The 229065-nt window shown below is 63.8% G+C and carries 211 protein-coding genes and 1 other RNA gene (1 of these 212 running past the window's edge); 89 read left to right on the forward strand and 123 right to left on the reverse strand.

Translation table 11 applies throughout. From position 1 onward, the window contains the following. The first annotated feature begins 72 nt into the window (after positions 1–72). From ALVIN_RS14345 to ALVIN_RS14360, 4 genes are all read left to right on the forward strand, one after another. Positions 73–684 (forward strand): SCO family protein, encoded by a 612-nt coding sequence (locus ALVIN_RS14345; RefSeq protein WP_012972047.1) that lies wholly within the window; start codon positions 73–75, stop codon positions 682–684. Positions 685–707: 23 nt separating this feature from the next. After that, positions 708–1160, forward strand: coding sequence for a copper chaperone PCu(A)C (locus tag ALVIN_RS14350; protein WP_012972048.1), 453 nt, complete (start codon positions 708–710; stop codon positions 1158–1160). Positions 1161–1368: 208 nt separating this feature from the next. Next, positions 1369–1998 carry a c-type cytochrome gene (locus tag ALVIN_RS14355; protein ID WP_012972049.1) on the forward strand — a complete coding sequence of 210 codons (630 nt, stop codon included), beginning with the start codon at positions 1369–1371 and terminating at the stop codon, positions 1996–1998. A gap of 111 nt (positions 1999–2109) precedes the next feature. Further along, a complete protein-coding gene (locus ALVIN_RS14360; RefSeq protein WP_012972050.1) occupies positions 2110–3420 on the forward strand; it encodes an MFS transporter in 1311 nt (436 codons plus the stop codon). Here ALVIN_RS14360 and ALVIN_RS14365 read toward each other — a convergent pair. The 8 genes from ALVIN_RS14365 to ALVIN_RS14405 form a co-directional block, all read right to left on the reverse strand. Then, on the reverse strand, positions 3404–5350 hold the full coding sequence (locus ALVIN_RS14365) for a putative bifunctional diguanylate cyclase/phosphodiesterase (RefSeq protein WP_012972051.1): 1947 nt from the start codon (positions 5348–5350) through the stop codon (positions 3404–3406). The two genes, ALVIN_RS14360 and ALVIN_RS14365, sit on opposite strands and share 17 nt — an antisense overlap. Continuing rightward, a complete protein-coding gene (locus tag ALVIN_RS14375; RefSeq protein WP_012972052.1) occupies positions 5343–8330 on the reverse strand; it encodes a chemotaxis protein CheB in 2988 nt (995 codons plus the stop codon). The genes ALVIN_RS14365 and ALVIN_RS14375 overlap by 8 nt, the downstream gene beginning before the upstream one ends. Positions 8331–8480: 150 nt before the next feature. Further along, positions 8481–9926 (reverse strand): glycosyltransferase family 2 protein, encoded by a 1446-nt coding sequence (locus ALVIN_RS14380; RefSeq protein ID WP_012972053.1) that lies wholly within the window; start codon positions 9924–9926, stop codon positions 8481–8483. A gap of 337 nt (positions 9927–10263) precedes the next feature. Further along, a complete protein-coding gene (locus tag ALVIN_RS14385) occupies positions 10264–10515 on the reverse strand; it encodes a YfhL family 4Fe-4S dicluster ferredoxin (protein WP_012972054.1) in 252 nt (83 codons plus the stop codon). A 56-nt stretch (positions 10516–10571) separates the two neighbouring features. Then, a complete protein-coding gene (coaD, locus tag ALVIN_RS14390) occupies positions 10572–11048 on the reverse strand; it encodes a pantetheine-phosphate adenylyltransferase (RefSeq protein WP_012972055.1) in 477 nt (158 codons plus the stop codon). 136 nt (positions 11049–11184) lie between these two features. Then, a complete protein-coding gene (gene rsmD / locus ALVIN_RS14395; protein WP_012972056.1) occupies positions 11185–11763 on the reverse strand; it encodes a 16S rRNA (guanine(966)-N(2))-methyltransferase RsmD in 579 nt (192 codons plus the stop codon). After that, positions 11750–13153 (reverse strand): M16 family metallopeptidase, encoded by a 1404-nt coding sequence (locus ALVIN_RS14400; protein WP_012972057.1) that lies wholly within the window; start codon positions 13151–13153, stop codon positions 11750–11752. Before ALVIN_RS14400 ends, rsmD begins: the two co-directional genes overlap by 14 nt. Next, on the reverse strand, positions 13143–14531 hold the full coding sequence (locus ALVIN_RS14405) for a M16 family metallopeptidase (protein WP_043796362.1): 1389 nt from the start codon (positions 14529–14531) through the stop codon (positions 13143–13145). The genes ALVIN_RS14400 and ALVIN_RS14405 overlap by 11 nt, the downstream gene beginning before the upstream one ends. A gap of 160 nt (positions 14532–14691) precedes the next feature. Between ALVIN_RS14405 and ftsY the strand changes: the two genes are divergently transcribed. From ftsY to ftsX, 3 genes are all read left to right on the forward strand, one after another. After that, positions 14692–15960 (forward strand): signal recognition particle-docking protein FtsY, encoded by a 1269-nt coding sequence (ftsY, locus tag ALVIN_RS14410; RefSeq protein ID WP_012972059.1) that lies wholly within the window; start codon positions 14692–14694, stop codon positions 15958–15960. Between the two features lie 72 nt (positions 15961–16032). Further along, positions 16033–16701 carry a cell division ATP-binding protein FtsE gene (gene ftsE, locus ALVIN_RS14415; RefSeq protein ID WP_012972060.1) on the forward strand — a complete coding sequence of 223 codons (669 nt, stop codon included), beginning with the start codon at positions 16033–16035 and terminating at the stop codon, positions 16699–16701. A 3-nt stretch (positions 16702–16704) separates the two neighbouring features. Next, positions 16705–17697 carry a permease-like cell division protein FtsX gene (gene ftsX / locus ALVIN_RS14420; RefSeq protein ID WP_012972061.1) on the forward strand — a complete coding sequence of 331 codons (993 nt, stop codon included), beginning with the start codon at positions 16705–16707 and terminating at the stop codon, positions 17695–17697. Positions 17698–17713: 16 nt separating this feature from the next. Here ftsX and ALVIN_RS14425 read toward each other — a convergent pair whose 3' ends face one another. The 7 genes from ALVIN_RS14425 to rph all read right to left on the reverse strand — a co-directional run bounded on the left by ALVIN_RS14425 (position 17714) and on the right by rph (position 22277). Beyond that, entirely contained in the window at positions 17714–18481 is a 768-nt protein-coding gene (locus tag ALVIN_RS14425; RefSeq protein ID WP_012972062.1) for an endonuclease/exonuclease/phosphatase family protein, read from the reverse strand. After that, positions 18469–18771: a DUF167 domain-containing protein gene (locus ALVIN_RS14430; protein ID WP_012972063.1), complete on the reverse strand. Its 303-nt coding sequence runs from the start codon at positions 18769–18771 to the stop codon at positions 18469–18471. The genes ALVIN_RS14425 and ALVIN_RS14430 overlap by 13 nt, the downstream gene beginning before the upstream one ends. Before the next feature lie 13 nt (positions 18772–18784). After that, positions 18785–19360 carry a YggT family protein gene (locus ALVIN_RS14435; protein ID WP_012972064.1) on the reverse strand — a complete coding sequence of 192 codons (576 nt, stop codon included), beginning with the start codon at positions 19358–19360 and terminating at the stop codon, positions 18785–18787. Beyond that, positions 19357–20187, reverse strand: coding sequence for a pyrroline-5-carboxylate reductase (proC, locus tag ALVIN_RS14440; RefSeq protein ID WP_012972065.1), 831 nt, complete (start codon positions 20185–20187; stop codon positions 19357–19359). The genes ALVIN_RS14435 and proC overlap by 4 nt, the downstream gene beginning before the upstream one ends. Positions 20188–20251: 64 nt before the next feature. Continuing rightward, complete coding sequence (locus tag ALVIN_RS14445; protein ID WP_012972066.1) at positions 20252–20950, reverse strand: YggS family pyridoxal phosphate-dependent enzyme; 699 nt, start codon at positions 20948–20950, stop codon at positions 20252–20254. After that, on the reverse strand, positions 20947–21555 hold the full coding sequence (locus ALVIN_RS14450; RefSeq protein ID WP_012972067.1) for an XTP/dITP diphosphatase: 609 nt from the start codon (positions 21553–21555) through the stop codon (positions 20947–20949). The genes ALVIN_RS14445 and ALVIN_RS14450 overlap by 4 nt, the downstream gene beginning before the upstream one ends. Beyond that, a complete protein-coding gene (rph, locus tag ALVIN_RS14455) occupies positions 21552–22277 on the reverse strand; it encodes a ribonuclease PH (RefSeq protein ID WP_012972068.1) in 726 nt (241 codons plus the stop codon). The genes ALVIN_RS14450 and rph overlap by 4 nt, the downstream gene beginning before the upstream one ends. A 419-nt stretch (positions 22278–22696) precedes the next feature. On the opposite strand from rph, the gene ALVIN_RS14460 reads away from it, so the two are divergent. Further along, positions 22697–23836 (forward strand): porin, encoded by a 1140-nt coding sequence (locus ALVIN_RS14460; protein WP_012972069.1) that lies wholly within the window; start codon positions 22697–22699, stop codon positions 23834–23836. Between the two features lie 83 nt (positions 23837–23919). On the opposite strand, the gene rpiA is transcribed toward ALVIN_RS14460, so the two are convergent. The 4 genes from rpiA to ALVIN_RS14475 form a co-directional block, all read right to left on the reverse strand. Further along, positions 23920–24576, reverse strand: a complete 657-nt coding sequence (rpiA, locus tag ALVIN_RS14465) for a ribose-5-phosphate isomerase RpiA (RefSeq protein ID WP_012972070.1) — start codon at positions 24574–24576, stop codon at positions 23920–23922. After that, a complete protein-coding gene (locus tag ALVIN_RS14470; protein ID WP_148217527.1) occupies positions 24573–25214 on the reverse strand; it encodes a 5-formyltetrahydrofolate cyclo-ligase in 642 nt (213 codons plus the stop codon). The genes rpiA and ALVIN_RS14470 overlap by 4 nt, the downstream gene beginning before the upstream one ends. Then, a non-coding RNA gene (ssrS, locus tag ALVIN_RS17255) (6S RNA) lies at positions 25204–25389 on the reverse strand. Before ssrS ends, ALVIN_RS14470 begins: the two co-directional genes overlap by 11 nt. A 14-nt stretch (positions 25390–25403) precedes the next feature. Next, entirely contained in the window at positions 25404–25781 is a 378-nt protein-coding gene (locus tag ALVIN_RS14475) for a cell division protein ZapA (RefSeq protein WP_012972072.1), read from the reverse strand. Positions 25782–26138: 357 nt separating this feature from the next. On the opposite strand from ALVIN_RS14475, the gene ALVIN_RS14485 reads away from it, so the two are divergent. The 9 genes from ALVIN_RS14485 to ALVIN_RS16705 all read left to right on the forward strand — a co-directional run bounded on the left by ALVIN_RS14485 (position 26139) and on the right by ALVIN_RS16705 (position 35796). Next, complete coding sequence (locus ALVIN_RS14485) at positions 26139–26699, forward strand: UPF0149 family protein (protein ID WP_223295310.1); 561 nt, start codon at positions 26139–26141, stop codon at positions 26697–26699. Further along, positions 26696–28003 (forward strand): Xaa-Pro aminopeptidase, encoded by a 1308-nt coding sequence (gene pepP, locus ALVIN_RS14490; protein WP_012972074.1) that lies wholly within the window; start codon positions 26696–26698, stop codon positions 28001–28003. Before ALVIN_RS14485 ends, pepP begins: the two co-directional genes overlap by 4 nt. A 2-nt stretch (positions 28004–28005) precedes the next feature. After that, positions 28006–29238 (forward strand): 2-octaprenyl-6-methoxyphenyl hydroxylase, encoded by a 1233-nt coding sequence (ubiH, locus tag ALVIN_RS14495; RefSeq protein ID WP_012972075.1) that lies wholly within the window; start codon positions 28006–28008, stop codon positions 29236–29238. Continuing rightward, positions 29231–30511 carry a UbiH/UbiF/VisC/COQ6 family ubiquinone biosynthesis hydroxylase gene (locus tag ALVIN_RS14500; protein WP_012972076.1) on the forward strand — a complete coding sequence of 427 codons (1281 nt, stop codon included), beginning with the start codon at positions 29231–29233 and terminating at the stop codon, positions 30509–30511. The genes ubiH and ALVIN_RS14500 overlap by 8 nt, the downstream gene beginning before the upstream one ends. Before the next feature lie 34 nt (positions 30512–30545). Further along, positions 30546–31799: a 6-phosphofructokinase gene (locus ALVIN_RS14505; protein WP_012972077.1), complete on the forward strand. Its 1254-nt coding sequence runs from the start codon at positions 30546–30548 to the stop codon at positions 31797–31799. Positions 31800–31894: 95 nt separating this feature from the next. Beyond that, positions 31895–32443 (forward strand): inorganic diphosphatase, encoded by a 549-nt coding sequence (ppa, locus tag ALVIN_RS14510; RefSeq protein WP_012972078.1) that lies wholly within the window; start codon positions 31895–31897, stop codon positions 32441–32443. A 99-nt stretch (positions 32444–32542) separates the two neighbouring features. After that, positions 32543–33028 (forward strand): cyclic pyranopterin monophosphate synthase MoaC, encoded by a 486-nt coding sequence (gene moaC, locus ALVIN_RS14515; protein ID WP_012972079.1) that lies wholly within the window; start codon positions 32543–32545, stop codon positions 33026–33028. Between the two features lie 62 nt (positions 33029–33090). Beyond that, positions 33091–33750 carry a ribosome biogenesis GTP-binding protein YihA/YsxC gene (yihA, locus tag ALVIN_RS14520; RefSeq protein WP_043795693.1) on the forward strand — a complete coding sequence of 220 codons (660 nt, stop codon included), beginning with the start codon at positions 33091–33093 and terminating at the stop codon, positions 33748–33750. Positions 33751–33801: 51 nt separating this feature from the next. Then, positions 33802–35796, forward strand: a complete 1995-nt coding sequence (locus ALVIN_RS16705; protein WP_050750341.1) for a PAS domain-containing sensor histidine kinase — start codon at positions 33802–33804, stop codon at positions 35794–35796. 121 nt (positions 35797–35917) lie between these two features. Here the strand turns inward: ALVIN_RS16705 and ALVIN_RS14530 are convergent, their stop codons facing one another. The 31 genes from ALVIN_RS14530 to ALVIN_RS14685 all read right to left on the reverse strand — a co-directional run bounded on the left by ALVIN_RS14530 (position 35918) and on the right by ALVIN_RS14685 (position 69446). Next, positions 35918–36454, reverse strand: coding sequence for a DUF2802 domain-containing protein (locus ALVIN_RS14530; protein WP_407637043.1), 537 nt, complete (start codon positions 36452–36454; stop codon positions 35918–35920). After that, entirely contained in the window at positions 36396–36827 is a 432-nt protein-coding gene (locus ALVIN_RS14535; protein WP_012972083.1) for a hypothetical protein, read from the reverse strand. The genes ALVIN_RS14530 and ALVIN_RS14535 overlap by 59 nt, the downstream gene beginning before the upstream one ends. A gap of 100 nt (positions 36828–36927) precedes the next feature. Beyond that, positions 36928–37410, reverse strand: a complete 483-nt coding sequence (locus tag ALVIN_RS14540; protein ID WP_012972084.1) for a chemotaxis protein CheW — start codon at positions 37408–37410, stop codon at positions 36928–36930. Positions 37411–37504: 94 nt separating this feature from the next. Next, positions 37505–38434 carry a flagellar motor protein MotD gene (gene motD / locus ALVIN_RS14545; RefSeq protein ID WP_012972085.1) on the reverse strand — a complete coding sequence of 310 codons (930 nt, stop codon included), beginning with the start codon at positions 38432–38434 and terminating at the stop codon, positions 37505–37507. Between the two features lie 9 nt (positions 38435–38443). Continuing rightward, positions 38444–39187: a flagellar motor protein gene (locus ALVIN_RS14550; protein ID WP_012972086.1), complete on the reverse strand. Its 744-nt coding sequence runs from the start codon at positions 39185–39187 to the stop codon at positions 38444–38446. Between the two features lies 1 nt (position 39188). Further along, entirely contained in the window at positions 39189–40274 is a 1086-nt protein-coding gene (locus ALVIN_RS14555) for a protein-glutamate methylesterase/protein-glutamine glutaminase (protein ID WP_012972087.1), read from the reverse strand. Next, positions 40271–42400 (reverse strand): chemotaxis protein CheA, encoded by a 2130-nt coding sequence (locus tag ALVIN_RS14560; protein ID WP_012972088.1) that lies wholly within the window; start codon positions 42398–42400, stop codon positions 40271–40273. Before ALVIN_RS14560 ends, ALVIN_RS14555 begins: the two co-directional genes overlap by 4 nt. 26 nt (positions 42401–42426) lie before the next feature. Then, complete coding sequence (locus ALVIN_RS14565) at positions 42427–43191, reverse strand: protein phosphatase CheZ (protein WP_012972089.1); 765 nt, start codon at positions 43189–43191, stop codon at positions 42427–42429. 3 nt (positions 43192–43194) lie between these two features. Beyond that, positions 43195–43575: a chemotaxis response regulator CheY gene (gene cheY, locus ALVIN_RS14570; RefSeq protein ID WP_012972090.1), complete on the reverse strand. Its 381-nt coding sequence runs from the start codon at positions 43573–43575 to the stop codon at positions 43195–43197. Positions 43576–43621: 46 nt separating this feature from the next. Next, positions 43622–44368: an RNA polymerase sigma factor FliA gene (locus tag ALVIN_RS14575; RefSeq protein ID WP_012972091.1), complete on the reverse strand. Its 747-nt coding sequence runs from the start codon at positions 44366–44368 to the stop codon at positions 43622–43624. After that, positions 44369–45196: a MinD/ParA family protein gene (locus ALVIN_RS14580; RefSeq protein ID WP_012972092.1), complete on the reverse strand. Its 828-nt coding sequence runs from the start codon at positions 45194–45196 to the stop codon at positions 44369–44371. It abuts the gene before it with no gap. Then, positions 45183–46481 (reverse strand): flagellar biosynthesis protein FlhF, encoded by a 1299-nt coding sequence (gene flhF / locus ALVIN_RS14585; protein WP_012972093.1) that lies wholly within the window; start codon positions 46479–46481, stop codon positions 45183–45185. The genes ALVIN_RS14580 and flhF overlap by 14 nt, the downstream gene beginning before the upstream one ends. 22 nt (positions 46482–46503) lie before the next feature. Next, a complete protein-coding gene (flhA, locus tag ALVIN_RS14590) occupies positions 46504–48612 on the reverse strand; it encodes a flagellar biosynthesis protein FlhA (protein ID WP_012972094.1) in 2109 nt (702 codons plus the stop codon). Next, on the reverse strand, positions 48609–49763 hold the full coding sequence (flhB, locus tag ALVIN_RS14595) for a flagellar biosynthesis protein FlhB (protein WP_012972095.1): 1155 nt from the start codon (positions 49761–49763) through the stop codon (positions 48609–48611). Before flhB ends, flhA begins: the two co-directional genes overlap by 4 nt. A 3-nt stretch (positions 49764–49766) precedes the next feature. Beyond that, positions 49767–50549, reverse strand: a complete 783-nt coding sequence (gene fliR, locus ALVIN_RS14600) for a flagellar biosynthetic protein FliR (RefSeq protein ID WP_012972096.1) — start codon at positions 50547–50549, stop codon at positions 49767–49769. A 30-nt stretch (positions 50550–50579) separates the two neighbouring features. Further along, a complete protein-coding gene (gene fliQ / locus ALVIN_RS14605) occupies positions 50580–50849 on the reverse strand; it encodes a flagellar biosynthesis protein FliQ (RefSeq protein ID WP_012972097.1) in 270 nt (89 codons plus the stop codon). Positions 50850–51010: 161 nt separating this feature from the next. Next, positions 51011–56392, reverse strand: a complete 5382-nt coding sequence (locus tag ALVIN_RS14610; protein ID WP_081442755.1) for a cadherin-like domain-containing protein — start codon at positions 56390–56392, stop codon at positions 51011–51013. Next, positions 56393–56824 (reverse strand): DUF4347 domain-containing protein, encoded by a 432-nt coding sequence (locus ALVIN_RS14620; RefSeq protein ID WP_012972099.1) that lies wholly within the window; start codon positions 56822–56824, stop codon positions 56393–56395. It abuts the gene before it with no gap. Between the two features lie 120 nt (positions 56825–56944). Continuing rightward, positions 56945–57694, reverse strand: a complete 750-nt coding sequence (gene fliP, locus ALVIN_RS14625) for a flagellar type III secretion system pore protein FliP (protein WP_012972100.1) — start codon at positions 57692–57694, stop codon at positions 56945–56947. Further along, the gene (gene fliO / locus ALVIN_RS14630) at positions 57691–58122 is read right to left on the reverse strand and encodes a flagellar biosynthetic protein FliO (protein WP_012972101.1); all 432 of its coding nucleotides are present in this window, start codon (positions 58120–58122) and stop codon (positions 57691–57693) included. The genes fliP and fliO overlap by 4 nt, the downstream gene beginning before the upstream one ends. Positions 58123–58124: 2 nt before the next feature. Next, entirely contained in the window at positions 58125–58571 is a 447-nt protein-coding gene (fliN, locus tag ALVIN_RS14635) for a flagellar motor switch protein FliN (protein ID WP_012972102.1), read from the reverse strand. 64 nt (positions 58572–58635) lie between these two features. Continuing rightward, positions 58636–59613 (reverse strand): flagellar motor switch protein FliM, encoded by a 978-nt coding sequence (gene fliM, locus ALVIN_RS14640; RefSeq protein WP_012972103.1) that lies wholly within the window; start codon positions 59611–59613, stop codon positions 58636–58638. Between the two features lie 11 nt (positions 59614–59624). Beyond that, a complete protein-coding gene (locus tag ALVIN_RS18080; RefSeq protein WP_050750342.1) occupies positions 59625–59957 on the reverse strand; it encodes a flagellar basal body-associated FliL family protein in 333 nt (110 codons plus the stop codon). Positions 59958–60343: 386 nt separating this feature from the next. After that, complete coding sequence (locus tag ALVIN_RS16710) at positions 60344–61936, reverse strand: flagellar hook-length control protein FliK (protein WP_012972104.1); 1593 nt, start codon at positions 61934–61936, stop codon at positions 60344–60346. A gap of 5 nt (positions 61937–61941) precedes the next feature. Further along, positions 61942–62397 (reverse strand): flagellar export protein FliJ, encoded by a 456-nt coding sequence (gene fliJ / locus ALVIN_RS14655; protein ID WP_012972105.1) that lies wholly within the window; start codon positions 62395–62397, stop codon positions 61942–61944. Positions 62398–62426: 29 nt separating this feature from the next. Continuing rightward, a complete protein-coding gene (locus ALVIN_RS14660) occupies positions 62427–63812 on the reverse strand; it encodes a FliI/YscN family ATPase (protein ID WP_012972106.1) in 1386 nt (461 codons plus the stop codon). Then, complete coding sequence (locus ALVIN_RS14665) at positions 63809–64795, reverse strand: FliH/SctL family protein (protein WP_012972107.1); 987 nt, start codon at positions 64793–64795, stop codon at positions 63809–63811. Before ALVIN_RS14665 ends, ALVIN_RS14660 begins: the two co-directional genes overlap by 4 nt. Then, entirely contained in the window at positions 64792–65796 is a 1005-nt protein-coding gene (gene fliG / locus ALVIN_RS14670; protein ID WP_012972108.1) for a flagellar motor switch protein FliG, read from the reverse strand. The genes ALVIN_RS14665 and fliG overlap by 4 nt, the downstream gene beginning before the upstream one ends. After that, a complete protein-coding gene (gene fliF / locus ALVIN_RS14675) occupies positions 65783–67402 on the reverse strand; it encodes a flagellar basal-body MS-ring/collar protein FliF (protein WP_223295311.1) in 1620 nt (539 codons plus the stop codon). The genes fliG and fliF overlap by 14 nt, the downstream gene beginning before the upstream one ends. A 140-nt stretch (positions 67403–67542) precedes the next feature. Then, the gene (fliE, locus tag ALVIN_RS14680) at positions 67543–67878 is read right to left on the reverse strand and encodes a flagellar hook-basal body complex protein FliE (protein ID WP_012972110.1); all 336 of its coding nucleotides are present in this window, start codon (positions 67876–67878) and stop codon (positions 67543–67545) included. Between the two features lie 200 nt (positions 67879–68078). Further along, positions 68079–69446: a sigma-54 interaction domain-containing protein gene (locus tag ALVIN_RS14685; RefSeq protein ID WP_012972111.1), complete on the reverse strand. Its 1368-nt coding sequence runs from the start codon at positions 69444–69446 to the stop codon at positions 68079–68081. 215 nt (positions 69447–69661) lie between these two features. Here ALVIN_RS14685 and ALVIN_RS14690 point away from each other — a divergent pair, with 215 nt between their 5' ends. Continuing rightward, positions 69662–69982: a late competence development ComFB family protein gene (locus ALVIN_RS14690; RefSeq protein ID WP_012972112.1), complete on the forward strand. Its 321-nt coding sequence runs from the start codon at positions 69662–69664 to the stop codon at positions 69980–69982. Here the strand turns inward: ALVIN_RS14690 and ALVIN_RS14695 are convergent. Next, positions 69979–71415, reverse strand: coding sequence for an HDOD domain-containing protein (locus tag ALVIN_RS14695; protein WP_407637044.1), 1437 nt, complete (start codon positions 71413–71415; stop codon positions 69979–69981). The two genes, ALVIN_RS14690 and ALVIN_RS14695, sit on opposite strands and share 4 nt — an antisense overlap. A 153-nt stretch (positions 71416–71568) precedes the next feature. Between ALVIN_RS14695 and motA the strand changes: the two genes are divergently transcribed. Together motA and motB are read left to right on the forward strand one after the other, a co-directional pair. Further along, positions 71569–72423: a flagellar motor stator protein MotA gene (gene motA / locus ALVIN_RS14700; protein WP_012972114.1), complete on the forward strand. Its 855-nt coding sequence runs from the start codon at positions 71569–71571 to the stop codon at positions 72421–72423. 18 nt (positions 72424–72441) lie between these two features. Then, the gene (motB, locus tag ALVIN_RS14705; protein WP_012972115.1) at positions 72442–73359 is read left to right on the forward strand and encodes a flagellar motor protein MotB; all 918 of its coding nucleotides are present in this window, start codon (positions 72442–72444) and stop codon (positions 73357–73359) included. A gap of 151 nt (positions 73360–73510) precedes the next feature. Here motB and ALVIN_RS14710 read toward each other — a convergent pair whose 3' ends face one another. Further along, on the reverse strand, positions 73511–73903 hold the full coding sequence (locus ALVIN_RS14710) for a VOC family protein (protein ID WP_012972116.1): 393 nt from the start codon (positions 73901–73903) through the stop codon (positions 73511–73513). Positions 73904–74276: 373 nt separating this feature from the next. On the opposite strand from ALVIN_RS14710, the gene ALVIN_RS14715 reads away from it, so the two are divergent. Genes ALVIN_RS14715 through ALVIN_RS14725 form a run of 4 tightly spaced genes read left to right on the forward strand, consistent with a single transcriptional unit; the run spans position 74277 to position 76809 of the window. After that, positions 74277–75389 (forward strand): hypothetical protein, encoded by a 1113-nt coding sequence (locus tag ALVIN_RS14715; RefSeq protein ID WP_012972117.1) that lies wholly within the window; start codon positions 74277–74279, stop codon positions 75387–75389. Then, a complete protein-coding gene (locus ALVIN_RS14720) occupies positions 75386–76117 on the forward strand; it encodes an OmpA/MotB family protein (RefSeq protein ID WP_012972118.1) in 732 nt (243 codons plus the stop codon). Before ALVIN_RS14715 ends, ALVIN_RS14720 begins: the two co-directional genes overlap by 4 nt. A 37-nt stretch (positions 76118–76154) precedes the next feature. Next, entirely contained in the window at positions 76155–76580 is a 426-nt protein-coding gene (locus ALVIN_RS17265) for a putative toxin-antitoxin system toxin component, PIN family (protein WP_012972119.1), read from the forward strand. A gap of 1 nt (position 76581) precedes the next feature. Beyond that, the gene (locus ALVIN_RS14725) at positions 76582–76809 is read left to right on the forward strand and encodes a toxin-antitoxin system HicB family antitoxin (protein WP_012972120.1); all 228 of its coding nucleotides are present in this window, start codon (positions 76582–76584) and stop codon (positions 76807–76809) included. A 3-nt stretch (positions 76810–76812) separates the two neighbouring features. Here the strand turns inward: ALVIN_RS14725 and ALVIN_RS17670 are convergent, their stop codons facing one another. The 7 genes from ALVIN_RS17670 to thrC all read right to left on the reverse strand — a co-directional run bounded on the left by ALVIN_RS17670 (position 76813) and on the right by thrC (position 91075). Further along, positions 76813–79350 carry a hypothetical protein gene (locus ALVIN_RS17670; RefSeq protein WP_012972121.1) on the reverse strand — a complete coding sequence of 846 codons (2538 nt, stop codon included), beginning with the start codon at positions 79348–79350 and terminating at the stop codon, positions 76813–76815. Continuing rightward, the gene (locus tag ALVIN_RS17270) at positions 79347–80993 is read right to left on the reverse strand and encodes a DUF2357 domain-containing protein (RefSeq protein WP_012972122.1); all 1647 of its coding nucleotides are present in this window, start codon (positions 80991–80993) and stop codon (positions 79347–79349) included. The genes ALVIN_RS17670 and ALVIN_RS17270 overlap by 4 nt, the downstream gene beginning before the upstream one ends. A gap of 9 nt (positions 80994–81002) precedes the next feature. Further along, positions 81003–83252, reverse strand: coding sequence for a hypothetical protein (locus tag ALVIN_RS16715; RefSeq protein ID WP_148217529.1), 2250 nt, complete (start codon positions 83250–83252; stop codon positions 81003–81005). Positions 83253–83273: 21 nt separating this feature from the next. Further along, on the reverse strand, positions 83274–84575 hold the full coding sequence (locus ALVIN_RS14750) for a coiled-coil domain-containing protein (protein WP_012972124.1): 1302 nt from the start codon (positions 84573–84575) through the stop codon (positions 83274–83276). Beyond that, positions 84535–87993 (reverse strand): AAA domain-containing protein, encoded by a 3459-nt coding sequence (locus ALVIN_RS17275; protein ID WP_190275504.1) that lies wholly within the window; start codon positions 87991–87993, stop codon positions 84535–84537. The genes ALVIN_RS14750 and ALVIN_RS17275 overlap by 41 nt, the downstream gene beginning before the upstream one ends. An 83-nt stretch (positions 87994–88076) precedes the next feature. After that, the gene (locus ALVIN_RS14770; protein ID WP_012972126.1) at positions 88077–89681 is read right to left on the reverse strand and encodes an alpha-isopropylmalate synthase regulatory domain-containing protein; all 1605 of its coding nucleotides are present in this window, start codon (positions 89679–89681) and stop codon (positions 88077–88079) included. Then, complete coding sequence (gene thrC, locus ALVIN_RS14775) at positions 89678–91075, reverse strand: threonine synthase (RefSeq protein ID WP_012972127.1); 1398 nt, start codon at positions 91073–91075, stop codon at positions 89678–89680. Before thrC ends, ALVIN_RS14770 begins: the two co-directional genes overlap by 4 nt. 276 nt (positions 91076–91351) lie before the next feature. Between thrC and ALVIN_RS14780 the strand changes: the two genes are divergently transcribed. From ALVIN_RS14780 to ALVIN_RS14795, 5 genes are all read left to right on the forward strand, one after another. Further along, on the forward strand, positions 91352–91609 hold the full coding sequence (locus ALVIN_RS14780) for a DUF4212 domain-containing protein (RefSeq protein ID WP_012972128.1): 258 nt from the start codon (positions 91352–91354) through the stop codon (positions 91607–91609). A 12-nt stretch (positions 91610–91621) separates the two neighbouring features. Then, positions 91622–93421, forward strand: a complete 1800-nt coding sequence (locus ALVIN_RS14785) for a sodium:solute symporter family protein (RefSeq protein ID WP_012972129.1) — start codon at positions 91622–91624, stop codon at positions 93419–93421. A gap of 422 nt (positions 93422–93843) precedes the next feature. Then, positions 93844–95223: a group II intron reverse transcriptase/maturase gene (gene ltrA, locus ALVIN_RS14790; RefSeq protein WP_223295227.1), complete on the forward strand. Its 1380-nt coding sequence runs from the start codon at positions 93844–93846 to the stop codon at positions 95221–95223. A 202-nt stretch (positions 95224–95425) separates the two neighbouring features. Beyond that, complete coding sequence (locus ALVIN_RS17840; RefSeq protein WP_012972131.1) at positions 95426–95572, forward strand: hypothetical protein; 147 nt, start codon at positions 95426–95428, stop codon at positions 95570–95572. A gap of 129 nt (positions 95573–95701) precedes the next feature. Further along, the gene (locus ALVIN_RS14795; RefSeq protein WP_012972132.1) at positions 95702–96730 is read left to right on the forward strand and encodes a GGDEF domain-containing protein; all 1029 of its coding nucleotides are present in this window, start codon (positions 95702–95704) and stop codon (positions 96728–96730) included. Positions 96731–96739: 9 nt separating this feature from the next. Here the strand turns inward: ALVIN_RS14795 and ALVIN_RS14800 are convergent, their stop codons facing one another. Further along, on the reverse strand, positions 96740–98788 hold the full coding sequence (locus ALVIN_RS14800; RefSeq protein ID WP_012972133.1) for an elongation factor G: 2049 nt from the start codon (positions 98786–98788) through the stop codon (positions 96740–96742). Between the two features lie 28 nt (positions 98789–98816). Here ALVIN_RS14800 and ALVIN_RS14805 point away from each other — a divergent pair, with 28 nt between their 5' ends. Then, positions 98817–99782 carry a L,D-transpeptidase family protein gene (locus tag ALVIN_RS14805; protein ID WP_012972134.1) on the forward strand — a complete coding sequence of 322 codons (966 nt, stop codon included), beginning with the start codon at positions 98817–98819 and terminating at the stop codon, positions 99780–99782. On the opposite strand, the gene ALVIN_RS14810 is transcribed toward ALVIN_RS14805, so the two are convergent. After that, positions 99761–99949, reverse strand: coding sequence for an alanine-zipper protein (locus ALVIN_RS14810; protein WP_012972135.1), 189 nt, complete (start codon positions 99947–99949; stop codon positions 99761–99763). The genes ALVIN_RS14805 and ALVIN_RS14810 overlap by 22 nt on opposite strands. 651 nt (positions 99950–100600) lie before the next feature. Between ALVIN_RS14810 and ALVIN_RS14815 the strand changes: the two genes are divergently transcribed. The 3 genes from ALVIN_RS14815 (at position 100601) to ALVIN_RS14825 (ending at position 102984) form a co-directional block, all read left to right on the forward strand. Continuing rightward, complete coding sequence (locus ALVIN_RS14815; RefSeq protein ID WP_012972136.1) at positions 100601–101182, forward strand: chorismate--pyruvate lyase family protein; 582 nt, start codon at positions 100601–100603, stop codon at positions 101180–101182. 180 nt (positions 101183–101362) lie between these two features. After that, positions 101363–102214 (forward strand): ABC transporter permease, encoded by an 852-nt coding sequence (locus tag ALVIN_RS14820; RefSeq protein WP_012972137.1) that lies wholly within the window; start codon positions 101363–101365, stop codon positions 102212–102214. Between the two features lie 11 nt (positions 102215–102225). After that, on the forward strand, positions 102226–102984 hold the full coding sequence (locus tag ALVIN_RS14825; RefSeq protein WP_012972138.1) for an ABC transporter ATP-binding protein: 759 nt from the start codon (positions 102226–102228) through the stop codon (positions 102982–102984). A 10-nt stretch (positions 102985–102994) separates the two neighbouring features. Here the strand turns inward: ALVIN_RS14825 and ALVIN_RS14830 are convergent, their stop codons facing one another. The 12 genes from ALVIN_RS14830 to ALVIN_RS14885 all read right to left on the reverse strand — a co-directional run bounded on the left by ALVIN_RS14830 (position 102995) and on the right by ALVIN_RS14885 (position 114822). Next, a complete protein-coding gene (locus tag ALVIN_RS14830) occupies positions 102995–104437 on the reverse strand; it encodes a putative nucleotidyltransferase substrate binding domain-containing protein (protein ID WP_012972139.1) in 1443 nt (480 codons plus the stop codon). Between the two features lie 172 nt (positions 104438–104609). Further along, positions 104610–106253, reverse strand: coding sequence for a ubiquinone biosynthesis regulatory protein kinase UbiB (gene ubiB / locus ALVIN_RS14835; protein WP_012972140.1), 1644 nt, complete (start codon positions 106251–106253; stop codon positions 104610–104612). Continuing rightward, positions 106250–106894 (reverse strand): ubiquinone biosynthesis accessory factor UbiJ, encoded by a 645-nt coding sequence (locus ALVIN_RS14840; protein WP_012972141.1) that lies wholly within the window; start codon positions 106892–106894, stop codon positions 106250–106252. The genes ubiB and ALVIN_RS14840 overlap by 4 nt, the downstream gene beginning before the upstream one ends. Continuing rightward, positions 106891–107640, reverse strand: a complete 750-nt coding sequence (gene ubiE / locus ALVIN_RS14845) for a bifunctional demethylmenaquinone methyltransferase/2-methoxy-6-polyprenyl-1,4-benzoquinol methylase UbiE (RefSeq protein ID WP_012972142.1) — start codon at positions 107638–107640, stop codon at positions 106891–106893. The genes ALVIN_RS14840 and ubiE overlap by 4 nt, the downstream gene beginning before the upstream one ends. Positions 107641–107755: 115 nt before the next feature. Beyond that, the gene (locus ALVIN_RS14850) at positions 107756–108118 is read right to left on the reverse strand and encodes a gamma-butyrobetaine hydroxylase-like domain-containing protein (RefSeq protein WP_012972143.1); all 363 of its coding nucleotides are present in this window, start codon (positions 108116–108118) and stop codon (positions 107756–107758) included. Between the two features lie 32 nt (positions 108119–108150). Next, positions 108151–109479, reverse strand: coding sequence for an ATP-dependent protease ATPase subunit HslU (hslU, locus tag ALVIN_RS14855; protein ID WP_012972144.1), 1329 nt, complete (start codon positions 109477–109479; stop codon positions 108151–108153). A 90-nt stretch (positions 109480–109569) separates the two neighbouring features. Continuing rightward, positions 109570–110118: an ATP-dependent protease subunit HslV gene (gene hslV / locus ALVIN_RS14860; RefSeq protein ID WP_012972145.1), complete on the reverse strand. Its 549-nt coding sequence runs from the start codon at positions 110116–110118 to the stop codon at positions 109570–109572. Positions 110119–110202: 84 nt separating this feature from the next. Continuing rightward, complete coding sequence (locus ALVIN_RS14865; protein WP_012972146.1) at positions 110203–110622, reverse strand: hypothetical protein; 420 nt, start codon at positions 110620–110622, stop codon at positions 110203–110205. An 82-nt stretch (positions 110623–110704) separates the two neighbouring features. Continuing rightward, positions 110705–113005, reverse strand: a complete 2301-nt coding sequence (locus tag ALVIN_RS14870) for a RelA/SpoT family protein (protein ID WP_012972147.1) — start codon at positions 113003–113005, stop codon at positions 110705–110707. Further along, the gene (gene rpoZ, locus ALVIN_RS14875) at positions 112992–113306 is read right to left on the reverse strand and encodes a DNA-directed RNA polymerase subunit omega (protein WP_012972148.1); all 315 of its coding nucleotides are present in this window, start codon (positions 113304–113306) and stop codon (positions 112992–112994) included. Before rpoZ ends, ALVIN_RS14870 begins: the two co-directional genes overlap by 14 nt. Positions 113307–113317: 11 nt before the next feature. Further along, positions 113318–113959 carry a guanylate kinase gene (gene gmk / locus ALVIN_RS14880; protein WP_012972149.1) on the reverse strand — a complete coding sequence of 214 codons (642 nt, stop codon included), beginning with the start codon at positions 113957–113959 and terminating at the stop codon, positions 113318–113320. After that, positions 113956–114822 carry a YicC/YloC family endoribonuclease gene (locus ALVIN_RS14885; RefSeq protein ID WP_012972150.1) on the reverse strand — a complete coding sequence of 289 codons (867 nt, stop codon included), beginning with the start codon at positions 114820–114822 and terminating at the stop codon, positions 113956–113958. The genes gmk and ALVIN_RS14885 overlap by 4 nt, the downstream gene beginning before the upstream one ends. Before the next feature lie 163 nt (positions 114823–114985). On the opposite strand from ALVIN_RS14885, the gene ALVIN_RS14890 reads away from it, so the two are divergent. From ALVIN_RS14890 to ALVIN_RS14900, 3 genes are all read left to right on the forward strand, one after another. After that, positions 114986–115900, forward strand: a complete 915-nt coding sequence (locus ALVIN_RS14890) for a serine/threonine protein kinase (RefSeq protein WP_012972151.1) — start codon at positions 114986–114988, stop codon at positions 115898–115900. 134 nt (positions 115901–116034) lie between these two features. Continuing rightward, entirely contained in the window at positions 116035–118827 is a 2793-nt protein-coding gene (ppc, locus tag ALVIN_RS14895; RefSeq protein ID WP_012972152.1) for a phosphoenolpyruvate carboxylase, read from the forward strand. A 46-nt stretch (positions 118828–118873) separates the two neighbouring features. Continuing rightward, the gene (locus ALVIN_RS14900; RefSeq protein WP_012972153.1) at positions 118874–119320 is read left to right on the forward strand and encodes a hypothetical protein; all 447 of its coding nucleotides are present in this window, start codon (positions 118874–118876) and stop codon (positions 119318–119320) included. A 56-nt stretch (positions 119321–119376) separates the two neighbouring features. On the opposite strand, the gene ALVIN_RS14905 is transcribed toward ALVIN_RS14900, so the two are convergent. Beyond that, positions 119377–120294: a LysR family transcriptional regulator gene (locus ALVIN_RS14905; protein WP_012972154.1), complete on the reverse strand. Its 918-nt coding sequence runs from the start codon at positions 120292–120294 to the stop codon at positions 119377–119379. Positions 120295–120410: 116 nt separating this feature from the next. Between ALVIN_RS14905 and ALVIN_RS14910 the strand changes: the two genes are divergently transcribed. Beyond that, positions 120411–121031, forward strand: coding sequence for an FMN-dependent NADH-azoreductase (locus ALVIN_RS14910; protein WP_012972155.1), 621 nt, complete (start codon positions 120411–120413; stop codon positions 121029–121031). Further along, a complete protein-coding gene (locus ALVIN_RS14915; RefSeq protein ID WP_012972156.1) occupies positions 121028–121960 on the forward strand; it encodes a pirin family protein in 933 nt (310 codons plus the stop codon). The genes ALVIN_RS14910 and ALVIN_RS14915 overlap by 4 nt, the downstream gene beginning before the upstream one ends. On the opposite strand, the gene radC is transcribed toward ALVIN_RS14915, so the two are convergent. Beyond that, positions 121903–122577: a RadC family protein gene (gene radC, locus ALVIN_RS14920; protein ID WP_012972157.1), complete on the reverse strand. Its 675-nt coding sequence runs from the start codon at positions 122575–122577 to the stop codon at positions 121903–121905. The genes ALVIN_RS14915 and radC overlap by 58 nt on opposite strands. A 106-nt stretch (positions 122578–122683) precedes the next feature. Here radC and coaBC point away from each other — a divergent pair, with 106 nt between their 5' ends. Both coaBC and dut read left to right on the forward strand, forming a co-directional pair. Continuing rightward, positions 122684–123895: a bifunctional phosphopantothenoylcysteine decarboxylase/phosphopantothenate--cysteine ligase CoaBC gene (gene coaBC, locus ALVIN_RS14925; RefSeq protein ID WP_012972158.1), complete on the forward strand. Its 1212-nt coding sequence runs from the start codon at positions 122684–122686 to the stop codon at positions 123893–123895. Continuing rightward, positions 123879–124337 carry a dUTP diphosphatase gene (gene dut / locus ALVIN_RS14930; protein WP_012972159.1) on the forward strand — a complete coding sequence of 153 codons (459 nt, stop codon included), beginning with the start codon at positions 123879–123881 and terminating at the stop codon, positions 124335–124337. The genes coaBC and dut overlap by 17 nt, the downstream gene beginning before the upstream one ends. A gap of 21 nt (positions 124338–124358) precedes the next feature. Here the strand turns inward: dut and ALVIN_RS14935 are convergent, their stop codons facing one another. Further along, positions 124359–126425, reverse strand: coding sequence for a methyl-accepting chemotaxis protein (locus tag ALVIN_RS14935; RefSeq protein WP_012972160.1), 2067 nt, complete (start codon positions 126423–126425; stop codon positions 124359–124361). Positions 126426–126655: 230 nt separating this feature from the next. Between ALVIN_RS14935 and argB the strand changes: the two genes are divergently transcribed. Beyond that, positions 126656–127552: an acetylglutamate kinase gene (gene argB, locus ALVIN_RS14940; RefSeq protein ID WP_012972161.1), complete on the forward strand. Its 897-nt coding sequence runs from the start codon at positions 126656–126658 to the stop codon at positions 127550–127552. 70 nt (positions 127553–127622) lie between these two features. On the opposite strand, the gene ALVIN_RS14945 is transcribed toward argB, so the two are convergent. The 6 genes from ALVIN_RS14945 to ALVIN_RS14970 all read right to left on the reverse strand — a co-directional run bounded on the left by ALVIN_RS14945 (position 127623) and on the right by ALVIN_RS14970 (position 134374). Then, entirely contained in the window at positions 127623–128021 is a 399-nt protein-coding gene (locus ALVIN_RS14945) for a hypothetical protein (protein WP_012972162.1), read from the reverse strand. Between the two features lie 80 nt (positions 128022–128101). After that, on the reverse strand, positions 128102–129529 hold the full coding sequence (gene ntrC, locus ALVIN_RS14950; protein ID WP_012972163.1) for a nitrogen regulation protein NR(I): 1428 nt from the start codon (positions 129527–129529) through the stop codon (positions 128102–128104). After that, positions 129522–130601 carry a nitrogen regulation protein NR(II) gene (glnL, locus tag ALVIN_RS14955; protein ID WP_012972164.1) on the reverse strand — a complete coding sequence of 360 codons (1080 nt, stop codon included), beginning with the start codon at positions 130599–130601 and terminating at the stop codon, positions 129522–129524. Before glnL ends, ntrC begins: the two co-directional genes overlap by 8 nt. Positions 130602–130766: 165 nt before the next feature. Continuing rightward, a complete protein-coding gene (locus tag ALVIN_RS14960) occupies positions 130767–131285 on the reverse strand; it encodes a DUF4124 domain-containing protein (RefSeq protein ID WP_012972165.1) in 519 nt (172 codons plus the stop codon). Positions 131286–131326: 41 nt separating this feature from the next. Further along, positions 131327–132730, reverse strand: coding sequence for a glutamate--ammonia ligase (gene glnA, locus ALVIN_RS14965; protein WP_012972166.1), 1404 nt, complete (start codon positions 132728–132730; stop codon positions 131327–131329). 477 nt (positions 132731–133207) lie between these two features. Continuing rightward, positions 133208–134374, reverse strand: coding sequence for a cation diffusion facilitator family transporter (locus tag ALVIN_RS14970; RefSeq protein ID WP_050750345.1), 1167 nt, complete (start codon positions 134372–134374; stop codon positions 133208–133210). A gap of 175 nt (positions 134375–134549) precedes the next feature. Between ALVIN_RS14970 and glyQ the strand changes: the two genes are divergently transcribed. Genes glyQ through ALVIN_RS14990 form a run of 4 tightly spaced genes read left to right on the forward strand, consistent with a single transcriptional unit; the run spans position 134550 to position 138919 of the window. After that, on the forward strand, positions 134550–135455 hold the full coding sequence (gene glyQ, locus ALVIN_RS14975; protein ID WP_012972168.1) for a glycine--tRNA ligase subunit alpha: 906 nt from the start codon (positions 134550–134552) through the stop codon (positions 135453–135455). A 21-nt stretch (positions 135456–135476) separates the two neighbouring features. Continuing rightward, on the forward strand, positions 135477–137552 hold the full coding sequence (gene glyS, locus ALVIN_RS14980) for a glycine--tRNA ligase subunit beta (protein ID WP_012972169.1): 2076 nt from the start codon (positions 135477–135479) through the stop codon (positions 137550–137552). 31 nt (positions 137553–137583) lie between these two features. Continuing rightward, the gene (gmhB, locus tag ALVIN_RS14985) at positions 137584–138150 is read left to right on the forward strand and encodes a D-glycero-beta-D-manno-heptose 1,7-bisphosphate 7-phosphatase (protein ID WP_012972170.1); all 567 of its coding nucleotides are present in this window, start codon (positions 137584–137586) and stop codon (positions 138148–138150) included. 4 nt (positions 138151–138154) lie between these two features. Continuing rightward, entirely contained in the window at positions 138155–138919 is a 765-nt protein-coding gene (locus tag ALVIN_RS14990; protein ID WP_012972171.1) for a lysophospholipid acyltransferase family protein, read from the forward strand. Here the strand turns inward: ALVIN_RS14990 and gspD are convergent. From gspD to ALVIN_RS15040, 10 genes are all read right to left on the reverse strand, one after another. Continuing rightward, complete coding sequence (gene gspD / locus ALVIN_RS14995; protein ID WP_012972172.1) at positions 138870–141071, reverse strand: type II secretion system secretin GspD; 2202 nt, start codon at positions 141069–141071, stop codon at positions 138870–138872. The genes ALVIN_RS14990 and gspD overlap by 50 nt on opposite strands. 44 nt (positions 141072–141115) lie before the next feature. Continuing rightward, on the reverse strand, positions 141116–141703 hold the full coding sequence (locus tag ALVIN_RS15000; protein ID WP_012972173.1) for a hypothetical protein: 588 nt from the start codon (positions 141701–141703) through the stop codon (positions 141116–141118). After that, on the reverse strand, positions 141700–142311 hold the full coding sequence (gene gspM, locus ALVIN_RS15005) for a type II secretion system protein GspM (protein ID WP_012972174.1): 612 nt from the start codon (positions 142309–142311) through the stop codon (positions 141700–141702). The genes ALVIN_RS15000 and gspM overlap by 4 nt, the downstream gene beginning before the upstream one ends. Further along, positions 142308–143405, reverse strand: a complete 1098-nt coding sequence (locus tag ALVIN_RS15010) for a PilN domain-containing protein (RefSeq protein WP_223295229.1) — start codon at positions 143403–143405, stop codon at positions 142308–142310. The genes gspM and ALVIN_RS15010 overlap by 4 nt, the downstream gene beginning before the upstream one ends. After that, a complete protein-coding gene (locus ALVIN_RS15015) occupies positions 143389–144321 on the reverse strand; it encodes a type II secretion system minor pseudopilin (protein WP_012972176.1) in 933 nt (310 codons plus the stop codon). Before ALVIN_RS15015 ends, ALVIN_RS15010 begins: the two co-directional genes overlap by 17 nt. Further along, positions 144318–145034, reverse strand: a complete 717-nt coding sequence (locus ALVIN_RS15020; RefSeq protein ID WP_012972177.1) for a prepilin-type N-terminal cleavage/methylation domain-containing protein — start codon at positions 145032–145034, stop codon at positions 144318–144320. Before ALVIN_RS15020 ends, ALVIN_RS15015 begins: the two co-directional genes overlap by 4 nt. Continuing rightward, positions 145031–145444 carry a type IV pilus modification PilV family protein gene (locus ALVIN_RS15025; RefSeq protein WP_012972178.1) on the reverse strand — a complete coding sequence of 138 codons (414 nt, stop codon included), beginning with the start codon at positions 145442–145444 and terminating at the stop codon, positions 145031–145033. The genes ALVIN_RS15020 and ALVIN_RS15025 overlap by 4 nt, the downstream gene beginning before the upstream one ends. Then, entirely contained in the window at positions 145444–145917 is a 474-nt protein-coding gene (locus ALVIN_RS15030) for a GspH/FimT family pseudopilin (protein ID WP_223295230.1), read from the reverse strand. Before ALVIN_RS15030 ends, ALVIN_RS15025 begins: the two co-directional genes overlap by 1 nt. Beyond that, on the reverse strand, positions 145908–146336 hold the full coding sequence (gene gspG / locus ALVIN_RS15035) for a type II secretion system major pseudopilin GspG (RefSeq protein ID WP_012972179.1): 429 nt from the start codon (positions 146334–146336) through the stop codon (positions 145908–145910). Before gspG ends, ALVIN_RS15030 begins: the two co-directional genes overlap by 10 nt. Before the next feature lie 78 nt (positions 146337–146414). Then, positions 146415–147623, reverse strand: coding sequence for a type II secretion system F family protein (locus tag ALVIN_RS15040; RefSeq protein ID WP_012972180.1), 1209 nt, complete (start codon positions 147621–147623; stop codon positions 146415–146417). Between the two features lie 475 nt (positions 147624–148098). Between ALVIN_RS15040 and ALVIN_RS17845 the strand changes: the two genes are divergently transcribed. The 6 genes from ALVIN_RS17845 to ALVIN_RS16725 are packed head-to-tail and all read left to right on the forward strand — an operon-like array spanning position 148099 to position 154105. After that, on the forward strand, positions 148099–148602 hold the full coding sequence (locus ALVIN_RS17845; RefSeq protein ID WP_012972181.1) for a GspH/FimT family pseudopilin: 504 nt from the start codon (positions 148099–148101) through the stop codon (positions 148600–148602). After that, the gene (gene pilV / locus ALVIN_RS16720; protein WP_012972182.1) at positions 148595–149137 is read left to right on the forward strand and encodes a type IV pilus modification protein PilV; all 543 of its coding nucleotides are present in this window, start codon (positions 148595–148597) and stop codon (positions 149135–149137) included. Before ALVIN_RS17845 ends, pilV begins: the two co-directional genes overlap by 8 nt. Before the next feature lie 29 nt (positions 149138–149166). Further along, positions 149167–149967 (forward strand): PilW family protein, encoded by an 801-nt coding sequence (locus ALVIN_RS15055; RefSeq protein WP_012972183.1) that lies wholly within the window; start codon positions 149167–149169, stop codon positions 149965–149967. Beyond that, a complete protein-coding gene (locus ALVIN_RS15060; protein WP_012972184.1) occupies positions 149964–150452 on the forward strand; it encodes a pilus assembly PilX family protein in 489 nt (162 codons plus the stop codon). Before ALVIN_RS15055 ends, ALVIN_RS15060 begins: the two co-directional genes overlap by 4 nt. A 49-nt stretch (positions 150453–150501) precedes the next feature. Next, positions 150502–153648 carry a pilus assembly protein gene (locus tag ALVIN_RS15065; protein ID WP_190275505.1) on the forward strand — a complete coding sequence of 1049 codons (3147 nt, stop codon included), beginning with the start codon at positions 150502–150504 and terminating at the stop codon, positions 153646–153648. A gap of 28 nt (positions 153649–153676) precedes the next feature. Next, a complete protein-coding gene (locus ALVIN_RS16725) occupies positions 153677–154105 on the forward strand; it encodes a type IV pilin protein (RefSeq protein WP_012972186.1) in 429 nt (142 codons plus the stop codon). A 42-nt stretch (positions 154106–154147) separates the two neighbouring features. On the opposite strand, the gene gspE is transcribed toward ALVIN_RS16725, so the two are convergent. From gspE to ALVIN_RS15095, 5 genes are all read right to left on the reverse strand, one after another. After that, complete coding sequence (gene gspE, locus ALVIN_RS15075) at positions 154148–155971, reverse strand: type II secretion system ATPase GspE (protein ID WP_012972187.1); 1824 nt, start codon at positions 155969–155971, stop codon at positions 154148–154150. Next, the gene (locus ALVIN_RS15080; RefSeq protein WP_012972188.1) at positions 155968–157014 is read right to left on the reverse strand and encodes an MraY family glycosyltransferase; all 1047 of its coding nucleotides are present in this window, start codon (positions 157012–157014) and stop codon (positions 155968–155970) included. The genes gspE and ALVIN_RS15080 overlap by 4 nt, the downstream gene beginning before the upstream one ends. A gap of 14 nt (positions 157015–157028) precedes the next feature. Continuing rightward, the gene (locus tag ALVIN_RS15085) at positions 157029–157580 is read right to left on the reverse strand and encodes a DJ-1 family glyoxalase III (RefSeq protein WP_012972189.1); all 552 of its coding nucleotides are present in this window, start codon (positions 157578–157580) and stop codon (positions 157029–157031) included. Positions 157581–157672: 92 nt separating this feature from the next. Continuing rightward, on the reverse strand, positions 157673–158992 hold the full coding sequence (locus ALVIN_RS15090; RefSeq protein WP_012972190.1) for a S41 family peptidase: 1320 nt from the start codon (positions 158990–158992) through the stop codon (positions 157673–157675). 80 nt (positions 158993–159072) lie between these two features. Beyond that, positions 159073–160308 (reverse strand): murein hydrolase activator EnvC family protein, encoded by a 1236-nt coding sequence (locus tag ALVIN_RS15095; protein ID WP_223295231.1) that lies wholly within the window; start codon positions 160306–160308, stop codon positions 159073–159075. 268 nt (positions 160309–160576) lie between these two features. Here ALVIN_RS15095 and ALVIN_RS15100 point away from each other — a divergent pair, with 268 nt between their 5' ends. The 4 genes from ALVIN_RS15100 to ALVIN_RS15115 all read left to right on the forward strand — a co-directional run bounded on the left by ALVIN_RS15100 (position 160577) and on the right by ALVIN_RS15115 (position 162904). Next, a complete protein-coding gene (locus ALVIN_RS15100; RefSeq protein WP_043796395.1) occupies positions 160577–160879 on the forward strand; it encodes an ArsR/SmtB family transcription factor in 303 nt (100 codons plus the stop codon). Positions 160880–160927: 48 nt separating this feature from the next. After that, positions 160928–161350: a rhodanese-like domain-containing protein gene (locus tag ALVIN_RS15105; RefSeq protein WP_012972193.1), complete on the forward strand. Its 423-nt coding sequence runs from the start codon at positions 160928–160930 to the stop codon at positions 161348–161350. 73 nt (positions 161351–161423) lie between these two features. Then, a complete protein-coding gene (secB, locus tag ALVIN_RS15110; RefSeq protein ID WP_012972194.1) occupies positions 161424–161897 on the forward strand; it encodes a protein-export chaperone SecB in 474 nt (157 codons plus the stop codon). Between the two features lie 2 nt (positions 161898–161899). Continuing rightward, positions 161900–162904 carry an NAD(P)H-dependent glycerol-3-phosphate dehydrogenase gene (locus tag ALVIN_RS15115; RefSeq protein ID WP_012972195.1) on the forward strand — a complete coding sequence of 335 codons (1005 nt, stop codon included), beginning with the start codon at positions 161900–161902 and terminating at the stop codon, positions 162902–162904. Here the strand turns inward: ALVIN_RS15115 and ALVIN_RS15120 are convergent. Continuing rightward, complete coding sequence (locus ALVIN_RS15120) at positions 162901–163377, reverse strand: tRNA (cytidine(34)-2'-O)-methyltransferase (protein WP_012972196.1); 477 nt, start codon at positions 163375–163377, stop codon at positions 162901–162903. The genes ALVIN_RS15115 and ALVIN_RS15120 overlap by 4 nt on opposite strands. A gap of 106 nt (positions 163378–163483) precedes the next feature. On the opposite strand from ALVIN_RS15120, the gene ALVIN_RS15125 reads away from it, so the two are divergent. Beyond that, on the forward strand, positions 163484–163708 hold the full coding sequence (locus ALVIN_RS15125) for a hypothetical protein (RefSeq protein ID WP_012972197.1): 225 nt from the start codon (positions 163484–163486) through the stop codon (positions 163706–163708). A gap of 72 nt (positions 163709–163780) precedes the next feature. On the opposite strand, the gene ALVIN_RS15130 is transcribed toward ALVIN_RS15125, so the two are convergent. Together ALVIN_RS15130 and pyrE are read right to left on the reverse strand one after the other, a co-directional pair. Then, positions 163781–164764, reverse strand: coding sequence for a DUF4124 domain-containing protein (locus ALVIN_RS15130; protein ID WP_012972198.1), 984 nt, complete (start codon positions 164762–164764; stop codon positions 163781–163783). A 3-nt stretch (positions 164765–164767) separates the two neighbouring features. Next, positions 164768–165409, reverse strand: coding sequence for an orotate phosphoribosyltransferase (gene pyrE, locus ALVIN_RS15135; RefSeq protein ID WP_012972199.1), 642 nt, complete (start codon positions 165407–165409; stop codon positions 164768–164770). A gap of 84 nt (positions 165410–165493) precedes the next feature. Between pyrE and ALVIN_RS15140 the strand changes: the two genes are divergently transcribed. After that, a complete protein-coding gene (locus ALVIN_RS15140) occupies positions 165494–166174 on the forward strand; it encodes a sulfite exporter TauE/SafE family protein (protein WP_012972200.1) in 681 nt (226 codons plus the stop codon). Between the two features lie 8 nt (positions 166175–166182). Here ALVIN_RS15140 and ALVIN_RS15145 read toward each other — a convergent pair whose 3' ends face one another. After that, positions 166183–166809: a D-sedoheptulose-7-phosphate isomerase gene (locus ALVIN_RS15145; RefSeq protein WP_012972201.1), complete on the reverse strand. Its 627-nt coding sequence runs from the start codon at positions 166807–166809 to the stop codon at positions 166183–166185. Positions 166810–166839: 30 nt separating this feature from the next. Between ALVIN_RS15145 and ALVIN_RS15150 the strand changes: the two genes are divergently transcribed. The 8 genes from ALVIN_RS15150 (at position 166840) to draG (ending at position 172832) form a co-directional block, all read left to right on the forward strand. Beyond that, complete coding sequence (locus ALVIN_RS15150; protein ID WP_148217530.1) at positions 166840–167685, forward strand: CpsD/CapB family tyrosine-protein kinase; 846 nt, start codon at positions 166840–166842, stop codon at positions 167683–167685. 83 nt (positions 167686–167768) lie between these two features. Next, the gene (locus ALVIN_RS15155) at positions 167769–168515 is read left to right on the forward strand and encodes a YveK family protein (protein WP_012972203.1); all 747 of its coding nucleotides are present in this window, start codon (positions 167769–167771) and stop codon (positions 168513–168515) included. A 247-nt stretch (positions 168516–168762) separates the two neighbouring features. Beyond that, positions 168763–170262, forward strand: coding sequence for a nitrogenase cofactor biosynthesis protein NifB (gene nifB / locus ALVIN_RS15160; protein WP_043796396.1), 1500 nt, complete (start codon positions 168763–168765; stop codon positions 170260–170262). A gap of 27 nt (positions 170263–170289) precedes the next feature. Continuing rightward, positions 170290–170568: a 4Fe-4S dicluster domain-containing protein gene (locus ALVIN_RS15165; protein WP_012972205.1), complete on the forward strand. Its 279-nt coding sequence runs from the start codon at positions 170290–170292 to the stop codon at positions 170566–170568. An 86-nt stretch (positions 170569–170654) separates the two neighbouring features. Beyond that, the gene (locus ALVIN_RS15170; protein WP_012972206.1) at positions 170655–170939 is read left to right on the forward strand and encodes a 2Fe-2S iron-sulfur cluster-binding protein; all 285 of its coding nucleotides are present in this window, start codon (positions 170655–170657) and stop codon (positions 170937–170939) included. 30 nt (positions 170940–170969) lie between these two features. Beyond that, positions 170970–171317: a 2Fe-2S iron-sulfur cluster-binding protein gene (locus tag ALVIN_RS15175; RefSeq protein WP_012972207.1), complete on the forward strand. Its 348-nt coding sequence runs from the start codon at positions 170970–170972 to the stop codon at positions 171315–171317. Between the two features lie 2 nt (positions 171318–171319). Then, entirely contained in the window at positions 171320–171904 is a 585-nt protein-coding gene (locus ALVIN_RS15180; RefSeq protein WP_012972208.1) for a nitrogen fixation protein NifQ, read from the forward strand. After that, entirely contained in the window at positions 171876–172832 is a 957-nt protein-coding gene (gene draG, locus ALVIN_RS15185) for an ADP-ribosyl-[dinitrogen reductase] hydrolase (RefSeq protein WP_012972209.1), read from the forward strand. The genes ALVIN_RS15180 and draG overlap by 29 nt, the downstream gene beginning before the upstream one ends. On the opposite strand, the gene ALVIN_RS15190 is transcribed toward draG, so the two are convergent. Next, a complete protein-coding gene (locus ALVIN_RS15190) occupies positions 172788–173624 on the reverse strand; it encodes an SIR2 family protein (RefSeq protein ID WP_012972210.1) in 837 nt (278 codons plus the stop codon). The genes draG and ALVIN_RS15190 overlap by 45 nt on opposite strands. 72 nt (positions 173625–173696) lie before the next feature. After that, positions 173697–175685: a DEAD/DEAH box helicase gene (locus ALVIN_RS15195; RefSeq protein WP_012972211.1), complete on the reverse strand. Its 1989-nt coding sequence runs from the start codon at positions 175683–175685 to the stop codon at positions 173697–173699. Positions 175686–176118: 433 nt separating this feature from the next. Here ALVIN_RS15195 and uvrD point away from each other — a divergent pair, with 433 nt between their 5' ends. From uvrD to ALVIN_RS15225, 6 genes are all read left to right on the forward strand, one after another. Then, positions 176119–178317, forward strand: coding sequence for a DNA helicase II (uvrD, locus tag ALVIN_RS15200; RefSeq protein ID WP_012972212.1), 2199 nt, complete (start codon positions 176119–176121; stop codon positions 178315–178317). Positions 178318–178428: 111 nt separating this feature from the next. Beyond that, positions 178429–179637, forward strand: a complete 1209-nt coding sequence (rpsA, locus tag ALVIN_RS15205) for a 30S ribosomal protein S1 (protein ID WP_012972213.1) — start codon at positions 178429–178431, stop codon at positions 179635–179637. 13 nt (positions 179638–179650) lie between these two features. Then, positions 179651–180838 carry a radical SAM family heme chaperone HemW gene (gene hemW / locus ALVIN_RS15210; RefSeq protein WP_012972214.1) on the forward strand — a complete coding sequence of 396 codons (1188 nt, stop codon included), beginning with the start codon at positions 179651–179653 and terminating at the stop codon, positions 180836–180838. A gap of 98 nt (positions 180839–180936) precedes the next feature. Beyond that, positions 180937–181137 carry a 50S ribosomal protein L31 gene (gene rpmE, locus ALVIN_RS15215; RefSeq protein WP_012972215.1) on the forward strand — a complete coding sequence of 67 codons (201 nt, stop codon included), beginning with the start codon at positions 180937–180939 and terminating at the stop codon, positions 181135–181137. Between the two features lie 350 nt (positions 181138–181487). Continuing rightward, a complete protein-coding gene (locus tag ALVIN_RS15220; protein WP_012972216.1) occupies positions 181488–182747 on the forward strand; it encodes a malic enzyme-like NAD(P)-binding protein in 1260 nt (419 codons plus the stop codon). 108 nt (positions 182748–182855) lie between these two features. Further along, entirely contained in the window at positions 182856–184142 is a 1287-nt protein-coding gene (locus ALVIN_RS15225; RefSeq protein ID WP_012972217.1) for a citrate synthase, read from the forward strand. On the opposite strand, the gene ALVIN_RS15230 is transcribed toward ALVIN_RS15225, so the two are convergent. Next, positions 184118–184783 carry a hypothetical protein gene (locus tag ALVIN_RS15230; RefSeq protein ID WP_012972218.1) on the reverse strand — a complete coding sequence of 222 codons (666 nt, stop codon included), beginning with the start codon at positions 184781–184783 and terminating at the stop codon, positions 184118–184120. The genes ALVIN_RS15225 and ALVIN_RS15230 overlap by 25 nt on opposite strands. Before the next feature lie 277 nt (positions 184784–185060). Between ALVIN_RS15230 and ALVIN_RS15235 the strand changes: the two genes are divergently transcribed. The 7 genes from ALVIN_RS15235 to aroB all read left to right on the forward strand — a co-directional run bounded on the left by ALVIN_RS15235 (position 185061) and on the right by aroB (position 191975). Continuing rightward, positions 185061–186134, forward strand: coding sequence for a pilus assembly protein PilM (locus ALVIN_RS15235; protein ID WP_012972219.1), 1074 nt, complete (start codon positions 185061–185063; stop codon positions 186132–186134). Further along, positions 186134–186736 (forward strand): PilN domain-containing protein, encoded by a 603-nt coding sequence (locus ALVIN_RS15240; RefSeq protein ID WP_012972220.1) that lies wholly within the window; start codon positions 186134–186136, stop codon positions 186734–186736. The genes ALVIN_RS15235 and ALVIN_RS15240 overlap by 1 nt, the downstream gene beginning before the upstream one ends. Before the next feature lie 46 nt (positions 186737–186782). After that, a complete protein-coding gene (locus ALVIN_RS15245; RefSeq protein ID WP_012972221.1) occupies positions 186783–187403 on the forward strand; it encodes a type IV pilus inner membrane component PilO in 621 nt (206 codons plus the stop codon). Next, complete coding sequence (locus tag ALVIN_RS15250; RefSeq protein ID WP_012972222.1) at positions 187403–187921, forward strand: pilus assembly protein PilP; 519 nt, start codon at positions 187403–187405, stop codon at positions 187919–187921. The genes ALVIN_RS15245 and ALVIN_RS15250 overlap by 1 nt, the downstream gene beginning before the upstream one ends. Positions 187922–187938: 17 nt before the next feature. Beyond that, entirely contained in the window at positions 187939–190302 is a 2364-nt protein-coding gene (gene pilQ / locus ALVIN_RS15255) for a type IV pilus secretin PilQ (protein ID WP_012972223.1), read from the forward strand. Between the two features lie 78 nt (positions 190303–190380). Then, positions 190381–190905 carry a shikimate kinase AroK gene (gene aroK, locus ALVIN_RS15260; RefSeq protein ID WP_012972224.1) on the forward strand — a complete coding sequence of 175 codons (525 nt, stop codon included), beginning with the start codon at positions 190381–190383 and terminating at the stop codon, positions 190903–190905. 2 nt (positions 190906–190907) lie between these two features. After that, positions 190908–191975, forward strand: coding sequence for a 3-dehydroquinate synthase (gene aroB, locus ALVIN_RS15265; protein ID WP_012972225.1), 1068 nt, complete (start codon positions 190908–190910; stop codon positions 191973–191975). Positions 191976–192049: 74 nt separating this feature from the next. Here aroB and ALVIN_RS15270 read toward each other — a convergent pair whose 3' ends face one another. Next, the gene (locus tag ALVIN_RS15270) at positions 192050–193192 is read right to left on the reverse strand and encodes a glycosyltransferase (RefSeq protein ID WP_012972226.1); all 1143 of its coding nucleotides are present in this window, start codon (positions 193190–193192) and stop codon (positions 192050–192052) included. Between the two features lie 147 nt (positions 193193–193339). Here ALVIN_RS15270 and ALVIN_RS15275 point away from each other — a divergent pair, with 147 nt between their 5' ends. Beyond that, positions 193340–194707, forward strand: coding sequence for an O-antigen ligase family protein (locus ALVIN_RS15275; protein WP_012972227.1), 1368 nt, complete (start codon positions 193340–193342; stop codon positions 194705–194707). Here the strand turns inward: ALVIN_RS15275 and ALVIN_RS15280 are convergent. The 6 genes from ALVIN_RS15280 to hemB all read right to left on the reverse strand — a co-directional run bounded on the left by ALVIN_RS15280 (position 194671) and on the right by hemB (position 203293). Continuing rightward, positions 194671–195786 carry a glycosyltransferase gene (locus ALVIN_RS15280; RefSeq protein ID WP_012972228.1) on the reverse strand — a complete coding sequence of 372 codons (1116 nt, stop codon included), beginning with the start codon at positions 195784–195786 and terminating at the stop codon, positions 194671–194673. The genes ALVIN_RS15275 and ALVIN_RS15280 overlap by 37 nt on opposite strands. Positions 195787–195817: 31 nt before the next feature. Then, positions 195818–196693, reverse strand: coding sequence for an NAD(P)-dependent oxidoreductase (locus ALVIN_RS15285; protein ID WP_012972229.1), 876 nt, complete (start codon positions 196691–196693; stop codon positions 195818–195820). A gap of 28 nt (positions 196694–196721) precedes the next feature. Beyond that, complete coding sequence (gene aroE / locus ALVIN_RS15290; protein ID WP_012972230.1) at positions 196722–197567, reverse strand: shikimate dehydrogenase; 846 nt, start codon at positions 197565–197567, stop codon at positions 196722–196724. Between the two features lie 72 nt (positions 197568–197639). After that, positions 197640–200984 carry an EAL domain-containing protein gene (locus tag ALVIN_RS15295; protein ID WP_012972231.1) on the reverse strand — a complete coding sequence of 1115 codons (3345 nt, stop codon included), beginning with the start codon at positions 200982–200984 and terminating at the stop codon, positions 197640–197642. Positions 200985–201047: 63 nt separating this feature from the next. Further along, positions 201048–202244 carry an AMP-binding protein gene (locus ALVIN_RS15300; RefSeq protein ID WP_012972232.1) on the reverse strand — a complete coding sequence of 399 codons (1197 nt, stop codon included), beginning with the start codon at positions 202242–202244 and terminating at the stop codon, positions 201048–201050. A gap of 35 nt (positions 202245–202279) precedes the next feature. After that, positions 202280–203293, reverse strand: a complete 1014-nt coding sequence (gene hemB, locus ALVIN_RS15305) for a porphobilinogen synthase (RefSeq protein ID WP_012972233.1) — start codon at positions 203291–203293, stop codon at positions 202280–202282. A 234-nt stretch (positions 203294–203527) separates the two neighbouring features. Here hemB and ALVIN_RS15310 point away from each other — a divergent pair, with 234 nt between their 5' ends. From ALVIN_RS15310 to ALVIN_RS15330, 5 genes are all read left to right on the forward strand, one after another. Beyond that, on the forward strand, positions 203528–203890 hold the full coding sequence (locus ALVIN_RS15310; protein WP_012972234.1) for a thioredoxin family protein: 363 nt from the start codon (positions 203528–203530) through the stop codon (positions 203888–203890). Further along, the gene (locus tag ALVIN_RS15315) at positions 203887–204402 is read left to right on the forward strand and encodes a hypothetical protein (protein WP_012972235.1); all 516 of its coding nucleotides are present in this window, start codon (positions 203887–203889) and stop codon (positions 204400–204402) included. The genes ALVIN_RS15310 and ALVIN_RS15315 overlap by 4 nt, the downstream gene beginning before the upstream one ends. A gap of 22 nt (positions 204403–204424) precedes the next feature. Next, positions 204425–205111, forward strand: coding sequence for a Crp/Fnr family transcriptional regulator (locus ALVIN_RS15320; RefSeq protein ID WP_012972236.1), 687 nt, complete (start codon positions 204425–204427; stop codon positions 205109–205111). A gap of 129 nt (positions 205112–205240) precedes the next feature. After that, complete coding sequence (locus ALVIN_RS15325) at positions 205241–205426, forward strand: YgaP family membrane protein (RefSeq protein WP_012972237.1); 186 nt, start codon at positions 205241–205243, stop codon at positions 205424–205426. A 48-nt stretch (positions 205427–205474) separates the two neighbouring features. Continuing rightward, positions 205475–206446 (forward strand): SLAC1 anion channel family protein, encoded by a 972-nt coding sequence (locus tag ALVIN_RS15330; protein ID WP_012972238.1) that lies wholly within the window; start codon positions 205475–205477, stop codon positions 206444–206446. 57 nt (positions 206447–206503) lie between these two features. Here ALVIN_RS15330 and ALVIN_RS17285 read toward each other — a convergent pair whose 3' ends face one another. Both ALVIN_RS17285 and mnmG read right to left on the reverse strand, forming a co-directional pair. Next, complete coding sequence (locus tag ALVIN_RS17285) at positions 206504–208270, reverse strand: FliH/SctL family protein (protein ID WP_012972239.1); 1767 nt, start codon at positions 208268–208270, stop codon at positions 206504–206506. 325 nt (positions 208271–208595) lie between these two features. After that, a complete protein-coding gene (gene mnmG / locus ALVIN_RS15345; protein ID WP_012972240.1) occupies positions 208596–210482 on the reverse strand; it encodes a tRNA uridine-5-carboxymethylaminomethyl(34) synthesis enzyme MnmG in 1887 nt (628 codons plus the stop codon). Between the two features lie 193 nt (positions 210483–210675). On the opposite strand from mnmG, the gene ALVIN_RS15350 reads away from it, so the two are divergent. Next, entirely contained in the window at positions 210676–211620 is a 945-nt protein-coding gene (locus tag ALVIN_RS15350) for an AAA family ATPase (RefSeq protein ID WP_012972241.1), read from the forward strand. A 78-nt stretch (positions 211621–211698) separates the two neighbouring features. Here the strand turns inward: ALVIN_RS15350 and mutM are convergent, their stop codons facing one another. From mutM to ALVIN_RS15375, 5 genes are read right to left on the reverse strand one after another with little or no spacing between them, the layout of a single operon-like run. Then, positions 211699–212532 carry a bifunctional DNA-formamidopyrimidine glycosylase/DNA-(apurinic or apyrimidinic site) lyase gene (gene mutM / locus ALVIN_RS15355; RefSeq protein ID WP_012972242.1) on the reverse strand — a complete coding sequence of 278 codons (834 nt, stop codon included), beginning with the start codon at positions 212530–212532 and terminating at the stop codon, positions 211699–211701. Continuing rightward, positions 212532–213716 (reverse strand): hypothetical protein, encoded by a 1185-nt coding sequence (locus ALVIN_RS15360; RefSeq protein ID WP_012972243.1) that lies wholly within the window; start codon positions 213714–213716, stop codon positions 212532–212534. The genes mutM and ALVIN_RS15360 overlap by 1 nt, the downstream gene beginning before the upstream one ends. Beyond that, positions 213713–215086, reverse strand: coding sequence for a GldG family protein (locus tag ALVIN_RS15365; RefSeq protein WP_012972244.1), 1374 nt, complete (start codon positions 215084–215086; stop codon positions 213713–213715). Before ALVIN_RS15365 ends, ALVIN_RS15360 begins: the two co-directional genes overlap by 4 nt. Next, positions 215083–215820 carry an ABC transporter permease gene (locus ALVIN_RS15370; RefSeq protein WP_012972245.1) on the reverse strand — a complete coding sequence of 246 codons (738 nt, stop codon included), beginning with the start codon at positions 215818–215820 and terminating at the stop codon, positions 215083–215085. The genes ALVIN_RS15365 and ALVIN_RS15370 overlap by 4 nt, the downstream gene beginning before the upstream one ends. Further along, the gene (locus ALVIN_RS15375; protein WP_012972246.1) at positions 215817–216734 is read right to left on the reverse strand and encodes an ABC transporter ATP-binding protein; all 918 of its coding nucleotides are present in this window, start codon (positions 216732–216734) and stop codon (positions 215817–215819) included. The genes ALVIN_RS15370 and ALVIN_RS15375 overlap by 4 nt, the downstream gene beginning before the upstream one ends. 161 nt (positions 216735–216895) lie before the next feature. Between ALVIN_RS15375 and ALVIN_RS15380 the strand changes: the two genes are divergently transcribed. Next, entirely contained in the window at positions 216896–217888 is a 993-nt protein-coding gene (locus tag ALVIN_RS15380; protein ID WP_012972247.1) for a DUF58 domain-containing protein, read from the forward strand. Then, complete coding sequence (locus ALVIN_RS15385; protein ID WP_012972248.1) at positions 217875–219875, forward strand: transglutaminase TgpA family protein; 2001 nt, start codon at positions 217875–217877, stop codon at positions 219873–219875. The genes ALVIN_RS15380 and ALVIN_RS15385 overlap by 14 nt, the downstream gene beginning before the upstream one ends. Here the strand turns inward: ALVIN_RS15385 and ALVIN_RS15390 are convergent. The 5 genes from ALVIN_RS15390 to hemE form a co-directional block, all read right to left on the reverse strand. After that, on the reverse strand, positions 219867–221738 hold the full coding sequence (locus ALVIN_RS15390) for an ATP-binding response regulator (RefSeq protein ID WP_012972249.1): 1872 nt from the start codon (positions 221736–221738) through the stop codon (positions 219867–219869). The two genes, ALVIN_RS15385 and ALVIN_RS15390, sit on opposite strands and share 9 nt — an antisense overlap. Next, on the reverse strand, positions 221705–222499 hold the full coding sequence (locus ALVIN_RS15395; protein ID WP_012972250.1) for a tRNA 2-thiocytidine(32) synthetase TtcA: 795 nt from the start codon (positions 222497–222499) through the stop codon (positions 221705–221707). Before ALVIN_RS15395 ends, ALVIN_RS15390 begins: the two co-directional genes overlap by 34 nt. Further along, positions 222426–223064, reverse strand: a complete 639-nt coding sequence (locus ALVIN_RS15400) for a metallophosphoesterase family protein (protein ID WP_012972251.1) — start codon at positions 223062–223064, stop codon at positions 222426–222428. Before ALVIN_RS15400 ends, ALVIN_RS15395 begins: the two co-directional genes overlap by 74 nt. A 25-nt stretch (positions 223065–223089) precedes the next feature. Then, positions 223090–224088: a zinc-dependent alcohol dehydrogenase family protein gene (locus ALVIN_RS15405; protein ID WP_012972252.1), complete on the reverse strand. Its 999-nt coding sequence runs from the start codon at positions 224086–224088 to the stop codon at positions 223090–223092. Positions 224089–224378: 290 nt separating this feature from the next. Then, the gene (gene hemE, locus ALVIN_RS15410; RefSeq protein WP_012972253.1) at positions 224379–225443 is read right to left on the reverse strand and encodes a uroporphyrinogen decarboxylase; all 1065 of its coding nucleotides are present in this window, start codon (positions 225441–225443) and stop codon (positions 224379–224381) included. Positions 225444–225688: 245 nt separating this feature from the next. Here hemE and ALVIN_RS15415 point away from each other — a divergent pair, with 245 nt between their 5' ends. Together ALVIN_RS15415 and recC are read left to right on the forward strand one after the other, a co-directional pair. Beyond that, positions 225689–226249: a cytochrome b gene (locus ALVIN_RS15415; protein ID WP_012972254.1), complete on the forward strand. Its 561-nt coding sequence runs from the start codon at positions 225689–225691 to the stop codon at positions 226247–226249. 88 nt (positions 226250–226337) lie between these two features. Next, on the forward strand, positions 226338–229065 hold the 5' portion of the coding sequence (gene recC, locus ALVIN_RS15420) for an exodeoxyribonuclease V subunit gamma (protein ID WP_012972255.1). 875 nt of this gene lie beyond the right edge of the window; only the first 2728 of its 3603 coding nucleotides appear in the window; its start codon is at positions 226338–226340; its stop codon lies off the right edge, out of view.

Here is a 229065-nt window from a genome sequence, read left to right on the forward strand (position 1 = left end):
AACCGTTCGACCGGATCGGCGTCTCGGCATCAGGACGCTGCATTCTTCTGACACGCAAGGAGCCGGTTGCACATGAAGCGCTCGTCGATCGCCATACTGCTGGCAGCCGCCGTATCGGCCGGAATCCTGTCGTGCTTGGAGCCGGGTCCAGCGTCCGAATCCAGCCAGGCTCCACTGGAGCTGGCCACGCCGCCGACGGGAGGGGATTTTACACTGGATTCGGCCGCCGGCCCCGTGCGTTTGAGCGATCTGCGCGGGCAGGCGGTGCTGATCTATTTCGGCTACACGGCCTGCCCAGACATCTGCCCAACCAATCTGGTCTCGATCGCCAAGGCGCTGCGTTCATTGCACCCTGCCGAGTTGGACCGCACGCGCGTGCTCTTCGTCAGCGTCGACCCCGAGCGCGACGATCCTGAACATCTGGCGAGATATGTCGCCTATTTCCATCCCAACGTCCTGGGTCTCACCGGAACGCCCGAGCAGTTGGCCCAGGTCGCCAAACGCTATGGCGCGGCCTATCAACGTGTCGAAGACACCGGCTCGGCCATGGGCTATCTGATCGATCACTCGGCCTTCACCGCTGTCGTCGACCCGAATGGACGCCTGGTCCAGACGCTCGGCCACGCCAGTCCGCCCGAGACGATCCGGGCAGCAATTCGCACGGCGCTCGGCACCGAACCTTGATCCATCACCGGAGACTTTCGAACATGCATGCCATCCGCACCCTGTTTGCCGGCGTACTCCTGTCGGGCGCCAGCCTCACGCTCAGTGCCGCCGGTCTGGAGGTCGGCGATCCCTATGTCCGCGCCGTACCGCCCGGGCAGTCCAACAGTGCCGCCTTCATGTCGTTGCGCAACATCTCGACCGAGGACCAGGCGCTGATCGGTGCCGAGAGTCCGGCCGCCGAGACCGTCGAGCTGCACACCCATGTCGAGGAGAACGGCCTGATGCGCATGCGCCGGATCGGGCGCATCGTGTTACCGGCTGGCGAGACCACGACGCTGGCGCCCGGTGGACTCCATGTCATGCTGATCGGACTCAAGTCCGAGCTGACTCCCGGCCAGAACGTCGAGCTGACCCTGATTCAGGACGACGGCGAGCGTATGGTGATCCAGGCTCCCGTGCGCCGCCTGGAACCCATGCATCACGCGGCGCATTGAGTCCGCACGGGAAACGGTTACGAACTCTTCGAGCCAACGGCGGTCTACCGAACCATCCAGGCACGCCCCCCGGATACCCATGTATCCGGTTTGACCCAGGGGCCAAGCGTCTGATATACATTGCCGGATTTTTTCCCACCCCAACACCCACAGGTCGTTTGTCGATGGCTCGAGACGGCCGCGAACACGAACAGAATTAGGCACTCGCATGAAGAAGACTTGGCTGACAACGGTTTCAGTGGCGGCGGTTTTGGCGAGCGGTCTGGCGCAGGCCGCCGAGGAACTCCAACCGGCAGACCCCGCGCGGGGCGAGACGAAGGCCAACACCATCTGCATGGCGTGCCATGGCCCTCAGGGTAACAGCGTCGTGCCCCTCTGGCCCAAACTCGCCGGCCAGCATCCCGAATACATCATCAAGCAGTTGATGAACTTCAAGGCCGGCGAGCGCTACAACGTCCAGATGACGCCCATGGCGATGCCGCTCACCGAGCAGGAAGTGCTCGATGTGGCCGCCTATTTCTCGACCCAGACCCAGAGCGGCGGTCAGGCCGATCGTGAGTTGGCTGAAAAGGGCGAGGCGATCTATCGCGCCGGCAATCCCGCGACCGGCGTGCCCGCGTGCAGTGCCTGCCATGGTCCGGCCGGCATGGGTCAGGGTCTGTCGAAGTTCCCCCGTCTCTCGGGTCAGCACGCCGACTATGTCAAGCAGACCCTGGAATACTTCCGCAAGGGCGAACGCGCCAATGACCCCAATGGCATGATGCGCGGTGTCGCCGCCCGCATGAGCGACCAGGAGATCGCCGCTGTGTCGCAGTACATCCAGGGCCTGTCGAAGTAAGATCGCCCCTCGACCGGATGGACCGAAAAGGCCGCGTATCGCGGCCTTTTTCACGCCGAGACGGATTGCTCTCCCCCGCCGGCCCCCGATCACAGCGCACAAGGATTCGTCATGACCATCGACCCCACCGTGGCCAGTCGCTTTGCGCGTCTGCGCTGGATGATCTACGTCATTCTCGTCCTGGCCTATATGACGGCCTTCTTCCATCGCATGGCCCCTGGCGTGGTCTCGGCGGAACTGATGGCCGCCTTTCAGACCAGCGGGGCGGCGCTCGGCTCGCTGGCGGCGATGTATTACTACATCTATACCGCCATGCAGATCCCGGCCGGGGTGCTGGCCGATACCCTGGGGCCACGTGTCGGAGTCGCGATCGGCTGCCTGGTGGCCGGAGCCGGTTCGGTGCTGTTCGGTCTGGCCGAAACCTTCGAGATCGCCTCGGCCGGTCGACTGCTGGTCGGACTCGGGGTGTCGGTCATCTTCGTCGGGCTGATGCGTTCCAATACCCTCTGGTTCAGCGAGCGCGTCTATGGCGCCATCAGCGGTCTGACCCTGCTGCTCGGCAATCTGGGAGCGATCCTGGCTGCCGGTCCGCTGGCGCTGGCGCTCCAGGCCACCTCCTGGCGCAACGTCTTCGTCGGCATCGGGCTGTTCTCAGGGCTGATCGCACTGCTGTCGATCCTCTTCGTGCGCAGCCGGCCCGAGGATGCGGGTCTGCCCTCGGTCCAGGAACTGGAGGGACGCCAGCCCCACCCGCCGCGCGCACGTCACTGGCTGCTCGATCTGCGCGGCGTGCTGACCACGGGCGCGGTCTGGCCGAGCTTCTTCGTCATGTTCGGTGTCACCGGCAGTCTGCTGGCCTTCGCCGGACTCTGGGGCGTACCCCTGATGCGCGACAGCTTTGGTCTCGATCGCACCGCCGCCTCGCTCTACACCACGGTCGCGCTGAGCGGGTTCGCGATCGGCTGTCTGGCGATGGGGGCGCTCTCGGATCGTCTGGGGCGGCGCAAGCCGGTCATCGTCGGGGCGAGCGCGCTGTCACTGCTGCTGTGGCTGGCCTTGACCCTGCTGCCCTGGGGTCCGGGCTGGAGCGGACTGCTGCTCTATGGTCTGTTGGGGCTGGTGGCGGGCGGCTTCGTCGTCGGCTATGCGGTGGCCAAGGAGGTGGTCGCCCCCGGTGTCGCCGGAATGTCCATCGCGCTGGTCAACACGGGACTCTTCCTGGGCGCCGCCATCATGCAGCCGGCTTTCGGCTGGGCCATGGATCTGACCTGGGATGGCGCGCTCGCCGACGGAGTGCGGGTCTATGCGCTCGCCGATTACCGCAACGGACTCTGGCTCTCGGCCGGATTCGCCGGTGTCGGTCTGATCGCCGCGCTCTTCGTGCGCGAGACGCGCTGTCGCAACATCACGCTTTCGGCTTGAGCCAGGTCGCGGCCAGTTCCTCGGCGATCATGGGTCGGCTGTAGAGATAGCCCTGCCCTTGCAGGCAGCCCTCGCCAAACAGGAAATTGGCCTGTTCGCGCGCCTCGATGCCCTCGGCCAGCACCTCCAGCCCGAGCGTGTGGGCCAGAGCGATGATGGCGCGCGCGATCGAGTCGTCGTTGACGTCGTGCGTCAGTCCCTCGATGAAGGAACGGTCGATCTTGAGCCGGTTCAGCGGCAGGCGCTTCAGATAGGACAGCGACGAGTAGCCGGTTCCGAAGTCGTCGATGGCCAGGGTGACGCCCAGCGCGCGTAGCGCGTTCAGGGCCAGGATGGCCATCTCAGCGTGGCGCATGAGCTTGGACTCGGTGACTTCCAGCTCCAGGCGCCTGGGATCGAGTCCGGTGCGCTCCAGGATCTCGGCGACCTGAGCGGGAAGCTGCAAGCGTTCCAGTTCGCGCACCGAGAGATTCACGGCCAGACGCGGCACATTCAGACCACTGGCGTCCCAGGCGACCATCTGACGGCAGCCCAGCTCGAGTATCCTCAGACCCAACTCGTCGATCAGCCCCAGATCCTCGGCCATGGGGATGAAGAGACCCGGCAGCAGCACCCCGAGCTGCGGATGACGCCAGCGGCAGAGCGCTTCGACGCCCATGAGTTCGCCCGTGATCAGATCGACCTGCGGCTGATAGTACAGCTCGAACTCCTCACGCTGCATGGCCAACCGCAGATCGTGCTCCAGGTGCAGACGCTCGATCGCGCCCGCCGACATGGTCGGCTCGAAGAAGCTGAACCCATTGCGACCGGATTTCTTGGTCTGGTACATGGCGATGTCGGCGCGCCGGACCAGCGTCTCCAGGTCGAGTCCATCGTCCGGATAGAGACTGATGCCGACACTGACCGTAACGAAGAACTCCCGTCCTTCGAGGCGCAGCGGCCGACTGAAATCGTCCATGACACGATCGACGAAGTGCATGATGAAACGCGGCTCCGAAATGTCCTCCAGGATGATGACGAACTCGTCGCCGCCGAGCCGCGCGATGGTATCGACGTCGCGAATCTGCGCCGACAGGATCTCGGCGACCCGACACAGCAAGGCGTCTCCGACATGATGCCCCAGGGTGTCGTTGACTTCCTTGAACCTGTCCAGATCCAGGAACAGGAGTGCGAACCGGCGCTGATAACGCTTGGCGCGCTGCAGGCATTGTTCCAGACGTGACTGGAAGTAGGCACGATTCGGCAGGCCGGTGAGTGCGTCGTGGTGTGCCAGATAATCGAGACGCTCACTGGCTTCACGCAAGCGCTGACGCTGACGCACCGCCTCGGTGCGGTCGATGATGGCGCAGACATAGTGCAGCGCGCCCTCGGCGAGGCTCGCAATCGAGGCGATGTGCAGATCACCGATGAAGTCGGCCTCCCCCTTGGCGCGAAAGCGCACCTCGGGGATGACGATCGCGGCATCCGCATGCAAGCTGTCCCAGGCGCTGACGACGGTCGCCTGATCGGATTCGGCGATCAGCCGAACGAAGAAATGCTGATGGAACTGGGTGCCGCGCAAATGAAACAGTTGCTGCGCCGCCAGATTGGCCTCGTGGATCAGTCCCTGGCGATCGATCACCAGCTCGGCGATCGGCAGGGTGTTGAAGAAGGAGGAAAAGCGCGCCAGTGCCTCCTGGATGCGCTGCTGGCTCTGTACCAGTTCCTCGTTCTGGATCTCCAGCTCGGCCTGGTAGATGCGCAGGTTCTCGATCAATGCCTCTTGGTCCGGATCCTGGCGGCTCAGGAGCTCCTCGGCCAGATCGAAGCGCCGCGCACGCAGCGCGGCCAGCGCGCGCTCGCGTAGCCCGGAGGCGGGAGCGGCGAGCGCCTCCTCGAACGCCCTCGCGCTGCCGAGGCGCCTGGACCGAGACGGCGGCCGGCTATTCATGCCGGCGATCGGTCCAGTCCGTGATATTGATATGGCTGACGACGACACCGGCGCGCGGATGCCGGATCGGCGCTACATGCATCAGATACCACTGAGTCCCGTCATCGGATGACACCGCGTACTCCAGACAGAAGGCGGTGCGCTCGCCGGCCATCACCTGCTTGATCCCCGCCTTGACCTCGCCGGCATGCGGCGCATTGGCCAGCCGACCATTCTCACATGCGGCCAGATAGTCGCCACCGACGCCGGTCTCCTCGAGCTCAGGGTCGCCGTGCAGACGCGCGAAATCGCGCCAGGCACTGTTGACCATGGTCACGACGCCCTTGCTATCGAGCACCGCGACATGCTCGGGCAGTGAATCGAGCACCGCTTGCAGGTGCTCGACGTCGCGCAGGGTGGTGACATCGACGAAGGTTGCGACCGCGCCGCGCGGTTCGCTGGTGCGCACCGCATAAGGCAGGACGCGGACCAGATACTGACGATTGTTGGCGGCCTTGATCTCGTGTTCGAGCATCTCGCCGCGGGCGATGGTCTGGCGCAGATCCGTGATGAAGTCCGGATACTGGAGCAGGTTGGTGAAGTCGTCGATCGGGCGGCCCAGATCGCCGTCGCGGATCTTGAAGAGCGTCGTGGCCTCAGGCGTGAAGCGGGTCAGACGCAGTTGCGAGTCGACAAAGACGGTCGCGATCGAGGCGGCCTTGGCCATGCTGTCGAGATCGGCGTTGAGCCGGTTGAGGATCTCGATCTTCTCCTGGTTCTCGGCATTGACCGTATAGAGTTCCTCGTTGACCGATTGCAGCTCCTCGTTGGAACTCTGCAACTCCTCGTTGGAGGCCATGAGTTCCTCGTTGGTCGCCTGAAGCTCCTCGTTGGCCGTCTCCAGCTCCTCGATGGTCGCCTGGAGGCTCTCGCGGGTCGCGGCCAGTTCGCGTTCCAGATTCTCGATGCGCTGGCTGGTCTCGCGGTCGAGACTGATGGTCTCGATCGCCGTGGAGGTCTCGCCGTCGATGATGCGCAGCGTACCCGGCTCAGGCGGCATCACATCGTCCGGACCATAGCTGGTCACAGGCTCGAAGGACAGCAGCAGATGCAGCTCGCCACCCGGCGGCTCGACCGGACGCGCTACCAGACGCAACCGCTCGGTACGGTCGTCGGCCAGTGCAAGCCCGATGATGTCCGAGCGCAGCGGCACGCGATCGCGCGCGGCCTTGTAGAGCAGCGCCTTGGCGACGGCGACCAGCGAGCCGGGCAGCAGCTTGGACAGATCAAGACTGACACTGCCCTCGCCGATGCGCAGATAGGGGCCGACGTCGCCGAAGACGTGCAGCAGGTCGTGACGCTGGTTGAGCAGCAGACTGGTTGGCGCATAGCCGTGCAGCAGTTGCCCCTGAGCCGCATCGATGGCGGCCGCATCAGTGGTTACGCCACGAGTGCGCACGCCCGGACGCGGCGGCGCGGGCACGATGGTCGTCTGGCGCGTGCGCGGCGGATTGGCCGCGTCCAGCGGCAAGGCGACATGACGCAGGATGCGATAGATCTTGTGCTTGGAACTGACCGCCGTGAAGTCAGTGTGCAGGTTGGCGATGGTCTCGCTCGGACCGAGGAAGAGGAAGCCACCGGGCGCCAGGGCGTATTGCAGCCGGCGCAGGGCGCGTTCCTGGGCCTCGGGCCGGAAATAGATCAAGAGGTTGCGGCAGGACACCAGATCCATCCGGGTGAACGGCGGATCGTCGAGCAGATTGTGACGCGCGAAGACGATGCTCTGGCGGATCTCGGTCTTGACCACGAAGTGGTTGCCGCGTTTGATGAAGAACTGCTCCAGACGCTCGGGCGAGATCTCGGCGGTGATGGCCTCGGTGAAGACCCCGGCACCGGCGACCTCGATGTTCTGCGGCTCGACATCGGTGGCGAACAGCTTGAAGTTCGGCCAGCGGCGCGCTTTCTCGAACGCCTCGGCAAAGAGGATGGCCAGCGAATAGGCCTCCTCGCCCGTGGCCACGCCCGGCACCCAGACCCGGATCGGCTGGTTGCCGTTGTGGTCGCTGACGATGGTGCGCACGGCGGTCTCCGCCAGCACCTCGAAGGCGTCCGGGTCGCGGAAGAAGCTGGTGACGGGGATCAGCAGTTCGCGTCTCAGGGTCGCCAGCTCGCCCCGGTCGGCACTCAGCAGCCGCACATAGTTGAGCAGGTCCGGGGTCTGGCGCACCTGCATCCGGCGCTCCATGCGCCGCATCACGGTGGCCGGTTTGTACTCGCGGAAATCGATGCCGCCCGAGTGCTGCAACAGGTGCATGACTTCTTCATGCGCGCTGTCGCGGTCGATCTCCATCGCCATCGAAGGCGGGCGCACCTTGGGCTGGGGACGCTGGTGGATGTGGTCGAGCAGACGCGGCCCGATCTCCTCGGGCGGCAGGATGGCGTCGACCAGACTGGTGGCGATGACGCTGCGCGGCATGCCGTCGAATTTGGCCGTCTCCGGGTCCTGGGCGACCAGGAAGCCGCCGGCGTCGTTGATGGCCACCGCGCCGCGCGTGCCGTCCGAGCCGGTGCCGGAGAGGATGACGCCGATGGCGTGATTGCCGAACTCCTTGGCCAGCGAACTGAAGAACAGATCGATCGGCAGGGTCAGCCCACGCGGGTTCTTCGGACTCAGGCGCAGCACGTCACCGCTGACGGTCATCAGACTCGCCGGCGGGATCAGATGCACCCGATTGGCCTCGATGCGCATGTCGTGCTCGACGGTCACGACCGGCATGGGCGTGTGACGCGCGAGCAGATTGCCCATCATGCTCTTATGGTCGGGCGACAGATGCTGGACGACGACATAGGCCGCCCCCGTATCTGTCGGCAGTCCCTGGAAGAACCGCTCCAGGGCATCGAGCCCCCCGGCCGAGGCGCCGATGGCCACCACATAGCCATCGAATCGACCGGGGATCGATGCCTGATTACCCTCTCCCGTCGCTTTCGGGTCGCTGGACATACCACTAGGCTCCTGTCTGCTGTTCGTGTCGAACCGCATTCACGATGACAGCGTGGTTTCGAGAGCCTGCCAGTCCGAGCATCGCCCCGGCAACTGTCTTCAGCAACGCGATTCGAGTATCCGGCCCATTATAGGCGAACCCTGTGCAGGTCAGTTCCGGACGCTCGCCGGTCGCGCCAGGGCCAGACCATCGATCACCTGCATGGTGCCGATCCCGACCAGACCGCCGATCAGCATCGCCAGATAGAGCACAGCGACGGGCTGCTCGACCAGGGCGAATGTGAGTAGCGCCAAGCCTGCTCCCAGCTCCAGGACACCGCTGCGCCAGAGGGGCGTGCGCGCGGTCTTGCGGTCGCGGGCCTTGGGCGTGCGCACGAACTCGGTGCGATGACCCAGCAGCGCCTCCAGTCCGCCGCGCGCGTTCGACAGCAGCAATCCGCTCGTCAGCGCCAGGGCGCCCAGGATCTCGATCGCCGTCCGGCGTATCCCCTCATCGCGCCCAGCCATGGTCAGAAACATGATGGGCGCGGCAAAGCCCAGGACGGAGGTCACGGAGGCCACGACGCTCAGTCCGGCGCCGCCGACCACGGCACCGGCCATGAAGGGTAGCCCCATGATGAGACAGGCCACGCCGACCACGAAGGCCAGCGGCTGGCCGATCTGAAAGCTGATCATGATCTTCTGCCAGATGGGCAGACGCCGACTGCGCCAGACCAGCGGCGTCAGCTTGATGAAGCACTGCACGAAGCCCTTGGTCCAGCGGAACTGCTGGACGCGCCAGGCGCGCGCCGAGACCGGCAGCGAGCCGGGTACGACCAGATCGCCCATGAAGCCCGAGCGCCAGCCGGCGAGATTGGCGCGCAGACTCAGATCCAGATCCTCGGTGAGGGTGTCGCCGTCCCAGCCGCCGGCCTCGTCGATGGCCGCGCGACGCCACAGCCCGCAGGTGCCGTTGAAGGGCAGCGGCAGACCCAGACGCCAGCGCGCTTCCTGTTCGACGCCGAAGTGCGAGTCGAGCAGACGCGCCTGGATGCGCGTGAGCAGACTCTCGTCACGGTTCAGATGCCCCCAACGGGTCTGGACATAAGCCAGATCGGGGTTGGCGACGAGCGCACCGACCGTCCGCTGCAGGAAGTCCGGCGGTGGGATGAAGTCGGCGTCGAAGATGGCCACGAAAGGCGCCTCTGAGCGCTCCAGTCCGGCGGCCAGTGCTCCGGCCTTGAAGGCGGTACGCTGGACGCGGTGCAGGAGTTCGATGTTCACCCCCTGCTGTTTGAGCACTGCCACGGCACGCTGACTGATGGCGAGCGAGCCGTCGATGCTGTCGTCGAGCACCTGGATCTCCAGACGGTCACGCGGCCAGTCGAGGTCCATGACCGCCTCCAGGATGCGTTCGACCAGATCACCCTCGTTGAAGAGGGGCAGTTGCACCAGGACGCGCGGATGTTCGGCGTCGGTGAGCTTGGCTACGGAGAGCGGCCGGCCAGGCATGAAGCGTCGCGCCAGGGTCAGCGCGACCAGATTGAGCGAACAGAGTGCCAGAATGACGAGGCCGAGTATCAGGTAGTACTCGACCGAGGTTTCAGCCGCAAGCATGGCTTGAATTCCGCTGGGTGAGGGATGGACTGGAGACAGAACGAACACCGGATCCAAACCGACCGCGAGCGGCCGAGAGGCTGCCGCCTCTATCCGATGCCTCTTTAAGAATCATCGACGGAGGCCGGAACGCGCCCCCTGGACGTGACGAATGTCTTGCTGCGATCAATGGTGATACAGCATAGGTTGGTCGCTTGCCGACAGCAAGTCCGGCACACAATAAATTACAGGCAGGACTCCCGAAACGCTGACCGGCGCGCGACTCGCGACGCACTCACGCAAACGCCCTCGGGAGTGAGGGCGTTCTCAGTCGCGATCCTGGCACGAGCGGCCAGAGTCAGCCTTCGCCGGTGATGCGCTCGTACTTGGCGCGCAGCTCGTCTTCGGTCTCCTCGTGAGAGGGATCCTTGATGATGCAGTCGACGGGGCAGACTTCGACGCACTGAGAGGTCTCGTAGTGTCCGACGCACTCGGTGCAGAGACTGGGTTCGATCACATAGGTCTCGTCACCCTGCGAGATGGCGCCGTTGGGGCACTCGGGCTCGCAGACATCACAATTGATGCATTCATCGGTAATCATCAGGGCCATCGGAATACTCCTTCTGCTTCGTTCGAAATCAGGTTGGGTGGTGTGTGGCGCGGATCTTATCCAAACCGCGCGCGCAATGCAGCCTGTACCGTCGGCGTGACGAAGGTCGAGACGTCGCCCCGGAGCCGGGCGATCTCGCGCACCAGCGACGAGGAGATGTAGGCATACTGCTCGGCCGGGGTGAGAAAGAGCGTCTCGATGTCGGGGGCCATGCGCCGATTCATGCCGGCGAGCTGGAACTCGTACTCGAAGTCGGAGACGGCGCGCAGTCCGCGCATGATGACGGAAACCCCGAGGGTACGCGCGAAGTTCACGAGCAGCCCCTCGAAGGGCAGGATCTCGACATTGGGATCACCTGCCACGCTGCCGCGCACCAGTTCCACCCGCTCCTCGGTCGAGAAGACGGGCGTCTTGCCGGTATCGGCCGCGACCGCCACCACCACCCGATCGAACAGACGTGCCGCGCGATGGATGAGATCCACATGTCCGTTGGTGATGGGATCGAAGGTTCCTGGATAGACCACGGTGCGCAAGCGTTGGCTCCTCAGTTGGCATGCCCGACGGGCGGCTGTTCGGCTCGGTGGTCGAGCGTGACACGGCCAAGACCGCCGTCGGACCACCGGCGCGCAACATAGCACAAACCGCACGGGCTTACCGAACGCCGGGGCGTCAGACCGAGCCGACCCTGGCCAGACCGTAGCGCACCTGACCGGCCGTCTTGTCGCGGATCAGCTCCCACTCTTCGGGCAGCGGCGGAAAGCCGATCTGAATGGGCGCTTCGAGATAGACCCGCGCCTCGGGTGCCAGCCAGCCATGACGGCCGAGCCGCTCGATCGCCGGGGCGAGCAGTCCCTCGGCGAAGGGTGGATCGAGCAAGACCAGATCGAACGGCTCGCCGCCGCGTTCCAGCCAGACCAGCGCATCGGCCTCATGCACCTGGAGACTGGAGGCGCCGAGCATCCCGGCATTGGCGCGCAATTGGCGGGCGACGGCGGCGGCGCGCTCGACCATCACCACCTCGCCGGCGCCGCGCGAGAGGGCCTCGAAGCCGAGTGCCCCGCTGCCGGCGAAGAGATCGAGACAGCGCGCACCCTCGATCAGGGGCGCGACCCAGTTGAACAGCGTCTCGCGCACCCGATCCGAGGTCGGGCGCAACCCTGGCTGATCCGGAAAGCTCAGACGGCGGCCGCGATGGCGACCGCCGATGAGACGCAACTGATTGGCGGGACGATCCTTAGTGCGTGCCACGGGCCACTGACACCTGCTCGGTTCCGGAACCTGATTTGGCCTCTGCCGATGCGGCACCGGCCGTGACGATGGCCAGCCGCTCGGGATGGACGCGCCGCACGAAAGCATCGCGGATCTGCTCGGCCGTGACCGACTCGATGCGCTCGCGGAAACGGTCGAGATAGTCGAGCGGCAGATCATAGAAGCCGATCACCGCCAGATACTGCACGATGTTGCTGTTGCTGGCGATCTTGAGCGGGAAGCCGCCGGTGATGTTCTTCTTGGCCGCCGTCAGTTCCTCCTCGGTCGGCCCCTGGTCGATGAAGCGCTTGAGCGTGTCGAGCATCACCGAACGCGCCTGTTCGGCCTGATCGTTGCGCGTCTGGAGTGACATCACGAAGAGGCCGGGCTGGGCGAGCGGCAGGAAAGCGCTGTAGGTGCTGTAGGACAGCCCGCGTTTTTCGCGGATCTCATCCATCAGGATGGAGACCAGACCGCTGCCGCCCAGGATGTGATTGCCGACATGGAGCGCGAAATAGTCCGGGTCGCCGCGACGCATCCCCGGCTGGCCGGCCAGCACCGTGGTCTGACTCGACGGGAAGTCGATCGATTTCAGTATCGCGTCGGTGAGTTCGGGCACGGCGGGCAGGGATGCGGCCGGCTCGCCGCTCGGCAGCCCGGCGACCAGTCGCTTGGCCAGCGCCTCGGCTCCGGAGCGGTCGAGATCGCCGACGATGGCCAGCACAGCGTTGGAACCGACATAGTGGCGGGCGTGGAAATCGATCAGCTCAGCGCGCTTCAGGTCGGCGATCGACTCGGGCGTACCGGACGGATCGGCGGCATAGGGATGGGCGCCGAAGACCGCGCGATAGAGCGCCTTCTGCGCCACACTGCGCGGTGACTCGTCCTCCTGACGCAGGGCGATGAGCCGATTCTGACGTACGCGCTCCAGCTCGTCCGGCGCGAAGCTCGGATGCGCGATCAGGGTCGCGAAGGTGTCGACGGCGGTGTCGAAGGCCGGCCGGCGGGTCAGGGTGCGCAGCGCGACCGTGGCCATGTCGCGATCGACGTCGGCGCTCAGGACGGCGCCGACCCCATCGAGCCGGTCGGCGATGGCATCCGCGTTCCAGTCGCCCGCGCCCTCGCTGAGCATGGCGGCCGTCATCGAGGCCAGACCGGAACGCTCGCCGTCGCGTGCGCTGCCGGCGGCGAACACCAGACGCACGTCGACCATGGGAATCTCAGGCGCGGCGACGAAGAGCACGCGCGTCCCATTGTCGGTGTTCCAGGTCTGGATCTCGGGCGTGGCCTGGACCAGCAACGGGCTGGCGAACAGCAGAGTTCCGGCGAGCCAGGCCGTCAGGCGACGCGCGGCACGATCGATCCGGTCGGACTGTCGTTCAACGCACATGGGTTTGTCCTCCCTGCTGGGGGGTAGCGGCGGCCTGTGTGGTTTCCATGGGTTGCGGGTCGAGGATGGCGACCGTCAGCCGCTCGGGGGTCAGATATTTACGCGCCACGGCCTGGATCTGTTCGGGCGTGACCTCGGCGAGCCGGTCGACATAGGTATCGGCCAGACGCCAGTCGAGCCCGATGGTCTCCAGCAATCCGATCTGCATCGCCTGATAGAACAGCGAATCGCGCTCGAAGACCTTGGCAGCGATCACCTGATTGCGCACCCGCTCCAGCTCGGACGGGTCGACCGGCTCGGACTGGACGCGCGTGATCTGGTCGCGCAGGGCGGCTTCGAGCGTCTCGGCGGTCTGGCCCTTGGCCGGCACGCCCTCGAACAGGAACAGCCCCGGCAGACGCTCGAAGGCGCGATAGCCGGCCCCCGCCGAGGCGGCGATCCGGGCTCCGCGCACCAGTTCGCGTGACAGACGCGCACTGTCGCCGCCGTCGAGGATCGAAGACAGCATCTCCAGTGCATAGGGTTCCCAGGGTTCATCGGCATCGGCCAGCGAAGGCGTCTTGTAGCCCATCAATACATAAGACTCCTTGGCGGGAGCCTGGACGCGCAGTCGCTTTTCGCCGAGTTGCTCGGGTTCGGCGCGGGTCTTGGGCGGCCGGATGGTCTCGGCGGCCAGCGGGCCGAAGTGCTTCTCGGCCAGCGTGAAGACCAGCTCGGGATCGACATCGCCCGCGACCACCAGGATGGCGTTGTTCGGCGCATACCAGAGTCGATACCAGTCGCGCACGTCTTCAAGACTGAGCTGCTCCAGATCACCCGGCCAGCCGATCACCGGATTACGGTAGGGCGAAGCGTCATAGGCGGTGGCGCTGAAACGCTCGTAGGTCAGGGACTGCGGATCGTCGTCGGTCCGCATGCGCCGTTCTTCCTTGACCACCTCCAGTTCCTTCAGAAACTCCTGTTCGCTGAGTTTGAGATGCCGCATCCGCTCGGCCTCCAGCTCGAAGGAGACTTCCAGCCGGTCACTGGCGAGGTTCTGGTAGTAGGCCGTGTAGTCGCGCCCGGTGAAGGCATTCTCCTCGCCGCCGTTCTCGGCGACGATACGCGAGAACTCGCCCGGTGCCAGACGTTCGGTGCCCTGGAACATCATATGTTCAAGCAGATGAGAAACCCCTGTGATGCCGCCGTACTCGTAGCTCGACCCGATGCGATACCAGACCTGCGAGGTCAGGATGGGCGCGCGATGATCCGGCTTGACCAGGATCTTGAGTCCGTTGTCGAGCCGGCGCTCGTGGACCTCGGTCGCGGCCAGGGTCGCGAGGGACGGCAGGAGCAGTATCGAAAGCAGTAAGCGTGGGACGATCGATCGTCGTAGCATGAGCAATGATGAACCCTTGGCTGATTTGAACTGGATCCGCATCGATCGGCGCCCGGTCGATAAGGTTCGGGGCGATCGAGCGGACGATCTGGTAGCATTGGGCGCCGAACGCAATGGCCGAGCGCCACCCACCCGATCATCGACCCTGAAGCATTACCCTATGTTCCGTTTCGGAAAAAAACAGGAGACGCCCAATCCGGCGGCTCCGGCTTCAAAACCCCCCGAATTGAGTGAGGCCAAGCCGGATTCCGCGCCACGTGACGCGGCACAAACCCAGCCGGCGAGCGAACCCTCGGCACCCAAGAAGCCCTGGTTCGGCAAACTCTTTCGCTCGAACAAGCCGGCGCTCGCCGAGCCGGAGCCGACCGCGACGCCGACGATGCAGCAGGCGCCGGTCCCTGTCGCCGTCGAACCCGCACGCGCGCCGTCGCCGCCGAAGACTCCCGAGCCCTCGACCGTCCTCAGCCCGCGACCTCAGGCCGATTCCGGCGCCGAGTCCGAATCCGCGCCCAAGCGCGGTGCACTCGCACGTCTGCGCGAACGCCTTTCCAAGTCGCGCACCCAGCTCGGCGGCGGACTCGGCAGCCTGCTGCGCGGACGCCAGAAGATCGACGACGACCTGCTCGAAGAACTCGAAACCCTGCTCATCACCGCCGACGTCGGCATCGAGACCAGCACGCGCCTCATCGCCGATCTCACCGCGCGGGTGAAGCGCAAAAAAATCACCGACCCCGAGGCGCTGCTCGCGGCACTCAAGGAGGATCTGCGGACCATCCTGCGCGCCGTCGACGGTCCGGTCAAGCAGCCTGCGCCCGGCAAACCGCAGGTCGTCCTCATGGTCGGCGTCAACGGTGCCGGCAAGACCACCACCATCGGCAAGCTGGCCAAGCGGCTGCAAGAAGAAGGCAACAGCGTCATGCTCGCCGCCGGCGACACCTTCCGCGCCGCCGCCGTCGAGCAGCTCGAGACCTGGGGCGAGCGCAACGGCGTGCCGGTCGTCGCCCAGCACACAGGGGCCGACTCGGCCTCGGTGATCTTCGACGCGCTCCAGGCGGCCACCGCGCGCGGAGCCGACGTGCTGATCGCCGACACAGCCGGGCGCCTGCACACCAAGACCAATCTGATGGATGAGCTGTCCAAGGTCGCGCGCGTGCTCAAGAAGCTCGACCCCGAGGCGCCGCACGAGGTGATGCTGGTGGTCGACGCCACCACCGGCCAGAACGCGCTCAACCAGGCCGAGCACTTCCATCGCGCCGTGGGTCTGACCGGCATCACGCTCACCAAGCTCGACGGCACGGCCAAGGGCGGCATCCTGTTTGCCATCGCCGAGCGGCTGCGGGTACCGATCCGCTTCATCGGTGTGGGCGAATCGATCGAGGATCTGCGCCCCTTCGACCCCGACGAGTTCGTCGAGGCTCTGCTCGGCTAGCGCGCTGGTACGTTAGCCTGAACCGCTCCAGCCGAGCACGCCCGGAAACCCTGCGACGAGGTGTGAGCGACCGTGATCCGCTTTCAGAACGTCTTCAAACGTTATCCCGAACGCGGCGAGGCCCTGTCCGCCATCGACTTCGAGATCCAGACCGGCGAGATGGTCTTCCTGACCGGACATTCAGGCGCCGGCAAGAGTACCCTGCTGCGTCTGATCGGCCTGCTCGAACGTCCCTCGCGCGGACAGGTACTGGTCAATGGCCGTAATCTCGGCACCCTGCCGCGCCGCGAGATCCCCTACCATCGCCGCCAGGTCGGCATGATCTTCCAGGACCATCGTCTGCTGCCGGATCGCACCATTTTCGACAACGTCGCCCTGCCGCTGGTGGTGACGGGCGTCCATCCGCGCGAGATCGGGCGGCGGGTGCGCGCGGCGCTCGATCAGGTGGGACTGCTCAAGCGCGAACAGGCCACACCGATGGCGCTCTCGGGCGGTGAGCAACAGCGCGTCGGCATCGCGCGCGCCCTAGTCGGGCGTCCGCCGGTACTGCTGGCCGACGAGCCGACCGGCAACCTCGACCCGGACCTCTCGCGCGAGATCTTCGAACTCTTCGAGCGCTTCAAATACGTCGGCGTGACGCTGCTGATCGCGACCCATGACTTTGGTCTGGTCAACGATCTGCGCCACCGCACCCTGACCCTGGACGCGGGCCGGCTCGTCGGCGACACAGGAGCCTGGTGAATCATGGGTAGACGACGCCTTCCCCGCCCTCCGCGCAAGCCGCCCACACCCCGCGCCCGTGGCCCCAGGTTCCTGGAGCGTCCGGGGATCTGGTTCAACCAGCATCTGAAGACCGTCATCGAGACCCTGGGCCGACTGCGCGCCAATCCATTGCCCTCGATCATGACCGTGGCCGTGATCGGCATCTCGCTCGCCCTGCCCTCGGCACTCTATGTATTGAGTGAGAATCTGCGCGCCATGGCGGGCGGCTGGGACCAGACAGCGGCCATCTCGCTCTTTCTCGACCTCAAGGTCGACGACCAGAAAGCGGCCACCCTGGCCGATCAGCTCAGGAACTGGCAGGAGATCGCGCGCATCCAGCTCATCACGCGCGATCAGGCCCTGGCCGAGTTCCGCGATCTGGGCGGCTTCGAGGACGCGCTCGACAAGATCACCAAAAACCCGCTGCCGACCGTGCTGGCCGTCTACCCTGTTCCCGAGCACGCCAACCCGGAGCGGCTGGAGATCCTGCAGGAACGCCTGCTGGATCTGCCCGAGGCCGATTTCGCGCGCATGGATACACTCTGGCTGCAACGCCTGCAGGCGATCCTGGATCTGGTGCAGGTCGTCGCCCTGCTGCTCGGCGGTCTGCTCGGCATCGGCGTGCTGCTGATCGTGGGCAACACCATCCGGCTGGAGATCCTCAACCGGCGTATCGAGATCGAGATCATGGAACTGGTCGGCGCCACGGCGGCCTTCATCCGCCGTCCCTTCCTCTACACGGGCGCCTGGTACGGACTCTTGGGCGGGCTGACGGCCTGGCTGCTGGTGACGCTGGCGATCCTGATCCTGCAAGGCTCGGTCTCGCGACTGGCCTCGCTCTACCACAGCGAATTCAGGCTCGCCGGCCTGGGGTTCGGCGATACCCTCAACATGCTCGGGGCCAGCATCCTGTTGAGCTTCAGCGGCAGTTGGCTGGCGGTCAACCGCCATCTGCGCGGGGCCGAGGCGCACTGAAGCGCTCGGTCCAGACTCACGCAGTTGATTCGAGCAGACGCACCCCGACCGGCAACTCGATCCGCATGCTGATAGGAAGATGGTCCGAGAGCGCATAATCGAGCACGCGCGCGGCGACCACCTCGATCGGACGCGAGACCAGGATGTGGTCGAGATTGTGGCGCGGGCGCCAGCTCGGGAAGGTCTTGAGTTCGCAATCCAGACCGCGCATCCCGGAGCGGCGAACCATGTTGCGCAACCCTTTGGAGTTGCAGCCGCAGTTGAAGTCGCCCATCAGGACCAGATAGGGGTATGTCTGGGCGAGCCGGCTCAGATAATCCAGCTGGAGCCGGCGCGCGTTCCAGCCGAGCGCCAGATGCACGATGCCGATGGCCAGAACCTCGCCGTCGTCGAGCGCGAACTCAGCCACCACCACGCCGCGCCCCGGCAGCCCCGGCAGGCGATGCTCGGTGATGCAGGCCGGACGCGGACGGGCGAGCAGACCGTTGCTGTGCTGAGCGAAGGGCGCCAGATTGCGGTTGATCTGACGATACCAGTGCGGAAAGGCGCCCTGAGTGGCCAGATACTGGGTCTGGTCGACATAAGAACTGCGCAGACTGCCGGCGTCGACCTCTTGCAGCCCGACCACGTCGAACTGGCGCAGCAACTGGGCGATGCGCGCCAGATTGGTCAGGCGCTCGGGATGGGGCAGCAGATGCTTCCAGCTCTGGAACAGATAATCACTGTACTGACGCGACTCGATGCCGGCCTGGACGTTGTAGCTGAGCAGATTCAGTTGGCGCATGTCGGGGTTCCGACCGGCAGCGGTAGGGCGCGTGGATGCCGGATGCGCAGCCGCTTGTAGCGCGCCTGCTCACCGCTGAGGATCTCGACCTGGGACAGCGTCACCTCGAAGGCGTCAGCGACGAAGCGCCGCAGCGCCTGATTGGCCTTGCCCTCGACCGGCGGCGCCTTGAGCCGCACGCGATAATAGTCGCCGCTTGGATCGGGTTCGGCGAACGCATCCTTGGGCGCACGCGGCTGCACCCGTAGCCGCAGTTCCAGGTCTTCGCCGTCCCAGCGATACCAGCTCACCGCCGCCGGTCCATCAGAAGGGACTGGCGACCAGCCATTTGAGCGGCGGGATCAGCAGCATGTTGAGCAGCACCAGACCGATCATGACCAGCATCGGCGAGAGATCGAGGCCGCCGATCGGCCGGATCACGCGCTGGGCCGGACGCATCACGGGCGCGGTCAGCCGGTCGAGCAGGGCCGTCGCCGGATTGTAGGGGTCGGGATTGACCCAGCTCAGGATGACCCGGATCAGGATCGCGAACAGGAAGATATTGATGAAGAGTTCGGCCATGCTCGGGATCGCCCAGCCGAAGGCGCCGAACAGCGAGCGGTCCAGTCCGACGACCAGCGCCATCAGCCCCAGCTCGACCGCCGACAGCAGCCAGATCAGCACCAACGCCGCCAGATCCAGGCCGCCATAGCCGGGCACGATCCGGCGTAGCGGACGCAGGACCGGCGTGGTGATCCGCACGACGAACTGCGAGATGGGATTGTAGAAATCGGCCCGCACCCATTGCAGCAGGAAGCGTAGCGCCACCACCGCGATATAGAGTCCGAACAGGGTCTGGATCAGGAAGACCAGCGGGTCGAGCAGATAGGAACCTGTCATGGCGCCTCCGAGAGTGTTTTCGACAGCTCGACGGCGCGATCACGCGCCGCGCGTGCGGCGCGTTCGACCAGGGCGCGCAGGTCGGCCTCGTCGAAGACCGCGAGCGCGCGCTCGGTGGTGCCGCCGGGCGACGTCACCTGCTCGCGCAGGCGCGCCGGCGGGTCGGTGCTCTCCATGGCCATCTTAGCCGCGCCGAGTGCGGTCTGGATGGTCAGCAGCCGTGCCGTCTCGCCGTCCAGGCCCAGTTCGATCGCCGCCTGTTCCAGCGCCTCCATGAACAGGAAGAAGTAGGCCGGCCCACTCCCCGAGATGGCCGTGACCGCGTCGATGTGCGATTCGTCCTCAACCCAACGCACCAGCCCCACGGCGCGCAGGATGGTCTCGGCGCGATTGCGGCCCTCGGCGTCGACCTCGGGGCTGGCGTGCAATCCGATGGCCCCGGTCTGCACCATCGCCGGGGTGTTGGGCATGGCACGCACGATCGGCAGGGAGGCGCCGAGCCAGCGCTGGAGGGTCTGCTCGGGCACCCCGGCCATCACCGAGACGATCAACGGCCGCTGTCCGTCCAAGAGCGGCGCGAGTTCGGCGCAGACCGAAGCCGCCAGCTGCGGTTTGACGCAGAGCACCAGGGTCTCGGCCCCGGCAAGCGCCTCGGCATTCGTAGCGAGCGCGCGCACACCCAGGCTGGCCTGCAACGCATGGCGACGCTCCGGGCTGGGGTCCGAGACCTGGATGGCCTGCGGCGCATAGCCATCGGCGATCAGACCGGCGATCAGACTGGTGGCCATGTTGCCGCCACCGATGAAGCGAATGTTGGCTGTACTCATTGCAATCGCGACAGATTCAGTGTGACGAGCGATGGGGCATTGTACGGCAATTTTCGCGCCCTCATCAGTCGGTGGAGCGCACGCCGAAGACCGCCGTGCCGATGCGCACCTGGGTCGCCCCCTCCAGGATCGCCGCCTCCATATCGTCGGACATGCCCATCGAGAGCACCTCGAGCGGACAGTCGGGCGTCGCGAGCCGGTCGCGCAGTTCGCGCAGGGCGCGGAACGGGCGACGCTGCTCGGTCTCATCCTCGGACGGCGCAGGCAGGGTCATGAGTCCGCGCACGCGCAAGCCGGGAAGTTCGCGGCACGGCTCCAGGAGCGCGCCGACCGCATCGGGCGCGACACCGCCCTTGCTCGTCTCGCCGCTCAGGTTGACCTGGAGACAGACGTTGAGGGGCGGACGGCTCGCCGGACGCTGTTCGCTCAGACGCCGTGCGTGCCCGAGATCGGCCAGACCATGCACCCAGTCGAAATGGGCCGCGATCTGGCGCGTCTTGTTGGACTGGATACGGCCGATGAAATGCCATTCGATGTCAGAGAGATCCACAAGCAGCGCCTGTTTGTCGAGCGCCTCTTGCAGGTAGCTCTCGCCGAAGGCGCGTTGACCGGCGGCATGGGCGGCGCGGATCGCCTCGGCCGGTTGCTTCTTGCTCACCGCGATCAGGGCAACCGAGCCGGCCGGACGACCGGCATGCTCGATCGCCGCCTGAATGCGCGCGAGTACCTGATTGCGATGCTGGGCGATGTCGCTGGGTGTCATGCCGAAAGTTGCTCCTGCAATCGTCGCAACGCCTGACCGCGATGACTGAGACGGTTCTTGGTGTCGGGGTCGAGCTCGGCGGAGCTACGGTCGAGGCTCGGGACCAGGAAGATCGGGTCATAGCCGAAGCCGCTGGTTCCGCGCGGCTCGGACAGGATGCTCCCTTCCCAGGTACCCTGGCAGATCAGCGGCGTCGGATCCTCGGCGTGGCGCAGATAGACCAGCACGCACTGGAAGCGCGCCGTGCGCTCAGCCTCGGGCACGTCCTTGAGATCGGCCAGCAGTTTGCGCAGATTGGCCTCGTCCGTGGCGCCCGGACCGGCATAGCGGGCCGAATAGATGCCGGGCGCGCCGCACAGTGCGTCGACCTCCAGTCCCGAGTCGTCGGCGATGGCCGGCAGCCCACTGTGACGCGCGGCGTTACGCGCCTTGAGGATGGCGTTCTCGACGAAGGTCAGGCCGGTTTCCTCGGCCTCGGGGATGCCGTACTCGCCCTGAGGGCGGATGTGGACATGGCATTCGGCCAGCAGACGTTCGATCTCGCGAACCTTGCCGGCGTTGTTGCTGGCCAGAACGATGGCCTCACCGCTGTGCGATCGGGTCATGCGGCTCGATCCTCCAGCGCGGCACGCTGCGCGGCCTGGATGGAGCGGATACCGGCGGCGCCCAGCTCCAGCAGGGCATCGAGTTCGGCGCGGGTGAAGGGATGGCCCTCGGCGGTGCCCTGGACCTCGATGAAGCGCCCCTCACCGTCCATCACCAGATTCATGTCGGTCTCGGCGGACGAGTCCTCGGCATAGTCGAGGTCGAGCACGGGTGTGCCTTGGTAGATACCGACCGAGACGGCAGCGATCTGGGTCTTGATCGGGTCGGCCGTCAACTGGCCACTGGCCAGCAGGTGGTCGATGGCCTCGCGCAGCGCAACCCAGGCGCCGGTAATAGCGGCGGTGCGGGTGCCGCCATCGGCCTGGAGCACGTCGCAGTCGAGCGTGATGGTGCGCTCACCGAGTGCGTTCAGATACACGGCGGCCCGCAGCGCGCGCCCGATCAGCCGCTGGATCTCCAGAGTGCGGCCGCCCTGCTTGCCGCGCGCGGCCTCACGCGGCATGCGCTCGCCGGTCGAGCGCGGCAGCATCCCATATTCGGCCGTAATCCAGCCCTGACCCTTGCCTTTGAGAAAGGGCGGCACGCGCGGCTCGACACTGGCGGTACAGAGCACGCGCGTATCCCCGAACTCGACGAGGACCGAGCCCTCGGCATGACGGGTGAAACCGCGTGTGAAGCAGATGGGGCGCGCCTCATCGGGGCGACGTTGGGAAGGTCTCATGTTGCTTGGCGGCTCCGGCATTGGAATAGACCGGCACAGTGTACTTCGACCGTAGCGCGAAGGGCCAATATCGATGCCTTAGACTTATGTAAGCACAGACATGGAGCGCTCCTTGTGGCATCCCGAACGCCTTGCCGCTAAGATGCGCGTGACTCGACACTGGCTCCCGCCACAGGGCGCCGAAGCTCAGTTGCGGATGCGGATCAAATGGATGTGAGAGTCTTTGAACGGGTTCGAAGCGTTCTCGACTCGATGAAGATCGGATGGTGCTGCAAAAAAGATACATTTATTCCTGGTGTGTCTTTTTTCGCTCAATCTGTTGCAAAACGCCATTTCGTACTCTATAGTTCACATCGCAAAGCATGATTGCGCTCGGTTTCAGCAGTCAAACTGACAAATTCACAACAGCGGAGAACAGCATGAACAAGAAACTTCTGAGCATGGCGGTTGCCGCCGCGATGGTTGCTCCGACCGCAGCGATGGCCGATGCCGTCCTCTATGGCAAGCTGCACATGTCGATCGATTGGGCGTCGGTGGAAGGAGCTGACACCAGCGGAGTCAAGCCCAAGAAATTCAATGGCTGGGGGGTCAACGGCGGTGCCGGCATCCCCGGTGAAGGCCGTGCCAACCGCATCGGCGTCAAGGGTTCCGAGGATCTGGGCAATGGCATGAAGGCCATCTATCAGGTCGAGTTCGGCGTCAAGATGACCGAGGAGAGCACCACCGGCAACGCCGCCTCCGGCTCCAACGACAGCATCACCATGCGTAACAGCTTCGTCGGTCTGACCGGCGACTGGGGTACCTTCGTCGTTGGTCGTAACGACACCCCGTACAAGACCTCGACCGGCAAACTCGACCTCTTCGCCGACACCATGGCCGACAACAACGGCACCGTCGGCTTCGACGATGTCCGCGCCGACAACGCTATCGCCTATGTCAGCCCGAGCCTGAGCGGCTTCCAGCTGGCTGCTGCCGTTCATGCGGGTGGCGCCTCTACCGTTGGCTACGGCGAGAACCTCAACTCCGACAGTCTGGCAGAGGCCTACTCCATCGCAGGTATCTACAGCAACGGCCCCTTCTATGCGTCGCTGGCTTATGAAGCGCTCGGCAACGAGCTTTACATGGATACAGTCGAGAGCCTCAACAAGCTCATCGATGACGACTACACCAAGTGGCGTCTTGGCTTGGGCCTGATGGATTGGAATGGCTTCACCCTGACCGGTATCTATGAAGAGCAGTCCAATCTGCCCGCTGGCCAGCTCACCCCGGCTACTGACAACGAAAAGCTGAAGATCTGGCAGGTCCAGGCCGGCTACTCCTTCGGCAACAGCATGGTCAAGGCCATGTACGGTAGCGGCAATCGTGATGGCCGCATCACTGTCGGCGCTCCCAAGGACATCAAGGACACCGTCGAGGGTGATTACTACACCTGGGCGCTTGCCTTCGATCACAACCTGAGCAAGCGCACCAAGGCTTATGTGCTCTATACCCAGGTCAACGACGACGCCCCCGATTCAAATTGGGATGGCTTCTCTGTCGGTATGATCCACAACTTCTAAGCTTCGGCTCGAAGTCGTGTGAAGTGGAAACGGGATCCTTCGGGATCCCGTTTTCTTTTTGGGTCTCAATGGCCGGATGACGATCAGGGCGCGATCGCTCTCGGCCCACGAGCTGAGCCCAGGATCAGCACATCAGCCGGACGCAGCGCGAAGATACCGACCGTGACCACGCCGGCAATATTGTTGACCTGCTGCTCAAGCCCCTGAGGATCGGTGATTTCCAGGTTCTGGACGTCCAGGATCAGATTGCCGTTATCGGTCACGAAGCCCTCGCGCCAGACTGGTGTGCCACCGAGCCGAACCAGCTCACGCGCCACATAGCTGCGCGCCATGGGGATGACCTCGACCGGCAGCGGGAAGCGCCCCAGCACCTCGACCAGCTTGCTCTCGTCGGCGATGCAGACGAACTTGCGGCTCGCCGCCGCCACGATCTTCTCGCGCGTCAGCGCCCCGCCACCGCCCTTGATGAGTTCCAGCCGCCCATTGGCCTCGTCGGCGCCATCGACATAGAGCGCCAGCTCACCCACCGCATTGAGGTCGAACACCGGGATGCCGTGCCGCTTGAGGCGTTCGGTCGAGACCTCGGAGCTGGAAACAGCACCCTCGATCCGGTTCTTGATGCCGGCCAGGGCGTCGATGAAATGATTCACGGTCGAGCCGGTACCCACGCCGATCACGCCACCCTCGACATAGTCGAGCGCGGCCTCGGCCGCCTGTTTCTTCAGGTCGTCTTGATTCATGGATCGTCCTCCGGTTTGTCGTTGTAGAGACGGGATTCGGTCAGAATGGCATCGAGCCGAACGTCCCAGGGACGCGGGTCGATGTGGTCGAGACGCTGGCATTCGTGCGCCACGCCGATCAGTCGTGGCCGGCGCCAGTGCGGGTGACGCCGCCGAAAGGCCAGCGTGCGATCGTAGAAACCGCCGCCCATGCCGAGACGATGCCCGCGCGCATCGAACCCGACCAGCGGCAGGATCATGAGGTCGAGGCAGATCGGGTGGATCAACTGGGGGCCGCGTCCGGCTGGCTCAGGGATGCCGAAGCGATTGGGCCGCAACCGCTCGCCCGGACGATAGCGCGCGAACCAGAGCGCGCCCTGGCGTCGCTTCAGCGGATTCAGGACCGGCAGATAGAAGCGCTTGGCGCGACAGGACTCGTGTTGCATCAGCGCGCGCGGATCGATTTCGCCATCGGCAGGCCAGTAGAGCGCGATGCACCGTGCGCGTCGCACGCTCGGGTGTCGGATCAGACGACGGACCAGCGCTTTGGCATGCCGGCGCTGTGTGCGCGCGTCGAGTGCGCGGCGTGCCGCTCGCAGCCGCTGTCTGGTTCGCTGAGGGGGAGACATGGGATGGCGTGAAGGAGAGACACCCCCCATCTGTGCCGTTGCAGGCCCTCGTTCTTGAACCATAGGGTTCAAGTGGGGACGACTGGCGCCACTTCAGGCTTTCCGCTCGGAGGCGGACATGCACAACCGCTTTGCCGTGCCATCCCCGGGGTAGCGATTAGGCTCAAGAAAATACCCAGGCCGCTATCGAACACTACAGGGGGTGTCTTGGGTTACAGGCTATACCCTTTCGCGCGAGGCGTCCAGACTTGACTGCACCGGCGTTTCCGGTTCACTCTGGTGAGCCTGCTCATCGTCTTCGTCTCCGGCCAGCGCGTGATTGACACGCTCCTGGAGCTGGTGCAGGCGCCGGGTCAGCTCGCCCTCGGGACCGGAACGGGCGCGCTGGACCTGGATGAGATCATGCGCAATGTTGAGCGCGGCCATGACCGCGATGCGGTCGGTTCCGATCACACGTCCGGTCTGGCGGATCTCGCGCATACGCCCGTCGAGCAGTCGCGCCGATGCCTTCAGGTCGTCCTGCTCATGGAATTCGCAGGCGATCCGGTATTCCTTGTCCAGGATCTTGATACTCAGTTGCAGCGGCTCTTCGATCACAGATTCTCCTCCATCGCGCGCAGTCGGGACAGCATGGCCTCGACGCGGCTCCGAGCTTGTTCGGTCTTTTCGATCAATTCACTGCGCTCGGCGACGAGCAGCTCCTGGCGCGCGCAGCGAGGCGTTCTCTTCCCTGAGCCTCTCGTTCAAGCGGATCAGGGCCGTCAACCGAAGTTCAAATTGATCGAGGTCAAACTTGGCCAAAGTCCGCGACTCCATTGGAATTCCGCGCACTATAGAAGGGGCTTCGCGGGCGGTCAATCGGGCAGGTGTGCGTGCTATGATCCTGGATCATCCAGCAAGGCTCAAGCATACCTGTAATGACGGGAGGTCGCCACGGACATCATCGACCCTGACATCGGCCCTTATCTCGACGCCGGGCCATTGAACCCCTCGCCCAGCGAGGCGCACGGCATCCTCTGCGGCCTGATCTGCGGCGGGGAAGCGCACGCCCTTGAATCCTGGCTCGCACAGGTCGCGCCCACCCCAGACGCCGGAGAGGCGCTGGTCGCCGAAGGGCGCGCGGCCCTGCGCGAATGCGGGCTGGCCATCGAGCGCGAGTTCCAGGGGCGGGAACCACTGATTGGACTCCCCTCCCCCGGCGACTCGGCCCCGCTCGGCGAGCGCGCGCTCTGGCTCTACGACTGGATACGCGGCTTTCTCTACGCACTCGGTCTGGTGTCCCTGTCGGAGTCCGACCTCTCCGAGCAGGGACGCGAGATCCTGCGCGATCTCACGGCCATCACCCAGATGGATCTCGACGACCTGGAGGAAACCGAGGAGAACGAGCAGGCGCTCGCCGAAGTGGTCGAGTTCGTTCGGGTCGCAGCCATGCTGATCCATCACGAGCGCGCCGTCGCACGCGCTCAGACCACAAATCAGGCGATCTCCACCGGCCCAGAGACAGACCCCGAATGACCCGTTCCGAATACAGACGCCGACGCCGCGCGCTGGCCAACACGATCGGTGCGGACGCACTCGCCATCCTGCCGGCGGCGCGCGAGGTGACGCGCAATCGCGACGTTCACTACCCGTTCCGTCAGAGCAGTGACTTCAGCTATCTGACCGGCTTCCCCGAACCGGACGCCTGGCTCGTGATCGCACCCAAGCGTCAGGAAGGTGAATTCGTCCTCTTCTGCCGTCCGCGCGATCCGGAGCGCGAGCAGTGGGATGGAGCGCGTCTCGGAGTCGAGGGCGCGATCGAGGCGTTCGGCGCCGACGAGGCCCATCCGCTGAGTGAACTCGACACCCTGATGCCGACGCTCATCGATGGGCGTCAACGGCTTTACTACCCGATTGGCACCGACTCGATGCTGGACGCCCAGGTCATGGGCTGGGTCAGGCAGGTGCGCGCCAAAGCGCGAACCGGTGCCGTCGCGCCCGAGACCTTCGTCACCCTCGAATCCGTGCTGCACGCGCAGCGTCTCATCAAGAGCCCAGCCGAGATCGCCGTCATGCGCCGCGCCGCCAAGATCTCGGCACGCGCGCACAGCGAACTGATGCGTCTGTGCCGCCCCGGTCTGAACGAAGCACGGCTGGAGGCGGAGTTCCAGCACCAGTGCGCGCTGGCCGGTGCTCGGCATCTGGCCTATCCGAGCATCGTCGCCGGCGGCGAGCACGCTTGCGTGCTGCACTATGTCGAGAACTCGGCGCCGCTACGCGACGGCGATCTGGTACTGATCGACGCCGGCTGCGAGCTGGACGGCTATGCCTCGGACATCACCCGCACCTTTCCAGTCAACGGGCGGTTCAGTCCAGCCCAGCGGACGATCTACGAACTGGTGCTGAAGGCACAACGGGCGGCCATCGAGCGCGCGCGTCCGGGGCATCACTGGAACGAACCGCACGAAGCGGCGGTCAAGGTGTTGACCAAGGGACTGGTGGAATTGGGTATCCTGAACGGCAAGACCAAGGATCTGATCAAGGACGAGGCGCACAAGCCCTATTACATGCACCGCACCGGCCACTGGCTGGGCATGGATGTGCACGACGTCGGCGCCTACAAGCGCGACGGCGACTGGTGCGAACTGGAACCCGGCATGGTGCTGACCGTGGAGCCTGGGCTCTATCTGTCGCACGACGAGGCCGTGCCCGAGCTCTATCGCGGCATCGGCGTGCGCATCGAGGACGATGTACTCATCACGGAACAGGGCCACGAGATCCTCTCGGCTGGGGCGCCCAAGGATCCCGAGGCGATCGAGACACTGATGCAGCGAGGTTGAGGATGGCCGAATTCGACGTGGTGATCGTGGGTGGTGGTCTGGTCGGTGGCAGTCTGGCCAGCGCGCTGCACGACTTGCCGCTGCGGGTGGCGCTGATCGAATCGGCCCCCGTGCGCGCCTCGAACCAACCGAGTCCGGACGAGCGCGTCATTGCGCTGTCGCTCGGCAGCCGGCGCATCTTCGGCGGCCTCGGCGTCTGGCCGGCCATCGCTCCTGTGGCCGAACCCATTCTGAGCGTGCATGTCTCGGATCGCGGTCACTGCGGTTTCAGCCGGCTCGACCGCCGCGAGGAAGGCGTCGAGGCGTTCGGCTATGTGACACCGGCACGCGCCATGGATCTCGCGCTCCAGGAATCGCTCGAACAGGCGCCCAATATCCAGACCCTGCGCCCGGCCCGGCTGCTCGATCATCGCGTCGGTGCTGATGGCGTCGAGCTGGACATCCAGGTCGGCGGTGAGCGCCGGCACGTCACGACCCGTCTGCTGGTGGCCGCCGATGGCGGTGACTCCAGCGTGCGCGAGCGGCTTGGACTCCAGGTCGACGAACACGATTACGGGCAGGACGCCGTTATCACCACCGTGCTGGCGGACCGGCCGCACCCTGGTCGGGCCTTCGAGCGTTTCACCGATACCGGCCCCCTGGCCATGCTGCCCATGCCCGGTGGACGCTATTCGGTGGTCTGGACCTGCCGGCCGACCGAGACGACCGGCCTGCTCTCACTCACGGAGGCCGATTTCGTCGCGCGCCTGCAAGCGCGTTTCGGCTGGCGTCTGGGCCGGCTGAGCGCGCCCTCGCGGCGTCAAGCCCATCCGCTCAAGCTCAAGCTGGTGCGCGAGACCATCCACGAGCGGCTGGTGCTGATCGGCAATGCCGCTCACACCCTGCATCCGGTCGCCGGCCAGGGTTTCAATCTGGGTCTGCGCGATGTCGCGGCGCTGGCCGAGGCCCTTGGCGAGGCCGCACGACACGGTCGGGATGCCGGCGCCTCCAGCACGCTCGCCGACTACGCCCGCTGGCGCGGACGCGACCAGGCCGATACCGCGCGCCTGACCGATACCCTGGCACGGCTGTTCGTCGTCCCCTGGCGTCCGGTGCGCATCGCACGCAATCTGGGACTGCTGGGACTGGATCTGTTGCCGGCGGCGCGTCATCGGCTGGCGCGCCGCTTCATGGGACTCGATGGTTCCCTGCCGCGTCTGGCCCGCGGTCTGCCATTGGAGACACGGCATGTCTGAGATCCAGACCTCCTTCGATGTGGTCGTTGTCGGTGGTGGCATGGTCGGTACGGCCTTCGCCGCCGCGCTTTCGGGTCACGGACTGGCGGTCGCGGTGGTCGAATCGCGTCGGCCGGTGTGCGACTGGCCGGCCGGCGAGATCGACCTCCGGGTCTCGGCCCTGAGCCGTTCCAGTCAGCACTTCCTGGAGCGCCTCGAAGTCTGGGGACGCATCCAGGAACTCGGCGTGAGTGCCTATCGCGAGATGCACGTCTGGGACGCACTCGGCGGCGGTCACATCCATTTCGACAGCCAGACGCTCGGCGAACCCGACCTGGGGCATATCGTCGAGAACCGCGTTATCCAGCTCGCGCTCTGGGAGTCACTCGCGAATGCCGACGACGTCCGGCTCCTGTGCCCGGCAGGCATCGTGGATCTGGAGATGGACGCTGCCGGCACCCGGCTCATCCTCACCGATGGACGCTCGATCACCGCTCGGCTGCTGGTCGGTGCCGACGGACGTGACTCCCTGGTCCGCACTCTGGCCGGAATCGAAACCGAAGGCTGGGACTACGGCCAGCGCGCCATCGTCGCCCATGTCAGGCCCGCCGAATGGCATCGCGAAACGGCCTGGCAGCGCTTTCTGCCGACCGGCCCGCTGGCGCTGCTGCCGCTGGCCGACGGACGCTGCTCGATCGTGTGGTCGGCCGACGACGCGCGGGCGGCCGAACTCATGGCGCTCGATGACGCGGCCTTTTCGGCGACCTTGAGCGAGGCCTCCGAGTTTCGGCTCGGCGCACTCAGGCTCGACAGCGCGCGCGCGGCCATCCCGCTGCGACTGCAACATACCAAGACCTATGTGCGTCCGGGGCTCGCGCTCATCGGCGACGCCGCCCACGCCATTCACCCGCTCGCCGGCCAGGGCGTCAATCTCGGTTTCATGGACGCGGCTGAACTGGCCGCGGCATTGGACGTCGGCCTGGCGTGCAAGCGCGACATCGCCGGACTCTGGACGCTGCGCCACTACGCGCGCGCGCGGCGCGGTGAAAATCAGTTCATGCTCCAGGCGATGGATGTCTTCAAACATCTGTTCGGTAACGAGGAGCCGCTGGTCGCGCGCGCGCGCGGACTGGGGCTGAGCCTCACCGATCGTCTGGAGCCGCTCAAGCGGCTGTTCATGGTCCAGGCGCTCGGACTCGGTCGCGCGCGGGACTGCGAGGCGAGTGCGGGCAGGGCAACCAAACCGTCATGCGCGATCGGTATAAGATCGGCGCGTCCAGAACCTCCCCCTTGATCATCTTTACCTGAAACGAATCGAGGACATCATCGTGTCAGCCAAGAACGCCTTCTATGCCCAATCCGGCGGCGTGACCGCCGTCATCAACGCCTCGGCCTGCGGCGTGATCGAGACGGCGCGCCGTCATCCCGACCGGATCGCCAATGTCTACGCCGGACGCAACGGCATCATCGGCGCGCTCACCGAGGATCTGATCGATACCAGCCAGGAGTCGGATGAAGCCATCGCGGCGCTGCGCTACACGCCCTCCGGCGCCTTCGGCTCCTGTCGCTACAAGCTCAAGAGTCTGGAAGCCAACCGGCGCGAGTACGAGCGGCTGATCGAGGTCTTCAAGGCGCACGACATCGGCTATTTCTTCTACAACGGCGGCGGCGACTCGGCCGACACCTGCTACAAGGTCTCGCAGCTCTCCGAGAGCCTGGGCTATCCGGTGCAGGCCATCCATGTGCCCAAGACGGTCGACAACGATCTGCCGATCACCGACAACTGCCCCGGCTTCGGCTCGGTGGCCAAGTACATCGCCACCTCGGCGCTGGAAGCCTCCTACGACGTGCGTTCCATGGCCAAGACCTCGACCAAGGTCTTCGTGCTGGAGGTCATGGGCCGGCACGCCGGCTGGATCGCCGCCGCTGGCGGTCTGATCGAGGATCACGACATCCCGGTGCTGATCCTCTTCCCCGAGATCGAGTTCGATCAGGCACGCTTCCTGGCCGCCGTCAAAGCCAAGGTCGAGCAGCACGGCTATTGCACCGTAGTGGTCTCGGAGGGTGCCAAGTACCCGGACGGACGCTTCCTGGCCGAACAGGGCACGCGCGATGCCTTCGGTCATGCCCAACTCGGTGGCGCGGCCCCAGTCGTGGCCAACATGGTCAAGGACGCCACCGGCTACAAGTTCCACTGGGCGGTGGCCGACTATCTCCAGCGCGCAGCCCGTCATCTGGCTTCCAAGACCGACGTCGAGCAGGCCTATGCGATGGGGCGCGCCGCCGTCGAGTTCGCGCTCGCCGGTCACAATGCCGTGATGCCCACGGTCAAGCGCACCAGCAACGACCCCTACGCCTGGGAGGTCGGCGAGGCCCCGCTCTCGCAGGTGGCCAACGTCGAGAAGTTCATGCCGCGCGAGTTCATCTCCGAGGACGGCTTCGGCATCACGGCGGCTTGCAAGCAGTATCTGATCCCGCTCATCCAGGGCGAGGACTATCCGCCCTTCGAGCACGGTCTGCCCAAGTACGTCACGCTCAAGAACGCCCCGGTCGAGCGCAAGCTCGGCGCCTTTGAGCTGTAAGGATTGAGATTATCAAGGTCAATTTGGACTATAATTGACGCTTTTACCATTTCGGCGGCCCATGGCCGCCGATCGACGCATTCAAAGGCCCTTTCATGGATCTGTCCAAGGTTTCACGCGGGGACAACGTCCCCTATGCCCTCAACGTCATCATCGAGATCCCGGCCCATTCCGAGCCGGTGAAGTACGAGATGGACAAGGCGACCGGCGCCATGTTCGTCGACCGCTTCATGTCCACGGCCATGCACTATCCCTGCAACTATGGCTATGTCCCGCACACCCTGTCCGCCGACGGCGACCCGGTCGACGTGCTGGTGGTCACGCCCTATCCGCTGATTCCGGGATCGGTCATCAAGTGCCGCCCGATCGGCGTGCTCAAGATGACCGACGAGTCGGGTGACGACGCCAAGATCCTGGCCCTGCCGATCGACAAGCTCTACAAGGGCTATCGCCAGGTCGAGAGCTTCCGCGACATGCCGCAACATCTGCTCGACCAGATCGCGCACTTCTTCGAGCACTACAAGGATCTCGACGAGGGCAAGTGGGTGCGGATCGCCGGCTGGGGCGACCGCGAGGAGGCCTGCCAGGAGATCCTGTCCAGCGTCAAGATGTTCGAGGACGCCCCCGAGAAGCCCGCGTTCTAAGAACGGATCGGGTGACGAAGCCCCGGCTTCGTCACCCGCGCGAGGAAGCTCGGCTTCCCGTCTTCGCAAGCCAGACAGACTCAACGGGGAGGCGCTTCGATGCTGACGCATTTCACGCCGAGCGGCGAGGCCCACATGGTCGACGTCGGCGCCAAGCCCGAAACGGTGCGGCGCGCACTCGCCGAGGGACGCATCCGAATGCAGCCGGCGACTCTGGCCCTGATCGAACAGGGCGCGCACGCCAAGGGCGATGTGCTCGGGGTCGCGCGGCTCGCCGGTATCATGGGCGCCAAGCGCACAGCCGACCTCATCCCGCTCTGCCATCCACTGAGCCTCACGCGCGTCGAGATCGAGCTGACGCCCATCGTCGAAGCGTCTACGGTCCGGTGCCGCGCCACGGTCGAGACCTGTGACCGCACCGGCGTCGAGATGGAGGCGCTCTGTGCCGTGCAGATCAGTCTCCTGACGATCTATGATATGTGCAAGGCCGTCGACCGCGGCATGCGGATCACGGATGTCCAGCTCGTCGAAAAGGCGGGTGGACGCTCCGGGCACTGGAGGCGCGACAACCAAGACTCGGCCTGATGACCCGGAGCATTCGCGCCGCCTCGGTGGTCACGACCGTCACTCGACTGAACCCAGAATCCATGTCCGACACTCGCCCGCCCCAATCGACGCGCTTCCACGCCCTCTATCAAGGCGCTCGCTTTCTCACCGCCGCCACCAAGCTCCAGCAGACCCCGGCCGATGAAGGGCGCGAGGTCGCCTTCGCCGGACGCTCCAATGCCGGCAAGTCGAGCGCCATCAACGCGATCTGTCACCAGAACGCGCTGGCCAGGACCAGCAAGACCCCAGGCCGCACCCAGCAGCTGATCTTCTTCGAGCTCGACGAGACACGCCGCTTGGTCGATCTGCCCGGCTACGGCTATGCCAAGGTGCCCGAACGCATCAAACTCGAATGGCAGCGCCATCTCTCGCACTACCTGGAGAGCCGTCAGTCGCTCGTCGGGCTGGTGATCGTCATGGACATCCGCCATCCGCTGACCGACTACGATCGTCAGATGCTCACCTGGGGCCGGCGTGCCGGGCTGTCGATCCTGCTGCTGCTGACCAAGGCCGACAAGCTCAAGCGCGGCGCGGCCAGCGCGACACGTCTGGCCGTCGAGCGTGCCGTGGCCGACGACTCCGGCCAGGTCGAGGTCCAGCTCTTCTCGGCCCCCGAGCGCCAGGGACTGGCCCAAGTCCAGGCCACCCTGGATCGCTGGCTGCATGTCGGCACCCCCGAGCTCCAGACACCGACCACCTGACCGCACACAGTGACCACGAGCGACCATCCGCCGACGATCCAATACGATTCCTTGGATGACGGGCGTCCGTCCGATGCCCGTTTGCTCTCGCCCTACACCAGCCGCCGAACACGACGGCTCGACGAAGAAACGCTCGCCTGGGAGCGCGATCTGTTCGTCGGCGGTCCCGTAGCCGTACTCGTCTGGCGTCCGGAGGCGCGCTGGCCGGTGTGTCATGCTTCACCGAACGTCGCACCGATCTTCGGCCACTCGGCCGAACGCATGATGCACTCGGATTTCCACTACATGTCGGTGATCCACCCCGATGACATCGACCGGATCGCCGGTGAGGTGGTACGTTATCTCAATGAAGGGCGCGATACCTGGGAGCAGCGCTACCGGATCGTCCGGCCGGATGGTCAGGTGCGATGGCTGTACGATTTCACGGTCGTGGATCGCGATGAATCGGCCGAACCGCGTCTGCTGCGCGGTTATGTCATGGACGAGACCGAGACGCAGCGTCGCGAGCGCGATTTCCAGGTACTCGCCGCGTCCAGCGCCGACGCCGTCTGGATCAGTGCGGTGCCGGCCGGATTCCTGTACGCCAATCCGGCGGCCTTGCGTCTGACCGAACACGACGCGACCAGTCTGGGCCGCCTGTGCTGGCCGGACCTGATCGCACCTCGCGAGCATGCACGTCTCCCTGAACTCCTGGAGCGACTCGACGCCGGTGAGTGCGTGCAGACCGAGGTCTGGATAGGTCGCGCGGATCGTACCGAGGTGCTGGTCGATCTCAGGCTCCAGCCGCTCGGCGAAGGCCGCTGTCTCGGCATCGGACGCGAGCACGCCGAGCCGCAACGCTCAATCGTCACCGAGAATCGACGCCCCCCGGATGTGCTGCGCGAGAGTCAGGAACTCTATCGCGCCATCGTCGATCAGGCCGCCGATGGCATCGTCCTGATCGATGCCCAAACATTGCGTTTCGTCGAGTTCAACGAAGCCGCCTGTCGGTCGCTGGGCTACAGTCGCGACGAGTTCGCGCGGCTCGGTATCTCAGACATCCAGGCCGACCTCTCGCCGCGCGGCATCGCCCGCTGGCGTGAACGAATCAACAGTTCCGGGCAGGGCGATTTCGAGACCCTTCATCGCCACAAAAGCGGTGAATTGCGTCGGGTGCACGTCAGCAATCGCGCACTGGACATCCGCCAGGGACGCTATTGGGCCGCGATCTGGCGCGACATCACCGAGCGCAAGCGCATCGAGGACGAACTGGATGAGCATCGGCGCCATCTGGAAGAGCTGGTGCGCACGCGCACGGCCGAACTGGAGCGCGCCCGTCTGGAGGCCGAGAGCGCCAATCTGGCCAAGAGCATCCTGCTGGCTAACATGAGCCATGAAGTGCGCGCTCCGATCAACGCCATTCTCGGTCTGAACCATCGCCTCAAGGCCAGCGCCAATGACCCCGAACAGTCGCAGCGTCTGGGTCAGATCGCGGAGGCGGGCTACCACCTGCTGCGCATAGCCAACGACATTCTCGATCTGTCACGCATGGAAGCCGGCACACTGCGTCTGGAACGGGTCGACTTCGAACTCAGACATAGCCTGGCACGGCTGAACCTGCTGCTCAATGCCGAGGTCGAGGCCAAGGGACTGAGACTGCGTCTGGTCATGGACCCGACCTTGCCGGCGAGACTCCACGGCGACCCAGGGCGACTGGGGCAGATTCTGCTGAACCTGACCGGCAATGCGGTCAAGTTCAGCGAACACGGAACCGTGACGGTCAAGGCAAACCTCATCGACCGGCACCAGAATCGAGTCCGTGTCCGCTTCGAGGTGTGCGACGAAGGAACCGGCATCCCCGAAGACCGTCAGGACGCGCTCTTTCTGGCGTTCGAACAACTGGACGTCTCCACGGCGCGCCAGTTCGGCGGCTCGGGCCTTGGGCTGGCGATCAGCAAGCGGCTCGTCGAACTGATGGAGGGCGAGATCGGTGTGGAGAGCCGGCCTGGGGTCGGCAGTGCGTTCTGGTTTACCGCCTGCTTCGAGCCGGCCTCCGACGGCGATTGAGACCGGATCGTACGCTGCGACGCAGCATCCAAGCCGAAATCGATGGCTGCGTCGTAGTAGAGGCAAGCCGATGGATGCATGGTGCCCGGAATCCAGGACACCGCGCACCATTGGCTGGGCTTCAACGCGAGCCGGACGACCTTTCGCGCACCACACTCGCGCCATGCAGGCTGAAGAGCAGATCGACCTCGGCGTGGGTCAGGCCGCAGAGCGTGCGAACCTCGCTGCGTCCACGGCCGAGCCGGATCAACTCGATGGCTTGGACATAGAGACCCTCGTCGACGCTGCGCAGGCGCAACTCGCTCTGCTGATCGGCCAGCCGGTCGAGGGCGCGTTTGACACTGGACTGATGCTGGCTCTGGTCGATGACGTCCTCGGCCACGGCCTTGATCGCGCCATGCAGGGCGAGGAGCGCCGTATCGGTTTCCTGCTGATCGTGTCGCAGCTCGCGCAGGCGCTCCTCCAGGACGCGCAGCCGGGTACGCAGACGCACGGCCAGCCAGATGGCCGACAGGGCGACGAGCAGCGCCAGCACAGCCGCCACCCAACGCGGATCGATCCAAAGGGTCCGGATCAGAGCCAGCGTCTCCCACCAGGCTTCAGGCATAGTCGTCGATGAGTCCCCGGCGTCGACCCTGGGCAGGCGGCGGAGAGCCATTCGATGGTCTCGGTCGCGACGCATCGGCCTGGCGTCCGCCCAAACGCCGATCCTCCAGGCGCCGATCGGTCATCCGTCGGTCGCTCTGGCGCCGATCGTCCTGACGGCGATCGCGCGCCCGCCGGTCGCCACCCGGACGATCGTCCTGGCGGCGGTCCTTGGAACGACGTTCCTCGAACCGGCGCTCACCAAGCCGACGCTCGTCGAACCGGCGCTCACCACTACGACGCTCGTCGCGATCGCGGCGGCGATCGGACCGTCGACGCAACAGCCAGATGCGCTGCTGTTCCAGTTGACGCTCGCGATCATCGCCCAGCGCCCGCGAAGGCGTCCGGGCCTGAACCGGTTCCAGGTCTCTGATACGTTCGCTCATGGCTCAGCTCCCGAAACAGAGTACATCCATTGGATTCTTACCGGCTTCATCGGCCGACAAGGCTGAAACATGAGCCATGGCGGGCTGGGTCACGTGGATCTCACAACTCCCGCAGACTCGCCCACTCCTCGTCGGAGAGCAGCTTGTTGAGATCGATCAGGATGGTCAGACCGTCATCCGAGCTGGTGACACCCAGGATGAAGCGGCTGGTCTGGTCGTTGCCGACAGCGGGAGCCGGATCGATGGAGGCCGCCGGGATCTGGACCACCTCGGCCACCGAGTCGACCAGGATCCCGATGTTCTGGTTGTCCACGTCGATGATCACGATGCGCGAGGCCTCGTCCGGCTCGCGCACCGGCAGCGAGAGACGTCGCCGCGCATCGATCACGGTCACGACGTCCCCGCGCAGATTGATGATGCCCAGGATGTAGTCGGGCACGCCGGGGACGGGCGCGATCTCGGTGAGTTTGAGCACTTCCTGTACCTGGAGCACGTCGATGGCATAGGTCTCGTCGGCCAGGCTGAAGGTCACATAGGACGAGGAGCCGACCGGCTGGCTCGCCCGTGAATCGGATGCAGTCATGGTGTTTGTTCTCGGTTCAGTGTTGCAAGCTCGGCGTCCGCGGATCGATCTGGTCTGTTCGAACGCCATGAATCCATGAGCGCGGCCACGGGTGTCACTGGATCACACCGATGCCCGGCCCCGGCTCCACCTCGAAATCCGACTTCAGCCGCTCGGGTTCGGTGCGTTCACCGGAGCGCGCCTGCCGAACATCCGGCAGCACGATCACGGCGACACGCCGGTTGCGCGCCCGCCCGGCCTCGGTCGCGTTGCTGTCGGTGGGCTGGAACTGGCCGTAGCCGATAGCGACCATGCGCTCGGGGTCGATGCCGTTCTGGGCGAACAGATTGACCACGGTCGCCGCGCGCCCGGAGGACAGCTCCCAGTTGGACGGATAGATGGTGTTGTTGATCGGCAGGTTATCGGTGTGACCCTCGACATGGATGCGCACGTCGCGTCGTCCGAGCAGTCGGGCCACCCTGGCCAGCACCGGCCGTGCCGCCGGCTCCAGGGTCGCCGAGCCGCTCGAAAAGAGCAGATTGCTGTTGATGGCGACTTCGATCCAGTAGGGCTGACGCTTGATCTCGATGTTGCCGGCCTCGATCAACGAACCCATCGCCTCCTCCAGTTCGGTCGACATCTCCCGGATCTCGCCGAGGATTCGCCCGCGCTCTTCTTCGGAGGCCGAGCCGATGAGGGCGGCGAGCGCAACATCGGTCGGCGAAAAGGGTTCGAGGTCCGGCTCGGTCGTTTCGATCGCCGGACTCCCCGCGATGACCTCGACCGGGGCGAGCGAACGGCGCACGTCGTCGCTGACTGGATTCGACTCCAGGATCGGGTCGCCGATCTGGATCGGATCGATGGGTGCCGACGTGCCGAAGGCCTCGATCAGCGATTCGGAAAGCACGCTGTACTTGCCGGCATCGACTACCGAGACGGCGTACATGACCACGAAGAAGGCCATCAGGAGCGTCACCAGGTCGCCATAGGGGATGGCCCAGGCCTCGTGATTGACGTGCTCCTCGTGCCGCTTGCGCCGCGCCATGACTTGGACTCACCCCTGAATGAAACCGTTGAGCTTGTTCTCGATGTTACGCGGGTTCTCGCCCTCGGCGATCGCGATCAAGCCTTCGAGCAGCATGGTCTGATGGTTGACCCGGGCCTGGACGATGGATTTCAGCTTGTTGGACACCGGCAGGAAAAAGAGGTTGGCCAGGCCCACGCCATAGATGGTCGCGACGAAGGCGGCGGCGATCCCCTGCCCGAGCTTGCTCGGCTCGGTCAGGTTCTGCATCACGGCCATCAGTCCCATGACCGCGCCGATGATGCCGAGTGTGGGCGAATAGACCCCCATGCTCTCGAAGACGCGCGCCCCCTGGAGATCGAAGGACTCGCTGTTGTCGAGATCGGACTCCAGGATCTGGCGCAGCGTCTGCGGCTCGGCGCCATCGACCAGCAATTGCAGCCCCTTGCGCACGAAGGGATCCGGCTCTTTGTTCGAGCGATCCTCCAGCCCCAGCAACCCTTCCTTGCGCGAAATCTGCGACCACTCGACGATACGCTTGATCATGCCCCGCGACTCCAGACGCGGCGGTTTGAAGACCCAGGGGAACATCCTGAAGGCATGCAGGAAAACCGGAACCCGGGTCTGCACCAGGGTGGCGCCCAGGGTACCGATCACCACGATCAGGAACGCTGCCAGATTCCACAACGCCGCCACCGAGCTGCCCTTGGCGACGACACCGCCGAGGATGGCCACCAGCCCGAGCAGTAACCCGGTCAGGCTCAGGATGTCCATCTCAACAGAAACCCTTGACCAAGGCTGGTCCGACCTCCTTGAGCGGTAGGATCTGATCGGCGAGACCGGCGTCGATCACCGCCGCCGGCATCCCGAACACCACGCAGCTGGCCGCATCCTGCGCCCAGATATGTGCACCATTGGATTTGAGCTCGCGCGCGCCCTCGCGCCCGTCGGCCCCCATGCCGGTCAACACTACGGCCAGCACCTGCGAGCGCAGGGCGGCGGCCGCCGACCTGAAGGTGATGTCGACGCTCGGCTTGTAGATGGTGCCGGGCGGACTCTCTTCGATGCGCACCCTGGGTTGGGCGCCGCCCTCCAGGATGAGCTGTACCCCCCCAGGGGCGAGCAGCGCGCTGCCTGGCTTGAGCACGTCGCCCGAGACGGCCTCCTTGACGTCGATCTGGCACAGATTGTTCAGACGCTCGGCGAAAGCCGGCGTGAAGCTCGCCGGCATGTGCTGGACCAGGATGATCGGCAGCGGGAAGCTCTTGGGCAGCCCCTTGAGCACCTCCTGCAGCGCCACCGGCCCGCCGGTTGAGGTGCCGATCAGAACCGCGCGCAGACTATTCAGCGGCGTGGCGCTGGGCGAGAGACGCGGCGCGGCGGCGCGCGCCGGTGCAGCCTGAGGCGCCGCCCCGGACAGCACGGGACGATCGAGCGGCGCCGTAGCCGCCGGACGCGTGAGCCGGGTGCGACCGAGCGCGCGCACCCGCCGACGCAGCAGGATCTTGGCCGAATCCTCATCCTTGGCCATTTCGCTGAAGCGCTTGGGCAGAAAGTCCATGGCGCCGGCATCGAGCGCATCGAGCGTCGCCTTGGCGCCCTCGGTGGTCAGGGTCGAGAACATCAGGATCGGGCGCGGTGACTCGGCCATGATGCGGCGCACCGCCGTGATACCGTCCATCACCGGCATCTCGATGTCCATGGTGACGACGTCCGGGTTGAGACGCTTGACGACCTCGATGGCCTCCTGGCCATTGGCGGCGGTCCCGACGACATCGATACCGATGTCCGCGTTGAGGATCTCGACGATGCGCCGGCGGAAGAAGCCGGAATCGTCGACCACGACGACACGTAGACTCATGCCGGCATCCCCGTCTCGGCCGGTTGCAGCTGCGCGTGTGAGGCCCGTCCGCCGTACCCCGGCTGACTCATGAGGCGTACCAGCGCCGGGATGTCGATGATGAGCGCGATCCCGCCGTCACCCGTGATGGTCGCGCCGGCCAGTCCGGGAACGCCGTGCAGCCCCTTGCCGAGCGGCTTGATCACGACCTCTTCCTGACCGACCAGATCGTCGACGACCAGACCGATCTTGCGCTGAGCGACATGGACCACGACCACGTGCGAGTCCGACTTGGGTTCGACCAGACGATAGGGATGCAGCCAGCGCGAGGCGTAATAGAGGGGCAAGGCATGGTTGCGCACCATGATGGCCTCCTGGTCGTCGACGAAATGGGTGCGCGTGAGATCCAGATCCAGGATCTCCGAGACCGAGGCCAAGGGGATGGCGAAGCGCCGGCCATCGAGGATGACCATGAGCGCCGGCAGGATGGCGAGCGTCAGCGGCAGTTTGACGTTGAGTTTGGTGCCGACTCCGAGTTTGGAGTCGATCTCGACGGTGCCATTGAGCTGGGCGATCCGAGTCTTGACCACGTCCATGCCGACCCCGCGCCCCGAGACGTCCGAGATCTCCTCCTTGGTCGAGAAGCCGGCCATGAAGATCAGATCGAAGCATTCGCGTGTCGAGAGGCGCTCGGCCTGACTGGGATCGAGCAGTCCCTTTTCGACGGACTTGGCGCGCAGCTTCTCGGGATCCATGCCGCGTCCGTCGTCCTGGATCAGCAGCGAGATGTGATCGCCCTCCTGAGCCGCGCCCAGCACCACGGTGCCCCGGCGCGGCTTGCCCTTGGCTTCGCGCTCATCGGGCATCTCGATGCCGTGGTCGACCGCGTTGCGGATCAGATGCACCAGCGGATCGGCGAGCGCCTCGACCAGATTCTTGTCGAGATCGGTTTCCTCGCCGAAGGTCTCCAACTCGATCTCCTTGCCGAGATTGCGCGCCAGATCGCGCACCACGCGCGGGAAGCGGCTGAAGACCTTCTTGACCGGCTGCATCCGGGTCTTCATGACCGCTGCCTGCAGGTCCGAGGTGACGAGCGCCAGCGAGGCGATCGCCTTGCCGATCTCCTCGTCGCCGGTGCGCACGCGCAGCATGCTCAAGCGATTGCGCACCAGCACCAGCTCGCCGACCAGATTCATGATCTCGTCGAGCCGCTGGGTATCGACCCGCACCGAGGTCTCACCGGCGGGCACAGCGGCCGCGCGCTGGGCCTTGGCCGTGTCGAACGGATCGGCGGCAGGCACGGGAGGCTGGAGGGAGGCACTGGCCGCCGGGCGGCTTGGAACCGGCAGCGGACTCGGTTTAGGTGTCTCGACGGGCTTCGCCGCTCCCGAGCCATGCAATTGGTCGAGTAATGACTCGAATTCGTCGTCCGTGATCAGATCATTGGCGCCGGTCGCCTCCTCGGCGACAGACACTGTCCCAGGCGGTTCGGCTGGCGGCGCCGGTACCAGTGGCTCGGGGGCGACCGCCGCGCGATCGATGGATGCTGACTCGGCAGGCTGCCCCGAGAGCGCATCGAGCAGCGCCTCGAACTCAGCCTCGGTGATCTCGTCGGCCGATTCGGCCGTGGAGCCGGCCTCGATTGCGGGCGCCGGCGTCGGCTCGGGCGGTCGAGCGCTGAGCGGCTCGGACTCGGCGACGGGCGGTGGTTCGGGTACCGGCTCCGGCGCGGGTTCGGGTGCACTCGTCCCCGCCGCGTCCGGAACGGCGAGCGCCGCCAGATCTGCGATCAGTGCCGGTGGAGCCGGCTCGGGCTCACGCGCCGACTTGAGATCGCCGAACATGACGTTGAGCACGTCGAGTACGCGCAGCACCACGTCCATGAGAACCGGGTCGATGCGGCGCTCGCCATTGCGCAGCAGATTGAAGACGTCCTCGGCATGATGACAGACCACGACCAGGGCATTGAGATTGAGGAAGCCCGCACCGCCCTTGATGGTGTGGAAGCTGCGGAAGACCGCATTGAGCAGATCGCGATCGTTGGGGTTCTGCTCCAGATCGATCAGCTGCTCGTTGAGCGCCTCCAGCAGTTCACCGGCCTCGACCAGAAAGTCCTGGAGGATTTCGTCATTCGGATCGATTGCCATGCATGATCACTCTGGGGTTCGGTGGGCTAGAAGCCCAGACTGGAGAGCAGTGCATCCACGTCGTCCTGTCCGCTGACGACATCGGCGCCCGCGTCCTGCGTATTGGGTACGATCGGTCCATGCCCTCGAACCTCTGACGCTTCGGTTTCGTCCGGACTCGCCTTGGCGACCTTGGGCAACTCCATCCGGGCGCTCGACAGCCGGATGAGTCCGACCAGGTTCTCCTCGACCTCATGCACCAGCCGGATGACCCGCCGAATGATCTGACCGGTGAGATCCTGATAGTCCTGGGCCATCAGGATCTCGGACATCAGCGATTTGAGGCGTTCGGTCTCCTGTCCGCTCTGGGTCAGGAAGTCGTCGAGCTCGCGCGCCAGCTCGCGAAATTCGTCGACCGACAGTTCGCGATTGCGAAAGCGGCTCCATTGCTCGTGCAGCGTCGCCGAACGGTCGTGGAGCGACTCGGCGATGGGCATGGACTCGTCGAGCGCGTTGAGCGTGCGATGCGTCGCCTGCTCGGTCATGGAGACGACATAGTTCAGACGCTCCTTGGCGTCCGGGATCTCGTCGCGGGTCAGTTCGATCAGGCGCGAGTCGCCGCGGAAGCTGTTGAGCGCCTCGTGCAGGTCGCGCGTGAGCTTGCCGAGTTCCTCGAAGAGTTCGCGCTCATAGGGCAGGCGCAGCTGACGGATGCTCTCGTCGGCCCCGGCGCGATCTCCGGCCTCCAACTGCTCGACCAGACGACGCGCCAGATCCAGCTGTAGACTCAGACGTTCTTCATCGTTGTCCATCGCTCATCCCTGCGCATCGAGGCGCTCAAAGATCTTGTCGATCTTTTCCTTCAGCGTCTCGGCGGTGAAGGGTTTGACGATATAGCCGTTGACGCCGGCTTGGGCCGCCTCGACGATCTGGTCGCGCTTGGCCTCGGCGGTCACCATGAGCACCGGCAGCGACTTGAGCATGGGGTCGGCGCGCACCGCCTTGAGCAGTGCGATGCCCTCCATGTTCGGCATGTTCCAGTCGGTGATCAGGAAGTCGAAGCCGCCGCTCTTGAGCATCGGCAGCGCGGTGCTGCCATCGTCGGCTTCGGAGGTATTGCTGAACCCCAGCTCACGCAGCAGGTTCTTGATGATGCGTCTCATGGTGGAGAAATCGTCCACGATGAGAATTTTCATGCCTTTGTCCACGCAACGCTCCACATGGAATCTGTTGGTTTGAGAATCACGCGCCGGGTCCCGCTCGGGTCCAGTCGCTCAAACGGCCCCGCAGACGGTGCAGGGCCTGACTGCGAATCTGGCTCACGCGCGACTCGGTGACATCGAGAACGGCTCCGATTTCGCGCAGATTGAGTTCTTCATCATAGTAGAGCGCGAGCACCAGGCGCTCGCGTTCCGGTAAGTCCGCCAGCGCCTCGGCCAAGGCCTGGGCGAACTGCTCGCGCTCCAGTTGCTCGGTCGGAGCGGTGCCCGCCCCAGGCAGGAACCTGTCGCTGTCGGCGTCCTCGCCAAACAGGTCTTCCAGCCCTAGGATCTGGCAACTGGCCGTATCCTGCAACATGCCATGATAGTCGTCGAGTGTGACCCCCAGTGTTTCGGCGATCTCGCGATCACTGGCCGCGCGTCCTTCGCGTGATTCGACCTGATGGATCGCCTCGGCGATACGGCGACTGTTGCGATGCACCGAACGCGGCGTCCAGTCGGCGCGCCTCAGCTCGTCGATCATGGCTCCGCGCACACGAATGCCGGCATAGGTGGCGAAGGTCGCGCCCTGTCCCGTCTGGAACTGGCGCGCCGCCTCGATCAGTCCGACCATGCCGGACTGTATCAGATCCTCGACCTGAACAGAGGCCGGCAACCGCGCCACCAGATGATGGGCGATGCGCCGCACCAAATCGACATGCTCGGACACCAGCCGCGCCGCCTCGTCGCCGGCGCTCGCATACCCCATCCGAGACCGGGCGCGGACCATCTAGGCGCCTTGCAGCAGACGCTCGACGAAAAAGCCGATGCCGCCCAGGTCAGTGGCGCCGCCGCGCGCGGCATCGATCCGACGTGCCAGGTCGTTGAAGACGCGGCCGGCCGGACTGCCCGGATAGAGGCTGACCACGGGCTGGCGTCGCTGCACCGCCAGACGCAGCTTGTCGTCCATCGGGATCATGGCCGCCGTCTCCAGCACCACATCCGGCAGATAGTTGGCGCAGACAGCCGAGAGTTTGCGCATCAGACGCTGACCGGATTCGATGTCGCGTAGCATGTTGCAGATTATCCGAAAACGACGCACCCCGTGCTCCTGATGTAGAACCTTGATCAGTGCATAGGCATCTGTCAAGGACGCCGGTTCGTCGCAGACCACCACGAACACCTGCTGGACGGCCTTGCAGAAGCTGGTGACCGAATCATGGACGCCTGCCGCCGTGTCGACGACCAGGATATCGAGCGGCTTGTCATAGCTGCTGAAGGCGCGGATCAGGCCCAGATGCTCGGCCGGCGTCAGATTGGCCATCGAACCGATGCCGGAGGCCGAAGGCACCAGCAACAGCCCGTCCGGACCGGGCAGTAGCACGTCCTCCAGACGCTCGACGCGCCCGGCGACCAGATCGTGCAGCGTCTTGGTCGGACGCAGTCCGAGCATCAGGTCGGCGTTGGCCAAGCCCAGGTCAGCGTCGAAGAGCATGACGTTGCGACCCAGCCGCGCCAGGGCCACGGACAGATTGACCGCGACATTGGTCTTGCCGACGCCGCCCTTGCCGCTGGCGATGGCGAGGCTCAGAAAGGGCCGGTTCCTAGTAGGCTGCATGCACGGATTTCCTGAAGGGGATCACGGACTCCAGCACCAGGCTGTCGCGCGTCACGGCACTGGGCGCCGATGGCGTCCGCGTACTCGGGCTCGGAGTCTTCGGGGTCGATAGTCTAGACAATGGCTCACAGGGAGCAAGCGCGGAGATATCGCGCGCGGTGAACCAGCTGCGCTCGCTACCGACGTTTGGTGTTTCGATCTCAACGCGCGACTGGAAGCGCTGACTCGGCTCGCCCAGCGCCAGGCGCGTCAGATGCGCCGTGTCAGCCTTGTGGAAGTCTTCCTCGATGCGTTGTCCGTCGCTCTGGAAAACCAGCCCCAGATGCTGCTCCAGCAGCACCGAGAGGATCTCGCCGAGCCGTTCGGCTTCGTCGATCTTGGTCAGGACGAGAGCCGTGGGTTCGCAGCTCTGGAAGGCTTTGAGCACCTGACGCAGCACCCCGGCCTGATGCGTCGCCGGAATCACCAGCCAAGTCTCGATCTCGACCAGATGACGGATCTGGGCGAAGAGCTTGCGCTCAGCGGCATCGCGCGCGGAGCGCCCCTCGGTGTCGACGAGAATGAGATGATCACTGGCGCTGCGGTTGGCCAGAGCGATGAGATCGCGCTCGTTCTCCAGCAGGATGACCGGTACGCCGGCCATCTGGCCGAAAGCCTGGAGCTGCTTGTGGGCGCCGATGCGCTGACGGTCGAAGGTGACCAGGGTGACGGAATCCGGCCCCAGGCGGCGGATGCGGTGCAGGGCCAGTCGGCTCAGGGTGGTAGTCTTGCCCGCGCCAGTGGGGCCGACGAGCGCCAGGACACCACCGCGCTCCAGAACGCTTGGCTGCACGGTCGCGACCGAGGCGGCGAGACGGGTCCGCAGACGACTCCAGGCGTCCTCGTGCGTCTGATCCTCCTGGAGTCCGCCGATGAGCGAGCGCGCCAGCGTATCGTCGAACCCGCACTCGACGAGCCGTTCGGCGATCCCGGCAGCCAGCGGATGACGCACGGCCCATTGATCGCGTTCGCTCAGCGCCTGCTGTTGCGCCAGCAGGGCGCGTAGATCGCGCAGTTCGCGGCGCATGGCGGCCAGATCGGAATCGGCCGACGCCGGGCGCGTAGCGCGTGACACACTGGGACGCACGGGCGCGACCGGTTCGGTCGGCGCCTCGGTCGCGGCCACGACCTCCAGCACGCCATCGACACGACGGCTCGACAGGATCACGGCGTCCGGTCCCTGCTGCTCACGCACCTGGCGCATGGCGTCCTGCATGTTCTTTGCCTGATAGCGCCGTACATTCATCGCTCAAACTCCCGTTACTCGATCAGGCCCGTGCCTGAGCATTGTCGCTCTTGCCCACGGTGGCCACGACCCGGATGCGTCGGTTGTCCGGGATCTCGGTGAAGGCCAGCACGGTCAGGTTGCGTACCGCGCCTCTCAGCCAGCCCGCGATCCAGGAGCGAATCTCCGGAGCCACCACCAAGACAGCCGGCGCGCCCTCGGCTTCCTGCTTGTGAGCCGCCTCGATCACCGAGCGCTGGAGCCGCTCGGCCAGACCGGGCTCGATACCGATGGTTTCGCCCTGGCTGCTTTGTAGCGATTTATGCAACAGTTGTTCCAATGATGGATCGAGTGCGATCAGCGGCAGCTCGTCGTCGGGTCCGATCAGATCCTGCACGATCGAACGGGCGAGTGCCACGCGCACGGCGGCGGTCAGAGTGGCGGGATCTTGACTCTTGGCCGAGCGTTCCGCCAAGGTTTCGGCGATGGTACGCAGATCGCGGATCGCCACCTGCTCGGCCAACAGGTTCTGGAGCACCTTGAGCACCACCCCGAGCGAGATCGATTTGGACGATAGCAGGTTTTCGACCAGCTTGGGCGAGCGGCGCGCGAGCTGATCGAGCAGATGCTGGACCTCCTCGTGTCCGATGAGGCGGTGGGCGTTCTCGCGGAAGATCTGTGACAGATGGGTGGCGATGACAGTGGCCGAGTCGACCACGGTATAACCGGCGGCCTGGGCCACATCACGGTTGGCCGGGTCGATCCAGAGCGCGTCGAGATTGAAGGTCGGATCCTTGGTCGGCGTGCCCTCGACGGTGCCGAACACCTGGCCCGGATTGATCGCCAGATCGCGATCGGGGAAGACCTCGGCTTCGGCGGCCGTCACACCCAGCAGTGAGATCCGGTACTGGTTCGGTCCCAGCTCCAGGTTGTCGCGGATGTGCACCGGCTGGATGAGAAAGCCGAACTCCTGCGAGAGCTTGCGCCGGATGCCCTTGATGCGGGTCATGAGCTGGCCGTCCTGAGTGCGGTCGACCAGGGGGATGAGCCGGTAGCCGACCTCCAGCGACACCAGATCGACCGGCGGCACATCCTCCCAGGACAGATCGCGATCCTCGGGCGCGGGCAGTTCCAGCCCCTGCGGCAGACGCTCGATGACCTCCGGCGGAGGCGCCGCCGGCTTGGCCGCGATCAGATAACCGGCCCCGATCAGACTGGAAGAGATCCCGAGAAAGACCAGATTGGGCATCCCCGGAATCAGTCCCAGGATTCCGATGACGCCGCCCGAGATATAGAGCACGCGCGGGTTGGCGAACATCTGGCCGAACACCTGCTGGCCCATGTCCTGGGAGCTGGAGGTACGGGTGACGATGATGGCCGTGGCCGAGGATAGCAGCAGCGAGGGGATCTGGGCGACCAGACCATCGCCGATGCTCAGCAGGATGAAGGTGTTGGAGGCATCCGCGAAGGTCATCCCGGCCTGGGTGACGCCGATGATGATGCCGCCGATGATGTTGATGAACAGGATCAGGATGCCGGCGATGGCGTCGCCGCGCACGAACTTGCTGGCGCCGTCCATGGAGCCGTAGAAATCGGCTTCCTGGGCCACGTCCTCGCGGCGCTTGCGTGCGTCCTCCTGCGAGATCAGACCAGCATTGAGATCGGCGTCGATGGCCATCTGTTTGCCGGGCATGGCATCCAGGGTGAAGCGGGCGCTGACCTCGGAGACGCGCCCGGCGCCCTTAGTGACGACCACGAAGTTGATGATGACCAGGATGGTGAACACCACCACGCCGATGGCGAAGTTGCCGCCGAGAACGAATTGACCGAAGGCCTCGATCACCTTGCCCGCCGCCTCGGTGCCCTCGCCGCCGTTGAGCAGGATCACCCGCGTCGAAGCGACGTTGAGCGCCAGACGCAGCAGGGTCGCCACCAGGATCACGGTCGGGAAGGAGGCGAAATCGACCGGACGCGGCGTATAGACCGCGACCATGACCACGATCAGCGACAGCGCGATGTTGAAGGTGAACAGCAGATCGAGCAGGAACGGCGGCAGCGGCAGCACCAGCATGCCGAGCAGCGCGATCAGCAGCAGGGGCGTGACCAGCCCCATGCGCCCGACCTCGGTCAGGCGTTCGACGAGCGTGGTCATCGACGCCGTCTCCGGCGACGCGGCGCGCTACGCGGATCGAGATACTCCTCGGGCACCGGCAGGTCATCGGCCAGCTCGACGTCCGGATCCTCGCGCCGGATCTGATAGACATAGGCCAGGATACGGGCCACGGCGACGAACAGCCCGTTGGGGATCTCCTGATTGAGATCCGTGGTGAAATAGATGGCGCGCGCCACGCGGGGCGCCTCGACGCGCACGATGCGGTGCTCCTCGGCCAGCGCGCGGATGGCCTGGGCCACGGCATCCGTCCCCTTGGCCAGCAGCCGGGGCGCCGGCATGATCGCCGGCACATAGGAGATGGCCACGGCATAGTGGGTCGGATTGGTGATGACCACGTCGGCCTTGGGCACCTCCGACATCATGCGCCGCTGCGACATCTCGTGCTGCAACTGGCGGATGCGGCCCTTGACCTCGGGCTTGCCTTCGGTCTCCTTGAACTCGTCCTTGATCTCCTGGAGCGTCATGCGCAGTTGTTTCTGATGGTTCCAGACCTGGAAGGGCACGTCGATGGCCGCCACCACCAGCAAGGCGGCGGCGGCGATGAGAAACAGCCAGGCGGCCATGTGGACGGTCTGGACGATCGCCTGCTCCACCGGCAGTTCGCCGAGTGTGAGCAGATTACCCCAGATGCTCATGATGGCCAGGGTCGCCACGATCCCGACCAGCCCAAACTTGCCCAGTCCCTTGACCAGTTCCATCAGGCCCTGTACCGAAAACACGCGCTTGAGGCCGCTGATCGGATTGACCTTGGAGAACTTGGGCATGAGCGCCTGGGTGGAGAAGTTCAGGCCCCCGACCAGGATCGGCCCCATGAGGGCGATCACCATGAGCAGCCCGAACAGCGGCGCCAGGATCAGGAGCGCGCGCCCGAGCAGGTGCTGGAGATGGGGCACCAGCAGACCCTCGTCGAAAATCAGCCCGCGTTCCAGCGTCCAGCCGTCGATCATCAACTGACTGATCCGCGCGGCCATACCGCCGCCGAGGAAGAGCAGAAAGGCCCCGCCCACGATCAGGATGATGAAGGTGTTGAGTTCGCGCGAACGCGCGACCTGGCCTTTCTCGCGCGACTCGCGCAAGCGTTTGGCGGTGGGGGCTTCGGAGCGTTCCTGGCCGTTTTCGTTCTCGGCCATGGCTCAGATCCTCGCGATCCGCTCGATCAGCGGCAGGGCCGTGAGCAGGAAGTCGCCGATGCGCGCCGTCAGGCTCGGCAGCGTCAGCAGGATGATGAGAAAACCGGCGAGAATGGTGATCGGAAAACCGATAGCGAAGATATTGAGCTGGGGTGCGGCGCGCGTGACCACGCCCATGGCCAGATTGACCAGCAGCAACGAGGCCACCGCCGGCAGGGCGATGAGCACGGCCCCGGCGAACATCTGGCTGCCGAAGTTCGCGATATACCAGAGATCCTCGTTGTCCGGGCCATCCAGCCCGATCGGAAAGGTCTCGAAGCTCCTGAGCAGGAGCTCGAACAGCACCAGATGCCCGTTCATGGCCAGGAAGATCAGGGTCGCGATGATCGAGAGATACTGCGAGATCATCGGCACCTGCACCCCGCCGACCGGATCGACCGCCGAGGCAAAGCCCAGCCCCATCGAGAGCGCGATGGCCTCGCCGGCCTGATTGATCGCCGAGAACACCAGGGTGACCACGAAGCCCATCGCGATCCCGATCAGCGCCTGCTCGATCGCCACGACCACCCCGCCGACGCTGAGCGGATCGATCGCCGGTACCTCGGGCAGTTGCGGCGCGATCATCCAGGCCAGCAGCAGCGCCAGCCCCAGACGTACGCGCGCGTTGATCTGACGCGCACCGAAGACGGGCATGACCAGCAGCATGGCGCTGATGCGCACGAAGGGCCAGACCAGCGAGACGGTCCAGCGCAGGATATCCGTGGCTTCGAGCGTGAGGGTCGACATGGCGATAGCGGGCGAGCGGGACCGCGTGACTCAACCGATCATGCCGGGGATGCTCTCATAGAGCCGGGTGACATAGTCGGTGACGAGCGTAAGCATCCAGGGTCCGGCGAAGATCAGCGCCGCCCCGACCCCGACCAGCTTGGGAATGAAGGTCAGCGTCATCTCCTGGATCTGGGTCGCGGCCTGGAACAGACTGATGATCAGACCGATGATCAGTCCAGCCAGCAAGGGGGGGGCGGACATCAGGATGATGACCTCGCCGGCCTCCTTGCCGACATCCAGGACCATTTCGGGTGTCATCTCTGCAAGTCCTCGTCTTCTTGGGTTGGGGCACGGCGTGAGCCGCGATGAACGTTCGCCGGTAGCTGGACGCTAATAGCGAGGCTTTGGCCATCGCGACTAAGATGATGCAGAATCGAGGCCAAGTAGCCCAGTCCGCAGCAGCTGTCAACCCGCGAATTTTAAGTGACGATAAAATCGCTTGCCGTTAGTGCGGGCGTTATCCCGATAATCGCAAACTGGATAGCGCTAGCCGTACCTGAACCATCGGCATCGTAAAACAGTGCTCCAGAATCAGTGTCATATAGAATAAAGTCGTTATTGTCGGCGGCGCTTCCATCGATACTCGCGCGGAAATTCGTAGCCGAAAGCGTACCCGGCATTTTGAGTTTCACGAAAATGGCGTTTTCGAGCTGGATGGTATCGTCTGCGACACTGAAATTGTTGATTTCGTCAAGGTTGGAGGCTGCATTGAGTGCCGTGTCGAAGCGGAAGATATCGATACCTGTGCCGCCGTTCAGGATATCATTGCCCGCACCGCCGTTTAGAATGTCCTTGCCCGCGCCGCCGCTCAGTGTGTCATTGCCTGCACCGCCGTTCAGGGTGTCATTGCCCGTATCGCCGTTCAGGATATCATTGCCCGCGCCGCCGTTCAGAATGTCATTGCCTACGCCGCCGCTTAAATTGTTGCGCCCGCTGTTACCGGTGAGCTTATCGGCATAAGCAGAGCCGATAAGATTTTCAATTCCGACTAGGGTATCAGTGCCGGAGCCGCCGGTTTCCTGTGCCGTAGTCAAAGCTAGGTTGAGAGTGACACCGGTTTTTTCTGTTGTGGCACCGACAACATAGGACACTGTGTCGGTGCCTGTGCCACCGGTAAGAATGTTGTTGCCTATACCAGCTTTGAGCAGATTGTTGAGTTGATTGCCGGTAAGATTAGCCGTGCCGGTGGACAGGATGCGGCCATTTTCGACGTTCGGGTCAAGCGTGTAATCGGTAAGCGAAGAATAAACGCTATCGATGCCGCCAGTGCTCGCATTGGCATTGGTCTCGCTGACGACATCGCCCGTATTGTCTACATAGTAGATATCGGAGCCGTCGCCACCGATCATTCTGTCAGACCCCTTGCCGCCGTTCAGGATGTCATTGCCCGCACCGCCTTCAAGCGTATCGTTACCGGCGAGACCAAAGAGACTGTCATTGCCCGCCAGACCGATCAGGCGATCATAGCTACCCAGATCGATCATATCGCCAGTGAGTGTATCATTTCCGCTTGTCCCCTTAAGAATGAGATCGTCGCGGACGAGCGTTACATCGATAGTGATGCTGTAGGTTGCTGTTGAGGTTGCCTTGCCGTCGCTGACTTTAAAACCAATGCTGGCATAACCGCTGCCGTTGGCGTTAGCCGCTGGGATGAAGATAAGTTTGTTGGCTAAGATGTCAGCTGCCGTGACGAGCTGATTGACCGTGACGAGTGTGTCATTAAGTTTCAGGCTACCCGCTGTTGGCAGGCTGGTGATCTTGACCGCTTGCAGACTGTCGTTTGCATCCAGGTCGCTGAAACCGAAATCAGCTACCTTCAGCACTTTAGGCACATCTTCTTTCGTGCTGACGGTGCGATTACTCGCCGTCGGTGCATCGTTCACCGCTGTGACATTGACGGTCATGCTGTAAGCCGCCGTCGAGACAGCCGTACCGTCTGACACCTTGAAGCCGAAGCTGGCGTAGCCGCTGCCGTTGGCGTTGGCCGCCGGAGTGAAGATCAACTTGCCGGCGGCCAGGTCGGCCACGGTCACCACCTGATTGACCGTGACGGCCGTGCCATTGAGTTTGAGGCTGCCCGCCGTCGGCAGGCTGGTGAGCATAACCGCTTGCAGACTGTCGCCCGCATCCACGTCGCGGAAGCCGAAATTAGCCACCGCCAGCACCCTGGCCACATCTTCTTTCGTGCTGATCGTGCGATTGCTTGCCGTCGGCGTATCGTTCACCGCCCCGACATCAACGGTCATGCGGTAGGCTGCCGTCGAGAACGCCGTACCGTCTGACACCTTGAAGCCGAAGCTGGCGTAGCCGCTGCCGTTGGCGTTGGCCGCCGGAGTGAAGATCAACTTGCCGGCGGCCAGGTCGGCCACGGTTACCACCTGATTGACCGTGACGGCCGTGCCATTGAGTTTGAGGCTGCCCGCCGTCGGCAGGCTGGTGAGCATAACCGCTTGCAGACTGTCGCCCGCATCCACGTCGCGGAAGCCGAAATTAGCCACCGCCAGCACCCTGGCCACATCTTCTTTCGTGCTGATCGTGCGATTGCTTGCCGTTGGGGCGTGATTAATCAAATTAATGGTTTGATCTAAAAACTGTAGCCGTTCCACATCATACAGTTCATCGACACCATCCCCATTGCCAGAAAGGTCGCTGACGCTTACACCGCCTTCAATGGTATCAATTCGATAGTCTGCGAAGTTTGCGGAGAAAACCGCCGTGTCGGTTCCGCTCCCTCCTTTGATGCGGTCATTGCCGCCACCTGCCTCGATGGTGTCATCGCCCGCGCCGGTGTCGATCTCGTCGTTACCGCTGTTGGCATGGGTGTTTTTGATGACATCGTTACCGCTGCCGGTCGCCAGCAGCATCCGCTCGATATTGACGACCGTGGAGCCGTCCAACAGCGTTTGCGCCACACTCGGGTCGCGGTTGTCCCACAGGACGGCTTCGGTGGTCGTGCTGAAGTCGGCATAGAGGGTGTCGGTTTCGGCCTGACCGTCGTAGCGTCCACTCGCCCGATGCACCAACAGGTCATCACCGGCCGTGGCAGTCAGCTCCAACTGTTCAAAGTTCTTGAACTCTAACCAAGAGTCGTAGCCATACCTGTAACTTAAATCCAGACGCAGGGTGTCGGCGCTTGCCAGCACCGCCTTCAGGTCGCTTAAATGCACGGTGTAATAATCGAACGTCTGCCACGTCGCCGTCTCGGTATCGTAGGTGGAGAAACCCAGCCAGGTGTACTCCCCATCCGCCCGCGCCGCTGACCAGTCCAGGATCAGGCGGTCGGTGCCGCTGCCGCCATCGGCCACCGTGCCGCCGTTGCGACCGACCGTGACTTGATCATTCCCGTCGCCCGCTTCAATGTTTCCGCCATCGTTGCCTGCATCAATGGTGTCATCGCCCGCGCCGGTGTCGATTTCATCGTTGCCGCCACCTGCCTCGATGGTGTCATCGCCCGCGCCGGTGTCGATCTCGTCGTTACCGCTGTTGGCATGGGTGTTTTTGATGACATCGTTACCGCTGCCGGTCGCCAGCAGCATCCGCTCGATATTGACGACCGTGGAGCCGTCCAACAGCGTTTGCGCCACACTCGGGTCGCGGTTGTCCCACAGGACGGCTTCGGTGGTCGTGCTGAAGTCGGCATAGAGGGTGTCGGTTTCGGCCTGACCGTCGTAGCGTCCACTCGCCCGATGCACCAACAGGTCATCACCGGCCGTGGCAGTCAGCTCCAACTGTTCAAAGTTCTTGAACTCTAACCAAGAGTCGTAGCCATACCTGTAACTTAAATCCAGACGCAGGGTGTCGGCGCTCGCCAGCGCCGCCTTCAGGTCGCTTAAATGCACGGTGTAATCATCGAACGTCTGCCACGTCGCCGTCTCGGTATCGTAGGTGGAGAAACCCAGCCAGGTGTACTCCCCATCCGTCCGCGCCGCTGACCAGTCCAGGATCAGGCGGTCGGTGCCGCTGCCGCCATCGGCTACCGTGCCGCCGTTGCGACCGACCGTGACTTGATCGTTATCCGCACCTGCCAGGATAGTGTTCCCCTCTTCTTGATTAATATCTTCTTGATTAATAGAAAAAATGACATCTTTATCTGGCGTGCCCACTATCAGGCCACTTCCAGTAATTTTAAGTCCGTCATCAGAAAGAATAATCAAACGGGCTTGTGAATCATCAATAAAGGCATTGTCTGATGTTAAATAAAAATCTAAAATTTCATTGGCTTCTGCATCAGAATCGCCACGCAAATGAACCAGAATATCTTTAGACGTTTCACCTGGCGCAAAATCAACAGCCCCTGCGACTGGTTGGCCGCCAATGAAGTCACCGTCATCTACTTCATTGCCAAAGCTAAAACCATAATCAACGCGAGCCGCCGTATTGATACTACCTTCACGAGTCAAACGAATAGTGACCGCATGATTCGTGTCGCCTTCAGCTATCGACCAAGCTCGACCGTAACCTGATTGCCAATATTCTTGAGCGTTTAATATTTCGGCGCTTACTCTTGAGTAAACAGGCCCGTCATTACTAGGGCTAACCATATCAGTCGGCTGATTTTTATCAGACAAAATGATATGCGTAGTGTTTAAAGCTGGAATACTCGATAAATCAATCAGACGCTCATTTGAAAGTGGAATTGGGAAAGCAATTTTAGGGCTAAATTCAAGCAAGCTAAAGCTAGTCGAACCAAAACCAAACCAGCCGAAATCCGTTTCAATTTCGCCAAACTTAATTTTAAAACCGCCTTCAATCTGAATGCCGTATTCAAAAGAAACGTCCCCTGAAAGTTTATAGTCAGTCGAAAGCGAAAAATCTCCATATTGATAATCATCAGGTAGATAAAAAGAAAAATCGTCACCAAGTTTTCCTGTTTTTGTTTCACCATAAGATGTTGTAAGTTGCACTTCAACACCGTCTGCATTAACAGTTCCCTTTAGATAAGGCGAAGCCGCAACAAGCAGATCCGCGCTAAATAAGCCTACTTCGGCTTCTAAGCCGAAAATTCTGGTTTCAAAATCTGCTTTAGAAAAAGCTAGCTGAGTCATACCCAGAATATCATCTATGTCTAATGAAGCCCATGCATAAGGGTCTTTCGGCATTGCCGTAATTTCAAGCTTAGGATCAGGATCACTTCCTAAAACAGACGTTTTACCATCTAAAGCATTGGGATCGATATTTATGCCATAGTCTAAATATTCCCCATCGTGATTATAATCAGACGGAAGAAGCTTTGATGTATCAAAAATAGTTATTTCTTCTTTGCTTTTGATAGAAGCTGACAATTCAAAAGGTATAGATCGCCCTAAAAAATTTACGTTTACATCTGTTGCGCCTTCAATTTCCAAATTCAGTCCCGCGATAAGTTCAAAATCAAAACCAGGCCCATCAATTTCAAAGTAAGCATTTTCAGTTGAAAAAAATTCGGTATCGATCGTAAAATACGAACCAGGCTGAACATTTTCCGGCAATGTCAGCGCATAACTTATTGGATAGTCGAGATCAAATGTTCCCGCACTTAATCCGCCCGCAATTTTAAGCCCATAACTAAATTCTTTAACAGAAAAATCGGATTGACCGGTTATAAATCCACCTAGATAACTAAATGGCTCTTCAGACTCTGTCCACGGCGTAACATTTTCGCCTAGTAGCATTTTTTCAAAACTGATACTGTCGCCGCCATGTATCGAGATATTATCTCCACTAAAATCCAATAAGCTCTCCTCTTTTATTGAAAGCCAACTACCATATTGATCGCATAAAATTGCTGCGGACTCTATTTTCCCAATGTGTTGTTCAAGCATCTAATTGCCGTTATTAGACTGCCCGCCGGTTATATCCTCGGAAGCGGCAACATCGGCTCCGGTCATTTGCGCAATTTTTTCAACGAAGCGCTGCCCTGATTCGCCCTGAGCCACATTGCAGCCATAAAGCAACAGATCGCCCGATTCCGTCAGATGGCTGCCAATGCTGCCGAGTTGGCTGCGATAGGTGGAAAGCGTGTCGTGGTCGAGGACCGTGCTGCCTAATAACAGCGCCCCCGAAGCACCATGCGAGAGGATCTGGATGGAATCGAGGTCGCCATCGTGCGCCGCCAACGCGGCCTGCATCTGCGCGAGGCCGTCTTGATCGGCATCGATCATGAACCATTCACTACCCGCCGGCAGGTGGTCGATCAGCGTCTGAGCGTCAGCAACGCGAGCGTCGATGAAGAAGATATTGCGCGCGGAGGTCATGTGTTTACTCCTGTACGTAATGACTCACTGGTTTTACGCAAAAACCCTGTCCTTCAGCCCAGGGCGGTAGTTGACAGCGTCAGAGAGAGGTGGCGACAACTTTCTAACACAAAAAGATTGTCACGTATAGAAACTGCGCGCCAGGGTTCCGAGCAGCAGCGACCAGCCATCGACCAGCACGAACAGCATCAGCTTGAACGGCAACGAGATGATCAGGGGCGAGAGCATCATCATACCCATGGACATCAGCACGCTGGCGACCACCAGATCGATGATGAGAAAGGGGATCAGGATCAGGAACCCGATCTGGAAGGCCGTCTTCAGCTCGCTGATGACGAAGGACGGAATCAGCAGCGTCAGCGGAATGTCGTCCGGCGACTCAAAGCCGTCGATGCCCCGGATGCCGGCGAAGAGCGCCAGATCCGATTCGCGTGTCTGGGCCAGCATGAAGGTGCGCAGCGGCTTGACGGCCTTGGCGAGCGCCTCCTCGGTGCCGAGCTGCTCTTCCATGTAGGGCTGGATGGCGGTGTCGTAGATCTCCTGGAAGATCGGCGACATCACGAACAGGGTCAGAAACAACGCCAGACCCAGCAGGATCTGGTTGGAGGGCGTCTGGGTCGTCCCCAACCCCTGACGCAGGATGCCCAGCACGATGATGATGCGCGTGAATGAAGTCATCATGATCAGCGCCGACGGCAGCAGCGTCATCAGCGTCATGATGATCAGGATCTGGAGCGTAACCGAGTAGACCTGACCGCCGTCGGGCGCGGTCGTGACGGTCACGGCGTTCAGCCCGCCGATCTGGGCCAGGACGAGGCCCGGCGCGAGCAGTCCGGCCAGCACCAGTCCCCAGCGCGCGAGCCGTTTCATCCGGGCTTTCCGCCGCGCTTGAAGCGTTCGAGCAGACTGGCGAAATCCCCGCTCCAGGGTTCGTCCGCCGGCGGCTCGATGGGCTGGGCGAGCGTATGCAGATGCGTCACCCCCGTCCCTGTCACGGCGATCAGGATCTGCTCGGAGCCGACCTGGACCAGCATCAGCCGCTCGCGCACGCCGATCGAGCGCACCGCCAGGAGGCGGATGGCACCCAGTCCGGGAGTCGCCACGCCCGGCACCCGGCGCAGGAACCAGGCCAGCACCACGATGGCCAGGAGCACCAGCACCAGTCCGCCGACCAGCTGGCTCAGATAGCCGGTCGCCGGCGCGACGGCCGGCGTCTGAGACTCGGCCCACACCAGACCGGGCGCAAGCAACCCCGTCACCCCAGCGATCGCTGCCCCTGGTTGCGCGCGTGGAGACATCCTCACCTCAGCTTGCGCACCCGCTCGCTCGGGCTGATGACATCGGTCAGACGAATGCCGAACTTCTCGTTGACCACCACCACCTCGCCATGGGCGATCAGGGTGCCGTTGACCAGCACGTCGAGCGGCTCGCCGGCCAGACGATCGAGCTCGACCACGGAACCCTGGTTGAGTTGCAGCAGATTGCGGATCGGAATCCGGGTGCGCCCGATCTCCATGGAGATGGTCACAGGCACATCCAGCACCATGTTGAGATTGACATCGGAGGTCGGTTCCGGTTTGAAACCGCTGAAATCCTCCGGGTTCATGCGGCGGACGCCCTCCATGCCGGAGTGTGTCTCCCCCGCCGGCTTGTTCTCTTTCTGCTCCTCGAGCGCGGCGGCCCAGGCATCGGCGATGGCCTCGTCCGGGTCGATCTCGGCAGGATTCGTGTCGTTGTCGTTGCTCATCTCACGTAAACCCCCCAGCTGTCCGAGAGCGTCGGCGCGTGTTCGCTATCCGCCGCCCTGGGATTCAATGCTTGATATGCTCCATGATCTTGATGGCGTTGATGCCGTTGGAGACCCCGAACTTACCACGAAAGAGCGGGATGTCCTCGACGTTGAGGACGATGGTCTCGGGCAGGTCGACTGGAATGATGTCGCCGGGCTTGACCTCGAGCAACTGCTCGACCGTCAGCGTCACCTCGGTCAGCACCGAACTGATCTCGACCTTCGCCAGCGGGATCTCCTCCTCCAGCGCCCGCTGCCAGCGCTGATCGACGCCGCTGCGGTCGGATTGCAGCCCCGTGTCCAACACCTCGCGGATCGGCTCGATCATCGAATAGGGGAAGGTGACGTGCATGTTGCCGCCGCCGCCTTCCAGCTCGATGTGGAAGTCGTTGATGACCACGATCTCGGTCGGGCTGACGATGTTGGCGAACTGCGGATTGACCTCGGCATTGATGAATTCGAAATCCAGATGCATCACCGGCTCCCAGGCCTTCTGCATGTCGCTGAAGGAGGCATCGAGCAGGTTCTTGATGACCCGCATCTCCATGGGCGTGAAGTCGCGCCCCTCGATGCGCGAATAATAGCGCCCGTCACCGCCAAAGAAGTTGTCGACCAGCCCGAAGACCAGCTTGGGATCGAAGACGAACAGCGCCGTGCCGTGCAGCGGATAGACGCGCACCAGATTCAGACTGGTCGGCACATAGAGCGAATGCAGATACTCCGAGAACTTGGTGACACGCGCACCGATGACCGAGATCTCGGATGAGCGGCGCAGCAGATTGAACAGATGCACGCGCAGATAGCGTGCGAAACGCTCGTTGATCATGTCGAGCGTCGGCATCCGGCCGCGAACGATGCGGTCCTGGGTCGCGAAGTCATAGGGACGCGCCTGACCATCCGTGGGAAAGGGATTGGAGTCGGTATCGACGTCGCCGCTATCGACGCCATGTAGCAGGGCGTCGATCTCGTCTTGGCTGAGGATGTCGGATTGCTGCGCCATCGCTTGCCCTGCTACTGCATGATCAGTTCGTTGAAGAGCACGTCACGAATATCCGATGGTTCGCTAGCACGGACCAGCAGCCGCACCAGGGTCTGGCGCAAGGATTCGCGTAACGTGTCCTTGCCCTCGGGCGTGTTGAGCGCGGCGTATTCCTGAGCGGCCAGCAGCGACAGGATGTCGTTGCGCAGCATGGGCATGTGCTTGTCCACGGCCGTGATCACGGCCTGGTTCGGCGTGGTGATGGTCAGCGTGACGCGCAGGAAACGCACTGGCGCCCCTGGCGAGAGGTTGACGGTCAAGCCATCGAGCTTGTGATAGACGAGCGGTGCAAACTCGGGCGGCACGGCCGTACTCTGCTCGGACTGGGTGACCGTCTCGGCCGGCGTCTCGGCGGACGCCTCGGATTCGCCTGCCTCGTCGGCGGATTTGCCGTACCAGAGGAAATAATAGGCGGCCCCCCCCCGCCCGCGAGCAGAAGCAGCAGGATCACGATCAGGATGATCAATTTGAGCCGACCGCCCGGCGGTTTCTCCGCGCTCTTGTCGGCTTTTGGGGTCGCTTTCTTCTTCTCAGCCATGCTCTACGGTCCTCTCCGGCCGCGTTCCGCGCTCCAGGGCGCGCGACGCAAACCTGTGATGAAACGGCGATTTTAAACCGCGCCACGCCGAACGCCAGCCCAAGCCGAATATGGAGCCTCAGTGTGTCGCTGGTTCGACAGGGCCGACGCGGCTCAGGTGAAGACGTCGAGCCGGCGCGACAGTACGGAGAGCGTGCCGATGGACTCGATCCGGTCCTCGTCGTCCTCGGCCTCGTGATCGCCCGTTCCGGCCGACTGGCCGCGTTCCCGCCCGGTCTCGCCGCGATCGCTGGGGGCTTGATCCGAAACGGAGACATTGCCCAGCAGGACGCCATCTTGAGCGAGCGCCTCGCGCAACCTGGGAACCGCCGCCTCCAGCACCTCGCGCGCGATGGGATGTGCGGAGACGAACTGTACATGGGTCTTGTCACCCTCCTGGACAAGGCGTACGTCCAGGGCACCCAGACTGGGTGGATGCAGCTTGATCTCGGCCGTGTCGAGTCCCTGATCGACCGACCAGCGCACCTGCTCGGCCAGACGCTGTTCGCCGCCGGGCTGGAGCAGGCGGTTGAGATCCAGGGTTTGCAAACGCGTGCCGGTCGTCGCCGTGTCGGCCATGGCCGTCGGCGTCCGGGGCGCACCCATCGGGGTGACGTCGTTCAATTCCGTGGATTCCAGCACGGTCTCCAGATCCGATGTCGATTTGATCGTTTGCTCGCCGTTCGTCGCCAAACCCCGTAATTTTTCGCCTATGGACGGGGAGGCGGAATCGCTGGCTGCGTTTGAAAACAGGCTGACGGATACGGCGGTATTCAGCCAGGTTTGAACATCATCACTGTTCAGTTGACGGGCGAGCCACGCGGGCAGGATCGAGGCCGACTCGGTTGGGTTCAGGGTATCGGGCACCGCAGGCTGCTCAGCGTCCCGATCCCGATTAGCGGATGGTGTGACCTGACGCAAGAGCGTGCGCGTCAGCGTCTCCAGGTCGGTGGGCGACGATTCCGGCAGGTTGGCCAGTTCAGCCGGGACGCCCGCATCCTGAGTAGCGGATGGCGTGACCTGACGCAAGAGTGCGCGTGTCAGCGTCTCCAGGTCGGTGGGCGACGATTCCGGCAGGTTGGCCGGCTCAACCGGGACGCCCGCATCCTGATTAGCGGATGGCGTGACCTGACGCAAGAGTGCGCGTGTCAGCGTTTCCAAATCGACAGGCTCTGAGTCTGATGGGGCGGCCAGCGCCGATGCCGATGCCGATGCCAGAGTCGGAGTCGGCAGAATTCGGCCTGCTTCGGTCAGTCGCTCCAGAATTACGGTTGGTAGCGCGGCGAGCCAGACAGGGGCTTCCGACTCCTGCGCCGGTGCATCACCAGGCGATGTCTCGGCGGAAACCCGGTCCTCTTCCCCGGGTACGGCCGATACCTCGAATCCGCGCATCAGTTCGCCAAGACCGGTTGTGACAGACAGTCCGCCGGACGACGATTCCATCTGTCCCTGAACGAGCGCGAAAAACTCGGCTACCAGGGTCTCATCCGCGATGGCCGCGACCTCGACCGGATCGGCTCCACGCTCGACCATGAGCAATTTGAGCTGTCCGGCCAGCGATTGGACGAACTCGCCGACATCGGCCTGACCGAGGGTTCCAGTCCCGTCCGCCCCACCCAAGAGCTGAACCCCGCTCTCATCAAGGCCACCCAGAATTTGCGACAGCAGGGCCGAAAGCCCGGTCGGCACGGTAGTCGTCTGCATCATCGCGATCACTCCTCGCCGGACGCCGCGAAGCCGGCGTCTCGATCGGAATCGAAGGCCTTGCGCGTGGCCCACATGTCGAGTTCGCGCTGCTGTCGGCGCCCATCGGCGATGGAGTCGAACCGGCGGCGACGCTCGATGAGCTTTTCGAGCGAGCGGCTGGCCTGATGGCGATCCATCCAGGCCGCGCGCGCCTGGTCGACCTGGCTCTGAGCAGCCGCCACGCGCAGATCCTGCTGTTGCAGCGCCTCGCGCAACTGGTGGTGCATGAGCGAAAGCTGTTTCATCAGATGCACGTCGTTCGGAACCGGCGCATTGAGATAGCTCGCCTGGTACTCGACGAGCAGGGCGCGCTGCTGCTCGACCCGGTTGAGTTCGGCCAGACGCCCGGCGAGCGCCACGGCCGCCTCGCTCTCCTGGGCCTCACGGATCTTCAACAGACGCTGGAAACGTTTGACGCTCATTCCCCATTCACCTCAGTGGACCGACGGACTCACTGGCTCAGCGGCAAGCCCAGCAGTTCGAACAGTTGACGCCGCGAATCCTCGAAACTGGCCTTCTCCAGCCGGTTCTGCCCCAGATACGCTTCCAGACGGGGGTTCATGGCCACGGCCTCGTCGAGCTGCGGGTCCGATCCCTTGCGATAGGCGCCCACGGCGATCAGGTCACGGTTGCGCGCATAGGTCGACATCAGGTTGCGAAAGCGATAGGCCGCCTTCTGATGCTCGGGCGTGACCACGGCGCTCATGACGCGCGAGACCGAGGCGCCGACGTCGATGGCCGGATAGCGCCCGGTCTCGGCGATCTCGCGCGAGAGCACCACATGGCCGTCGAGGATGGCGCGCGCCGAGTCGACGATGGGATCGTTCTGGTCGTCGCCCTCGGCGAGCACGGTATAGAAGGCGGTGATCGAGCCGCCGCCCTTGTCGCCGTTGCCCGCGCGCTCGACGAGCTGCGGCAGACGCGCGAACACCGAGGCCGAATAGCCCTTGGTCGCCGGCGGCTCGCCGATGGCCATGGCGATCTCGCGCGCGCCCTGGGCGAAGCGGGTCAGCGAATCCATCAGCAACAGCACGTTCAGCCCCCGGTCACGGAAGGATTCGGCGATGGTGGTCGACACCCAGGCGCCGTGCTGACGCAGCAGCGGCGACTGGTCGGCGGGCACGGCCACGACCACGGTCCGCTTGCGCGATTCCTCGTCGAGAATGTCGTAGATGAACTCGTTGACCTCGCGACCACGCTCGCCGATGAGTCCGACCACGATGACATCGGCCGCCGTGTGGCGGGTCATCATGCCCAGCAGCACGCTCTTGCCCACGCCGCTTCCGGCGAACAGCCCGATACGCTGACCGCGCCCGACCGACAGCAGACCGTTGAGCGCGCGGATCCCGACGTCGAGCGGCTCGGTGACGGGCACACGGCCGAGCGGGTTGATCGGACGCCCTTCGATCGGCGCCATCTCGGCGGTGCGGATGGGACCGCCGCCATCGAGCGGCTTACCGAGCGCATCGACGACGCGACCGAGCAGCGCCGGACCGACCGGGATGCGCCGGGCCTGTTCCAGCGGCTCGATGCGCGCACCCGGTGCCAGACCTTCGAGCTTGCCCTCGGGCATCAGGAAGGTCCGCTCGCCCTGGAAACCGACCACTTCGGCGCCCAGCCGGGTGCCGTTGGCGGTATGGATCGCGGCTCGCCCGCCGACCGGCAGCCGGATGCCCTCGGCTTCGAGCGTCATGCCGACCATGCGCGACAGCCGTCCCTCGGGCTGGGGCGCGGGGACGTCCTCGATGCGCTGGCGCGAGCGCGCCAGACGGTCGCGCAGACCATGCACGAGCTGCTGGGAACCCTGCTGTTTCAGCTCATCGATGACGTCGCTCATGTCGGTGGCACCTCGGTTTCCGTTTCAGGGACAGGCGCTGGTTGCAACTCGGGTTCGGGTTCAGATTCGGACTGAAGTTCGCGCTCGACGGCCGGCGACTCGGCTTCAGGCTCTAGCTCGGCTTCAGACTCAGGTCCGGCAGCCGATGCAGAGTCGGACAGGGGTTCGGATTCCGGCTCCGGTCGCGGCTCCATCTCGACCTCGGACTCAGGTTCGGATTCAGCTACACCCTCCGGCTCATCACTCGGCGACAACGGCTCGGGCGGCTCCAGCTCGCCCCAGATCGCCTCGATCCCCTGACGCAGCCGCGTCTCCAGACCGGCATCGATACGGCTCGGACCGCTGATCAGAATGCAACCGCCCGGCTCGACCTCCGGATCGGCGATCCAGGTCGGCTGCTCGTCGTTGGACTCGGCATAGGCGGCCAGCAACTCCTGGTCATGCGGGTTGACGTGGATACGGATCGGGTGCTTGCGTGAGGGCAATTGCTGAAGCGCTTCGTGCAGAACCTGCTGGATGAGTTCAGGGCGGGTGGTCAGCTCAGCCATGACCACGCGCCGCGCCAGCGCCGACACCAGCGCCAGCAATTCGGGTTCCAGGGCATCGGCCGACTCGGCCAGCGGATCGGCCAGCGCGCGCGCGATCCCTTCGAGCGCGGCGACCGTCTCGCGCAGTGTCTGCTCTTCGGTCTGGCGCCATTCCTGTTCGCGCGCCTCGCGTTCGGCGCGTTCGACGTCGGCCTCCTGATCGGCCTTCTCACGCCCCTCGCGATAGCCGGCCTCGTAACCCTCGCGATAACCGGCCTCGGCGCCTTCATGCCGCGCCGCCTCCTGCAGGGCGGCGATCTCCTCGGGCGTGGGTGGCGGCGGTCCCTCGGGTTCGGTGATCTCCTCGGCGTTCGGGTCGAAGTCGACGTCGGGCGGCAACCAGCGCTGGATGCTGGCCGCGAGACGCGGATCGGATGCCGAGAGGAAGCGACTCACAGCATGGTCTCCCCGCCCTTGCCGCCGAGCATGATCTCACCACTGTCGGCCAGACGCCGTGCCACGGCCAGGATCTCTTTCTGCGCCGTCTCGACATCGCTCACGCGGACCGGCCCCTTGGTCTCCAGATCCTCACGCAGCATCTCGGCGGCGCGTTTGGACATGTTCTTGAAGATCTTGTCCCTGAGTTCGTCCTCCGCCCCCTTGAGCGCGAGCACCAGGGATTCGGTCGTGACCTCGCGCAGCAGGGTCTGGATGCCGCGATCGTCGACGTCGACCAGATTGGCGAAGACGAACATCAGCTCCTGGATGCGCTCGCTCAGATCCTCGTCGACCTGACTGACGCCCTCCATGATGGCCGATTCGCGCGAACCTTCCATGAAGTTGAGGATGTTGGCTGCCGTCTGCACCCCGCCGATCATCGAGGACTTGGCGGTGTTCTTGCCCGAGAGCTGGCTCTCCAGGATCTCGTCGAGTTCCTGCAGGGCCGCCGGCTGCACACCATCGAGCGTGGCGATACGCAGGATGAGATCGGATTGCATGCGCTCGGGAAGATGCGAGAGCGTCTCGGCCGACTGGTCGGGATCAAGATGCGAGAGCACGATGGCCACGATCTGCGGGTGCTCGTGACGGATCATCTCGGCGATGGCACGCGGATCGAGCCACTTGAGCGCTTCCAGTCCCTTGGAGTTGCGCCCGATCAGGATGCGGTCGATGAGGCCGGCGGCCTTCTCCTCGCCGAGTGCCGTGCGCAGCACACTGCGCACATAGTCGTCGGCGCCGATGCCGAGCGCGGTCTGATCCTGGATCAGTTCGGAGAACTCCTTGAGCACGGCATCGATGTCACTGCGCGTGACCCGCTCCAGTGAGGCCATGGCCCCGCCGATCTTCTGGACCTCCTTCGGTCCCATGTGCCGCAGCAGTTCGGCGGCGCATTCCTCGCCGAGGCTCATCATGAAGATGGCCACACGCTCGGCACCCGTTTTCTTATCCGCTGCCATCTTCAGCCAACCATTGTTTCATGACCTGGACCACGCGCTTGGGATCTTCACGCACCATCTCACGCACCGCTTCCAGGTCGAGTTGTTGACGATCCGGTCCCTTCGGCCCCATGAGGGCGGCGAGGCCCGATGGTTCGTGCGTCAGCGACACGATCTCTTCGCCTTCTTCGCCTTCGCCCTCGCCTTCGATGCCGTCCGTCAGGGCGCGGGTCTCCTCGTCTTCCTGCGGCTTCTCCGGCTCGGGCGGTTTAGGCAGGATCTGATTGAGCGCCGGCTTGACGACAGTCAGCATCACGATCAGTGCCAGCAGCAATCCACCGACGATCTTGACCAGTTCCAGGAACCAGGGCTGGGTCCAGATCGGCTCCTCATCCTCGTCGGACTCGGGCACGAAGGAGGCCGAGCGGACTTGCAGCGAATCTCCGCGCGCCTCGTTGAATCCGATGGCCTCGCGCACGAGATCCCGCAACGTCTCCATCTCGGCGTCCGAACGCGGGACGCGGATCGGTTCACCGGCCTCGTTGACCTGATCGACGTAGTCGACCACCACGGCGGCCGTGAGCCGGCGCACGCCTCCCGGTGTCTCCTGAATATGTGAGATGGTCCGGTCAACCTCATAGTTGCGTGTCGTCTGCTGACTGCGGCTGCTCGGCACCGTGGCATTGCCCTGCGCCGCCTGCTGCTGGCCGACCACACCACCGGCCGGCGGCTGATTGGTCAGGGCGCCCGGAATGCCGCCGGCGAGCGGATCGGCGCCGATGCGCTCTTCCTCGTTCAATTGCTCGGAGCGGATCGCGGTCTTGTCCGGATCATAGGACTCCTGGGTGCGCTCGACACGCGAGAAATCCAGATCGGCCGACACCTGGACCCGCACCCGGTCGCGCCCGACGATGGGCACCAGCAGCGACTGAACGCGATCGACATAGCGCGACTCGACCCGATGGGTATATTCGAGATGGTCCAGACTGAGCCGGCTGCTCTTGTCCTCGCCATCCGAGGTCAGCAGGCGCCCGCTCTGATCGACCACGGTCACGCGATCCGGGGTGAGTTCAGGCACGCTGGAAGACACCAGATGCACGATGGCGCCGACCTGGGTGTCGGTCAAGCCCCGGCTGCCCTTCAGATGCACGACGACCGAGGCGCTCGGCGGCACGCGCTCGCGCACGAACACCGAGCGCTCGGCCCTGGCGATGTGCACCCGCGCCTTGTCGACCGGCTCCAGGGCGGCGATGGAGCGTCCCAGTTCACCCTCGAGCGCACGCTGGAAACGCGCGCCCTCGATCAGGCGGCTGGTGCCGAAGCCGGACTCCTGCTGCAACAGTTCGAAGCCGATGTCGGCCGACTTCGGCAGCCCCTGACCGGCCAGTTGCAGCCGGGTCTCGGCGACGCGCTGCTGCGGAATCTCGATGCGCCCGGAACTGTTGTCGACCCGGTAGGGCACGCCGAGCTGGGTCAGAGCTTCCATCACCTCGGCGGCTTCGGCCCCCTCGAGCTGGCTGAACAGCGGCACATAGGTCGGCTTGAGCGCCCAGAACAGGATGGCCACCACCGCCACCAGTCCGCCGGCCAGGGTGCCGAGCAGCGCGATCTGGCGCCCGACCGGCATCTCCCGGAAGCTCTGGAGACCGAGCGCCAGGCGACCGCCCAGCGTATTCGGATCGGCGGCCGGGGTCTGATCCTGATTCGGATTCTCGGTGATGGCGGTATCGATGGCGGCCATGTGGGGTTAACTCGGCGGCGTCCGGCCTAGACCTGCATGCTCATGACTTCCTGATAGGCCGACAGCAACCGGTTGCGCACCTGGTTGGTGGCCTCGAAAGCGATGCTCGACCGGTTCATGGCCACCATGACCTGGGGCAGACTGACATTGTTGTCCCCCAGCTCGAAGCGTGTCTGCATGGATGACGACTCCTGCTGAATCTCGTTGACGTCGCGAATGGCATCGCGCAATTTGGTGGCGAAATCCTCGTCCTGACCCGCTGTGCTCTGGGACTCGGCGACCGGCGCCGCATTCTCGACGCGACCCGACTGGGCGAGCGCACGCATCTGCGCCAGCACATTCTGGATCTGCATCTCGCTCATGACTCTGGAATCTCCTGGCTCGTGCCTCGTGGGTTCGAGGCCCGTCCCCGCGCGCACCCGAGTCGATCACTCGGTGGGGAACGGCCATCATTGGATGCAAAGAGCCAAGCAAATTGGATGCCGCCGTCCAGACGTGCACGCACGCCTGAAAACGACGTCTTTTTGACGCCAGTGAGTCCCGAGGGCGATTCAGGGAGTGTCTACAGCTCCGAGGATTCGTCGCGCGCGTCACGCTCCAGCCCGAACTTGCGCATCCGCTCGACGAGCGTGGTACGGCGCATCCCGAGCCGGCGCGCCGCGCGGGCGACGACGAAGCCGTTCTGTTCGAGCGCGGCCTGGATCATACGCCGCTCCAGGTCGTTGAGATACTCGCGCATCTCCCGGCCCTCGGGCGGCAGCAGATCCTCTCCGAGTCCGGGCGGCGCACCGGCCGGGGGCGGGGCCGGCGCGCCGAGTCCGGCCGGCAAGAGTTCCAGTCCATCGGGCCGGAAGCGACTGGGCAACTGCGCCAGATCGACGAGCTGATCCGGGTACATGATCGAGAGCTGTTCGAGCAGGTTGGCCAGCTCGCGCACGTTGCCCGGCCAGGGCTGCCGGCTCAGATGCGCCAGCACGCCCGGCGTGAGCCGGGCCGGCTCGCCGCCCTGCTCGCGCAGCCGCGCTTCGAGCGTGGCGATCAGCAGCGGAATGTCGCTCTGACGCTCGCGCAGCGAGGGCAGCTCGATCGGGAAGACATTGAGGCGGAAGAACAGATCCTGGCGGAAGAGTCCGGCCTCGACGGCTTCCTCGAGATTGCGATGGGTGGCCGAGATGATGCGCGCATTGGCCTGGATGGGCTTGTTGGAGCCGACACGCTCGAAGGTGCGCTCCTGGAGCACGCGCAGCAGCTTGACTTGCATCGGCAACGGCATGTCGCCGATCTCATCGAGAAAGAGCACGCCGTCGCCGGCCAGCTCGAAGCGTCCGGCGCGCGCGGTGAAGGCGCCGGTGAAGGCGCCCTTCTCGTGGCCGAAGAGTTCGCTTTCGAGCAGATCGCCCGGAATGGCTCCGCAGTTGACGGCCACGAAGGGCCTGTCGGCGCGACTGGAGGCGGCATGAACGGCGCGCGCGACCACTTCCTTGCCCGCCCCCGTCTCGCCGAGGATGAGCACGGTCGCGTCGGTGCGGGCGACCTGCGCGATCAGGCGCTTGACGTTCAGCATCCCCGGATGACGACCGACCAGATCGATCCCGGACGGCGGCTCTGGCTCGGATTCGAGCTGGAGACGTTGCAGGATCTGGATCACCAGACCCGGCGTCAGTGGCGGCGCGGCGACATAGGCGCGTCCGGTGAGCGGCACCGAATCGCCATCGAGCGGCTGACAGACGAGCGGCGGACACTCGGGACCGGAACAACGGGCGAGCGCACGCTCCAGCCCGGCGGCCGTATCACAGACCCAGAGCGCGGCCAGATCCCTGTTCAGGACTGGATCGAGGCTCGCCAGATCGCGCACGTCGCAGCCCAGGAACTCCAGGACATGCCGCGTGGCGAGACGCGCAGACTCATCGCCATACAGACCGATTCTCATCACCGAGCGCGTTCCTCTCTCCCCTCAAACTAGCCGTCGCACGGACGGTCGATGCAGACGCCAGCCGTCGACGTTCATGATCCAGGTGGCCATTGACCCGAGAATTGAAATGGTCTCGATCCTAACCGCTTCGGGGACGGTGGAAAAGTCATTCAGCACGGTCCGACACTCTCTTGCTAAGATGGAGCGATCGACATTCGACTCTGGTTGAGACCATGCTCGCGAGTATCCAGAACTATTACGAACGTCTGGTCCTGGAGTCCATCCAGGACAAGCTTCGCGATCGAGACGAAGAGCAGGACGCCGATTTCGTGGCCGATCTGGCCTGTCTGGCGCTCAATGGGCTGCCGGCCCGCTATGTGCGCCACGCCGTCGACCTCTGGTCCCATCTCGGTGACGCCGATCGCACGGCCATGCGCCAGGAGGTCGAGACCGCCGTCGAGTCGGCGCTGGCCACCATGCAGCGTCGCCGTCAGGCGCGTCCCAGCGAGCCTGACGAGTACGAGCCGGCCAAGACCCGTCTGCCCTGGATCTAGACGGGCCGCCGGCCTCGGTCGAAACGCTCCAGAGCCTGCTCGGCGAGCGTCGACAGACGCAGGAACCCCCGGCAGGCGCGCGCGTCGAGCACGCAATCGGCCGATCGGCGATCGGCATAGACTAGCCCGACCGGCCGTCCTCCGACCCACACCGAGCGGGCCACGAAGCTCTCCACGCGCGTCAGGGTCTTGACGTCCATAGGGATCTGGTCGCGCAGCCTGGGCCAGTTCGCGGCGTTCAGCCACAGCGAACCAGGGGCGAGCATCAAGCGCGCAAAGAGTCCATCGCGGTCGAGCGACAGACTGAAGCGGTTGAACCCCGGCTCGAAATCGGTTCCGACGAGTTGCTCGGCCGTCAGGGTTCGCCGGCCTGGATCGAAGGCGGCATAGACGACCCGATTCAGCCCCAGACCGCGATGCAGTCCATGCAGCCAGTCCAGGACGAGCGTTTCGCGATCCTCGATCCGGCCGGCGCGCAGCGCCGCGTCGGCGCGCTCCAGTTCGTCGGCGCGCGGTGCCAGACAGAACGGCGCCGCGCACGGACGATCGCGTCGGCCGAGTGGCGTCAGACCAGCGTCCCCTATGGCGTGCGGCCACCGCTCCAGCGGCTTCAGACCGTACAGCCGGGCACGCGCGTTGAAGCGCTCCAGCACCCGGTCGAGGCGGTCGAACAGGGTCGCCGGCTCGCATTCGAGCAATTCGGATAGCAGCGCAAAGTCGTCCCACTGTCCCGGATGGCGCCAGCCGGCGAAGGCGTGGCGCGCGATCTGGGTCGACAGCATCACATACAGCGGCCGTGGATGACGGGCGTTGCGTGCGCGCATCGACTCGCGCACCATCTCCGGCAGGTTCCAGGCACAGGCCAGTCCGTAGCCCAGTTCCTCCAGACTCGCGCTGAGCGTCACGTATTCGGCCTCGTGCGGCCGCACGTCCGGGTGCGCCATCATCTCCAGATAGCGGCTGATCCGGGCATCGCCGCGGACCAGCAGATACAGTTCGCCGAGATCGTTGAGCAGGGCGGCGAGCGCGATCTCGGCCGGCACCCGATCGCGCGCGAGTTCGGCCCAGTCCAGTGCCAGCCGCGCGGCGAGCAAGGCCCGGCCGCAGCCGGTCCGGTAGTGTGCGAGCCGCTGGACGTCGAGCACCTCCTCGGCCAGGGGCGCCTGGCGTTCGAGTTCGGCCAGCGCCCGCGTACCGAGCATGTGGATGGCATCCTCCAGCCCCACGATCTCGCGGCTGAAATGCCGGTGCTCGACCGCGTTGGCCCGTTGCAGGACGCGCAGCGCCAGCCCCGGATCGCTCATCACCACCAGGGCGATCCGCCCGAGCGGTGCGCCTGCGTCGGCCAGCACCTGGGCCAGTTCGCCGCGCGTGCGTGCCTGAACCGGCAACTCATCGAGCCGGGCCGTCGCGATCAGGCCGTCCAACCACACCGATCCCATGTCGACAACATCCCCCGCCGTGGATCATGGGCGCCGCCGCATTGGTTGGCGCCACTCAACGGATGCTATATTAGCGGGCACGCGAAAGGCGCGTCATGCGCCATGATTCCAGAAGCCGCCAGTGTGCACGGGTAGCCGATCCACGTGAACTTCATCCTGGGCTCGCTCATCGTCATCGCTTCCGTCCTGGGTGGCTTCGCCGCCGGCGGCGGCCACATCATCGCGCTCTGGCAGCCCTTCGAACTGGTCATCATCCTGGGCGCGGCCGGCGGCGGCTTCGTCATCGCCAATCCGATGAGCGTGGTCGTCCAGTCGCTCAAATCGATACCGGCTCTCTTCACCGGCGCGAAATACAAAAAAGCCCACTACATGGAAGCGCTCGGCTTTCTGTACGAGCTGTTCAACAAGGCGCGCAAGGAAGGGCTCATGGGCATCGAACCCGACATCGAGGAGCCAGAGAGCAGCGCACTGTTCCAGAAGTACCCGCTCATCCTCAAGGATCATCACGCCACCGAGTTCATCTCCGACTACATGCGGCTGGTGGTCAGCGGCAACATGAACCCCTTCGAACTCGAAAACCTCATGGACGTCGAGATCGAGACCCATCATCACGCCACCGCCGCGACCTCGCACGCCGTGCAGCAGGTGGCCGACGGGCTGCCCGCCTTCGGCATCGTGGCCGCCGTGCTCGGGATCGTGCATACCATGGCCGCGCTCGGTGGCCCCATGAGCGAGATCGGCGGACTGGTCGCCGCCGCGCTGGTCGGCACCTTCAGCGGCATCCTGATCTCCTATGGCTTCGTCGGCCCCATCGCCAGCTATCTGGGACGGTTGGCCGACGAGGAGACGCGCTATCTGTCCTGTATCAAGGCGTGCATCCTCGCCAACGTGCAGGGTTACAGTCCCCAGGTCGCGGTCGAGTTCGGCCGCAAGACCATGCCGCCCGAGCTGCGTCCCAACTTCCAGGAGTTCGAGCAGCATCTGCGGGGCACCAAATAGCGCGGACGGCGCGAACCCATGGCAATCAACGAATCCAAGCAGCCGATCATCGTCAAGAAGATCATCAAAAAAGGCGGGCATCACGGCGGGGCCTGGAAGATCGCCTTTGCCGATTTCGCCACCGCGATGATGGCCTTCTTCATGCTGCTCTGGATCATGGGGTCGACCACCGAGGACCAGAAGGCGGCCATCTCGGACTACTTCAACAATCCCTCGGTCTTCATGGGCATCGCCACCTCGCCCTCGCAGGCCCAGGGTGAGGGCACCGGCTCCAAGCCCTCGCTCATCGACTTCGAGGGCGCGATCGACATGGGGCCGCCGACACCGGAACCCGAGTTGACGGCCCTCGACCCCGAACGGCTGGACGAGTTGGCGCGCGAGCAGGACGCCGCGCGGCTGGCTGCGCTCAAGGAGCTCCTGGAGCGCAAGCTGGATCAGAGCGAGACGCTCGCCCCCTACAAGGATCAGCTCCTGATCGATATCGTGCCCGAGGGATTGCGCGTCCAGATCGTCGACAAGGAGCACAGATCCATGTTCGATCTCGGTAGCGCCAAGCTCAAGGATTACACCTCCGACATCCTGCGCGAGCTGGGCGGGCTGATCAATCAGGTGCCCAATCGGATCAGTCTCACCGGACACACGGATGCGCGTCCGCTGGGCGGTCTGTCCTACAGCAACTGGGAGCTGTCCACCGAACGGGCGAACGCGGCGCGTCGTGCGCTGGTGGCCGGGGGCATGCGCGCGGACAAGGTCGGGCGAGTGGTCGGTTTCGCCTCGACCGTGCCCTTCGACACGAGCGATCCGAACAATCCGATCAATCGCCGGATCAGTCTCATCGTCATGACCCGCGAGGCTGACGAGGCCATGCATGAGGAGGGGGCGCTGCTCGAATCCAGGGGTGAAGCGGCGGCTCCGGCTCCGGCTGATCAGCCTTGATGGCGACTCCAGCGTCCTGGTTTGTCTGGCCAACGGTTTTGAAATCACCGTAGGCCACGACGAAAGCTTTCTGTTTTGCTCTATCTGCTCAGCGCAATCCAGCCGTTATCCGGCTTCGAGTCGTTTCGAGAGGCCGTCGGCGGGTATGGCGTCAGGATTTGTAGTATGGCTTGAATTCGGGGCTTGGTTCGCGCTCGGAGTAGATGTACAGAACGATGCCGTTGGGATCTTGAACCGCAAAGCCACGATCGCCCCAAGGATGATCTTCGAGGGGCATGACGGCGACCAAGCCGGAAGCTGTGAGTGACTGGAATTCGGCATCGACATCGGAGACGCTGAAGTTGTACGTCAGACCAGCGGGATTGCACACCGGCTGGTCGGCTTGAGGCGCCATGAACTGAATGGAAGATCCCTTTCTAAATTCAAGATTGACGTACCAGCCGCAGTCGAAAATGACCTTTGCGCCGAAGTGTCGGATGTAGAAGTCGCGAGAGTCTTCGACCTTGGTCGTGGTGATGCAGGGAGATAGCGAGTCGATAATCATGGGGACTCCTTGTAGTGTCAAGTCACTGAAGATTATAGATAAGTTTTTTGAAGCGTTTGGGGCGTTTGCCGCACCAGTCCTTGAGCGCCTGAGTCGTCCCGGCGTGCCTCCGGCAAAAAGTCTGATGGATGGACTCTAACGGCCGGCAATCCACACTGCGCACCTTAAGGCATCCAGGTATTTCCACAGCGTCAATCGATTGACACCTCCCGAACCTCCCACCGCCTGACGCTCAACGCAACGCCCCGCCAACGCGCGCCGCAGCTGGACCAGACGCCCCACCCCGCCAGCTTGGCCCGACTCCTGCTTAGGCGATCTCAAGGGCGCCCCCGCCAACCACCGGCGCGCAACCACCGCTCAAGCGAGGTCCATCATGTTCGAGTCGATCGCCCATGTCGTCGTCCTGGCCCTGGAGCATCTGGACTCGACCCTGGTCACGGGTCTGTTCGTGCTGCTCATGGTCATGCTCTTCTCACTGGCCCTGACCGCCACCCTGATCCGACGCGCGGCGGCCTTCCAGCAGGCGACCCCGACGCTCCTGACCACGCTCGGCATCCTGGGCACCTTTCTCGGCATCGCCATCGGACTGCTCGACTTCGACGCCAGCCGGATCGAATACAGCATCCCGCTGCTGCTCGAAGGGCTGAAACTCGCCTTCATCACCAGTATCGTCGGCATCCTGCTTGCGACCGCTCTGCGCCTGACCCAGGTGCTCAAGCGCGACGGACCACAGAGCGCCAAGACACGCACAAACGCCGCCGCGACACTCGACACCAGCGACCCGGCCACCCTGTTCAAGCTTCAGATCCAGCTCGCCGACGCCCAGCTCACCGCCACCCGCCAGCTCGGCGAACAGCTCGTGCGGATGGACGCGCGTCTGATCCAGACTCTGGAACAACAGCACAGCGCGCAACTGGCCGCCTTCCGGGACTTCGCCGCTCAACTGAGCGAACTGGGTTCGCGCCAGCTCATGGCCGCGCTCGAATCCGTCATCCGCGACTTCAACGACAAGCTCGGCGCCCAGTTCGGCGAGAACTTCCGCCATCTCGACGCCTCGATCGGCAAGCTGCTGGACTGGCAGGTCCAATATCGCGAGCACATGGACGTTCTGGGAGCCCAGCTCGAGCTGGCCGTCGCCGGGGTCGAGCGCTCGCAGACCAGCCTCCAGACGCTCACCCAGCAGGCCAGCCAGATCACGACCCAGGTCGAGGATCAGCAGTCGACCATGCAGGCGCTCAAGCGCGAGACGCTGGAACTGGAATCGGTGCTCGGCGGCGTGGCTGAGTTGCGCGAGCGGGCCAAAGACGCCTTCCCCGCCATCGATCAGCGGCTGCGCACCATGCTGGAGACCATCGAGGGCGCGGTGCTCTCGGGTCTGGAGGCCCAGCAGCGCATCGGCCGGCTCGGGGCGGCGTCCTCGACACCGCCTGCCGCGCGCTTCGGCGCTAACGGCAACCATCTGGATCTGGCGAGGGCTTCGGCATGAAGACCATCCCCTACCCCTGGTCGAGCCTGTCGGGCGCCAATGTCCCGGCCGAGGACGAGAGCCACTGGCTGACGGTCTCCGACCTCATGGCCACGCTGATGATGATCTTTCTGTTCCTGGCCGTGCTGCACATGGTCCAGGTCGAGCGGCTGCATCAGGTCGAGACCGAGGTGCGCGTCACCGCCGCCGAGTCGCGTCAGGCCATCTATACGGCGCTGGAACGCGAATTTCGCGACGATCTGCCGCGCTGGAACGCCGAACTGGTCGAGCGCACCCTGACGCTGCGTTTTCGTGAGCCGGACATCCTGTTCGACCGCAACTCGGCGCGCATCAAGCCCGAGTTCGAGGCGATCCTGAGCGACTTCCTGCCGCGTTATGTCGCCCGGCTCGAACCCTTCCGCGATGTCATCCGCGAAATCCGTCTGGAGGGGCATACGTCGAGCGAATGGAATGCCGGCACCGCGCCGCTGGATGCCTACTTCCTCAACATGGAACTGAGCCAGCAGCGCATCCAGGCCGTGCTGCGGTTCGCCTACGGACTCGACCGGCTCAAGGGCGAGGACTGGTTCAGGGGACGGGTCGCGGCGGTGGGACTCTCGTCCTCGCGGCCGGTGCAGGATGCCCAGGGACGCGAGAACCCCACCGCCTCGCGCCGCGTCGAGTTCAGTGTCCTGACCGACTTCGAGGCACGGCTGCTGGAGCCGATTCGGTTGGGGGCGGAAAGGTAGCCTTGTTTTGTGATGGCGTATGTGACACCATTTTTTCATGAAATCTCGTATTGTGGTTGACACCAATGTCGTGACGGCAGCGCTTATCAGCCCTGATGGGCCGAATCGCGCGATTCTGCGTGATTGCCTATTGGGCCGGTATAAGCCCCTGCTGAGCAATGCGTTGTTTTCCGAATACGAGGATGTAGCGATGCGGCCAGCAATCCTTGAGCGATGCCCTGTGGAACCGGTAGACATTCTGGCCTTGCTCGAAGCCTTCTGTTCAGTCTGCGAATGGGTGCCGATCTTTTATCTGTGGCGACCAAATTTAATGGATGAAGGTGACAATCACGTCCTTGAACTCGCTGCCGCCGGTAATGCGCGCTGCATTGTGACCAACAATACACGTGATTTTCGAAGAGGTGAGTTACTGTTTCCTGGTATCCAGATCTTGACTCCAGGCGATATATTGAAAGGATCCTGACATGGCTACGCTGACGGTACGACTTCCAGACGACAAGCATATGCGCCTCAAGGCATTAGCCAAGCGAAAACACATCAGTGTCAACAAGCTTTTGGAAGAGCTTTCGACACAGGCTATCGCTGAATTTGATGCGGAAACCCGATTTCGCTCTATGGCGGCTAAAGGCTCTATTAAAAAAGGCCTAGAAATTCTTGATCGCCTAGATAAAGCGCTCCAAGATAAAAACTGAAATTTACTCAGACAGATCATTAAGCCTGTTGAATATCAATGCGTCGGTACCGCGCTTTTCCATAAAAGCGGTTATTTCTTTGAGAACGGCGCGAACTTGTACTGCTTGATTGCCAGAAACATAGTTTTCAGCTTCTTTAAGAGTGTTTTTAACATCGGAAACAAGTTCTGAATTCTCCGGACTTTCTTGATCTAAAAAATATGGATCTACACGACGGTAACGCAAAAGCCCCATCAATAAGTAAGCAGCGGCAAAGAAAATTTTCTTGATGTTTTTCTTTTTGGCTTCCGACCTCATAAGGACTGCTGCTACTGCGGCAAGCCGGTTGGCCAAATTAGAGTTCAGGACTAAAGGAGCATCTGGCCGATAGCTAAGAACCAGAGAAAGCGCCTTGACCCGGTCAAATGGCTTATTCAAGCCTTGCTTTTCAAAGTAAGAAGCGGAAATCCCAAAAAGAAGCGCAATATCTTCTTGAGCACTGAAACAGCGACCAGCAACATTATAGTCGTAACGGCCGTGAATCGTTTTTCCAGTGCGAAGTGATTTACGAACATAAACCAGAATAGGCTCTGGCGCTGAAGCATAACACCAGCCACCAATCAACAATAGCCGCCGATGAAGCTCTTTATTTCCCGCATGAATATTGGGAAGAGAGCTTTGAAAAACTAAGCCCGTTGATTCGCGTACTTTATCAACCAACTCCTGATAACTTGAATTGATTTTTCTACACTCTCTACCACGCAGTGCGCCCTCAGATGGAATCTCTCCGTCCGAACTAAAAATACCCGCTTTATCACTCCCTCCGCCATTTTGATTCAGCAGCGATTCGAGAGAAAGTTTTTTCCCTAAAGTGGACATCAACTGTTCCGCCGCTTCACTGGCTGCCTGGCCACCTTTTTCTAAACCGAAGAGAAAATTCTCCATTGCTTCGACTGCATTGACCGCCTTCCAAACAGCCGCATGACATCGAAATGGCGCTGGATCGGGATAAGCCATCCCAAATTCATTTTTAAGTTGTGCAAGCACAGCCTCCGGCGTCAATTTGGTGTCTTGCATGGAAGTCCAGTCGAGAAATACCGGACGATCACCGAGTCGCTCACCTTTTGGCGGACGAATCTCAACGGATGCAAAGCCTTGACCTGGTGTTTGCGTTACCACTAAGGTAACTGGCGTAGTTCGCATGGCCTGCTCAGGCAAAACAGTATGTGTCTTGCGAACTGTTAGCTCATCGGCGCGAGTCAAGTAATAATCGACCGCAAGTGTACTTTTGGCAATCGAGAAACCACTGACTTCAAGAGGTGGATCAATCGCTTTGCCACCAATAACACGCTTTTGCCCTTCCATCAAACTGACGAAAGCCGGTCGCCCCTCAACAAGAGCATTGATTTTCAGATCAGGAATGGTGTCGTAATAGCCAACGATTCCCAATGCGCGCCGCCAACCGTAATGAGCAGCACCACTTGCAGGAAGACAAGCTCTCGCTGAGAAAATCTCGACCATTTCCGGCCGGCATCCAGTTGCACGCCGAGAATCAGCCGCCAGTCGATTGCCAAGTGTTTCTTGGCCAATACGCAAATCGATCAACGCGCCTTCGATGAGCAGATGATCAATCTTGTGCATTTCGCCTACTTTCTTGATCAATTCGACAAGCGGAAAAACAAAGCGATCGTCTATATTCGCTCGCAGCTCTTCAAAATTTTTGAGACGATACCAATAGCCATTGGAATCGCGAACGATTTCATCAGCTAACACATCACCACATAATAATGACCATGGCCGACGACTGACCCATAAAAGACTTTCAGCAAGCGAAGACGGAAGTCCAGCATGACTCAAATCCATTTCCAAAACATCTTTAGCTAGTCGCTCGATTGGCCATGCAGATGAGGTGAGACCTGCTCCTTTTCCATGGCGAACCGGCACCAGAAACAGCCGATTTTCATGCTCATATTTTTCCAGTTCCAGCACACTCACTTCCGAACGCCATAGGCCCGCATGCACAACCATCACAGAGTGCCCATCAAGCTTGCGAATGACTTCGTCAGGCTGCTGACTAGCCCAACCGAGCAGGATAGCAACCGGTCGCCAGAGCAATTCAGCGCTCGTGCCGAGATGACGCAAACCATCCAGTAAGCGCTGCTGACCCAATTCCGTCAATGTATCCGGAACTGAAACGACACGCGAACCAGACAGGCCATGACTCAATGCCTGAAGATGTGTTGCTAACAGTTCTCCAACGCGAAACGTCTGCTGTTCAGCAGACGTAACAACTTCGCTTTCTGACTCAAGCTGTTGCAGAAGCTGCATCACAGGATGTCGCGGTAATGAATGTCCGAGATCCCAGCCGCGACCATCAAGACTTTCAAAAGCGGCCTGTCCGCCTAATGGCCTCTCCCCTGGAAATCGTGGCAAGATGATGCAAGCGGGTGCCGCTTTTGGGTTTTTTTGAATTTTGGCATCTGGCTTTTCATGGCAAGAAGCAACCGTATCGGTTATACCATTCAGATCGATACCAATGCTGGAAAGCGCGGAACCGCTCATTGAAATGTCCCGCAAATGAGTTGCGTACCGATGGATTCAATACCACTGTAGAATCCAGCGCCATCCAGTGGCATCATGAATCCGACTGTATTGCCGTGCTCGGCCATCTGCAAAGCTCCGCTGAGTCGGTCACTGAGTGCTACGACCATCCCTCGTACCCGACACTGCTCGTTGTAGAAGCGCCGCCGCTCATCACGCCAACGCGCCAGTGCGGCATCAGCTCGCTCGGTCAAACTATCGAGCGTACTCGTCTCCGATCCAGCGCTAACAACAGCCCATACAAGAACATCCTCATTCTGTTGTACCTGCCCCAGTGCTTGTTTGCGCACGACAAGACGTGGGCCGAGTATCCTATAGCGCTTGACGATCTCCGAAGACGCTGAATCGGCTCCTGTATCATGTACCGTAAGAACCAGAGTCGATGTCGCGAAGATGCCATTACATCCTGTGGACTCTAACCAGCGGCCTCGATCATGATCCTTGCGAAGATAGAGTGGTGGCAGTGCAAGCACCTCAATGGTCGTATCGAACAAGAATGCCGTATTGACGACCAGCGCTACCATGTCACCCCACAAACGCGCCTGCCAACTCCAGGCATCGTCCTGCGCATCCTGTCGACGTAAGAGTTGCTGGTAAGCGTCCCATATACAACGGTAACGCGGATCGGATGTGAGAACGTAATTGGGCTTGGCGACGCCATGTAGTGAGCGAATCTCTGAGAATTCAGGACGCCGCAATAATGCTGTGCAAGTTTGATGATAGCGACTGACTTCACTGTAGCGGCTCGATGTCGCTAGGTTTCGGTTAGCTCCAAGGTAACTTTCGGCCGCTTGCACGGTACGAGTCAGAAAATCGCGTAATACTTGATTCTCTGGCGTATCGACGGTTTCCTCACGCACAATGGCAAGCAGCGAACGCCGCGAACCAGCTTTTTCCGCTGGTGTCCGGCCAGGCTGGCGGACATACCAAGCCAGACAGGTTGAATCCAACTCTTGGATACGATGAACTGCTTGTAAGCGACGGTTTCGCGAGAGTACGCGGCGCGGATGACGACCAAGTTCGGAGATATGACGATGCAGGCTACTTGCATGACGAACGATTAAGGCCATGCGCGGTTCATTGACGTCGCGTGCGTTCAGTAATGTCTCAGCGACACAGCGCCAATCAGCGCGAAGTCGTCCGCGCATGACACCCTGAGCGGCGATGTCCGCACGTTCGAGGTTCGCGATCTCTTCGATCTGGTCGATCATAATGGCCAGCATGATTTCCCTTTCCAGCGCTCGTTCGCCGAGGGGATCGCTGACACGTTCTTTGCTCCATCGCCCCAGACAACCAGTCATGGCGAGTTCGAGATCAATGTGTCCTGCTTTCCCATCATGCAAGCGTAAATCGATGGCATCATAAGCCGGGGTCGATGAAACAGGCAGATTCCAGATACGAAGCTGGCGAGGCCCCCATTGAAGCGACATACCTTCAGTAAAGGGTTGTTGTCGGCCGCGACCATACCTGAGCGTGAAACCATCCACGATGGCCAATGCCGGCATTCCAGATGCAGAAAAAATCACTTTTTCGCCAGCCGCGACTTGCTCTACGTCGTCGTAGAGACTCCAGGGCATGTCGAGTGGGATGACTGTAGCGTCCATGCAGTCGCCTCAATCGCTCCGGTTCAGTCCTTGCCAACCGAATAGCGGTTTTTGTCGGCCAGTCTGTACAGCCTCGGCCAAGGCGTTGTCACCAATGCTGACAATGAGATCTTGGATTTGCCCAAGAGGAATGGAAAATTCTACTGTGTCAATACCGCGCAGCTTGGGCAGTATGCGTTGCTCTAACTGGTCTGCGAAAGCATTGGCGAGGCTATAATGGCTTTCGCCTGGGTAGTTGGCACAGTAGAGTTGAATGGCCTGGTTGACACGATGACCAAATGGGCGTTCCAGTCCCTCCATCGCATCGTTCAACTGTTTGATCCAGCCATGCAGTTTTTCCAAATTCTGCTGCCCAAGCTGATCGGTGTCGCATATCCATTGTTCCCACATCGACCGTGGCAGGTAACGATCCGGTCGCGGAATATTGTCTACCGGCTGGCTATGAACCAATTTTTTGGGGCGCCCGAAACGCAGTACATTCGCTCGGTCGATGACCTTGTCAGATAAGGTCTGAGTCGATTCATCCTCATTCATTGTACCGACAAATAACACGTTGCGATCGACGTACAGATTGAACACGCGCTCTCGCCCACCAACATCGAGCTGGATCTCGGCATCCTGCCTGGATGCAGGATTGGCTGGATCAACCGACTTACGAACCTCAAGGCGACTGAGAAATTCACTGAAATAGTATTCAACACGCGCCAGATTCATTTCGTCGAGCAATACCAATAGCATATGCTCACGCCAATCCTTCGCCAGCTCCGGATGATTTCTATCATCAAGATGGATCAATGCGCGCGCCAAATCCGTTCCGATGTAACGATGCTCCAAGTAGTTATAGAAACCAAACAGATCTTGTGGGCTATCCCAACGCGGCTGGACAGCCATCTGGAGAAAGTGAATCCCCATTCCTTCTGCGTAGCGGCGAGGTAGCTCGCTTTTACCTGTTCCTGAGATACCAGCTAAAACAGTCAGAGGACTCAGGCCGTTTATTTTCATGCAAGTATGAAAAGCGTTCAGAGTGCGCTGCGGAAAATGCAAACCGAGCTTATCCAAATATATGCGGAGGTCTTGAAGGGCATCGTCTTCGGAGGTTTTATTACGAGCGGCTTTGAGCCCTGCTTCACTCAGACAGGCGGGCGCACGCTTGAGGTCAGCGAGAGCATTAGCAACTTCTTCATCTCGCTCTTTATGGGCTTGCTCGATATACCCCTGTAATGTAGCCTTCATCCGCTCTAGCTCTGCCTTGCGTTGCTCTAGCATTACGACTTCAGCGTTGAGCGCATCGCGTTTTGCTCGCAGATCATCGGCCTCTTGGCGTTGACGTTTGAGTGCTTCTTCGCCTTCAGATAGTTTCTCTTTCTGTTCAGCTAATGCCGACTCCGCAAGAACCTTTCGCTGATCGAGCAGCGCAATCTCGTTATTGAGCACTTCTCGCTTCCGGTGCAATTCTTCCGCTTCCTGGAACTGGCGCCGAAGTGATTCCTTACCCTTGTCAAGTCTTTCGCTCTGCTCAACTAATGCAGCTTCGGTCTGTGCCTTGCGTTGCTCTAGCATGACAACTTCAGCGTTGAGCGCATCGCGTCTAACCTTCAGATCATCGGCTTCCTGGCGTTGACGTTTGAGAGTTTCTTCGCCCTCAGTGAGTTTTTCTCGTTGCTCGGCCAACGCCGTTTTTGCGGCATGAATTTCAAAATTCTTTTCCTGCAGAGTCGATTCTTGCTCGCGTTGACGTTTACTTAAAATCTCAAGCAATTGCTCAATCTGCTGACGTCGTTCTTCAAACTCCTTGAGCTGATTCTCTGTTTCAGTGAGCTGATCCTGGATGCGCCTCAGAGTTCGCTCTTGTTCTTCATGCTTGGCTTCGCCTTCCATCAATCGATGATATAGATCAGCCATTGCTTCCTGCTGGGAGGCTAGAGTCTGTTCAATTTTTTCGAGTTCTATGCGCTTTGGCTCTAGCAATGTGAGGCTTTCCTGCATACTCACCAACTTGATACGCGCTTCTTCAGCTTCGGCCACGGCCATGTCACGGCGGACAAGCTGTTGAGCCAAGTCAGTGAGATTTTCCTGTATTTCTGCCATTTCCCGGCGCCGCTCGATAAGCAATTGCTCCACATTTTCTAAAGCGGTCGCTGCAGGCTGGCGTGCAATGCGCAGATTGAGCTGGCGATGCTTCATCAAAGCCGCCATGGGCACGAGAATTCCGCCCGATGCCCCAAGAAACATAACAAGTGCAAGCATTTCCCAAGTCACAGATGACACTCCAGTCATTGATTAATTGATGCTCACAGTCGAATCAGCATCGCTAGTTGTATTGGCTCGAACCGCTTGTTGATCAGCAATCTCTTGAAGCAAGCTCTCGCGTTGACGACGCAACTCTTCCACCTGCTTGGTCAAGGGTTCAAGACGCTGGGCTTCTGCATCGAGAGTACGCACCCGAGTCTCTATATTGATTTGCTGTTGTCGCAATGCCGCCAACTCAGCGCGCTGATTCGTGAGTGATGCCAGCTCTGCCCTCAAAGTAACTAATTCCTGTGTCAGCGAATCGATTTGTTTGCGATCGACGTCAAGAGTTGCGGCAAGCTTACGCTGCTCTGCGATTTGAGTTTGGAGGCTAGCATTCTCCTCTCGCAGATTGGCTAAGGAAGCGGCAACCTCTGCAGCTTCCTTGCGCCGCTCGCTGAGCGTGGAATCGAGGTTTGTCAGTTCGCTGCGTGCCGCTTCAAGATCGCTATTCACTGTTTTTGCGTTTTGTTGAACCTCCACCAAACGATCCTGGATACGTTTCAGTTCAGTCTCGCGACCTTCCAATGTATCGATAGTTTGTCGTATTTCTGTTTCACGACTTTTTAATTCAGCAACGCTTTTTTTGATAGCATCAGATTCTGCTTGTTGCGTGGCCAGACGGGCCTGGACTTCAGCCAATGTTTCACGCGCCGAAGCATATTCGGTATCGGCTTTCTGTAATGCATCGCGTCGTTCGGCGAGACGCTTTTCGGTGGCTTGCAACTGGGTTTCGCGATCGTCGAGATCCGTAGCCGCAGCACCGCCTCGTTTACGAAGATCATCGACACTGGCACGCAACGACACAGCTTCCTTGGAAAGAGACGCGACCTCATCGCGCCTCTTTGCTAACGCGGCTTCGACTTCACTCAACTCCAAACGACGCTCGCGGTAGGTTTCCTCAGTCGACGTGAGAGTCGCGGATGCCAAATCAAGTCGCTCCTGAGCCGTCTTTAAACGCTGCTCCAGTTCAGACATGCGTTGCGAAGCCTGGGCCGCATCTGTAACAGCTTTTTCAGCCTTCGCTTCTGCATCCTGCTGGGTCGCCTGTAACTCGGCAAGCCGCACGGTTCGCCTATCGACCTCTTTTGTCAGGATCGCCAACCGCTCCTGGAGAGAGGCATCGGCACGATAGGTCGCCATAAGAAACCAGGCAATTCCGCCATAGCTCAAGATCGACAGCACAAGCAGAGCGACGAGTAGATATGGCCGTTCCAAACGCGGTGATGGAACTGTATTGTGGTTCGAGTAGTCAGCCTTCGGTGGCTGCGATAATGTCGTCGAGGCATCCATCGAGATTTTCCCTGAGTTGATAGACCCAGTAGCGCTTTACATGCCAGCCAAGACTTCTGAGCTGATGGTCGCGCCACAGGTCGCTACTTTTACGTCGACCGCTCGGGTCACGGTGATAGCGATCACCGTCGACTTCGACGTCGAGTTTTATATTTCCGCGAAGGATCGCCAGATCCAGGCGGCGCCCAGCAATCGGGAACTGCGGAATCGGATCCAAGCCACGTTGTTTGAGCGCATGATACAGTCTCTCCTCCCAGGGACTTTCGAAAAGCGTGGCTTTCGCTGCTGGTTCCCTGGTCCGATCCAGCACAGCCGATAGTTCTACGAGGTACTTGATGCCGCTTCGACGGGCCTCGTTGCGGTTGCCGAAGACATGGCAGACCGCTCGCGCTCGACTGACGGCGACATTCATGAGGTTTTCGCTCTCTGCCAAGAAGCTACGGCTTCCGGTGGGCATGTCCGGGCCGAGACAAAGGCTGAGCAAAATCAAGTCGCGTGCATCCCCCTGGAACTGGTGGGCCGTGAAGGCACCGAGCTGACTGCGCGCGACCCGCTCTGGCGGAAGCGCCTCGATGATCCGGTCACTCAAGCGTTTGGCCTGTTCCCGGAAGGGAGTGACGATTCCGATGGTGCCACGATAGTCCTGTTCGATGAGCACACGACGTAGATAGGCCAGGATAGCATCTACTTCAGCCGGAGCATGACAACCCGTGGCAGCCGCCTGAATGGAACCTTGAATATCGGTCCAGTGGATACCGGCGCTCTGTCCAGGCGGCGGCTGAAGTTGGTTTTCGTCTGTCAAAACCCGCAGACGCCCACCATAAAAGGTGCTGTTGAAGTAATCAGCGATGCCTCTAGCGCAGCGGTAATGATCGCGCAGAAGATATGTCATTACCCCTGGTGTCGCCGCTGCAAAGTTAAAAAGCGACTGATTTCGGTACGAATAGCGACCAATTCCCTGACACAGCAGACCATGAGTCTCTAAAAGATGCACCTCTCGTTCCTGAGAGCATTTGGTGATATGTCGCAGTTGGGCTGGGTCTCCGACGACAACGACCTGCCTAGCACGCGCCAGGAGTGGTATGGCCGAAGCGATGTCACATTGACTGGCTTCATCAATGACGACGTAATCAAACAGTCCAGGCTCCAATGGCAACGCCCGCGCAGCGGATAGATTCGTGACCGCCCAGAGTGGGAAATGACGCAGTAGGATCGGAAGAGCGTGACTCAGGGTACGTCGACGCTCCACACCTCCAGGAGCACCGGGTTTGTCTCCAGCAAAGATCGCCATGGAGCCAACAAAATCGGCTAACACCAGGCGTTCGTCATCACTCAAATCTTCGAGCGCTGTTGGTAGGCTTTGGAAGATTTTTTCTGTTCGTTCAAAAAGCTCACGACGCCCCGAGACGAGTCGCTCCGTGAGCGCGGCTGTTTCCGCTTCAGGCGGCAGATCCTGCTTCACGGTCTCTAGCTCTTTCAGCAACTTGTGGTAAGCGGCAAGATGCTCATAGGTGCTCAAACAGTCTTCGTCGTTCTCCGATGACCAAGGGATTCCCAGAGGCCGTAACCCAGTCAGAAACTGACGGCAGCGACGGACTCGCAGCCAGCGCCCGAGCGCACCAACCAGACTCGAGGCGGCTGTAATCTTCGCAAATCGTGTGGGTAGTTCTGGAAGATGCTGTGGGATGACTCGCCGTACCCACATCTGTTGAGCCGGGGTCAGTATCGATTCCTCATGCTCAATGGCCGCTTCTACGCTTGCTATCTTTTCGCTCAGATCTGCCTGTCTTTCGAGCCGAGTTTCGATGGCGAGAAGCTGATCATCGGCATGGCGTAGTCGTGCGACAGACTGCACAAGTTTTTCGCGTGCACCAGTCGAGGCTCCCCGCGCGAAGAGCGCCTCGGTTGCGCGCCGCAAACTGAATACCTGCTTGCTTCCGTAGGGCTGGCTAGCGCGAGCAACAATGGTGCGCGCATCCAGCAACTCGGCCAATCTTTGCTCCACCGCATCCAGTGCTTTGTGGTTCTTGGATGCAAGTACCACCGTTCGCCCTGTCAGCGCTGCACTTGCCATGATGGCGGCTACAACCTGCGATTTTCCGGTTCCTGGTGGGCCTGTAATCACTGTCAGCGGCTCGTTCAGGGCAGATCGAGCAGCGATGAGCTGCTCTTCGCTAAGCGAGACCGGCGGCAAGGCGGGGACACTGGACGTTGCCACCCGGCTCATGTTCGCGAAGAAAGCGCGCAGAGCTGTCGCATTGAGCTGTTCATCCGACCAGTCGGCGATCCGGGCGAGGTCGGTAAGCGTACCCTTGCTGTAACGGGTTGTCTGCGCTGCAAACAATGCCATGACATTGACGAGGCGCACGCTATCTGTTGCTCGCGGTAGACTGGTGGCAAGCGCCGTTGGTGACAGTGCTGAGCTGTCGCCAGAAGTCTTGAGATAGGCCGCAAGTCGTGCCGCCGCCGTGGGCAGGTCAACCGGCTCTCCAGCACCATCCTCGGCTTCATCACCCTCCTCGTCAGCCCTGTTCGCGATGCCTAGCCAGCGTAGAAAACTCTGACGCTCCATACCGTTGCGGAACTGCTTTTCCAACCAATCAGCGTTTACGTCGATTGGTTGAGGCAAGGCGCTCAACCTCAAAACACCGGCTGACAGTTCTAACTGACAGGCGAAAGTGAAGATAGGCCGCGCGAAAGCCCCACCGCCCCTGCTTCCTGGAATCAGTTGCAGCGGATAACCGAGAAAGACGCTGGAATCAGTCCCTCCGCGTGCCAGGGTCTGTAGCAGTTCAGCCGGCAATTTTTCCGCATTGATCGCGAGTTCAGTACGTCGGCGCTCGGTTGGCCACCACTCACCGCTGGATGTCAATCCGCAAAAATCCACATTGACCCGCTCAAGCGGCAGTATGGTGCTCGGACGCTCTTCAGCTCGCAGGCATTCTCGCCAGTAAGGAACGAGTCGGCGCAGCAAACTCCAACCATCGGGCAGGACACCCACCCTAGCTGAAACAGCGGATAACTCGGATGTGTTTTCGTTAACGAAATGACAACTGAAAGGCAAACATCCAACCGTGACGAGTTCAGTCGAACTTGTCGTTACTGATCGATGTTTATGTCCGCTATCCGGCGCATTTCTCGCAGCGTGTATCTTATTGTTCCTGGAAGAGCGGATAGCACTTGATGGCGAAGCTTTGGGACGAGCGGTCAAGATCCAGTGGCGATTTTTGTAGATGACAGTACCCGCCTGCTGAATCTCCGCAAGTATCATCGTTATTGTCGAGAGATCGAGCACCTCACCTTGAGCCGCAAGATACTTGCGAATCTGGTCTGATCGCAGACCGGATGGGTGCACCTCAAGTGTTTGTATGACTCGATTTTTGATCTTTGCCGTAGAAGCACTCTCGGTTCGGCCCATCCCAACTCTCTGATCCCTCATGTACTTGCTACCTTCTCGTCTAGATCCCTAGCCAGCACCCTCAAATCGACCGATAGCGCCCTTTACGCCCCACCCTCGCGCCTGGACTCCGCCAGCGCCCGATGCATCCGGATATTCAGCATCCGCATGGTCGCGCCGATGGCGGCGAACACCTGATTGGCATGGACGCCACGGGTGCGCAGCTCGCCGCGCTCGGTCTGCCAGGTGATGCTGCATTCGGTGAGCGCATCGGTGCGCCCGCCCTTGGGGATGCGAACCTCGTAGTCGATCAGCGGCGGCAGCGTCAGCCCCTGACGCTTGAGAATCCGCCCGAGCGCGTTGGTGAAGGCATCGAAGCCACCATTGCCGGTCCCGGTCCCGGTGAAGACCTGCTCACCGAGCCGGATCCTGATTCCGGCCATGGACTCCAGATCCAGACTCGAGGACACGGTGCAGGACAGCAGTTCGGCGTGGTCGTAGTCCTTGCTCTCCAGCACCTCGGCGATGATGAAGGGCAGATCCTCGGTGGTGATGGTCTTCTTGGAGTCGCCCAGCTCGACGATGCGCTGCAAGACCTTGCGCTGGTTCTCTTCCGACAGCTCGATGTCGAGCCGCTCCAGGTTCTTGGCCAGCGACGCCTTGCCGGCGAGCTTGCCGAGCGCATATTTGCGCCGTCGCGCAAAGCGCTCGGGCGAGAGCCGGCTGTGATAGAGACTGCCCTTCTTGTCGCCGTCGGCATGAATACCGGCGGTCTGGGTGAAGACATCCGCCCCGACGATCGGCGCATTGTCGCTGATCCGTTTGCCCGAAAAGGACTCGACCAGCTCGCTGACGCGCGCCAGGTGGGTCTCGTCGATCCCGAGTGCGCAGTCGAGCTGATCGCGCAGATTGACCGCGACCTCGGCCAGCGACGCATTCCCCGCCCGCTCGCCGAGACAGTTGACCGTGCAGTGCACCGCCGCCGCGCCCGCCTGAACCGCCGCCAGCACATTGGCGGTTGCCAGCCCATAGTCGTTGTGCGGATGGAAATCGAACTGGAGCGACGGAAAACGCCCAACCATGTCCGAGATCGCGGTGAAGACCTGATCCGGCGTCATCACCCCGAGCGTGTCGGGCAGCATGAAATGCCCGATCCCGACATCGGCCAGGCGCTCGACCAGACCATAGACATAGTCCGGGTTGTCGCGATAGCCGTTCGACCAGTCCTCCAGATAGAGATTGACCCGCAACCCGCGCGACTGGGCGGCGGCAATGGTCGCGCGCACGTCGGCCGCGTGCTCGTCGAGCGTCTTGCCGAGCTGCCCGCGACAGTGCTTCTCGCTGCCCTTGGCCAGCAGATTGAGCACCTGCCCGCCCGCGCCGCAGATCCAGTCCACGCTCGCCCCGCCGTCGACGAAGCCGAGCACCTCGACCCGCTCGACCAGCCCGCGCTCCCTGGCCCAGTCGATGATCTGAGCCACGGCGCTGGCCTCGCCCGAGGACACACGCGCCGAGGCGACCTCGATCCGGTCGACCCGCACCTGTTCGAGCAGCACCTTGGCGAGATTGAGCTTTTCGGCAGGTGCGAACGACACACCCTGAGTCTGCTCGCCGTCGCGCAGCGTGGTATCCATGATGAGGACGCGACGTCCAGACGGCTTGCGCGCCGGCTCATTCCCGCCCGACGCCTTCAGAACCGAATCCGTCATGCCGCCGACACCGTTTTGAGCGTGGCTTCGATGTGCTCCTTCACGGCCTCGGCGCTCGCGTCCAGCTCGGCACAGCGCGCTTCTTTCTCCAGCAGACCCAGCAGCGAGGGCGGCGGCGGTGCCTCACACCCGATGGCCTGAACGACCGCCTCGCCGAACTTGGCCGGATGCGCGGTGGCCAGACACACGGCCTCGGGCAGATCACGCGCCGCGCGCACCCCGACAGCGGTATGCGGACAGAGGATGTAACCGCTCGCCTCATAGGTCGCGCGGATCTGGTCGAGCGTCTCGGCATCGCTCACGGCGACCGCGTCGAAGTCGGCCTGGGCCTGACGATGCCGCTCGGCAGAGACTTCGAGCCGCCCGGTACGCTTGAGATCGTCGAGCAGCGCGCACACCCGCGCCTGATCGCCGTCGTGCAGATAATAGAGATAGCGCTCGAAGTTGGAGGCGATCTGGATGTCCATCGCCGGACTGAGCGTCTGATGCACGGCGTCCTCGACGGCATAGACACCGCTGTGGATGAACCGGGTCAGGATGTCGTTGCGATTGGTGGCGATGACGAGCCGATCGATCGGCAACCCCATGCGCCTGGCCAGATAGCCGGCGAAGACATCGCCGAAGTTGCCGGTCGGCACCGAGAAGCTGATCCGGCGTTCGGTGTCGCCGCCCGTGATCCGGCCCCAGGCATAGAAGTAGTAGACGGTCTGCGCCAGGATGCGCGCCCAGTTGATCGAGTTGACCGCGCCGAGCCGATAGGCCGACTTGAACGGCAGGTCGTTGAACAGTGTCTTGACGATGTTTTGCGCGTCATCGAAGGTGCCGCGCACCGCAACATTGTGGACATTGCCGTCCAGCACCGTGGTCATCTGCCGTTCCTGGATCGGCGAGACCCGGCCCTTGGGATGCAGGATGAAGATCTGGATGCGCTCCTTGCCGCGCACACCATAGATGGCCGCCGAGCCGGTGTCGCCCGAGGTGGCACCGACGATGTTGAGCCGACCGCCCTCGCGTTCGAGCAGATACTCGAACAGATTGCCCAGCCATTGCAGGGCCACGTCCTTGAAGGCCGCTGTCGGTCCGTGGAAGAGTTCGAGGATGCGCGTCTCGCCCGCCGTCACGATCGGTGTGACCTCAGGATGCGAGAAAGTCGCGTAGGAGCGCTCGATCAGCGCCTTCAGATCGGCGCGCGGGATCTCGTCACCGACGAAAAGTGTCGACACTTCGAGCGCCAGATCCTGGAAGCTCAAGTCCGCCCAAGTGCGCAGTCGCGCCGGTTCGAGGGCGGGGATCTCAGCCGGAACCAGCAGACCGCCATCGGTTGCCAGCCCCATCATCACGGCTTGCGCGAAACCGATCGGCTCGATTCCGCCACGGGTACTGATGTAGTGCATTGTGTTCTCTGTTGAGATAGATGTTCTTCGTGGATGTGCCGCCCCCCACGCCGGGTGCCGATGGATTGAACCGTTGACAGCACGCCAAGTGCGACCAGACAATGCCGACAATCCGGTCGATCAGGCAGAACGAAACGGATGCATCATAACCAACGAGGGGGCTTCTGCCATGCTTTAAGCGCACCGATCCGCGTCTCGGCGGTTCTCGGCTGCGCGCGCCCCGTCACCCCGCCATTTCACGGCTCATACCGCAAATCTTGAACGGAGTGACACAACATGACACCTGACAAGCGCGCGGACTATTGGAGAGCGAATCTTCGCTATCTAACAGTCCTATTGATCGTCTGGTTCATCGTTTCCTACGGCTTCGGCGTGCTGCTCGTCGAACCGCTGAACGCCATCCATCTCGGCGGCTACCCGCTCGGCTTCTGGTTCGCCCAGCAGGGTTCGATCTATGTCTTCGTGGCGCTGATCTTCGTCTACGCGGCCTTGATGAATCGTCTCGACAAAGAATTCGACGTCGGCGAAGAGTGAGGAAACGACCCCATGACCCCACTTGAGATCTGGACCTATTCCATCGTCGGCCTGACCTTCGCGCTCTACATCGGTATCGCGATCTGGGCACGCGCCGGCTCCACCAGTGAATTCTACGTCGCCGGCGGCGGCGTGCATCCGGTCGCCAATGGCATGGCGACGGCGGCCGACTGGATGTCGGCAGCCTCCTTCATCTCCATGGCCGGCATGCTCGCCTTCGGCGGCTACGGCGGCTCGGTGTTCCTGATGGGCTGGACCGGCGGCTATGTACTGCTGGCTCTGCTGCTGGCGCCCTATCTGCGCAAATTCGGCAAGTTCACGGCGCCCGAGTTCATCGGCGACCGCTACTATGCCAATTCGGCGCGCGTGGTGGCCGTCGTCTGTCTGATCCTGGCCTCCGTGACCTACGTCATCGGTCAGATGACGGGTATCGGCGTGGCCTTCGGGCGCTTCCTCGGCATCTCCTACGAGATGGGCATCCTGGCCGGCATGGGTATCGTCGCCGTCTACGCCATCCTCGGCGGCATGAAGGGCATCACCTATACCCAGATCGCGCAGTATGTGGTGCTGATCTTCGCCTACACCATCCCGGCGATCTTCATCTCGCTGAACCTGACCGGCAACCCCATCCCGCAACTGGGTCTGGGCAGCACCTATATCGGCGACGACAGCGGTGTCTCGCTGCTGGCCAAGCTCGATCAGGTGGTCACGGATCTCGGGTTCAAGGAATATACCACCCAGGTGATGGGCAGCACGCTCAACATGTTCGTCTACACCCTGTCGCTGATGATCGGTACCGCCGGTCTGCCGCACGTCATCATCCGTTTCTTCACCGTGCCCAAGGTCGCCGATGCGCGCTATTCGGCCGGCTGGGCGCTGGTCTTCATCGCCATCCTCTACACCACGGCTCCGGCGGTCGGCGCCATGGCGCGTCTGAACCTGATGGACACCATCCAGATCGGCCCGATCGGCGAGGAGAGCAGCAACCTGGTCTACGACGAGCGTCCCGAGTGGTTCAAGCGCTGGGAGACCACGGGTCTCCTGAAGTTCGAGGACAAGAACGGCGACGGTCGTATCCAGTATTACGACGACAAGAACGCCGAGTTCGCCGCCAAGGCCGAGTCCTTCGGCTGGAAAGGCAACGAGATGGTCACGGTCAACAACGATATCATGGTGTTGGCCAACCCCGAGATCGCGGCCCTGCCCAACTGGGTGATCGCGCTGGTGGTCGCCGGCGGTCTGGCGGCGGCGCTCTCGACGGCCGCCGGTCTGCTGCTGGCCATCTCCTCGGCGATCTCGCATGACCTGCTCAAGGGCGTGTTCATGCCGCAGATCACCGAGAAGAATGAGCTGATGGCCGGGCGTCTGTCCATGATCGGTGCCATCATCCTCGCCGGCTATCTGGGCATGAATCCACCCGGATTCGCAGCGGGAACCGTGGCCATCGCATTCGGTCTGGCCGCTTCCTCGATCTTCCCCGCACTCATGCTCGGCATCTTCGCCAAGCGCATGAACAAGAACGGGGCGATTGCGGGCATGATCGCCGGTATCACCGTGACCCTGCTCTATGTGTTCCAGCACAAGGGCATCCTCTTCATTCCGGGCACCGACTTCCTGCTGCCCGACATGGGGATGGGCGCCAACTGGTTCTTCGGCATCACGCCCGAGGCCTTCGGCGCGATCGGCGCGTTGGCGAACTTCCTGGTCGCCGCGCTGGTCTCGGCGCTCTCCGCCCCGCCGCCCGAGCACATCCAGCACTTGGTCGAGGACGTGCGCATCCCGCGTGGCGCTGGAGCCGCCACGGGTCATTGATCGGCGTCAGCCGCGCTTGACCTGAGACGAGCCCCGCTTCGGCGGGGCTTTTTCGTGTGCGCCCGGCACGGGCGCACTCTTGGGGGTGAAAGTCCTCCCGTAAGTTGATCACGGCGAACGAAGCGAAGCGCAACGGCATGAGGGTGACCGAGTGTGGGGAGGAAGCGCGGAGCGAAGCGGCGAGCCGATGGACAAGAACCGGATAGAAGGCGTTGCCGAGCAGGGCGAGCGGGCACGAATCCGCGAAGCTCTCGTGATCAAAGCGAGGTGGCGTAAATCCGGCGGTTGTGCAGTGAAGGAGTGCGTTCTTACCCGGGGAGATCTCGTGTTATGGCTGAAAGGCCGACGCCGACAGGCGGAGCGAGCAGTCAGCAGAGGCCGTAGTAGCCGCTGGTTTGGGGCGAAGGGCCGAACGAGAAGAAGTGTTCGAGACCATGTCGATGTTGAACGCAAGGCGTCAGAAGTCCGCGCAGGCGGAGCGGGCGGGAGTGGCGCACGGTGAAGCCGGGCGTGCCCCTGTCAGCGACGAAGCGAACAGCCCGCGACGGGACACCGAGAGCACAGGGTCAGCGCGGCTTGTTGCAGCCGCGCTGACGAGAGAGAACCTGCGGCAAGCGTGGAAGCGCGTTAAAGCCAACAAAGGGGCCGCGGGGGTTGATGGTCTGGACATTGAACAGACCGCACGCCTGCTTGTGACCGAGTGGCCGAAGATTCGCGACCAACTCCTGCGGGGGAAGTACCGGCCCAGTCCGGTACGACGGGTGACGATCCCGAAACCCGACGGTGGCGAGCGCGAGCTTGGCATCCCGACGGTCACGGATCGGCTAATCCAGCAAGCCCTGCTGCAAGTGCTGCAACCGAGGCTGGAGCCGACATTCAGCGAGCACAGCTACGGCTTTCGACCGGGACGGCGAGCCCACGACGCAATCCTGGCGGCGCAAGGCTTCATCCAATCCGGTCGCAAGATCGTGGTCGATGTCGACCTGGAGAAATTCTTTGATCGCGTCAATCACGACATCCTCATCGACCGCCTACAGAAACGCATCGATGACGCTGGGATCATTCAGCTGATTCGCGCGTACCTGAACAGCGGCATCATGAACGACGGTGTGGTGCTGGAGCGGTATCAAGGCACGCCGCAAGGTGGGCCGCTGAGTCCGCTACTGGCCAACGTGCTGCTGGATGAAGTGGATAAAGTGCTGGAGAAGCACGGCCATTGCTTTGCGCGCTACGCGGATGACTGCAACGTGTATGTGCGCAGTCGCAAAGCCGGCGAACGGGTGATGGCGTTGCTACGCAAGTGCTACGGCACGCTACGGCTCAAGGTCAATGAGGCCAAGAGTGCGGTGGCGAGCGTGACGGGAAGAACGTTTCTGGGCTACAGCTTCTGGTTTGCCAAGGATGGGGTGAAACGCCGGGTGGCCGATAAGCCGATGGCGACGTTCAAGCAGAGCATCAGGCAACTGACCCGACGCTCGGGCGGGCGCCGCATGGCGGAAGTCATCGACAGGCTTAAGCCTTATCTGTTGGGCTGGAAAGCCTACTTTGGGCTGGCGCAGACACCGCGCGTCTGGCAATCGCTGGGCGAATGGCTGCGGCACCGGCTACGGGCCATTCAGCTCAAGCAATGGCGGCGAGGCAGCACGATCTACCGGGAACTGATCAACTTGGGCGCCGCCGAGCATGTGGCAAAGCGTGTGGCGCAAAACTCCCGCTGCTGGTGGCGCAATAGTGCGGGCGAACTCAACCGAGTGTTGACCATTGCCTACTTCGACAAACTCGGCCTGCCCCGACTCTCATGACCTCAACTTCTCGAACCGCCCGGTGCGGACCCGCATGCCGGGTGGTGTGGGAGGGGATCGGTCAGGTACCCTGACCGCCCCTATCCCGATTGCAGGGTCTCGATCGGACGTGGTTGCAATCACCCTGCCCGGCCCAATTCTTCGACCCCGGCGCCATCGGGCGCGCGATCCATCATGCAACCTTCATCATGGGGTAACGATCATGGCCAATGGCTCTTCCCTGGCGGCGATGGAACTGATGGTGTTCCTGGGGCTGGTCGGCTGGCTGCTCTACTATCAGTACTCGAACTCGCGCAACGACTCCAGCCGCACCCGGTCGAGTGACGAGGCACCGAAGGAACCCGACTGATCCTCGACATTTCACGGCGCTCGGGCGCCGGCTCGCTTATCATTGACGCCGAATCGGCGGCCATCGTGCCCGTTGCGGGTCGCGATGGCCTTTTGGTGTTTCAACCCCTTCTCGGCGGATCAAGCGGCGATGAGCGTCAACCGGATGGACTTCAGGGACGACCTGAACACGGCCTCGGACTATCTGCGCATGGCGGTACCGCAGATGGTGCGCCGCCGCATCCCGCCGACACCCTACAACTACGCGCTCTGGTATGCGCACGTCCAGAACGCCTATCCGGACCTGAGCCGCTCGCTGTTGGCCGAGTTTCCGGAAAACGGCCCCTATGATCCCGAGAAGAGCGAGTCGCTGTTCTTCGAGTATTTCGTCAAGCATTATCTCCCGACCAGTCCGCAGGCACGGGATCTCATCGCCGATATCGTCACCAGGCTGACCCAGGCGGTCTCGCGCAATCTACGCGGTACCCAGAACTATGGCGCCAGCCTGCGCGAGGCCATGACGGTCTTCGGGGAGAGCGTCATCGATCCGGAACGCATCCGCACCATGGTCGGTCAGTTGCTCACCGAGACGCGCGATCTGGAGAGCCTGACCCAAGCTTTTCAGAGCGAGCTGGAATCGGCCGGCGCCCAGGTCGAGCGGCTCACGCGCGAGCTGGAGGAGAGCGAACGGCGCGCGCGTCTGGATTCGCTGACCAAGATCCCGAACCGGCGCGGCTTCGACGAGGCGCTGGCCCAGTCGCTCTCGGGTGGCGACGACGAGCCGACCTGTCTGATGCTGATGGATCTCGACCACTTCAAGCGGCTCAACGACACCTATGGTCATCCGATGGGCGATCGGGTGCTGGAGATCGTCGGCACTGTCCTGGCCAAATTGCAAAGCGACCATGTGTTCGTCGCCCGCTATGGCGGTGAGGAGTTCGCGGTCATCGTCCACGACGAGCTGGAAGCGGCCCAGATGCTCGCGGAGCAGATCCGCCGTCAGGTCGCCGCGCTCCAGATCCGGCGCAAGAGCACCCAGGACACCATCGGCGCGATCACGGTCTCCATCGGTCTGACGCGCTTCCGGCCGGGCGAGACGGCCGCGTCCCTGATCGAGCGCGCCGACACCGGACTCTATCGGGCCAAGGAGGGCGGACGCGACCGGGTGGTGATCGCCTGACAGCGCCGCTCACAGATCGAAGCGCTCGAACTCCAGGCTGAACTGGCCGCGTCCCTGGGTGAGACTGCGCAGCGTCGTGGCATAACCGAGCAAGGGCTCCAGCGCGGCCTCGGCCCGGATCGTGGCCAGATCGTCCTGGATCTCGGTGGCCTGGATCAGGGCGCGCCGCGCCTGGAGATCGCCGAGCACCGCGCCCAGATTCGGTTCCGGGACGACCACCTCCAGACGCATGACGGGAGTCAGCAACGCCGGACGCGCGTTCTCCAGCGCCTTGCGCAGCGCCTTGCCGACAGCGGCCGCCGTGGCCGCCGGCGTCGAGCCGGCGCCGAAGAGTTCGACCTCCTCGACACTGACCGCCACATCCAGCACCTGAGCGCCCTGGAGCGGCCCGCTGGTCAGGGTGGTGTCGATCGACTCGCGGATCGCCTGGACGTGCGCCTCGTCGAGCTGGGCGCCCTCTGGCCGCAGACGCGGCTCCAGTTCGATCAGGTTGCCGCCTCCCCGCTCGCGCAGCCGGACGCTGACGACGGCGCGCGCCATCAGGTCGGGCTGGCGCGGATCGGGCGTGGGTGGCGGGGCGAACAGCGCCTCGGCGCTGGCCGGCTGAGTGATGGTTTCGCGCGTGGCCACGGCCGGCCGGCCGACGCGCACACCGACGCCGAACTCGCGCTCCAGACGCTCGATGACGATCTGCAGGTGCAGCTCGCCCATGCCTCTGAGCAGACGCTGGCCGGTCTCGGGGTCCTCCTCGACGCGCAGTGTGGGGTCTTCCTGCCGGACCTTGCCCAGCACCTCGACGAGCTTGTCCTCCTCGGTGCCGGCCGCCGGCTCGATGGCCAGCCCGAGCACGGGGTCGTGGGCCTGGATGCGCTCCAGGCTCAGCACCTGACCCGGCGTACAGAGGGTATCGCCCGTAGTGGCGAAGCGCAGTCCGGCCAGGAGCACGATGTCTCCGGCCTCGGCCAGATCGCGCTTGGTCTTCTTGCCGGCATCGACCTCGAACAACCGCGCGACCTGTTCACGCTGCACGCGCCCGTCGGCGGTCAGGAACTCGATCGCATCGCCCGGTGAGAGCCGCCCGCGATAGAGCCGGGCGAAGACATGGCGGCGCCCGTCCCAGAGCTGGACCTTGAAGGCGAGCGCGGCGAGCGGGCCGTCCGGGGCCATGACGACCTCCTCGTGCGTCCCGTCGGGCCGCTCGGCGAGCGCGGCGGGTCGGTCGAGCGGGGCCGGCAGGAAGTCGATCACGCCATCGAGCAGCGGCTGTACGCCCAGATTGCGCAGCGCGCTGCCGCCGTAGCAGGGAAAGAGCGTACCCGCCAGGGTTCCGGCGCGGATGGCGGCCCGCAGTTGCTCGGGCGACGGCTCCCCGCCGGAGAGCACCAGATCGGCCAGGGACTCGTCGACCTCGGCGGCGGCCAGTGCCAGCGCCTCGCGCCGCGCGCGGTGACGCTCCCAGATCTCGGGCGGACAGGGGTCGACGATCACCTGCTCGCCCTGCTCGCCGATGAAACGAATCAGCGTTCGGTCGATCAAATGCAGGACGCCGCCGGCCTCGGGCACCGGAACCGTGATCGGCACCGGCTCGGCGTGCAAACGCTGCTTGACGGACGCCAGACAACGGTCAAAATCCGCGCCCGGACGATCCATCTTGTTGATGAACAGCAGCGCCGGCAGCTTGAAGCGCGCGCGCTGACGCCACACCGTCTCGGTCTGGGGTTCGACGCCCCGGACACCATCGAGCACGATGACGCCGCCATCGAGCACCCGCAGGGCGCGCTCGACCTCGATCGAGAAATCGACGTGTCCGGGCGTGTCGATGAGCTGGATCAGATGCTCACGCCACCGGGCCTGGGTGACGGCGGCGGTGATGGTGATACCGTGGCGCTGTTCCTCGGCCAGATAGTCCATGTGGGCCGCGCCATCGTGCACCTCGCCGATCTTGTGCGAGGCGCCGGTGTAGAACAGGATGCGCTCGGTGAGCGTCGTCTTGCCCGCGTCCACGTGAGCAGCAACCCCGATATTGCGAACGTGCGACGATCGGGATGGTTTTTTCATCGCTTTGCAACAGGAGCTAGAGAGATTTATGAGAGGTCTTGAACTTGGCGGACGCCCCCGAGCCTGGCTCGTGCCGGCGCTCTGCGCATCGCTGCTCGGCTGGGGCGCGCACCAGGGCGCCTGGGCCGAGACCTTCCGGCTGGAGAACCCCAACGACTCGGTCGTGGGCACGCCCTTCTATTTCACGGCACGCGCCAAGGATACACTGCTCGACATCGCCCGCCAGAACAATCTGGGCTTCGACGACATGCGTCAGGCCAACCCCAAGGTCGATATCTGGGTGCCGGGCGAGGGGACTCAGGTACTGGTTCCGGCCTTCTATGTGCTGCCGAATGTGCCGCACCAGGGAATCGTGGTCAATCGCGCCGAGAAACGGCTCTATTACTACCCGCCCAACAGCCCCAACGAGGTGCGCATCTATGCCATCACCGTAGGCAAGGATGCCATGGCCACGCCGCTGGGCAATTTCGACGTCATCGAGAAACGCAAGGATCCGACCTGGACACCCGGGCCGCAGGTGCGCGCCAACCATGCCGCCAAGGGGCACATCCTGCCGCCTACGGTGCCGCCGGGGCCGGACAATCCGCTCGGGCGTTTTGCCATGCGTCTGAGCAATCCGGATTATCTGATCCACGGCACCAACCAGCCCTGGGGCATGGGCCTGGAGGTCAGCGGCGGCTGCATCCGGATGTATCCGGAAGGGATCGAGGAACTCTATGGAATGGCCGATCTCAAGACGCCCGTGGCCATCATCGATCAGCCCTACAAGTACGGCTGGCTGGGTGACGAACTCTATCTGGAAGTGCAGACCGGAGAGAAGAGTGTCCGCCTGTCCTATCGCTCAGTGATTCCCGAGTCGGTGGCGAACGCGGAGGGGGTGACGATCGATTGGGAGGCCGTGAAACAGGCCGTCGAGGAAGACTCCGGTGTCCCACAGGTCGTGGGACACCGGAGCGGATCAGGTCAAGCGAATCACTTGCCCATGATCTTCTGATACATCCGGTCCAGACGCTCGGTGTTGGAGTTGCAGCACGCCTGGGCACTGTTGGCAGTGTCCATGGCCTGCTGAGCCATGTCGCGAGCGGTCTGGTCGGTGGTGCAGCCGCCGAGCAGCAGCAGAGCGGCGACAGAGATGGAAGCAGCCTTGACGATCTTGGTCATGATGAATCTCCGAGTTGTGGGCCTTGCGGCCTATATGTTAACACATGGTGCGTAAGTCTACCGAGCCACGCCCGAACCCTACGCCGCCTGACACTGGATCGGTCATGGCGCTGCATTGAATGGGGTGTGCTCGTTTGGTCCCGTCCCCCATCGGCTGGATACTGATCCAACCCAAGGAGCCGGTCTCCGGCGTAAAGCTTGGGCCAAATTCAATGAGACATCAAGCCCACAATCATACCGATCGGCGGATTTTTTACAACGCTCCGCTGGAGGCTCGGTGCGATGTTCGCTCCCGTCGCGGACGACAGATGCAAAAAAAACAGCCAAAACATTGTTTTTAAAAAACAAAGCGATTTTTTACACGCTTAGACAAAACCATTGAGTCACGTGCTATCCATGAATCCCCTTCCCTTCGCTCGACGTCAACAAGCGCCGATCGTTTCCAGATCACATCCACTTGACGCCCCAAAACAACACTGTTGCATTTCAGGCCAAATTCGCGATTCGAGAATAGATTATGCCCATGCCATGACCGGAGTCTTGCTGCGTGCAGGATTCTTTTTGTGTTCGAACATACCTGTCCCCACCCCGTTTGCGCCTGCCAGCGTCCGCGCTGACGGTTCATGCGCGGCGTACGCCTGAGGAAATCCGATGCATCGTTATTACGGACGCGCCACGGACGCTCACAGCGAACCGCCTTTTCGCTGCGATGGCTTCGTGCGGGCCGGCGAAATCGTCGACGCGACGGGCGAGCGCATCGCCTTGAGCCAATTGCCGCCCTTTCTACGAGCGCTCATGGTCACGGATGGCACCGTCACCAAGATCCTGGAAGCCTATTTCTGGGAGCCGGTCGTTGTCGATACGTTGGAGCAGCGTTTCGAGGTGGCGCTGGAGCCTGTGCCCTGGCTCGACGTCGAGCGCGGAGACTCCTGCCTGATCCGCGATGCCCAGCTGCGTGGTGTCGACAGCGGACGTTGTTTCGCCGAAGCCTTTTCACTGATCCGTACCCAGCTCATCCCGCCCGACTTCCGCCGTCGGCTCATCGATCGTGAGATCGGTATCGGCGTCCTGATCCGCGACAGCGGACTGGAGAGCTATCGCGAGGTATTGGACGTGGGATTGGAACGAACGGCCGATGGCAGAGCAGCGGTGTTCCGTACCTACCGCATCACGATCGAGCATCAGCCGGTGATTCTGATCACCGAATACTTTCCGTTGGAGCTGTATCGTTAGGCGAGCGAGCAAGCCGCTCGACACAATCCAACCACCTTCGTACTGAAAACGGCGTGATATAGTAGGCATCGCTGACAAGACCATTCTTGATCCGCGCCTCGTCAGCCCCTCGACGGTCATGCGCTCAACACGCCGACCGGCGACTGGCTGAGGTGCGGTTCGATCTGAGTTCGAATATCGATGTCGACCGACACACAACATGGCGAGTCGTCCCTGCTGATCCAACTCCAGCATGGACTCAAGCGCGAGCAGTTCGAACGCGCCCTGCACGATATCCGCGCCGGCTGGAAGCGGCGCGAGCTCTGGATGACGCTCGGTCTCCAGGACGTGCGCCAACGCTATCGGCGCTCCAAACTGGGGCCGTTCTGGATCACGCTGTCGATGGCGATCATGGTTCTGGCGCTCGGGTTGCTCTACGGACAGATCTTCGGTCAGGATCTGCACGACTACCTGCCCTTCCTGGCCGCCGGCTTCGTCATCTGGGGGCTGATCGCCAGCCTCGTCAATGACGGCTGTCAGTCCTTCATCCTCGCCGAGGGCATGATCCGCCAGCTCAACGCGCCGCTGTCGATCTACGCCTATCGCGGCCTCTGGTCGACCCTGATCGCCTTCGCTCACAATATCTGGGTCTTTTTGGGCGTTGCGCTCTGGTTCGGGGTGGATCTCAACTGGAATCTGCTGTGGGTGCCGGTCGCACTCCTGATGCTGTTTTTGAATGGTTTGTGGATGGCGCTCTTCCTCGGTCTGCTGAGCGCGCGCTTTCGCGACGTGCCACTGATCATCGGCAGCGTGGTGCAGGTGCTGTTCTTCATCACGCCGGTCATCTGGAAACCCGACATGCTGCCGGGACGCGCGCTCTGGCTCGATCTCAACCCCTTCTACCACCTGGTCGAGATCATGCGCGCCCCGTTGCTCGGTCAACCACCGTCACTCGGCAACTGGCTGACGGTCATCGCCATCACGATCATCGGCTGGGCGGTGGCGCTCTTCTTCTATTCGGCCTACCGCTGGCGCGTCGCTTACTGGGTTTGAGGGAGAGTATCTTGGCCTCGATCACGCTGGAGAACGTCTCGGTCTCCTTTCCCGTCTACAGCGCCTCGACGCGCTCGCTCAAGAACCGCCTGATCCAGAGCGCAACCGGCGGCCAGATCCGCGCTGATACGGTCTCGCAGCGCATCTCGGTGGTGCAGGCGTTGCAGGACATCAACATCACGCTCGAAGACGGCGACCGGCTCGGACTCATCGGTCACAACGGCGCCGGAAAGACCACGCTGCTGCGGGTGCTCGGCGGGATCTATGAACCGAACAGCGGACGGGTGGATGTCCAGGGTTCGACCGTACCCCTGTTCGACATCGCGCTCGGGATGAACCAGGAGAGCACCGGCTACGAGAACATCATCCTGCGCGGACTCTTCCTCGGGCTATCGCGCCAGAAGATCCACGCCATGATGGACGAGATCGCCGAGTTCACCGAATTGGGCGACTTCCTCGATCTGCCGATCCGCACCTACTCGGCCGGCATGCAGATGCGGCTGGCCTTTGCGGTCTCGACCTCGGTGGTGCCGGACATCCTGCTGCTCGACGAGGGCATCGGAGCCGGTGATGCGTCTTTTCTGCACAAAGCGCGTGAGCGTCTGGAGCGCTTCACCGAGCGCGTCTCCATCATCGTGCTGTCTTCGCATTCGGAGGATCTGGTGCGCAGCATGTGCTCCAAGTCGCTGCTGATGGAGCATGGCCGGGTGGTCTTCGCCGGCCCGACCGACGAGGCGCTGGAGCGTTATCGGGCCATGCGTGGATGGTAAACCTTCAGAATCAACGACTGACCTGATGCAGATGGAAGCGGTGACGCAGGAAGCCCTGGAAGTGTTTGACCTCTTCCAGCGCCAGCTTCAGACGCCCGACCTCGATGCGGTTGAGATGGTCGAGCGGCAGATAGTTGGTCAGCGGCTCGCCGCGTTCGAGCGTCAGCAACTGGGCGCGGAGGCGTAGCGCGATCAGGAAGTCGAAGGCTGCCAGCAGGCTGTCGGCCTGATGCGCCTCCAGGATGCCGGCCTGTTGGAGTCCGCGCACCCGATCATGGGTGCGGCCCGCGCCGATGCCGGCCTGGAGCGCCATCGCCTTCAAGCCCTCGGTGATGGCGAAAACCCCCGCCTTCTTGACCTCGATACAGCCGCGATGCGGGCCGCGCCGCTCGGTCTTGACGCGCCCGAACCAGTCGAGCGGCGGCCGGAAGGCCACGGCATTGGCGACACTGTGGACCAGGAACAGATTGTTGCCGCGCAGCTTGGCGATGATGTCGGCCTTGAGTTGCTGCTCGAACGACTCGTCGCCATAGAGGGTGCGCAGGTCGAAGAACATGCTGCCCGAAAGGATGTTGCTGGGCGTCGGGGTGCGCAGCCATTTGTCGAGCATCTGTTTCCAGCCGCTCACACTGCGTCGCCACTCAGCGTTCTTGGCCATGATGCCGCCTGAGCAGGCCGGTACGCCGATGTCGATCAGATTGTCGATCAGGTCGACGCTGAAGGCGCGCAGTCGTTCCAGCTCGACTTCGGACAGATCGTCGGCATGGACGATGGCGTTGTCCTGGTCGGTGGCCAGGGTCTGCTCGCGCCGCCCCTCACTGCCGAGCACCAGGAAGGCGAAGCGGTCGGTGAGATCCGGATAGCGTGCCGCGCGCACCAGCTCGATGAGCCGGATCAGCAGCCGGTCGTTGAGCAGGGCCACGGTCTGGACCAGATCGCGGGTCGCCACGCCGGTGCCGCGCAGATGGAGCACCAGGTGTTCCATGCGCTCGCGCAGCGTCTTGAGTTCTTCAGGCGTCTCCGCCTCCTCGATCTCCTTCATGAGCTGCTGGGGCGAGCGGCTGTGCAGACGCAGCGCATCGGTATCGGTGACGATGCCGCGCAGCCGACCCTCGGCATCGACCACGCACAGCCGATGAATGCGCCGCCGGCTCATCAGGTAGAGCGCCTCGAACAGATAGTCGCTCTCGCGGATGGTGACGAGCGGGCTGTTCATGATGTCGCGCGCGCTGCGCTCGCGCGGGTCGATGCCGGGGGCCACCACCTTGTTGCGCAGATCGCGATCGGTGACGATGCCGACCGGCTCCTCGCCGTCGCGCACCACGACGCTGGAGATATTGCGCACACGCATCAGCTCGGCGACCTCGATCAGCGACAGATCCGGCGCGCAGGTCACGACATCCGTCTGACAGATCTTGCTGATCGGGGTGAAGAAGACGTTTTCAGCGGACATGGTGGCCTTCGTGTGTTGTGCTTTGGGTCCGAATGGACAGGATTGACCGACGTGAAAGCAGAGCGCCGCACCTGTGGGAATTCTAATCCCGGCAATCCCAAAAAGCGTGTCGATCCTGTCTATTGTCAGGATCGATGGCCGATATGGCGCGCTCGCCGCCCGCCCGCTGCTCTCACCCCGCCCGCGCCGCTGAGACGAACAACCAGGCCCCGGCCAGATAGGCCGCCGCGATCAAACCGGCCGCTGCCTGCTCGGGCAGCCAGTGGCCCGGGCCGAGCAGCAGCACCAGGGTCGCGCAGATCAGCAGCGTCGCGCCGCCGATGGACTTGAGCATGGAGCCGGAGGCCGTCGCCTGATGCTCGCGCACCTGCGCCTGATCGAACTTGGCACTGCGCACCTGCTTGTCGTAGGCCATCAGCATCCGATAGGCGATCAGCGGGAGTTCGGGCGCCTGATCGGCGACCGAATAGAGATTGCGCTTGGTGCGGTCGAACAGCCCCTTCAGGCCGACCTGATCCTTCATCCAGCGCTCCATGTAGGGCTTGGCCGTGGTCCAGAGATCGAGTTCGGGATAGAGCTGTCGCCCCAGCCCTTCGATGTTGAGCAGGGTCTTCTCCAGCAGCACGAGCTGTGGCTGGATCTCCATGTCGAAGCGGCGCGCGGTCTGGAACAGACGCACTAGGAAGTGACCGAACGAGATCTCAGACAGCGGCTTTTCGAAGATCGGCTCACTGACGGTGCGGATCGCCGCCTCGAACTCATCGACCCGCGTGCCGGGCGGCACCCAGCCGGACTCGACATGCAGCTCAGCCACGCGCCGGTAGTCGCGCTCGAAGAAGGCGAGCAGGTTCTCGGCCAGATAACGCTGATCCTCGGTCGTGAGCGTGCCGACGATGCCGAAATCGATCGAGATATAGCGCCCCGACGGCTCGACGAAGATGTTGCCCGGATGCATGTCGGCGTGGAAGAAGTTGTCGCGGAACACCTGGGTGAAGAAGATCTCCACCCCGCGCTCGCCGAGCTGCTTCATGCTCACACCCTGTGCCTTGAGCTTCTCGACCTCGCCGACCGGGGTGCCGTAGATACGCTCCATCACCATGACGTTGGGCCGGGTCCAGTCCCAATAGATCTCGGGGATATAGAGCATCTCACTGCCGAGCCAGTTGCGCCGGATCTGCGAGGCATTGGCCGCCTCGCGCTGGAGATCCAGCTCGTCGTAGATGGTCTTCTCGTACTCGCGCACCACCTCGATCGGACGCAGGCGGCGCCCGTCCTTCCAGTACTTGTGGGCCAGATGCGCCACGGCGTACATCAGCCCCAGATCCTGACGGATTGTGCGCTCGATGCCGGGGCGCAACACCTTGACCACCACCTCGGTGCCGTCTTTCAGGCGCGCGGTGTGGACCTGGGCGATGGAGGCCGAGGCCAGGGGCACCGGATCGAACTGATCGAGCACCTCCTCGATCGGCCGCCCCCAGGCCTTTTCGATCAGGGCACGTGCGGCGGCCCCATCGAAGGGCGGGACACGATCCTGGAGCTTGGCCAGTTCCACCGCCAGATCGTCCGGCAGCAGATCGCGCCGGGTCGAGAGGATCTGCCCGAACTTGACGAAGATCGGCCCCAGATCCTCCAGCACCAGCCGCACGCGCGCCGGATAGGGCGGCAGGTCGCGCTTGACCCAGTGCCAGGGCAGCAGATACTTGATCCAGCGCAGCGGCCGGAACAGATGGGTGGCGAGAATGACTTCGTCGAGACCGTGACGGAGCAGAACCCAATTGATGCGAAACAGACGCAACGCCTGACGTGGACCCATCATGACTGGAGGCCGGTCTCCTGAGCCTGTTTGGCGAGGCGCTCGATGCGTGCGGCCAGACGCTCGACGTCGTCGCGCAGCGTGTCGACCTGATTCAGGAACGCCTCGACCTCATAACGGGTCGGCAGCAGACGCCGTTCCTCTTGCAGATATTCGGTGAGATTGGCCGTCATCGAGGCCGAGGTGCGCCGGCTCCAGCGCTCGGCGTCGCGCACCCGGTTGCCGACCTGACGTGCGAAGGGATCGCCGATGACGCGCGCCAGTTGCTCTTCCCAGTCCACGTTCAGCCGCGCCAGCGCCGCGCTGAAGTCCTGGGCGAGCGCGGTGTCGCCCGAGATCTCGACCTCGCCGGAGACGAGCGAGGTCTCCTTGCGCTCGGCCATGCCCAGCCGCGCCAGACCCAGCGGCGAGCCCTGGATCAGGCAGTCCGGCTCGGCCCCATAGGCGCCGAAGAGTTGCAGACCGCGCGCGCCCGGAATCACGGTGATGCGCGTACCGAAGCCCTTGACCTCGATGGCGATGAGGCGCCCTTCGAGCGGATCGAAGGCCGCCGCGCCCTCGGGATCGAGCGCGAGATAGCGGTTGAGCGCCTGCTCGACGACCGCGAGCAGCGCATCCGGGATCTGGAGGCCGCTCGAACTCATAGCTTGTACCCGCGATGGATGGCGACGATGCCGCCGGTGTGGTTGAAGTATTCGCAACGCTCGAAGCCGGAGGCTTCCATCATCGAGCGCAGCGTCTCCTGATCCGGATGCATGCGGATCGACTCGGCCAGATAGCGGTAGCTCTCGGAATCGTTGGCCACCAGCTTCCCCAGCGTCGGCAGCACAGAGAACGAGTAGGCGTCGTAGACCTTGCTCAGCGACTTGGTGGTCGGATGCGAGAACTCCAGGATCAGCGCCCGTCCGCCCGGCTTGAGCACGCGGAACATCTCATCGATGGCGTTCTGCTTGTGGGTGACGTTGCGCAGACCGAAACCGATGGTGACACAGTCGAACAGATCGCTCTCGAAGGGGATCTGCTCGGCGTTGACCAGACTGTACTGGATATTGCCGACCCGACCGCGATCGAGCATCCGGGTCCGGCCCTCGCCGAGCATGGCGGCGTTGATGTCAGTCATCACCACCAGCCCGTCTGGACCGACCAGACCCGAGAAGCGGTAGGCCAGATCGCCGGTGCCCGAGGCCAGATCCAGCACCCGCTGGCCCCGGCGCACGCCCGAGAGTTCGATGGCGTGGCGCTTCCAGAGTCGGTGGATGCCGAGCGACATCAGATCGTTCATCACATCGTAGCGCGTGGCGACCGAGTCGAAGACCTCGCGCACGCGCTTGGCCTTCTCCTGGACCGGCACCTGCTTATAGCCGAAATGGGTGGTGTTCTGATCGGACATGCTGTATCCCGGTGACGAATTGGGGTTCATGGGCGCGGACACGCACCCACGGCGATGGGCGCCTATCTTAAACCGTCGCGGCGCGCCGTGGGTGATTGGCACGCTCGTGGATCGATCAGGACTGGAGCACCTTGCGCATGTGGCCGGCCTGCTTGAGCTCGTCGAGATAGGCGTTCCAGCGTTGCTCGTACTCGGCGCCGAGACGGTAGAGATAGTCCCAGGAATAGAGGCCGGTGTTGTGCTCGTCGTCGAAGTGCAGACAGACGGCATAGTTGCCGACCGGTTCGATGCGGTCGATGCCGACGTCCTCCTTGCCGACCTGGAGCACGCGCTCGTCCGGGCTATGACCCTGGACTTCCGCCGAGGGCGAATAGACGCGCAGATATTCGCACGGCAGCTTGAAGCGGGTGCCGTCCTCGTAGGCGATTTCGAGCACGCGGGATTGACGGTGCAGATTCAACTCGATGGGTACTGGCATGATGTCTCGAATCCGTGGTCGGTGGTCTGAAACTACAGGATGTAACGCGACAGATCCTCGTCGGCGGCGAGATCGGCCATGTTCTGGTCGACATAGGCGGCGTTGATGGTCACGGTCACGCGGTCGAGTTCGGTGGCGTTGTAGGAGACATCCTCCAGCAGCCGCTCCAGGACCGTGTGCAGACGCCGCGCGCCGATGTTCTCGGTCTTCTCGTTGACCTGCCAGGCGATCTCGGCGATACGGCGGATGCCGTCTTCGGTGAACTCCAGATTCACGCCCTCGGTGGCCAGCAGGGCTTTGTACTGGTCGGTGAGCGAGGCGTCCGGCTCGGTGAGGATGCGCACGAAGTCGTCCGTGCTCAGGGCTTTCAGCTCGACCCGGATCGGCAGTCGACCCTGGAGTTCGGGGATCAGGTCCGAGGGCTTGGACAGATGGAAGGCGCCCGAGGCGATGAACAGGATATGGTCGGTGCGCACGGCGCCATGCTTGGTCGAGACGGTACTGCCCTCGACCAGCGGCAGCAGGTCGCGCTGCACGCCTTCGCGCGAGACATCGACGCCGCTGGTGCCTTCGCGCTTGGCCACCTTGTCGATCTCGTCGATGAAGACGATGCCGTTCTGCTCGACGTTCTCTAGTGCGCGCAGCTTCATCTCTTCGTCGTTGACGCGCTTGGCCGCTTCCTCGTCCTTGAGCAGCTTGCGCGCGTCGCGGATGCGCAGCTTGCGCCGTTTCGTCCGGCTCTGACCGAGATTCTGGAACAACCCCTGGAGCTGGTTCGACATCTCTTCCATGCCGGGCGGGGCCATGATCTCGACCCCGAGTGGTGCGGCCGAGACCTGGATCTCGATCTCGCGGTCGTCCATGTCGCCGGAGCGCAGTTTGGTGCGCAGTTTTTCGCGCGTGGCCGAGCTGACCGTCGAGCGGCTGTCTTCCTCGAAGTCGGACGGCGGCGGCAGCAGCACGTCGAGAATGCGCTCCTCGGCGGCCGCCTCGGCCAGATCGGCGAGCTTGGCCATCTCCTGCTCACGCGCCATCTTCACGCCGATGTCGGCCAGATCGCGGATGATCGAATCGACCTCGCGTCCGACATAGCCGACTTCGGTGAACTTGGTCGCCTCGACCTTGATGAAGGGCGCGTTGGCGAGCTTGGCCAGCCGGCGGGCGATCTCGGTCTTGCCCACACCGGTCGGGCCGATCATGAGGATGTTCTTGGGCGTGATCTCGGAGCGCATCGGCTCTTCGATCTGGGCGCGGCGCCAGCGGTTGCGCAGCGCGATGGCCACGGCGCGCTTGGCGTCGCTCTGGCCGACGATGTGTTTGTCGAGTTCGGCGACGATGCGTTGGGGGGTGATTTCAGACATGGAAGCTGCTGGTCGATTGGGCCGGCCGGGGATTGTCGGTTGTCGTCAGTGTGAACACACGGATTTGGGCGACGGCTGGAGCGGATCCGGTCAATCCGTCTTGGCGTCCAACTCCTCGATGACGAGATTGTGGTTGGTGTAGACGCAGATGTCGGCGGCGATGTGGAGACTCTTTTCGACGATCTCGCGCGCCGGGAGTTCAGTGTTGGCGACCAGGGCGCGCGCGGCCGAGAGCGCGAAGGAGCCGCCCGAACCGATGGCCATGATGTCCTGCTCGGGTTCGATGACGTCACCCGTGCCGGAGAGGATGAGCGAGGTGGTGGAGTCGGCGATGCACAGCAGGGCTTCGAGCCGGCGTAACATGCGATCGGTGCGCCAGTCCTTGGCCATCTCGACCGCCGCGCGGGTCAGATGGCCCTGATGCTTTTCGAGCTTGCCCTCGAAGCGCTCGAACAGGGTGAAGGCGTCGGCGGTGGCTCCGGCGAAGCCGGCCAGCACCCGCCCCTTGTAGAGCCGGCGCACCTTGCGCGCATTGCCCTTCATGACGGTCGGGCCGAGCGAGACCTGACCGTCGCCGCCGATCACGACCGTGTCGCCGCGTCGTACCGAGAGGATTGTCGTACCGCGAAGATTTTCCATTGAACTTGACTGCCGAACGCTGGACTGCGGACATCTTAATCGAAAAGCGCCGCGACCCCGAAACGCCATCGTTGGCGAACAGCGCTACGAAGCGCGCCGATAGTCGGCTCGCGAGCCGGTCAGATCCCAGGCGAAGGTGCAGTCCAGATGCGACAGCACCGAGATCAGCCCGCTCTCGCCGTCTTCGATCATGACCGCCACCGGGGCACGGCGTCCGAACTGCTTGTTGGCGCGCCGCACCCAGAGCTTGCGCATCTCGGGATTGCGCGGGAAATAGGTGTGGAGCGCCTGCTCGATGCGGTTCAGATAGGCCACGCGCCGGTTGACCGCCGGGTCGTCGGGAAAGACGTCCTGATCGTGGAAGCGCCCGATGTGGCGCGCCTTGATCGTCTCCGGCAGTTGCAGGAGACCGGCGATGTCGCGTGCGGCCAGTCCCCAGTCCTCCAGGAGCTGCATGGTGCGACGGGTCAGCCGCAGGCGTTCGTCGAGTGTGAGTTCGGTCATGGGCAGCCTCTCGATCCGGATTGTTGCGGTCGTGGACGCGATTCAAGCGTTGAAATGGCGTCGATATGACCGGGTTCCAAGCTCAGGATCGCGTGATGCGCATGATGCGGTCGACCGGCGGGATGAGCCGCACCCGGCGCATGATGCGCGCGAGATGATGGCGGCTCTTGACCAGGATGCGGAATTCGAGATCCGTCATCACACCATCCTTCTCGATGGTCTGGACGTTCTCGATGTTGGAGCCGAGTTCGGCGATCGCCCCGGCGATCACGGCCAGCACGCCGCGCCGATTGCTGACCTCGACCCGGATCTCGGTGGCGAACTCGCCCTCGGGTTCCCTGGACCACTCGACATCGAGCCGCTTGTCGCGCTTGCCTTCCAGCCCGCCGAGATTACGGCACTCGGCGCGATGGACCACGATGCCGCGCCCCGGACTGAAGACGGCCGTGATGGCATCGCCCGGAATCGGGCGGCAGCAGCCCGCGAAGTTGACCACCATGCCCTCGGTGCCCCGGATGGCGAGCCGGTGCGGATGCACGTCCCGATCGCCCCGTTCAGCGGCAGGCGCGTCGGACTCCTCGCCCTCGATACCCGCCAGACGCCGCGCGATCAGCGGCGCCAGCCGGTTGCCCAGACCGATCTCGCCGAACAGATCCTCCAGGCTCCCCAGACCCGTTTCCTCCAGATAGGCCGCCAGACGCAGGGGCTCGAGCGTCTCGACCTCAGCGCCCAGCGGGGTCAGTTCGGCGTTCAGCAGCCGTCGACCAAGCGCCTGGGCCTCGCGCTGCTTGATGTTCTTGAGGTGTCCGCGGATGTTGACGCGCGCCTTGGCCGTGACTACGAAGTTCAGCCAGCCCGGATTGGGCCGCGCGCCGGGCGCGGTGATGATCTCGACCGTCTGACCATTGCGCAGCGGCGTGCTCAGCGGCGCCATGCGCCGGTCGATGCGCGCGGCCACGCAGGTGTTGCCCACGTCAGAGTGGATGGCATAGGCGAAGTCGACCACGGTCGCGCCGCGCTTGAGCGAGTGAATGCGCCCCTTGGGCGTGAAGACATAGACCTCGCCGGGAAACAGATCGACCTTGACGTGCTCCAGGAACTCGACCGAATTGCCCGCGTCGCGCTGCATCTCCAGCAGGTTCTGCAACCAGTCGGCGGCGAGCGCGGCCGGATTGGCGGTGGAGGACTGGACGCCGTTCTTGTACATCCAGTGCGCGGCGATCCCGGACTCGGCCAGGCGCTGCATGTCCTCGGTGCGGATCTGGATCTCGATCTGGATGCCCTGGGGGCCGATCAGGGCGGTGTGGAGGGATTGATAGCCGTTGGCCTTGGGGATGGCGATGTAGTCCTTGAAGCGTCCGGGGACCGGCTTGTAGAGATTGTGGACCAGTCCCAGTACCCGATAACAGGTATCGACCCGATCGACCGTCACCCGGAAGGCGAAGACATCGGCCAGTTCGGAGAAGCCGCGCGACTTGTCGCGCATCTTGCGATAGATGCCATAGAGATGTTTCTGACGCCCCTCGACCCGGCCCTCGATGTCCTCCTGCTGCAAGGCATGGCGCAGCGCCGTCTCGACCAGACCGATCATCTCGACCCGCGCCCCGCCGCCGCGTCCCTGGAGCGCACGCTGGATGACCCGTCGTCGCCACGGCCAGTAGTGCGCAAAGCCCAGATCCTCCAGCTCGATGCGGATCCAGTTGATCCCGAGCCGATTGGCGATGGGAGCGAAGATGTCGAGCGTCTCGCGCGAGATGCGCCGGCAGGCTTCCGGACTCATCGAGTCGAGCGTGCGCATGTTGTGCAGCCGGTCGGCGAGCTTGATCAGGATGACGCGGATGTCGCGCGTCATCGCCAGCAGCATCTTCTGCAGGCTCGCGGCCTGCGCCTCGGCGCGCGACTTGAAGTCGAGCTTGGTGAGCTTGCTGACCCCATCGACCAGCTCGGCGACCTCCTCGCTGAAGGTCTCGGCCAACTGCGCTTTGTCGACCGGGGTGTCCTCGATGACGTCGTGCAGCAACGCGGCGATCAGACATTGGTAGTCCATGCGCATCTCGGCCAGGATGCGCGCGACCGCCAGCGGGTGATAGATATAGGGCTCGCCCGACTTGCGCTTCTGGCCCTCGTGCGCCTCGGCGCCGAACAGATAGGCGTGGTAGCACTCGCTGATCTGCTCGGGCGGCAGATAGCTCTCCAGATAGGCGCAGAAATCGCTGATCAGATAGCGCGTATCACCGGCGGGACTGAGCGGTTCGACAGGCGGCGTCCAGTCCGATGGTTTGAGTGCCTGAACTTTTTGGGCGGGCGCGTCCGAGCCGGCCGCGCCCGACTCGGGCCGCGCGGCCGGACGTCTGTCGGCGGTGGCCTCGTCAGTCCTTGGCATCCTTTCCGGATTCCGCATCGTCGGCCTCGGGCGTGGCGGCGGCGGCGAATTCCTGAGCCAGCGCCTGTTCCAGAGCCGCCGCCGTGTCGTCCATTTCGCGCTGGGCTTCCTGGATCATGGCGTTGGTGATCTTGCCGGCGGCGATCTCGCGCAGGGCCAGGACCGTCGGCTTGTCGTTCTCCGGCGCCAGCAGCGGCTCGACGCCATTGGCCAGTTGGCGTGCGCGCTTGGTGGCGAGCAGAACCAGATCGAAACGGTTGTCGACGTGTGCGAGGCAATCCTCGACCGTGATGCGGGCCATGGTGGTCTCCTTTAAATAGTGGATTCGATAGGGTCGAGCAACGTCGCCAGACGCGGGCGCTGATACGCCAGCCGTTGGCGCTCGGCGGTGACGATCGCCGCCAGCGCCGCGAGCGCGGTCTCGAAGCAGTCGTTGACGACCAGATAACTGTATTCGGCGAAATGCGCCAGCTCGTCGCGGGCCTGGGCCATGCGGCGGGCGATCACGTCATCGCTGTCGGTACCGCGCCCGCGCAGACGGCGTTCGAGTTCCTCGATGCTCGGCGGCAGCACGAAGAGTCCGATCGCCTCAGGAAAGTGCTCACGCACCTGGCGCGCGCCCTGCCAGTCGATCTCCAGGAGCACGTCCTGACCGGCGTCGAGACAGCGGCGCACGTCGGCGGCGCGGGTGCCGTACAGATTGCCGAAGACCTCGGCGTGTTCCAGGAAGGCGCCCTCGCCGATCTCGCGCTCGAAGCGTTCGCGATCGAGGAAATGGTAGTGGACGCCGTCCTGCTCACCTTCGCGCGCCGGGCGCGTGGTGCAGGAGACCGAGAGCGCCAGCCCCGGATCGCGTTCGACCAGCGCCTTGACCAGACTGGTCTTGCCCGCCCCCGATGGGGCCGAGACGATGAATAGAAGCCCCGCAGGCTCGGATCGGGATAGGTCGTTCATTCGAGATTCTGTACCTGCTCGCGCATCTGTTCGATCAAGACCTTCATCTCGACCGCCTCGCGGGTGACGGCGACATCGGCCGACTTGGAGCCGAGCGTGTTGGCCTCGCGGTTGAGTTCCTGCATCAGAAAATCGAGCCGGCGTCCGACCGGTTCGTCGCGGTTCAGGACGTCGAGCACTTCCTCGATATGGGCGCCGAGCCGGTCGAGTTCCTCGTCGACGTCGAGCCGAGCGGCGACCAGGGCGATCTCCTGTTCCAGCCGGGTCGGGTCGAGTTCGGCGCGCAGTTCGGTCAGACGATCTGCGATACGTTGACGCACACCGGCCAGCACCTCGGGCAGACGCTCGCGTACCCGCGCCGCACTCTCGCCCAGACGCTCGCAACGCTCGCGCAGCAGTTGGGCCAGGCGTGCGCCCTCGCGCGCGCGCGTCTCCAGCAGCGAATCCAGCGCCTGTTCGAGTAGCGCCAGCGCCTCAGTGCCGAGTCGGTCGAGATCGGGTTCGGTCTCCTGCACCACGCCCGGCCAGCGCAGCAGATCGAACGGGGTCGGCTCTTGGGCGCGGCCGGTCAGCGCACCGAGTTCGCGCCCGGCGGCCAGCAGCTGCTCGACGAAGGACCGGTTGATCCGGATCGCATTCGCCGCGCCCACCGCCGGCACATAGCGCAGGGTGCAGTCGACCTTGCCGCGCTGAAGACGCGCCGCCAGACGGTTGCGCACCTGGGTGTCGAGTCCGCGCAACTCATCGGGCAAGCGGATGTGAGGCTCCAGGAAGCGGTGATTGACCGTGCGCACTTCCCAGGTCAATTCACCAACATCGCCCGTCCGCGACTCGCGGGCGAAGGCCGTCATACTCTTGATCATTGGTTCAGGGGCGTCTCTTGAGGGCGGGGAGCCTGTCTCGGCCGGCGGCAAAACAGCGGACGAATCGCTGCCGACCCGGCCAGACAGGGTTTATCATAAATCAGAAACGCAGTATACCGCTCGCACCCCGTCAACGTCCGCGTGGAGATCCATCGTCCCGATCATGGCCGCCGCACGAGAGACGCTCCCACCGGGCGCCCAGGTGGGCACCTACCGCATCGTCAAGCCAATCGCCAAGGGCGGCTTCAGCCTCATCTATCTGGCGACCGATGACGACAGCGGCGAGGAAGTGGTCATCAAGGAGTACATGCCCAAGAAGCTCGCGCGCCGCGATCGTGACCGGCGCGTGGTGCCGGCAGGCATCGAATATGCCGAGAGCCTCCATCACGGACGCAAGCTGTTCTTCCAGGAGGTCAAGGCGCTGGCGTCGCTGAAACATCCCAACATCGTGCGGGTGCTCGCCTTTTTCCTGGCCAACGACACCGGCTACATGGTGATGCCCAACGAGCGCGGACGCAATCTGGGGGCCTATCTGCACGAGCGCAAGGGGGGACTGAGCACCTCCTTCATCCTGGAGGTCTTCATCCCGGTGCTGGACGCGCTGGCGCTGCTGCACCGGCGCTCCATGGTCCATCTCGACGTCAAGCCCGGCAACATCCATCTGCGCCACGGCAACATGCCCCTGTTGCTGGATCTGGGCGCGGTCCATCCGCTCAATCGCGGTCGATCGCGCGGCGGGCAGGTCATCACCGCCGGCTATTCGCCGGTCGAGCAGTATTTCCGTGCCGGTCAGGTCGGTCCCTGGACCGATGTCTACGCCGTCGGCGCCAGTATTCGCACCTGCATGGACGGCCGCACGCCCCAGCCGGCGCCGGAGCGTCAGAAGGAGGACAAGGTGGTGCCGGCCGTCGAGGCGCTCAAGGACCGCTATCCCGAGTTCCTGCTCAAGGCCGTCGACTGGTCGATGTCGATGGACGCGGACAAGCGCCCCCAGGATGCCGAGGAACTGCTGGTGGCGCTCCTGCCGCATCTCGACGACCCGCATCTGGCGCGCATGCGCGAGGGAGCGGCCGACTGAGCCGCACTCGGCGGAGTGTCGCGCCGAACGTTCGAGCGGCGCACCCGGACGCAGTCTTTTGGCGACAGGGACAGGCTCGCGGTAGTATCCACGGCATTTCCGGCTCCCCTTCCGCCACCGAACCTGGATTCCTGATGAACGAACATCCTCAAGCCCAGACGCTGGAGCGCGACATCCAGCTCTATACCGCCCTGCTGGGCGAGGTTCTGCGCGAGCACAGTCGCAAGCGCGTGCTGGTGGTCGTGGAGCGTCTGCGCGACGGTTTCATGCAACTGCGCGAGCAGGAAGATCCCGAGCTGCGCGAGAAGCTGATGAAGCGCATCCAGAGCCTCGACCCCCAGACGCTCGCCGAGGTCATCCGCGCCTTCACGCTCTATTTCGGGCTGGTGAACGTCGCCGAGGAGCTGAACGCGCATCTGGCGCGCATGGACGTAATCGCCGCCGGCGAGCGGCTGTGGGTCGGCTCGTTCGACGACACGGTGCGCCAGTTCAAGGAGGACGGCGTCAGTCCCGAGCACTTTCAGAGCCTGCTGGAGCACCTGATCTATCTGCCGGTCTTCACCGCCCATCCGACCGAGGCGCGCCGCCGGACCATCTCCGAGACCTTCCGGCGCATCTTCCTTGCCGGACAGGATCTGCACCGGCTCAAGCTCAACGAGGAGGAGCTGGAGGACAAGCTCCAGGAGATCCTGACCCAGATCCAGATCCTGTGGAAGACCGACGAGGTGCGCGTCCACAAGCCGCAGGTGACCGACGAGATCCGGCGCGGACTGCATTTCTTCCGCGAGTCGCTGTTCGAAGCCGTGCCCAGGGTCTATCGCTTCCTGGAGAAGGCGGTGCGGCGCAACTATGGCGCCGGCTGCGGCATCCGGGTGCCGAGTTTCATCCGCTTCGGTTCCTGGATCGGCGGCGACCGCGACGGCAATCCCTTCGTCAAGCCCGAGACCACCGAGCTGGCGGTGCGCATGCACGCCGAGCTGATCCTGGAGGCTTATCTGGAGCGGCTCCAGGATCTGAGCCGGATGCTCAGCCATTCGAGCGCGCTCTGTCAGCCCTCGCCGGCCTTCCTCGACAGTCTCGACGCCGACGAGGAATACTGGGTCGGGGTCATGGGTCAGCGTCAGCGGCGTTTTCTCTATGAGCCGTATCGACGCAAGCTGACGATGATGGGGCATCGGCTCCAGGCCAATCTCGACCGGATTCGTCGGCGCATGGAGGGACTCAGCGACGATGGATTGCCGGACGGCTATGCCGGCGCGGCCGATTTCCTGGCCGATCTCATGCTGATCCGCGACTCGCTCATCCATCATGGTGACGCCAGCGCCGCCGACGGCCCCTTGCAGGATCTGATCCGGCTGGCCGAGACCTTCGGCTTCCATCTGGTCCATCTCGACATCCGTCAGGAGTCGACCCGTCACACCCAGGCCGTCACCGAACTCTTCGCGCGCCAGCCCGGCGCACCCTTCTATCAGGCGTTCAACGAAGAACAGCGGCTGATGGCGCTCGCCGAGGCCATCGCCCATCCGCATCCCTTCATCATCGACAAGGCCACGCTCACCCCGGAGACGCGCGAGACGCTGGAGACCTTCGAGGTCATCGCCCGGATGCGCGCCGAGGTCGGCGAGCGGGTGTTCGGTCAGTACGTCATTTCGATGACCCATGCCGCCAGTCATGTGATGGAGGTGATGCTGCTGGCGCGTCTGGCCGGGCTGGTCGGCGTCGACAACCGGGGCTGGTTCTGCACGCTCCAGGTCTCGCCGCTGTTCGAGACCATCGAGGATCTGAGCCACATCGATCGGGTGATGAGCACGCTGTTCGATGATCCGACCTATCTGGCGCTGCTGCGCGCCTCGGGCAATCAGCAGGAGGTGATGCTCGGGTATTCCGACTCGTGCAAGGACGGCGGCATCCTGGCGTCGAGCTGGAAGCTGTTCGAGGCGCAGAAGAAGGTCATCGCACTGGCCGACGATCGGGGCGTGGCCTGTCGGCTGTTCCATGGACGCGGCGGTACGGTCGGACGCGGCGGCGGCCCGACCCATGAAGCCATCCTCGCTCAGCCGGTCGATACCGTGCATGGTCAGATCAAGTTCACCGAACAGGGCGAGGTGCTGTCCTACCGTTATGCCAATCCGGAGACGGCGCGCTATGAGCTGACCATGGGCATCAGCGGACTGATCAAGGCCAGCCGCTGTCTGATCGAGCCGCCTGAGCCGGAACGCAACGACTATCTGGCGATCATGGACGAGCTGGCGCGTCACGGCGAGGCGGCCTATCGCGGCCTGGTGCGCGATACCGAAGGGTTCCTCGATTATTTCTACGAATGCACGCCGCTCGACGGCATTGCGCTTTTGAACATCGGCTCGCGTCCGGCGCATCGCAAGAAGGCCGACCGGTCGCTGGCGTCGATCCGTGCCATTCCCTGGGTGTTCGGCTGGGGTCAGGCGCGCGTGACGCTGCCGGCCTGGTTCAGCATCGGTCAGGCCATCGAGCGTTATCGCGGCCATGATGTCGAACGGCTGGCCAAGCTCCAGCGCATGTATCAGGAGTGGCCCTATTTCCGCGCGCTGCTCTCCAATACGCAGATGTCGCTGTTCAAGGCCGAGATGCACATCGCGCGCGAATATCTGCGCCTGGCCGAGGACCGCGAGCGTGCGGCTCAGATTCTGGGGCTGATCGAGGAGGAGTATCAGCGGACGCTGGTCCAGGTGCTCAACGTCGCCGGCCTGCTCGCGCTCATGGACGAGACCCCGGAGCTGCGCCATTCGCTCGCGCGGCGCAATCTCTATCTGGACCCGTTGAACCATATCCAGGTCGCGCTACTGGAGCGCTATCGCTCGGAGGAGGACGAGGCCAAACGCGAGGAATGGCTCGATCCGCTGCTGCGCTCGATCAATGCGCTGTCGGCGGGGATGCGGAATACCGGATGAAAGCGGTCTAAACTGACAGTCCGCTCTCAATGACTGGAGCCTTCAAATGAATCTGTTATGGCGTCCGTTTCGCCTTCTGTCGCTGCTGTCCGTATCGCTCGCCGCGCTGTCGGCGGGCTGCTCCAATCCCGGCGAGGACGTTCGGGTCACGCTCTGCCGCGACATGGTGCGGGTGACGCTCGGCGGCGAGCCGAACTGGAGCGGCCAGAGCATCGAGCCGCGCCGCCAGTCGGAGGCCCTGGTCCGGCTGAGCTGGACGGGCGCCGACGGCCAGACCGAACAGGCGACCTGCCACTACCCGCACAATGCCGTCGAGAGCGATATGTTCACCGCCGCCGATCCGATGGCGGCCTATTCGACCTCGCCGACGCGCTTCGTGCTCGATGGACGCTCCATCGGCAATCCCAAGCTGGCGCGCGTGATCGGCCAGGCGATGCGTAAACAGGGTCGCGAGTTCGTCGATCGCGCCCGCGCAACCCTGGAAGGCCGATAGCCGCACCGACACCCAGACCGCCCGCGACCTGATGGGACTCAAGGCCCGAGAATGAATCAGACACCTTGACCCATGCTCTGAAATGCCTGCGCCCGCTCACGCAGACAGACCCCGAGCGCCCGCGTGGCCGGACCGGCCGCCGTCGGATCGGCGAGGACCAGATAGAGCGTCTCGGGCCGGTGGCCGCCGGATTCCAGCGGCAGGGGACGCAGTTCGCCGCGTGCCAGCTCAGCGCGAATCGATGACTCCGGAATCCAGGCAAAGGCCAGACCGCGCTCGATGAGAGCGATGGCCGTGCGCAGATGCGACACCGTCCAGCGTTCTTCGGCCTCCAGCCAGCCGCTGTCGACCGGACGCCAATGCCCGGTGTCACGGATCACGACCTGACGATGTGCGCGCAGATCGTCGAGCGTGAGCACGCGCCCCAGACGATGCAAGGGATGGTCGTGTCGGGCAACCGCCACGAAATCGACCCGCAGCAGCGGATCACCGATGAACCCCGGCGGGATCAGTCCGGTGATGGCCAGATCCACCTGATGCCGCACCAGCGCTTCGCCGGTTCCCGACAGCACGGTCTCGACGAGCTGCACCTGCGTCTGCGGGGCCTGCTCGGTGAACCGAGCCAGCGCCTCCAGCAGCGGTTCGAGCGGCATCACGATCTCCACCGCCAGCCGAACCGTCGTCTCCCAGCCCTGTCCCAGCGTCGCGGCCAGACGCTCCAGTCGTTTGAATTCGTGCAGCAGCACGCGCGCGCGTTGCAGCAGGAGCCGGCCCGATTCGGTCAGGACCGTGCGGCGTCCCTGCGGCTCCAGCACCGTCACGGGTAGTTGCTCCTGGAGTCGCTTGAGTCCGTAGCTGACGGAGGACTGCGTGCGGTTCAGCGACTCGGCGGCGGCCTCGAAACTCCCCCGCTCGTCGAGTGCGTCCAGAAGCGCCCATTGTTCCAGCGTGGTGCGCGGTGGTGTGTTGGACATGATTCGATCGAACAAGACGATGAATGAGTGTGGAAATTAGCATGAATCCATCGTCGATTCTGACCTAACCTGATCGCAACTCCAGACCATCAATCACATCACGCGAGGACACATCCATGCCCCAGATCCTGCACATCGACAGCAGTCTCTTTTCCGGCGAGGGCGTCTCTTCGACCCTGGCCGCGCGTCTCATCGCCCGCTGGCGTGCCGAGCAACCCGGCCTCCAGGTCACGCATCGCGACCTGGGCCGCGAGCCGATCCCGCATCTCGACGCGGCGCGTCTGACGGCGATCCAGACCCCGGCCGAGCAGCGCACTCCTGAGCAACAGGCCATCGCCGAGGCCGCCGATACGTTGATCCGGGAACTCCAGGCCGCCGATTGTCTGGTGCTCGGCGTGCCCATGTACAACTTCGGCATCCCGAGTCCGCTCAAGGCATGGTTCGATCATGTCGCACGCGCGGGTGTCACCTTCCGCTACACCGAGCAAGGCCCGCAGGGGTTGCTGACCGGCAAGCGTGCCGTGATCCTCGCCAGCCGTGGCGGACAGCATCGCGGTCAGCCGACCGACACCCAGAGCGGCTATCTGCGCACCATGCTCGGGTTCCTCGGGATCACGGACATCGAATTCGTCTATGCCGAGGCGCTCAATCTGGGCCAGGAGCCGCGCCGCGCGAGTCTGGCAGCGGCCGAGGCCGACCTCGAGCGTCTAAGCCTGGCGGGGGGAGGTGTCTCATGACCCCGATGTCGATCGAACGGATCCTGACGGCACAGCCGGCCGCCGATGGCGGCGGCGTCCGACTCCATCGCCTCGTCGGACCGGACGGGATGCGCGGTCTCGATCCCTTCCTGCTGTTCGACGAGTTCGGCTCGGACGACCCGGACGACTACATCGCCGGCTTTCCGCCCCATCCGCATCGCGGCTTCGAGACCGTCACCTATATGCTCGCAGGCGAGATGTTGCATGAGGATCATCTGGGTCATACGGGGATTCTGTCGGCCGGCGACGTGCAATGGATGACGGCCGGACACGGCGTGATCCATTCGGAGATGCCGCGCCAGACCTCGGGCCGGATGCACGGCTTTCAGCTCTGGATCAACCTGCCGGCGCGCGACAAACTCACCGATCCGGCCTACCGTCACTTTTCGGCCGAGGCGATCCCGGTGGTCACGCGAGCCGATGGCGTCGAGGTGCGGGTGATCGCCGGGTATTTCCGCCAGGGTGGGTCCGTGGTCCAGGGCGCCGTGCGCGGGATCGTCACCGAGCCGACCTATCTGGATGCGCGCCTGCCCGCCCGGACCCGGCTGGAGGTGCCCATTCCGGCCGGCCAGCGCGCGCTGGTCTATGGGGTTTCGGGTCAGGTCCAGATCGCCGGACACCGGATCGAGCCACGCCGGATGGCCGTGCTGGGCGCCGGTGAGTTGATCGAACTCCAGACCGACGATCAGGAGGCGCAGGTCTTGATCCTGGCCGGACGTCCGCTGAACGAACCCATCGTCCAATACGGCCCCTTCGTGATGAACACACGCGCCGAGATCCGGCAGGCCATCGCGGACTATGAGCAGGGGCGGCTGATCAAGGCGTCAAACCTGAGCGCATCTCGCGGGAGTCAGAGCAACCCGCGCTCGGCAAAGGATGTCCCGTCCCCATCGCCGACGATGATGTGATCGAGCACGCGCACGTCAATCAACGCGAGCGCCTCCTTGAGCCGCTGGGTGATGCGCAGATCCGCCTGACTCGGCTCGGCCACGCCCGATGGGTGATTGTGGGCGAAAATGACGGCGGCGGCATTGGTCTGGATCACACGGCGCACGACCTCGCGCGGATGCACGCTCGCCCCGTCGATGGTGCCGCGAAACAGCTCCTCGTAGACGATGACCCGGTGGCGGTTGTCGAGAAAGAGACAGGCGAAGATCTCGTGCGGCGAGCCGTAGAGCCGCAGCTTGAGATAGTCGCGCGTGGCTTCCGGACTGGTCAGCACGTCCTGGCCGCTGAGGCGCGTGAGCAGATAGCGGCGGCTGAGTTCGAGCACGGCCTGGAGCTGGGCATACTTGGCGGTGCCCAGCCCTTTTCCATCGCAGAAGCGACGTCGATCGGCGGCCAGCAATCCAGTGAGACCATCGAAGTCGGTCAACAGCTCGCGCGCCAGATCGACCGCGCTCTTGCCTGGAATGCCGGTGCGCAGAAAGATGGCGAGCAGTTCGGCGTCCGACAGTGCACCGGCGCCCCGTTCCAGCAGTTTTTCGCGTGGCCGTTCGCCCTCCGGCCAGTCCTTGATCGACATGCAGCCTCCCGCTGTCCACGTTGAACATGGCGCCATCCGTCGGCGATGACCCAACGGATCGGTTAAACTTCGGGCTGCATTCTAGATCAAATTACACGAAAAGCTCATGAATTCGACTCCGGGTTCACGGGTGCTGCTGGGCGTCGGCGCCGGCATCGCCGCTTACAAATCCGTCGATCTGGTGCGCCGGCTCAAGGAGCGCGGGGCCGATGTGCGCGTGGTCATGACCGAGGCGGCGGCCGCGTTCGTCGCGCCGCTGACCTTTCAGGCCGTATCCGGTCATCCGGTGCGCACCACATTGCTCGATCCGGGTGCCGAAGCCGGTATGGGGCACATCGAACTGGCACGCTGGGCCGATCGTTTGCTGATCGCCCCGGCCACGGCCGATGTCATGGCACGACTGGCGGCGGGTCTGGCGAACGATCTGCTGACGACCGTGGCCCTGGCCTGTGAGGCGCCGCTCTTCATCGCGCCGGCGATGAATCAGGCCATGTGGCGTCATCCGGCGACGCAAGCGAACCTGGAGACGCTGCGCGCGCGCGGCGTGGGTGTCTTGGGGCCGGCTGTGGGTGAACAGGCCTGTGGCGATCAGGGGCCGGGGCGAATGCTGGAGCCGCTGGAGATCGCCGAGGCACTGTTTCCGCTGGCGGCGCGCCCGCTGACCGGCGTGCGCGTGCTGCTGACGGCCGGCCCGACGCGCGAACCGCTCGATCCGGTGCGTTTTCTGGGCAATCGGAGTTCGGGGCGGATGGGATTCGCGCTGGCCGAGGCGCTGGAAACGCTGGGCGCGCGTGTCACGCTGATCGCCGGCCCCACGGCCCTGCCCGCGCCGCGCGTGGCCGAGCGTATCGATGTCGAAACGGCGCTGGAAATGCACAGCGCTGTCATGGCCCGCGCCGCCGACTGCGATCTGTTCGTCGCGACAGCGGCGGTCGCCGATTACCGCCCCGTTGAACCGGCTGAAAACAAGATCAAGAAAAACGCGGATGCGCTGACGCTGCACCTCGTTCGCAACCCGGACATACTCGCCGAGGTTGCCGCACGACCTTCGCCGCCCTTCACCGTCGGCTTCGCCGCCGAGACCGATCGCGTCGAGGAGTACGCACGCGACAAGCTCACCCGTAAAGGGCTGAACATGATCGCCGCCAACCATGTCGGCGGTGAGCGCGGCGGATTCGAGCGCGCCGAGAATGCACTGACCGTAATCTGGCGCAACGGCCAGCGCGAGCTGCCGATGATGGACAAGACCCGGCTCGCTCGCGAACTGGCCGCACTGATCGCTGAACGCTACCAGGAACACCATGCTGCATCGTCTTGAAATCAAGATTCTTGATTCACGGATTGGCCAAGAATTTCCACTCCCGCAGTATGCGACTACAGGCTCTGCCGGACTGGATCTGCGCGCCATGCCGGAGGCGCCGCTGGAGCTGGCGCCCGGCGGCTGTGAATTGATCCCGACCGGGCTGGCGGTGCACATCGCCGAGCCGGGCGTCGCCGGGATGATCCTGCCCCGCTCGGGACTCGGGCACCGTCACGGCATCGTGCTCGGTAATCTGGTGGGCCTGATCGACTCGGACTATCAGGGGCCGCTCATGATCTCGTGCTGGAATCGTAGCGATCAGCCTTTCAGAATCGAGATCGGCGAGCGGATCGCCCAATTCATCCTTGTGCCGATCCTGCGCGCTGAGCTGGAGCTGGTCGAATCGTTCGAGACCTCAGTGCGCGGCGCGGGCGGATTCGGTCATACCGGACGGCATTAGAACCGCACACGCCGCTACGCCTCACACCTTGAAGCGCCCGACCCGCATATTCTGCTCGCTCGCCAGTTCTTCGAGCCGCTGCGCGGCCTGACGGCTCTCCATCGCATTGCCGGAGACCTGGTCGACGAGCTGCACGATGTTGGTCAGATTGCGGTCGATCTCGGCGGCCACGGCACTCTGCTCCTCGGCGGCGCTGGCGATCTGGATCCCCATGTCCTTGATCGCCGCCACGGATCGCGCGGTGGTCTCGATCGCGTCGGCGGCCTCGGCCACGGCATCCAGACTCTCCTGGGTCTTGTGCCGCCCGGTCTCCATCACCCCCACGGCCTGCCGGGTGCCGCTCTGGAGACGTTCGATCATGGCCTGGATCTCGTGCGTGGAATTCTGGGTACGACCGGCCAGCGTGCGGACCTCGTCCGCCACCACCGCGAAGCCTCGACCCTGCTCGCCGGCACGCGCCGCCTCGATGGCGGCGTTGAGGGCGAGCAGGTTGGTCTGGCCGGCGATCTCACCGATCACGTCCAGGATGGCGCTGATGGCGTTGGCATCGTCGGAGACCCGCGCCATGGCCGAGGTCGCGGACTGCATCTGCTCCGAGAGCCGCTGCATGGCCTCCACCGCGCGCGTGACGGCGGTGCGTCCGACCTCGGTCTGCTGATCGGCCTGACAGGTGGCGTCGGCCGCCTGACTGGCATGACGCGCCACCTCGGCCACCGTGGCGGTCATTTCGTTCATGGCCGTGGCGACCTGATCGGTTTCGGACTGCTGTCGCTGAACGATGTCAGCCGTGTGGACGCTCGTTGCCGACAGCTGATCGGCCGAGCTGGCGACCTGATGCCCCCCCTCGGCCAATTGCCGGATCAATTCGCGCAGCTTGCCCTGGAAGCCATTGAAGGCGCGTGCCAGGTCAGCGAGTTCATCCCGGCCGGTCGCATCGAGATCGCGCGTGAGGTCGCCCTCCCCCTCCGCGATGTCGTACAGCGCCAGGCTGAGTCGACGGATAGGACGCACCATCAGACCGGCGACGAACAGCATGAGTCCCGCTCCCAGGGTCACGCAGAGCAGGGCGACCCCGATCATGGCGCCGATGGCATTGCGTCCTTCCCGAGCGGACTCGTCCGCTCGAGCCGTGATGTGCTCCAGCGGCAGCGTCAACTGGATGGCCCAGGGCGGAGAGGACTCACTGAAGCGCACCGGCACCACAGCCATCAGATGCCCTTCATCTTCCTCGACCAGGGGGCGGGCGGCCTGGATCACCTGGAGATCCTGCTCCCAGTCTTCGTGCAGCGCCGAGAGCGGTTGACCGATGAGCTGAGGCTGACCGCTGGCAGCCACGATGCTGCCATCATGGGCGACGAGGACGATCCGGGCCTGCCCGTCATACAGCTCCTTGGCCGCGTCGTCGATCAGACGCTGTAGATGATCGAGCGCCAGATCCACACCGGTGATGCCTTGGAAGCGTCCGTCGATCAGGATGGGCACGACCAGCGAGGTGAGCAGCACCTCCTTCCCCTGGACGTTGTAGGCATAGGGGTCGAGCACCTGCTCGGTACGGCTGGACTTGGGCAACAGATAGTAGTCGCCGGCACCGGGCGTCTCGTAGTCGACCAGGGGTTCGAGAGCGAGCGCGCCGTCGGCGGCCCGGCTCCAGTAGGGGATGAAGCGTCCGCTGGCATCGCTGTTCGGCTGGTTGGCGAAGTCGGCGTCGCGGCCATCGAAGGCATTGGGTTCCCAGGCGGTATAGACGCCAAGGAAATCGGGGTGGCCACGCAGCACGGCCTGTAGCATGCTGTTGACGGCCTGGCGCCCCGTCCCGGCCGTGTCGGGTGACGCCGGGGCGGTCGCCAGCGTATACGCCAGAACCCGCGCGCTCTGCAAGGCCGGCGTCAGGGCGGCTTCGATGGTCTTGGCCTGGGTCTCGGCGCCATTCAGGAGCAGTTGCTCGTAGCGCGAAAACGCTGTCTGACGCTGCTGGGCGACCTGGCGCTCCAGAATCCAGACGGCGTAGAGCGTGAGCGCCGTACCCAGCAGAAAGAGCGAGAGCGCCGATACGGCGGCGATCTTGAAACGAAGCGAGCGAAGATTCATAGCTCCTCCAGTAGGAGTCTTCGTAAACAACCGGAACCGCTGTTCCCCCGGTCGAGCCGTGCCAGCGGTCCTAAGTGTAGCGACTAAAAACGACCAATGTTCCAACCCGGGACAAGAGGCCGGACCGTCATCGCCTGCGCACGACCATGACGCCGGCTTGACGCCCGACATGGCCTGCCGTAGGTTCAGCGCAACAGTCCCGCTTCCGTTTTCGATGAGACCCCGACCCGATGACAATCCCAACCGAACGCGCCCAGACCATTGCCCATGTCCTGATCGAGGCACTGCCCTACATCAAGCGCTTCCAGGGCAAGACCATGGTGATCAAATACGGCGGCAACGCTATGGTCGACGAGGCGCTGAAAGAAGGCTTCGCCCGCGACGTGGTGCTGATGAAGCTCGTCGGTATCAACCCGGTGATCGTACATGGCGGCGGCCCGCAGATCGGCTCGCTCCTGAGCCGGCTCGGCAAGGCCAGTGAATTCGTGCAGGGAATGCGCGTGACCGATGCCGAGACCATGGACGTGGTCGAAATGGTGCTCGGCGGTTTGGTTAACAAGGAGATCGTCAACTTCATCAACCGGCACGGTGGCTCGGCTGTGGGGCTGACCGGCAAGGATGGCGACCTGATCCGCGCGCGCAAGCTGCTCATCAAACGCGACGCCCCGGAGCTGCGCGCACCCGAGATCATCGATATCGGCCATGTGGGCGAGGTCGAGAGCATCGATCCGGCCATCATCCACATGCTGACCAAGAGCAACTTCATCCCGGTGGTCGCGCCGATCGGCGTGGGCGCCGATGGGCATTCCTACAACATCAACGCCGATCTGGTCGCCGGCAAGATGGCCGAGGTGCTGCGGGCCGAGAAGCTGCTGCTCCTGACCAACACCGCCGGCCTGCTCGATGCCGAAGGGCAGCTCATCTCCGAACTCGACGTCGGGCGCGTGCAGACGCTGATCGAGGAAGGCGTGATCCACGGCGGCATGCTGCCCAAGATCCGCTGCGCCATCGAGGCCGTGCAGTCGGGCGTGAAGTCGGCGCACATCATCGACGGGCGGGTGGAACATGCCGTCATGCTCGATCTCTTCACGGATACCGGCGTGGGCACCCTGATCCGAGGCCGCTGACGCGCGCGCCGCAACCGTCGCGGCGCCTGGCCGCTCTCCCTCTGCGGGAGAGCGGAACCTGAGACGGCGCTCAGCCGGGACGCAGGTGCTCGATGTATTTGGGAACGTCGCGCATCGTCAAGCGTGCGGCGGTCCCTGTGAGGCGCAAGCGTGACTCGGTGCCCTCGAAGTACAGCTCGCACCGGATATGGCCGCGACTCTCGAAGGGAATGGGGATCATGTCGCGATAGGTGTAGATGTTCTCGTCGAGATCGCCGCCGGCACACACCAGCCCACCCGGCGGCGGGCACTCACTGACCTTGGCGTCCTCGATCACCAGGCTGCCGGCCTGCCACCAGCGTGTGCGCTCGGCCGAGCCGGTCATGGTCTTGATCAGATAGGCGCGCGCGAAGCGGATCTCGACCCGATCGCCGTCTCGGTCGATCGCCTCGATCGCGGAACCCTTGAGTTCGATACTACTGCTGTCCAACGCGGTTCTCCCGTGTCGCTAAAAACCAATAGGAGTCTCGGTCTGAAGCCGTCGGGATCTCGCCCGGATCATTGGAACCGCTATGAGACCCCATCCTCATCGCCCACGAAGTCCGGCTCCAGACGCAACTCCTTGAGCTTGCGGGTGAGGGTATTGCGCCCCCATCCCAAGAGTCTGGCGGCATCCTGACGTCGCCCGCCGGTCTGTTCGAGCGCGGTCTGGATGAGGACACGCTCGAAGGCCGGCAAGGCCGTGTCGAGCAGCCCCTCGCGCCCCTCCTTGAGCCGTTGCCGTGCCCAACGGCGCAATCCATGTTCCCAGGACTCGTCGCGGACACTCTCGCTCAGGCCGGCATTGAGTTCGGGCGGCAGATCCTCGGCATGAACATGCTTGCCGGAGGCCATGACGGTCAGCCAGCGGGCGGTGTTCTCCAATTGTCGCACATTGCCCGGCCAGTCGAGCCGCTGGAGCCGGTCGACGGCGTCCGGCAGCAGCACCTTGGGCTCACAGCTCAACTCGCGCGCGGCCTGGGCCAGGAAGTGACGCATCAGGAGCGGAATATCCTCGCGTCGGTCGCGCAGGGCCGGCAGATGGATACGGATGACGTTGAGCCGGTGGAACAGATCCTCGCGAAAGCGCCCCTCGCGCACCAGTTGCTCGAGATTCTGATGCGTCGCCGCGATGATGCGCACGTCGACCTTGATCGGCGCCAGCCCGCCGACCCGATAGAACTCGCCATCGGCCAGTACGCGCAACAGCCGGGTCTGCAACTCGGCCGGCATGTCGCCGATCTCGTCGAGAAAGAGGGTGCCGCCGTCGGCCTGCTCGAAGCGTCCCTCGCGCCGCGCCTGGGCGCCGGTGAAGGAGCCGCGCTCGTGACCGAACAGCTCGGACTCCAGCAGATCACGCGGAATGGCCGCCATGTTGAGTGCGATGAAGGGACGCTCGCTCCTCGGGCTGTGACGATGCAGGGCATGGGCGACCAGCTCCTTGCCGGTGCCCGACTCGCCATTGATGAGCACCGTGATGTTGGAGCGTGCCAGACGCCCGATGGCGCGAAAGACATCCTGCATCGCCGGCGCCTCGCCGATGATGTCCGGCCCGCGTGCGACACTGACCTCCTCGGCGCGCTCCTCGCGCCCGCGCCGGCAGGCCCGGCTGACCTGCGAGACGGCCTCGTCGAGGTCGAACGGCTTGGGCAGGTACTCGAAGGCGCCGTCCTGGAAGGCCGAGACCGCGCTGTCGAGATCCGAATGCGCCGTCATGATGATCACCGGCAGCCCCGGATAGCGGCTCGTCACCTGACGCAGGAGTTCCAGCCCGTCGATCCCCGGCATCCGGATGTCGGTGAGGATCACATCGGGCTGCTCGCGCTGGAGCGACTCCAGGATGCCAACCCCATTGGGAAAGCACGTCACCTGCATCTCGGCCTTGCGCAGTGCCCGATCGAGAACCCAGCGAATCGAGCGATCGTCGTCGATGACCCAGACATTCGGTGCTCTAGTCATGGCTCGGCTCCAGGGGAAGGTAGACATGGAAGATGGTATCGCCCGGCTGGCTCTCGCACTCGATCAGGCCGCCGTGCTGATTGATGAGCTCCTGGGCGATCGACAGTCCGAGTCCGGTCCCGTCCGGGCGACCCGAGACCATGGGATAGAAGATGCGGTCGCGGATCTCGTCGGGGATGCCGGAGCCATTGTCCCGAACCTGGACCTGGAGCACCAGTTTGTGACGGCGGCTGCCGATGGTGAACTGTCGCAGCACCCGCGTCTTGAATTGCAGACAGCCGTGCGGACCGGCGGCGGTGGCCGCGTTGCGCGCCAGATTGAGCAAGGCCTGGATCAGGCGATCCTGATCGGCGATGAAGTCCGGAATGCTCGGGTCATAGTCGCGATGGACCTTCGGACCTCGGGGCGACTCGGCCAGGATCAGCGTGCGCACATGCTCCAGCACGTCATGGATGTTCACCGGCGTGCGACGCGGCAGCCGATGCGGACCGATCATGCGGTTCATCAGTGCCTGGAGCCGGTCGGCCTCGTCGATGATGATGCGGGTATATTCGCGCAGCGCCGCATCGGGCAGTTCGCGTTCCAGGAGCTGGGCGGCGCCGCGCAGACCACCGAGCGGATTCTTGATCTCATGGGCCAGCCCGCGCAGTAGCGCCTGGGTCGCCTGATGCTGCGACAGCAGTTGCTCCTCGCGCGTGATCCGCAGCTGGCGGTCGACTTGGTAGAGTTCGACCAGCACTTCCTTGTCTGCATCAAAATGGTGCAACGGCAGCACGGTGCAATTCACCGTTTTGGTGCGCCCATCGCCGATCAGGACGTTGATCTCGCGCTCGGTGAAGGGGTGGCAGGACGCGAGTGCCTCGTTCAGGCGCTCCTCGACGTTCGCGTCAGGACAGGGCAGCAGGCTCGCGGCCGGCTGGCCCAACAGGTGACGCGCGCTGACCTCGAACAGCACCTCGGCGGCTGGATTGAGATATTTGAGACACAACCCGGCGTCGAACAGCATCACCGCCGTATTGAGATGATCGAGTATCCGGCGTTCGAGGTTTGGTCTGATCGCGTGAGTCATCATCCATTTGATCCTGAAAGGGTTCTTTGCATCACAGGACGCAAGGCACACGCAGGTTCCCTGTGAATACGGACGCCGGCCGCCGTTGCCGGCAGGCACCTTGCCAGCAAAACAAGCAAATACAGCGCCAGTCTTCAATCAGGACGGACAGTCCACGCGAACGGCGGATCAGGGCAGTTGACCGGGCACCCTGGGTTGGCGAACGTGAAAGGTGCGTGGCGCGGATTGAGCGACGATCCGATCGTCGGCGCCACGAACCTGGAGCTGGAGCCGATGACTGCCAACGCCAAGCCCCGTCAGCTTGAACTGCGTATGGGCGCCCTCGACCGGGAGCGTGTTCCCGTCGAGCAGCAGGAGCAGGCGATGACCGCCGATGAGGGATGGATCGATCTGCAAACTGACTGGAACCCCCGAGTCGGTCTCGGTCAGGGTCTCATCGAGGCCGGGGGCGAGGATGTCGAGTGCGACATAGGGGCCGCGATAGGCTTCGTCGGGCGAGCCTGGGCCAAGCGTGGCAGCGGGATTCGAGCCGGCGGGCTTGCTGAAACGCACATCGACCCGTTCGGCGTCCCGCGTCTGACGATCGGAGAAGTTGACCCGCCCCTCGGCGTCGACCCAACGATAGATCTCCGCGTTGGACGGCGAGCAGACGAGCAGCGAAAGGAGGATCGGCGCGGGTCTGAGCATAGTCTGAAGACTAGCCCAACCGCGCCGATCCGAACAGCCCTTTAGAGGCTGTAGTACATGTCGAACTCGACCGGATGGGTCGTCATGCGAATGCGCGTGACTTCCTTCATCTTGAGATCGATGTAGGCATCGATCAGGTCATCGGTGAACACACCGCCGGCGGTCAGGAAGTCGCGATCCTGGTCGAGGCAGTCGAGCGCCATGTCGAGCGAATGACAGACGGTCGGGATCGACTTGGCCTCTTCGCGCGGCAGGTCGTAGAGATCCTTGTCCATGGCGTCGCCCGGATGGATCTTGTTCTGGATGCCGTCGAGACCAGCCATCATCATGGCCGAGAAAGCCAGATAGGGGTTGGAGGTCGCATCCGGGAAGCGCACCTCGATACGACGTGCCTTGGGGCTGGAGACGTGCGGGATGCGGATCGAGGCCGAGCGGTTGCGCGCCGAGTAGGCGAGCATGACCGGCGCTTCGAAGCCGGGCACCAGACGCTTGTAGGAGTTGGTCGAAGCGTTGGTGATGGCGTTGAGCGCGCGCGCGTGCTTGATGATGCCGCCGATGTAGTAGAGGGCCAGATCGGACAGACCGCCGTACTTGTCGCCGGCGAACAGGTTCTGACCGTCCTTGGCGAGCGACTGGTGGACGTGCATGCCGCTGCCGTTGTCGCCGACCAGCGGCTTGGGCATGAAGGTCGCGGTCTTGCCATAGGCGTGAGCAACGTTCTGCACCACATACTTGAGGATCTGGTTCCAGTCGGCGCGCTTGACCAGGGTGCTGAACTGGGTGCCGATTTCGCACTGGCCGGCGGTGGCGACCTCGTGATGGTGCACCTCGACCGGCACGCCCATCTCTTCGAGCGTCAGGCACATGGCCGCGCGCAGATCGTTGAGCGAGTCGACCGGGGGAACCGGGAAGTAGCCGCCCTTGACGCTCGGACGATGGCCCATGTTGCCGTCGGGGAAGACACGCTCGGAGTTCCAGCCGGCTTCCTCGGAGTCGACCTTGTAGAAGCAGCCGCTCATGTCGGCGCCCCAGCGGATGTCGTCGAGGATGAAGAATTCCGGTTCGGGGCCGAAGAAGGCGGTGTCGGCGATGCCGGTCGACTTCAGATAGGCCTCGGCGCGCTTGGCCACCGAACGCGGATCGCGCTCGTAGCCCTGCATGGTGTCGGGTTCGAGGATGTCGCAGCGGACGATGAGCGTGGCCTCATCGGAGAAGGGGTCCATGACCGCCGTGTCGGCCTCGGGCATCAGCACCATGTCGGAGGCCTCGATGCCCTTCCAGCCGGCGATCGAGGAGCCGTCGAACATTTTGCCGTCCTTGAACACGTCCTCATCGACGGTATGGGCCGGCACGGAGACGTGCTGCTCCTTGCCACGGGTGTCGGTGAAGCGAAAATCGACGAATTTCACTTCATTTTCTTTGATCATCTTAATGACGTCAGTCATTCGAATTGTCTCCGCTACGTGGTATCTACGAACAGTCTGGCCGGCCAACGCGATGCACTCGAATCGATCCGCTAAGGCTCGATGCAGGAGCCTAGCAGGTCGCGGCGCGCGTCGCACGAAATCGGTCATCCCGAATGATGGTGGTTGCCACGGTCGTCGGCATCGATCCGCAACCCGGTGGCTCGCCATCGCCTCGCGCCCATTAAGCAATGAGCAAGCCAATAAGAGGCATCCAGGATCGCCAAGCGGCGGGTCCCAGACCCTCGCCCCCGAACCGGGTCATGAATCCATTGAAAAACATTGGGTTGAACTTAGAACTCGGTTTCGACAGGGCGCGTTCGGCTCGATGCGCCGCTCTCCGGCTTGACCAAGTCCGGTCGCCAGGCGAGCGATTCACCCTCTAAATGCACTCAAATGGACGAGAGCGCACTTTTTTGCACCAAAAGAGCGCAACGCTCCAGCTCACTCCACGACAGATCATCCAAAGTAGACCCGAACCCGGCCAAAAGCCGAATCCTCACGCAGCGCCTCCGCCAGTTCGGCGCACAGCCGCTCGGGATCGGAACCCGTGCGCTGACAAGCCGTGATCGGAAAGAAGACCTCGACCTCGATCCGTCCACCCAGATAGTGCAGCAGCAGGCGCTGGCGCTCGTTGGCGGCCGGAATCGCCGACCAGAGCGAGGCCAGCCGTGCCAGGGCTTCGGCGCGCAGCGGCAGGGGTGGAACGTCAGGCTTACTCGCGTCGTCCTCGGGATCGATATGGACGGTTACGTCCGTCATGTCCGAGATCTCGCGCTTGAGTCGCTGCTCGACCAGGACACTGATCATATGGCCTTCGGAGACGCTGATGTCGGGGTCGACCAGCACATGAACATCGGCCGAGACCTGCCCGCCGAGCCGGCGCGTGCGCAGCATATGGATGTCGCGCACGCCGCCGACCGAGCGGATGGTCTGCGCGACCTCGGTGATGCGCTCGGATTCGAGTCCGGTGTCCACCAGCTCGCTGACCGCGCCCCAGCCCAGTCCCCAGGCAATGCGAGCGATCATCAGGGCGACGATGAAAGCGGCGATGGCGTCGAGATAGGTCAGACCCGCCATGGTGCCGGCGATGCCGATCAGCACCACGATCGAAGAGATGGCATCGCTGCGATGATGCCAGGCATTGGCGCGCAACAGATCCGAACGCACGCGCTTGGCATAGCCGAGCGTCCACCAGTAGAGCCACTCCTTCACGCCGATCGAGGCCAGGGTCGCGGCGAGCGCCAGGGCGTCGGGTTTCAACAGAGCGTCCGGCTCGAAGAGTCGATGTACGGCATCCCAGCCGATGCCGAGGGCGATCAGCAGCAGCAGCGTTCCGAGGGCCAGGGTGGCGACGGTCTCGTAGCGTGCGTGCCCATAGGGATGGTTCTGATCGGGCTGCTGGCTGGCGTGATGTCCGGCGACATAGACCAGTACGTCAGACAGCAGATCCGAGAGCGAGTGGATGCCGTCGGCCACCAGTGCCTGCGAGTGCCCCAGGAATCCGGCCAGGATCTTGATCGCGGACAGGACCAGATTGAGCACGGCACTGACAATGGAGGTGTGCGTGATCGCCTGACGGCGTTCGCGCGTGGTGGCTGTGGGCACGTTCACGAGGCTGGACATCCTGATCGATGACGATTGGCTCGGGCGCGCAGTATACGCCGTCGGCGTCCGCTGGCCCATGCACGTCTCTCCGGCGGACGGATTCGAGCGCAACCGGCGATCGGGTCGGGCACATCGGCGAGCGACCGAATATACTGTGCGACTTTGCCGAACTCAGCCCTCACAGGAGTCCATCTTGAGCCGCGAATCCGAGGATCTCTCGACCTTCCAGGGTCTCATCTTTGCGCTCGAGCGCTACTGGGCCGATCTCGGGTGCGTCGTCGTCCAGCCCTTCGACATGGAGGTGGGCGCGGGCACCTTCCATCCGTCCACCTTCCTGCGCTCGATCGGTCCCGAGCCGTGGCGCAGCGCCTATGTCCAGCCCTCGCGCCGTCCGACCGACGGGCGCTATGGCGAGAATCCCAACCGGCTCCAGCACTACTATCAGTTCCAGGTGGTGCTCAAGCCCTCGCCGCTCGACATCCAGGAGCTGTATCTGAACTCGCTGCGCCGGCTGGGGATCGATCCGCTGGTGCACGATATCCGCTTCGTCGAGGACAACTGGGAGTCACCCACGCTCGGCGCCTGGGGGCTGGGCTGGGAGGTGTGGCTCAACGGCATGGAAGTCACCCAGTTCACCTATTTCCAGCAGGTCGGCGGACTCGACTGCCGGCCCGTGACCGGCGAGATCACCTATGGTCTGGAGCGCATCGCCATGTATCTCCAGGAGGTCGAGAGCGTCTACGACCTGGTCTGGAGCCGCTCGCCGGCGGGTGTCGTCACCTATGGCGATGTCTACCATCAAAACGAAGTCGAGCAGTCGACCTACAACTTCGAACTGGCCGACACCGCCGCGCTCTTTGCGCAGTTCGACACCCATGAGCGCATCAGCACTGAGCTGATCGAGCGCGGTCTGCCGCTGCCGGCCTATGAGCAGGTGCTCAAAGCCTCGCACACCTTCAATCTGCTCGACGCGCGCGGGGCGATCTCGGTCACGGAGCGCCAGCGTTTCATCCTGCGGGTGCGCACACTCTCGCGTGCCGTCGCCCAGGCCTATTACGACAAACGGGAGGCGCTCGGCTTCCCGATGCTGCAATCTTGAGCGGGAGAGGTTCTTTTGGATATGTCGACGACTGATCTGCTCATCGAGATCGGGACCGAGGAACTCCCGCCGATCGCCCTGCCCGTCCTGTCGCGAGCCTTCACGGAAGGCGTTCGCGACCAGCTCAAGACCCATGGGATTGGATTCGAGACGGTCGAATCCTTTGCCGCGCCACGGCGTCTGGCCCTGCTGGTCAAGGGCATCCAGACGCGCCAGCCCGATCAGGAGAACGTGCGCCGGGGTCCGGCGGTCCAGGCGGCGTTCGACGCCGAGGGCCAGCCGACCAAGGCTCTGCTCGGCTTCGCGCGTTCCTGTGGGGTCGAGGTCGAGGCGCTGGGACGCGAGGAGACCGACAAGGGAAGCTGGCTGGTCCATCGCAGCATCACGCCCGGTCGGGAGACAGCCCAACTGGTGCCGGACATGACCGAAGCCGCACTCGCGGGGCTGCCGATCCCCAAGCGGATGCGCTGGGGCGATCGCAGCGAAGAGTTCGTACGCCCGGTGCACTGGGTCTGTCTGCTGCTCGGTACCGAATCGATCGCCGGTACCGTGATGGGTCTGCCCACCGAGACCCGCACCCGTGGTCATCGCTTCCATCACCCCGCCCCCATCGCCATCGGCCAGGCGTCCGACTATGCCGCGACCCTGCGCGAACAGGGCCGGGTCGAGCCGTCCTTCGAGCTTCGGCGCGAGCGCATCCGTGAGCAGGTCATGAGCCTGGCCGCGTCCAATAGACTGCGGGCGCGCATCGATCCCGAGCTGCTCGACGAGGTCACGGCCCTGGTCGAATGGCCGCAGGCCCTGCTGTGCAAGTTCGACGAGCGCTTCCTGGAGATCCCGCCGGAGGTGCTGATCGAGACCATGCAGAGCAACCAGAAGTATTTCCCGGTCGAGGACATGAACGGGGCGCTTCAGGCACGCTTCATCGCCGTGGCCAACATCGAGAGCCATGATCCCGATCAGGTGCGCGCGGGCAACGAGCGCGTCATCCGTCCGCGCTTCTCCGACGCCGCCTTCTTCTGGTCGCAGGATCTCAAGCAGCCGCTGGAAGCCTTCGCGCCCCGGCTGGAGACCGTGGTCTTCCAGGACAAGCTCGGCACCCAGGCGGCCAAGTGCGCGCGTGTGGCCCGGCTCGGGCGCGAACTGGCCCAAGCGATCGGCGTCGATCCGGCGCTGGTCGAGCGGGCGGCTGCGTTGTCCAAGTGCGACCTGATGACGGCGATGGTGTTCGAGTTCCCCGGACTCCAGGGCACCATGGGGCGCTATTACGCCGAGCGATCGGGCGAAGACGCCTGTGTCAGCGCGGCGATGGAGGATCAATATCGCCCGCGCTTCGCCGGTGACGAACTGCCGACCAGCCCCTGCGGTCGGGCGCTGGCGCTCGCCGACCGGCTCGACACCCTGGTCGGCATCTTCGGCATCGGACTGCGCCCGACCGGCACCAAAGACCCCTATGCACTGCGTCGCGCCTCGATCGCCGTGCTGCGGCTGTTGATCGAGACCCCGCTCGACCTGGATCTGCGCGACCTGCTCGAACGCGCCGCCGCCGGTTTCCCGGCCGGACTCCTGGCCGAAGACACGGTCGAGGCAGTCCTGGGCTACATGCTGGAGCGTCTGCGCGGCTATTACAGCGACCGGGTGGTCGCGGTCGATACGGTCGAGTCGGTCATCCACACGGGCGTGACCAACCCCTGGGATCTGGACCGGCGCATCGTGGCTGTCACCCAGTTCCGCCGTCTGCCCGCCGCCGATGCCCTGGCGGCGGCCAACAAGCGTATCCGCAACATCCTGCTCAAGGCCGACCCGGCTGACCTGACCGAAGGTGGACCGAACCCGGCGCTACTGGTCGAGGTACCCGAACAGCGGCTGGCCGAACGGATCGCCGAACTCGAAACGCGGGTCGAGCCGCTGGCCCGGGCACGCGACTATGTCGCGATCCTTGAGACCCTGGCCGAGCTACGCGAGGACGTCGACGCCTTCTTCGACGAGGTCATGGTCATGGCGGACGATCCGGCCACGCGACGCAACCGACTCCAGTTGCTGCGATCGCTGTCGGCGCTGTTCCTGCGCGTGGCCGACATCTCGCGGCTCCAGTGACGCCCGGACCACGACCGGAATCGGCACCCACATGACCGATCGGCTCGTCATCCTCGACCGCGACGGCGTCATCAACCACGACTCCGACGACTACATCAAGTCGTTGGACGAATGGCTGCCGATCCCCGGCAGCATCGAGGCCATCGCACGGCTCTCGCATGCCGGCTTTCGGGTCGCGGTAGCCACCAACCAATCGGGACTGGCGCGCGGACTGTTCAAGCTCGAAATGCTCAACGCCATCCATCAGCGTTTGCGCGAGCGCGTGGAGGCCGAGGGCGGGCGCATCGAACTGATCGCCTTCTGTCCGCACGGACCCGACGACGGCTGCGATTGCCGCAAGCCGCGTCCGGGACTGCTGCTGGAGATCGCCGCGCGCTTCGATGTGGAATTGGCCAACGTCCCCTTCATCGGCGATTCGCTCGGCGACATCCAGGCCGCGCGCGCTGCCGGCGCCCGGCCCTGGCTGGTGCGTTCCGGCAAGGGCGAGCGCACCCTGGAGCGTCTGCGTGAGCAGGGCATGGACAACGAATCGCGCGACATCCCGATCTATCCCGATCTCAACACCGCCGCCACCGCGCTCATCGACATCCTAGGCTGAACTTATGACCCTGCTGCGTTCCCTGCTGTTTCAGCTGATCCTGATCGGATCGAGCCTGTTGTATTCGCTCGCGATCCTGGCGTTCGGGTCCGGCGACTCGGGCCGGCGCGCTCCACGCCTGGCGCGCTCCTGGGCCAGAGTCAATCTCAAGGCGTTGAAGATCCTCTGCGGGCTGGACTATCGCGTGCACGGCCTGGAGCATCTGCCCACAGACAATGCGATCGTGCTCTGCAAACACCAGTCCGCCTGGGAGATCCTCGCGCTCAGGGCGCTGCTGCCGCCGGAACAATCCTGGGTACTCAAGCAGGAGCTGATCCGCATCCCGGTCTTCGGCCAGGCACTCAAGCGGCTGAGCCACATCGCGATCGATCGTGCGGCCGGACGGCGTGAGATCACCCGTCTCATCCGCGAGGGCAGCGCATTACTGGAAGGCGGGCACTGGGTGGTGATCTTCCCCGAGGGCACGCGGGTCGCGCCCGGAACCCAGGGCAGCTACAACATCGGCGGTGCGCTGCTGGCCGAGCGCACGGGACGCCCGGTGGTGCCCATCGCCCACAATGCCGGCGTCTTCTGGGGACGCCGCAGTCTCGTCAAGCGTCCTGGAACCATAGATCTGGTGATCGGCCCGACCATTTCGACCCAGGGTCGCAAGGCCACCGAGATCAACACCGAAGTCGAGCACTGGATCGAGCAGACGCTTCAGGCGTGCTCGCCGGAATTCAAAACGCCACCTTCAACCCGCGCACCTTCTGACGGAAATCCTCGGTGACGGACTCGATGTCCTGGTCGTTGGCGATGACCTTGGGTGTGAGGACGACGACCAGTTCGGTGCGGGTCGAGGATTTCGAGGTCTCCCCGAAGAGTCCGCCCACCACCGGCAGACTGTAGAGTCCCGGAATGCCCTGCTTACCGTCTGAACGCGTGTCCTCGATCAAGCCGCCCAGCACCACGGCCTGATTGGAACGCACGGCCACCGAGCTGGTGATGGTGCGCTTCTTGAAGGATGGCGAGTTCAGCCCCGAGGCGTTCTCCTCGAACACCGTGCTGACTTCCTGTTCGATCTCCAGCTGAACCAGACCACCGGGCGTCACACGCGGTTTGACGGTGAGGATGACGCCCGTGTCTTTATAGGAGATGGTGGTATAGGTGCGATCGGTCGTCGAGGTGCCGTCCTGCTTCGAGGTGGCGATGGGCACTTCCCGACCGACCTGGATCTTGGCGGTCTGATTGTCCATGACCATGACCGATGGCGAAGAGAGGACGTTGAGCAGATTGTCGCCCGCCAGCGCACTCAGCGTTGCCTTGATCGTGTCCGGATTGGAGACCATGGCCCAGTTGAATCCGGGGAACATGGTGCCGATGCCCGACGTCTCGGCATCATCGAAGGTTCCATCCAAGGACGCGAAACTCTTGCCGTCCGCCCCCGGACCAAAGAGTTCCCACTGCACGCCATACTTGAGACTTCCGCTCAGGGTGATCTCGACGATCGTCGCCTCGACCAGCACCTGGAGCGGCAGGATGTCGAGTTGCTTGAGGGCGTCGAGGATCTTTTTGTAGTCACGCGGACTGGCGCGCACCAACAGCGAGTTATTGACGGCGTCGGCGACGATATTGACGCTCGACGACATCTCGAGTTCGTGCGATGAGGCGCTCTGGCGTGTCGTCTGGCTCTGGCTGGTCTTGGAGTCCGAGTTGCCGCTGGTGGTGGTTGTCGTCGTCCCGCCGATGCTCGACGACCGGCCGAGTCCGGGCGCGACATTGCCCACCGAGGACTTGCGCGCGTTACTGCCGGTGCCGCCGAAGAGCTGCGACAGGATATCGGCCAGACTTTCGGCATCGCTGTGCTTGACCCGGTAGACATAGAGCCGCTCGGAGCTGTCGCTTCGAGCCTCGGCCATGTCAAGCCGCTCGATCCAGTTGCGCACCTGCTGGAGATAGCGTTCCTGAGGCGAGACGACCAGCAGGGCGTTGGCGCTCTCGACCGGGATGAACCGGAAGATCCCCTTGAGCGGATTGCCGCTCTCGTCGGCGAGCAGGCTCTCCAGTTGCGTCACCACGTCCTTGCTCTTGGCGTATTCGAGCACGAAAAAACCGACTGAGAGTCCCGACATCCAGTCGACGTCGAAGACGCGGATGGTGTCGAGCAGATTGCTCATCTCGGGGCTGGTGCCGGCGATCACCAGGAGGTTACGCAGATTGTCGACACGGATGACGCTGCCTTCGGGCGCCAGGGGCGTGAGGATGCTGTTCATCTCCTCGGCGCCGATATAGCGCAATGGCACCACCTGCACACTGTAGCCATTGGGCAGGGCGCGGTCGGTCTCGCCGAGCTGAGGCGTCACGCGCCCCTGGACGGCATTGGCCAGCGGCACCACCTCATAGCGATCGCCCTTTTGGACCAGGGCGGCATTGTTCATCCGCAACAGAGTTTCGAGCGTGGGCAGCAGATCCTCGCGGCGCAGCGGACGGCCGGTCTGAAGCGAGGTCGCGCCCTGTACCGCCGGATGCAGGACGTAGTTGACCTTGAGCAGGTCGCCCAGGATGACCTTGACCACCTCGCGGATGTCGGTACCGTCGAAATTCAGCGTGACGTCGCCGGGTGAGGCGTCGACCTCGGACGGCGCTATCCTGCGCACGAACGAGCCGCTGCCGCGCTGGACGATCTCGCTGCTCTTGGGGCGCGCCTCCTCGTCACCGATGGCAATGATCTCGGCGCCGGCGCCGCCACGCTGCTTGAAGGCGTCTCGCTTACGGGCATGATCTTCGTCCAGGACATGACCCGTGGGCTCGCCGACCTTGAGCGTGGGATCCCAATTCGCACGCTCGCAGCCCTGGAGGCCAGTCGCGATACCGGCCAGCAGGGCAACGCACAACCAATGTCCGAGCTGAGAATGGCGCCTGGCGGGGTGATGGAAATACATGGTGCCTCGGTGACGGGCGTCGAGTCGTCTCGACCGACCTGTGATCATGGCTTGGGAGATTCGGGGCGAGCCGGCACACGGGGAGGAGGCCGTGGCAGAACCTTCCGGGCGGGTGGTGGCGCGGTCGCGGGCACTGGCTTGGAATAGTCGCGCAATATTAGCGCATCCTGCCGACCCTGTCGCTCAAGCAGGACGCGGTCTTCCTGGATGTCGGTGACTGACCAGCCTTGCAGGTCATCGCCGATACGCAGACGCCGAAGCTTGAGTTGCGTCGGGTCCTGGACCCAGGCGGAGACGATCTCGGATGTGATGAGTACCGCGTTCAGATCGAAGGCACTCAACTCCACATTGGCCTCCGGCCCCCGTGTGTCCGCCGGATCGTCGTTCAGTGGCTCCGGCTTGCGATCCGGCCGGAAGAGTGGACGCTCGACGATGGAGGCATAGTTGTCCCGGCTATCGAAGGTTTCGAGCCGAGCGAGCAGGTCCGGCTGCGTGGACGATACGCCGGACGGGTTCCCCCCAGGCGCGTTCGCCGATTCCAGCACGGGCATCGGCGGTGGCCAGCCGAGCCACTGGAGCGTCAGACCGGCCAGCAGGACGAGCGCAACCAGGACCGGGACATAGCGTCTCACGAACCACCCCCCAGGACGAAACCATAGATATCCAGCCTCACCGTGAGTTCGCCCGCCTGATTGGCCATCAGGTGACGCCGTACCAGGGCTGGACTGGACGATACCGCCGGACGCGCGGCGGAGCGTACCGAGAGACGCTCGACGAACAGAAAGGGGCGCGTCTGTTCGAGACGATAGAGCACCTCCATCAGCGTCTCGGTCGAACCCTGGATCTGGGTGCGCACACGGATACGCGGCGGCATGTCCTGAGCCTCCGGCGGCAGGATCTGGGTGCTGATCAGACGCCCTGAAGCGGCGGTGACGATGTCCTGGACCCGCGCCTGGAGCTGAGCGCCGGCGAGCGCCTGGGTCGGAGCCTTGAAGTAGAAGGCATCGAAGGCGTCATTGGTCCGGGCCTGCTCCAGCTCGGCTTGCAGCGCCGGGCGCGTGCTCACCAGACGCTGGTAGCGCATCAATTGATCGCGGCTGGTGGCGATGCGGTCATCGAGTTCCGAGATCCGGCTCAGCCAGGGAATCACGATGGCCGCCAGCAACAGCATGGGCAGCAGCATCACCGCGCCGAGCGAGACCAGACAGAGCGCTCGGTCGGCCCGAGCCTTGGGCTTCATTCGGCACCTCCGCGTGTGTAGCGGAAGGAAATGTTGAAGCGTTCCTTGCCCGTGCTGGCAATCTGGGTCACGGGCGAGCCGAAGGAAACGCCATCGATGCCGGGCGACTGTTCCAGGATCGCGATCAGGGCCGTGGCCTGTCCGGATTCGCCGCGGATGTCGACCTGATCGGCGCTGAACTCGAGATTCTGCACCCAGGTATCCTCGGGAATACGATCCGTGAGTTCACGCAGCATCGCCAGGATCGAGGGTTGTTCGAGCTTGCGCTGAATCACCGCCGTGCTGCCCTGGCGGACGCGCTCGAGTTCCTGGCGCAACTCGTCGACGGCGATGGCCTGACTGCGCAGACGTGTGACCTCGGCGTCCAGCTGGCGCGCGATCCGGTGCTTCTGCCACAGGGGCGTCACGAGCATCGCCATCGCCAGCAGGATCGAGACGATGGCCGAGGCCGAACCGAGCGTCAGACGCCCGTGACGCCGTTTCGGACGCCGTTCGGGGGGAAGCAGATTGGCGCGGCTCCAGGCGCCGTCCCAGGTGAGGCGATCGACGGGCGTGCCGAGCGCTTCCAACTGCGTGATCCAGTCCTCGACCAGATCACGCCTACACAGGGCCAGATCCAGCCGCAGACGCTCGGCCGTCTTGGGACCGCTCAGGGCGACGAAATCGAAGAGCACGTCCTTGGACTCGAAGGGCGAGAGACGATCCAGCTCGTAACGGATCACCTGCGGCAGGTTGGCGCGGACCTGCGATGGAAAGGAGACCGTGCGTCTGAGCACGGCCTCGCGCGGCAGCCGCAGCTCGATGCCCGGTGGTCGCTCCTGTTGGCCGACTCCCGCGATGTCGGGCACGGCCATCCTGTGCGTCAGATCCATCTCGCCCAGCGGGCGCGTCTCCAACCCCATGACCAGCTCGACGCGTGCCCGCCGTCCCTCGGGTCGAATGACGAGCCAGCGGTTGTAGCGCGCCAGGGTTCGGTGTGCGAACGCGGGCAGACAGCCCAGCAGACGCTCGCCGAGCGCGCCCGACCCGACTCCGGCGCCGACGATCGGGAGCGCTTCGAAGAAGCGGTTCAAGCGTTCAGTGAACGTCATCATCAGTCTCCGACTCGCTGTCGCTCAGGGGTTCCGTCACGAGTCCCTGCCGACGCCACAGTACCTGATAGGGGGGTTGCTGTCCTGGTGCGAGCTGAAAGAGCGCCTCCATCCGCCGAGCCGCACCACTCGATCGCGGTCCAGTGACCTGGAGGCGGTAGACCGGACCGCCACGCTCGATCAGGGTCGTCGAGGTGGTACCTGAGACCTCGGCGCGATCACGCTCGGCGATCTCCTCGCGCGCCTCCTCCAGCGTGAGTCCCTTGAGTGTCGCCAACACCGCCGGCGAGGCGAAACGCTCGACCGGCTGCGACGAACCGCCCTGGACCGAGACCTCGGGGGCGAGCAGGCGATAGCGTTCGGGTGTCATACCGAGAACCTGCCGCAGCTCCTCGACCGCTTCATAGGCGGCATCCTTGGCACCGAGCGCACGACCGGCCTCGGCATAGTCGGCATCCTCGGCACCGTTGAGCAGGGCCAGATCGTCCTCGTCGCGCCAGTCGACGATCGCCGCCGCCAGCGCATCGGCCTCCTCGGGCAGCAGGCCGAGCACTTCCAGCAGTGTCCGCAGGCTCTCGGGCCGGATCTGGTTGAGATCGTAGCGCGAGGACTCGTTGAAGACACGCAGGGTCAGCTCAGAGCCGGCGAAAGACCAGATGCGCGACCGGCCGTCAGGTAACCAGGCTGTTCCCTGCTCCGCGTCGACCTGGGCCTCCGGGGTCATGTAATGCAGCGCGGTATAGGCGATGGCGGCTTCGGCGAGGGTCCGGAAGCGCGCCGACTCGACATGGTTGTCGGCCAGGGCGACCTCGGTGCGGCGCGAGACGGTCAGGCTCACGGCCATGACCGTCAGGAGCGTCAACACCCACATCACGAGCATGAGCGCGATGCCGCGCTGGTATCTGCGACCTGTCATCATCGGGGTTGATCGGGCAGGGTCACGACGAGATCGGGCCAGGATTGTTCGGTCGTCTCCAGACGGATCCGCACCAGCTTCGGCAGGCGGGCCTGCTCCAGCCACTCATCGTGCCAGTCCGCTTCACTCTCGCCATCGAGCACGCCATAGTAAGCCAGCTCGAAGCGACTCACCTTCGCCAGCAGCCAGGCGCGTCCGAACGCGCCATCGGCGGCGTCGAGATCGGTGCGCAGATCGCTCAGCGATGCCGCCTCCTGCTTGGTCATCGGTTCCCAGGGCACGACCTCGCCGCCGCCCTCCAGGATCTCGGGATGCAGGAGCCAGCGCGTCAGCATCAGCGTGCGCGCCTCGTCCGTGCCTTCCAGCTCCAGACGCAGGATATAGAGTCCGGACAGACCGACATGCTCAGACAGAGGCGCGGCCCACTCGATACGCTCCGACTCCCCCGCGAAGACCTGGACACTCTGTCCATCGTAGACGGCGCTGATCGGCCGGGTCTGACCGAGCGTGCGTCGGAGAACGCCATCGGCCAGTCGCAGGCCGGACAGACGCTCGCCGACCGTCTCGACCGCCTCCCAGGAGCGGCCGCCGAGCCGCAGCCCCGAAAACAGCAGCAGTGAGATCAGACCGATGATCGCCAGCGCGATCACCAGCTCGATCAGCGTGAAGCCGCGCCCCGCGCGCCGGCCCTGGTTCGAGATCGTGCGCCGGTTCATGGGGTTGTGTTCGCCAGCGGATCGACCAGCTTCAGGGTCGAGAGCATCAGGCGTCGCGGCCGCCCGGCGTCGAACCAGAGCACGCCGGCATTGACGCGATAGGCCGTGACCGACAGCGTGGCCGTTGGAAACTCGTCGGATAGATCGAGTTCGAACAGCGTCAGCTCCCAGGAGAAGCCGCTCTCGGTCTCGCCCGAGACCGTCCCTTCCTCCAGGACGATCTCATGCCCGGCCAGGGTGAGCAGTGATTCGGCGAGGGTCGCGGCCTGCGTGTATTGGGCCGAGGCGAGGGTCGCGCTGGTGGCGCGCGAGAAGATGCCGAGCAGCACCCCGAGCGAGACGGCCAGGATCGCGAAGGCGACCAGCACCTCCAGCAGCGAGAACCCGCGCTGAGCCTGACGACGCCGCATCACTCGGACCAGGAGTCCAGTTCGATGCGCCCGGTCAGCCAGGCAACACCGATTTGATAGCCATGCCCATCCTGGGACAGCACGAGACGCCCGCCGGTCGAACTGCCGTCGGGGAAAAAACGGATGAGGCCACGCTGTTCGTCGATCAGCTCGCGACTGGCGGCATCGAGCTGGAGCGAGAGCCGCTCGGGCAAGGAGAGCGCACGATAGCCGGCGAGCGTCAGACGGTGGTGTTCGAGATCGACCAGCACCTGGGTCTCTTCGCCGCGCCGGATGGCCGACTCACGCGCCAGACGCAGCGTGGCAGCCGTGCGGCGTGCGGCGGACTTCATTTCCAGCCCTGGAAAGGCGGCTGAAAAGAGCGTCGGCACCGCCGTCATGATGACGGCGGCGATGGCCATGACCACCAGCAATTCGACCAGGGTAAAGCCGCGCGTGCCTCGCCCTGATCGATGGACCTGGATTATTCCCAACTCTTGACGTCGGCGTTATCGCCCTCGCCGCCCTCGCGATTGTCGGCGCCGAGCGACCAGATGTCGTAGCTGCCGTGTTCGCCGGGGAACCGGTACTGATAGTCGAAGCCCCAGGGATCCTTGGGCACTTCGCTCTTCTTCAGATAGGGACCGTTCCAGTTCGGCATGCTGCCCGGATTCTCGACCAGCGCCTTGAGTCCTTCGTTCTCGGTCGGATAGCGGCCCAGTTCGAGGCGATAGAGATCGAGGGTCGAGGACAGATCCTCGATCTGGAGCCTGGCCGTCTTGCTCTTGGAGCTGTCCAGGAATTTCATCACCTTTGGACCGACCAGTCCGGCAAGCAGCCCCAGGATGGCCAGCACGACCAGGAGTTCGACCAGGGTGAAGCCGCCGTGACGGCGCGAAGTCTTGAAACGCATGTGGAACTGACCTCTTGAGAGTGGATCCTTGAATTCGATGGCGCATTCTAAACCCGGCTCGACGAACAGGACATCGCCTCAGAAGACGAGTTCATTGGCGCCGAGAATGGCCATCAGGATCGACAGGATGATCCCGGCCACGATGACGCCGAGTCCGATGATCAGGATCGGTTCCAGCAGCGTCAGCATCCGCTGCACGCTCACCCGCGTCTCGCGGTCGTAGAGACTGGCGACCTTGGCCAGCATGGCATCGAGACTGCCGGACTCCTCACCGACACGGATCATTTGCAGCGCCAGATCAGGCAGCGCCTGGAGTCGGGCCAGCGGGCCGGCGAGGCCGCGCCCGTGCTTGAGTTCTTCGCCGGCTTCCTCGATCAGGCCGAAGAGCTTCTGATTGGAGACCACTTCCTTGGCGAGGTTCAGGGCACTGAGCAGAGGCAGGCCGTTCTTCAGCAGGGTCGAGAGTGTGTGACACAGCCGCGCGGTCTCCATCTTCCAGATCAGGTCACCGAACAGCGGCAGCGTCAGCACCCGACGGTCGAGCCGGGCCTTGGCGGAGGGATTCTGGAGCCAGCGCTCGATGACGACAGCCGCCAGCGCAATCATGCACAGCATCGCCCACCAGTAGTGACGGAACAGATCCCCGGCGGCGACCACGATCTGGGTCGACAGCGGCAGCGCCTCGCCCATGTCCTCGAACAGCACTGTGAACTGCGGCACCACGAACACCAGCAGCAGGATCACCGAGAGCGCCGCGACGAACAGCAGGATCGAGGGATAGACCAGGGCCGAGGTCACAGTCTGGCGCAGCTCGGCCAGACGTTCCAGATAGTCGGCCAGTCGATCCAGAACCTGTTCCATGGCGCCGCTCGCCTCGCCGGCCCGTACCATGTTGATGTAGAGACGCGGAAACTGCTTGTCCTGAGCCTCCAGCGCGCTGGAGAAGGTCGCGCCGCCGCGCACCCGTTCCTGCAAGTCCGAGAGCACGCGCACCAGATGCTCCTCGGAGGTCAGATCGACGAGAATCTGGAGCGAGCGGTCCAGGGTCAGGCCGGCTTCGAGCAGGGTCGCCAGCTCGCGTGTGAGGATGCCGATCTCTTTCTGGCTCAGACGTCGGCGCCGACGCCGGCCCAGCTTGACCGTCAGACTCCTGGTGGTGCGCGCCTCGATCGGGATCAGGCCCGTCGCCTGGAGATGGCGGATGACGGCCGATTCGTCGGCGGCGTCCATCTCGCCCTCGACCGTTTCACCGTCGAGTTTGACGGCCTTGTAGAAAAACTTGGGCATGGTTGTAGGGTACGGGGCTCGAACAGCGCAAAAGTACCAGCAAAGCGATCAGTCGGCGCGGTCCACCGGGCTGAGGTTGGCGTTGAGGAAGTGGATCAGCAGGGCACGGTTGGACTCCGAGCCGAGCATTGAAGACGCCGTCAATCTTGGGGTCAATGGGATGATCATATAGATGAGTCTAATCAGGATCTGGGCGAGCAACAATCACCAGACGCAGAGGTTTCAGCCGGCGGCGTCCGGCTCGCACGCAAAGCTCGACCTGGGCCGTGCTCAGCCTTGTGGCCTGCACAACCTGCCCATCGCTCAGCGAGCCTCGCCCATAATTCGCAGCATAAGCTCATGATTAAAATACATTTTTAAACTCGAACATCCTACTCCAAGCTCCAAGAATCGGTCGATAAACGAAGCTGCTCGATTCTTTATTATGTACGGAAGAGACCTTCTCAAAGCAGATGGACATGCTATCTTTTGATGCATGAAAACGCCTCTAAGCACAGTCGGTCGTCAAGCAGGCTTCACGCTGTTGGAGCTCATGGTCACGGTTGCTGTCGCGACCATTCTCCTGGCCATCGCGGTTCCCAGCTTCCAGGATGTCATCCGCAGGAACCGCTTGGCGGCCGCGACAAATGATTTTCTTGCTTCCATCTACTACACGCGCAGCGAGGCGGTCAAAGAAGACAAACGCGCCATCATGTGCGCTTCCAGCAACGGCAGCACCTGCACGGGAAGCTGGGCTGACGGCTGGATCGTGGTCGTGGATTCCAATCAAAACGACGAAGTGAATGAAACGGACAAGCTAGTTTTGGTACGAGAGGCACCGCCATCCGGTATTTCTATTGAAGGCAAGACCAAGATTGCTTACATGCCCAGCGGCCGGGTAGCATCTTTTGGCCACGGCACCATTACCATTGGGGCTAGTGGCCATACCAAGAAAATAATCATCTCGACTAGCGGCAGACCGAGGGTAGAAGATGGCTAATCGTCGACGCCCGCTGGGCTTTCGCCATTCGCGTGGAACCTCTCTCATCGAAGCGATGGTCACGGCGGTTGTGCTGGCCATTGGGTTATTAGGCATTGCGGCTTTGCAGGGGGCCGGACTGAGGGCAAATAACGATGCCAAGTTCCAAACGCTGGCATCCGATGTGGCCTGGGATCTGGCCGATCGCATGCGCGCCAATGTGCACGACTACGCGGATGAAAACACCAGTCCCTATGTCACCTCTGCGGCCACGAACTGCGGCTCGTCCCCCTCAAAAACCTGCGCCATGACTCCGGATGACAGCCCTGTCGACTGTTCGAGTGCGGACATGGCCGCCTTCGATCTCTATCAGGTTAGCTGCGTCAACGGGGTCGATCTCTTGCCTTCCGGTACTCTTTCCGTGACCTGCACGAACACAGGCGCGCGGGCCACCCCCTGTAGGATCACCGTGGGCTGGCAGGGACCAAACGACACAGAGGCGCAACAAATCGTCGTGGATCTGATTCCGGGCCGCCCGGAAGATTTGGTGGACTGAACATGGCAACTCGCACACACCAGGCCGGCATGTCGCTGATCAGCCTACTCATTGGCGCCACCATCGGCATATTGCTGACCGGTGCGGCGGGTAAAGTCTACCTGGATTCCCGCATCGCTTTTTCAGCCAATGAGGTTGTTGCCGCCACCATGGAGAATGGTCGTTTCGCCATCGATGATTTGAGACGTACCCTGATGATGACGGGCCGGCTGCTTAGGGCCGATAACCTCCCCTTCGGCGATCCTGACGATCCAGGCAAGGCGAAGCTGCAGCTGCTTGATGATCAGGATCCCGGCGCGTCGGACAAAATCGTGGTGTTCTATGGCTCTAATACAGGCTGCGACGATTCCGACACCGATGCCAACAGATGCCAGCTCGATTGTTTGGGAAATCAAATTAACAAAAATAACACGACACCCTACCGGGCCAGGATCGAGTTCCATCTTTCCGGTTCTCGCGAGCTTCGGTGCAGCGTTGATGGCGGACAACCTGAGCCGCTGGCGTCTGGAATCGAGACCTTCCAGGTTCTCTACGGCTGGGACACGGACGGCGACCGTTATCCTAATCTTTACGTCAATGCGACCGAGGCCGCTGCTAATGGCCTGTGGTCTCCCAAGGGGCGGATTGTCGCGCTCCGGATCGGGGTGCTTGCGAGTTCCGCTGACATGACGCTTCCGCAAGCGGCGCGAACCGAGGGTGAAAAGGCCTTCGATGTACTGGATGTCAAGTACACAGTTTCCCCTCCGTCCGGCAGTAGCAAGCTGGATAAGTACTACCGCGTATACACCAGCACCATCTCTCTGCGTAATCTTGAGGCGGTTGAGCAATGATGTTCTATGCAAAGCGGCAAAGAGGTGCAGCTCTGGTCATCGCGGCGGTGCTGCTGGTGGCGATGACACTCATCAGCGTCACGTCCATGCGATCGTCCGTCACGAATATCAAGATTTCCACCAATCAGCGCATGAAGCAGGGCGCCTACCAGGCGGCCGAAAGCGCCCTGATGCAGATTCTCGACGAGAATCCCCATGAGGTCATACCGAAAACCAATACAGTTGGTGACTTCGAGAAACACCCGAATTATTACCAAGACCGCTTGAAAAGCGATGACCAGGATCGTCCTTACACGGAAGCAGATGTCATCATGCGGTTTGAGGGTAGGCGAAACAATATTTTGATTTCAGGTGAGGCGCTTGGCTCGATCGTGCTCTTGTATCAAGCGGATGCTTATGGTCGCGTGAGAGGGGTTGGCGGCGAATCGGTGGGGGCTGGGGCAGTTAATCGAATGGGTGCCGGCTTGGTGCGTCCGAGTCAATGATGAAAGGTAATTTGGCATGAGATCCTCATACACCAGCAAGACAGGCGGCTTGGGCGTATTCAGCCTCGCTTTAGGGCTCTCGGCTTTGATTGGCGCCGCCTCGGCACAGGCGGACGACATTGACTTCTATCTGTTGCCTCCGTCGGACCCCGTGGCGCCCAATGTGCTCTTCATTCTCGATGAGTCTGGAAGCATGGATGATTATAATCGGATGACGGATTTGAAGAATTCCATGAAGACACTCTTGGATAACCCGATGATGGATCATGTTCAGGCCGCCATTATGGGTTATACAACCGCTAATACAGATATTTATTATAATAATCGTGGCTGGAATACATATGCTAATGTAAATGGTTCCTTGGCCATCAAGCTACATTCGGATTTCAAAACTGTAGGCGAGGGCAGCAATCGCAGCGCGATGAAAGCCATCGTTGATGGACTTTCTCCGCGCGCATCCACACCTACCGTCTGGGCTCTGAAGCTGGGCATGGAATGGTTTGATAGCCGCGCGACCCAGATCGAGGGCACCCCTAGCGACAGAACGCGAGCGACCAGCCCCACCTATTCCTCCCCTATGAGCGATCCAGCCTACTGGTGCGTCCCCAATCACTTGGTGCTACTCACAGATGGCGAACCAAATTCTAATGATCCAAATTATTATGGCCTTACCAGCTACAAAGGAACTACCTGTGTAAAAGACAGCACTTCTATTGAAGAGAAAGGCCGCTGCGCCGCCGAGATCGCAGCCTGGGGTTACAACAATGACCTGCGCACCGATTCAGTATGGGAAGATAATCAAAATGTTACCACCCATACCATTGCTTTGGGGGATAGCCTGGGCAGCAATGACAAAGCATTTTTAAAAAATATTGCCATCAAAGGCGGTGGCGGCTATTACGAGGCGGACAATGCCAGCACTCTGTTGAATGCTTTTGAAACCATCGTGGACGATGCCAAATCTGAGGTGGAATATATCTACAACGCACCAGTGATCCCTGTCTCAGCCACGAATGCGTCAGTGAGTGGTGATTATATCTATGTCCCCCTCTTCGCCCCCGAACCGAACAAGCTTTGGCTGGGGAATGTCAAGAAATATAAAATGAAACAGCAAAAGGATGGCACCTTTAAAGTGTTTAGCAAAGGAGGAAGCGATGCAGTAAACGTTAACGGGATGTTTCTTGATAATGCGAAAAACTTCTGGGATACAGAACCGGATGGTGATGGAGGAGACGTCTTGATCGGTGGCGCGGCGGGGCAGATCGGCGACGAGCCCCGGAATCTTTATACTTGGCTGGATGGCAATGATCTAGATCTCACTGACGATAATAATCGGCTGCATAGGGATAATCTGCTGGAGGAAAATGATGGCGGCGTAATTAAAAACATTCTATTGACGAGTCATAGCTGCAGCGAGAACCGGACTGAATATGAAAATTGTTCCTGCACAAACGACTCAGAACTCCGTGACAATAAGTGCTGCAAAAAAGACAGTAATGGAAAATGGAAATGCAGAGATAAGTGGAAGAGTTGTCAGCCTGTAATAAAATCAGAAATTTCATGCCCAGCCGGGGATCTCCTCGACTGGATGAACTTCACAGGCACTCATACCTATTCCTTTGTCGAAATGGGCGCGCCGCTCCACACGCAGCCACTTCTGGTCCGCTACGCTAGCGGGGATGTCGTCTATCAACCTACTTCCCAAGGCCTTCTGCACGCCTTCGACGAGGCAACCGGTAAGGAAAAATGGGCCTTCATGCCCGATGAACTGTTGCACACCATTGATGACGCACGAATCAATGCGGCCTTGGGTGAAAATGAAAGCCGCTTGTACGGCCTGGACGGTCCCATGGTTCTGGTTCACGACGACCCGAACAAGAACGGCACCGTCGACAGCAGGGAAAAAGCCTACCTGCTGGTCAGCATGCGCCGGGGCGGCCGCAACATCTATGCCCTCGACATCTCCAACTCCAGCGTCCCCAAACTGGCCTGGGAGATCAAGGGCGGCGTCACCAGCGGCTTCGAGAAGCTGGCCCAGACTTGGTCCGCCCCCCAGATCGGCAAGATCAAGGGCTACGATGGCACCGTGGTCGCCTTTGGCGGAGGCTATGACGAGGATCAGGACGCCGTCACCGGCAGCCGTCAGAACGACGACATCGGTAACGCCATCTATATCGTGGACGCCTGGACCGGCAGCCGCGTCAAGACCATCACCAATAGCGGCGGCGATATCAACATCTCCAACATGAACAACGGCATCGTCTCAGGCGTTCGCCTGCTGGATATCAACAACGACGGGTACTCGGAACGCCTCTATGCCGCCGACGTGGGAGGACGAATCATCCGTGTCGATCTGGAAGCAAATAACGGTGCCGGGGCGGGCGGCATCCTAGCGGATGTCAATGAGGGTAGCGCCGCTGGAAATCGCCGCTTCTTCACGGAACCGGAGATAGGCTATCTCTCCTGGGGAGCGCGCTATCTAGTCATCGCCATCGGTTCCGGCAACCGCCCAGATCCGCTCAGCAACACGGTGACCGACAGGTTCTACGTGATCAAGGATTACGATATCTTCCAAGAGAAAGATTGGCAGGAGAAAGACGAGAATAACCTCGCCGCCTACCCTTATGACCACAACGACTTTACGGATATCACAAGCGCAGACCTTAGTAAGGCAGAGAATGGCAGCCAATCGGTCACGGTCCAGAATGTGCAGAGCCGTAAAGGCTGGTTTTACACCCTATCCGCAGGTGAAAAAACGCTGTCCAAAGCACTGATCGCCAACTATGCCGCGATGTTCACCACCTACAGCGGCACCAGAAGCGACGATATTTCGCCTTGTGAGGCCAAATCCACAACAGGGGTCTCCCGCTTTTATGCCCTGGATCTGCGCCATGGCGGCAGCCGATTTGATCTTGACCTCGATGACAGTTTGGATACCGACGACCGATCCATCGTCATTACAAGTATTGGTGGCCTGCCGCCGCCTCCGACATTATTCTTTACCGGGGACACAGATGACGAAGGGAGTGCAGATGACGAAGGGAGTAGCGATCCCACGCAAGTAATCGCGATTGCAGGCCAAGTAATCACGCTTGTGGGTTTGGATGAAGTGGTTCGCTGGAGCGACAGCTTCAAAGCAATCTATTGGGAGCAGCTCATCGACGCCACAGATGATGCACTCGATGACGAAGAATAGCTGAATTGATAGAAAAGAGCGCAAGCAGATGCCATTAAAATTAAAAGCCGGTGGTTTCACACTGATCGAGTTGATGATAGCGGTTGCCGTACTTGGCATCCTCTCGGCGATCGCTTATCCCAGCTATCAGGACTATGTCCGAAAGGGACGTCGCAGTGATGGCCAGTCGTCGCTGATGAGTGCCGTGCAGAAAATGGAGATCTACTACTCCAGCAACGGAACCTATACGACCGACCTGAATGCGGCCAATATCAGCAGCAATTCGGATGAAGGCTATTACACCATCAGCTTAGCGGCCGCCACCACAGCCTGCCCCATCGTCCGCTGCTTCCGCCTGGAGGCGACTCCCACCTCCAAGCACGGGCAGAACAATGACAAGATCCAGGGCTTCAGCTACAGCTCGACGGGGCAGAAGCAGAACAAGCAGGGGGGGAGTTGGGCGGGCGGCTGGGATTGAGCCGGCTGTTTTTGCTCAGCGCAGCTCCATACGGAGGTTGCTTCAATCCGCCTCGGCCACGCGCAACACCTCCTCAATGGTGGTGCGCCCGTCGAGCGCCTTGCGCAATCCATCCTGATACATGGTCTCCATGCCCTCTTCCATGGCCAGACGCTTGATCTCGGTGGCTGTAGCGTGCGCCAGGACGGCCTGGCGGATGGGTTCGGACATGACCAGCACCTCGGTGATGACAAGCCGGCCGCGATAGCCGGTGCCGTTGCACTGTTCACAGCCAACGGCGCGCTGGAGATCGACCTCACCGGCCGATCCGGTCAAGCCCTTGAGATGCACGAAGCGCGCGGCCAGTTCGGGCTGGGCCTGATAGGACTCGCGACAGTGCGGACACAGCCGGCGCACCAGACGCTGGGCGAGGATGCCGTTGATGGTGGAGGTCAGCAGATAGTCCTCGACCCCCATGTCCAGCAAGCGCGTCACGCCGCTGGCCGCGTCGTTGGTATGCAGCGTCGAAAGCACGACGTGACCGGTCAGGGCCGACTGCACGGCGATGCGCGCCGTCTCCAGATCGCGCATCTCGCCGACCATGATGATGTCCGGATCCTGGCGCACGATGGCGCGCAGCGCACCGGCGAAGGTCATGCCGATGGACGACTTGACCTGGATCTGGTTGATGCCGGGCAACTGGTACTCGACCGGATCCTCGACCGTGATGATCTTGCGCTCCTGCGTGTTGAGCCGGCTGAGCGCGGTATAGAGCGTGGTGCTCTTGCCCGAGCCGGTCGGCCCGGTGACGAGCAGGATGCCGTAGGGCTGTTCGAGGATGCGATTGAGCCGTCGGCGCGGCCCGCCGTCGAAACCGAGCGCATCGAGATCGAAACGCACGCTCTCCTTGTCCAGCAGACGCATGACCACGCTCTCGCCGAACATGGTCGGCACGGTCGAGACACGCAGATCCAGCTCCTTGCCCTGGATGCGGATCGGGATGCGCCCGTCCTGGGGCAGCCGACGCTCGGCGATGTTGAGCTTGGCCATGATCTTCACACGCGAGATCACAGCCGCCGTGGAGCGCACCGGCGGGGCCTCGACCTCCTTGAGAATACCGTCGACACGATAGCGGACCTTCAACTCATCGGCGAAGGGTTCGATATGGATGTCGGAGGCGCGCGACTCGACGGCACGCTGAATGAGCTGGTTGACCATGCGGATGACCGGTGCCTCGCTGGCCAGATCCTTCAGGTGCTCGATGTCTTCCTCGTCGAAGTCACCGAAATCGGCCTCGGACTCGCCGGTCTCGGGCGTCTCATCGACCTTCTCATAGAGCCGTTCGATGGCCGACTCGATCTCGCTCGCCGGCGCGACCAGAGCCTCGACCGGCTTGGCGACGGCCAGACCAACGGCCGCCCTGACAAAGTCGTCGACCGGATTGGCGAAAGCCACCCGGAGCCGCTCGTCATGCTCGGCGAGCACCAGGACGCGCGCATCCTTCATGAAACGCCGTGTGAGCAGATCCTCACGCACCGGCTCCTCGGGGAAGTCCGCTGCGGTGGCCAGCGCCAGACCCAGCACATCGGACATCGCCTGCGCCATGTCGCGCTCCGAGACCAGCCCCAGACGCACCAGCAACGGCAACAGTGACTCACCGGCCTCTTCGGCCAAGCGCCGGGCGCGGGCCATGTCGGCGGCCGTCAGCCTGGACTGGGCGAGCAGGTGACCGGCGACCCTGGACTCGGCGCTCGACTCGACGGCTGTGCCGGCATCCGTTGCCGCCGCCTGGAGCGGGTCGGCAGAGGCGGCGGCAGGCCAGTCGTCGGCCTCATCGTGACAGGCGCTGATGGAGGGCACGTCCTCCAGGAGGGCGCTTTCGTTCACGAGATTTCCATCCGGGCGTTACGCTCGACCAGCCCGACCTTGAGATGAATCACCCCGTAGATCACGGCCCAGGCGCCGAGCAGCATCCACTGATCCGAGGCCGTGAGTCCGGGCGCCGCCACCGCACAGACGGCTACAGCCCCCATCAGCCCATAGGCGCGCAGCACCGTTCGTCGGTGGCTCCAGCCGGCCAGCACCAGGCGCTGATAATGATGCGAACGATGCGCCTCCCAGACTCGCTCACCGCGTATCAGGCGCGCGACCAGGGTCCAGGTCGCGTCGACGATGAAGGGCGAGAAAACCAGCCAGGCGACCCAGAGCGGAAAGAGTCCGAGTTCAGTGCCCCAGAGCGCGAGTGCGGCGGCCAGCAGCCCCAGGCTCGACGAGCCGACGTCTCCCAGGAAGATGCGCGCCGGCGGAAAATTGCTGGCCAGGAAGCCGCCCGCCGAGGCCGCCACGCCGAGACACACCAGCACATAGCCCGGCTCCTCGCCGCGCCAGCCGAGCCAGGCCAGGGCCAGGAAGCCGAAAACCGCCATGCCGCCGGCCAGACCATCCATGCCGTCCATGAAGTTGTAGAGATTGATCATCCAGACCACGAACAGCAGCGTGAGCACGAGTGCGAGCCAGCCTGGAAACACCAGCGTGGCGCCGGGCAGATCCAAACGGCTCCAGCCCAGTCCGCCGAGCAGCAACGCGCCGGCCGCCAGTCCATGGGCCGTCAGCCGCGCCAGTGGCGAGAGATCACCGAGATCGTCGCGAAAGGACACCAGCGCAACCAGCAGCAACGCACCCAAAATCGAGGCCGGCGCGTCATCCATCCAGCCCAGCGCCACGGCGGCCAGGAGCGTCAGGAGCACCCCCGCCAGCACGCCCAGACCGCCCGAGCGCGGTACCGGCGCGGCATGCAGTGAGCGCTCGTTCGGATGATCGAGCGGACCGAATCCCGAACCTGCCCGCGTCGCCAGCCAGCGTGTGAGCAGCAGGCTGAGAACCAGGGCGGCCAGGGAGACGAAAGCGAGCGGCGCGAGACTGGACGACATGGAGCGGCGGCCGGTCAGTGCGAGCGGACCAGAGCCGACTCGACCGCGTCGCGCCGTTCACGACCCGCGAGCAACTCGATGAGCGCGAGCGCGAAATCCATGGCGGCCCCTGGGCCGCGTCCGGTGACGACCCGGCCGTCGATCACGACGGCTTCATCGATCAGGTTCAAACGCGGGAAGTCCTCGGGCTTCACGCAACCCGGATAGCAGGTCGCCTGTTTGCCGTCGAGCAGCCCGGCGCTGGCCAGCGCCCTGGGCGCGGCGCAGATGGCTGCCGTATAGGCCCCACGCTCGGCGTGACGGCGCAGGATGGCGCAAACACGCGGGTCGTCCTCCAGATACTGTGCACCCGGCAATCCGCCCGGCAGGACGACCATGTCGAAGTCCTGATCGGCGACCGCCTCCAGCGTGGTGTCGGGCAACAGCACGGTGTCACGGCTGGCCTTGACCGGACCCTCGGTCAGACCGGCGGTCACGACCGTGATCTCGGCGCGGCGCAGCAGATCGATGATGGTGACGGCTTCGAGTTCTTCGCAGCCCTGGGCGAGTGGAACCAATACGCGCATTGCGGATACTCCTGCATGGCATGGTGTCGAATGACGGCGCCGAGGTTGCCGGGGTCCGGCACGCCTCGGTGTGCGGTCGTTGAATGGGTGACTCAGGGTGTGGCCACCGTGCCGAGGATGTTCAGCCCCTTGAGCACGTTGAGCGCCTCGGAGAGCTGGAAGTCCTCGACGGCGAGCGGCAACGGCTCAGGCTCGGTCGGTTCGTCGGTTGCGGGCGCCTGCTCATCGAGATGCCGCACCAGATCGGCCTCCTTGAGCGAGCCGAGTCCGGGATCGGCCAGCGGCTTGAACTCACCGCGCTCCAGGGCGATGTCGGGCGCGATGCCATGGGCCTGGATCGAGCGCCCGGACGGCGTGTAATAGCGCGCCGTCGTCAACTTCAGGGCCGAGTGCTCGTCGATCGGCACAATGGTCTGGACCGACCCCTTGCCGAAGGTCTGAGTGCCCATGACGATGGCGCGCCGGTGGTCTTGCAGCGCGCCGGCGACGATCTCGGACGCCGAGGCGCTGCCGGCATTGACCAGAACCACGATGGGCGCGCCGTCGAGCACGTCGTCCGGGCCGGCCTTGAAGCGCATCTGGCTGTTCTTGACCCGGCCCTCGGTGTAGACGATCAGGCCATCGGTGAGAAAGGCATCGCTGACGCCGACCGCGCCATTGAGCACGCCGCCGGGATTGTTGCGCAGATCGAGCACCAGGCCCTTGAGCCGACCCGCGTTGGCCTGCTTGAGTTCATCGATCGCCTTGAGCATGTCGTCGGTGGTGTGGGCCTGGAAGTGCGTCAGACGCACATAGCCGAATCCGGGTTCCAGCGTCCGGCTCTTGACGCTCGCGACCTGGATGACGGCACGCTCGAGGACGACCTCGAAGGGCTTGTCGTCGGTGCCGCGCAGGATGCTGAGCCGGATCTCGGTGCCGGGCTTGCCGCGCATCAGCTGCACCGCTTCGTTCAGACTCAACCCTTTCACCGGCTTGTCGTCGATGCGGATGATCATGTCGCCGGCCTGGAGTCCGGCACGCTGGGCCGGGGTGTCGTCGATCGGCGCAATCACCTTGACGAAACCATCCTCCATGCCGACCTCGATACCGAGTCCGCCGAACTCGCCGCTGGTGCCGACCTGGAGATCACGGTATTCCTCGCCGTCGACATAGGACGAATGCGGGTCGAGTCCGGACAACATGCCGCGGATGGCGTTCTCGATCAGGGATTTGTCATCGATCTCCTCGACATAGTCCTCCTTGATGCGTCCGAAGACGTCGGCGAAGGTCCGCAGCGCGTCGAGCGGCAGGTCCGATTCGGTGGTCGCCGTGGAGCGAACCGACTCGGATTCGATGGCCGCAGGTTCTTCGGCACAGGCGACGGCGCCGATCAGCAGGCCAAGACACAGCGGCGGAACGAATTGAAAGCGCATGATCGTCGATTCCCAGCGAACGGTGGCTAGATGGAGGCAAAAAACGGATTTGGACGTGTTGTGGCGAAGGATCGCATGTTTCACGTCGATTCGACAGATTCGGCTGGCATGGACCGGACGGGCCAGTTATGACTGGAACGCTGGTCGTAGCGGCCATGGCCCGCGCACCAGGCCGCTGGGTCCTGCGGGCGTCCGTTGTGCCGGATGGCGAAATAGAGCACGGGCTCCTGGCGTCCGCCACTCTTGCCGCTGAGTGCGATGGGGTCGCCGGTCGCAACCCATTCGCCGACCTCGCGCAACAGCGCCTCGTTGTGACCATAGAGGGTCATGTAGCCGTCACCATGGTCGATCACGATCAGCAGACCGAAGCCGCGCAGCCAGTCGGCGTGGATCACGCGCCCATCCTTGACCGCGCGCACCTCTTCGCCCTCATGCGCCGCCAGCAGCACCCCGTCCCAGTCGATCTCGGAGGACTCCTTGCGCGTGCCGAAGGACGCGATGACGCGATTCTCCAGGAGCGGCCAGTCGAGCCGACCCTTGAGCGTGCCGAAGGGATCGCGCTGGATGTCGAGTTCGGCGCGGATCTGAGCATGCTGACGCAGATGCTCGACCAGCAGCTTCAATGAGTCGGCGTCGCGCTTGAGCGTCTCCAGGGTCTCGGCGCGGCTGGTGATGGTGGCCTCCAGGTCGCGCAAGACCTGGGCACGACGCATCTTGGCCTGTTCGAGCCGCAGGCGCGTGGCCTCCTGACTGCGCGCCAGTTCGGCCAGCCGACGGGCCTCGTCCTCGGCGTCGCGGGCGAGCCGGTCGAGACGTTCGGCGCGCTCCTGTACAGACTGGATGCGCTTCATGCGCTCGCGATTGAAATAGGCGAAGTACGACATGACGCGGCTGGCGCGGGTCGGATCCTGCTGGTTGAGCAACAGACGCAGACGATCGGCGCGCCCCATGACATAGGCCGTGCGCAACAGATCAGAGAGCAGGTCGAGTTCGACGCCGAGCGCGGCGCGCTCTTCGACCTGACGCGCGCGCAACTCGCCGGCGACGCGATTGTGTTCGGCGACCAGACGCTCCAGTTCGCGATTGGCCAGCGACAGTTCGGCGACGTTGCGCTCGCGTGCCTCCAGCTCCTCGATCAGGGCACGCCGATCGGCATGACGGTCGCTCAATTCGCGCCCGATGTTCTGCATCTGGCGCTCGATCTGGCCGAGATCGCGTTGTCGCTCGTCCAAGGCCGGGTAGTCGTTCGGTTGAGCGAGCGCCAGAGCGCCGGTCGCCAGGAGAGCGGCCAGCCCTGCCGTCAGGATGGCGTTCAACGTCCGCCCATGTGCGAACGAACCAGACGGCGGTCGGCGCGCCGGCACTCCACAGGGGACGATCCGATTCGATCCGGGCATGGTACGAGACATCGATGGTGTCCGAGTAATTGGAGAAGCGCGACCGTCGACGCGGGTGAATGCTTCGCAGCCGGCAGGAAAGCGTTTATCATTGTACGGTGATAAATTGATCAGATGCGATTCCATGGCAGGTAACCTGAGTCATCCCGTTCGTCCAGTGTTGAATCTCCGCGATGCGGGTGAGGAGATGGATCTGTTTGCCGACGACGCCGACATCGAGCGCGCCTCGCGTTCGCTCAAGGCGATGTCGCATCCTTTGCGTCTGAAGATCCTCTGCACGCTCGGCGACCAGGAGATCAGCGTCCAGGAGATCGTCGAACACGTCGGCACCTCGCAGAGCAACATCTCGCAGCATCTGGCGATCCTGCGCGACAAGGGTATCCTCGCCTCGCGCAAGGACGCCAATCGTGTCTACTATCGCGTCAGCGACAATCGCACCCTGCAACTGATCGGGATGATGCGCGAGGTCTTCTGTCATCACACCCGCTAGGGCGAGCCGCCCAGCCCGATCCCCATTCCGAACGAGACGGCTCACACCATGTCACAACTCATCGAGTTCATCGGTAATCACTGGTTCCTGTTCCTGGCCCTGATCGTGATCCTGGGCCTCCTGACCTACAATCTCATCGTCGGCAGCAAGGGCAGCGTCGGGCCGCTCCAGGCCACAGAGATGCTCAATCATCGCGAGGCGGTCATCATCGACGTGCGTCCGGCAGCGGACTATGCGCGCGGGCACATCATCAACGCCCTGAACATCCCGATGAACGGCTTCAACAATCAACTGGCGACCCTGAACAAATACAAGGGCCGGCCCATCATCGTCAATTGCCGGTCCGGCGCCCAGTCCTCGGTGGCCTGCGCGCATCTGCGCAAGGCCGGGTTCGAAGAGGTCTACAACCTCCAGGGCGGCATCATGGCCTGGGAGTCGGCCAACCTGCCCCTGACACGCAAGAAGCGCTGATCCCGACCGGATCGGGCGTCCAGCGTTCACCAGCACCCGAACCCTCCATTCACTCACAGATCCAGGTACCGGCATGACCGAAGAGCAGCAGACCAGCGAACGTCAATTCTCCGTACAGCGCGTCTACACCAAGGACGTCTCCTTCGAGTCGCCCAATGCGCCCGAGATCTTCCGGGGCGAGTGGAAGCCGCGTCACGAGCTCAACCTCAACACCAAGATCAACCAGCTCGACGCCACCGTCTACGAGGTGGTGCTCGCGGTCACGGTGACGGTCAAGGTCGAGGACAAGACCGCCTTCCTGGTCGAGGTGCAGCAAGCCGGTATCTTCACCGCCCAGGGCTTTTCCGAGGAGGATCTCGGGCCGTTGCTCGGCGCCTACTGCCCCAACCTGCTCTTCCCCTATGCGCGCGAGGTCGTCTCGGATCTGGTGGTCAAGGGCAGCTTCCCGCAACTGGTGCTCCAGCACGTCAACTTCGACGTGCTCTTCGCCCAGCATCAGCAGCAGGCCGCCGAACAGGCCGGCGACGCCAAGCCGGTCCAGCACTGACCATGCGCACGCCGGCCCGGATCGCTCTGCTCGGCCCCGGTTCCTGGGGCACGGCCCTGGGGCTGCAACTGTGCCGCAACGGTCACGAGGTGCGGCTGTGGGGGCATGAGACGGCTCAGATCGAGGCGATCCGCCGCGATGGCGAGAATCGTCACTTCCTGCCCGGTCATCCGCTCCCGGCCGGGATGCACCCGACGGATTCGCTCGACGCAGCGCTCGACGAGGCCACCGACTGTCTGGTGGTCGTGCCGAGCCAGGCCTTCCGGCTGGTCGCGCGCCAGTTGGCCGAGCGTCTGCCCGCTGATTTTGGCGTCGCCTGGGCGACCAAGGGCCTGGACGTGGCCAGCGGTCAACTGCTGCACACGGTCGCTCTGGAAGAACTCGGTGAGCGGCCGCTGGCCGTGGTCTCGGGTCCGAGCTTCGCCGGCGAGGTCGCGCGCGAACTGCCGACAGCGGTGACGGTCGCCTCCAACCAGCCGGAGTTCGCGACCCGCTTCGCGACCCTGCTGCATGGTTCGACCTTTCGCGCCTATACCAGCCCGGACATGGTCGGGGTGGAGATCTGCGGCGCGGCCAAGAACGTGCTGGCCATCGCCACCGGCATCGCCGATGGTCTGGGGTTCGGGGCCAATACGCGCGCGGCGCTCATCACCCGTGGACTGGCCGAACTGATCCGGGTCGGGACCGCGCTCGGCGGTCGACCCGAGACCTTCACCGGACTGGCCGGGCTCGGGGATCTGGTGCTCACCTGCACCGACGATCAGTCGCGCAACCGGCGCATGGGGCTGGCGCTGGCGCGCGGCCGGACCGTCGACGAAGCCAAGGCCGAGATCGGACAGGAGGTCGAGGGTGTCATCACGGCCCTGGCCGTCCATCGTCTCGCCGCGCGGCTCGGGATCGAGATGCCGATCAGCGAGCAGGTCTATCGCGTGCTCCACGAAGGCGTCTCGCCGGCCGAGGCCACGCGCGCCCTCCTGGAGCGCGAGCCCAAGCCGGAGTTCGGCTAGGCCCTTATTTCAGCCGCGCCGGCGAATCCCTGCCGGCGCCAGGCCTCGTAGAGCACGACGGCCACGGCATTGGAGAGATTGAGACTGCGGTTGCCCGGACGCATGGGGATCTGGAGACGGTGCTCTTCGGAGACGGACTCCAGCACGGATTCCGGCAACCCGCGGGTCTCCGGGCCGAACAGAAAGGCATCCCCCGGCTGGAACTCCAGATCGACATAGGGCACACGCCCGCGTGTGCTGACGGCCAGCAGCCTGGGCTGTTCCAGGGTCGCGAGACAGGCCGCCAGTGACGCATGTGTCCGCACGTCCGCCCACTCCCGATAGTCCAGTCCGGCGCGCCGCAACTGCCGGTCGTCGAGCGAGAAGCCGAGCGGCTCGATCAGATGCAGACGCGCGCCGAGATTGGCGGTCAGACGCATGACATTGCCGGTATTGGGCGGAATTTCCGGCTCGTAGAGGATGATCTCGAACATATCGGGAGGCTTTACATCTTTTCCTAGGCGCGTGCTATATTAATGCATCCGCATTTACTGAAACCACAAGGCTTCACGGCCAATCCCAGACCGGGGGACACCTTCCATGACCGACATCGCTGCGCTGAAGCAAGAAAAGCAAGAGCTGATCGACAAGATGCTGGAGATGCAGAAGCAGTTCATCGAATACGAGCACCAGCACGGTGTCTCCGGCAAGGACTACTGGGCCTCCTCAGACGGCATGCTCGCCAACTATCGTCAGGAATACATGGATATGGCCAATCGCGTCGTGGATCTGGCGCACGAGATCGTTGGTTCCTCGCGTATCTGAGACGAGTCGTCTGGACGAACCCTGTGAAGCCCGCCCAAGTGCGGGTTTCGTCGTTTTGGCGGCCACCGCCGCTCACTCCCCCATCACCGCCGCGCTGAACCCTTCACGCAGCCTGGGTACATTCGGATCGACACAGATCAGGCTGGCGGTCAGGCGGTTCCGGCACTGGATGTCCAGATAGATCTGGACCGGCTGATCGGCCGATTTCTGCGTCCAGGCGATCGTCAGGGTGCGAATCTCTCGCTCGTCCTGTTGAAAGGCGATCAGCAGCCCAGGGCCCAGAACCTCACCCTGGCGTTCCGAATGCGCACGGACATAGCTGACAGCACGCTCCCAATAGGTATGGCACTGGACCCGATCGCGGCAGTCCACCAGGGTCGAGCCATTGCGTTCCGGCCTGGCCGCCCAGTCGAGTTCATCCGGCGCCGGCAAACGCCTGATCTGCCTGAAGCGCACGATATCACCCTCGAATTCGTCCTCAACGCTCTGCTTGCGCGATTCGTTGTCGACGATCTCGGTATAGCCATCACGGATGTTCGTCATCGATGCGTCGATCTTGCTCATCAGATCGAGCGGGACGGGCTCGTCCTGCTTCTGGAGTGCCCGCATCTCTTCGTAGAGGGCGATCAGTGTTCGGGTCTCGTCGCGCATGTCATCGCGCTTGGCCTGGATGCTCGCCTCGATCGCCGCGATTCGGCCATCACGGGCCAGTTCCAGCTCATCGACCGTGCGGTAGCGCTGCAACCGCTGTTCGTCCTCGACGCGGCGCCGCTCCGCCTCGGCCCGCCGGTGCTCCAGTTCGCGCGCTTTTCCGGTCGGTACCCCCGGCTGGGTCTCGATCGTGATCCCATGCTCCGACAGGCGGGCGCGTTCCTTGTCGGCATGCGATGGGGGCACCTGATCGGTATAGTGGACTTCGCCCTGATCGTCGACCCAACGATACAACTGCTGGGCCGTCGAGGACGGGGACAGAAGCCCGAGGACCAGGAGCAGTACCAGTACCGCCAGTGGCCGGTATGAATCGAGCAGCTTGGATGGAAGCGGCCCGATGGTCATGTCTCAGATTCCGTGGTCCGCGCGATAGGTTCGCATGGATTCCAGCAGAGCCGTGTCCGTACCCCGCTCTTCGAGATAGAGGATGAGATCGGCCATTGTCAGCAGACTCTGGACCGGCAGGCCGAATTGATCCTCGACCTCCTGCACCGCCGAGCGCTCACCCTGACCGCGTTCCTGGCGGTCGAGTGCGATGACCACACCCGCCGGCGTGGCGCCGGCCGCGCGGATGATCTCGACCGATTCGCGCACCGAGGTGCCGGCCGTGATGACATCGTCGATGATGAGGATGCGTCCGGCGAGCGGCGAGCCGACGATCAGTCCGCCCTCGCCGTGATCCTTGGCCTCCTTGCGGTTGAAGGCATAGGGCGTATCGCGTCCATGCTCGGTGGCCAGCAGCACGGCCGTGGCGGCGGCCAGCGGGATGCCTTTGTAGGCCGGACCGTAGAGCACGTCGAACTCGATCCCGGAGGACTGGATGCCGTGCGCATAGGCGCGCGCCAGCCGTGCGAGCCGCTGCCCCGTGGCGAAGAGACCCGCGTTGAAGAAATAAGGACTGCGGCGACCGGATTTGAGCGTGAAGTCACCAAAGCGCAGGGCGCCGATCCCGGTGGCGAAATCCAGCAGTTCACGTTGATAATCGAGCATCGATGAGATCCTGTCCGCCCTGGCGGAAATGAGTGAAGCCTCGGGATCGCGTCTCGGTGAGTCGGGTTCCGGGAGGTCTCCACGATGGAAGTGTCACAGCCACAAGTGTACTTCACCGCTCTGGCCGTCGGGCTGTTGGGTGGTGTGCATTGTCTGACCATGTGCGGCGGGCTGGTCGCTACGCTGACACTGGGTCTGAGTCCCGAGCTACGCCGCGATCCCTGGCGGATGTTGCCTTATCAGCTCGTCTACAATCTAGCGCGCCTCACGGGCTATACGGTGGCGGGTGCGCTCTTCGGCGCCCTGGGCACGCTGCTGATCGCGCTGGAGATCCTGCCGGCGATGCGCCACCTGCTCCAGGCACTGGCGGGCGTGATGATGATCCTGCTGGGACTCTATCTGGCCGGCTGGTCCAGGGGACTGCTCCAGGCCGTCGAGCGCCAGGGTGCGCGGTTCTGGCAGCGGCTGGAACCCATCGCGCGGCGCGTCCTGCCGGTCCGAACCCTGGTACAGGCGGCCGTCATCGGCTTCCTCTGGGCCTGGCTGCCCTGTGGCCTGGTCTACAGCGTGCTCATCATGGCGATGGCCAGCGGCCAGGCGCTCACCGGGGCGCTAGTCATGCTGGCCTTCGGACTCGGCACCCTGCCGAACCTGCTCGGTATCGCGCTCCTGGCCGGCGCCGTGGCGCGTCTGGTCGAGCGCCTCTGGGTCAGGCGTCTGGCCGGACTGCTGGTGATCGGATTCGGACTGACGGTCTTCCTGTGAGTCCGGCTTCAGCCCTGGCTCAGCGACTCGACGACCTCGCACAGGAAGTGCCCCAGCACCAGATGGATCTCCTGGATGCGGGGCGTCTCGCGCGAGGGAACGGCGAGCACGATGTCGGCCTGGGGCGGTAGATCCGCGTGCCGGGCGCCGGTCAGCAGCACGCTCAGGACGCCTTTGCCGGTCGCTGTCTCCAGGGCACGGCGCACATTGGGTGAACGCCCGCTGGTCGACAGCGCCCAGAGCACATCTCCCGGACGGGCCAGCGCGGCGAGCTGACGTGCGAAGATCTCGTCGAAGGAGAAGTCGTTGGCGACGGCCGAGGTGGCGCTGGTGTCGAAACCGAGCGCAATGGCCGGCAGCGGACGGCGGCTCTTGTCGAGGAAGGGGCCGATCAATTCGCCGCTCAGATGGGTCGCCTCGCCCGCGCTGCCGCCGTTGCCGCAGATGAAGAGCGTCCCGCCGCGTGCGATGGACTCAGCGGTTCGGGTCGCGGCCTCCAGCGTCGCCGCCAGCAGCGCCTCGTCGGCGCGCACACGCCCGAGCAGCTCCAGCGTGGCATCGAGTCGGCTCGTCAACCGCTCTGCGAGCGCCTGGGCCGCGGAGGCGTTGGCCGGAGCGCTGTTTTCGTTTTGCACAGATTTGATTCCGAGTGTTTGTTTTCAACAATGTTCAGATCGCCGCCAACCTCGGGCCGGGCGCATTCTAACATCAGGCACGGCCCGGACTCCGGACGGGACTCGACACCCAGCCGAAGCGACGCGATCAGCCGCCTGCCGATCGAACGCCCTGTTTCGTGCTATACCACTCATGGACGCTTGCATCCTGTACCCCCAATCCAAGGGTCGAAGATCATGAGCAATCTCGCGGACAGACAACGGCAGGCACTCGGCCAGATCGCCGAGATCAAGCGCATTTCCTGTGCGATCGATCATGCCTTGCAACACCGGACGCCAGCGGCCGTTCTGATCACGAGCGCCCAGCAGGGAGAGGGCAAGAGTCTCTTCGCCTCCGCGCTCGCGACCAGCATGGCGAGTCTGGGGCAGCATCGCGTGGTCTTGCTGGATCTCAACTGGTATCGGCCGGCGGTCCATCACTGTTTCGGCCTGGAATCGAATCAAACGATGTCACATATCCTTCAGGCCGACATCGACGCCCTCGTGACCAAGAGCCAGGGTCAGAGACCCGACCTGCTACTCGCCCCCACCGATCATCGGGATCATGCGCCGATGAACGGTGATGTCTTTGGCACCTTCAAGCACCTGATCGAACGCATCAAGCAAGCCTATGACTACGTCATCGTCGACAGTGCCTCCATTTTTCCAACCAACCGGATGATGATCGACCCCGTGATGCTCTCCGCGATGGTCGATGGTGTCGTACTGGTCGTCCAGGCTGGCTTCGCGCCGAGACAGCACGTCAAGCGTGCCTGCACGATCATGCAGGCGGCCGGTGCCACGATGATCGGTGTGACCATCAATCAACATCGCCCGACACTGGCCGCCCCGTCATGACGGACAGCGCCGTTCGCACAGCAACATCCCGCGTGCGACCGTCGATCGGGGTAGCCGATACGCTCGAATACAGGTAGGACGACATGAGCTTCTACATCAAATGTTATCTCTCTGCCTTCCGGGAGCACAGACACTGGACACTCATTGCCCTGGTGCCCGTCATGCTCTATCTGCTCGTTGCGGCTGTGCGGGTCGACAATTTTCTGATTACCCAGGACTTCACGTATTCCGGAGAGATCCGCATCGCCATGTCCCATCGCCCGGTCGACACGCTGACGCTGGATGCGTTGCTGACCGACCCGGATCGGCTCTTTCTCGATACCTTCGCGCTCAGTCAGCTACAGCAACGACTCGAATTCCAGCCGCAGATCCATGAGCTACCGACGAGTCAGGGACTCAAGCGTCTGGCCCATGGTTCCATGCACCTGTCGAGCCGGCCTGATTCACGGCTGCGCCTGACCTATACAGGCTCCCATGTCCATATCGGCGAGACAATGGTCGATTTCTACAGCCAATTGCTCGTTCAGCGCGTCGAGGCTGGTGCGGCACGACATTCGGACACTGCCGCCGCACCACCCAGCTTCAAACCCGTTGGCCCGCTGACCACGACGGGTGTGGCAAGCCTCTGGAGCGCGGAGCGGCTGCCGCGTGCGATCCTGGTTTTCGTCCTGTCGCTGCTGGCGGTGGTGCTCCTGATCGGAATCCTGGATCTGTCCGATCCCTCGTTCAAATCCGAGCGCCAGATCGCGCGTTATCTCGACCTGCCGGTTCTCGGATCCATGCCCGATGCACGTCAACTGGCGCGTCATCTCGAAAAGACGCAAGACTGATGAGCGACCGCACGCGGTGGAATCACTCGAGCCGCATCGAGCGGGCCGAGTCGGGTCCGTATCGATCCTCACAATGGACGCGGCCGGCGTCTGTCGCGATGCTCACAAGGGCGCGCCGATCCATTTGCAAAATGCACAACAATCAATGATCTAGGCTGTTTAAAAAGATTGGCGCGCGCTTTGCTTCAAGACCTCCAGACACTCGATTCAACGGGGCCGGCGCCCCTGATTCACTGGAGGCGGCATGATGGAGTTGAAGGTACAGACCCAAGGGGGTTGCGCGTCGAGCGGCTGTGGTAGCAGCGCCGACCGGCTGGCTCATCTGCCCGAGGCGATCCGCGCCAAGGTCAACAATCATCCTTGCTTCTCCGAGGACGCGCATCATCACTATGCGCGCATGCATGTCGCGGTCGCTCCAGCCTGCAACATCCAGTGTCACTACTGCAATCGCAAGTACGACTGTGCCAATGAGTCGCGGCCGGGTGTCGTCTCCGAACTCCTGACGCCGGATCAGGCGGTCAAGAAGGTGCTGGCGGTGGCGGCGGCCATCCCGCAGATGACGGTGCTCGGCATCGCCGGTCCAGGCGATCCGCTCGCCAATCCCGAGCGCACTCTGGAGACCTTCCGCCAGCTCGCCGAGAAGGCGCCCGACATCCGGCTGTGCGTCTCGACCAATGGTCTGGCCCTGCCCGATCTGGTCGACGAACTCTGTCAGTACAACATCGAGCACGTCACCATCACCATCAACTGTGTCGACCCGGACGTCGGCGCCAAGATCTATCCCTGGATCTTCTGGAACAATCGGCGCATCAAGGGACGCAAGGCCGCCGAGATCCTGATCCGGCGTCAGCAGGAGGGTCTGGAGAAGCTGGTCGCGCGCGGGGTGCTGGTCAAGGTCAACTCGGTGCTGATTCCGGGTGTGAACGATGAGCATCTCAAGGAAGTCAGCCGGGTGGTCAAAGCCAAGGGCGCCTTCCTGCACAACGTCATGCCGCTGATCGCTGAACCCGAGCATGGCACCTTCTACGGACTCATGGGCCAGCGCAGCCCGACCTCGGCCGAACTCACCGCCCTCCAGGACGCCTGCGCCGGCGACATGGCCATGATGCGCCACTGCCGTCAGTGCCGCGCCGACGCGGTCGGGATGCTGGGCGAGGATCGCGGTCAGGAGTTCACGCTCGACAAGATCGAACACCTGGAGATCGACTACGCCGCCGCCATGCAGAAGCGCGCCGAGGTCCAGGCCGAGATCGAGGCCAGGCGCGCGGCGCCACATCAGCCGGCCAAGGCGGCCTTCGTCTCGCTCGCCTCGATCGAGCGCGTCCGGCCCCAGCCGAAACCGGCCGAGCCGCGTCCGGTGCTGATGGCGGTTGCGACCACCGGCGGCGGCGTCATCGACCAGCACTTCGGTCATGCGCGCGCGTTCCGGATCTACGAAGCCTCCGTGCAGGACGTGCGCTTCATCGGGACGCGCCAGGTCGATCTCTACTGCACCGGCAGCGATACCTGCGGCGAGGCCGAGACCCGCCTGGAGCAGACCATCCGCGCACTCGACGGCTGCGAGGCGGTGCTGTGCGCGCGCATCGGCTACGAACCCTGGGGCAAGCTGGAGGCCGCCGGCATCACGCCCAACGGCGAACATGCCCTGGAACCGATCGAAGAGGCCGTCGCCGCCGTCTATCGCGAATGGCTCGACGCGGGTCGGCTGGCGCCCGTCGCCGCCGCATCCGAGCGGTTGTCGGCCTGAGTCAGTCATCCACCGGGAGCCAACATCATGGCCTTCAAGATCATCGAGGGTTGCGTCAACTGCTGGGCCTGCGCGCCACTGTGCCCGAGTCAGGCCATCGTCGCCGCCAAACCGCATTTCCTGATCGACGCGCACACGTGCACCGAGTGCGCGGGCGACTACGCCGATCCGCAGTGCGCCAGCATCTGTCCGGTCGAGGGCGTCATCCTCGACGGGTTGGGCGTGCCGGTGAATCCGCCCGGCTCACTGACCGGCATTCCACCCGAACGCCTGGCCGCCGCCAGGGCCGAGATCCGGGCGCGCTGAGCCTCGCGATTGGTTCGTCCGCGCGCCCGCCGTCCCCGACGACCGATCATTGAAGACCGACAACCCAAATCCAGGAGTCCGACACCATGGCGAAAGCCAAGATCACTTTTTCCGATATCGGCCAGACCGTCAACGTACCGGCCGGCACCCGTGTCATCGAGGTGTCCGAGAAGATCGGTGCCGGCATCATCTACGGCTGCCGCGAGGGCGACTGCGGCACCTGCATGATGCATGTGGAAGAAGGCTGGAACAACCTGACCGAACCCTCGGTGCTGGAAGAGAAGGTGCTGCGCGAGAACATGGCCAGCCGTCACGACCGTCTCGCCTGTCAGGCGCAGATCCTCGGCGACTGCTGCGTCAAGCCAGCCTGATCCACCTCAAGATTCGACGGAGAACCAATCGTGGCCCTCGTGACCTTTTCCAGTCCTGACTACAAGGACAAGACCGTCTACGCCGTGGCCGGAAGCCACACCGAAACCATCCTCAAGATTGCCAAGGAGAACAAGATCCCAGTCAAGCACGACTGCCAGGACGGCGAGTGCGGAAGCTGTGTGGTGCGCGTGACCAGCGTCGATGACAAACAGCGCATGGGCTATCACCTCACCGACAAGGAGATCAGCGTGCTGCGTCAGCTCGGCAAGCTGACCCAGGAGGACATCGACCGGCTGGCACTCGACGACATGCCGAGTGAATGGCGTCTGGCCTGTCAGATGATCGTGCGCGACGAAGACATCCTCGTGGAGTACTGATCATGTCGACCCTGGCCCGCGACCTGACCCGGGAAGTCGACCACGTCTTCGCCCGCCTGATGGTCCGCGCGGCCGGGGACGGCAACGATCGCGCCTTCGCCAGCATGATCGCCACGCGCGCGGCCGGCGGCGGTGCCCTGCCGGCCTGGCTCGGGCTGGATCAGGCCGACTTCAAACGCCTCATGGCGCATCATTTCCCCGGCGTCTCGCCCGACGTACTCGGTCCCTCCGATGGCGCCAGCCCGTTGCTGGGGAACCGTCTGGAGGAGCGCGAGGAGCTGATCGAGCTGCTGATGACCCATCGCGCCGGCTGCTCGCCATCCGAAACCTGGATGGTGCGCGTGGTCGCCAGCGGCTGTCTGGCCAGCGATCATCTCTGGCACGATCTCGGGCTCTGGAACCGCGCCGAGCTGACCGACCTGATGCGGCGCAACTTCCCCGAGCTGGCCGCGCGCAACGTCCAGGACATGAAATGGAAGCGCTTCCTCTACAAGCAACTGTGCGAGTCGGAGGGCATCTATGTCTGCCGTGCGCCATCCTGCGGGGTCTGTGTCGACTATGCGTACTGTTTTGGACCGGAGGATTGACCGGGACACGCACACCGACGCACTGTCGCGCGATCGCGCCGTCGCCGCCTATCTGGGACTGGCGATCGGGGACGCACTCGGCGCCACGGTCGAGTTCATGACCCCGCGTGAGATCCAGGACCACTATGGCACCCATCACGCGATCATCGGCGGCGGCTGGCTCCGACTGCCCAAGGGCCGAGTGACCGACGACACGGAGATGAGCCTCGCGCTCGGGCGTGCCATCCTCGACCGGGGCGAACTCGACGCCCCGACCATCGCCCAAGCCTTCAGCGACTGGATGCGCGGCAAGCCGGTCGACATCGGCCATACGGTTCGGCGCGGTATCAGTCTCTACCGGCGTACCGGGGTCACGGAGGTTCCGGAGCACGAATACGATGCCGGCAATGGGGCCTGTATGCGCTGTCTGCCGATCGCACTCTACACGCTCGGCGCGGAACCCGAGGCGGTCGATCGAGCCAACCGACTCCAGGCCCATATCACCCATCACAACACCCTGTCCGATCTCGGCACCCTCACCGTCATTCGCCTGACTCAGACCGCTTTGCTCGGCGGCACGCGACAGGATCTGCGTCAGCTCGCCGAGTCGCTGGTCGCGACCGAGCCTCGCTTTGCCTTCGACGGCGGGCGGCGTCAGGACAGCCCAGGCGGTTATATCGTCGAGACTCTGCGCGCGGTCTTCCAGGCGCTGTTCGCCACGGAGAGCTTCGAGTCGGCCTTGATCGATGTGGTCAACCGCGGCGGCGATGCCGATACCACGGGCGCCATCCTCGGCATGATCGCCGGTGCGCTGTATGGATTCGACGCCATTCCCCGGCGCTGGCTCAAAGCCCTGGACCGGGACACGGCGCGCCTCTGTCGCCGGCAGGCGCTCGATCTGCTCTCACTGAGCGCCGACCGCAAGCAGATCGTCGATGTCGGCCTGTAGGATCTCGATCCCGCGTTTGTCGCAGAAGCGACGTTCCTTGTCGGTCGGTTCCGGGATCAGCGCCCAGCCGGTCGGGGTGCCTGCACCATAGGTCATGTCCGAGAGCACCATCCGTTCGGTGTCGCGCAAGAGCCGCAAGCCAAGGAAGACATACTGCTTGCCGGTGCGCAACGCCTTGACGAAACCTGGAATGGCGAATCCCCCCATCAGCTCGGTGAGATAATCGACATAGTCGGCATCCGAGGCGATATAGGTCGCATCCGGGCGCGGACTGCCCATGGGCTTGAACAGGATCGGAAGCGTCGGATCGACCGCCGCCTGATCGACTTCGGTATAACACGCTCCGTCATAAGCATGGATGCGAAAACGATAGTCGGTGCCGCCGGTGCGGGCGATGCCCCGGATGAGGGTATGGGGTCGCCCGGCATAGCTGTCCTGGAGCTGGAGATCGCGGTTGATGTCGATCACATAGGGCGGCTGGATGTGTGCCAGCCAGTCGTGCAGCGGTGAGCGGGTCCAGGTGCGCTCGGCATAGGTCGTGTTCAGAAAGCGATGGATCGCGCCGCGACCGCGCTTGAGTTCGACGTTCATGGCCGCGCGCGGGAACTCCCACATCAGCCGCAGCGACATCGGCTGACCATTGTTCATGGCCAGGATCAGACTGTCGCTATCGGCCGGGATCGGTTCGCCGGTCTGCGGATCGACCGCGCCGGCCAGGGCGCCCGGTCCCAGATAAGGAACCAGATCGCCATCGGCCAGACCGGCGGCGAGCGTTTCGAGGCTGACTGACATCTTCGTGACTCCATACAAGAATGGTTGTTCACGAAATCAAAGCAAATATCACGCCAGCCAGATCGATTCCGATCAGTCGCGGAATTTACGTCCCGATCCCGGACCGCGCTTGCCGCCATCGTTGCTCTTGCCCGAGCTCGGCCGGCGCGGTGCATAGCCGTCGCGGTCACGGCGCTGGAAGTCGCCTCCGGCGCGCGGTGGCCTGGAATCACGCTCGCGCGGCGGACCCGAGCGGTCACGGCGACCTTCCCAGGCCCCGCCCTGCCCTGCCCCCGCGCTCTCATCGGCGGGCGTGATCCGCAGCGCCTGACCGCGCACATAGACGCGCTTGAGATGCTGGAAGACCTCGTTCGGCATCCCCTTGGGCAGGTCGACGACCGAATGATCGTCGCGGATGTCGATGCGGCCGATATAACGCCCCTCCAGGCCGGATTCGTTGGCGATGGCGCCGACGATCTCGCGCGGACTCACGCCGTGCTGATGACCGACTTCGATGCGGTAGCTGGTCAGATCGGCGTCATCGCGGCGCGGCTGGCCGCGTTCGGGACGCTCCGGACGCTCCGAGCGTTCGGCCCGATCGAAACGCGGCCGGCGTTCGTCGCGATTCCCATCGCGCTCGTCGAAGCGCTCGCGGCGCGGCGGACGATCCTCCCAGCCGCCCTGACGTCGATCGCCATCGCGACCACGTCCGCGCTCGCCGCGTTCGTCGAAGCGCTTGGGCGGGCGCGGCGGATCCTCCTTGACGTTCAACGGCCGCTCGCGCTGATTGAGATAGGCCAGCGCGGCGGCGATGTCCAGCATCTCGATCTCCTGCTCCTGACTGATGCGCGCGAGCAGGCGATAGAAGAAATCCAGATCCTGTTCGGACTGGGCCTTGCGGATCTCGCCGATGAAGCGGTCGATGCGCGACTCGCTGAGTGCGGCGGCCGAGGGCGGCTCCATCGACGGAATCGGACGCCGGATGACGCGCTCGATCGACTTGAGCAGCCCGCGCTCGCGCGGCTCGACCAGCAGGATCGCCCGTCCGGCACGCCCGGCACGTCCGGTGCGACCGATGCGATGCACATAGGCCGAGGGATCGGTCGGGATGTCGTAGTTGACCACATGGCTGATGCGCTCGACATCCAGACCGCGCGCGGCGACATCGGTGGCGACCAGCACATCGAGCTGCCCCTGCTTGAGCCGCTCGACGGTGCGCTCGCGCATCTCCTGGTTCATGTCGCCATTGAGCGGCTCGGCGGCGAAACCATGTGCCTTGAGCTTGTCGGCCAGTTCAGTCGTAGCGTTCTTGGTGCGCACGAAGATCAGCAGCCCGTCGAACGGCTCCAGTTCCATGATGCGGGTGAGCACATCGAGCTTGTGGAAGCGGGTGACGATGCAGTGATGCTGCTCGATGGTATCGACCGTCTCGGAATTGGCGGCGATCTTGACCTCGACCGGATCGACCAGTCGCGTCTGAGCCACGCGCCGGATGGCCGGCGGCATGGTGGCCGAGAACAGCGCGACCTGACGCTCGGCCGGAGCCTGATCGAAGATCCAGTCGATGTCCTCGGCAAAGCCCATGTTGAGCATCTCGTCGGCCTCGTCCAGCACCAGGGCGCGGATCGAGTCCAGCGCCAGGGTGCCGCGACGGATGTGGTCCATGACCCGCCCTGGAGTTCCGACGATCACCTGTGGATTGCGCTTGAGTTGCGAGAGTTGCAGCCCGTAGCCCTGGCCACCATAGATGGGCAGCACGTTAAAGCCCTTGAGATCCGTAGCATAACGCTGGAAGGCTTCGGCGACCTGGAGCGCCAGTTCGCGCGTGGGCGTGAGCACCAGCACCTGCGGCTTGCGCAGATCCGGATCGAGACGGCTGAGCATCGGCAGGGCGAAGGCGGCAGTCTTCCCGGTGCCGGTCTGGGCCTGACCGAGCAGGTCGCGACCGGCGAGCAGATGCGGGATACACTGGCTCTGGATCGCCGTGGGGGATTCGTAGCCGAGGTTCTTGACCGCTTGCGCGATCACGGGTGAAAGACCGAGCGCGTCGAAGCCGACGCTCGTTTCGTCTGGGGTATCCATGATGGAGGGGCCTCTCGGAGGGAGGTAGGGCGAACCCTTGGAGAAGGCCGACCGGCCAGCCTAGAGGGGAGTCGCGGAATAACCGGGTATTATCGACATCTTTCACGCGTCGCGCAAGATCAACATCCAATATTCGCGCGCACTTAACGGACCTGGGCCGCGGGCGATTTTTTATGTTAATTTAATCAAAAACTTAGATGCGAGCAGCCTGTTGATAAGCCTGTGGATAAATTGTGCGCAAAGTGTGCGCAAAAAAATATCGCCATTTCCATGCACATTTTACACACAACTTATCCACAGGCGATGCAGGTTTCAAACCTATGATAAGAAAAGAAAAATTCAACTTATCCACTTATCCACAGGCCCTATAATTACTAACATAAGATATATATCTTAATTAGTTATTAAGGATGCGGCGGTTTAAAATCGCACGATGAACGCTTCTTTCCTGCTCGACTCACTCAACCCGGCCCAACGCGAAGCCGTTTCCGCCGATCCCGGTCATCTGCTGATCCTCGCCGGTGCGGGATCGGGCAAGACACGCGTGCTCGTCCACCGTATCGCCTGGCTACTTCAGGTCCAGCAGGTCCAGCCCTGGTCGATCCTGGCCGTCACCTTCACCAACAAGGCCGCGCGCGAGATGCGCAGTCGACTCGACGAGATGCTCGGCACACCCGTCGGCGGGATGTGGGTCGGTACCTTCCATGGTCTCGCCCATCGCTTTCTGCGCGCGCACTGGCAGGACGCGGGTCTGCCTCAGCAATTCCAGATCCTGGACTCGGACGATCAGCTCCGGCTCATCAAGCGCCTGCTCAAGGAGATGCAGATCGACGAGGCCCGCTGGCCGCCCCGTCAGATCCAGGGCTTCATCAATCGCCAGAAGGATGAAGGACTGCGCCCGCATCATCTGTCCGAGACCGGCGACTTCGTGCAGGACAGGATGATCGCGGTCTATCGCGAATACGAAGCTGCGCGCCTCCGGGCCGGATCGCTCGACTTCGCTGACCTCCTGCTCTGCACGCTGGAGCTGCTGCGCGAGCGGGCAGACATCCTGCACCACTACCAGCAGCGCTTCGCCCACATCCTGGTCGACGAATTCCAGGACACCAACGCCATCCAGTACGCCTGGCTGCGCCTGCTCGCCGGCGGCGACAATCACCTGTTCGCCGTCGGTGACGACGACCAGTCCATCTACGGCTGGCGCGGAGCCAAGGTCGAGAACATCCAGTCGTTTCAGCGGGACTACCCGACGACGCGCACCATCCGGCTGGAACAGAACTATCGCTCCACCGGCAACATCCTGGCTGCGGCCAACGCGCTGATCGCCCACAACCCCGCGCGCTTGGGCAAGAACCTCTGGACCCAGGACAGCGCCGGCGAGCCGATCCGTCGCTATACCGCCTTCAACGAGGTCGACGAGGCGCGCTTCGTCGTCGAGCGCATCCGCCGCTTCGTCCAGGACGGCCATCGGCGCGATGAATGCGCCATCCTCTACCGCACCACGGCCCAATCGCGGCTGTTCGAGGAAGCGCTGATCCAGGCCGGCATCCCCTATCGGGTCTATGGCGGACTGCGCTTCTTCGAGCGCGCCGAGATCCGCGACGCGCTCGCCTATCTGCGTCTGATCGCCAATCCGAACGACGATGCGTCGTTCGAACGGGTGGTGAATCTCCCCACGCGCGGCATCGGCGAGCGCACGGTCGAGCTGGTTCGCGAACAGGCACGCGCGGCCGGCGTCTCGCTGTGGCGCGCGGCCCGTGAGCTCAGCACCAGCGGGGCGCTCAGCCCACGGGCGAGCAATGCACTGCGGGGTTTCCTCGACCTGATCGAGAGCCAGCGCGCTGCACGCGAGGGGCGTGCACTCAGCGAAATCGCCGACCGCGTGATCGAGGCGACCGGACTGATCGAGCACTTCAAGAACAGCAAGGACGGCAAGGGACAGGACCGGATCGAGAACCTGGAGCAGCTCATCGAGACCGTCAGCCGGTTCGAGCAAGATCTGCCCGACGAGGACGGTGATCCGCTCGGCGCCTTCCTGGCCCATGCCGCGCTGGAAGCGGGTGAGGCCGAAGCCGATCCGTTTGAGGACAGCGTGCAGCTCATGACGCTGCATAGCGCCAAGGGGCTGGAGTTTCCGCTGGTCTTCCTGGCCGGACTGGAGGAAGGGCTGTTCCCACACAGCCTTTCGGCCGACGATCCGGCGCGCCTGGAGGAAGAGCGCCGGCTGTGCTATGTCGGCCTGACGCGCGCCATGCGTCAGCTCTATCTCACCCAGGCCGAGAGTCGGCAGCTCTATGGGCGTAAGGAGTGTCCGGGGCCATCGCGTTTCCTGCGCGAGATCCCGCCCGAATTGATCGAGGAAGTCCGTGGCGGCGGTATCACCCGACCGGCGTTTGCAGCCAGGGTGCCGGCCTCCAGGTCCGTAGCCAGTAGTCCGGCCAAGAGCGGCGCGGGCGCCCAAGCGCCCGAAGGCTACCGGCTCGGCCAGCGCGTGCGTCATCCCAAGTTCGGCGAGGGCGTGGTGCTCAACAGCGAGGGACGCGGCGCTCAGGCGCGCATCCAGATCGACTTCAAGGGCGGCGTCGGGACCAAATGGCTGGTGCTGACCTATGCCCGGCTGGAGACGATGTGAGCGTCTGGAGGACGCTCGACGACTACCGGCCATCCGAATAATCCGCGATCTCAAGCGAGATCCGCCCTACAATAGTTCGTTTCATCCATCTCCCACGGCGTTCGTCCCACCATGTCCGAGTCCGCAAGCTTCGAAGATCTGCTCAACGAGTTCGACCAGACCCACCCACAGGCCCAGAAAGGTGAGCCGGCCGTGGGTGACAAGGTCAGCGGCACCCTGATCGCGATCGGCGAGGAATTCGCTTTCGTCGACCTGGGCGCCAAGTCCGAGGGCCGGCTCGATCTGGCCGTGATCCGCGACGCCGAGGGGCAGCTCAAGTACGCCGTCGGCGACACCGTCGAGACCCATGTCACCGGCAAGGACGAAGAGAGCGGCATGCTGCTGCTCGGCAGCCAGCACGCACACAAGTACCATGGCGTTGACGAACTCGAAAGCGCCTACCGTCAGGGGCTGCCGGTCCAGGGCCAGGTGACGGGCGCGGTCAAGGGCGGGTGTGAGGTTCAGGTCGCCGGCGTGCGCGCCTTCTGTCCGGCTTCGCAGATCGACATCCGCTTCATCGAGGATCTGTCCGAATTCGTCGGCCAGAAGCTCGACTTCCGGATCACCAAGTTCGAGGGCGGACGTCGGCCCAATCTGGTGGTCTCGCGCCGCGCACTGCTGGAAGAGGAACAGCGCCTCAAGGCCGAGGAACTGCGCGCCCAGCTCAAGGAAGGCGCGGTCCTCACCGGTACCGTCACCTCGCTCAAGGACTATGGCGCCTTCGTCGATCTCGGCGGACTGGAGGGCATGATCCATATCAGCCAGCTCGCCTTCGGTCACGTCAAGCACCCCAAGGAGGTGTTGCAGGTCGGACAGCCGATCGAGGTCAGCGTGCTGCGCATCGAGCCGGCGACCGACGCCAAGAAGCGCGATAAGATCGCGCTCTCCATCCGCGCCCTGAGCCGCGATCCCTGGCTCGATGCCATCGAGCAGTTCCCGGCCGGTACGCGCGTGCAGGGTCGGGTGGCACGCTTGCAACCGTTCGGCGCCTTCATCGAGCTGGCGCCCGGTGTCGACGGTCTGGTCCATATCAGCGAGCTGGGCGCCGGGCGGCGCGTCCAGCATCCGAGTGACGTGCTCAAGGAAGGCGACGAGGTGACGGCGACCGTGATCGGAGTCGATCTGGAGCGGCGACGCATCAGTCTTTCGCTCGACGAGAACCGTGAGGTCGATGCGGCCGCCGCCGTCGTCATCGCCACGGCGGCCAAAAAACCCGCCGCCGAGAAGACCATGGGCAGCTTCGGCGCCCTGCTTCAGGAAAGCCTCAAAAAGGGACGCTGAGCGGACGCGGCCGGTGGATTCGTTCGAGTATTCGCCGCCACCACTGGCGCTCTACGTCCATCTGCCCTGGTGCGTGCGCAAGTGTCCTTACTGTGACTTCAACTCGCATCCGGGCGGCCGTGAGTCACGGCCGTTCGACGCCTATGTCGAACGGTTGCAGCTGGATCTCGACGCAGAGCTTCGCGAACCGGCGGCGCGTCGTCCGATCGGCTCGATCTTCATCGGCGGCGGCACGCCGAGCCTGTTTCCAGGCCCGGCGATCCGCCGTCTGCTCGACGGCATCCGCGCGCGCGTCGAATTGATCCCGGACGCTGAGATCACCCTGGAGGCCAATCCGGGCACGATCGATGCCGCGCATTTCGCCGCCTATCGCGAGGCGGGCATCAATCGGCTCTCGATCGGGGTGCAGAGCCTGTCGACCGAACAGTTGGAACGGCTCGGACGCATCCACACGCCCGAAGAGGCGCGTGAGGCCGTGCGGATCGCACGCGCACTGGGATTCGACAACCTCAATCTGGATCTGATGTTCGGTCTTCCCGGTCAGACGCTGGACGGGGCGCGAGCGGACCTCGACGCCCTGATCGCGCTGGAGCCCGAGCACGTCTCTTACTATCAGCTCACCGTCGAACCAGGCACGGCTTTCGGTGCACGTCCGCCCGAGCTGCCGGATGGCGATCTCGTCGCCGACATGGGAGCGGAAGGCGCCGCGCGTCTGGAATCGGCCGGCTATGGGCGTTACGAAGTCTCGGCCTATGCACGTCGCGGACGTCAGTGCCGGCACAATCTCAATTACTGGCGTTTCGGCGACTATCTGGGCATTGGTGCAGGCGCGCACGGCAAGCTGAGCGCCCAGCGTGCACCGACCGAGTCGACCATGCCCTGGCGCGTCTGGCGTACCGAAAAGCCGGTTCACCCAAACCTGTATCTGAACGCCGACCCGAGCCAACCGCTCGGTGTCCGCCGTGATCTGAGCGAAGCGGACCTGATCCTCGAATTCGTCCTGAATGCCCTGCGTCTCACCGACGGCTTCGAGCCGGACCTGTTCACGGCGACGACCGGGCTGCCCTGGTCACGGATCGCCGCGAGGCTGCAAGCCGCTGCCGACGACAGACTCCTGAGTCTCGACCCGGACCGGGTCGCCCCCACGCCGCTGGGACGCGATTTTCTCGACGATCTTGTCGCTCGCTTCCTGGCAGTGTAAGCTCGCACGGTTCGCAAATGATTGCGCGCGTTGCTGCAAGCTGGTAGATTGGCGCGTTTCCCAAGAATTTTCACGCCCATGTGGGCAAAAGGGTCACCATGAAAGAAGGAATCCACCCCGAATACCATGACGTGAAGGTGGTCTGCAGCTGCGGCAACGCATTCACGACCCGCTCCACCAAAGGAAAGGAGATGCACGTGGAAGTCTGCTCCGCCTGCCATCCCTTCTACACCGGCAAGCAGAAGGTGCTGGACACGGCCGGTCGCGTCGACAAGTTCCGTCGCAAGTACTCGCGCTGAGCACAGCGACCGATACCGCCTGCCCATCCGGACATCGTCGCTCAGATCCCGACCACGAACCCGCGAGACCAAAAGTCTCGGTTCGTGGTCGTGTGCGCGTCGACGATGCCTGGACGATCCAGCCTCCAAGCCGATTCGGCATCGATCTCCCCGATCATTCAAAGCGCGCCTACTTGACTCGCCGCCCGTGCGCGACGATCATGGTGCCTGCTTGCCCGCCCACGCGCGTTCCGTCACGTCACCCCGCTGTCCTTGACCCGGAAGCTCGTCGACTCAGGGCGCCCTGATCGAGGCGCCGGCCGATCGGCCGGCTGGCCCGACCGATTTCATCTCAATCCGCGGAGACCATCGTGACCGATTCCGAGAACAAGGCCCATCTCGACGCCGACCTCAACCGTCAGGCACTCGACTTCCACGCCCTGCCGCGGCCGGGCAAGATCGGCACCGAGGTCACCAAGCCGGCCGAGACCCAGCGGGATCTCTCGCTGGCCTATACGCCAGGCGTGGCCGAACCCGTGCGCCAGATCCACGCCGACCCGGATCTCGCCTACCGCTACACCAACAAGGGCAATCTGGTGGCGGTCATCACCGACGGCACCGCCGTGCTCGGGCTGGGCAATGTCGGCGGGCTGGCCGGCAAGCCGGTGATGGAGGGCAAGGCGGTTCTCTTCAAACGCTTCGCCGACATCGACTGTTTCGACATCGAGGTCGACGCCGAGAGTCCGCAGGCTTTCATCGAGACGGTGGCGCGCATCGCCCCGACCTTTGGCGGCATCAACCTGGAAGACATCGCCGCGCCACATTGCTTCGAGATCGAGCAGGCGCTCGTCGAACAGCTCGACATCCCGGTCTTCCACGACGACCAGCACGGCACCGCGATCATCATCGCCGCCGGTCTGCTCAATGCCCTGGAGCTGCAAGGCAAGACGCTCGCGGAGGCGCGCATCGTTGTCCTGGGCGCGGGGGCGGCCGGTATCGCCGGCGTGCGGCTGCTGCTGGCGCTCGGCGCGCACCCTGACAACATCTTCTGTGTCGACCGCCAGGGTATCATCCATTCCGGGCGTCAGGATCTGAACACCTACAAGCGCGGCGTGGCGGTCGAGACCGAGAAGCGCACGCTCGCCGATGCCATGGACGGTGCCGACGTCTTCATCGGCGTCTCCGGGCCGGATCTGGTCTCGCCCGAGATGCTCGCGTCCATGGCGCCGCGCCCGATCGTCTTCGCGCTCTCCAATCCCGTGCCCGAGATCCGCCCTGCAGTGGCCCTGTCCGTGCGCGACGATCTGGTGATGGCCACCGGACGCTCGGATTATCCGAACCAGATCAACAACGTACTTGGTTTTCCCTTCATCTTCCGCGGCGCGCTCGACGTGCGGGCCTCGTGCATCAACCAAGCCATGCAGATCGCGGCCGTCGAAGCCCTGCGCACGCTCACCCGCGAGCCGGTGCCGGCAGAGGTTCTGGAGGCGTATGGATTGAAGGAACTGAGTTTCGGGCCGGACTACATCATTCCCAAACCATTCGATCCGCGTCTGCGCGAGCGGGTACCAGCGGCGGTCGCGCGTGCGGCCATCGACAGCGGCGTGGCCAGGCTTCAGACCAACCTCTGAATCGACCGGCTCGAGTCGCCTCGATTCGGGTATATGGACCACTAACCGGCAGAGCCCGACGCACGACGACACCCGTCGGCGTCGGGCGACTTGTCCAGGAGCGAGCCCATGACGAACGAAACCATCACCGTCACCAACAACGTCACCGGCGAGAGCCGTGACTTCCCCTTGCGCCAAGGCACTCTGGGGCCGGCGGCGGTCGACATCTCCTCGCTGTACCGTGAGGCCGGATTCTTCACCTACGATCCCGGCTTCATGTCCACTGCCAGCTGCAACAGCCGCATCACCTATATCGATGGTGACGAGGGCGTCCTGCTCTATCGCGGCTATCCCATCGAGCAACTGGCCACCAAGGCGAGCTTCCTGGAAGTCGCCTATCTGCTGCTCTATGGCGAGCTGCCAGGCGAGAAGGATCTGGTCAGTTTCGAACGGTTGATCATGCGTCACACCATGCTCAACGAGAACCTGAAGAACTTCCTCAACGGGTTCCACTACGACGCGCATCCCATGGCCATGCTCATGGGCGTCGTCGGCTCGCTCTCGGCCTTCTATCACGACTCGCTCAGCGTCAACGATCCCCGTCATCGCGAGATCGCCGCGCATCGTCTGATCGCCAAGATCCCCACCATCGCGGCAGCCGCCTACAAGCACAGCGTCGGCGAACCGATCATCTATCCGCGCAATGATCTGCGCTATTGCGCCAACTTCCTGCGCATGATGTTCGCCACGCCCTGCGAGGACTACAAGCCGACCCTGATCGCCGAGAAGGCGATGAATCTGCTGTTCATCCTCCACGCCGACCACGAACAGAACGCCAGCACCTCGACCGTGCGTCTGGCGGCCAGCTCGGGGGCCAATCCCTTCGCCTGCATCGCCGCCGGCATCGCCTCACTCTGGGGACCGGCGCATGGCGGCGCCAACGAAGCCGTGCTCGACATGCTGCTGGAGATCGGCGACGTCAAGAACGTCCCGAAATACATCGAGAAGGCCAAGGACAAGGACGATCCCTTCCGGCTGATGGGCTTCGGCCACCGGGTCTACAAGAACTACGACCCGCGCGCCAAGATCATCCGCGAAGTCTGCTATCAGGTGCTCGACGAGCTGGCCGACAACGACAACCCGCTGTTCGAGCTGGCGATGAAGCTCGAAGAGATCGCGCTCAACGACGAATACTTCGTCGAACGCAAGCTCTATCCGAACGTCGACTTCTACTCCGGCATCATCTATCAGGCGCTCGGCATCCCGCGCAACATGTTCACCGTCATGTTCGCCGTGGCGCGCACCGTCGGCTGGGTCTCGCACTGGATGGAGATGATGGACGACCGCATCGGCCGGCCGCGTCAGATCTACCGTGGACCGAGTCAGCGCGACTATCTGCCGATCTCCAAGCGCTGACAAGGCGCTGACTGGGGTACGCCGGGCGTGCCCTGGTCCTCTCTCGCCAGCATTCGCTCGACCGCCGCGAGATCCGCGCCCAGACCAGGACGGTCGGTGATCGGATCGAGCGGCGGTTGGCGCCGAGCGCGTACCGGCAAGACGATGAGTTCGAATGGGATCTCGCCGGCCAGAAACCCGAAGGCAGGGTGTGCGAGTCGCTGTCCATTCGTATAGCGCAGGATGCGTTCGCCCTCACGCCAGGGAATACCCTGGTCGGCGAGCGTGAAAAGCACGTCTTCCGGCCGATCGGCGAAGAGGAACAGTTCGACACCGTTCTGTCGATCGCCGAGATCGTGCAGGGTCGAGCCGATCAGGCGCGGTTCGAACTCCGACAGCATCCACATCGCCTGCACGGCTTCGCGCTTGAGCGACCGACTCGCCTCATCGTGCCCGGCACCCCAGAACAACTGGCGTTGCATCAGCACGGCCTCCTTGAGCCGTTCATTCGAAGGCCACTGGCGGCGATCCAGGATGCCGGTGCGTTCGGCTGCTTTGCGCCGCGCCGACTCGAAGTCGTTCAAGCCCTGCTCGACCATGATGCGCGCGGCCTCGTAGGCCAGGCGCTCGCGTTGGGTATTGGCATGATCACGCTTCGACATCGAGTGGCCTCCTGTGTGTTCTTTTTTTGCAACAGCCGGAGTTCGGATCAAGGCGAACGGGCGAAACGTCTCGAACACGACAGACGCCCCGGTTCCAAGCCGCCATAAATGGCTGATGGGCCAAGTCTAACTCAGCTGGTGTTGCGGGAATAACGCAATCGACATCAGGGACGATGTGTCTATAATGAGTCGTGGTATTTCTCGAACCTCGGCCTCCTTCGATCGTTGCGCGTCTGGATCGTCTCTGTCGCGCCGGATCACGACCAGCGAGATCACTATGTTTGGCCTCACGCGCAAGAACAGTCCGCTCCTGGGGATCGACATCAGTACGACGGCCATCAAACTGGTCGAGCTATCACGGATCGCCGCGACACCCGTGCCGCGCTTTCGCGTCGAGCACTATGCGATCGAGCCGCTGCCGAGCGCGGCCATCGTCGAGAAAAAGATCGTCGATCACGAAGTGGTCGGCGACGGCATCCGCCGCGCATTGCTCAAGTCGGGCACCAAGACCAAGCGCGCGGCCGTCGCCCTCGCCGGCGCGGCCGTCATCACCAAGATCATCACCCTGCCCGCCGCGCTGAAAGAAGCCGAGATGGAGAGCCAGATCCAGCTCGACGCCGATCAATACATCCCCTATCCGCTCGAAGAGGTCAATCTCGATTTCAGCGTCCTCGGCCCTTCGCCGAACGCTCCCGAACTCGTCGAGGTGCTGCTGGCCGCCTCGCGTCGTGAGAACGTCGACGATCGCATCAGCGTCCTGGAGATCGCCGGACTCACGCCCCTGGTGGTCGACGTCGAGGCTTACGCCATGGAGCACGCCTGCTCGATGCTGCTGGGCGTCAAGGGTGAAGGCAAGGATGCGCCCATCCTGGGTGTCGTGGACGTCGGGGCCTCCACCACGACGCTCCATGTATTCAATGAGGGGCGGATCATGTATACGCGCGAGCAGAACTTCGGCGGCCGACAACTCAGAGAGGAGGTTCAGCGCCGTTATGGTCTCACGGACGAACAGGCGGCGCAGAAGATCCGCGCCGGCGATGTCGCCGACACCTATGAGATCGAGGTGCTCAACCCCTTCAAGGAGGCCCTGGCCCAGCAGATCGGACGGGCGCTGCAATTCTTCTACTCCGGCACGACCTTCAGTAATGTCGACCGGATACTCCTGGCCGGCGGTGCGGCCAGTCTCCCGCGAATCGATGCCCTGGTGGAGGAGCGACTCCGGATCCCCACCACGGTCGCCAATCCATTCGGTCAGATGTCGTTTGCGCCGCGCGTCAACTCCCAGTCACTCATGCGAGAGGCACCGGGAATGATGGTGGCCGTCGGCCTGGCCTTGCGGGGGTTCGACTGATGGCACGCATCAATCTGCTTCCCTGGCGCGAGGCGGCGCGTCAGCAACGCCGGCAGGAATTCCTGACCCTGCTGGGTGTCGCGCTCGGCCTGACGGCCCTGGCCGTCGCCCTGGTGCATTTCTATTTCGAGGATCGGATCAGCGGTCAGCAGGCGCGCAATCAATACCTCAAGACCGAGATCGCCGCGCTCGACCGCAAGATCAAGGAGATCAGCGAGATCGAGAAGACCAAGTCCGATCTGCTCGCGCGCATGGAGATCATCCAGCGCCTGCAGAAGAGCCGCCCCGAGATCGTGCGCCTCTTTGACGAGCTGGTGACGGCCCTGCCCGAGGGAGTCTATCTGACCAAGCTCGAACAGTCGGAGCGCACCGTCACGCTCGAGGGACGCGCCCAATCGAATGCGCGGGTCTCGGCCTTCATGCGCCGGATCGAGAGCTCGCAGTCCATCGGCCAGCCGCGTCTGATGTTGATCGAGAACAAGGACAAGACAGGCACCGGACTCAGTCATTTCCGCCTGTCGTTCAATCAGAACAGCCCGGAACCCGAGACGCCGGCAGCAAAACCGGCCAAGCCGGCTCGGAAACCGGCCCGCAAGGCCTGATCGGCTTCAGGGCGAGTCATACAGTCATCCGAATCGGAGCCGGCGCATGGATCTCAACGAACTCAACCAACTCGATATCAACGATTTCGGTGAGTGGCCGATTCCGATCAAGGCGGTCGCCATCCTGATCGCCTGTATCGCCCTCGGTGGTCTGGCCTACTATTACGACACCAGCGGTCAGCTCGACCGGCTCGCGCAGGAGCAGAAGACGGAGCAGGATCTGCGTACCAGTCTGGCGATCAAGCAGCAGAAGGCCGCCAACCTGCAAGCCTATCGCGATCAGCTCGCCGAGATGGAGCAGTCCTTCGGTGCCATGCTCAAGCAACTGCCCAATCGTACCGAGGTCGCCGCACTGCTCGTCGATGTCTCGCAGACGGGTCTGGCCAACGGATTGGAGTTCGAACTCTTCCAGCCCGAGAACGAGATCACGCGGGAGTTCTATGCCGAGTTGCCGATCCGCATCCGCGTGCGCGGCAACTATCACGATTTCGGGCGTTTCGTCAGTGGATTGGCCGCCCTGCCGCGCATCGTCACCATCCATGACGTTCAGATCTCCGACAGCGCCGGGCAATCGACCGGGGGACAGCCCGCCGGGACGGGTGACGGGCCATTGGTCCTGCAAGCCACGGTCAAGACCTATCGCTATCTGGAAGAGGGAGTGCAATGATGATCACGCTCCGGCTCCAATGGCTGTTGCCGGTCCTGCTGCTCGCGGGTTGCGGTGCCAATGATACGAGCGATCTCCAGGCCTATGTGCGTCAGGTCAATGCGCGCCCTCCCGGTCCGATCGAGCCATTGCCGCCGATCGAACCGGTCGAGACCTTCGTCTATGAGCCGGGCGAGCGGCGCGATCCCTTTCAATCCGATGTCCAGACCGAGCCGCAGGAGTTGGCCGCACTCGACGGTGGTCCGGCTCCGGACCCCAATCGGCCAAGGGAAGAACTCGAAGGTCATCCGCTCGATTCGCTGCGCATGGTCGGCACGCTCGAACAGGATGGCTCGCGCTGGGGACTGGTCCGCACCAAGGAAGGGGTCGTACATCGCGTCACGGTCGGTAACTACATGGGCCAAAATCATGGTCAGATCGTCTCGATCGACCTGGACGCCATTCAATTGAACGAAATCGTCTCCGACGCCCCGGGCCAATGGCGCGAACGCGCGGCCACGGTTGCGCTGAGCAAATAGATTCCGGAGGGGGACCAATGAACAGTCCACGTCAGAGTGCACGCACCGTTGGTTGTGAGTGGCGCCATGGGAGGGGCAAGCGCTCCTGGCTAGTATCCACGCTGTTGCTGGTCTTGGCGGTGCCGGTGTCGGCGGCTGACCTACAGGACGTGCAATTTTCGGCCCTTCCGGGCAATCAGGTTCAGGTTCAGTTGACACTGAGTGGTCCGATCGCTCAGCCTCAGACCTTCGCGACCGAGTCACCGGCGCGCATCGCCATGGATCTGCCCGGTGTGAACAGCCGGCTCGCGAGCAAATCCGTTCCGATCGGACTCGGTCCCGTCCACAGCCTGGTCGCGGTCGAGGCCAGCGATCGTACCCGCGTGGTGCTCAATCTGACGGATCCGGTTCCCTACGAAGTCAGTACATCCGGCAATCAGGTCACGATCAAGATCGCCGCTCGGGGCCGCGCGGCTCCGCCGCCTCCCGCCGCTGCGCAAACGGTTCGCACGGGAACCACCGTGGATCAAGCCACGGCGCGGACTGACACACCGGCCTGGAGCCAGCCGCCCCGGTCGCGTCAGAGCGCTGGAGCGGGACCGGCTGTGCGCGACATCGATTTCCGGCGCGGTTCGACGGGAGAGGGCCGGATCGTCATTCGGCTCCCAAGTCCGGATACGCGGGTCGCGGTGCGCGAGCAGGCCAGCCGTGTCTATGTCGATCTTTATCAGACTTCGCTGCCGCAGCGGCTCTATCGTCGGCTTGATGTCGTCGACTTCGCCACGCCCGTGACCATGGTGGAATCGCGCCCCAATGGTTCCAACGTCGAGATCGAGGTGCAGACTCAGGGTGATTTCGACTACATGGCCTATCAGACCGATGAGTTGTTCACGCTCGACTTCAGGGCGCTCACGGTAGCCGAGAAGGAGGAGATCGCGCGTCAGAAGGTGGTCTACGATGGCGAGCGTCTGTCGCTGAACTTCCAGGACATCGAGGTGCGGGCGGTGTTGCAGGTGCTCGCCGACTTCACCGATCTCAATCTGGTGGCCAGTGATACCGTTGGCGGCAACATCACGCTGCGCCTGAAGAACGTCCCCTGGGATCAGGCGCTCGATATCATTCTCAAAACCAAGGGATTGGCGATGCGGCAGAATGGTAATGTGCTCATGGTCGCACCGGCACAGGAACTGGCCGCTCAAGAGCAGCTCGAAATGGAGTCGATGCAGAAGATCGAGGAGCTTGCGCCGCTGCGTACCGAGTTCATCCAGGTCAACTACGCCAAGGCTGCTGACATCGCCGCTGTTCTGAGCGGAGCGGGGCGTGCCGCTTCTAACCCGGCATCGCCAGATGCTCGCCAAACCGGTACAGCGACACGACGTGATCAGGTTGGCGCTTCCGGTCTGGCTCAGGTCGCCGCTGCAGCGGGAGTCTCGGATCGCGGCATCCTGTCGCCGCGTGGTTCCCTGACCTTCGATGAGCGGACCAATACGCTGATCGTGCAAGACACGCTGACCGCACTCGAAGAAGTGCGTCGGGTCGTCAATCTGCTTGATGTCGCCGTGCGCCAAGTCATGATCGAGTCGCGTGTCGTTATCGCGAACAACAGCTTTGCGCGTGATCTGGGGGTGCGCTTCGGGGTCTCAGGTTCGATGGGAAAAGTCGGCGACAATGAAGTTCTGATCGGTGGTGGTCAAAATGGATATTTGGCCGTTGGAGATTATGATTCCGGACCGTTCGGTCTGAATGCAAGTACGGGTACACCTTACAATTCGACTCTGACAGATGATGCTGGAAATGCAACGCTCATCACAAATCTGCCCGCCACAACGATTCAAGACGCAGCGTCCGGGTCAATCGATTTTTTGATTGGGAAGGTCGGTTCGTATTTGATTCAGCTGGAACTTTCCGCCATGCAGCGCGAGGGGCGCGGTGAAATAATCTCAAGTCCGCGAGTCATTACGGCCGACAAGAACAAAGCCACCATCAAGGTCGGCAGTGAAATTCCCTATCAAGAGCAATCCGGCCAAGGAAATACATCCATTGCCTTCAAGGAGGCCGTACTTCAGCTCGATGTGACGCCGCAGATCACTCCCGACGACCGAATCATCATGGATCTGGAAGTCAGAAAGGATCGACCTGACTGGTCTCGGAGTATCAATAACACGCCACCAATCGACACACGCTCGGTCAAGACGAACGTCGTGATCGACAATGGCGAAACCGTTGTGCTTGGAGGTGTTTTTGAGCGCGAAAAAACATTCAGCAAGGAGCAGGTACCTTGGCTCGGCGATGTTCCGGTATTGGGTCGTCTGTTTAAGCAGGAAGCTCGCCAGGATTCCAATACGGAACTGCTGATCTTCGTAACGCCCAAAATCCTGAAGAGCGATCTGGTCGAACGATGAGCCTCATGTCTCCATCGAACCGACTCGCCACTGTCTCCGGCCTTGCCTAAGCGCCCAAAATCTGGCATACCTTTCGCCATGTTACGTGCACAGAATATCTTCATCGTCGGCCCGATGGGCGCCGGCAAGAGTACCGTCGGACGCCAACTGGCCGAGGCGCTGTCCTATACCTTCAAGGACAGCGACCACGAGATCCAGCGCCGAACGGGTGTCGACATCCCCACCATCTTCGAGTTCGAAGGCGAATCCGGCTTTCGCGCCCGCGAGCGTCAGGTCATCGAGGAACTGGTCGCCGAGGAGCGGATCGTCCTCGCGACCGGCGGCGGCGCCGTGTTGAACCCCGAAAACCGCCAGGATCTCTCCGCTCGCGGCGTGGTCATCTACCTGCATTGCAGCCCCGAGCAGCAATACGCCCGCACCGCCCGCGACCGCAACCGCCCCCTGCTCGAAACCGAAGATCCACTCAACCGTCTGCGCGAAATCATGGCTGAACGTGAGCCGCTCTATCGACAGGTCGCCGATCTCGTGGTCTCGACCGAGAAGCGCGGCACCAGCTCGGTGGTCAAGGAGATCTGCCGCCGACTGGAGTCCGAGGACGTCTGACGATGCGAACATTGAACGTCGATCTCGGGGCGCGCAGTTACCCCATCCACATCGGTTCCGGCCTGCTGGCCGACGGCGATCTCTACCGGCCCCATCTGCGCAGCTTGCAGGTCATGATCGTCACCAACGAGACGGTCGCCCCGCTCTATCTGGAGCCGGTCCGACAAGCCCTGGACGGACTCCAGGTCCGCGAGGTCATCCTGCCCGATGGCGAGGTCTACAAGACGCTGGAGGTCTGGAACCGGATCTTCGATGCCCTGCTCGCCGAACGCTTTGCGCGCGACTGCACCCTGATCGCACTCGGCGGCGGCGTGATCGGCGACATGACCGGCTTCGCCGCCGCCTGCTACCAGCGCGGCGTCGACTTCATCCAGGTGCCGACCACGCTCCTGGCTCAGGTCGATTCCTCGGTCGGCGGCAAGACCGGCCTCAACCACCCGGCCGGCAAGAACATGATCGGTGCCTTTCACCAGCCGCGCGCGGTCATCGCCGACACCGACACGCTCGTCACCCTGCCGCAACGCGAACTCTCGGCCGGAATGGCCGAGGTGCTCAAATATGGCTTCATCCGTGATGCGGCCTTCCTCGACTGGCTCGAATGTCACATGACGGAGCTGATGTCGCGCGATCCCGAAGCGCTGGCGCATGCCATCTGGCGCTCGTGCGAAGTCAAGGCGCAGATCGTCGCTGAGGACGAGTTCGAATCCGGCAGCCGCGCCCTGCTCAATCTCGGTCACACCTTCGGTCATGCCATCGAGGCCGGCGTCGGCTATGGTGAATGGCTGCACGGCGAGGCGGTCGGCGCGGGCATCTGTCTGGCCGCTGTGCTCTCGGCACGGCTCGGTTGGCTGACCGAGGCCGAACTCAAGCGCACTCGCCGTCTGATCGCCGGCGCCGGTCTGCCGACCGGGCGTCCGGCGGAACTGTCGCCCGAGCGGATGCTGGAACTCATGGCCGTCGACAAAAAGGTGCTCGCCGGCCAGCTGCGTCTGGTTCTGCTCCGGCAGCTCGGCGAGGCGGTCGTCACCAGTGAGTTCGATCGCGACGAACTGAACCACATTCTGGCTTGAGCCGCCGTCTGCATCTCAGCAATCGTTGCCAGTCCTGTGAACGGACGCCTGCCTTTGGGATCGTCGGACCGGAACTAGCCGACGAGACCAAAGGCTTCCAGATAGCCCCGTGCACTGACATCCAGCCGATAGTCGTTCACCGCCTCGCGCAAGACCTCGGGAGCCAGTGGCTGACGTAGCGTCTCCTCCATGGCCCGCGCCAGCGCCTCGACGTCGCCGACCGGAACCAGCGGACCATAGCGACCATTCTGGAGGATCTCGCGCGGTCCGCTACGGCAATCGGTCGCAACCACGGGCACACCCAGCGCCAGTGACTCGGTCAGGACGTTGGGCGAGCCTTCCCACAGCGAGGACAGCACGAACAGTCCGGCGCGTGCCAGGAAGCGATACGGATTGGGATCGAACCCGTGCAGCTCCACCGCCTCCCCCACACCCAGCTCCCCGGCCAGCCGTCTGAGCCGCTCGCGCTGGCGTCCCTGGCCAAGGATCAGCAGCCGGCAGGGACGCTGCCGATGCACCTGAGCGAAGGCGCGGATGAGCGTTGCGAAATCTTTCTGGAGCCGCAGACCGCCGACACCCATGATCACCGGCGGCTCGCCAGGCGCGAACCAGGGGTGATCGAGCGGCGCCAGCGCGCTCTGTTCCAGTTCCGGAGTGATGTTGGGATTGCGCACGACCCGAATGCGATCGAGCGGCAGCCCGGTGATCGCGGCGACGTCCTCGGCTACGCCATGTGATACGGCGATGATGCCGTCGGCGCGTCGGTAGAGCCGGGTTAGCTGATACCGCTCCCACCAGCGCTTGAGCGGATTGCGGCCGCGCGCGCTCCAGCGCTCGGACTGGGTGGTGCCTGGACGCAGGACATAGCGCGTGTCGCCGGACTGGGACGATTTGACGGCAAGCGCGACCCGATCGTCGTCGGTCTTGGCCGTGAGCACGATCGCCGGGCGCTCGCGTTCGACATAGTCGTGCAGGAAGCGGCGGCGCGCGCGTCGGTCACGTTCGGTCAGGTGATGCAGGCGCACGCTCGCGGGCAGCGTGTCGAGATAGGGCGCGTCGGGCGGGCCGACCACGAAATCGACCACGAAGCCCTGCTCGGCAATCCCGTGGGCGATGTTGGTCATCATGCGCTCCACGCCGCCATCACCGAAGCTCGGCAGGAACAGACAGACAGGACGTGATCGAGTGACCTCGGCGGGTGTGGACTCGGCTGACACGGCGATGGATCTCCATCCAGGCGGCGCGCGGCCGCGTCGAATTGAGCCTGAAGGGCTGACGGCCAAGCGTCTACAAACCAGGCAGAGCGCACTATTATATCGGTTCCAGCACCCTCCCCGTTCGCTATCCACGTGAGAATCCGCCGCATGTCATCGACGCTCGACCGCTCACTTCCGTTCGCCCCCCCCGATGGCGTGGAGCGTGTGGGTCTGTTCGGACTCTACCTGTTCGCCGCCTTCGCCTGGCTCGGTACGACGCCTGCCACGCTCGGACTGGCTCTGCTGACGGTGGCCTTCGTGTCGAATCGTCCGGACTGGCGTTCGCTGGGGCGAGATCCGGCCGTGCGGCTGGGGTTGATCCTGCTTGGTTTTCTGGTCGCACACAGCCTTGTCCAGGCCATGCTGGCGCCCAGCGCGGAACGAACAGCGACCATCTTCGGTGGCGGGCTGGACTGGCTCAAGCTGATGCTCTTCATCCCGCTCGCTCACTGGTGTGCCGGGCGACCCGAGCGGGTGCGCAGGCTGCTGTTGCTCGCCGCGCTGGGCTTCACGCTCGCGGTCCTGCGCAAGATCGACTGGGCGAACTTCGGGCCGGAGTTCTTCTCGACCCGCTTCGAGTCCTATCTGCCGGCCATCGCCTTCGGCATGTTCACGGGGCTGGGTGCGCTCGGACTCATCATAGTGCGTCAGGCATTCTGGGGACGCTTCCCGGCGGGTTGGCCGCGTCGGCTGGGCGTGATCCTCTGGGCGCTCTGGCTGCTGTTCATGCTGGAGGGGCTGTTGCTGTCGCAGTCGCGTGGCTCCTGGCTCGCCTTTATCAGTGCGCTGACGGTTCTGGTCATCCTCGAATGGCGCGGGTACTCAGCGGCGAAAGGCGCCAGACTGAGACACCAGCGCTACTGGCTCGTCCTGCCCGTCGTCGGTGTGATACTGCTCGGCGGTCTGCTGGCGCAGACGCAGACGGTTCAAAAGCGCTTCAGCGAGCACACCGATACCCTGATCGACATTGTGCGCGGCGAAACGGCGACTGTGGAGTCCGATCCGGTCGGACTGCGCTTCAAGGCCCTGCTGTTCGCGCGCGACATCTGGGGCGAGCGGCCCTGGTTCGGGTGGGGCGCCGGCACCAGTCGCGAACTGATCGCCGCCAGCGGGCGTCCCGAGGCGCTGTTCGACCAGGATCACTGGCTGCCGCATCTGCACAACACCTATGCCGAGATTCTGGTCCAGTTCGGCGCCGTCGGCCTGACCCTGATCGCGGCTCTGGTCTGGGTGCTCGCGCGCTCCGGCTTCAAGGCCGGTCGCGCCGGACGCCTGCCCGCCGATCTCGGTCGCTTCTATCTGGTGGCGTTCGTCTTCGTGCTGATCTGGTGTCTGTTCAACTATCGGGTCGTGCGCACCGACTGGCTGTTCTTCTGGATCCTCGTCGCCGGCACCCTGCATGGACTCAGTGGCGGCCGTGGCGCGACCTCCCCCGACGCTCAGGCCCAGGCCGGCAACCCCATGGCGTCGAGATAGGCGCTGGTCGCCGCCTCGATCTCGAAGCGGCGGGCCGCCTGCTGGAGTTCTTCACGCGGCAGCGGGGCGTCGAGCGTGGTACCCATGGCCTCGGCGAGCGCCGCCTCGTCGCCGACCGGCACCAGGGGGCCATAGCGCCCGTTATCCAGGATCTCGCGCGGACCGCTCGGACAGTCGGTCGAGACCACGGGCGTGCCGACCGCCAGCGCTTCGACCGGCACGAAGGGCAGCCCCTCCCAGCGTGAGGAGAAGGCGAAGAGCGCGGCATGAGCCATGTAGGCATAGGGCTGCGGCACGAAGCCGGGCAGTGCGACATCCTCTCCGACACCCAGGCTCGCGGCCAGCGTCAGCAGGCGCTCGCGATGCCGCCCTTCACCGAGGATCATGAGCCGCGCCGGCCGCTGGGAACGCAGACGGGCGAAGGCACGGATCAGGGTGGCGAAATCCTTTCGTCCGCAGAGTTCGCCGACGCTCAGGATCAGCGGCGGCTGTCCGGGCGCGAACCAGGGATGATCCGGCACCGGCAGCGGTTCCTCGAACAGACGCGCCGGCACCACGGGCGAGGGCACGGCCCGGATGCGCGCGCGTTCCAGCCCGGTATAGGCGGCCATGTCGTCGGCGGCCCCGAGGCTCGGCACCAGCACGCGATCGGCGAAGCGATAGAGCCGCCCCATCGATCGGCGCTGGACCCAGCGGTCGAGCACGCCGCGCGAGGCCAGATCCACGGAGATGGTGATCCCGGAGCGCAGGATCAGGCGCGTTTGGGTTCCGGCCAGGGCACGCGCGGCCAGGGCCAGCCGGTTGACGCGATCCTTGTCCGATAGCATGACCACCGGACGCTCACGACGCAGATAGCGCGCCACGGCCGGCAGGGTGAGCAGGGTGTGCGCCGTCCCGAGATCGACGATACGCGGCGCCGGGTCACAGTGTTCGAGATGCGGCCCATGCTCGCGCACCCTGAGCAGATCGACCCGATAGCCGCGCCCGACGAGCGCCGGCAGCAGATGGCGCGCCAGCCGATCGACACCACTGTGACCGGAGGTGGAGAGAAAACAGGCAATGCGCGGCGGTAACGGCATGGGCGATCCCACTCAACTGAGGGACGAAGTGTTATGACGGATCAGCTCGACGCGGCGCGAGCGCTTCGTAGAGCGCGGAGTAATCGGCCTCGCCATACCCCATGGATTCGGCCTGGAGACAGCCGGACTCGATGGCCTCGATCAACCGGGTGTCGAGTCCGGCCTCCTCGGCCACGCGCCGGAAGAGCGCGACATCCTTGCGCAGATGCTTGAGCGGGAAGTTGGCCGCACCATAGTCGTGGGCCAGATACTTGTCGAGCTTCTTATCGAAGGTTTTGGCATGGAGCGCACTGGCGCGTAACAGCTCCATGAAAGTCTCGATCGCCAGTCCCTCGCGGCGCACCAGCCCCAGGCTCAGTGAGAAAGTCGCCGTCAGCCCTGCGATCAGCTGGTTCATGGCCAGCTTCAGGGCCGCGCCCTGCCCCACCGCACCGATCAGGCGCGGATCGCGGCTCAGGTCGCGGAAGACGGGCAGACAGCGTTCGTAGAGATCCGGGTCGCTGCCGGCCATGAGGATCAGCGTGCCTTCGCGCGCCTCGGGCAGACTGCCGAGCACCGGGGCTTCCAGATACTCACCGCCCTGCGCGGCCACGTGATCGGCGATCTCCTGGCTCTCGCGCGGGGCGATGGTGCCCATCTGCACCAGGATGCGTCCGGCGAGCGCGTCGGCATCGCCCTGCTCGAACAGGGTATCGAGAATGGCGCGCGCATCACTCAGGAGCAGCAGCGTCATCTCTGCGGCATCGATCGCTTCCCAGGCGCTCGCCGCCAGGGTCAGACCCCGCTGGCGCGCCGACTCGGCCCGCTCGACGCCGCGATTCCAGCCGATCACCTCATGCCCCTGGCGCTTGAGTCGCAGCGCGATCTCAGAGCCAAGCAGCCCCATGCCCAATACCGCGATCTTCATCCGCATCCTCCGCGAGACAGTCCGCCGCTCAGGTCGGCGGGGGTGACGATAGAGACGCCGGCCGGCGCAACGACGCGATGACAGGTCCGGTCTCGGGCCGCACGCCACGCCACAGCCAAAAGGATTCGGCCGCCTGCTCGATCAGCATCCCCAGACCGTCGAGCACACGCGCCGCACCATGTTCGCTGCCCCAGCGACAGAAGGGCGTGGGCCGATCGCCGTAGAGCATGTCATAGGTCCAGCCGTCGGGCGCGAGGCAGTCGTCCGGAATCGCCGGCACGGCGTCGGCCAGTCCCGCCGACGTGGCATGGATGATGAGGTCGAAGCGCTCGCCCGCCAAGCCGTCGAACCCACAACCCTCGACCGGACCGAGCGCGCGACCGAGCCGTGCCAGCTCCAGCGCCTTGGACGCCGTGCGGTTGGCGATGACCAGACGCGCCAGTCCGGTCCCAAGCAGCGGCTGGAGCACGCCGCGCGCCGCCCCGCCCGCGCCGAGCATCAGGACGCGCGCACCCGCGAAGTCGAAGCCGTGGTTGTCGGTCAGATCGCGCACCAGTCCGACTCCATCGGTGTTCTCGCCCCGCAGCCGGCCATCGTCGAGCCGGATGAGCGTATTGACCGCGCCGGCGAGTTCGGCGCGTGCACTGCGCTCGTCGGCCAGCGCCCAGGCCTGCTCCTTGAACGGCACGGTGACGTTCAGCCCCAGTCCGCCGGACTCCAGGAAGCGGCGCACGTCGCCGGCGAAGTCGTCGAGCGCGCCGAGCAGGCGCCCGTATTCCAGATCCTGCCCGGTCTGGCGCGCGAAGGCGGCGTGGATGACGGGCGACTTGCTGTGGGCGATGGGATGGCCGATGACGGCGTAATGGTCGGTCATGGTTGGCGGAAGATCCTGATGTCGCGTATGGAGTCTGGGCGTCTGTCGAGTCTAACGCAGACCGCGCCGGTTTCAGCCGAATTCGGCCAGCGCCTGATCGGGCGGGATCGGACGCGACCACAGATAGCCCTGCCCCCAGTCGCAGCCGATCTCGGCGAGCCGTTCGAGCTGGCGCGGCGTCTCGATGCCCTCGGCGATCACCTCCTTGCCGATGGAGTGGGCCATGGCGATCATGCCGGCGACCAGGTTGCGGTCGCGCGAGGACTCGATACCGCTGATGAACTCGCGGTCGATCTTGAGGCTGCTGATCGGCAGCTCGCGCAGATAGGCCATGGAACTGAAGCCGGTGCCGAAATCGTCGAGCGACAACTGGATGCCGCCACGATGGATAACGTTCAGCGTGGATTTCAGGCTCGGCGTCATGCGCAACAGCATCGACTCGGTGATCTCGATCTCGATGAGATCCGGCGGCACGTCGGCGGCATGCAGATCTTCCAGCAAACGGCGCGCGAAGCCGCGCGCCTCCAGATCGGCCGCCGAGACGTTGATCGCCAGCCGCGCCTCGGTGCCATTCTGCTCGAGATGCTGGCGCAGCCGGCGGATGGCCAGGCGCAGCACGGCGGCCGTCACCGCGCCGATCAGGCCGTTGCGCTCGGCGGCCGGGATGAAGTCTCCCGGCATGATCAGGGTTCCATCCTCGGTGCGCCAGCGCGCCAGCACCTCGAAGCGCGGTGTCCCGGCACGGGCGGCGATGGCGATCTGCGGCTGGAGCAGGATCTCGACGGCGTCCATGGGCGAGCGCCCGAGCACGGCACGGTCGATCTCCAGACGCTTCAGCGCCCGTCGCTCCAGGTCGCTGTCGAAGTGGCTGGCGCGGTTGCGCCCCGCTTCTTTGGCATGGTAGAGGGCCAGATCGGCCTGCTTGAGCAGCTCGCCCGGCTCGGAGTCGGGGCCGCCCATGGCCAGCCCCAGCGAGCTGGTGATGCTGAAACGATCTTCGCCGACGACGATGGCGCGACGCAGGGCTTCGACGATCCGCTCGGCCCACAGCGAGGCGACGGCCGTGTCCGTGATGTCGGGCAGCAGGAGCGCGAACTCGTCACCGCCGAGACGCGCCACCAGTCCGGGTTCGGGCAACTCGGCGCGAATGCGCTTGGCCACGGCGCACAGCAGCACATCGCCCTTGTCGTGACCGAGGGTATCGTTGATGGTCTTGAAGTGGTCGATGTCCATGAGCGCAACCGCAAATCCCTGCCCGGTACGCCGGCAGTTCTCGATCACCTCGCCGAGCGCCTCGCGAAAGCGCGCTCGGTTCGGCAGCTCGGTGAGCGCGTCGTGCAGAGCGCGATGGCGCATCTCCTCGCGTGACTGGTGCAATTGATCGCGCTGACTGGCCAGTGACTGGGCGAGCCGCTCGAAGTGCGCGGCATTGGCGACGATGACCCGTTGGATGAGGTTCTTGAGCGCCAGCCCGGTGGCCAGCGATACCGCCGACCAGGGCAGCGAATGATGGGTGCGCTCTTCGCGCCAGACCTGGAAGTCGCGGGTCGGCCAGCCGAGCGGACGTTCGCCGTCACGGATGGAGAACGGCAGTGCGGTGGGATCGCCGCCCCAGTCGACCGTGTATTTGACCCGCTGGCGACCGAACAGCAGGATGTTCTCGCGCTGCTCGTCGATGAAGATCACCAGCACGCCGGCGAGCCGGTCCGGATAGGCCGCCGCCGGCTCGAACTCGCCGGACAGACAGTCGGTGTGCCAGATCGGGCCGGGCCGGGTGCGCAGAAAGGCCAGCAGCTCATCGACCCACTCGGGGGCCAGACTGCAATTCTGCCCGAAGAACAGCGGCTGACCGCGACGGTAGATCTGCGCCATGTCGGCATCGACCAGTTCGCACAGCTTGCGCTCCTTGCCGATGAAACTGTCTGGAAAGGGCTGCTCGACGTCGAACCCGCCGACGATGGAGTTCACCCGCGCCATGCCGAGCTGGGTGGCCAGGTTGCGCTCGCGCTCATCGATCAGGGCGACCCGGGCCGCCAGACAGCTCGCCAGTTCGATGAGTCGGCGTCTGACCGGGACCGTCACCGGATGGGGCGCGCGATGATGGAAGATCACCAGCCCCCAGAGCCGATCGTCCTGCATGATCGAGAGCGACATCGAGCCATTGACGCCGAAGCGCTGGAGATAGTTGCGATGGATGGGTGACTGGGCGCGCAGATGGGCGATGCCGATGTCGATGCTGTCGGGAGCCAGCGCGCGGCTCAGGAGCGGAATATCGGGGTGATCGCGGCTCGGCGCGTAGCGCATGGGCGTTTCGCGATAGAGCGCGCGCGCCTGACGCGGGATGTCGGTGGCCGGATAACGCAGCCCCAGGATCGAGGGCCAGGTGTCCGGTTCCAGACTCTCGGCGATCACCACGCCCGAGTCGTCGGGATCGAAGCGATAGACCACGACTCGCTCGAAGCCGGTCAGATAGCGAAAGGCCGCGACGGCCTCCTGACCGACCTGTCTGACATCGTCGCTCGCGCGCAGCCGCCGCTGGAATGATTCGACATCGAAGCCGCGCAGACGCACGTCCATCTCCATCTCGCCGTGCGGCTCGATCTCCAGCAGCAGCCGATCCCGCCAGCGATGCAGACGCACATCGAGCGGCAGCTCGCCGCGCGCGGTCCGGACCAGGAAGAAGGACGGCTGATACGCGGCCGTCTCCGGGTCGGCCGTGAGGACGGCATGCAGCTCGGCTGCGCCCGCGACCGGCAAGGCCCGCGACAAGGGGGCGTCGAGCAGCGTCTCGGCGTGAAGACCCAGATACATCTCGGCATTGGCGCTACAGGCCAGAATGTGGTGCGTCTCGGGATCGACCACCAGCAGACAGCCGAAGGGCTGGATGGCACCACAGGTGCTGATGGGTTCGCGATCGCATTGCGAGAAGTCGAAGGAGACCGCCGAGAGCGCGGCCATGCTCTCGCAGAACTTGCCGGCGATCAGCTCATACGCGACGCCTTCGTTGCGCGGCGGCAGACGATTCTTGGGCTGAACGATGATCCAGAACTCGCCCGGACGGTCCGAGGCGCGCATGGTGATGCGCACCCGCACCGGGTCCATCTTGAAATCGAACACGAACTCGAAGGTCGTCTCCAGACATCCGGTCAGGACACCGCGCCGGAAGCGTCCGTAGAACTCCGGCACCACGGTGCAGGGGGCAACCTCGGAGAAGAAATTGCGCCCGAGGACGGACTCTACCTCACGTTGCGAAATCACCGACTGTGCACGACTATAGAAGAGGATACGTCCTTCGGCGTCGACACGAATGGTTCCTGCGGGCAGCCGATCGAGTTGCTCCTCGGTGAGGATGTCGAGCTGACGTGGGTCGTGGATGTCGATGGCGTCTTCGAGATTGATCGGTTCGATTCGGTTCAATGAGACGATCCGCAGCAGGGTGGCATGAGCATGAACACGGGGCCAGGCGCTGATTCCATGCGTTCAATCCCAGTCGGTGAGCTTGCCGAGCGCCGAGCGTGGCAGACTCGGGCCGAGCGTGATGGAGCGCGGCCGCTCCGGAGCCGACAACTGCTCCGCGAGCCAGATCTGGAGCCGTTCCGGGAGGTGAGCCGGGTCGCTGCAACGTGCGCTGGGCACGACGAATGCTTTCAGGCGCACATGTGGCTCACGGCCATCGGGACGCACCAGCGCTTCGTCGACCTCGGGGTGGCGCTCGATACAGGCCCGCACGCGCTCGGGGAAGACGTTGATCCCGCCAACCTGGACCGCTCCATCGCGTCGCGCGAGTATCAGAATGTGTTCGGTGTCGAGCCACTGGAAACGATCGGGGAGTTCCAGCGACAGCGGTTTGCCCGCGACACCTGGACGCCGGATACGTCCCGGCGCTTCAGGATCAGGCGACCAGTGCGGCAGCAGACGGAAGGGCGCCTCGGGGGCTTCGCGCCAACCGACGCCGGCCGTTTCCGATGAGCCATAGATCTCGATCGCCCGGACGCCGCCGAGCGCCTGGAACCGCTGCCAGAGTTCGGGCGGGCAAGGACTGGTGGAGCTGAGGACCACCACATCGGACGCCATCTCCAGGGGCGCCCGCGTGGCCAGATCGAAAAAGGCCGGATGGCCCAGCACCAGATCGCCAGCGCGTGCCTGGCGCAGGACGGCTCCAGGCAGCGTCCGGCGCGTGTCGAGCACCGGGATGCTGAGATGTGCCGGCAACATGAAGGCGAACAGAAAACCGTAGATGTGGTGGCACGGCACGGCGCGCAGGATGCGCCGGCGCTCACCCAGGAGCGTGGCGAAATAGGCGACCTCCTGCTCCAGCAGGTCCATGTCGTGGAGACACAGCTTCGGCTGACCGGTGGAGCCTGAGGTCTGGAAGCCGATCGCGCCGTCCTGGCAGGCGCGGCTCTCCAGCACGATCTCGACCCAGTCGGACAGACGGCGACGGGTCGTCAAGGCCGCCTCGTGCCCCGTCTCGTGCAGATGGAACTGGATGGCGACCATGGTGGCCAGATCCAGGAACTCCAGCGAATCGAGTTCCAGCGCCCCGAGATCCGGATCGGGGGCGCGCAGGCGGGCCGCGTCCTGGAGTCCGGGCCGCAAACGCGCCAGCTCCGCCTGGATCAGGTCGAGCAGCAGCGCCTGGACGCCGCTGGGGTTCCACCAGGGTTTCAGGGCCACCGCGACAGCCTCGCCCGACGTCGACGCGTCTGGCCTTATTCGGCCAGCCAGCGGGCGATGTCCTTGGCGTAGTAGGTCAGGATGCCGTCGGCGCCGGCGCGCTTCATCGACACCATGGCCTCCAGCACGACCGCTTTCTCATTCAGCCAGCCGTTCAGGCTCGCCGCCTTGAGCATGGCGTACTCGCCGCTGACGTGATAGACGAAGGTCGGTGCGCCGAACTGGTCCTTGATACGGCGCACGATGTCCAGATAGGGCATACCGGGCTTGACCATCACCATGTCGGCGCCCTCGGCCAGATCGAGCGCGACCTCGTGGATGGCCTCGTTGGAGTTGGCCGGGTCCATCTGATAGGTGTACTTGTTGCCCGCACCCAGATTGCCCGCCGAGCCGACCGCGTCGCGGAAGGGGCCGTAGTAGCTGGAGGCATACTTGGCCGAGTAGGCCATGATGCGAGTGTGGATGTGGCCGGCGGCTTCGAGTGCCGCGCGTACCGCGCCGATGCGCCCGTCCATCATGTCGGAGGGCGCGACGATGTCGGCCCCGGCCTCGGCGTGCGAGACGGCCTGACGCACCAGCACGTCGACGGTCTCGTCGTTCATCACATAGCCGGCCTCGTCGATCAGACCGTCCTGACCATGGGTGGTGAAGGGGTCGAGCGCGACATCGGTCATCACGCCCAGCTCGGGCACCGCCTCCTTGAGCGCGCGCACCGCACGCTGCGCCAGCCCATTGGGATTGAACGCCTCGCGTGCGTCGAGCGACTTGACCTCCATCGGCGTGACCGGGAACAGCGCGATCACCGGAATGCCGAGCTGATGGGCCTCGCGCGCCGCTTCGATCAGCAGATCGATGCTCAGACGCTCCACACCCGGCATCGAGGGCACGGCCTCGCGCTGGCCCTGGCCTTCGAGTACGAACACCGGCCAGATCAGATCGTTGGGGGTCAGGGTGTTCTCGCGCATCAGGCGGCGCGAGAAGTCGTCGCGGCGCATCCGGCGCATGCGGGTGATGGGATAGGCGGAACGGGGGGTGTCGAGATCAGCCATGGTATCGAGGAACCTCGGGGGTCGGGTCCGGTGCGTCCGGGACCATCCCGGGCGCTGCACAGGTCGCCTAAAATAGCTCAGGCGTCGGCTCGGCTCCAGTCTTGGCGTTGTACCGTCGCCCCAGAGGCGCCATATCACGGCCGATGCCTGGTGAGCCAAGACCATTGGCTGCACAACGAGCGGCCCCGGAACCCACGGGTCGAACGCCCAATACACGCTCAAGGAAACCCCTGCATGTCGTCTGCTCCAGATTCCTACCCCTCCGTCTTCGATGTCCACTACGAAGACTTTCAAACCCAGGTCATCGCGGCCTCGTCCGAGCAGCCGATCCTGGTGGACTTCTGGGCCGACTGGTGCGGTCCCTGTCACGCACTCGCACCGCATCTGAAGCGCATCATCGATGAACACGCCGGGCGACTGCGGTTGGCCAAGGTCGAGGTCGACGAAGGCGAGAACATGCGTCTGGCCGGACACTATCGGGTGCGCGGTTTCCCGACCGTGATCCTGTTCCGGCACGGCGAGGAACGCGGCCGGTTCAGCGGCGCACGTTCGCGTATCCAGATCAACCACTGGCTCCAGGAGCATCTGCCGGAATGAACATCCAACCTGCTGTTTCGCTTCGACTCGTTTCCATCTTCGCGGCGCTCTGTCTTGGAGTCGCCGGGTCGGCCCAAGCGCTCTCGCTCGTCGTCGAGGAGGGCGAGATCGCGGGCGTGTCCGGGCTGGACATCCAGGGGCGACTGTACGATGTCAGCTTCCGGGACGGCGCCTTCAATGCCGTCTATCCGGCCGAACTCAGCGGATACGGGCCGCTGGCGCGCGCGGTCGCTCAAGCGCTGCTCGCCGCCGGCCCGTCCATCCAGGCCGCGCCCGGCTGGCGGGCCGATCTGCGCCCGCGCGGCTGCCAGTCGGCCGATTCCTGCACCATCCTGATCCCGGAGCATTCCGACGGCGCGGCTCCGAATGCCCGCATGACTCACGCGGTCGAAGCCCTCTACACCCGGGATCGGTTCAGCAAGGTTCCCGAGCCGCTCTGGCCATTCGATGCCGCCACCGACACCCAGTACATGCCGGACATGCTGTACGCCATCATCACGCCGGCGCGCTAGCGCGGCCTCGGGACGATTCGGCATGATTTCCGATCCCGATCAGCGTCGACGCCTGCTGGAGACCTTTGCTTTTCTGCGCGCCGGTTCGGCCGGGTTCCAAAGCGAATTCTTCGATCAGGTCATGCGCGTGCGCCTGCCGGCCGGACAGGCCGTCTGTCAGGCGGGCGCTCAGTGCGCGCATCTGCCGCTGGTACTCGACGGCACGGCGCGGGTCTATCAGCTCGGTGAGAACGGCCGCGAAATCACACTCTATCGCGTGCATCCGGGCGAGAGCTGTGTGCTCACGGCCTCCTGCCTGCTCAGTGCGCGCCCCTTTCCGGCCTTCGCGGTGTGCGAGAGCGCAGTCGAGGCCGTGGTCGTGCAGCCGGCGAGCGTGCGCCGCTGGCTGGGGAGTTGCGAGCCGTGGCGCGAATATCTCTTCGGTCTCATCGCCGGCCGGTTGGTTGAGGTCTTCGGCGTGCTCGATGCGGTGCTGTTCCAGCGACTCGACCAGCGGCTGATCGACCATCTGCTGCGTCTGGCCGAGAGTCTGGACGCGTCCGAGATCCAGGCGACCCACCAGATGCTGGCCGCCGAGCTGGGTTCCTCGCGCGAGGTCATCAGTCGCGTGCTCAAGGGGCTGGAGGAACAGGGGCTGCTGCGCGTGCGGCGCGGTCAGATCGAATTGCTCGATCGCGCGGAACTGAGGCGTCGCACGCAGGACGACTGACGCTCGGGGCCAGTTCGGCAGGCAGTGTGACAAAGTCACCGACAGGGCCACTGACGACCGTTAGAGTGCGTTCCACAGTCAACGTCCAAGCGGCCTCAGGCCGCCCGCACTCGAACGGAGATCCTCAGCATGACCCAGAACCTCGGTACACTCGATCGCGTCATCCGTGCCCTCATCGGTCTGGCCCTGGTCGCCTGGGCCCTGAACACCCAGAGCTGGCTGTTCGGCGCCCTGGCCCTGATCCCGTTTGGCACGGCTCTGATCGGCTGGTGCCCGCTCTATCTGCCGCTGCGACTCAACACCAAGCGGGTTTGATCCATTCTCAGGCCCGTCCGCATGCAGGATGGGCCGTTCGGAGCCTCCATGGAGAACACATCTCACACAACGAATCGTCTGGCCAATTTTCCCGTGTCCTTCTTCTCGATGGTCATGGGACTGTCGGGGCTGACCATTGGCTGGGAGAAGATCCAGTCCATCCTGGGCCGCGATCTTGGTCTCACGCCCTGGTTGCTCGGAACCACAGGGACGATCTTCGGTTTTCTGGCGATCAATTATCTGCTCAAACTGGTGTTGTATCGCGGGGCCGTGGTTCGCGAGCTGCGCCATCCGATCAAGATCAACTTCTTCCCGACCATCTCGATGAGCCTGCTCCTCTTGGCCATCGCCTTTCTACCGATTTCGATGTCCATCAGCGCGCCGCTATGGATGGCCGGCACCGGACTGCATCTGCTCTTCACACTCTACATCGTCAATGTCTGGATCCATCACGAATATTTCCAGATCCACCACATGAACCCGGCCTGGTTCATTCCGGCGGTCGGTAACGTGCTGGTGCCCATTGCTGGCGTGCCACTGGGCTATGCGGACCTGTCCTGGTTCTTCTTCAGCATCGGCATCCTGTTCTGGCTGATCCTGCTGGTGATCGTGTTCAACCGCGTGCTCTTTCATCAGCCGATCGAGGCGCATCTGATGCCGACGCTCTTCATCCTGATCGCCCCGCCCGCCGTCGGTTTCATCGCCTATCTGCAACTGTCCGGTGAACTCGACAGCTTCGCGCGGATTCTCTACTTCTTCGGTCTCTTTCTGACGCTGCTGCTCTTCACTCAGGTTGGACGCTTCATCAAGCTCAAGTTCTTCCTGTCCTGGTGGGCCTATTCATTTCCGCTGGCGGCGATCAGCATCGCCACGTTCGTCATGTCAGAACGGACCGGACAGTCGATTTATCTGTATCTCGGGATGGGGTTGTTGGCGCTGCTGACCGCCATCATCGTCTTGTTGCTGATACTGACCTTCGTGGCCGTGTATCGCCGACGTATCTGTGTCGCAGAGCATTGAGGGGGTGGTTGCTCCCCTTTCCACCGTGGGAAAGGGGAGGTAGTGAACGTCTAGCGCTCAGTAGGGAGTCGGACGATTTTCGTAGTCGGCATAAGCGTCCGAATCAGCCGTGCTGGGCGGGAGCCTGGTGCCGTGCCAGGTGAAGTTGTAGGGGCTGGTATAGGAGCCTTCTGGTACTTCGACGACACCGCCGTATTGGCTGCAACTACAACGGGCGAGTGTTTGATAGGTCACGCATTTTTCAGTGACCTGCCCGTCAGGCCCAAATACTGGGCAGTTCGGCGGATAACGCAGTCTTCCATCCGCACCATCGGCAGATAAGCAACCAGGCTCGATACCAAAAGCACAGTCGGCAATCTGGTTCCTGCAGACCAACCCCAAGGCACTATCGCTGCAATCATCCGTCGGGATATCACAGGAATTGCCGCTTTCGCATGCACATTGAGCGCCAAATCCAGAATTCGTAACATACCGATAGACTCTGCAGGGCGCCTCGAAGAGCCGCTTGTGATTGACGCGGATGTAATAATCACCGGCATTCCGGAGTCCGAAACGGAAGACCCGGTTGGGATCGCCTGAATTGTTCGTATTGATTGCCAAAATGGGTGTCAGGTTTTCGCGCAGCTCACCGGATTCATAGCGATTGGCCATGCTTTGATCATAGACTTCGACGAGCCAGTTACCCAAAGGGCATTCCTCTTTCTCACAGAATGTAAGGGTGACGATCTCGTTTCCGGGACTCGTATATTTAAACCAGTCATCCTCACCCTGGCCCCATACAGCCGTATCTCCCTCTGGTATCGGGGTGTTGAAGGTCAGGTTGATCACGCCATACATGGTTACGCCATTGGCCAAACGATTACTTTGGCTCGGCAGGTCGTTTCGCTCCATCTCGGTATCATAGAAACCAACGGTCGGCTGTGTGCCGCCAAGAGGCGAGTCTTGCACGAGAGCCGAAACGGAATAGGCATGAGCGTTTATTTCGTTTCCCGCAGCTGGCTGAACCCGGATGTAATAGGTTCCAGCCAAGCCGAGGGTGACACTATAGGTCAGTGAATCCGGTGTCGACTGAACGGCACTTCTTGCATTGGAATCGAAGCTGGCAAAGACGTTTCCTGCGGCATCCAGAACCGAGATATTCCAGAGACCAGGATTGCCTTCCGCGAGATTCGCTCCCTCCAACCATTCTGGAACCGAGAAGGTAATCAGGAGGTTTTGGTTGAGTTTGGTGGTGGCTGTATAAAAATAGTCCCGATCGTTTAGAGCATAGAGCTGACCCCAAAAACTGGTGCCAGGCTCAAGCGGATCGGCTGTGACAAAGCTGTCATTGGGTTCAGTTTCGCCAACGAGGGCATCTGGAATACAGGAGGCCAGGGGAATGTCGCAGCTTTGTGGATCAGCAATACAGGCCGCGAGCTGTGTGGCGAGTCCACGTGCGTAACCATCCGCGTCGCCACGGGTGTAACCCTGAGCATCGCCATCAGTGAAGCCGCGCCACCAACCCTGGCCATCGCCATCGGTGAAGCCGCGCCACCAACCCTGGCTGTCACCATCGGCAAACCCACGCCACCAACCCTGGCTGTCACCATCGGCAAATCCACGCCACCAACCCTGGTCATCACCATCGGCCAAGCCGCGCCACCAGCCCTGAGTATCGCCATCGGTCTTACCCTGATCGTAGCCAAGGTCATAACCATCGGCAAGTCCTTGATTATATTTGTCCGTACAGGAATCTTGCGCAGCAGAACCACCGAGCGTGGCTGAATTCGCCATGAGCGGTAACAGCAACACCAGTCCAGTGATGGGATAGAGTAGAGATTTCATGGCTTCATTCCGTGGGTGAGCAAGCCTTGGCGAAGGAAGCAGTCGTAGTGTCGACGATACGATTGTGTCGTAACGGATACGCCGAATTGAGTTTATCCCAAAACCCCTGGGGATCAAGCCTAACATCGAAGCCGCAAACCAAGACCATATGTTCGGTCTCTGCCACAGGAGCGTCTCGGCAGCTCATCATTTGTTCCCAAGCTTGAGTTGTCTCAATTTCGGCACCGGCCGCGATCCGGTCAGCGCTATGCTCTGGACCGGCGTGATACTCGGGCTGCTGCTCCTGGCGGTGATCGGGATGCACTCCAGGTACCGCCTCATGCAGCTAGACTCTCACTGCTCCAGCCTGCCGTTTGAGGTGGATGAGCAGGAGTGAGACCGCCGCCGGTGTGACGCCCGGAATGCGCGCCGCCTGACCGATAGTGGCTGGCCGCACCCGCATCAGCTTCTCGCGGACCTCGACCGAGAGTCCGCGCACCTGCGCATAGTCGAAGCTATCGGGCAGTGGCTTGAGTTCCTGTTCGCGCTGACGCTCGATCTCGGCACGCTGGCGGTCGATATAGCCGGCGTAGCGGGTCTGGATCTCCAGTTGCTCGGCGACCTCGGGCGCGACCTGTTCGGGTGGCTCGCCGGTCAGCGCCCGGATGCCGGCATAGCCGACATTGGGCCGCGCCAGCAGATCGAGCGCACGGGACTCGCGGCGCAACGGCTCGCCCAGCACCTGAGTCGCCAGTGTCGGGTCGAGCGTCTCGGGCCGTACCCAGGTGTCGCGCAAACGCTGGCGTTCGCGCTCGATGGCCTCGCGCTTGTGCTCGAAGGCGCACCATTGCTCGTCACCCACCAGACCAAGCCGGCGCCCGATCTCGGTCAGACGCAGATCGGCGTTGTCCTCGCGCAGCAGCAGCCGGTATTCGGCACGGCTGGTGAACATGCGGTACGGCTCATTGGTGCCGCGCGTGATCAGGTCGTCGACCATGACCCCGAGATAGGACTCGTCGCGGCGCGGATGCCAGGGTTCGCGTCCCTGGACCTGGAGCGCGGCATTGGCCCCGGCCAGCAGTCCCTGAGCGCCCGCTTCCTCGTAGCCGGTGGTGCCGTTGATCTGACCGGCGAGGAACAGTCCCGACAGGGGGCGCGTCTCCAGCGAGGGCTTCAGATCGCGCGGATCGAGGAAGTCGTACTCGATCGCATAGCCGGGCCGGGTCAGATGCGCGCGTTCCAGCCCGACGATCGAACGGACCAGCGCCTCCTGGATGTCATAGGGCAGACTGGTCGAGATGCCGTTGGGATAGACCTCGTGGGTCGTGAGTCCTTCCGGCTCCAGGAAGATCTGATGCGAGCTCTTGTCGGCAAAACGCACGATCTTGTCCTCGATCGAGGGACAGTAGCGCGGCCCGACTCCTTCGATCACCCCAGTGAACAGCGGCGAGCGCGACAGTCCCGAGCGGATGATGTCGTGGGTGCGCTCGCTGGTGTGGGTGATGTGACAGCTGACCTGGCGCGGATGGTCCTCGGGCCGGCCCAGGAAGGAGAACACAGGCACCGGATCGTCGCCCGGCTGCTCGGCGAGTCGGCTGTAGTCGATACTGCGCGCATCGATGCGCGGCGGGGTGCCGGTCTTGAGCCGCTCGATGCGGAACGGCAGTTCGCGCAACCGTCGCGCCAGTCCGTTGGAGGGTGGATCACCGGCCCGACCGCCCTCATAGTTGGACAGACCGACATGGATACGACCGCCGAGGAAGGTGCCGACCGTGAGCACCACGGCGCGCGCCCGGAACTCCAGCCCCATCTGGGTGCGCACGCCGGCCACGCGCTCGCCCTCGACCAGCAGATCCTCGACCGACTGCTGGAAGATCGCCAGCCCCGGCTGATTCTCCAGCGCCGTGCGCACGGCGGCCCGGTAGAGCTGACGGTCGGCCTGGGCACGGGTCGCACGTACCGCCGGCCCCTTGCTGGCATTGAGGATGCGGAACTGGATCCCGGCGCGATCGGCGGCGCGCGCCATCAGACCGCCGAGTGCATCGATCTCGCGTACCAGATGCCCCTTGCCGATGCCGCCGATGGCCGGGTTGCAGCTCATCTGGCCCAGGGTCTCGATGTTCTGGGTCAGGAGCAGGGTGCGCACGCCGCAGCGCGCGGCGGCCAGCGCGGCCTCGGTGCCGGCGTGACCGCCGCCGACCACGATCACGTCGTATGTATCGCTTGCAAGCATCGAAAAGCAGGTCCGTGGGGGTATGACGAAAGAGGGGCAGGCAGTGTAGGCGATTTGCCGCCGACCTTGCACCCTGGCCGGATCGCACGCCGCCTGGAAAATCGCGCCGAAATCCTGTGGAATTCAGTCAATCCCGATTCAAAACCCGCGTTTCGGTTCCAAATCGAGCGCCATCGATCTCACCGAGTCCCTGATGAGCCTACATCCGAAATCCAGCCCTGCCCGTCCCACGCTCGCCGAGCGCATCCTGCAAGAGGCCGGCGCCGTCATCCTCGGCAAGGATCGCGAACTGCGTCTGGCACTGGCCTGTCTGCTCGCGCGCGGTCATTTGCTGGTCGAGGATCTGCCGGGCGTCGGCAAGACCACGCTCGCGCATCTGCTGGCGCGACTGCTCGGGCTGGACTATTCGCGCATCCAGTTCACCAGCGACCTGCTGCCGGCCGATGTCATCGGCGTCTCGGTCTATGATCGCGCCTCCGAGAGTTTCCGCTTCCATCCCGGCCCGATTTTCTCGCAACTGATCCTCGCCGACGAGATCAACCGTGCCACGCCCAAAGCCCAGAGTGCGCTGCTGGAGGCGATGGAGGAACGTCAGGTCACGGTCGAGGGTGAGACGCGGCGGCTGCCCGAACCCTTCTTCGTCATCGCCACCCAGAACCCGCTGTTCCAGGTCGGCACCTTTCCGCTGCCCGAATCGCAGCTCGACCGCTTTCTGATGCGCATCCATCTCGGCTATCCGGCCGCCGAGCAGGAAAAGGCGCTGCTCGCCGGCGAGGATCGGCGCGAGATGGTCGCGCGCCAACGACCGGCCCTGACCAACGCCGAGCTGATCGACTTGCAGAAGTCCGTGATCCGCATCCATGCCGCATCGCCGATCATCGACTACATCCACGCCATTCTTCAGTTCACACGCGGCTCGGAGCGCTTCGCCTATGGACTCTCGCCGCGCGCCGGGCTGGGTCTGCTGCACGCGGCCAAGTCCTGGGCTCTGCTCGCCGGGCGCGATTATGTGATGCCCGAGGACGTACAGGCGGTGTTGCCCTCGGTGGCCGTGCATCGTTTGACGGGCGGCGAGCCCGGACAGCGGATCGGGGACGACGAGGTGGCGCGCTTCATCCTGACCAACGTGCCGGTTTGACGTGCCGGGCTACCGGCGGCAGACGTCGAGGATATTGCGGCCCGGCCGGTGGCCTGGGTACGAATCCGCGTCGATGGCTCAAGTCTGACAGCGTGGACAGTAGAAGCTCGACCGCTGTCCGATCCGCTGCGGCTCGATGCGTGTGCCGCAGATCCGGCAGGGTTCGCCCGCGCGTCCATAGACCCGTAGCGACTGAGCGAAATAGCCCGGAGCACCTGTCTCGTTGACGAAGTCGCGCAGCGTGGTGCCGCCCTGTTCGATGGATGCCCTGAGCACCCGTCGGATCGTCTCGGCCAAGCGTCCATAGCCGCCCTGGTCGATCCGGTTGCAGGCGCGCGCCGGATGGAGGCCGGCGAGAAACAGCGATTCACTGGCGTAGATATTGCCGACACCCACCACGACCGCCGAGTCCATGATGAACGACTTGACGGCGACCCGGCGCGAGCGGCTCGAACGATAGAGATGTTCGCCGTCGAAGTCGTTCTCCAGTGGCTCCGGTCCCAGCCTGCACAACAGCGGATGCTCGACGAGCGCGATCTCGGGCGACATCGGTATCCAGAGAAAGATCCCGAACCGGCGCGGATCATGAAAACGCAGGATTCCGCCATCCGAGAGCACCAGATCGAGATGATCGTGGGTTCGGGGCGGGAGTGGACTCTCGGCCGTGACGACGCGCAGACTGCCCGACATGCCCAGATGCACGAGCAGGCTGCCGTGCTCCAGCCCGATCAACAGATATTTGCTCCGCCGTCTCAGGGAGCGGATCGGTTGACCGGCGACCCGTTCGGGCATCTCGGGCGGGATCGGTTGGCGCAGACGCGGATTGCGCACGATCAGGCGTGCGATCCGGCGACCTTCCAAGTGGGGCCGGATGCCGCGCAGCGTGGTCTCGACCTCGGGTAATTCAGGCATCAGTTGGCTGGATCGCTGTACATGGCCGGATCGGGCGCGAAGGGATCCTGACCGAAACCGCTTGGCGCGGCCTTGTCCGGCTCGCCCGGTAGTGGAAACTCGGAGCCGGCCGGTTCGGCGTCCGGAACCTCGACGGGTATGGCTTGGCCGTCCGGGGTCAGGCGGACCACAGGCGGTTCGCCCGGCAGCCCATCGGCCGGAACGAGGCGTTCCGGAGTCGCCGCAAAGGGCTCGTCCGGCTGATCGGGTTGGGCGAAGGGATCGGACGCCATGGGTTCGTCCGATGTGGCTGGATCCATCGTCGGTCCGAACGGTGGCGAGTCCATGACCGGCGGTATGGACGGGCTTTGTACGGACGCGGGTGATTCGCCGAACGGGGGCGGTATGGAGGCTTCGGGTCGAGGCTCCGGCGGCGTGGGATCGACGGCGTTCGGATCGAGCGTCAGCTCGGGTGCATCGGTCAGGACATAGAGCAGCCGCTGATCGAGCCGCGCCCAGCGGCGCCGGTCCTCCGAGATCAGGAAGCGCAGTGTGCTCCCATCGGACGACTTGAGCGCGACCGGCTCGCCGCTCGGCGTCTCGGCCAGGATCTCGACGCGCTCGGCGTGCAGCCCCACCAGATCGTTCAGGGTCTCGGGTGTGAGCGGGATGCCGCCCAGCCGCCCGAAGACCGGCCCGAATCCGCGCGGTATCAGTTGCGGCGAGACATAGTGGATGGGCGGCGCGATCAGCAGATGATGGAAACGATCCTGGATCAGATGCACCAGTCCTTCGCCGGCGACATAGCGCATCCGACCGACCGGGTCCGTACCGCCGAACTGGAGTTCACGCCCGTCCAGACGCAGTGTGAGCCGCGCCGGCGAGAGTCCGAGTTCGCGCAGGTCGGCACTCTGAGCCGGGAAGCTGCGCTCGACCGGAGCCTCCAGCAGACCGAGCAGTTGGGTGACGCGGCCGTTGTCGGCGTCCACCTGGAAGGGCGCCTCCAGACGCCAGCCGATCGCGGTCTGGAGCAGGGTGATGGTCGGCTCGCCGGTGCGATCGATCTCGACCCGATAGAGATCGGCGGCGGCCAGATCGGTCAGGGTCGGGACGATGTGCGCGCGCTGGAGTTCGGCACGGATCAGCAGACCGAGCACGACCAGGAGGATCGCCAATGCCCCATTGATCAGCCAGCGTCCGCTCATCGACCCCTCCAGCGAGACCAGCGCATCCCCAGCCCGCCGATCAAGAACACGCCCGGCAGCAGCACCAGCGCCCCCAGACCGATCAGAGTCCGGTGCCGTTCGTCCAGCTCCAGCGGCTCGGCCGCCGTCGGCGGGGGCGGGAGTTCGGGCAGATCCTCGCCCTCGCTCAGCCAGCGCAGCAGCGCCAGACCGAGCGCGCGATTGCCCTGGAGGCCGAACTGGGCGTTGGACAGGAAATCACCGTCACCCACCACCACCAGACGCTGCTCGCGCTCGCTCTCAGGGAGCGTGCGCGTGAGCGCCAGCACGACCGGCAATGGACCGGCACGCTCGCCGATCACCTCGTCGCGCGTGAGCGGGCCGCTGAGTGTGCCGGTCTCGTTCCAGCTCTCGGCGCGGCTGGTCAGATAGGTCGCCAGCGCCCAGCCCGGCGCAACCTGGGTCTCGAAGGCCAGGGCGCCGGGCAGCAGCGCCGGTGCGGTGAGTCCTTCGGTCAGCGGGTGCGGCGCATAATCGTCGATCACCGCCACGGCGGTCGTTCCGAATCCAAGCCGCTCGGCTTCGGGATCGACCACCTGGCCGGGCAGAGCGGCGAGGCCCAGATGCTCCAGCAGGGGTTCGAGACCGCTCGGCGGACCTGGGTCCATCAGCCACAGCAGATGACCGCCGCGATCGAGGAAGTCGATCAACGCCTCGATCTCGCCTGGAAAGGGCGGCAGTCGGGGCTGGCTGAGTACCACCAGCCGCGTGTTGTCCGGGACGGCGCTGGTGGTGGCCAGATCCAGCGGACGCGCGATCAACCCCAGTTCGAGCAGCTCGCGGCCCAGCCGGCCCAGATCCGTGTCGCGCTCACCCGCGATGGCGCGTTCGCCATGTCCCTCGATGATCGCCACCCAGGCATGACGCGGGCGGATCAGGCGCGCGATGGCCGCCGAGATGGAGCGCTCGCCGACCTCGGCCAGGGTCTCGCGTCGTCCCCGGTATTCGAGCAGGATCTGGCCCTGGAGCGAAACCTCGGCCTCGCGTGCCTGCTCGGGGAAGCGTCGCGGATCCAGATAGCGGATCTCCAGCTCGGGATATTCGTGCGCGTAACGCTCCAGGAGTTGGCCGATCATCCTGGCCAGCGGTGTCTGCGGATCGGCGAAGACGGTCAGACGCAACGGCGCCTCCAGCCGTTCGAGGATGGCGCGGCTCTCGCGGGTCAGCCGATGGCTCTCGGACTGGGTCCAGTCCCAAATCCGGTCATGTCGCGCCACCAGCCAGCCGGCCGCGACGACACAGCCCAGCAGCAGGAGGGCGAAGAGCGTGTCGGCGAGCGCGCGCTCGAAGCGGTGGACGAGGACTCGGATCGCCTGTGCGCGCGTCTTCATTGCAGTCGCCGATTGGCCAGATGCCGGTGGGCCAGAGCCAGGAAGAAGCCCGTGAAAAGGAGGAAATAGGCCAGATCGCTCAGACGCACGGCCCCAAGCAGGAACCGGAACAGATGCTCGTTCCAGGACAGCCAGCCGAAGAGCGAGAGCGTCTGGGCGGTGAGCGACTCGGCGCGTCCGATGATCGAGAACAGCAGCAGGAGGCCGAAGGCGATCAGCACCGCCGCGCCCGGCTGCTCGGTGAGACTGGAGGCTTGAAGACCGATGGCGCCGAAGAACAGGGCCGCGAGCCACAGACCCAACGTGGCCGCCGCGACCTGACCGAGATCGAGCGTCGCCGTACCGCTCAAGAGCGCCAGATTGGCCGCCGGCAGCAGACAGAGCGGGGTGATCAGGATCGCCAGTGCGATGAACTTGCCCAGCAGGATCTCGATCAGGCGGGCCGGGGCGGCGGCGAGCAGGTCATAGCCGCCATCGCGGAACTCCGCGCTCAGCATCCGCATGGCCAGTAGCGGCGCGGCGAACATGGCGAGTACGGCCGCGAATCCGAACAGGTTCAGACACAGCTCCTGGGTGAGCGAGGCCGGACGCTCCCCGGCATCCAGAGCGCTGAAGTCCTCGACGACCTGGAGGAAGATCCAGGCCAGTACCACCTGCCCCACGCCCAGCAGCACCCAGAGCAGCGGTGTCACCAGTCCGCTGCGGATCTCGCGCGCGGCGATGGTCCCGATCATGCGTGTTCCTCCGCGCCGATGAGATCGAAGAAGGTCCGCTCCAGATCACTGCGCTCGGGCGTCAGCTCGAACAGTTCCAGACCCGCCAGCAGGATGGCGCGTGCCAGATCGGCCGAAGTCGCCTCGGCGCGCAGATCGACCTGGAACTGATTCGGCCCGGTGGCGAGCGCGCCGGCGACCGGCGCCAGATCGTTCAGATGCATAACATGGGTCTCGCCGCCCAGACGCACCCGCCAGAGATTGGTCGGACGCGCCGCGTGCGTCTCGGCATCGAAGCGCACCCGTCCCTGATGCAGGATCATCACCCGGTCGCACACCGACTGGACCTCGGGCAACAGATGGCTGGAGAGGATGATGCCGCTGTCCCGCGCCAGATCGCGGATGAGTCGGCGCAGCTCGCGCATCTGCACCGGGTCGAGTCCCTCGGTCGGCTCGTCGAGGATCAGGAGCGGCGGGCGGTGCAGGATCGCCTGGGCCAGACCCAGACGCTGGCGGTAGCCTCGGGAGAGCTTGGCGATCAGCCGTCGGCCTTGATCCTCCAGGCCGCAGCGCTGTTTGGCGGTGGCGATGGCCTCGGGGATGGCGCGTCGGGGCAGACGATGCAGATGGGCGCAATGGGTCAGATATTCGTCGACCCGCAGTTCGGGATGCAGCGGCGGGCGCTCGGGCAGATAACCCAGATGACGTTTGGCCGCCAGCGGTCGGTGCGTCAGGTCGAGGCCGAGGATCTCGATGCGGCCCGAGGTCGGGGCGAGCAGTCCGCTCAGGAGCCGCAGACAGGTGGTCTTGCCGGCCCCGTTCGGCCCGAGCAGGCCCAGCACCTGCCCGCGCTCCAGGCACAGATCGACGCCGGACAGGGCCGAATGGCGTCCGAAGTCGCGGCTGAGATCGGTGACGCGAAGCAGTGTCTCCATGGTCGCGCGAAGATAACCGGTCTCGGCCCTCTTGCCAAACTGCGCGAATAGGGCTGAAGACAGCTCGTCCATTGGGTACTGGATGCCACGACATGCCTTGACAGGCTTCATTTCGCCGCCCATGTTGTCAGTCAGCACTGACTGATCGACCTCCAGTCGTCATGACCACCGATCCACACCACTCCGACACGCTGCGCGATCGCGCGCACCGCTATTTCGACAGCCTGCTGCGCCGGGTGCCGCCCGGACCCGATGGCGTGGCGCGCGTCGGCGGGCGTCAGATCTATATCGTGCCGACCCGTGCCGGGTTCATGTATGGCGCTGTGATGCTGGTGATGCTGCTCGGATCGCTGAACTATCAGAACAACCTCGGATTGCTGCTGACTTTCTTCCTGGCCTCGGTCGGGCTGGTGGCCATGCACCATGCCTGGTTCAACCTGCTGGGGTTGGCGGTGCAGGCGCGCGGCGGATCACCCGTGTTCGCCGGGGAACGCGCGCGCTTCGAGGTGGCGGTGCGCGCCGAGGGCGGACGCCCACGCCATGACATCCGTCTGCGCAAGAACGGTGAGACGCCGACGCCGATCCATGTCGGCGCGGGAGATCAGACGCTGGTCGCGCTGGCGGTGCCGACCGAGCGGCGCGGCTGGCATCGGCTGACCGATGTGATGGTCGAGACGCGCCATCCGATGGGATTGTTTCGCGCCTGGACCTATGTCGCCACCGAGGCCAAGACGCTGGTCTTCCCCAGACCCGCTCCCCAGGCGCCCGAACCTGGACATGACGCTGGAGACAGCGCCCGTCCGCATCGCACCCGTCACGAAGGGGCCGAGGATTATCTGGGGTCGCGCGGCTATCGTCCGGGCGATTCGATCCGGCATATCGACTGGAAGGCGTACGCGCGCGAACGCGGGCTGGTGGTCAAGCAATACGGCGGCGAGCAGGGCCAGGAGGTCTGGATCGACTGGGCACGGCTCAACGCGCCCGATCCCGAGATCCGGCTCGGACTGCTGACCCGACAGGTGCTCGACGTCAGCGCCGGCCCGACGCGCTTCGGTCTGCGTCTGCCCGGTGCGGTCGAGGGGCTGTCCCAGGGCACGGCCCATACCGAACGCTGTCTGACCCGACTGGCACTCTTCGGCCATGCACAAGACTGATCTCATCCCCGCCGCCGAACGGCCCGAGCGCCATCAGATCCTCTGGACCACGCTGCTGGTCGCGGCGGCCTGCGCCCCGTTCGCACGCTATCTCGACGGTCAGGTCACAGCCTTTCTGGCCCTGATCCTGGCCATCCGGCTGGTGGCGCTGCGCTGGCCGGCGGTGCTGCCCAACCGCTGGATCCGCGCCCTGCTGGCCTTCGCCGGTCTGGGCAACTGTCTGGCGGCCTATCACACCGTCACCGGCCAGGATGGCGGTTCGGCACTGCTGGCGACCATGCTCGTGCTCAAGCTGCTGGAGCTCGACACCAAGCGCGATCTGCGTCTGGTGCTGATCCTGATCGGGTTCCTGAGCGTGGTGCAGTTCCTGTTCGACGAATCCTTCCTGCTCACGTTCTATCTGGGAGTGATCGCGCTGGGGCTGGTCACGCTGCTGACCGAACTCAACGGCGGACTGGGAGCGGCGGGTCTGCGTCCGGCGCTGCGGGTGAGTGCGCGACTGGCGCTCCAGGCGATCCCGCTCACACTGGTGCTGTTCGTGCTGTTTCCACGTCTGACCGCGCCGCTCTGGAGTCTGGGGATCGACAGTTCCAGGGGCTTGATGGGCCTGTCCGATAGTATGGAGCCGGGCAACATCAGCGAGCTGGTCGTCAATGGCGAGCTGGCCTTTCGCGCGCGTTTCGCGGACCGGCGACCGGAGGCCAATCAGCTCTACTGGCGCGGCCCGGTGCTGTGGAAGATGGATGGACGCCGCTGGACGCCGGGCGCACCGCCCTCCGGCTGGCAGCAGCCGGCACGGCTGATCGAAGCGTCCGACCCGATCGAGTACGAAGTGGTCATGGAGCCGACCAAGCAGCGCTGGCTGTTCGCGCTCGACATGCCGGTCAGCGAGCCGGAAGGTGCGGCGATCAGCCCGGACTATCAGCTGTTGTCGAACCAGCCGGTGACGGCGCTCAAGCGTTACAACGCGCGCTCGGTCCTCAGCTATCGCACCGCCGAGCCGGACGCACGGGTGCGCGCGCTGGCGCTCGAACTGCCCGAGAACGTCACGCCCCGGATGCGTGCCCTGGTCGACGGCTGGCGCGCCCAGAGCCGCGACGATTGGACGCTGGTCCAACGGGCGCTGGCCCATTTCAACCGCGAGAACTTCTATTACACCCTGCTGCCGCCCAAGCTCGGCGCCAATCCGGCCGATGCGTTCCTGTTCGAGACCCGCCGTGGCTTCTGTGAGCACTATGCCAGCAGTTTCGCGCTCCTGATGCGTATCGCCGGCATTCCATCGCGCATCGTGCTCGGCTATCTCGGCGGCGAAACGAATGAGTTCGGCGGCTATACCATCGTGCGTCAGTCCGACGCCCATGCCTGGGTCGAGGTGCTGATCGCGGGGCGCGGCTGGGTGCGGGTCGATCCGACGGCGGCGGTCGATCCGTCGCGCATCGACAATCGCTCGGCCACCGAGCTGTTGGGAGCCGGTGTCTCGGTGCGTTTCGATCTCGGCGAGGCCGCCGCGCTGGTGCGCTGGATGCGCGATCTGCGTCTGCTGGGCGATACCCTGGAAGCGAGCTGGCAGAACTGGGTGCTGGATTTCTCGGCTCAGGATCAGCGCCGGCTCATGGATCGGCTCGGGCTGAGCGCCTGGCGGGAGTATGGGCTGGCGGTGCTGATGGTGCTGGCGGTGTCGCTGACGCTGGGCGGCATCCTGCTGGTCCTGATGCACGAACGCACCGAGCGCGACCCGCTCGAACGGCTCTATGCGCGTCTGTGCAGGCGGCTGGCCGGTATCGGGTTGCCGCGCCTGCCGCACGAGGGACCGGGCGACTATGGCCGGCGCATCGCCGCCGCGCGGCCGGATCTGGCCCCGGATGTCGGCAGCTTCCTCGCACTCTATGTCCCGGCGCGCTACGGCGAGCGTTCCACGCCCGAGACGCTGCAACGGCTGTCCGATCTGCTGCGTGACTTCAAGCCCAAGGCTCAAGGTTCAAGATAGCGCGCGCGCCGCCGCCAGGCGCGTGCGGGCGACCCACTGCGCCACGGTCGCGTGCAGCTCCTTGAGTCCGAGCGGTTTAGTCAGATAATCGTCCATGCCGGCCTCCAGACACTGTTCACGATCGCCGGGCATGGCGAGCGCCGTCAGAGCGATGATGGGGACGGCACGCAGCGCCGGATCGGATCGCAAGCGGCGTGTGGTTTCGAGACCATCCATACCCGGCATCTGCACGTCCATCAGAATCACATCCGGTCTCGGCATCCGTGACAAAGCGATCGCCTCCGCTCCACTACCGGCGGTGCGGACATCGCAACCCCGGATGCGCAGATAGGTGGCGAACATGTCCAGGTTGCCCGGATTGTCGTCGACCAGCAGCACGCGCCAGGGCTCGCGCACGCCGGTCTCGATCCCAGGCCCGTTCGACTCGGCGGGATCAGGCTGCAACCGATCGGCCCGTTGCGCCGCCGGATCCCAGGGCAGCCGGATCTCGAACCGGCTGCCCCGCCCCACTTCGCTCTCGACCTGGATGCGCCCCTGGTGCAGCTCGGCCATCCCCGAGACGAGTGCCAGTCCCAGTCCGGTGCCGTCGTACTGACGTGCCGGGCGGCTGTCGAGCTGTACGAACGGCTGGAACAACCGCTCGAACTGCTCGCGCGGGATGCCCACCCCCGTGTCCCAGATGCCGAAACGCAGCTCGCCGTGCTCGGGATCGGCCTGGACATCGAGTCCGATCGCCCCGCCCTCCGGCGTGAACTTGACCGCGTTGCCGAGCAGATTGACCAGCATCTGCTTGAGCCGCCGACTGTCGCCGCGCACCAGTCGCGCCTGGGGATCGATCGTCAGCGAGACCTTGAGTCCCTTGCGTTTGGCGGACGGCCCGATCAAGCGCAGGCTGGCCTCGCAGAGCTGATCGACCGGCACCTGATCCCAGCGCAGATGCATCTGGCCCGAAGCCACGCGCGACATGTCGAGAATATCGTTGATGAGTTCCAGCAGATGGGTGCCGTTCTCGTGGACCATCCGGATCGCTTTTTCCTGCTGGGCGCTCAGCGGACCGAGCAGCCCGTCGCCCATGGTCTCGGAGAGACCGAGGATGGAGGTCAGGGGCGTGCGCAGTTCATGACTCATGGCGGCGAGGAACTCGTCCTTGGCCTGGGCGGCGCGCGCCAATTCGGCATTGGCGCGATCCATCTGCCGCGCCACAGCCGTCGCTGTGGCCATCGGACGTCCAATGTTGCGATCCACCAGCCACATGAGCAGCAGCGCCGCGCCGCTCATCAGCGCGCCGGTGAGGATCAGGGTCCAGAGCTGATGCCGGCGGGCGGCGAGTTGCAGTTGCGCTAGAGTCGTCCTGCGATGCTCAAGCGCCGATTCGACCACCCGATCGAGCAGGTCGGTCGGTTCGCGGTCGATCCCGCGTACCTGCCGGTCGACTTCAAGCTGAGGTGCCGCCGCCACGGGTTGGTAGATGGCCAGCGCGGCGCGGTATTCGCGTCCGAGCCGTTCATGCGCCGCGAGAAATTGCTCGGCCTCGGTGCTGGCCTCGGGATTGGACCGCGACAGCGTCAGGAGCCGCTCCAGATACACGCGAGTCGTGCGTTCCTCCTGTTCGAACTGCTCGATATAGCGGGCGCGCAGTTCGGCATCCCCGCCGCGCAGCAGAATGTTCTTCCATTCCTGGACCTGTTTCTTGAAATGCACCTGGGCGGTCAAGGCCAGCGTCAGGATGTCCGAAGAGGTCTCCAGGATCTCGGCCTCGCGGCTCGCCGCCTGGGTGAGTCGGTGAAAACCGTGGAGACTGGCGAGCAGGTTCAGCGCGAGAATCGCAATCAGCCCAAGGGCGAGCTTGGTTCGGATAGACATGTCCAACCCGGTTCGGGCAACTCGCCCTCGACCATGATCGGCTTGAGGGCGTGGAGAATACTGGAAAAGAGCGTAGCGTGTTCGGCTTCCTCGCGCGCCAGCAGGGCTTTCATGTGCTCGCGGCGGGTCGGCATGGTGAAGCAGGCCGGGCAGGAATCCGGGATCACGGGCAGGCCGGCGCGGCGGGCGAAGTCGGCCGTCTGGCGCTCGCGGCAGTAGACCAGCGGGCGGATGATGCGCACGTCGCCGTCCTGGTTGCGATAGTGCGCCTTCATGGTGCGCAACTGACCGCCATGAAACAGCGACATCAGCAGGCTCTCGGCCAGATCGTCGAGATGCTGACCCAGCGCCAGCACATTGTAGCCATGCTCACGGCAGAGCCGGTACATGATGCCGCGCTTCATGCGCGAGCAATAGGCGCAGAACGAATCGCCGTCCATGTGCGTCTTGGCCTGCTCCATCAGCGGCTGCTGTTCATAGTGCCAGGTCAGACCGAGCCGGTCGTAATAATCCTTCAGGCGCTGCGGATCATACCCCGGCACCTCGGGATCGACGGTGAGGACCGCCAGCTCGAAACGGACCGGAGCATAGGTGCGCAGATGGGCCAGGATCTGGAGCAGCGAGAGCGAGTCCTTGCCGCCGGAGACGCCGAGGAGGATGCGATCCCCCTCGCCGATCATGCGGAAATCAGCGATGGCCCGCCCGACCTGGCGCAGCAGTGACTTGGGTGGTTTGACCGATGGGGTGCTTGGAGTGTTCATGGCGCGCAGTGTAGCGCACTCCCCGTCTCGGGACCGACAGCGGAAAGCGGTAGCTCTCGACGCGCCATTCGTCGGCGTCGGCGGTCAGCACCAGACAGGACGGCCCGCCGTGAGTCCGTGAGCGCCCGGCCGCGCCCGGATTGAGCACCCAGGGCCGTGCGTCGAGATCCGTTTCCAGCTGATGACTGTGGCCGTAGACGATGGCGCGCGCCTCGGGGAAGCGCGCGCGCAGCAGGGCATGGCGGTTGCGCGCCGGCAGCTGATGACCGTGGATCAGCACCAGCGAACCGCCGGGCAGCGGCTGTTCCAGCCATTCGGGCAGATGCACCAGCAGTTGCCGGTCTTCCTCCGGCCACTTGCGCGCCACGTCGTTGTTGCCGAAAACCGCCAGCACCCGCCCCAGGCGCGGCTGGAGCTGGGCCAGGATCGAGGCATGACCGATGTCGCCGCCGTGCAGCGCCAGATCGCAGTCGTCGACGATCTCGCGCACGCGCGGATCGAGCGCGCCATGGGTATCGGAGAGCAGCGCCACCCGCACCCGCTTCAAACTCGGAAGGGTGTTCAAGGACACCTCGGTCGGATCATCGGCCTCACTCCAGATTCAAAACCAGCTTGCCCGTCACATGGCCCTGTTCGAGCAGACGATGCGCCTCGGCGGCCTCGTCGAGCGCAAAGGTCTGCGAGACATGCACCCGTAGATCGCCGCGATCGATGAGATCACTGCAACGGCGCAGGATCTGACCCTGATGCAGCCGGGCGCGCGGCAGGTCGCGGAGCATCGGGGTCAGCATCAGTTCCAGGCTCAGACGCAGATTGCGCAGCCGCGCTTCCTTCAGATCCAGCTCCGGGCCGGGATCGAGGATCGTCACCAGATCGCCATAGTGCGCCATGGCCGGGATGGTGCGACGGAAAACCTCGGGACCGACCGTATCCAGGGCGATGTCGACGCCCTGCCCTTCGGTCCAGTCCATGACCGCCTCGACCAGATCCTCGTCGTGATAATTGATGCAGAACTCGGCACCGAGTTCATGCGCGAGCGCCGCCTTCTCGGGGCCGCTGACCGTGGTGCAGACACGCGCACCGGCCAGACGCGCGAGCTGGATGGCGACATGCCCGACGCCACCGGCCCCGGCATGGATCAGCACCCGCTGGCCCTCGGTGAGCCGTGCCCGGTCGTGCAGCGCCTCCCAGGCCGTCAACAGCACCAGAGGCGCGGCGGCGGCCTCGATCATGCCGATGGCGCGCGGCTTGGCCTGGACGAACTGCTGATCGATCACCCGATACTCGGCATAGTTGCCGGCCGGACCACCCAGTCCGCCGTGACAGAACCAGACCTCATCGCCGGGCTTGAAGCGTGTCACGTCCTTGCCGACGGCTTCGACCACACCGGCCCCATCGCAGCCGAGTACGGCCGGCAGACCCGCGTGGAGCATCGGTCCGCGCTGGCGGATCTTGGTATCGATCGGATTGACACCGGCGGCACAGAGTCGGACACACATGTCGTCCGGCCCGGTCAGCTCGGGCTGCGGACGCTGGACCAGCCGCAACACCTCGGGGCCGCCGGTTTCCTGTATCTCGATGACGTTCATCCGGAAAATCCTCTAGGTTCGAGTCTCGCGCCCTGAAGCGGCTCGGTCGAGCCGCCGATGACTTGGATGTAAGGTGGAGCACACGCTCAGACAAGTCCACGGACTCAGTATGGCGCACACGGCAGCGGCGTACTGAAAATCTCGCCGATACACCCATGACCGCGTCGGGTCAGCGCTCGGCGGGCAGGTTTCCGTAGCAGGGGAACATACCGGGCCTGCCGGTCGGTCACCGGCATCGCCCGGTATTTGAAGACTCGGCGGCCGACAAGGCCGCCGTCATCGGCTCGGGATCAGGCGTGATAGGCGCGGCTGAGCTCGTGCACGGCAGAGATCATGGCCGCCGGGCGCTCGGGATCGACGTCCGGGGTGATGCCGTGGCCCAGGTTGAAGACATGGCCCGAGCCGTGACCGTAGCTGGCCAGGACGCGCGCGACCTCTTCGCGGATGCGCTCGGGCGAGGCGTAGAGGGTGCAGGGGTCCATGTTGCCCTGGAGCGCAACCCGATCCTCGACCAGTCGGCGCGCATCGGCCAGATCCGTGGTCCAGTCGACGCCGAGCGCGTCACAGCCGGTCTTGGCCATGTCGCCCAGCCACTGACCGCCGTTCTTGGTGAACAGGATCACCGGCACCTTGCGCCCCTCGGCCTCGCGGGTCAGACCCTCGACCACGCGCTGCATGTAGGCCAGCGAGAACTCGCGATAGTTGGCCGGCGCCAGCGAGCCGCCCCAGGTGTCGAAGATCATGGTCGCCTGCGCACCGCGCGCGACCTGGGCGTTGAGATAGGTCGTCACCGAGTCGGCGACCTTCTCCAGCAGACGGTGCAGCAGCGCCGGCTGGTCGAACATCATCGCCTTGATCTTGGAGAAGTTCTTGCTGCCGCCGCCCTCGACCATGTAGGTCGCCAGGGTCCAGGGGCTGCCGGAGAAGCCGATCAGCGGCACCCGGCCGTTCAGGGCGCCACGAATGGTGGAGACGGCGTCCATCACGTACTTCAGCTCGCCTTCCGGGTCCGGGATCGGCAGTTGGTCGACATCGGCGGCCGTGCGGATCGGGCGCTCGAAATGCGGACCCTCGCCTTCGGAGAAGTACAGACCCAGCCCCATGGCGTCGGGCACGGTCAGGATGTCCGAGAACAGGATGGCGGCGTCGAGCGGGTAGCGGTCGAGCGGCTGGAGCGTGACCTCGCAGGCCAGCTCCGGATTCTTGCACAGATCCATGAAGCTGCCGGCCTTGGCGCGCGTGGCGCGGTACTCGGGCAGATAGCGTCCGGCCTGGCGCATCATCCAAACCGGCGTGTAGTCAACGGGTTCGCGCAGCAGCGCGCGCAGGAAGGTGTCGTTTTGCAGCTGGGTCATGAATCGGGCTCGATCTGAGTGTGGTGAAAAACCATGGGTCGAGCCACGCATTCTACTACGGCCGGACGGCTCAGGGGGTCTTGCGTGTTACGCGAATTGCGTTTTCGCAACGGGCGGCCGGGTGAACATGGCGCTGGAGCCGGTTTGAGCACTGGACGATCCATCATTTCTGTCGATTCGTATGCGATCATTGGCCTTCCATGACGTTCCACTCAATGCTCATCCACTCACAGGATCGACACGCCATGCCACAACACGCACAAACCCAGCACTATGACCTGATCTCCCAGCTCTTCCACTGGCTCGTGGTGGCGCTGCTGATTGGACTCATCACCACTTTCTACATACACGACCTCACACCTGATACATCCGCGCTGCATCTGTCGTCGATCAAGCTGCACATCTCGCTCGGTCTCCTGATCTTTGTCGTGGTGATCGCCCGGATCGGCTGGTCGCGGCTGGTCGGCAAACCTGAGCCGGTCTCCCAGTGGCGCATCCTCCAGTTCGCCGGCAAGGCGTTCCATGTCCTGCTCAATCTGGCGACCCTGCTGATCCCCATTTCGGGTTTTCTGCGTGTGGCTTCGAAGGATCGATCCGCCGAATTCTTCGGGCTGTTCCAGATCCCCTCGCCCATTGGCGAGGTACCGGCACTGAACGATCTCATGCACATCCTGCACGGCCAGCCCATGGAGATCCTGCTCTACTGTCTCGTCGGTCTGCATGTGGCGGCCGCACTGTGGCACCAGTACATCCTGCGTGATCACGCCCTGGAGCGCATGCTGCCCTGGGCGCGCCGCGCGGCCTGACCGAACGGACCCGCACAACAGGATCGTGGAGCACGGCGGCCGGGCCTGAGACGCCGGCTCCACGACTCGAACCGCACCGGATCGAACCATGCACCCTGAAGATCTCTCCCCAGCGGCCGATTGGCCGACCGGCTTCATGCTGATCCAGGGCAACCGGCTGGAGGAGTTGCGAGGATTGCTGGTGGCCTGGATGCACCGTCATCCGCTCGCGCCGCTGGAGAACGAAACCATCCTGGTGCAGAGCAACGGCATCGCGCAGTGGCTCAAGCTGGCTCTGGCCGCCACGCCAACGTCTGACGACCGTGATGCCATCACGGGGGGCCAGGGAATCGCCGCCGCACTGGACGTGATGTTGCCGGCGCGTTTCATCTGGCGCGTCTACCGCGCCGTGCTCGGCGATCTGCCCGAGACCTCGCCCTTCGACAAGGCTCCGCTGACCTGGCGGCTGTATCGTCTGCTCGAACGGCTCACAGGGGTGGCGCCGCTCCAGTCGAGCGACACCCGCTTCGATGCGCTCGACCCGCTGCGCGGCTTTCTCGCGGTCGATGGCCAGGAGGCCGCCCCGCGCCGGCGCTATCAGCTCGCCGAACGGCTCGCGGACCTGTTCGATCAGTATCAGGTCTATCGGGCCGACTGGCTGGAGGCCTGGAGTCAGGGGCGTGATGTCCTGATCCGCCCGAACGGCGAGCGGCGGTCGATTCCCGTGGGTCAGGACTGGCAGCCGGTGTTGTGGCGTGCGCTCCAGGCCGACGTGGACGCCGAGCATGGCCCGGACGATCCGCCGCTGCGTCATGCCAGCCGCGCCGAGGTCCATCGGGTCTTTCTGGAGCGTACCAGGGCCGGTCAGGACGCGGACCCGACGCGGATCGCGGCTCTGCGTTCGGTCGAGCTGCCGCGCCGGGTCATCGTCTTCGGTCTCTCCTCGCTGCCGCGCCAGATGCTGGAGGCGCTGGAGGCGATCGCGCCCGTGTGCCAGGTGATGCTGTTCGTGCTCAATCCATGCCGGCATTATTGGGGCGATATCATCGAAGGGCGGGATCTGTTCCGCCATCCCTACCGGCGTCAGACGGCACGCAAAGTGCCCGAGAACCTCGACGAGAGCCGGCTCCATCTCAACGGCCATCCGCTGCTTGCGGCCTGGGGCAAACAGGGACGCGACTATATCCGCCTGCTCGACGAGCAGGACGAGCGGCGCCGCTACGAAGCCTATTTCCAGGGACTCACCGCCCGCGATCAGGGGATCGACCTGTTCGCCTCTCCCGGCACCGGCAGCCTGCTGCACCAGTTGCAGGACGACATCCTGGAGCTGCGTCCGCTCCACGAACGCCAGGACCAGCGGACCGTCATCGACCCCGAGCACGACCGCAGTCTGGAGTTCATCGTCGCCCACAGTCCGCAGCGCGAGATCGAGATCCTGCACGACCGGCTGCTCGATGCGTTCGAGCGCTCGGCACGCACCGACCGTCCGCTCCAGCCGCGCGAGGTGCTGGTGATGGTGCCGGACATCGCCGTCCATGCCCCGCACATCCAGGCCGTCTTCGGCCGCTTCGACCCCGACGACCGGCGCGCCATCCCGTTCCAGATCACCGATCAGGGGCAGCGTCATCGCAACCCGCTGGTCATCGGTCTGGAGCATCTGCTGAATCTGCCGCGCGCCCGCTTCGCCGTCAGCGAGCTGCTCGACCTGCTCGACATCCCGGCCCTGCGCACGCGCTTCAGTCTCGACGAGCCTGATCTGCCGCGCCTGCGCCTGTGGATCGCCGGGGCCAATGTGCGCTGGGGGCTGGATGCGGCCCAGCGTGCCAGTCTCGGGCTGCCCGAGGGGCTGGAGCAGAACACCTGGCGCTTCGGACTGCGCCGGCTGCTGCTGGGATTCGCCAGCGGTGACGCCGGACCCTGGCGCGACATCGAGCCGCACGACGAGGTCGGCGGACTGGAGGCGGCGCTCCTGGGACCGTTGGCGCAGTTGCTCGAACGGCTGGAAGCCTACTGGCAGTGTCTGACCGAGCCGCGCACGCCGGCCGGCTGGAGCGCCCTGATCAGCGCCCTGCTGGACGATTTCTTCATGGAAACGAGCGAGTCCGATGGGGTCACGCTCGCGCGTATCCTGCTCGAACTCGACGCCTGGGAGGCCGACTGCGTCCAGGGGGGTCTGGGCGCGGAACCCATCGCACTGGAGATCGTCCGCGATTCGCTCCTGGCCCGGCTCGATCGGCCGAGCCTGACGCAGCGCTTCCTGGGCGGGGCGGTCAACTTCGCGACCCTGATGCCGATGCGCGCCATTCCCTTCCGCCAGATCTGGCTGCTGGGCATGAACGATGGCGACTATCCGCGTCGGCGCGTGCCGGCCGACTTCGATCTGATGGCCGGCGACTATCGGCCGGGAGATCGCTCGCGGCGTGAGGACGACCGCTATCTGTTTCTGGAAGCGTTGCTGTCGGCGCGCGAGAAGCTGGTCATCGGCTGGGTCGGGCGCGGCATCCGCGACAACAGCGAGCGTCCGCCCTCGGTGCTGGTCGGACAGTTGCGCGATCATCTGGCGGCCGGCTGGCGTCGGCCCGATGGCGACGGCGCCCGGCTGCTTGCCGCGCTGACCAGCGTGCATCCGCTCCAGCCGTTCGGGCGCGGCTATTTCGAGCCGGGGCGGGCGAAGACGCTCTTCACCTATGCGCGCGAGTGGCGGGCGGTGCACGATGGTGCCGGAACGACGGAGGTCAGCGCCGAGCGGCTTGCGCCCTGGTTGCCCGAAACGCCGGTCGATCTCGATCAACTCCAGGGCTTTCTGCGCGATCCGATCATGGCGTTGTTCGATCAGC

This window comes from Allochromatium vinosum DSM 180, from assembly GCF_000025485.1.
GTDB classification, from domain to species: domain Bacteria; phylum Pseudomonadota; class Gammaproteobacteria; order Chromatiales; family Chromatiaceae; genus Thermochromatium; species Thermochromatium vinosum.

Excerpts from the sequence above, each read along its gene's own strand:
- ALVIN_RS14345 (WP_012972047.1), top strand. The coding sequence starts at position 73 with ATGAAGCGCTCGTCGATCGCCATACTGCTGGCAGCCGCCGTATCGGCC.
- ALVIN_RS14350 (WP_012972048.1), top strand. The coding sequence starts at position 708 with ATGCATGCCATCCGCACCCTGTTTGCCGGCGTACTCCTGTCGGGCGCC.
- ALVIN_RS14355 (WP_012972049.1), top strand. The coding sequence starts at position 1,369 with ATGAAGAAGACTTGGCTGACAACGGTTTCAGTGGCGGCGGTTTTGGCG.
- ALVIN_RS14360 (WP_012972050.1), top strand. The coding sequence starts at position 2,110 with ATGACCATCGACCCCACCGTGGCCAGTCGCTTTGCGCGTCTGCGCTGG.
- ALVIN_RS14365 (WP_012972051.1), bottom strand. The coding sequence starts at position 5,350 with ATGAATAGCCGGCCGCCGTCTCGGTCCAGGCGCCTCGGCAGCGCGAGG.
- ALVIN_RS14375 (WP_012972052.1), bottom strand. The coding sequence starts at position 8,330 with ATGTCCAGCGACCCGAAAGCGACGGGAGAGGGTAATCAGGCATCGATC.
- ALVIN_RS14380 (WP_012972053.1), bottom strand. The coding sequence starts at position 9,926 with ATGCTTGCGGCTGAAACCTCGGTCGAGTACTACCTGATACTCGGCCTC.
- ALVIN_RS14385 (WP_012972054.1), bottom strand. The coding sequence starts at position 10,515 with ATGGCCCTGATGATTACCGATGAATGCATCAATTGTGATGTCTGCGAG.
- ALVIN_RS14400 (WP_012972057.1), bottom strand. The coding sequence starts at position 13,153 with ATGTGCGTTGAACGACAGTCCGACCGGATCGATCGTGCCGCGCGTCGC.
- ALVIN_RS14405 (WP_043796362.1), bottom strand. The coding sequence starts at position 14,531 with ATGCTACGACGATCGATCGTCCCACGCTTACTGCTTTCGATACTGCTC.
- ftsY (WP_012972059.1), top strand. The coding sequence starts at position 14,692 with ATGTTCCGTTTCGGAAAAAAACAGGAGACGCCCAATCCGGCGGCTCCG.
- ftsX (WP_012972061.1), top strand. The coding sequence starts at position 16,705 with ATGGGTAGACGACGCCTTCCCCGCCCTCCGCGCAAGCCGCCCACACCC.
- ALVIN_RS14425 (WP_012972062.1), bottom strand. The coding sequence starts at position 18,481 with ATGCGCCAACTGAATCTGCTCAGCTACAACGTCCAGGCCGGCATCGAG.
- ALVIN_RS14435 (WP_012972064.1), bottom strand. The coding sequence starts at position 19,360 with ATGACAGGTTCCTATCTGCTCGACCCGCTGGTCTTCCTGATCCAGACC.
- proC (WP_012972065.1), bottom strand. The coding sequence starts at position 20,187 with ATGAGTACAGCCAACATTCGCTTCATCGGTGGCGGCAACATGGCCACC.
- ALVIN_RS14445 (WP_012972066.1), bottom strand. The coding sequence starts at position 20,950 with ATGACACCCAGCGACATCGCCCAGCATCGCAATCAGGTACTCGCGCGC.
- ALVIN_RS14450 (WP_012972067.1), bottom strand. The coding sequence starts at position 21,555 with ATGACCCGATCGCACAGCGGTGAGGCCATCGTTCTGGCCAGCAACAAC.
- rph (WP_012972068.1), bottom strand. The coding sequence starts at position 22,277 with ATGAGACCTTCCCAACGTCGCCCCGATGAGGCGCGCCCCATCTGCTTC.
- ALVIN_RS14460 (WP_012972069.1), top strand. The coding sequence starts at position 22,697 with ATGAACAAGAAACTTCTGAGCATGGCGGTTGCCGCCGCGATGGTTGCT.
- rpiA (WP_012972070.1), bottom strand. The coding sequence starts at position 24,576 with ATGAATCAAGACGACCTGAAGAAACAGGCGGCCGAGGCCGCGCTCGAC.
- ALVIN_RS14470 (WP_148217527.1), bottom strand. The coding sequence starts at position 25,214 with ATGGGGGGTGTCTCTCCTTCACGCCATCCCATGTCTCCCCCTCAGCGA.
- pepP (WP_012972074.1), top strand. The coding sequence starts at position 26,696 with ATGACCCGTTCCGAATACAGACGCCGACGCCGCGCGCTGGCCAACACG.
- ubiH (WP_012972075.1), top strand. The coding sequence starts at position 28,006 with ATGGCCGAATTCGACGTGGTGATCGTGGGTGGTGGTCTGGTCGGTGGC.
- ALVIN_RS14500 (WP_012972076.1), top strand. The coding sequence starts at position 29,231 with ATGTCTGAGATCCAGACCTCCTTCGATGTGGTCGTTGTCGGTGGTGGC.
- ppa (WP_012972078.1), top strand. The coding sequence starts at position 31,895 with ATGGATCTGTCCAAGGTTTCACGCGGGGACAACGTCCCCTATGCCCTC.
- moaC (WP_012972079.1), top strand. The coding sequence starts at position 32,543 with ATGCTGACGCATTTCACGCCGAGCGGCGAGGCCCACATGGTCGACGTC.
- yihA (WP_043795693.1), top strand. The coding sequence starts at position 33,091 with ATGTCCGACACTCGCCCGCCCCAATCGACGCGCTTCCACGCCCTCTAT.
- ALVIN_RS14530 (WP_407637043.1), bottom strand. The coding sequence starts at position 36,454 with ATGGCTCTCCGCCGCCTGCCCAGGGTCGACGCCGGGGACTCATCGACG.
- ALVIN_RS14535 (WP_012972083.1), bottom strand. The coding sequence starts at position 36,827 with ATGAGCGAACGTATCAGAGACCTGGAACCGGTTCAGGCCCGGACGCCT.
- ALVIN_RS14540 (WP_012972084.1), bottom strand. The coding sequence starts at position 37,410 with ATGACTGCATCCGATTCACGGGCGAGCCAGCCGGTCGGCTCCTCGTCC.
- motD (WP_012972085.1), bottom strand. The coding sequence starts at position 38,434 with ATGGCGCGGCGCAAGCGGCACGAGGAGCACGTCAATCACGAGGCCTGG.
- ALVIN_RS14550 (WP_012972086.1), bottom strand. The coding sequence starts at position 39,187 with ATGGACATCCTGAGCCTGACCGGGTTACTGCTCGGGCTGGTGGCCATC.
- ALVIN_RS14555 (WP_012972087.1), bottom strand. The coding sequence starts at position 40,274 with ATGAGTCTACGTGTCGTCGTGGTCGACGATTCCGGCTTCTTCCGCCGG.
- ALVIN_RS14560 (WP_012972088.1), bottom strand. The coding sequence starts at position 42,400 with ATGGCAATCGATCCGAATGACGAAATCCTCCAGGACTTTCTGGTCGAG.
- ALVIN_RS14565 (WP_012972089.1), bottom strand. The coding sequence starts at position 43,191 with ATGGACAACGATGAAGAACGTCTGAGTCTACAGCTGGATCTGGCGCGT.
- cheY (WP_012972090.1), bottom strand. The coding sequence starts at position 43,575 with ATGAAAATTCTCATCGTGGACGATTTCTCCACCATGAGACGCATCATC.
- ALVIN_RS14575 (WP_012972091.1), bottom strand. The coding sequence starts at position 44,368 with ATGGTCCGCGCCCGGTCTCGGATGGGGTATGCGAGCGCCGGCGACGAG.
- ALVIN_RS14580 (WP_012972092.1), bottom strand. The coding sequence starts at position 45,196 with ATGCAGCCTACTAGGAACCGGCCCTTTCTGAGCCTCGCCATCGCCAGC.
- flhF (WP_012972093.1), bottom strand. The coding sequence starts at position 46,481 with ATGAATGTACGGCGCTATCAGGCAAAGAACATGCAGGACGCCATGCGC.
- flhA (WP_012972094.1), bottom strand. The coding sequence starts at position 48,612 with ATGACCACGCTCGTCGAACGCCTGACCGAGGTCGGGCGCATGGGGCTG.
- flhB (WP_012972095.1), bottom strand. The coding sequence starts at position 49,763 with ATGGCCGAGAACGAAAACGGCCAGGAACGCTCCGAAGCCCCCACCGCC.
- fliR (WP_012972096.1), bottom strand. The coding sequence starts at position 50,549 with ATGTCGACCCTCACGCTCGAAGCCACGGATATCCTGCGCTGGACCGTC.
- fliQ (WP_012972097.1), bottom strand. The coding sequence starts at position 50,849 with ATGACACCCGAAATGGTCCTGGATGTCGGCAAGGAGGCCGGCGAGGTC.
- ALVIN_RS14610 (WP_081442755.1), bottom strand. The coding sequence starts at position 56,392 with ATGCTTGAACAACACATTGGGAAAATAGAGTCCGCAGCAATTTTATGC.
- ALVIN_RS14620 (WP_012972099.1), bottom strand. The coding sequence starts at position 56,824 with ATGACCTCCGCGCGCAATATCTTCTTCATCGACGCTCGCGTTGCTGAC.
- fliP (WP_012972100.1), bottom strand. The coding sequence starts at position 57,694 with ATGAAACGGCTCGCGCGCTGGGGACTGGTGCTGGCCGGACTGCTCGCG.
- fliO (WP_012972101.1), bottom strand. The coding sequence starts at position 58,122 with ATGTCTCCACGCGCGCAACCAGGGGCAGCGATCGCTGGGGTGACGGGG.
- fliN (WP_012972102.1), bottom strand. The coding sequence starts at position 58,571 with ATGAGCAACGACAACGACACGAATCCTGCCGAGATCGACCCGGACGAG.
- fliM (WP_012972103.1), bottom strand. The coding sequence starts at position 59,613 with ATGGCGCAGCAATCCGACATCCTCAGCCAAGACGAGATCGACGCCCTG.
- ALVIN_RS16710 (WP_012972104.1), bottom strand. The coding sequence starts at position 61,936 with ATGATGCAGACGACTACCGTGCCGACCGGGCTTTCGGCCCTGCTGTCG.
- fliJ (WP_012972105.1), bottom strand. The coding sequence starts at position 62,397 with ATGAGCGTCAAACGTTTCCAGCGTCTGTTGAAGATCCGTGAGGCCCAG.
- ALVIN_RS14660 (WP_012972106.1), bottom strand. The coding sequence starts at position 63,812 with ATGAGCGACGTCATCGATGAGCTGAAACAGCAGGGTTCCCAGCAGCTC.
- fliG (WP_012972108.1), bottom strand. The coding sequence starts at position 65,796 with ATGGCAGCGGATAAGAAAACGGGTGCCGAGCGTGTGGCCATCTTCATG.
- fliF (WP_223295311.1), bottom strand. The coding sequence starts at position 67,402 with ATGCCGGTCGGGCGCCAGATCGCGCTGCTCGGCACCCTGGCCGGCGGA.
- fliE (WP_012972110.1), bottom strand. The coding sequence starts at position 67,878 with ATGAGCGAGATGCAGATCCAGAATGTGCTGGCGCAGATGCGTGCGCTC.
- ALVIN_RS14685 (WP_012972111.1), bottom strand. The coding sequence starts at position 69,446 with ATGAGAATCGGTCTGTATGGCGATGAGTCTGCGCGTCTCGCCACGCGG.
- ALVIN_RS14690 (WP_012972112.1), top strand. The coding sequence starts at position 69,662 with ATGCTCGCGAGTATCCAGAACTATTACGAACGTCTGGTCCTGGAGTCC.
- motB (WP_012972115.1), top strand. The coding sequence starts at position 72,442 with ATGGCAATCAACGAATCCAAGCAGCCGATCATCGTCAAGAAGATCATC.
- ALVIN_RS14710 (WP_012972116.1), bottom strand. The coding sequence starts at position 73,903 with ATGATTATCGACTCGCTATCTCCCTGCATCACCACGACCAAGGTCGAA.
- ALVIN_RS14715 (WP_012972117.1), top strand. The coding sequence starts at position 74,277 with ATGTTCGAGTCGATCGCCCATGTCGTCGTCCTGGCCCTGGAGCATCTG.
- ALVIN_RS14720 (WP_012972118.1), top strand. The coding sequence starts at position 75,386 with ATGAAGACCATCCCCTACCCCTGGTCGAGCCTGTCGGGCGCCAATGTC.
- ALVIN_RS17265 (WP_012972119.1), top strand. The coding sequence starts at position 76,155 with ATGAAATCTCGTATTGTGGTTGACACCAATGTCGTGACGGCAGCGCTT.
- ALVIN_RS14725 (WP_012972120.1), top strand. The coding sequence starts at position 76,582 with ATGGCTACGCTGACGGTACGACTTCCAGACGACAAGCATATGCGCCTC.
- ALVIN_RS17670 (WP_012972121.1), bottom strand. The coding sequence starts at position 79,350 with ATGAGCGGTTCCGCGCTTTCCAGCATTGGTATCGATCTGAATGGTATA.
- ALVIN_RS17270 (WP_012972122.1), bottom strand. The coding sequence starts at position 80,993 with ATGGACGCTACAGTCATCCCACTCGACATGCCCTGGAGTCTCTACGAC.
- ALVIN_RS14750 (WP_012972124.1), bottom strand. The coding sequence starts at position 84,575 with ATGGATGCCTCGACGACATTATCGCAGCCACCGAAGGCTGACTACTCG.
- ALVIN_RS17275 (WP_190275504.1), bottom strand. The coding sequence starts at position 87,993 with ATGGGCCGAACCGAGAGTGCTTCTACGGCAAAGATCAAAAATCGAGTC.
- ALVIN_RS14770 (WP_012972126.1), bottom strand. The coding sequence starts at position 89,681 with ATGACGGATTCGGTTCTGAAGGCGTCGGGCGGGAATGAGCCGGCGCGC.
- thrC (WP_012972127.1), bottom strand. The coding sequence starts at position 91,075 with ATGCACTACATCAGTACCCGTGGCGGAATCGAGCCGATCGGTTTCGCG.
- ALVIN_RS14780 (WP_012972128.1), top strand. The coding sequence starts at position 91,352 with ATGACACCTGACAAGCGCGCGGACTATTGGAGAGCGAATCTTCGCTAT.
- ALVIN_RS14785 (WP_012972129.1), top strand. The coding sequence starts at position 91,622 with ATGACCCCACTTGAGATCTGGACCTATTCCATCGTCGGCCTGACCTTC.
- ALVIN_RS17840 (WP_012972131.1), top strand. The coding sequence starts at position 95,426 with ATGGCCAATGGCTCTTCCCTGGCGGCGATGGAACTGATGGTGTTCCTG.
- ALVIN_RS14795 (WP_012972132.1), top strand. The coding sequence starts at position 95,702 with ATGAGCGTCAACCGGATGGACTTCAGGGACGACCTGAACACGGCCTCG.
- ALVIN_RS14800 (WP_012972133.1), bottom strand. The coding sequence starts at position 98,788 with ATGAAAAAACCATCCCGATCGTCGCACGTTCGCAATATCGGGGTTGCT.
- ALVIN_RS14805 (WP_012972134.1), top strand. The coding sequence starts at position 98,817 with ATGAGAGGTCTTGAACTTGGCGGACGCCCCCGAGCCTGGCTCGTGCCG.
- ALVIN_RS14810 (WP_012972135.1), bottom strand. The coding sequence starts at position 99,949 with ATGACCAAGATCGTCAAGGCTGCTTCCATCTCTGTCGCCGCTCTGCTG.
- ALVIN_RS14815 (WP_012972136.1), top strand. The coding sequence starts at position 100,601 with ATGCATCGTTATTACGGACGCGCCACGGACGCTCACAGCGAACCGCCT.
- ALVIN_RS14820 (WP_012972137.1), top strand. The coding sequence starts at position 101,363 with ATGTCGACCGACACACAACATGGCGAGTCGTCCCTGCTGATCCAACTC.
- ALVIN_RS14830 (WP_012972139.1), bottom strand. The coding sequence starts at position 104,437 with ATGTCCGCTGAAAACGTCTTCTTCACCCCGATCAGCAAGATCTGTCAG.
- ubiB (WP_012972140.1), bottom strand. The coding sequence starts at position 106,253 with ATGATGGGTCCACGTCAGGCGTTGCGTCTGTTTCGCATCAATTGGGTT.
- ALVIN_RS14840 (WP_012972141.1), bottom strand. The coding sequence starts at position 106,894 with ATGAGTTCGAGCGGCCTCCAGATCCCGGATGCGCTGCTCGCGGTCGTC.
- ubiE (WP_012972142.1), bottom strand. The coding sequence starts at position 107,640 with ATGTCCGATCAGAACACCACCCATTTCGGCTATAAGCAGGTGCCGGTC.
- ALVIN_RS14850 (WP_012972143.1), bottom strand. The coding sequence starts at position 108,118 with ATGCCAGTACCCATCGAGTTGAATCTGCACCGTCAATCCCGCGTGCTC.
- hslU (WP_012972144.1), bottom strand. The coding sequence starts at position 109,479 with ATGTCTGAAATCACCCCCCAACGCATCGTCGCCGAACTCGACAAACAC.
- hslV (WP_012972145.1), bottom strand. The coding sequence starts at position 110,118 with ATGGAAAATCTTCGCGGTACGACAATCCTCTCGGTACGACGCGGCGAC.
- ALVIN_RS14865 (WP_012972146.1), bottom strand. The coding sequence starts at position 110,622 with ATGACCGAACTCACACTCGACGAACGCCTGCGGCTGACCCGTCGCACC.
- ALVIN_RS14870 (WP_012972147.1), bottom strand. The coding sequence starts at position 113,005 with ATGCCAAGGACTGACGAGGCCACCGCCGACAGACGTCCGGCCGCGCGG.
- rpoZ (WP_012972148.1), bottom strand. The coding sequence starts at position 113,306 with ATGGCCCGCATCACGGTCGAGGATTGCCTCGCACACGTCGACAACCGT.
- gmk (WP_012972149.1), bottom strand. The coding sequence starts at position 113,959 with ATGAACGACCTATCCCGATCCGAGCCTGCGGGGCTTCTATTCATCGTC.
- ALVIN_RS14885 (WP_012972150.1), bottom strand. The coding sequence starts at position 114,822 with ATGATCAAGAGTATGACGGCCTTCGCCCGCGAGTCGCGGACGGGCGAT.
- ALVIN_RS14890 (WP_012972151.1), top strand. The coding sequence starts at position 114,986 with ATGGCCGCCGCACGAGAGACGCTCCCACCGGGCGCCCAGGTGGGCACC.
- ppc (WP_012972152.1), top strand. The coding sequence starts at position 116,035 with ATGAACGAACATCCTCAAGCCCAGACGCTGGAGCGCGACATCCAGCTC.
- ALVIN_RS14900 (WP_012972153.1), top strand. The coding sequence starts at position 118,874 with ATGAATCTGTTATGGCGTCCGTTTCGCCTTCTGTCGCTGCTGTCCGTA.
- ALVIN_RS14905 (WP_012972154.1), bottom strand. The coding sequence starts at position 120,294 with ATGTCCAACACACCACCGCGCACCACGCTGGAACAATGGGCGCTTCTG.
- ALVIN_RS14910 (WP_012972155.1), top strand. The coding sequence starts at position 120,411 with ATGCCCCAGATCCTGCACATCGACAGCAGTCTCTTTTCCGGCGAGGGC.
- ALVIN_RS14915 (WP_012972156.1), top strand. The coding sequence starts at position 121,028 with ATGACCCCGATGTCGATCGAACGGATCCTGACGGCACAGCCGGCCGCC.
- radC (WP_012972157.1), bottom strand. The coding sequence starts at position 122,577 with ATGTCGATCAAGGACTGGCCGGAGGGCGAACGGCCACGCGAAAAACTG.
- coaBC (WP_012972158.1), top strand. The coding sequence starts at position 122,684 with ATGAATTCGACTCCGGGTTCACGGGTGCTGCTGGGCGTCGGCGCCGGC.
- dut (WP_012972159.1), top strand. The coding sequence starts at position 123,879 with ATGCTGCATCGTCTTGAAATCAAGATTCTTGATTCACGGATTGGCCAA.
- ALVIN_RS14935 (WP_012972160.1), bottom strand. The coding sequence starts at position 126,425 with ATGAATCTTCGCTCGCTTCGTTTCAAGATCGCCGCCGTATCGGCGCTC.
- argB (WP_012972161.1), top strand. The coding sequence starts at position 126,656 with ATGACAATCCCAACCGAACGCGCCCAGACCATTGCCCATGTCCTGATC.
- ntrC (WP_012972163.1), bottom strand. The coding sequence starts at position 129,529 with ATGACTAGAGCACCGAATGTCTGGGTCATCGACGACGATCGCTCGATT.
- glnL (WP_012972164.1), bottom strand. The coding sequence starts at position 130,601 with ATGATGACTCACGCGATCAGACCAAACCTCGAACGCCGGATACTCGAT.
- ALVIN_RS14960 (WP_012972165.1), bottom strand. The coding sequence starts at position 131,285 with ATGCTCAGACCCGCGCCGATCCTCCTTTCGCTGCTCGTCTGCTCGCCG.
- glnA (WP_012972166.1), bottom strand. The coding sequence starts at position 132,730 with ATGACTGACGTCATTAAGATGATCAAAGAAAATGAAGTGAAATTCGTC.
- ALVIN_RS14970 (WP_050750345.1), bottom strand. The coding sequence starts at position 134,374 with ATGTCCAGCCTCGTGAACGTGCCCACAGCCACCACGCGCGAACGCCGT.
- glyS (WP_012972169.1), top strand. The coding sequence starts at position 135,477 with ATGTCGACGACTGATCTGCTCATCGAGATCGGGACCGAGGAACTCCCG.
- gmhB (WP_012972170.1), top strand. The coding sequence starts at position 137,584 with ATGACCGATCGGCTCGTCATCCTCGACCGCGACGGCGTCATCAACCAC.
- ALVIN_RS14990 (WP_012972171.1), top strand. The coding sequence starts at position 138,155 with ATGACCCTGCTGCGTTCCCTGCTGTTTCAGCTGATCCTGATCGGATCG.
- gspD (WP_012972172.1), bottom strand. The coding sequence starts at position 141,071 with ATGTATTTCCATCACCCCGCCAGGCGCCATTCTCAGCTCGGACATTGG.
- gspM (WP_012972174.1), bottom strand. The coding sequence starts at position 142,311 with ATGAAGCCCAAGGCTCGGGCCGACCGAGCGCTCTGTCTGGTCTCGCTC.
- ALVIN_RS15010 (WP_223295229.1), bottom strand. The coding sequence starts at position 143,405 with ATGATGACGTTCACTGAACGCTTGAACCGCTTCTTCGAAGCGCTCCCG.
- ALVIN_RS15015 (WP_012972176.1), bottom strand. The coding sequence starts at position 144,321 with ATGATGACAGGTCGCAGATACCAGCGCGGCATCGCGCTCATGCTCGTG.
- ALVIN_RS15020 (WP_012972177.1), bottom strand. The coding sequence starts at position 145,034 with ATGAACCGGCGCACGATCTCGAACCAGGGCCGGCGCGCGGGGCGCGGC.
- ALVIN_RS15025 (WP_012972178.1), bottom strand. The coding sequence starts at position 145,444 with ATGCGGCGTCGTCAGGCTCAGCGCGGGTTCTCGCTGCTGGAGGTGCTG.
- gspG (WP_012972179.1), bottom strand. The coding sequence starts at position 146,336 with ATGCGTTTCAAGACTTCGCGCCGTCACGGCGGCTTCACCCTGGTCGAA.
- ALVIN_RS15040 (WP_012972180.1), bottom strand. The coding sequence starts at position 147,623 with ATGCCCAAGTTTTTCTACAAGGCCGTCAAACTCGACGGTGAAACGGTC.
- ALVIN_RS17845 (WP_012972181.1), top strand. The coding sequence starts at position 148,099 with ATGAAAACGCCTCTAAGCACAGTCGGTCGTCAAGCAGGCTTCACGCTG.
- pilV (WP_012972182.1), top strand. The coding sequence starts at position 148,595 with ATGGCTAATCGTCGACGCCCGCTGGGCTTTCGCCATTCGCGTGGAACC.
- ALVIN_RS15055 (WP_012972183.1), top strand. The coding sequence starts at position 149,167 with ATGTCGCTGATCAGCCTACTCATTGGCGCCACCATCGGCATATTGCTG.
- ALVIN_RS15060 (WP_012972184.1), top strand. The coding sequence starts at position 149,964 with ATGATGTTCTATGCAAAGCGGCAAAGAGGTGCAGCTCTGGTCATCGCG.
- ALVIN_RS16725 (WP_012972186.1), top strand. The coding sequence starts at position 153,677 with ATGCCATTAAAATTAAAAGCCGGTGGTTTCACACTGATCGAGTTGATG.
- ALVIN_RS15080 (WP_012972188.1), bottom strand. The coding sequence starts at position 157,014 with ATGTCGTCCAGTCTCGCGCCGCTCGCTTTCGTCTCCCTGGCCGCCCTG.
- ALVIN_RS15085 (WP_012972189.1), bottom strand. The coding sequence starts at position 157,580 with ATGCGCGTATTGGTTCCACTCGCCCAGGGCTGCGAAGAACTCGAAGCC.
- ALVIN_RS15090 (WP_012972190.1), bottom strand. The coding sequence starts at position 158,992 with ATGCGCTTTCAATTCGTTCCGCCGCTGTGTCTTGGCCTGCTGATCGGC.
- ALVIN_RS15100 (WP_043796395.1), top strand. The coding sequence starts at position 160,577 with ATGGATCTGTTTGCCGACGACGCCGACATCGAGCGCGCCTCGCGTTCG.
- ALVIN_RS15105 (WP_012972193.1), top strand. The coding sequence starts at position 160,928 with ATGTCACAACTCATCGAGTTCATCGGTAATCACTGGTTCCTGTTCCTG.
- secB (WP_012972194.1), top strand. The coding sequence starts at position 161,424 with ATGACCGAAGAGCAGCAGACCAGCGAACGTCAATTCTCCGTACAGCGC.
- ALVIN_RS15115 (WP_012972195.1), top strand. The coding sequence starts at position 161,900 with ATGCGCACGCCGGCCCGGATCGCTCTGCTCGGCCCCGGTTCCTGGGGC.
- ALVIN_RS15120 (WP_012972196.1), bottom strand. The coding sequence starts at position 163,377 with ATGTTCGAGATCATCCTCTACGAGCCGGAAATTCCGCCCAATACCGGC.
- ALVIN_RS15125 (WP_012972197.1), top strand. The coding sequence starts at position 163,484 with ATGACCGACATCGCTGCGCTGAAGCAAGAAAAGCAAGAGCTGATCGAC.
- ALVIN_RS15130 (WP_012972198.1), bottom strand. The coding sequence starts at position 164,764 with ATGACCATCGGGCCGCTTCCATCCAAGCTGCTCGATTCATACCGGCCA.
- pyrE (WP_012972199.1), bottom strand. The coding sequence starts at position 165,409 with ATGCTCGATTATCAACGTGAACTGCTGGATTTCGCCACCGGGATCGGC.
- ALVIN_RS15140 (WP_012972200.1), top strand. The coding sequence starts at position 165,494 with ATGGAAGTGTCACAGCCACAAGTGTACTTCACCGCTCTGGCCGTCGGG.
- ALVIN_RS15150 (WP_148217530.1), top strand. The coding sequence starts at position 166,840 with ATGTTCAGATCGCCGCCAACCTCGGGCCGGGCGCATTCTAACATCAGG.
- ALVIN_RS15155 (WP_012972203.1), top strand. The coding sequence starts at position 167,769 with ATGAGCTTCTACATCAAATGTTATCTCTCTGCCTTCCGGGAGCACAGA.
- nifB (WP_043796396.1), top strand. The coding sequence starts at position 168,763 with ATGGAGTTGAAGGTACAGACCCAAGGGGGTTGCGCGTCGAGCGGCTGT.
- ALVIN_RS15165 (WP_012972205.1), top strand. The coding sequence starts at position 170,290 with ATGGCCTTCAAGATCATCGAGGGTTGCGTCAACTGCTGGGCCTGCGCG.
- ALVIN_RS15170 (WP_012972206.1), top strand. The coding sequence starts at position 170,655 with ATGGCGAAAGCCAAGATCACTTTTTCCGATATCGGCCAGACCGTCAAC.
- ALVIN_RS15180 (WP_012972208.1), top strand. The coding sequence starts at position 171,320 with ATGTCGACCCTGGCCCGCGACCTGACCCGGGAAGTCGACCACGTCTTC.
- draG (WP_012972209.1), top strand. The coding sequence starts at position 171,876 with ATGCGTACTGTTTTGGACCGGAGGATTGACCGGGACACGCACACCGAC.
- ALVIN_RS15190 (WP_012972210.1), bottom strand. The coding sequence starts at position 173,624 with ATGTCAGTCAGCCTCGAAACGCTCGCCGCCGGTCTGGCCGATGGCGAT.
- ALVIN_RS15195 (WP_012972211.1), bottom strand. The coding sequence starts at position 175,685 with ATGGATACCCCAGACGAAACGAGCGTCGGCTTCGACGCGCTCGGTCTT.
- uvrD (WP_012972212.1), top strand. The coding sequence starts at position 176,119 with ATGAACGCTTCTTTCCTGCTCGACTCACTCAACCCGGCCCAACGCGAA.
- rpsA (WP_012972213.1), top strand. The coding sequence starts at position 178,429 with ATGTCCGAGTCCGCAAGCTTCGAAGATCTGCTCAACGAGTTCGACCAG.
- rpmE (WP_012972215.1), top strand. The coding sequence starts at position 180,937 with ATGAAAGAAGGAATCCACCCCGAATACCATGACGTGAAGGTGGTCTGC.
- ALVIN_RS15225 (WP_012972217.1), top strand. The coding sequence starts at position 182,856 with ATGACGAACGAAACCATCACCGTCACCAACAACGTCACCGGCGAGAGC.
- ALVIN_RS15230 (WP_012972218.1), bottom strand. The coding sequence starts at position 184,783 with ATGTCGAAGCGTGATCATGCCAATACCCAACGCGAGCGCCTGGCCTAC.
- ALVIN_RS15235 (WP_012972219.1), top strand. The coding sequence starts at position 185,061 with ATGTTTGGCCTCACGCGCAAGAACAGTCCGCTCCTGGGGATCGACATC.
- ALVIN_RS15240 (WP_012972220.1), top strand. The coding sequence starts at position 186,134 with ATGGCACGCATCAATCTGCTTCCCTGGCGCGAGGCGGCGCGTCAGCAA.
- ALVIN_RS15245 (WP_012972221.1), top strand. The coding sequence starts at position 186,783 with ATGGATCTCAACGAACTCAACCAACTCGATATCAACGATTTCGGTGAG.
- ALVIN_RS15250 (WP_012972222.1), top strand. The coding sequence starts at position 187,403 with ATGATCACGCTCCGGCTCCAATGGCTGTTGCCGGTCCTGCTGCTCGCG.
- pilQ (WP_012972223.1), top strand. The coding sequence starts at position 187,939 with ATGAACAGTCCACGTCAGAGTGCACGCACCGTTGGTTGTGAGTGGCGC.
- aroK (WP_012972224.1), top strand. The coding sequence starts at position 190,381 with ATGTTACGTGCACAGAATATCTTCATCGTCGGCCCGATGGGCGCCGGC.
- aroB (WP_012972225.1), top strand. The coding sequence starts at position 190,908 with ATGCGAACATTGAACGTCGATCTCGGGGCGCGCAGTTACCCCATCCAC.
- ALVIN_RS15275 (WP_012972227.1), top strand. The coding sequence starts at position 193,340 with ATGTCATCGACGCTCGACCGCTCACTTCCGTTCGCCCCCCCCGATGGC.
- ALVIN_RS15280 (WP_012972228.1), bottom strand. The coding sequence starts at position 195,786 with ATGCCGTTACCGCCGCGCATTGCCTGTTTTCTCTCCACCTCCGGTCAC.
- ALVIN_RS15285 (WP_012972229.1), bottom strand. The coding sequence starts at position 196,693 with ATGAAGATCGCGGTATTGGGCATGGGGCTGCTTGGCTCTGAGATCGCG.
- aroE (WP_012972230.1), bottom strand. The coding sequence starts at position 197,567 with ATGACCGACCATTACGCCGTCATCGGCCATCCCATCGCCCACAGCAAG.
- hemB (WP_012972233.1), bottom strand. The coding sequence starts at position 203,293 with ATGGCTGATCTCGACACCCCCCGTTCCGCCTATCCCATCACCCGCATG.
- ALVIN_RS15310 (WP_012972234.1), top strand. The coding sequence starts at position 203,528 with ATGTCGTCTGCTCCAGATTCCTACCCCTCCGTCTTCGATGTCCACTAC.
- ALVIN_RS15315 (WP_012972235.1), top strand. The coding sequence starts at position 203,887 with ATGAACATCCAACCTGCTGTTTCGCTTCGACTCGTTTCCATCTTCGCG.
- ALVIN_RS15320 (WP_012972236.1), top strand. The coding sequence starts at position 204,425 with ATGATTTCCGATCCCGATCAGCGTCGACGCCTGCTGGAGACCTTTGCT.
- ALVIN_RS15325 (WP_012972237.1), top strand. The coding sequence starts at position 205,241 with ATGACCCAGAACCTCGGTACACTCGATCGCGTCATCCGTGCCCTCATC.
- ALVIN_RS15330 (WP_012972238.1), top strand. The coding sequence starts at position 205,475 with ATGGAGAACACATCTCACACAACGAATCGTCTGGCCAATTTTCCCGTG.
- ALVIN_RS17285 (WP_012972239.1), bottom strand. The coding sequence starts at position 208,270 with ATGAAATCTCTACTCTATCCCATCACTGGACTGGTGTTGCTGTTACCG.
- mnmG (WP_012972240.1), bottom strand. The coding sequence starts at position 210,482 with ATGCTTGCAAGCGATACATACGACGTGATCGTGGTCGGCGGCGGTCAC.
- ALVIN_RS15350 (WP_012972241.1), top strand. The coding sequence starts at position 210,676 with ATGAGCCTACATCCGAAATCCAGCCCTGCCCGTCCCACGCTCGCCGAG.
- mutM (WP_012972242.1), bottom strand. The coding sequence starts at position 212,532 with ATGCCTGAATTACCCGAGGTCGAGACCACGCTGCGCGGCATCCGGCCC.
- ALVIN_RS15360 (WP_012972243.1), bottom strand. The coding sequence starts at position 213,716 with ATGAGCGGACGCTGGCTGATCAATGGGGCATTGGCGATCCTCCTGGTC.
- ALVIN_RS15365 (WP_012972244.1), bottom strand. The coding sequence starts at position 215,086 with ATGAAGACGCGCGCACAGGCGATCCGAGTCCTCGTCCACCGCTTCGAG.
- ALVIN_RS15370 (WP_012972245.1), bottom strand. The coding sequence starts at position 215,820 with ATGATCGGGACCATCGCCGCGCGCGAGATCCGCAGCGGACTGGTGACA.
- ALVIN_RS15375 (WP_012972246.1), bottom strand. The coding sequence starts at position 216,734 with ATGGAGACACTGCTTCGCGTCACCGATCTCAGCCGCGACTTCGGACGC.
- ALVIN_RS15380 (WP_012972247.1), top strand. The coding sequence starts at position 216,896 with ATGACCACCGATCCACACCACTCCGACACGCTGCGCGATCGCGCGCAC.
- ALVIN_RS15385 (WP_012972248.1), top strand. The coding sequence starts at position 217,875 with ATGCACAAGACTGATCTCATCCCCGCCGCCGAACGGCCCGAGCGCCAT.
- ALVIN_RS15390 (WP_012972249.1), bottom strand. The coding sequence starts at position 221,738 with ATGTCTATCCGAACCAAGCTCGCCCTTGGGCTGATTGCGATTCTCGCG.
- ALVIN_RS15395 (WP_012972250.1), bottom strand. The coding sequence starts at position 222,499 with ATGAACACTCCAAGCACCCCATCGGTCAAACCACCCAAGTCACTGCTG.
- ALVIN_RS15405 (WP_012972252.1), bottom strand. The coding sequence starts at position 224,088 with ATGAACGTCATCGAGATACAGGAAACCGGCGGCCCCGAGGTGTTGCGG.
- hemE (WP_012972253.1), bottom strand. The coding sequence starts at position 225,443 with ATGACCCAGCTGCAAAACGACACCTTCCTGCGCGCGCTGCTGCGCGAA.
- ALVIN_RS15415 (WP_012972254.1), top strand. The coding sequence starts at position 225,689 with ATGCCACAACACGCACAAACCCAGCACTATGACCTGATCTCCCAGCTC.